201 protein-coding genes and 2 pseudogenes (2 of these 203 only partly in view) are annotated in these 228836 nt (G+C 60.7%); 95 read left to right on the top strand and 108 right to left on the bottom strand.

Annotated elements, in window-relative coordinates:
* Both LJ360_RS18485 and LJ360_RS18480 read right to left on the bottom strand, forming a co-directional pair.
* A protein-coding gene (locus LJ360_RS18485; protein WP_320108777.1) for a putative bifunctional diguanylate cyclase/phosphodiesterase crosses the window boundary here: on the bottom strand, positions 1–1814 show its 5' portion. 448 nt of this gene lie to the left of the window's left edge; only the first 1814 of its 2262 coding nucleotides appear in the window; it begins with the start codon at positions 1812–1814; its stop codon lies beyond the left edge, outside the window.
* Positions 1815–2071: 257 nt separating this feature from the next.
* Positions 2072–2503: a CoA-binding protein gene (locus LJ360_RS18480; RefSeq protein WP_264994700.1), complete on the bottom strand. Its 432-nt coding sequence runs from the start codon at positions 2501–2503 to the stop codon at positions 2072–2074.
* A gap of 140 nt (positions 2504–2643) precedes the next feature.
* On the opposite strand from LJ360_RS18480, the gene LJ360_RS18475 reads away from it, so the two are divergent.
* Positions 2644–3204 carry a 2-amino-4-hydroxy-6-hydroxymethyldihydropteridine diphosphokinase gene (locus LJ360_RS18475; protein ID WP_091852052.1) on the top strand — a complete coding sequence of 187 codons (561 nt, stop codon included), beginning with the start codon at positions 2644–2646 and terminating at the stop codon, positions 3202–3204.
* On the opposite strand, the gene LJ360_RS18470 is transcribed toward LJ360_RS18475, so the two are convergent.
* Both LJ360_RS18470 and folE read right to left on the bottom strand, forming a co-directional pair.
* Positions 3091–3816: an SDR family NAD(P)-dependent oxidoreductase gene (locus tag LJ360_RS18470; RefSeq protein WP_264994699.1), complete on the bottom strand. Its 726-nt coding sequence runs from the start codon at positions 3814–3816 to the stop codon at positions 3091–3093. The genes LJ360_RS18475 and LJ360_RS18470 overlap by 114 nt on opposite strands.
* A 4-nt stretch (positions 3817–3820) precedes the next feature.
* Positions 3821–4390 carry a GTP cyclohydrolase I FolE gene (gene folE / locus LJ360_RS18465; protein WP_091852046.1) on the bottom strand — a complete coding sequence of 190 codons (570 nt, stop codon included), beginning with the start codon at positions 4388–4390 and terminating at the stop codon, positions 3821–3823.
* A 281-nt stretch (positions 4391–4671) separates the two neighbouring features.
* Between folE and LJ360_RS18460 the strand changes: the two genes are divergently transcribed.
* A complete protein-coding gene (locus LJ360_RS18460) occupies positions 4672–5754 on the top strand; it encodes a patatin-like phospholipase family protein (RefSeq protein WP_091852043.1) in 1083 nt (360 codons plus the stop codon).
* A gap of 337 nt (positions 5755–6091) precedes the next feature.
* On the opposite strand, the gene LJ360_RS18455 is transcribed toward LJ360_RS18460, so the two are convergent.
* From LJ360_RS18455 to pilG, 12 genes are all read right to left on the bottom strand, one after another.
* On the bottom strand, positions 6092–7237 hold the full coding sequence (locus LJ360_RS18455) for a CHASE domain-containing protein (RefSeq protein WP_264994698.1): 1146 nt from the start codon (positions 7235–7237) through the stop codon (positions 6092–6094).
* A gap of 98 nt (positions 7238–7335) precedes the next feature.
* Positions 7336–8148, bottom strand: coding sequence for a zinc ABC transporter permease subunit ZnuB (gene znuB / locus LJ360_RS18450; protein ID WP_091852037.1), 813 nt, complete (start codon positions 8146–8148; stop codon positions 7336–7338).
* Entirely contained in the window at positions 8135–8932 is a 798-nt protein-coding gene (gene znuC, locus LJ360_RS18445; protein ID WP_091852034.1) for a zinc ABC transporter ATP-binding protein ZnuC, read from the bottom strand. Before znuC ends, znuB begins: the two co-directional genes overlap by 14 nt.
* On the bottom strand, positions 8929–9423 hold the full coding sequence (locus tag LJ360_RS18440) for a Fur family transcriptional regulator (protein WP_091852031.1): 495 nt from the start codon (positions 9421–9423) through the stop codon (positions 8929–8931). Before LJ360_RS18440 ends, znuC begins: the two co-directional genes overlap by 4 nt.
* A 123-nt stretch (positions 9424–9546) precedes the next feature.
* A complete protein-coding gene (locus tag LJ360_RS18435) occupies positions 9547–10020 on the bottom strand; it encodes a chemotaxis protein CheW (protein ID WP_091852029.1) in 474 nt (157 codons plus the stop codon).
* Between the two features lie 12 nt (positions 10021–10032).
* Complete coding sequence (locus LJ360_RS18430; RefSeq protein ID WP_264994697.1) at positions 10033–11091, bottom strand: chemotaxis protein CheB; 1059 nt, start codon at positions 11089–11091, stop codon at positions 10033–10035.
* On the bottom strand, positions 11091–18803 hold the full coding sequence (locus LJ360_RS18425) for an Hpt domain-containing protein (protein WP_264994696.1): 7713 nt from the start codon (positions 18801–18803) through the stop codon (positions 11091–11093). Before LJ360_RS18425 ends, LJ360_RS18430 begins: the two co-directional genes overlap by 1 nt.
* Before the next feature lie 11 nt (positions 18804–18814).
* Entirely contained in the window at positions 18815–19714 is a 900-nt protein-coding gene (locus LJ360_RS18420; RefSeq protein ID WP_091852020.1) for a CheR family methyltransferase, read from the bottom strand.
* A gap of 28 nt (positions 19715–19742) precedes the next feature.
* Positions 19743–21818 (bottom strand): methyl-accepting chemotaxis protein, encoded by a 2076-nt coding sequence (locus tag LJ360_RS18415; protein ID WP_264994695.1) that lies wholly within the window; start codon positions 21816–21818, stop codon positions 19743–19745.
* Between the two features lie 82 nt (positions 21819–21900).
* A complete protein-coding gene (locus LJ360_RS18410; RefSeq protein ID WP_091852012.1) occupies positions 21901–22446 on the bottom strand; it encodes a chemotaxis protein CheW in 546 nt (181 codons plus the stop codon).
* 22 nt (positions 22447–22468) lie between these two features.
* Positions 22469–22831 (bottom strand): twitching motility response regulator PilH, encoded by a 363-nt coding sequence (gene pilH, locus LJ360_RS18405; RefSeq protein ID WP_091852208.1) that lies wholly within the window; start codon positions 22829–22831, stop codon positions 22469–22471.
* A 32-nt stretch (positions 22832–22863) separates the two neighbouring features.
* Entirely contained in the window at positions 22864–23256 is a 393-nt protein-coding gene (gene pilG / locus LJ360_RS18400) for a twitching motility response regulator PilG (protein WP_091852009.1), read from the bottom strand.
* Positions 23257–23564: 308 nt separating this feature from the next.
* On the opposite strand from pilG, the gene gshB reads away from it, so the two are divergent.
* From gshB to LJ360_RS18365, 7 genes are read left to right on the top strand one after another with little or no spacing between them, the layout of a single operon-like run.
* Positions 23565–24512, top strand: a complete 948-nt coding sequence (gshB, locus tag LJ360_RS18395; RefSeq protein ID WP_091852006.1) for a glutathione synthase — start codon at positions 23565–23567, stop codon at positions 24510–24512.
* A gap of 41 nt (positions 24513–24553) precedes the next feature.
* Positions 24554–25417, top strand: a complete 864-nt coding sequence (locus LJ360_RS18390) for an energy transducer TonB (protein ID WP_091852003.1) — start codon at positions 24554–24556, stop codon at positions 25415–25417.
* Positions 25414–25980: a YqgE/AlgH family protein gene (locus LJ360_RS18385; RefSeq protein WP_091852000.1), complete on the top strand. Its 567-nt coding sequence runs from the start codon at positions 25414–25416 to the stop codon at positions 25978–25980. Before LJ360_RS18390 ends, LJ360_RS18385 begins: the two co-directional genes overlap by 4 nt.
* Positions 25973–26434, top strand: a complete 462-nt coding sequence (ruvX, locus tag LJ360_RS18380) for a Holliday junction resolvase RuvX (RefSeq protein ID WP_091851997.1) — start codon at positions 25973–25975, stop codon at positions 26432–26434. Before LJ360_RS18385 ends, ruvX begins: the two co-directional genes overlap by 8 nt.
* A 7-nt stretch (positions 26435–26441) precedes the next feature.
* Positions 26442–26951 carry a bifunctional pyr operon transcriptional regulator/uracil phosphoribosyltransferase PyrR gene (gene pyrR / locus LJ360_RS18375; protein WP_264994694.1) on the top strand — a complete coding sequence of 170 codons (510 nt, stop codon included), beginning with the start codon at positions 26442–26444 and terminating at the stop codon, positions 26949–26951.
* Positions 26948–27988, top strand: coding sequence for an aspartate carbamoyltransferase catalytic subunit (locus tag LJ360_RS18370; protein ID WP_264994693.1), 1041 nt, complete (start codon positions 26948–26950; stop codon positions 27986–27988). Before pyrR ends, LJ360_RS18370 begins: the two co-directional genes overlap by 4 nt.
* A complete protein-coding gene (locus LJ360_RS18365) occupies positions 27985–29253 on the top strand; it encodes a dihydroorotase (protein WP_264994692.1) in 1269 nt (422 codons plus the stop codon). Before LJ360_RS18370 ends, LJ360_RS18365 begins: the two co-directional genes overlap by 4 nt.
* A 97-nt stretch (positions 29254–29350) precedes the next feature.
* On the opposite strand, the pseudogene LJ360_RS18360 reads toward LJ360_RS18365, so the two are convergent.
* From LJ360_RS18360 to mutM, 6 genes and pseudogenes are all read right to left on the bottom strand, one after another.
* Positions 29351–30882 (bottom strand): annotated as a pseudogene (locus LJ360_RS18360) (phosphoenolpyruvate carboxykinase).
* Positions 30883–31065: 183 nt separating this feature from the next.
* Positions 31066–31923, bottom strand: coding sequence for an Hsp33 family molecular chaperone HslO (hslO, locus tag LJ360_RS18355; protein WP_091851982.1), 858 nt, complete (start codon positions 31921–31923; stop codon positions 31066–31068).
* A 36-nt stretch (positions 31924–31959) separates the two neighbouring features.
* The gene (hslR, locus tag LJ360_RS18350; protein ID WP_264994691.1) at positions 31960–32373 is read right to left on the bottom strand and encodes a ribosome-associated heat shock protein Hsp15; all 414 of its coding nucleotides are present in this window, start codon (positions 32371–32373) and stop codon (positions 31960–31962) included.
* Between the two features lie 52 nt (positions 32374–32425).
* Positions 32426–33115 (bottom strand): GMP/IMP nucleotidase, encoded by a 690-nt coding sequence (gene yrfG, locus LJ360_RS18345; RefSeq protein ID WP_091851976.1) that lies wholly within the window; start codon positions 33113–33115, stop codon positions 32426–32428.
* A 70-nt stretch (positions 33116–33185) separates the two neighbouring features.
* A complete protein-coding gene (locus tag LJ360_RS18340; protein ID WP_091852205.1) occupies positions 33186–33509 on the bottom strand; it encodes a hypothetical protein in 324 nt (107 codons plus the stop codon).
* A 168-nt stretch (positions 33510–33677) separates the two neighbouring features.
* Positions 33678–34490 carry a bifunctional DNA-formamidopyrimidine glycosylase/DNA-(apurinic or apyrimidinic site) lyase gene (mutM, locus tag LJ360_RS18335; RefSeq protein ID WP_091851973.1) on the bottom strand — a complete coding sequence of 271 codons (813 nt, stop codon included), beginning with the start codon at positions 34488–34490 and terminating at the stop codon, positions 33678–33680.
* A gap of 154 nt (positions 34491–34644) precedes the next feature.
* Between mutM and LJ360_RS18330 the strand changes: the two genes are divergently transcribed.
* A complete protein-coding gene (locus LJ360_RS18330) occupies positions 34645–35820 on the top strand; it encodes a fatty acid desaturase (RefSeq protein ID WP_091851971.1) in 1176 nt (391 codons plus the stop codon).
* Here LJ360_RS18330 and rsmD read toward each other — a convergent pair.
* Complete coding sequence (gene rsmD / locus LJ360_RS18325; protein WP_264994690.1) at positions 35799–36437, bottom strand: 16S rRNA (guanine(966)-N(2))-methyltransferase RsmD; 639 nt, start codon at positions 36435–36437, stop codon at positions 35799–35801. The genes LJ360_RS18330 and rsmD overlap by 22 nt on opposite strands.
* Positions 36438–36621: 184 nt before the next feature.
* Here rsmD and ftsY point away from each other — a divergent pair, with 184 nt between their 5' ends.
* From ftsY to LJ360_RS18285, 8 genes are all read left to right on the top strand, one after another.
* The gene (ftsY, locus tag LJ360_RS18320) at positions 36622–37848 is read left to right on the top strand and encodes a signal recognition particle-docking protein FtsY (RefSeq protein WP_264994689.1); all 1227 of its coding nucleotides are present in this window, start codon (positions 36622–36624) and stop codon (positions 37846–37848) included.
* Positions 37849–37900: 52 nt separating this feature from the next.
* Complete coding sequence (ftsE, locus tag LJ360_RS18315; protein WP_091851962.1) at positions 37901–38584, top strand: cell division ATP-binding protein FtsE; 684 nt, start codon at positions 37901–37903, stop codon at positions 38582–38584.
* Positions 38581–39591: a permease-like cell division protein FtsX gene (ftsX, locus tag LJ360_RS18310; RefSeq protein ID WP_264994688.1), complete on the top strand. Its 1011-nt coding sequence runs from the start codon at positions 38581–38583 to the stop codon at positions 39589–39591. The genes ftsE and ftsX overlap by 4 nt, the downstream gene beginning before the upstream one ends.
* Before the next feature lie 389 nt (positions 39592–39980).
* Positions 39981–40841, top strand: a complete 861-nt coding sequence (gene rpoH, locus LJ360_RS18305) for an RNA polymerase sigma factor RpoH (protein WP_091851957.1) — start codon at positions 39981–39983, stop codon at positions 40839–40841.
* Between the two features lie 77 nt (positions 40842–40918).
* On the top strand, positions 40919–41830 hold the full coding sequence (locus LJ360_RS18300) for an NAD(P)-dependent oxidoreductase (protein ID WP_264994687.1): 912 nt from the start codon (positions 40919–40921) through the stop codon (positions 41828–41830).
* A gap of 3 nt (positions 41831–41833) precedes the next feature.
* The gene (hyi, locus tag LJ360_RS18295; RefSeq protein ID WP_264994686.1) at positions 41834–42625 is read left to right on the top strand and encodes a hydroxypyruvate isomerase; all 792 of its coding nucleotides are present in this window, start codon (positions 41834–41836) and stop codon (positions 42623–42625) included.
* A gap of 196 nt (positions 42626–42821) precedes the next feature.
* Positions 42822–43502: a response regulator transcription factor gene (locus LJ360_RS18290; protein ID WP_091851950.1), complete on the top strand. Its 681-nt coding sequence runs from the start codon at positions 42822–42824 to the stop codon at positions 43500–43502.
* Positions 43489–44952 (top strand): sensor histidine kinase, encoded by a 1464-nt coding sequence (locus tag LJ360_RS18285; RefSeq protein WP_264994685.1) that lies wholly within the window; start codon positions 43489–43491, stop codon positions 44950–44952. The genes LJ360_RS18290 and LJ360_RS18285 overlap by 14 nt, the downstream gene beginning before the upstream one ends.
* Here LJ360_RS18285 and LJ360_RS18280 read toward each other — a convergent pair.
* The 7 genes from LJ360_RS18280 to LJ360_RS18250 form a co-directional block, all read right to left on the bottom strand.
* A complete protein-coding gene (locus LJ360_RS18280) occupies positions 44940–45242 on the bottom strand; it encodes a hypothetical protein (RefSeq protein WP_091851944.1) in 303 nt (100 codons plus the stop codon). The two genes, LJ360_RS18285 and LJ360_RS18280, sit on opposite strands and share 13 nt — an antisense overlap.
* A 310-nt stretch (positions 45243–45552) precedes the next feature.
* Positions 45553–46041 carry a transcription elongation factor GreB gene (greB, locus tag LJ360_RS18275; protein ID WP_091851941.1) on the bottom strand — a complete coding sequence of 163 codons (489 nt, stop codon included), beginning with the start codon at positions 46039–46041 and terminating at the stop codon, positions 45553–45555.
* Between the two features lie 6 nt (positions 46042–46047).
* Positions 46048–46356 carry a site-specific integrase gene (locus LJ360_RS18270; RefSeq protein ID WP_091851938.1) on the bottom strand — a complete coding sequence of 103 codons (309 nt, stop codon included), beginning with the start codon at positions 46354–46356 and terminating at the stop codon, positions 46048–46050.
* A gap of 169 nt (positions 46357–46525) precedes the next feature.
* Entirely contained in the window at positions 46526–46789 is a 264-nt protein-coding gene (locus LJ360_RS18265) for an acyl-CoA-binding protein (RefSeq protein WP_091851935.1), read from the bottom strand.
* A 98-nt stretch (positions 46790–46887) separates the two neighbouring features.
* A complete protein-coding gene (locus tag LJ360_RS18260; protein WP_091851932.1) occupies positions 46888–47457 on the bottom strand; it encodes a TetR/AcrR family transcriptional regulator in 570 nt (189 codons plus the stop codon).
* Between the two features lie 113 nt (positions 47458–47570).
* On the bottom strand, positions 47571–48713 hold the full coding sequence (locus tag LJ360_RS18255; protein ID WP_264994684.1) for a thiolase family protein: 1143 nt from the start codon (positions 48711–48713) through the stop codon (positions 47571–47573).
* A gap of 179 nt (positions 48714–48892) precedes the next feature.
* Positions 48893–53878: a diguanylate cyclase gene (locus LJ360_RS18250; protein WP_264994683.1), complete on the bottom strand. Its 4986-nt coding sequence runs from the start codon at positions 53876–53878 to the stop codon at positions 48893–48895.
* A gap of 279 nt (positions 53879–54157) precedes the next feature.
* Between LJ360_RS18250 and acnA the strand changes: the two genes are divergently transcribed.
* From acnA to LJ360_RS18210, 8 genes are all read left to right on the top strand, one after another.
* Positions 54158–56920 (top strand): aconitate hydratase AcnA, encoded by a 2763-nt coding sequence (acnA, locus tag LJ360_RS18245; protein ID WP_264994682.1) that lies wholly within the window; start codon positions 54158–54160, stop codon positions 56918–56920.
* 109 nt (positions 56921–57029) lie between these two features.
* Positions 57030–57350 (top strand): DUF2288 domain-containing protein, encoded by a 321-nt coding sequence (locus LJ360_RS18240; protein WP_264994681.1) that lies wholly within the window; start codon positions 57030–57032, stop codon positions 57348–57350.
* Positions 57351–57357: 7 nt separating this feature from the next.
* Positions 57358–57729, top strand: a complete 372-nt coding sequence (locus tag LJ360_RS18235; RefSeq protein ID WP_091851916.1) for a hypothetical protein — start codon at positions 57358–57360, stop codon at positions 57727–57729.
* Between the two features lie 36 nt (positions 57730–57765).
* Positions 57766–58674, top strand: coding sequence for a lysine exporter LysO family protein (locus tag LJ360_RS18230; RefSeq protein ID WP_264994680.1), 909 nt, complete (start codon positions 57766–57768; stop codon positions 58672–58674).
* 135 nt (positions 58675–58809) lie between these two features.
* Positions 58810–60021: an EAL and HDOD domain-containing protein gene (locus LJ360_RS18225; protein ID WP_264994679.1), complete on the top strand. Its 1212-nt coding sequence runs from the start codon at positions 58810–58812 to the stop codon at positions 60019–60021.
* 117 nt (positions 60022–60138) lie between these two features.
* Positions 60139–60801 carry an SCO family protein gene (locus LJ360_RS18220; protein WP_264994678.1) on the top strand — a complete coding sequence of 221 codons (663 nt, stop codon included), beginning with the start codon at positions 60139–60141 and terminating at the stop codon, positions 60799–60801.
* Positions 60798–62306, top strand: a complete 1509-nt coding sequence (locus LJ360_RS18215) for a methyl-accepting chemotaxis protein (RefSeq protein ID WP_264994677.1) — start codon at positions 60798–60800, stop codon at positions 62304–62306. The genes LJ360_RS18220 and LJ360_RS18215 overlap by 4 nt, the downstream gene beginning before the upstream one ends.
* Before the next feature lie 114 nt (positions 62307–62420).
* The gene (locus LJ360_RS18210) at positions 62421–63560 is read left to right on the top strand and encodes a response regulator (RefSeq protein WP_264994676.1); all 1140 of its coding nucleotides are present in this window, start codon (positions 62421–62423) and stop codon (positions 63558–63560) included.
* Positions 63561–63592: 32 nt separating this feature from the next.
* On the opposite strand, the gene LJ360_RS18205 is transcribed toward LJ360_RS18210, so the two are convergent.
* Entirely contained in the window at positions 63593–64411 is an 819-nt protein-coding gene (locus LJ360_RS18205; RefSeq protein WP_264994675.1) for a TatD family hydrolase, read from the bottom strand.
* Between the two features lie 125 nt (positions 64412–64536).
* On the opposite strand from LJ360_RS18205, the gene LJ360_RS18200 reads away from it, so the two are divergent.
* Genes LJ360_RS18200 through LJ360_RS18190 form a run of 3 tightly spaced genes read left to right on the top strand, consistent with a single transcriptional unit; the run spans position 64537 to position 67861 of the window.
* A complete protein-coding gene (locus LJ360_RS18200; protein ID WP_264994674.1) occupies positions 64537–65358 on the top strand; it encodes a polyphosphate kinase 2 family protein in 822 nt (273 codons plus the stop codon).
* Positions 65359–65415: 57 nt separating this feature from the next.
* Positions 65416–65979, top strand: a complete 564-nt coding sequence (locus LJ360_RS18195; RefSeq protein ID WP_264994673.1) for a heme NO-binding domain-containing protein — start codon at positions 65416–65418, stop codon at positions 65977–65979.
* Positions 65972–67861, top strand: coding sequence for a putative bifunctional diguanylate cyclase/phosphodiesterase (locus LJ360_RS18190; RefSeq protein WP_091851896.1), 1890 nt, complete (start codon positions 65972–65974; stop codon positions 67859–67861). Before LJ360_RS18195 ends, LJ360_RS18190 begins: the two co-directional genes overlap by 8 nt.
* 23 nt (positions 67862–67884) lie before the next feature.
* Here LJ360_RS18190 and LJ360_RS18185 read toward each other — a convergent pair whose 3' ends face one another.
* The 4 genes from LJ360_RS18185 to LJ360_RS18170 form a co-directional block, all read right to left on the bottom strand.
* A complete protein-coding gene (locus LJ360_RS18185; RefSeq protein WP_264994672.1) occupies positions 67885–69876 on the bottom strand; it encodes a TRAP transporter permease in 1992 nt (663 codons plus the stop codon).
* Positions 69877–69948: 72 nt separating this feature from the next.
* The gene (locus LJ360_RS18180; RefSeq protein ID WP_264994671.1) at positions 69949–70767 is read right to left on the bottom strand and encodes a TAXI family TRAP transporter solute-binding subunit; all 819 of its coding nucleotides are present in this window, start codon (positions 70765–70767) and stop codon (positions 69949–69951) included.
* Complete coding sequence (locus LJ360_RS18175; protein WP_264994670.1) at positions 70764–71102, bottom strand: hypothetical protein; 339 nt, start codon at positions 71100–71102, stop codon at positions 70764–70766. Before LJ360_RS18175 ends, LJ360_RS18180 begins: the two co-directional genes overlap by 4 nt.
* A 148-nt stretch (positions 71103–71250) precedes the next feature.
* Entirely contained in the window at positions 71251–71958 is a 708-nt protein-coding gene (locus tag LJ360_RS18170; protein ID WP_264994669.1) for a tRNA/rRNA methyltransferase, read from the bottom strand.
* Here LJ360_RS18170 and LJ360_RS18165 point away from each other — a divergent pair.
* The gene (locus LJ360_RS18165; protein ID WP_264994668.1) at positions 71957–73198 is read left to right on the top strand and encodes an SAM-dependent methyltransferase; all 1242 of its coding nucleotides are present in this window, start codon (positions 71957–71959) and stop codon (positions 73196–73198) included. The genes LJ360_RS18170 and LJ360_RS18165 overlap by 2 nt on opposite strands.
* A gap of 54 nt (positions 73199–73252) precedes the next feature.
* Here LJ360_RS18165 and LJ360_RS18160 read toward each other — a convergent pair whose 3' ends face one another.
* From LJ360_RS18160 to LJ360_RS18150, 3 genes are all read right to left on the bottom strand, one after another.
* Positions 73253–74374 carry an OmpA family protein gene (locus tag LJ360_RS18160; RefSeq protein ID WP_091851880.1) on the bottom strand — a complete coding sequence of 374 codons (1122 nt, stop codon included), beginning with the start codon at positions 74372–74374 and terminating at the stop codon, positions 73253–73255.
* A gap of 193 nt (positions 74375–74567) precedes the next feature.
* Complete coding sequence (bamE, locus tag LJ360_RS18155) at positions 74568–75089, bottom strand: outer membrane protein assembly factor BamE (RefSeq protein ID WP_091851877.1); 522 nt, start codon at positions 75087–75089, stop codon at positions 74568–74570.
* 17 nt (positions 75090–75106) lie between these two features.
* Positions 75107–77389, bottom strand: coding sequence for an ATP-dependent helicase (locus LJ360_RS18150; RefSeq protein ID WP_091851874.1), 2283 nt, complete (start codon positions 77387–77389; stop codon positions 75107–75109).
* 118 nt (positions 77390–77507) lie between these two features.
* Here LJ360_RS18150 and LJ360_RS18145 point away from each other — a divergent pair, with 118 nt between their 5' ends.
* Both LJ360_RS18145 and LJ360_RS18140 read left to right on the top strand, forming a co-directional pair.
* Complete coding sequence (locus LJ360_RS18145; protein ID WP_091851871.1) at positions 77508–77891, top strand: DUF2237 family protein; 384 nt, start codon at positions 77508–77510, stop codon at positions 77889–77891.
* On the top strand, positions 77891–79993 hold the full coding sequence (locus LJ360_RS18140) for a tRNA(Met) cytidine acetyltransferase TmcA (RefSeq protein WP_264994667.1): 2103 nt from the start codon (positions 77891–77893) through the stop codon (positions 79991–79993). The genes LJ360_RS18145 and LJ360_RS18140 overlap by 1 nt, the downstream gene beginning before the upstream one ends.
* 303 nt (positions 79994–80296) lie before the next feature.
* Here the strand turns inward: LJ360_RS18140 and LJ360_RS18135 are convergent, their stop codons facing one another.
* From LJ360_RS18135 to LJ360_RS18090, 10 genes are all read right to left on the bottom strand, one after another.
* The gene (locus LJ360_RS18135; protein WP_264994666.1) at positions 80297–81355 is read right to left on the bottom strand and encodes a type I restriction endonuclease; all 1059 of its coding nucleotides are present in this window, start codon (positions 81353–81355) and stop codon (positions 80297–80299) included.
* Between the two features lie 158 nt (positions 81356–81513).
* On the bottom strand, positions 81514–81780 hold the full coding sequence (locus LJ360_RS18130; protein WP_264994665.1) for a hypothetical protein: 267 nt from the start codon (positions 81778–81780) through the stop codon (positions 81514–81516).
* Positions 81781–81854: 74 nt separating this feature from the next.
* Entirely contained in the window at positions 81855–82706 is an 852-nt protein-coding gene (locus LJ360_RS18125) for a hypothetical protein (RefSeq protein ID WP_264994664.1), read from the bottom strand.
* Positions 82707–82800: 94 nt separating this feature from the next.
* Positions 82801–83622, bottom strand: coding sequence for a DUF3800 domain-containing protein (locus LJ360_RS18120; protein WP_264994663.1), 822 nt, complete (start codon positions 83620–83622; stop codon positions 82801–82803).
* A 337-nt stretch (positions 83623–83959) separates the two neighbouring features.
* On the bottom strand, positions 83960–84589 hold the full coding sequence (locus LJ360_RS18115; RefSeq protein ID WP_264994662.1) for a hypothetical protein: 630 nt from the start codon (positions 84587–84589) through the stop codon (positions 83960–83962).
* Positions 84589–85842, bottom strand: a complete 1254-nt coding sequence (locus tag LJ360_RS18110; protein ID WP_264994661.1) for an ISL3 family transposase — start codon at positions 85840–85842, stop codon at positions 84589–84591. The genes LJ360_RS18115 and LJ360_RS18110 overlap by 1 nt, the downstream gene beginning before the upstream one ends.
* A gap of 28 nt (positions 85843–85870) precedes the next feature.
* On the bottom strand, positions 85871–86230 hold the full coding sequence (locus LJ360_RS18105; protein WP_264994660.1) for a GIY-YIG nuclease family protein: 360 nt from the start codon (positions 86228–86230) through the stop codon (positions 85871–85873).
* 452 nt (positions 86231–86682) lie between these two features.
* Complete coding sequence (locus tag LJ360_RS18100; RefSeq protein WP_264994659.1) at positions 86683–87306, bottom strand: MarC family protein; 624 nt, start codon at positions 87304–87306, stop codon at positions 86683–86685.
* Positions 87307–87377: 71 nt separating this feature from the next.
* The gene (locus tag LJ360_RS18095; protein ID WP_264994658.1) at positions 87378–90152 is read right to left on the bottom strand and encodes a mechanosensitive ion channel domain-containing protein; all 2775 of its coding nucleotides are present in this window, start codon (positions 90150–90152) and stop codon (positions 87378–87380) included.
* Between the two features lie 86 nt (positions 90153–90238).
* Positions 90239–91342, bottom strand: a complete 1104-nt coding sequence (locus LJ360_RS18090; protein ID WP_264994657.1) for an enoyl-CoA hydratase/isomerase family protein — start codon at positions 91340–91342, stop codon at positions 90239–90241.
* 197 nt (positions 91343–91539) lie between these two features.
* On the opposite strand from LJ360_RS18090, the gene LJ360_RS18085 reads away from it, so the two are divergent.
* Positions 91540–91878, top strand: a complete 339-nt coding sequence (locus LJ360_RS18085; protein WP_264994656.1) for a c-type cytochrome — start codon at positions 91540–91542, stop codon at positions 91876–91878.
* A 114-nt stretch (positions 91879–91992) separates the two neighbouring features.
* Here LJ360_RS18085 and ppnN read toward each other — a convergent pair whose 3' ends face one another.
* Entirely contained in the window at positions 91993–93378 is a 1386-nt protein-coding gene (gene ppnN / locus LJ360_RS18080) for a nucleotide 5'-monophosphate nucleosidase PpnN (RefSeq protein WP_091852874.1), read from the bottom strand.
* Between the two features lie 142 nt (positions 93379–93520).
* Between ppnN and thiI the strand changes: the two genes are divergently transcribed.
* Positions 93521–94972, top strand: a complete 1452-nt coding sequence (gene thiI, locus LJ360_RS18075) for a tRNA uracil 4-sulfurtransferase ThiI (protein WP_264994654.1) — start codon at positions 93521–93523, stop codon at positions 94970–94972.
* 80 nt (positions 94973–95052) lie between these two features.
* Entirely contained in the window at positions 95053–95796 is a 744-nt protein-coding gene (locus LJ360_RS18070) for a YdcF family protein (protein ID WP_264994653.1), read from the top strand.
* A gap of 5 nt (positions 95797–95801) precedes the next feature.
* On the opposite strand, the gene LJ360_RS18065 is transcribed toward LJ360_RS18070, so the two are convergent.
* A complete protein-coding gene (locus LJ360_RS18065) occupies positions 95802–96818 on the bottom strand; it encodes a histone deacetylase family protein (protein ID WP_264994652.1) in 1017 nt (338 codons plus the stop codon).
* Positions 96819–97065: 247 nt separating this feature from the next.
* Here LJ360_RS18065 and LJ360_RS18060 point away from each other — a divergent pair, with 247 nt between their 5' ends.
* Both LJ360_RS18060 and uvrD read left to right on the top strand, forming a co-directional pair.
* The gene (locus LJ360_RS18060; protein ID WP_091852886.1) at positions 97066–98517 is read left to right on the top strand and encodes an NAD-dependent succinate-semialdehyde dehydrogenase; all 1452 of its coding nucleotides are present in this window, start codon (positions 97066–97068) and stop codon (positions 98515–98517) included.
* Between the two features lie 315 nt (positions 98518–98832).
* Positions 98833–100997, top strand: a pseudogene (gene uvrD, locus LJ360_RS18055) (DNA helicase II).
* 366 nt (positions 100998–101363) lie between these two features.
* Here uvrD and corA read toward each other — a convergent pair.
* The 3 genes from corA to LJ360_RS18040 all read right to left on the bottom strand — a co-directional run bounded on the left by corA (position 101364) and on the right by LJ360_RS18040 (position 103722).
* Positions 101364–102317, bottom strand: a complete 954-nt coding sequence (gene corA / locus LJ360_RS18050; protein WP_091852892.1) for a magnesium/cobalt transporter CorA — start codon at positions 102315–102317, stop codon at positions 101364–101366.
* A gap of 111 nt (positions 102318–102428) precedes the next feature.
* A complete protein-coding gene (locus LJ360_RS18045) occupies positions 102429–102665 on the bottom strand; it encodes a thioredoxin family protein (protein WP_091852895.1) in 237 nt (78 codons plus the stop codon).
* A 40-nt stretch (positions 102666–102705) separates the two neighbouring features.
* Entirely contained in the window at positions 102706–103722 is a 1017-nt protein-coding gene (locus LJ360_RS18040; protein ID WP_091852898.1) for a permease, read from the bottom strand.
* 260 nt (positions 103723–103982) lie between these two features.
* On the opposite strand from LJ360_RS18040, the gene LJ360_RS18035 reads away from it, so the two are divergent.
* Complete coding sequence (locus LJ360_RS18035; protein ID WP_245742620.1) at positions 103983–104441, top strand: sigma-70 family RNA polymerase sigma factor; 459 nt, start codon at positions 103983–103985, stop codon at positions 104439–104441.
* A gap of 164 nt (positions 104442–104605) precedes the next feature.
* Here LJ360_RS18035 and arsB read toward each other — a convergent pair whose 3' ends face one another.
* Both arsB and arsH read right to left on the bottom strand, forming a co-directional pair.
* Positions 104606–105676, bottom strand: a complete 1071-nt coding sequence (gene arsB / locus LJ360_RS18030; protein WP_264994651.1) for an ACR3 family arsenite efflux transporter — start codon at positions 105674–105676, stop codon at positions 104606–104608.
* Positions 105677–105686: 10 nt separating this feature from the next.
* Positions 105687–106406 carry an arsenical resistance protein ArsH gene (gene arsH / locus LJ360_RS18025; RefSeq protein WP_413774380.1) on the bottom strand — a complete coding sequence of 240 codons (720 nt, stop codon included), beginning with the start codon at positions 106404–106406 and terminating at the stop codon, positions 105687–105689.
* A gap of 83 nt (positions 106407–106489) precedes the next feature.
* Here arsH and LJ360_RS18020 point away from each other — a divergent pair, with 83 nt between their 5' ends.
* The 4 genes from LJ360_RS18020 (at position 106490) to LJ360_RS18005 (ending at position 110267) form a co-directional block, all read left to right on the top strand.
* Entirely contained in the window at positions 106490–107254 is a 765-nt protein-coding gene (locus LJ360_RS18020) for a metalloregulator ArsR/SmtB family transcription factor (protein ID WP_264994650.1), read from the top strand.
* 48 nt (positions 107255–107302) lie between these two features.
* A complete protein-coding gene (locus LJ360_RS18015; protein ID WP_264994648.1) occupies positions 107303–108307 on the top strand; it encodes an ArsJ-associated glyceraldehyde-3-phosphate dehydrogenase in 1005 nt (334 codons plus the stop codon).
* A 1-nt stretch (position 108308) separates the two neighbouring features.
* Positions 108309–109514: an organoarsenical effux MFS transporter ArsJ gene (gene arsJ / locus LJ360_RS18010; RefSeq protein ID WP_264994646.1), complete on the top strand. Its 1206-nt coding sequence runs from the start codon at positions 108309–108311 to the stop codon at positions 109512–109514.
* A gap of 81 nt (positions 109515–109595) precedes the next feature.
* Complete coding sequence (locus LJ360_RS18005) at positions 109596–110267, top strand: SDR family oxidoreductase (RefSeq protein WP_264994643.1); 672 nt, start codon at positions 109596–109598, stop codon at positions 110265–110267.
* Between the two features lie 9 nt (positions 110268–110276).
* Here the strand turns inward: LJ360_RS18005 and LJ360_RS18000 are convergent, their stop codons facing one another.
* Positions 110277–112079, bottom strand: a complete 1803-nt coding sequence (locus LJ360_RS18000) for an ABC transporter ATP-binding protein (RefSeq protein WP_264996065.1) — start codon at positions 112077–112079, stop codon at positions 110277–110279.
* Between the two features lie 255 nt (positions 112080–112334).
* Between LJ360_RS18000 and LJ360_RS17995 the strand changes: the two genes are divergently transcribed.
* Positions 112335–113558 carry an OmpA family protein gene (locus tag LJ360_RS17995; RefSeq protein ID WP_264994641.1) on the top strand — a complete coding sequence of 408 codons (1224 nt, stop codon included), beginning with the start codon at positions 112335–112337 and terminating at the stop codon, positions 113556–113558.
* Positions 113559–113603: 45 nt separating this feature from the next.
* On the opposite strand, the gene LJ360_RS17990 is transcribed toward LJ360_RS17995, so the two are convergent.
* The 6 genes from LJ360_RS17990 to LJ360_RS17965 all read right to left on the bottom strand — a co-directional run bounded on the left by LJ360_RS17990 (position 113604) and on the right by LJ360_RS17965 (position 118546).
* Positions 113604–114569 (bottom strand): HAD-IIA family hydrolase, encoded by a 966-nt coding sequence (locus LJ360_RS17990; RefSeq protein ID WP_264994638.1) that lies wholly within the window; start codon positions 114567–114569, stop codon positions 113604–113606.
* 4 nt (positions 114570–114573) lie between these two features.
* Entirely contained in the window at positions 114574–115380 is an 807-nt protein-coding gene (gene phnE, locus LJ360_RS17985) for a phosphonate ABC transporter, permease protein PhnE (protein WP_264994636.1), read from the bottom strand.
* A complete protein-coding gene (gene phnE, locus LJ360_RS17980) occupies positions 115377–116183 on the bottom strand; it encodes a phosphonate ABC transporter, permease protein PhnE (protein WP_264994634.1) in 807 nt (268 codons plus the stop codon). Before phnE (LJ360_RS17980) ends, phnE (LJ360_RS17985) begins: the two co-directional genes overlap by 4 nt.
* Positions 116184–116999, bottom strand: a complete 816-nt coding sequence (gene phnC, locus LJ360_RS17975) for a phosphonate ABC transporter ATP-binding protein (RefSeq protein ID WP_264994632.1) — start codon at positions 116997–116999, stop codon at positions 116184–116186.
* A gap of 16 nt (positions 117000–117015) precedes the next feature.
* Positions 117016–117963 carry a phosphate/phosphite/phosphonate ABC transporter substrate-binding protein gene (phnD, locus tag LJ360_RS17970; protein WP_264994631.1) on the bottom strand — a complete coding sequence of 316 codons (948 nt, stop codon included), beginning with the start codon at positions 117961–117963 and terminating at the stop codon, positions 117016–117018.
* Between the two features lie 184 nt (positions 117964–118147).
* On the bottom strand, positions 118148–118546 hold the full coding sequence (locus LJ360_RS17965; RefSeq protein WP_091852940.1) for an acyl-CoA thioesterase: 399 nt from the start codon (positions 118544–118546) through the stop codon (positions 118148–118150).
* 189 nt (positions 118547–118735) lie between these two features.
* On the opposite strand from LJ360_RS17965, the gene LJ360_RS17960 reads away from it, so the two are divergent.
* The 8 genes from LJ360_RS17960 (at position 118736) to LJ360_RS17925 (ending at position 128600) form a co-directional block, all read left to right on the top strand.
* Entirely contained in the window at positions 118736–119788 is a 1053-nt protein-coding gene (locus tag LJ360_RS17960; RefSeq protein ID WP_091852943.1) for a substrate-binding domain-containing protein, read from the top strand.
* A 138-nt stretch (positions 119789–119926) separates the two neighbouring features.
* On the top strand, positions 119927–121315 hold the full coding sequence (gene pstC / locus LJ360_RS17955; protein WP_091852946.1) for a phosphate ABC transporter permease subunit PstC: 1389 nt from the start codon (positions 119927–119929) through the stop codon (positions 121313–121315).
* Positions 121308–122582, top strand: coding sequence for a phosphate ABC transporter permease PstA (gene pstA, locus LJ360_RS17950; RefSeq protein WP_264994629.1), 1275 nt, complete (start codon positions 121308–121310; stop codon positions 122580–122582). Before pstC ends, pstA begins: the two co-directional genes overlap by 8 nt.
* Positions 122583–122593: 11 nt before the next feature.
* Positions 122594–123481: a phosphate ABC transporter ATP-binding protein PstB gene (gene pstB, locus LJ360_RS17945; protein ID WP_091852952.1), complete on the top strand. Its 888-nt coding sequence runs from the start codon at positions 122594–122596 to the stop codon at positions 123479–123481.
* A 28-nt stretch (positions 123482–123509) separates the two neighbouring features.
* The gene (gene phoU, locus LJ360_RS17940; RefSeq protein WP_091852955.1) at positions 123510–124232 is read left to right on the top strand and encodes a phosphate signaling complex protein PhoU; all 723 of its coding nucleotides are present in this window, start codon (positions 123510–123512) and stop codon (positions 124230–124232) included.
* Positions 124233–124403: 171 nt separating this feature from the next.
* Entirely contained in the window at positions 124404–125882 is a 1479-nt protein-coding gene (locus tag LJ360_RS17935) for a diguanylate cyclase (RefSeq protein ID WP_264994628.1), read from the top strand.
* Positions 125883–125958: 76 nt separating this feature from the next.
* Complete coding sequence (locus LJ360_RS17930) at positions 125959–126825, top strand: MBL fold metallo-hydrolase (protein WP_264994627.1); 867 nt, start codon at positions 125959–125961, stop codon at positions 126823–126825.
* Positions 126826–126836: 11 nt separating this feature from the next.
* The gene (locus LJ360_RS17925) at positions 126837–128600 is read left to right on the top strand and encodes a SulP family inorganic anion transporter (protein ID WP_264994625.1); all 1764 of its coding nucleotides are present in this window, start codon (positions 126837–126839) and stop codon (positions 128598–128600) included.
* Here the strand turns inward: LJ360_RS17925 and LJ360_RS17920 are convergent.
* Positions 128541–131141, bottom strand: a complete 2601-nt coding sequence (locus tag LJ360_RS17920) for a PEP/pyruvate-binding domain-containing protein (protein ID WP_264994623.1) — start codon at positions 131139–131141, stop codon at positions 128541–128543. The genes LJ360_RS17925 and LJ360_RS17920 overlap by 60 nt on opposite strands.
* 2 nt (positions 131142–131143) lie before the next feature.
* Complete coding sequence (gene gdhA, locus LJ360_RS17915; RefSeq protein ID WP_264994621.1) at positions 131144–132493, bottom strand: NADP-specific glutamate dehydrogenase; 1350 nt, start codon at positions 132491–132493, stop codon at positions 131144–131146.
* Positions 132494–132679: 186 nt separating this feature from the next.
* Here gdhA and LJ360_RS17910 point away from each other — a divergent pair, with 186 nt between their 5' ends.
* Positions 132680–133339, top strand: a complete 660-nt coding sequence (locus LJ360_RS17910; RefSeq protein WP_091852991.1) for an energy-coupling factor ABC transporter permease — start codon at positions 132680–132682, stop codon at positions 133337–133339.
* Here LJ360_RS17910 and LJ360_RS17905 read toward each other — a convergent pair.
* Entirely contained in the window at positions 133304–135394 is a 2091-nt protein-coding gene (locus LJ360_RS17905) for a putative bifunctional diguanylate cyclase/phosphodiesterase (RefSeq protein WP_264994620.1), read from the bottom strand. The two genes, LJ360_RS17910 and LJ360_RS17905, sit on opposite strands and share 36 nt — an antisense overlap.
* 144 nt (positions 135395–135538) lie before the next feature.
* On the opposite strand from LJ360_RS17905, the gene LJ360_RS17900 reads away from it, so the two are divergent.
* On the top strand, positions 135539–136594 hold the full coding sequence (locus tag LJ360_RS17900) for an NAD(P)-dependent alcohol dehydrogenase (RefSeq protein ID WP_264994619.1): 1056 nt from the start codon (positions 135539–135541) through the stop codon (positions 136592–136594).
* Between the two features lie 64 nt (positions 136595–136658).
* On the opposite strand, the gene LJ360_RS17895 is transcribed toward LJ360_RS17900, so the two are convergent.
* Positions 136659–137189 (bottom strand): response regulator transcription factor, encoded by a 531-nt coding sequence (locus LJ360_RS17895; protein WP_091853002.1) that lies wholly within the window; start codon positions 137187–137189, stop codon positions 136659–136661.
* Positions 137182–138438: a sensor histidine kinase gene (locus LJ360_RS17890; protein ID WP_264994618.1), complete on the bottom strand. Its 1257-nt coding sequence runs from the start codon at positions 138436–138438 to the stop codon at positions 137182–137184. The genes LJ360_RS17895 and LJ360_RS17890 overlap by 8 nt, the downstream gene beginning before the upstream one ends.
* Positions 138439–138669: 231 nt before the next feature.
* Here LJ360_RS17890 and LJ360_RS17885 point away from each other — a divergent pair, with 231 nt between their 5' ends.
* The 6 genes from LJ360_RS17885 (at position 138670) to LJ360_RS17860 (ending at position 148116) form a co-directional block, all read left to right on the top strand.
* Positions 138670–139704, top strand: coding sequence for an efflux RND transporter periplasmic adaptor subunit (locus tag LJ360_RS17885; protein WP_264994617.1), 1035 nt, complete (start codon positions 138670–138672; stop codon positions 139702–139704).
* Entirely contained in the window at positions 139701–142973 is a 3273-nt protein-coding gene (locus tag LJ360_RS17880) for an efflux RND transporter permease subunit (protein WP_264994616.1), read from the top strand. Before LJ360_RS17885 ends, LJ360_RS17880 begins: the two co-directional genes overlap by 4 nt.
* Positions 142974–142996: 23 nt before the next feature.
* On the top strand, positions 142997–143878 hold the full coding sequence (locus tag LJ360_RS17875) for a DUF1853 family protein (RefSeq protein WP_091853015.1): 882 nt from the start codon (positions 142997–142999) through the stop codon (positions 143876–143878).
* A gap of 168 nt (positions 143879–144046) precedes the next feature.
* The gene (gene ggpS, locus LJ360_RS17870) at positions 144047–146329 is read left to right on the top strand and encodes a glucosylglycerol-phosphate synthase (protein ID WP_264994615.1); all 2283 of its coding nucleotides are present in this window, start codon (positions 144047–144049) and stop codon (positions 146327–146329) included.
* A 34-nt stretch (positions 146330–146363) separates the two neighbouring features.
* Complete coding sequence (gtfA, locus tag LJ360_RS17865; RefSeq protein ID WP_264994614.1) at positions 146364–147809, top strand: sucrose phosphorylase; 1446 nt, start codon at positions 146364–146366, stop codon at positions 147807–147809.
* A 55-nt stretch (positions 147810–147864) separates the two neighbouring features.
* The gene (locus LJ360_RS17860) at positions 147865–148116 is read left to right on the top strand and encodes a thiamine-binding protein (protein ID WP_091853023.1); all 252 of its coding nucleotides are present in this window, start codon (positions 147865–147867) and stop codon (positions 148114–148116) included.
* A gap of 16 nt (positions 148117–148132) precedes the next feature.
* On the opposite strand, the gene LJ360_RS17855 is transcribed toward LJ360_RS17860, so the two are convergent.
* Positions 148133–148546, bottom strand: coding sequence for an MliC family protein (locus tag LJ360_RS17855; RefSeq protein ID WP_264994613.1), 414 nt, complete (start codon positions 148544–148546; stop codon positions 148133–148135).
* A 243-nt stretch (positions 148547–148789) separates the two neighbouring features.
* Here LJ360_RS17855 and LJ360_RS17850 point away from each other — a divergent pair, with 243 nt between their 5' ends.
* Together LJ360_RS17850 and LJ360_RS17845 are read left to right on the top strand one after the other, a co-directional pair.
* On the top strand, positions 148790–150109 hold the full coding sequence (locus LJ360_RS17850; RefSeq protein ID WP_264994612.1) for a glycerophosphodiester phosphodiesterase family protein: 1320 nt from the start codon (positions 148790–148792) through the stop codon (positions 150107–150109).
* A 120-nt stretch (positions 150110–150229) separates the two neighbouring features.
* The gene (locus LJ360_RS17845) at positions 150230–150832 is read left to right on the top strand and encodes a methyltransferase family protein (protein ID WP_091853029.1); all 603 of its coding nucleotides are present in this window, start codon (positions 150230–150232) and stop codon (positions 150830–150832) included.
* A gap of 2 nt (positions 150833–150834) precedes the next feature.
* On the opposite strand, the gene LJ360_RS17840 is transcribed toward LJ360_RS17845, so the two are convergent.
* The 4 genes from LJ360_RS17840 to LJ360_RS17825 all read right to left on the bottom strand — a co-directional run bounded on the left by LJ360_RS17840 (position 150835) and on the right by LJ360_RS17825 (position 153681).
* The gene (locus tag LJ360_RS17840) at positions 150835–151494 is read right to left on the bottom strand and encodes a DUF6064 family protein (protein WP_264994611.1); all 660 of its coding nucleotides are present in this window, start codon (positions 151492–151494) and stop codon (positions 150835–150837) included.
* A complete protein-coding gene (locus tag LJ360_RS17835; protein ID WP_264994609.1) occupies positions 151494–152423 on the bottom strand; it encodes an aldo/keto reductase in 930 nt (309 codons plus the stop codon). Before LJ360_RS17835 ends, LJ360_RS17840 begins: the two co-directional genes overlap by 1 nt.
* A gap of 51 nt (positions 152424–152474) precedes the next feature.
* On the bottom strand, positions 152475–153074 hold the full coding sequence (gene wrbA, locus LJ360_RS17830) for an NAD(P)H:quinone oxidoreductase (protein WP_091853038.1): 600 nt from the start codon (positions 153072–153074) through the stop codon (positions 152475–152477).
* Positions 153075–153192: 118 nt separating this feature from the next.
* On the bottom strand, positions 153193–153681 hold the full coding sequence (locus LJ360_RS17825; RefSeq protein WP_264994608.1) for a hypothetical protein: 489 nt from the start codon (positions 153679–153681) through the stop codon (positions 153193–153195).
* 242 nt (positions 153682–153923) lie between these two features.
* Between LJ360_RS17825 and gloA the strand changes: the two genes are divergently transcribed.
* Entirely contained in the window at positions 153924–154364 is a 441-nt protein-coding gene (gloA, locus tag LJ360_RS17820; protein WP_091853043.1) for a lactoylglutathione lyase, read from the top strand.
* A 13-nt stretch (positions 154365–154377) separates the two neighbouring features.
* On the opposite strand, the gene trxC is transcribed toward gloA, so the two are convergent.
* Entirely contained in the window at positions 154378–154812 is a 435-nt protein-coding gene (gene trxC / locus LJ360_RS17815; protein WP_264994607.1) for a thioredoxin TrxC, read from the bottom strand.
* A gap of 130 nt (positions 154813–154942) precedes the next feature.
* Between trxC and LJ360_RS17810 the strand changes: the two genes are divergently transcribed.
* Together LJ360_RS17810 and LJ360_RS17805 are read left to right on the top strand one after the other, a co-directional pair.
* Positions 154943–155680 carry a spermidine synthase gene (locus tag LJ360_RS17810; RefSeq protein ID WP_264994606.1) on the top strand — a complete coding sequence of 246 codons (738 nt, stop codon included), beginning with the start codon at positions 154943–154945 and terminating at the stop codon, positions 155678–155680.
* Positions 155673–156446 carry an ATP-binding protein gene (locus tag LJ360_RS17805; protein ID WP_091853052.1) on the top strand — a complete coding sequence of 258 codons (774 nt, stop codon included), beginning with the start codon at positions 155673–155675 and terminating at the stop codon, positions 156444–156446. Before LJ360_RS17810 ends, LJ360_RS17805 begins: the two co-directional genes overlap by 8 nt.
* A 20-nt stretch (positions 156447–156466) precedes the next feature.
* Here the strand turns inward: LJ360_RS17805 and LJ360_RS17800 are convergent, their stop codons facing one another.
* From LJ360_RS17800 to pdsR, 3 genes are read right to left on the bottom strand one after another with little or no spacing between them, the layout of a single operon-like run.
* A complete protein-coding gene (locus tag LJ360_RS17800) occupies positions 156467–156697 on the bottom strand; it encodes an ATP-binding protein (RefSeq protein ID WP_264996064.1) in 231 nt (76 codons plus the stop codon).
* Positions 156698–156729: 32 nt separating this feature from the next.
* On the bottom strand, positions 156730–158457 hold the full coding sequence (locus tag LJ360_RS17795; protein WP_264994605.1) for a histidine kinase dimerization/phospho-acceptor domain-containing protein: 1728 nt from the start codon (positions 158455–158457) through the stop codon (positions 156730–156732).
* A 3-nt stretch (positions 158458–158460) separates the two neighbouring features.
* Positions 158461–159162: a proteobacterial dedicated sortase system response regulator gene (pdsR, locus tag LJ360_RS17790; protein WP_091853057.1), complete on the bottom strand. Its 702-nt coding sequence runs from the start codon at positions 159160–159162 to the stop codon at positions 158461–158463.
* A gap of 190 nt (positions 159163–159352) precedes the next feature.
* On the opposite strand from pdsR, the gene LJ360_RS17785 reads away from it, so the two are divergent.
* The 4 genes from LJ360_RS17785 to LJ360_RS17770 all read left to right on the top strand — a co-directional run bounded on the left by LJ360_RS17785 (position 159353) and on the right by LJ360_RS17770 (position 162878).
* The gene (locus LJ360_RS17785; protein ID WP_264994604.1) at positions 159353–161467 is read left to right on the top strand and encodes a marine proteobacterial sortase target protein; all 2115 of its coding nucleotides are present in this window, start codon (positions 159353–159355) and stop codon (positions 161465–161467) included.
* Positions 161468–161469: 2 nt separating this feature from the next.
* Positions 161470–162066 carry a class GN sortase gene (locus LJ360_RS17780; protein ID WP_264994603.1) on the top strand — a complete coding sequence of 199 codons (597 nt, stop codon included), beginning with the start codon at positions 161470–161472 and terminating at the stop codon, positions 162064–162066.
* Positions 162067–162230: 164 nt separating this feature from the next.
* Positions 162231–162473, top strand: a complete 243-nt coding sequence (locus tag LJ360_RS17775) for a GlsB/YeaQ/YmgE family stress response membrane protein (RefSeq protein WP_091853063.1) — start codon at positions 162231–162233, stop codon at positions 162471–162473.
* 3 nt (positions 162474–162476) lie between these two features.
* Positions 162477–162878, top strand: coding sequence for an MAPEG family protein (locus LJ360_RS17770; protein ID WP_091853065.1), 402 nt, complete (start codon positions 162477–162479; stop codon positions 162876–162878).
* 65 nt (positions 162879–162943) lie between these two features.
* On the opposite strand, the gene LJ360_RS17765 is transcribed toward LJ360_RS17770, so the two are convergent.
* On the bottom strand, positions 162944–163150 hold the full coding sequence (locus LJ360_RS17765; RefSeq protein ID WP_091853068.1) for a hypothetical protein: 207 nt from the start codon (positions 163148–163150) through the stop codon (positions 162944–162946).
* Between the two features lie 286 nt (positions 163151–163436).
* Between LJ360_RS17765 and LJ360_RS17760 the strand changes: the two genes are divergently transcribed.
* From LJ360_RS17760 to LJ360_RS17750, 3 genes are all read left to right on the top strand, one after another.
* The gene (locus LJ360_RS17760; protein ID WP_264994602.1) at positions 163437–164882 is read left to right on the top strand and encodes a rhomboid family intramembrane serine protease; all 1446 of its coding nucleotides are present in this window, start codon (positions 163437–163439) and stop codon (positions 164880–164882) included.
* Positions 164883–165172: 290 nt separating this feature from the next.
* Positions 165173–166351 (top strand): acyl-CoA dehydrogenase family protein, encoded by a 1179-nt coding sequence (locus LJ360_RS17755; RefSeq protein WP_264994601.1) that lies wholly within the window; start codon positions 165173–165175, stop codon positions 166349–166351.
* A 14-nt stretch (positions 166352–166365) separates the two neighbouring features.
* On the top strand, positions 166366–167505 hold the full coding sequence (locus tag LJ360_RS17750) for an acyl-CoA dehydrogenase family protein (protein ID WP_264994600.1): 1140 nt from the start codon (positions 166366–166368) through the stop codon (positions 167503–167505).
* A 117-nt stretch (positions 167506–167622) separates the two neighbouring features.
* On the opposite strand, the gene LJ360_RS17745 is transcribed toward LJ360_RS17750, so the two are convergent.
* From LJ360_RS17745 to mnmH, 6 genes are all read right to left on the bottom strand, one after another.
* A complete protein-coding gene (locus LJ360_RS17745; protein WP_264994599.1) occupies positions 167623–169077 on the bottom strand; it encodes a hypothetical protein in 1455 nt (484 codons plus the stop codon).
* 136 nt (positions 169078–169213) lie between these two features.
* Positions 169214–169579: a histidine triad nucleotide-binding protein gene (locus LJ360_RS17740; protein ID WP_091853084.1), complete on the bottom strand. Its 366-nt coding sequence runs from the start codon at positions 169577–169579 to the stop codon at positions 169214–169216.
* 80 nt (positions 169580–169659) lie between these two features.
* On the bottom strand, positions 169660–170961 hold the full coding sequence (locus LJ360_RS17735) for an FAD-dependent monooxygenase (RefSeq protein ID WP_264994598.1): 1302 nt from the start codon (positions 170959–170961) through the stop codon (positions 169660–169662).
* Positions 170962–171054: 93 nt separating this feature from the next.
* Positions 171055–171618 (bottom strand): aminoacyl-tRNA deacylase, encoded by a 564-nt coding sequence (locus LJ360_RS17730; RefSeq protein ID WP_091853090.1) that lies wholly within the window; start codon positions 171616–171618, stop codon positions 171055–171057.
* 181 nt (positions 171619–171799) lie between these two features.
* On the bottom strand, positions 171800–172648 hold the full coding sequence (locus tag LJ360_RS17725; RefSeq protein WP_091853092.1) for a mechanosensitive ion channel family protein: 849 nt from the start codon (positions 172646–172648) through the stop codon (positions 171800–171802).
* Between the two features lie 71 nt (positions 172649–172719).
* The gene (gene mnmH, locus LJ360_RS17720; RefSeq protein WP_264994597.1) at positions 172720–173841 is read right to left on the bottom strand and encodes a tRNA 2-selenouridine(34) synthase MnmH; all 1122 of its coding nucleotides are present in this window, start codon (positions 173839–173841) and stop codon (positions 172720–172722) included.
* Between the two features lie 138 nt (positions 173842–173979).
* Between mnmH and LJ360_RS17715 the strand changes: the two genes are divergently transcribed.
* Positions 173980–174657 carry a class I SAM-dependent methyltransferase gene (locus LJ360_RS17715; RefSeq protein ID WP_091853097.1) on the top strand — a complete coding sequence of 226 codons (678 nt, stop codon included), beginning with the start codon at positions 173980–173982 and terminating at the stop codon, positions 174655–174657.
* Between the two features lie 527 nt (positions 174658–175184).
* Here LJ360_RS17715 and LJ360_RS17710 read toward each other — a convergent pair.
* On the bottom strand, positions 175185–175571 hold the full coding sequence (locus LJ360_RS17710) for a VanZ family protein (RefSeq protein ID WP_264994596.1): 387 nt from the start codon (positions 175569–175571) through the stop codon (positions 175185–175187).
* A 79-nt stretch (positions 175572–175650) separates the two neighbouring features.
* Between LJ360_RS17710 and cysZ the strand changes: the two genes are divergently transcribed.
* From cysZ to crcB, 4 genes are all read left to right on the top strand, one after another.
* Positions 175651–176409: a sulfate transporter CysZ gene (gene cysZ, locus LJ360_RS17705; RefSeq protein WP_091853102.1), complete on the top strand. Its 759-nt coding sequence runs from the start codon at positions 175651–175653 to the stop codon at positions 176407–176409.
* 33 nt (positions 176410–176442) lie between these two features.
* The gene (gene rapA, locus LJ360_RS17700) at positions 176443–179292 is read left to right on the top strand and encodes an RNA polymerase-associated protein RapA (RefSeq protein WP_413774379.1); all 2850 of its coding nucleotides are present in this window, start codon (positions 176443–176445) and stop codon (positions 179290–179292) included.
* A gap of 242 nt (positions 179293–179534) precedes the next feature.
* Complete coding sequence (locus tag LJ360_RS17695) at positions 179535–181982, top strand: acyl-CoA dehydrogenase (protein ID WP_264994594.1); 2448 nt, start codon at positions 179535–179537, stop codon at positions 181980–181982.
* On the top strand, positions 181979–182362 hold the full coding sequence (gene crcB / locus LJ360_RS17690) for a fluoride efflux transporter CrcB (RefSeq protein ID WP_091853110.1): 384 nt from the start codon (positions 181979–181981) through the stop codon (positions 182360–182362). The genes LJ360_RS17695 and crcB overlap by 4 nt, the downstream gene beginning before the upstream one ends.
* A gap of 66 nt (positions 182363–182428) precedes the next feature.
* Here the strand turns inward: crcB and LJ360_RS17685 are convergent.
* The 3 genes from LJ360_RS17685 to LJ360_RS17675 form a co-directional block, all read right to left on the bottom strand.
* Positions 182429–183678, bottom strand: a protein-coding gene (locus tag LJ360_RS17685; protein WP_413774371.1) for an IS3 family transposase whose coding sequence is annotated in 2 segments (ribosomal slippage) — positions 182429–183316 and positions 183319–183678 — 1248 coding nt in all. Because the reading frame shifts where the segments join, the coding sequence is not laid out codon by codon here.
* Between the two features lie 132 nt (positions 183679–183810).
* The gene (locus tag LJ360_RS17680; protein ID WP_091853271.1) at positions 183811–184017 is read right to left on the bottom strand and encodes a cold-shock protein; all 207 of its coding nucleotides are present in this window, start codon (positions 184015–184017) and stop codon (positions 183811–183813) included.
* Positions 184018–184307: 290 nt separating this feature from the next.
* Positions 184308–185108 (bottom strand): dienelactone hydrolase family protein, encoded by an 801-nt coding sequence (locus LJ360_RS17675; RefSeq protein WP_091853270.1) that lies wholly within the window; start codon positions 185106–185108, stop codon positions 184308–184310.
* Between the two features lie 136 nt (positions 185109–185244).
* Here LJ360_RS17675 and ald point away from each other — a divergent pair, with 136 nt between their 5' ends.
* Positions 185245–186375, top strand: coding sequence for an alanine dehydrogenase (gene ald, locus LJ360_RS17670; protein WP_264994592.1), 1131 nt, complete (start codon positions 185245–185247; stop codon positions 186373–186375).
* Positions 186376–186430: 55 nt separating this feature from the next.
* Here ald and LJ360_RS17665 read toward each other — a convergent pair whose 3' ends face one another.
* Complete coding sequence (locus tag LJ360_RS17665; protein ID WP_264994590.1) at positions 186431–187426, bottom strand: LLM class flavin-dependent oxidoreductase; 996 nt, start codon at positions 187424–187426, stop codon at positions 186431–186433.
* A gap of 89 nt (positions 187427–187515) precedes the next feature.
* Here LJ360_RS17665 and LJ360_RS17660 point away from each other — a divergent pair, with 89 nt between their 5' ends.
* Both LJ360_RS17660 and LJ360_RS17655 read left to right on the top strand, forming a co-directional pair.
* The gene (locus LJ360_RS17660; protein WP_264994589.1) at positions 187516–189435 is read left to right on the top strand and encodes a putative bifunctional diguanylate cyclase/phosphodiesterase; all 1920 of its coding nucleotides are present in this window, start codon (positions 187516–187518) and stop codon (positions 189433–189435) included.
* Between the two features lie 125 nt (positions 189436–189560).
* The gene (locus tag LJ360_RS17655) at positions 189561–192293 is read left to right on the top strand and encodes a cation-translocating P-type ATPase (RefSeq protein ID WP_264994588.1); all 2733 of its coding nucleotides are present in this window, start codon (positions 189561–189563) and stop codon (positions 192291–192293) included.
* Here the strand turns inward: LJ360_RS17655 and LJ360_RS17650 are convergent.
* Complete coding sequence (locus LJ360_RS17650; protein ID WP_264994587.1) at positions 192270–194681, bottom strand: xylulose 5-phosphate 3-epimerase; 2412 nt, start codon at positions 194679–194681, stop codon at positions 192270–192272. The genes LJ360_RS17655 and LJ360_RS17650 overlap by 24 nt on opposite strands.
* A 221-nt stretch (positions 194682–194902) precedes the next feature.
* Here LJ360_RS17650 and LJ360_RS17645 point away from each other — a divergent pair, with 221 nt between their 5' ends.
* Positions 194903–195382: an asparaginase gene (locus LJ360_RS17645; RefSeq protein ID WP_264994586.1), complete on the top strand. Its 480-nt coding sequence runs from the start codon at positions 194903–194905 to the stop codon at positions 195380–195382.
* A gap of 29 nt (positions 195383–195411) precedes the next feature.
* Here LJ360_RS17645 and LJ360_RS17640 read toward each other — a convergent pair whose 3' ends face one another.
* The 3 genes from LJ360_RS17640 to LJ360_RS17630 are packed head-to-tail and all read right to left on the bottom strand — an operon-like array spanning position 195412 to position 198321.
* Positions 195412–196104 carry a pseudouridine synthase gene (locus tag LJ360_RS17640; protein WP_264994585.1) on the bottom strand — a complete coding sequence of 231 codons (693 nt, stop codon included), beginning with the start codon at positions 196102–196104 and terminating at the stop codon, positions 195412–195414.
* A gap of 1 nt (position 196105) precedes the next feature.
* On the bottom strand, positions 196106–197140 hold the full coding sequence (locus tag LJ360_RS17635; RefSeq protein ID WP_264994584.1) for a metal-dependent hydrolase: 1035 nt from the start codon (positions 197138–197140) through the stop codon (positions 196106–196108).
* Between the two features lie 26 nt (positions 197141–197166).
* Positions 197167–198321 (bottom strand): lytic murein transglycosylase, encoded by a 1155-nt coding sequence (locus LJ360_RS17630; RefSeq protein WP_413774437.1) that lies wholly within the window; start codon positions 198319–198321, stop codon positions 197167–197169.
* Between the two features lie 247 nt (positions 198322–198568).
* Between LJ360_RS17630 and LJ360_RS17625 the strand changes: the two genes are divergently transcribed.
* On the top strand, positions 198569–199393 hold the full coding sequence (locus LJ360_RS17625) for a response regulator (protein WP_264994582.1): 825 nt from the start codon (positions 198569–198571) through the stop codon (positions 199391–199393).
* Here the strand turns inward: LJ360_RS17625 and phoR are convergent.
* The 5 genes from phoR to LJ360_RS17600 form a co-directional block, all read right to left on the bottom strand.
* Positions 199364–200704, bottom strand: coding sequence for a phosphate regulon sensor histidine kinase PhoR (gene phoR, locus LJ360_RS17620; RefSeq protein WP_264994581.1), 1341 nt, complete (start codon positions 200702–200704; stop codon positions 199364–199366). The two genes, LJ360_RS17625 and phoR, sit on opposite strands and share 30 nt — an antisense overlap.
* A 37-nt stretch (positions 200705–200741) precedes the next feature.
* On the bottom strand, positions 200742–201431 hold the full coding sequence (phoB, locus tag LJ360_RS17615) for a phosphate regulon transcriptional regulator PhoB (protein ID WP_264994580.1): 690 nt from the start codon (positions 201429–201431) through the stop codon (positions 200742–200744).
* A gap of 136 nt (positions 201432–201567) precedes the next feature.
* The gene (ubiA, locus tag LJ360_RS17610) at positions 201568–202455 is read right to left on the bottom strand and encodes a 4-hydroxybenzoate octaprenyltransferase (protein ID WP_264994579.1); all 888 of its coding nucleotides are present in this window, start codon (positions 202453–202455) and stop codon (positions 201568–201570) included.
* A 74-nt stretch (positions 202456–202529) separates the two neighbouring features.
* The gene (locus LJ360_RS17605; protein WP_264994578.1) at positions 202530–203105 is read right to left on the bottom strand and encodes a chorismate--pyruvate lyase family protein; all 576 of its coding nucleotides are present in this window, start codon (positions 203103–203105) and stop codon (positions 202530–202532) included.
* Positions 203086–203643, bottom strand: coding sequence for a hypoxanthine-guanine phosphoribosyltransferase (locus tag LJ360_RS17600; RefSeq protein WP_264994577.1), 558 nt, complete (start codon positions 203641–203643; stop codon positions 203086–203088). The genes LJ360_RS17605 and LJ360_RS17600 overlap by 20 nt, the downstream gene beginning before the upstream one ends.
* Before the next feature lie 281 nt (positions 203644–203924).
* On the opposite strand from LJ360_RS17600, the gene LJ360_RS17595 reads away from it, so the two are divergent.
* The 3 genes from LJ360_RS17595 to LJ360_RS17585 all read left to right on the top strand — a co-directional run bounded on the left by LJ360_RS17595 (position 203925) and on the right by LJ360_RS17585 (position 206348).
* Positions 203925–204092, top strand: a complete 168-nt coding sequence (locus LJ360_RS17595) for a rubredoxin (RefSeq protein WP_091853242.1) — start codon at positions 203925–203927, stop codon at positions 204090–204092.
* 13 nt (positions 204093–204105) lie between these two features.
* Complete coding sequence (locus LJ360_RS17590; protein WP_320108776.1) at positions 204106–205287, top strand: NAD(P)/FAD-dependent oxidoreductase; 1182 nt, start codon at positions 204106–204108, stop codon at positions 205285–205287.
* Positions 205288–205478: 191 nt separating this feature from the next.
* A complete protein-coding gene (locus LJ360_RS17585) occupies positions 205479–206348 on the top strand; it encodes an acyl-CoA thioesterase (RefSeq protein ID WP_264994576.1) in 870 nt (289 codons plus the stop codon).
* Between the two features lie 63 nt (positions 206349–206411).
* Here the strand turns inward: LJ360_RS17585 and LJ360_RS17580 are convergent, their stop codons facing one another.
* A complete protein-coding gene (locus tag LJ360_RS17580) occupies positions 206412–208955 on the bottom strand; it encodes an EAL domain-containing protein (protein WP_264994575.1) in 2544 nt (847 codons plus the stop codon).
* 165 nt (positions 208956–209120) lie between these two features.
* Positions 209121–209582: a flavodoxin domain-containing protein gene (locus tag LJ360_RS17575; protein ID WP_264994574.1), complete on the bottom strand. Its 462-nt coding sequence runs from the start codon at positions 209580–209582 to the stop codon at positions 209121–209123.
* Positions 209583–209802: 220 nt separating this feature from the next.
* Here LJ360_RS17575 and LJ360_RS17570 point away from each other — a divergent pair, with 220 nt between their 5' ends.
* The gene (locus LJ360_RS17570; protein ID WP_091853235.1) at positions 209803–211365 is read left to right on the top strand and encodes an inorganic phosphate transporter; all 1563 of its coding nucleotides are present in this window, start codon (positions 209803–209805) and stop codon (positions 211363–211365) included.
* 141 nt (positions 211366–211506) lie between these two features.
* Complete coding sequence (locus LJ360_RS17565) at positions 211507–211773, top strand: hypothetical protein (protein WP_091853233.1); 267 nt, start codon at positions 211507–211509, stop codon at positions 211771–211773.
* A gap of 217 nt (positions 211774–211990) precedes the next feature.
* On the opposite strand, the gene panP is transcribed toward LJ360_RS17565, so the two are convergent.
* The 3 genes from panP to LJ360_RS17550 all read right to left on the bottom strand — a co-directional run bounded on the left by panP (position 211991) and on the right by LJ360_RS17550 (position 215930).
* Positions 211991–213661, bottom strand: a complete 1671-nt coding sequence (panP, locus tag LJ360_RS17560; RefSeq protein ID WP_091853231.1) for a pyridoxal-dependent aspartate 1-decarboxylase PanP — start codon at positions 213659–213661, stop codon at positions 211991–211993.
* Between the two features lie 228 nt (positions 213662–213889).
* Entirely contained in the window at positions 213890–214231 is a 342-nt protein-coding gene (locus tag LJ360_RS17555) for a DUF503 domain-containing protein (protein WP_091853229.1), read from the bottom strand.
* Positions 214224–215930, bottom strand: coding sequence for an isovaleryl-CoA dehydrogenase (locus tag LJ360_RS17550; protein ID WP_091853287.1), 1707 nt, complete (start codon positions 215928–215930; stop codon positions 214224–214226). Before LJ360_RS17550 ends, LJ360_RS17555 begins: the two co-directional genes overlap by 8 nt.
* 278 nt (positions 215931–216208) lie before the next feature.
* Between LJ360_RS17550 and LJ360_RS17545 the strand changes: the two genes are divergently transcribed.
* The 5 genes from LJ360_RS17545 (at position 216209) to LJ360_RS17525 (ending at position 221256) form a co-directional block, all read left to right on the top strand.
* Entirely contained in the window at positions 216209–216430 is a 222-nt protein-coding gene (locus LJ360_RS17545; RefSeq protein WP_091853227.1) for a hypothetical protein, read from the top strand.
* A 219-nt stretch (positions 216431–216649) separates the two neighbouring features.
* A complete protein-coding gene (gene hemB, locus LJ360_RS17540) occupies positions 216650–217660 on the top strand; it encodes a porphobilinogen synthase (protein WP_264994573.1) in 1011 nt (336 codons plus the stop codon).
* Positions 217661–217667: 7 nt separating this feature from the next.
* On the top strand, positions 217668–219797 hold the full coding sequence (gene ppk1 / locus LJ360_RS17535; RefSeq protein WP_091853285.1) for a polyphosphate kinase 1: 2130 nt from the start codon (positions 217668–217670) through the stop codon (positions 219795–219797).
* A gap of 146 nt (positions 219798–219943) precedes the next feature.
* Entirely contained in the window at positions 219944–220687 is a 744-nt protein-coding gene (locus LJ360_RS17530; protein WP_264994572.1) for a YdgA family protein, read from the top strand.
* Positions 220627–221256, top strand: coding sequence for a YdgA family protein (locus LJ360_RS17525; RefSeq protein ID WP_264994570.1), 630 nt, complete (start codon positions 220627–220629; stop codon positions 221254–221256). The genes LJ360_RS17530 and LJ360_RS17525 overlap by 61 nt, the downstream gene beginning before the upstream one ends.
* 78 nt (positions 221257–221334) lie before the next feature.
* Here LJ360_RS17525 and coaD read toward each other — a convergent pair whose 3' ends face one another.
* The 3 genes from coaD to yihA all read right to left on the bottom strand — a co-directional run bounded on the left by coaD (position 221335) and on the right by yihA (position 224202).
* Positions 221335–221814 (bottom strand): pantetheine-phosphate adenylyltransferase, encoded by a 480-nt coding sequence (coaD, locus tag LJ360_RS17520; protein ID WP_091853222.1) that lies wholly within the window; start codon positions 221812–221814, stop codon positions 221335–221337.
* A 71-nt stretch (positions 221815–221885) separates the two neighbouring features.
* Positions 221886–223331: a coniferyl aldehyde dehydrogenase gene (locus LJ360_RS17515; RefSeq protein WP_264994569.1), complete on the bottom strand. Its 1446-nt coding sequence runs from the start codon at positions 223329–223331 to the stop codon at positions 221886–221888.
* Between the two features lie 157 nt (positions 223332–223488).
* The gene (gene yihA / locus LJ360_RS17510; protein ID WP_091853220.1) at positions 223489–224202 is read right to left on the bottom strand and encodes a ribosome biogenesis GTP-binding protein YihA/YsxC; all 714 of its coding nucleotides are present in this window, start codon (positions 224200–224202) and stop codon (positions 223489–223491) included.
* A gap of 154 nt (positions 224203–224356) precedes the next feature.
* Here yihA and LJ360_RS17505 point away from each other — a divergent pair, with 154 nt between their 5' ends.
* From LJ360_RS17505 to LJ360_RS17495, 3 genes are all read left to right on the top strand, one after another.
* A complete protein-coding gene (locus LJ360_RS17505) occupies positions 224357–224962 on the top strand; it encodes a c-type cytochrome (RefSeq protein ID WP_264994567.1) in 606 nt (201 codons plus the stop codon).
* A gap of 203 nt (positions 224963–225165) precedes the next feature.
* On the top strand, positions 225166–225804 hold the full coding sequence (locus LJ360_RS17500; protein WP_264994566.1) for a thiol:disulfide interchange protein DsbA/DsbL: 639 nt from the start codon (positions 225166–225168) through the stop codon (positions 225802–225804).
* Positions 225805–225861: 57 nt separating this feature from the next.
* On the top strand, positions 225862–226722 hold the full coding sequence (locus LJ360_RS17495; RefSeq protein ID WP_264994565.1) for an endonuclease/exonuclease/phosphatase family protein: 861 nt from the start codon (positions 225862–225864) through the stop codon (positions 226720–226722).
* Positions 226723–226793: 71 nt separating this feature from the next.
* Here the strand turns inward: LJ360_RS17495 and rpmG are convergent, their stop codons facing one another.
* From rpmG to radC, 3 genes are all read right to left on the bottom strand, one after another.
* Complete coding sequence (rpmG, locus tag LJ360_RS17490; RefSeq protein WP_091853212.1) at positions 226794–226949, bottom strand: 50S ribosomal protein L33; 156 nt, start codon at positions 226947–226949, stop codon at positions 226794–226796.
* An 11-nt stretch (positions 226950–226960) separates the two neighbouring features.
* A complete protein-coding gene (gene rpmB / locus LJ360_RS17485; RefSeq protein ID WP_091853210.1) occupies positions 226961–227197 on the bottom strand; it encodes a 50S ribosomal protein L28 in 237 nt (78 codons plus the stop codon).
* A gap of 223 nt (positions 227198–227420) precedes the next feature.
* Positions 227421–228104, bottom strand: a complete 684-nt coding sequence (gene radC / locus LJ360_RS17480; protein WP_091853208.1) for a RadC family protein — start codon at positions 228102–228104, stop codon at positions 227421–227423.
* 168 nt (positions 228105–228272) lie between these two features.
* Here radC and coaBC point away from each other — a divergent pair, with 168 nt between their 5' ends.
* Positions 228273–228836 carry the 5' end (the start) of a bifunctional phosphopantothenoylcysteine decarboxylase/phosphopantothenate--cysteine ligase CoaBC gene (coaBC, locus tag LJ360_RS17475; protein WP_264994561.1) on the top strand. It continues 651 nt past the right edge of the window, so the window shows 564 of its 1215 coding nt (coding positions 1–564); the start codon lies at positions 228273–228275; its stop codon lies beyond the right edge, outside the window.

Raw genomic sequence — 228836 nt, 5'->3', positions numbered from 1 at the left:
TCCCGGAAACAGGCGGCTAGGAAATCCGGCAGGTCGGCCTCTGCCAGTTCGCGACCGGACAGATTGATCGCAATACCCAGCTTCGCAAGTGAGGTTCCCTGCCATTTTCGCAGTTGCTGGCAGGCCGCCCGGATGACCCAGCGGCCTATCTCGGTAATGCGACCGCTTTCCTCCGCCAGTGGTATGAAGTCGATGGGCGGAACCAGGCCCCGCTTTGGATGGTTCCAGCGGATCAGGGCTTCCACGCTGATCGCTTCTGAAGTAGCCAGGTCCAGCTGGGGCTGGTAGTAGAGTTCGAATTCGTTCCGCGCCAGGGCTTCGCTCAGGTCCTTGTCCAGCTCCAGGCGCCGTACTTCCCGCTCCTGCATGCCCTCGGTGTAGAACTGGTAGGTGTTACGGCCCTGCTCCTTGGCTCGGTACAGGGCAATGTCGGCGTTACGCAGCAGGGTGTCCGCATCCAGGCCGCTCTGTGGGTAGACAGCAACCCCCATGGTGGCGGTGACGTGATGGCTCTGGCCATGCACCTCGAAGGGCTCGGAAAAGCATCCCTTGAGCAGGCCAAGCAGGTGAATCACGTCGTCGATATCGTCCACATGCTGCTGGCACACCATGAACTCGTCCCCGCCGGAGTAACCGACCATGACGCGCTCATTGCTCAGGGCGTCCAGGCGTGCGGAGACCTGGGCCAGCAGCTCGTCGCCAAAGTGGTGGCCCAGGGAGTCGTTGAGCATCTGGAACCGGTCCAGGTCCATCATGACCAGGGCCACCTGTCGCAGCTGGCGGTCAGCCTGGCTCAGGGTGTGCTGCAGGTCTTCCATGAAGAAGCGACGGTTCGCCAGGCCGGTGAGGGTATCCGTGGACTCCAGCCGGGCCAGGTCCTGCTGGATGGCGACACGCTGGTCGATTTCTTCTTCCAGTTCCTGCCGGGTACGCAGCAGTGCCTGGTTACGTTTGAAAATCTGCTGGACCAGCAGGATGGTCAGGGACCCCAGCACTCCCAGGGAAAACATGCTGATGAACGTCACCCAGGGCCAGGGGCTGCGATAACGCTGGATCCATTCGGTGGTTGGTTTGACCCGCAGCTTCCATTCAACCGAGGGCAGGTTGGTTGCTGTCGTGTGGCTGAACTCTGTCTGTGCCGGCCGGGTCGCGGGGAGGCTGAACGCAACCTGGTCGTCTTCCAGCAACTCGACGCTGAAGTTGCCGCGGATGCGGGGCAGGATCAGGGCATCCGCCAGGCGTTCCATACGAAATACACCGGCTATGAAGCCGTTGTTGGCGTCTCCGGCACCCACTGGAGCATAGACCACCAACCCGGGCCCGCCCTGGGTCAGGCGGATGACTCCGGAAATGTTCAGGCTCCCTTCCTGTTGGGCACGTTTCAGCTCCCGGCGGCGCTTGGGGTTGAAGCCGGCGTTGTAACCCAGCGCCGCTTCGTTGCCAGCCATGGGCTCTACCCAGTGAATGACCAGGTTGCGGTCGATCCACTCGATGGCCTGGAAGGTTTGGAAATCCTGGAGGTATTGACGGGCATCCTCACGCCAGACGGCTTGCGGAAGGTCCGGCTGTACTTCCAGTCGGTTGGCCATGCGCCGCAGGGCGATTACGTGGTTGAGGAAGTCCTGCTCAAGCCTGCTCGCCAGGGCCTCGGTGTCCTGGGCCAGGGTCTGGCGGATCTGGGTGTTCTCCTCGGTGTCCAACCCGATTTTAAGCCCCGTCGCCATCACCAGAAACGTCAGTAACACGATGGCCGGAAAAACCGGCTTCATCAGCTGGCGTAACAGAACGACAGATATGGGACGTCTCAGCGGCACACACGGCTCCGGCGCGAGGTCAGGGAGCCTCCGGGATTCCAGGCCTCTCTGAGGGACAGAGATGATACAGGAATACCCGCGAGCACCCCGGGCGATGGCTTAGTTATTATTATGGTCCGGTAATGCTGGCCAATGGCCAGGCAGGGCCGGAAGTTCATTATCAAAATAATTTCTGGTTACAGCTAGTGTAAACGGCCTTGGCTTCCGGATCTTTAATACTTTTCGTTAATGGGAACCAGGGCACTGTTCACCAAACGTCAGGCTGCTACCGGCGGAATTCCCAGCCGGGGGATTTCCTGTTTGGGACAGCGGTCCATGACCACCCGGGCGCCTGCGGCCTCAGCCTTCGCTGCAGCTTCCTCGTTGATTACTCCGATCTGGAGCCAGATCACCGGGATGTTCTGGGTCACTGCAGCGTCCATCACCGGACCGGTCCGCTCGGATGCGAGGAACAGCTCCGCCATGTCCACGGCTACCGGCAGACTGGCCAGGTCCGGGTAGACCGTTTCTCCCAGCAGTGTCTGTCCGGCCAGCTTCGGGTTTACCGGAATCACGCGGTAACCACGGCCCTGCAGGTAGGCCATGACTTCGTGGCTGGGGCGCTGGGGTTTCTCGCTGGCGCCGACCAGGGCGATGGTGCGTACCTCGCTCAGGATCCTGCGTATTTCCTCCGGGTGTTGAACGGGCATGCCTGCGATCTCCTGATAGTCTGGTGTAGCGCGTCATACTAACGCCTGACTGTCAGAATGCCTAGGAGCCGGCGCCCAAAGCAGTCTCAAGCTGGGCCATAGCATCGATAAATCCGTATGATGCTGTGATGGAGCCCTGAATGCGGCTCTCGCTTGGTTCATTCAGTCGGGTAACCGGTATGTGGTATCTCTGTGGCCTGGGCAGCAATATTGCGCCCGAACAAAATCTGCCGAGGGCGGTGGCGAGGCTGGCTTCACGGTTCGGGGCGGTTGCCCTGTCGCCGGTTATCCGTACGTTGCCCCAGGGCATGGCGTCCGACCATCCCTTCCTGAATGCGCTGGCGGTGTTTGAGTCCGACCTGGCCCGGGCCGAGGTCAAAACCTTGCTTAATGCACTGGAGACAGAGCTGGGGCGGGACCGGGCCGATCCCCTGAGTAGCATCCGGGACCGGCCGATTGATGTGGATATCCTGCAAATCCACAGCGTGCCGGTATTTGACGGTGAAAACGTTACCGAAGACTATTTCAGGCAGCTTCTGCGAGGGGATCCGGTAGCGGGTGTGGCGCTTCTCCTTGACGGCCAGCCCCTAGGCCAGGCGCCGGCCACCGTCCACTGGAATCAGGGCACCGGTCATGAAGTGATTGTCCAGCAGGGCAAGAATTTGCTGGACCACACAGTCAAATCCCCCCTCCCGGGCTAGCAGGGTTTCTGACAGTACCCGGGCCTGGTCCTCGGCGGTATGGTCCGGCAGGAAGCAGACCGGTCCTGGCATTATGGCGTTAACCCTTACTTCCGGCGCCAGCATGCGGGCATAGCTCAGGGTCAGGTTGCTCAGGGCCGCTTTGCTGGCGCAGTAGGCCGCAAATTTCGGGTTGGGCTTTTCCACAAATATGTCGGTGATATTGATTACCAGGGTGGGAGCGCTGTTGTCGCTGCAGCCTTGGCGTAGGGCGCCGGCCAGCCCGGCCATCAGTATCATGGGAGCGGCGCTGTTGACCTGAAACAGCCGGCTTGCCTGACGGGCGAGGGCCTGCTGATCCGCTTCGTCTGCGGTGAATTCCGAGGCGTTGTTGACCAGCAGGTGAACCGCTTCGCTCTGTTGCAGAATGTTGGCTATGGCACGATCCAGGCTATCGGGATCAGCCAGGTCTGCCTTCAGGGTGATGGCGCCCCGGTCCGCAAGCTGCAGGAGGTCATCGGTTTTACTGCGGTACAGGGCAAATACCCTGTAGCCGCGCTCCAGCAAGGCCATGCTGGCCTCGAACCCCAGGCGGCGGCCAGCACCAGTAACAACGGCGACGGGGTTTGCCATGGCGTCAGTCGCGACCGCTGACCAGTTGCAGGAACTCGGTACGGGTCGCCTGGTTCTTGCGGAACCCGCCCAGCATCATGGAAGTTTTCATCACCGAGTTCTGCTTTTCAACGCCCCGCATCATCATGCACATGTGGCGTGCCTCGATCACCACGGCAACCCCGGCGGCTTGGGTGACCTGCTCCACGGCTTCCGCAATTTCCCGGGTCAGGTTTTCCTGGATCTGCAGCCGGCGGGCGTACATGTCCACGATACGGGCGAACTTGGACAGCCCCAGCACCTTGCCATCGGGAATATAGGCAATGTGGCACTTGCCAATAAATGGCAGCACATGGTGTTCGCACAGGCTGTAGAGTTCGATGTCCTTGACCACAACCATCTCGTCCATGGCCGACTCGAAGACTGCACCATTAACCAGGTCATCGAGGTTCTGGTTATAGCCATGGGTCAGGAATTGCATGGCCTTCGCGGCACGGGTTGGGGTATCCCGGAGGCCCTCGCGGTCAGGGTCTTCACCAAGGCCTTCAAGGATGGCGCGATAGTTGGCGGAAAGGGAGTCGAGAACGTCGGTCATGATAGGTTCCGTCTGCGGTAGGGCATGGCTAAACCGGCCATTGTAAGGCAAGTTGGCCGTGAACAGTATCCTATACGACAGCGGTAGCCGAAGGGACCATGCCCGCGTCGCACATTGGCGGCATAACGGGACGTGGCATTGCCGGGCGAGCGCAATAATGGCGGAGCCCGCCGGAGTTCGATAAACTCGCGCTCATCCAGGTAAACGGGCGTTTGACTCCGCGTTTATCACCCCGTCAGCTAACGACGGATCGGGCTCGACAGACCAGGGAGGTTACCATCATGCCAGCCATTCATACCCGTCCGCCGGCACTCATTGTCCGTGCGGGGCGCCGGGCGCTGGAGCGCGTTCGGGAGCAGGGGCTGCGCCCGGAAGACGTTCACGTGATCCCCGGCGCTGCTGGTGGTCCCAAGGCTCTCGGCCTGTCTGGCCTGGATCGGGCCATCTTCGGGGTATGGTTGGCACGGGCCCCCCAGGAACGGTCCCTCATCGGCTCCTCCATCGGCAGCTGGCGCTTTGCAGCGGTTGCGTCATCCGACGACCCTGCTGCCCAGCTGGCGAAGCTGGCCGAACTCTATACCTGTCAGCGCTTCTCGAAGGGCGTCAGCCCGGCGGAGGTCACCCGTAAAAGTACACTGTTCCTGGAAGAGCTTATTGGTGGACGCGAGCAGGCGATCCTGGAGCACCCCTGGTACAGGCTCAGCATCGTGGTGGTTCGCAGCCTCGCCGGCCTGGAGGATGACACCCGGGGCAGGCTCGGGCTGGGACTGATGAAGGCTATCAGCGCCAATATGGTCAGCCGCCGTCACCTCGGGCGGTTCTTTGAGCGCGGCATTATCCATGACCGGCGCTTGCCGGCGCCCCTGGCCAAGCTGGTGGACTTCCCGAGCCACCAGGTTCCGCTTACCCGTGAGAACCTCATCCCGGCGCTTCTGGCCTCGGCCTCCATTCCCCTGGTAATGTCCGGTGTGCGCAATATTCCTGGCGCGCCGCAAGGCGTGTACCGTGATGGTGGCCTGTTGGACTATCACCTGGACCTGCCCTATCAGCAACCTGGCGTGGTGCTGTATCCCCATTTCACCGACAAGGTCGTGCCCGGCTGGTTCGACAAGACGTTACCCTGGCGCCGGGGAGACGCCGGTCGGCTGCAGGATGTGGTGCTGGTGGCCCCGTCCCGGGCTTACCTGGACTCCCTGCCTGACAAGAAGCTCCCGGACCGGAAGGACTTCGAGCGCTACGCAGGTGATGATGCCGGCAGGGAGCGCACCTGGCGTACCGCCATCGCCCGCAGCGAACGACTGGGGGAGGAGTTTCTCGAACTGATGGATTCGGGGCGGGTGCAGGAGGTGCTGCAGCCCCTGTGAGACCTGCGGGTAACCTATTGTCTGGGTGTCAGTGACACACGAAATCCGGCACAGCCGCTGAGGGGGTCTTTAAGGGCCTTGACCCGCAGTGTGATAGCAAGCGACCTACCGTCCTGGGTCACCATTTCAGTATCCAGGCGCTCAATCCCCTGGTCCCTTCGAGCGGCATCGAACGTCATCGCCAGGTCGCGTTTTCCCTCTTCGGCAAACAATGCGTCAAGTGGAGTGCCTATCAGTTCGGTGGAGGGAATATCCAGCAGGATGGCAGCCTGGGGCGACAGGTATCCGATGTGGCGACCTTCGTCCAGCTCAGCAAAGATGCCCCCTCCCAGTTCGATCAGGTCCCTGGCCCGGCGGTCGCTCTCCTGCAGGGAGTGGTGCAGGATGTTTTTTCCACCCGGGTGTTGTCCAGTTGTTGGCCCAGTCTGCGGGCACGGCGGGTGCGACGGTAGAGCAGTCGTTTGTGTGCCATCAACTGCCAGCAGGCCCAGGCGGTCAGACTTGCGGCCATGAGGGTGACGGCCAGACCGACAAGCCACGCAGGCCAGAGGGCCTGCTGACGAAGGCTGCCGAGCCACGCATCAGCGGGACGGGTACTGAGCATCCACTGGCGGTTGGCGAGTGTCAGTGTGGAACGTGTAGCCGGCGTGTCAGTGGCAGGAGGGGTCGCCGAGGGCAGGGTAGCCAGGGGCTGGCGGGCGTGCTGTGAGATGTCGTGTACCTCCACCTGCCAGCGGGTGTCGTGAAGCCCATCCAGTTGCCGTTCCAGCCAGTGGTCAGGGCGTATCACCAGGGCGAGGAGGTGCCGGTCTTCCTCCGGTTTTCCCTCATCCTGGAAGGGGATAAATACCCGCAATGCACGCTGTTCACCGCCGTTGCGTTGCAGTTCGGTCACGGTAGTGGCAGTGGGCCGGTTTTCCCGCCTTGCTCGGCGCAGGGCATCCCGCCAATGGGGCACGGAAGTGGCGACCAGGCCAAGGCCGGACACGCCGGGGCCGGTTTCCGGCTGGAAAACACCCTGGCGGATGACCAGGTAGCGATCAGCCGGTTCTGCCGGTTCAGTGTCACGGGTGCCGGTCCAGCGGGCGAAACGGATAAACTGACCCGCCTGTTCACTGAGTTGCCGTTCCACCATGGCGCGCTGGTCGTGGCTGACCAGGGTGAGCAATTCCACCCCGGCAACTTCGGGAAACTCGCCAAGCAAGGACACCGCCTGGCGTTTGAACGCGTCGGTATCGGTACTGGCGGCGGTGCCGGGACTGGTGATTGAGCGAGCCGCAATGAGGACGTCTGCGGCTCGTTCCACGAGCGCACGGCTAAGCTGATCATGATGGGCCCGTGACAGGTCCTGGGTAAGGGCTTGTACCGGTGCCTGGCTCCGTGGCGCAATCAGCGTGGTCAGCAGCAGGCCACCGGCCAGCACCAGAACCGGCAGCAACCACCAGAGGTAGGCGGGCCTTCCTGACGTGGATTGAGGGTCCATGAGCGCTTCCTGTTTGCTGTCCTCCCGGCCTTGATTGCCGGAGCCTGCAATCAATCTTCACTCTAGCAGCCTGTCGGGCTTAAGCAATGTGCCCGGCGTCAGGCACGGCCGCGCCGAATCAGGGAATAGACCAGCAGGAAGGTCACGAACGCTGAAACCACAATGGAGGGTCCGGCCGGGGTATCCAGGTTCCAGGACAGGCCCAGGCCGCTGGCTACGGCAACCATGCCGAAGCCAATGGCCATCAGGACCATTTTCTCCGGGCTGCTGGCCAGGCGCCGGGCTGTGGCGGCGGGAATGATCAGCAGGGCGGTGATGAGAAGAACCCCTACCATTTTCATGGCCACGGCGATCACCAGCGAGAAAATCACCATCAGCACCAGTTGCAGTCGGGCAACAGGGAAGCCTTCAACGCGGGCCAGTTCCTCATGGATGGTGGCCATCAGCAAGCCCTGCCAGAGCCACCACAACAGCCCCAGCACCACCACGCCGCCACCAAAGATCCACGCCAGGTCCTGGCGGGTCATGGCCAGCAGGTCACCGAACAGGTAGCCGGTCAGGTCCACCCGCACGTCCGGCATGAAACTGAGCGCTACCAGGCCGATGGCCAGCGCGCTGTGAGCCAGGATGCCCAGTAATGTGTCCGTGGCCAGGGCCCGGCTGCGGGAGAGGAATACCAGGACCAACGCCAGCGCAACACAGGTGGCGGCGACACTCAGGTTGAGGTTGGTGTGGAACAGGAAGCCCAGGGCCACACCCAGTAGTGCAGAGTGAGCCAGGGTGTCGCCAAAGTAGGCCATGCGCCGCCACACCACGAAGCAGCCCAGGGGGCCTGCCAGCAAAGCTACCCCGAGCCCCCCAAGCAACGCGCGCCAGAAGAAGTCGTCCAGGATCAGGTCAAGAAGGGGCATGGTGATGGTCGTGTTCGCAGTGGGGAGTTTCCGGCTGGCCTTCGATGATATCGCCATGAAGGTCGTGGCGGTGAGTGTGGTGGTGATGGTAAACCGCCAGGCTTTCCGCCACCGGCCGGCCGAAGGTTTCTACAAAGGCAGGATCATGGGAAATATCTGCCGGGTAGCCGCTACAGCAGACATGCTGGTTCAGGCAGATCACCCGGTCGGTGGCGGCCATGACCAGGTGCAGGTCGTGGGAAATCATGATCACACCGCATTGAAGTTCGTCGCGAACCGCCCGTATCAGGTCGTACAGCACTGCCTGGCCGTTGATATCGACCCCCTGGGCGGGTTCGTCCAGGACCAGCAGGTCGGGTTTGCGGACCAGGGCCCTGGCCAGCAGCAATCGCTGCATCTCGCCGCCGGACAGGTGATGGACTGACTTGCGGAACAGGTGCCCGATACCGGTCCTGTCCAGTGCAGCCCGGGTGTCAGTCTCAGGTGCCCCGGTCAGGGCCATGAACCGGCGTACGCTCAGGGGCAGGGTTGGCTGCAGCTGAAGGTGCTGGGGGACATAGCCGATCTGTATCGATGGTGCTTTGCGGATCGTCCCGTGGGTTAGCGGCTGGATGCCCAGAACCGCCTTGATCAGGGTGGTCTTGCCGGCACCGTTGGGGCCAATAATGGTCACGATGTCGCCACGGTTTACGGTCAGGCTGACATGGTCTACCACCGGGTTTCCGTCGAACATGACGGAGGCCTGGTCCAGGCTGACCAGCGGCTGGTTGCGGCGGTCCGTCATACTGGCGTCGTCGTTTGTTGCTGGCAACGGGGGCACAGGCCAGCCACTTCGATGGTGGTTTCAACCGGGGTGAAGCCTTCGGCGCTGCTGGCAGCTTCGATAGCCCGTGCAACCCCCTCCGATGCCAGTTCGTGGACATTCCGGCAGCCCTGGCAAATCAGGAACAGGCCAGTGTGGTGTTCGCGAGCGTGACTGCAGCCGATAAAGGCGTTCAGGGAGGCGATCCGGTGCACCAGCCCATATTGCTGGAGGAAGTCCAGCGCACGATAGACCGTTGGTGGTGCGGCGTTATGGCCTTCCTGGGCAAGCATGCCGAGCAGGTCATAGGCGCCCAGGGGCTTGTGGGATTCCCAGATCAGCTCCAGTACCCGCTGGCGGATAGGGGTGAGCCGCGCGTTGCGGGCCTGACAGATGGCGCGCGCCTCGGCCAGGGCATCCCTGACACAGGCGTCGTGATTGTGGGGGCGATAGGGCAGCGCGTTATGGGGCATAGAGGCTAATCCGGGTAATGTTGTAACAGTATAACATTACCCGGATTCGGAGAAAAACGTCAGGCGGTTAGCCCACAGTCGCTGGTGAGTGGCTAATACCCTGGGCCGGTGCCAGGCCTGGTGTCATGCTGTTGTCAGCGCCTGGAGACCCAGGCTTTCCAGGTATTCGAGGTTGGGAATCCACGCCGGCTCTCCCTCCAGTTCAACCTGCATCAGGTCCGCCGGGCCGTTATCGGCCGTCTCCAGGCCTTGCACTTGTTTCGAGTCCAGTCGTGCCTGGCTGGGGATACCCCGGGTCACAATAGCTATGAAAGGCAGGCGGCCGTGATCCGGACCGATGGTGTTCAGGACGACAATCCGCCCGCGACCGGCTTCCGGCTGAGTGGCTTGCTGTTCATTGGCACCTTCATAGGAGATCACTGGCAGTTTCTGGCCGCGCCAGTCCAGGTAGCCGGCCAGCCAGGGCTGATCCCCGGCTTTGCTCAGGGTGGCGTCATGGTCCACCACCTCCGCGATGGACACGTTAGGCAGCAGCAATTGCCGGTTGTCCATCGGAATAAGTACACAGTGCAGGGTTTGTGGGGTGGTCTCGCTCATGATTCTCGGTCCTCAGGTTACATCCTGCGACGTTGTCTGTTTCACCAGGGCTGCGTCGGCCAGCGTTCGTACCAGTGCCCGGGCCAGCTCCTGCGGCGAACCGGAGTAGCTGGTACAGCCCGTGCCGGCAACGGCCTCAGGCATGGCACTGTTGGCACAGGTGTCACTGGCCTGTACCCAGATTTGGCTGCCGAAGGCCCTCAGCATGGGCGCCGCGACAGCCCCGTCATTTCCCATGCCGGAAAACAGGATGGCATGGCAGCGACCCCGGAAATGATCGCCAAAGTTCAGCAGGACCTGGTCGATGGAGGGGCCATAGGGGCCAGGCCAGGGTCGGTCTTTTTCGGTCAGGGCGCCATCGGCGGTCAGGCCCCACTCCTTGTCCACCGGTATAACGGTCACCCTGCCACAGGCGATGCGCATGCCTTCCTGCGCCCGTTGGAGCCGGTAGTGGGCGTGGCGGCCCAGCACCCGGGCCAGCACATCGGTAAAGTTGCCGTCGATATGCTGGGCGTACACAAAGCCCACCGGCAATCCGGGTGGCAGGTGATCAAGGAAGCACTTCACTGCCGCTGGGCCGCCCAGCGAGGCTCCCAGTATCCAGATCTCCTCCGCCTGCTGCCCTGGTTGGGCCGGGATGATCCAGGTGGGCAACTCGACATCCATGCCACTGGTCGGGAGTGAAGGCTGCTCGGCGAGCTCCGCCAGGTCCTCTCCGGACTCCGTCTGTTCCAGCGGGCCGAGCTGCTTTTCCAGCTTTTCCAGCAGCCGTCGTTCCCAGCGGACAAAGTCCCGGCTGCCGGGCCTGGGCGCTGGATCGATACCGAACAGGATGGGAGCGTCGGTATGGTCCAGCAGGTGGTCGAACAGCTGCGGGTGGTCCGCTTCGTCCTCCAGGGTAATCAGCCAGAGGTTGGCTTCCGGTAAGGCCTCGTAGCCCAGTACACGCTCCGGCGAGCCGGAAAACCCCGGGCGTAGCCCGAAACGACCTGTCGTTTCCTGCAGACGGTGGCGCTGCAACACATCATCAGAGACGATGGCTACAGCTGGTCGCTCGCCGTCCGTGGTCATCAACGCCCTCCGTTTACAGGCTCTTCGCTGGTCAGGCGCTCGATTGTGTCAAGCAGCTCGGTTTCCTGGAATGGCTTGCCCAGATATTCGTTGACCCCCAGCGCCAGGGCGCGATCACGGTGCTTGGCGCCGGTACGGGAGGTGATCATGCAGATCGGCACTTCCCGAAGGTCGTCATCGTGGCGCACGAAGCTGGCTACCTCGAAGCCGTCCATCCGGGGCATTTCGATATCCAGCAGGATGATGTCCGGCTTGTGATCCTGTAGCTGGGCAACGGCATCAAGGCCATCCTTCGCGGTGACCACTTCCATGCCGTTACGTTCCAGCAGGCGCGAGGTGACCTTGCGCACAGTCACCGAGTCGTCCACCACCATAACCAGGGTGGGCCGGTCTTCCCGGTATTGTTGTTGCTGCGCGGCCTGAGCGGCCAGGCGCTGTCGCTCGGACAGGATATCGGAGCGGATCATGGCCGGCAGGTCCAGAATCACCACGACATTACCATCACCCAGGATGGTGGCACCGGATACCCCGCGCACAGAGCTGAACTGGGGCCCGAGGGATTTTACGACGATTTCCCGGCTACCCAGCAGGCTGTCTACCTGCAGGGCCATGGGCTGCTCGGAGCCCCTCACCAGGATTACCGGCAACGGCAGCGCCTGGCCCTGCAATTTGGGGCGGTGGTCGCTGTGGAGCAGGCCGCCCAGGTACTGCAGGCGGTACTGCTGGCCGGCGTACTCGTAGAGGGGCGCGTCCGGCTGGTAATACTCTTCCAGCTCCCAGGTGCTGACCCGCACGATACCTTCGATGGTGTTCAGCGGGATCGCATAGAAGTCCTCGCCGGTAGAAACCATCAGCGCCCGGTTGACCGATACCGTAAACGGCAGTCGCACGGTAAAGGTGGTTCCGTGGCCCACCTGTGAGTCAATGTCCAGGCTGCCACCGAGCTGCTTGATCTCGCTGGCGACCACGTCCATGCCCACGCCCCGGCCGGAAATCTGGGTAACCGCCTCGGCCGTGGAGAAGCCCGGCTGCAGGATAAATTGCAGGATTTCCCGCTCGCTGAGGTCTTCGTGCTCGCCCAGAAGGCGCCGCTCGATGGCCTTTCGACGGATAACCGCGCTGGGAATGCCTGCGCCGTCGTCGGTCATGCGCAACACCACTTCGCCACCTTCACGGCTCAGGCTCAGAGTCACCTGACCGGTTTCCGGCTTGCCGACCCTGGCCCGGTCCGACGGAGTCTCGATGCCGTGGTCCAGGGCGTTCCGGAGCATGTGCTCAAGAGGGGCCACCATGCGCTCCAGAATGTTGCGGTCGAGCTCGTCTTCCGCGTTGCGGACGTCGAATTCCACCTTCTTGTCCAGCTCGCCGCTGATCTGCCGGACGATCCGTCGAAGCCTGGGCACCATGGAGGCGAACGGGATCATCCGGGTCTTCATCAGACCTTCCTGCAGCTCGGTGTTGATCCGGGACTGCTGCACCAGCAGGGTGTCGGTGTCCCTCACCCGGTCAGACATGGTTTCCCGCAGGTCAGCAAGGTCAGAGGCGGATTCGCTCAGGGCCCGGGACAGCTGCTGGATCGACGAATAACGATCCATTTCCAGCGGGTCGAAGTCGTCACCGTAGTCCGGGCCATGCTCCTGCTCAGCGCGGAACAGGATCTGGGCCTCGGTCTCGATGTCCATTCGCCTCAACTGCTCTCGCAGACGGTCAATGGTGGCTGCCATTTCGTCCAGGGTATGGCCGAAATCACTGTTCTGCTGTTCCAGCCGGCCACGGGTAATACTGGTTTCACCCGCCAGGTTAACCAGCTCGTCCAGCAAGGGGGCAGAGACGCGGATGGTTTCCTGTGCTGCCCTTGCACTGTCCTTGCGGCGCTTCTCTATGGCCTTGCGGGCTGTTTGTGGCTTGCTGACGACCGGTGCCGATTCGGCACTGGCGGACGGCCCACGGTATTCGCCCGCCCTGGACTGGTCGCTACTGACCGGGGTGGCAAGGTCCGGCGCCTGGCTGGCCAGGTAGTTCTCGAAGTTCTCACGAATCCTGGCGACAGACGCTATCAATGCATCGTGGTGTTCGGTGATTTTCTTCCAGTCGTCCTGGGCGGGGGGCTGGTCTCCCAGTTCGGTGAGCATCGCCTCGAACTCGTGGGACAGGTCCCCGAGCCTGGGTTGGCGAGACAGGCGGGCGCCACCCTTGAGGGTGTGCAGGGCACGCTGGGCCTCGTGGCTGAAGTTCTGGCTTTCCGGTTCCTGGCGCCAGTCGGCCAGCAGCTGTTCCAGCTGGTCCAGAATTTCCCCGGCTTCCTCCAGGAAAATCTCCAGTACTTCGGTGTCGGGCTTATCGTCGTCGGCAGTGGCCGATTCCGGGGTCGCGTCCTCTTCTTCGTCCAGGTGACTGGCCGCCTCCTGCAGCAGGCGCAAAAGGCCGGTGTCCGGTTGCGGCCGGTTGCCTTCCTCAAGCTGCTCGAGCATGGCCTTGAGGCCCGCGTTCGCCCTTTCGCTGAGGGTCAGCACCAGCGGTTGGTTGCCGGAACCTTCCAGCAGAGGGCCGAGTGCATCAGACCAGGCTTCGGCCAGGTCTGCTACTGCGTCCATATCGGCCAATCGCGCTCCGCCCTTGAGGCTATGGAGCTCCTGCTGAAGCTGGGTAATCCCCGTGAGCTGCTCCGGATCCTCTCGCCACTGGGACAGGCTTTCCTCGATGGATTCGCTGATGTCCAGGCCTTCCTCGAGGAACATGCCCGTGAGTTCATCAGCGGTGAGTTCCGGAGCCTCTTCGCTGAGTTCGGCTTCCGGGACTTCGGCCTGATCGGGCGCGGCAGTCTCCGGCTGTGTGGCTGCGGTGTCGACGTCCGCTCTTTGAGTGACTGCGCCGGCCGGTTCCCCATTGATAATAGCCTGTACCTGATTGATCAGTCCCGTCGCCCGGGCACAGGGCCGGGCTGTCGCAATCTCATCCACCATGCCCGCGAGCCGGTCGTGGCAGGCAAACAGCAGGTCGAGCATCCCGGCGCTGGCCTCGATGCGGCCGTCCGCGACCCGTTCAAAAAGGTCTTCCAGCACGTGGGTGAGGTCCGCGATGGGGTCGACGCCAGCCATGCGGGCACTGCCCTTGAGGGTGTGCACATCTCGCTGCAGCTCGCTTGCGAGGGAGCTGTCCGCCGGGTTCTCACTCCAGCTGTGCAGGGCGCTGCCGGTGGAATTGATCAGGTCGTAGGCTTCTTCCAGGAAGATCGCCACCAGCTCCTGATCCAGGTGGGAAAGGTCATAGGTTTCGCCGGATTCTTCCGGGGGGACCTGTTCGGCTGCCGCTGAGCTGGCGACCTGGCCGGAATCGCCGGCACCATCGTCGAGGTCCTCGTGGAGCTGTTCGAGTTCGTTGCCGAGATCGCTGATATCCAGCTCCGGCAGCTCCTCGTCGCCGGCTTCAAGGTCAGCAGGCCCGGCAGTGTCAGTCGGCTCGGCGGGCTCGCCCTGCTGTACCGGCTGTTCAGGACCGTCACCGGGCTGCTCGGCGGACTCCCCGTCCGGGGGCGTGAGGTCACTGGCTCCCGGAATCCGTGTGACCGGACGCTCACCGTTGGCGTTATCCATATAATGCCGGATGTCTGCTTCCAGGTCCGGGGCCGGACGGGGAGAGTCACCGGCGGCAAGGGCGTCGACCATGCTTGCAAGGCGGTCGTGACAACGGAACAGCAGGTCCGAGAGTTCCTCGGTGACACCGAGGCGATGTTCGGCGAGGCCTTCAAACAGGGTTTCCAGCTCATGGGCCAGGTCGCCGATGGGCTGGACGCCTGCCAGGCGGGCGCCACCCTTGAGGGTGTGCAGATCCCGTTGCAGCAAACGCAGCATTTCACTGTTGTCGGACCGGGACTGCCAGTCTTCAAGGGCATCGGCGGTGCTGGCAATCAGGTCCTGGGCCTCCTCCAGGAAGATCTCGGCCAGCTCGTCATCCATGCCATCGTCGGTGTCGGGGGTGCTTGTGTCTGATTCCGCTTCACCGGCCGGCAGGTCGTAACCTTCATAGTCGATCTCTTCGGGCTCGTCGACATCAGGTTCCGGTGTGGACAATGAGTCCGCCAGTACCTCGAGTTCGGTAAGCAGGGTCTGGTCCGGCTGTGTGGCCAGGCCCGCGGCGACCTGGTCCATCAGGTTGATTAGGTGCTCATGGGCTGATTGAACGGTTTCCATGAACCAGTCGTCAGGACCTTCGGGATGTGCCAGTGCGTTGTGATAGACCTGTGTCAGGGCGCGGGTGAGCTCAGCCACATCCACCAGTCCGGCATCCCGGGCACCGGAAGCAAGCTGCCCCAGTTCATGGGAGAGCCGGCCAATGTCGCTGGTCTGCGACGGGGTCGCCGCCCAGTCCTGAACAATCCGGTCAGCATCCAGCAGTACATCCAGGCCATCGTTGAGGAACAGCGTCACCAGCTGGCTGTCGGTGCTGCCGGCCGCCTCTTCGTCGTCGGGGTCACGGCGTCCAAGGGTACGGGCAGAGACTGCGGCCAGTTGCTCAAGATAGGAGTCCGTGCCAGGCAGTGGCTGTTGCGGCGTGCTGTCAAGCTGGTCGAGACCCTGCTTGAGGAACTCGCAGCATTGATGGATCAGGGCGATGACGTCGCTGTCGGCACGACGGTTTTCGGCCCGGGCCTGCTTGACGAACTGCTCCAGTGGGGTGACGACCCGTGCAATGGGTTCGATGGCAGCAGTGTTGGCGCTGCCTTTCAGAGTATGCAGGGCGCGGGAAACCTGGTCCGTATAGGCGACACTGCTGCGTCCGCCGGTATCCTCAAGGAAGGCTTCCAGGGCAGCCAGGTGCGTCCGGGCTTCGCTCTCGAAAATCTCAACCAGTATCGGGTCCACCAGGTCTTCGCTGCTTTCCGCTGCTTCCACAGCGGCGTCAGGGGCCCCTGTACCCGCCTCGGGCTCCGGTGTTGGCTGTACATCTTCAGGAGCTTCGTGGTCCGCTTCCTGGTCGGTTTCGGGCATTGCCCGGGTGCCCGGAATTTCGCCGTTCGCCAGCGCGGTCGCCTGCTCCTGCAGGGGGGTGGTATCCACTGAGGGCGCGCGGCGCTGTTCGAAATCAGTGACCAGGGACGGAATGGTGTCGGTAACCTCCCGCAGTAATCCGGCAATGTCGTCGTTCATGAATACGGTGCCGTCGATGAGGCGGTTAAGCATGTTCTCGACGGACCAGGCCAGTTCTCCGACGACGCTGGCCCCGACCATGCGGCCACTACCCTTGAGCGTGTGGAATGCACGCCGAACCTCGGCAAGGGCGCTACGATCGTCATACTGGCGAAGCAGCATGGGGAGGTATTCATTGATGGTTCCGAGTACCTCTCCGGCTTCTTCGACAAAGATCTCGATAATTTCATCATCGATCAGATCATCGTTGTCGAAACCGCTGTCGGTGGTGCTCAGACTTTCACGCTGGCTGGCCGGTGCCGGGGTGGCATCCTCATCAGAGCCACTTACCTGTGTGTCTGTTGCCTCAATCGGCGCGCCCGCTTCGCTGTGGCTGGTCTTGCGGGTATCGGCCATGGCCTCTGCCCGCTGGATCAGTGTATCCACGTCGCCGGTTACGTCTCCGTTGCGGAATTCCTCGATGAGCGAGGGGACACGGTTGTTGACGTCGTCCACCAGGGCAAACAGGTCTTCGGTGGGACGCAGGGTCTGGTCGAGCACCCGGTTGAGGAGGTTTTCGATGGACCAGGCCAGCTCACCAATGCTGGTGGCGCCTACCAGTCGGCCGCTGCCCTTGAGGGTATGGTAGGCACGGCGTACTTCCGTGAGTGCTTCGCGATCATCGTGGTCCTGGCGAAGGCGAGGGTACCAGGTGTTGATGGTAGCCATGACTTCGCCGGCTTCTTCGACAAAGATTTCCAGGATTTCGTCGTCCACCAGCTCCATGTCGGAGTGCTTGGCGGTCTGCACCGGCGCTTCCGGCGGCGCTTCTTCGGCGCTGGTGGGCGACGGGGCAGCGTCAGTGTCCGCTTCAACCCAGGTGGGCTCGGCGCCAGGGGGGAAGCCAAGGGTGCGGAGGCTTTCCTCTGCAACCCGAAGCACGGATTCATTGTCACGGATGCCGTCTGTGAGGCGCTCCAGGTAATACTCGATACTGGTAATGGTGTCTGCCAGGGTATCGAGCTGTTTCCAGTCCGGGATACGTTTGCGCTCCAGCAATACCTGCTGGATGTAATCGCGCACTGCGGCCAGTATCAGGGCTGGCCGCTCCAGGGGAATGACCTTGAGGCCACCCTCGATGCTCGAGAGCATTTCGGGTACATGTTCGATTTCCCGCGGATCCCACTGAGACGCGATGAAGTTGACCACCGCGCTCTTGACCTGTTCCAGGGCGTTGCGGGATTCCCGGAGCAGGGCATTGTGGGCGTCACCGAGCTCCTGGCGGCCGGGGCCGGTTGACTCGTCTTCTTCGCTGCTGGTTTCGCCGTCCGGGGCCAGGTGGCGGTCCCGGTCAATACCGGACAGGGTGGCTTCGACATAGAGCAGCGCCCCTGCGATGTCCAGCAGGGTGCCATCATCCACGGTGTCACTCTGGCCAAGGAGCTTGTCCACTACATCGAGTTGTTCACCGATGATACGGCGTGGGTTACCCAGGCCGAGCACGGCGAGGGTATTGGCTACCTGGCGAAGGCCCGGCAACAGTTCTTCGAGATCCTGGTTCTGGCGGTTCTGATCGCGCACGAACAAGTCGAGCTGGTCCTTCAGGCGGGCAACTTCCTCGTTCAGCGCCAGCACGACTGAGTGAATAGCTTCCCGGCCCGGGCCGCTGCTGCTGTCAAAGCTGCCGCCTGTGGGCATCGCCTGCTCAAGGCCGTAGCGGTCGCGAATGTCAGAAATATAGGCAGACGTGGCTTCGTGGGCCTGGGCTATGTAGTAGAGCAGGTTGCGGAACAGGGTTTCCGGCACTGGCTGACGCAGGATGTCGTCTGGCTCCCGGGTCAGACGATCGATTTCGTCGTCCAGCTCTTTGAGCAGGGCATGGGTGGCCGGTGTCAGCTCGTTGATATTCTGCTCAAGCGTCTCGATAAAGCCACCGGTGGCGCGCCACAGTTGCTCACGGGGCGTGCCGGTGCACAGCTTGACCAGGCGCTGGATCACCTTTTGCAGGTTGTCGTACAGAGCGTTGTTGTCCTTGCCGGGGACAATGCTGTTCACGGCACGGTGGAACATCTGTCCCAGCTTGCCGACGTTGGCCAGGATCTTGGGGTCCTGCAGCAGGCGGGCAACCCTGGGCGAGGCCTCGAAGCGGGCCTGGGCCATGTCTGGCCGGAACAGTGACAGATCGGAAAGCAGACCCTCCCCGCGCGCAGCCCGCAGGTCGTTGAGCAGGGGCAGGAGAGTCAGGGGCAGGTCGTCAGCGCTGCTGCGAAGTCCTTCCAGGTAGCGAGGCAGGCGGAGAATGGCCTCCATCAGGCTGTCCAGGGCCTGGTCGGTGTCGACTACCTCACCCTTGAGCACGCTCTGGGTAAGTTTTTCCATTTCCTCGGTGAGCAGGGCGGCACCCTGCAGTTCGACCATCTGGAGGGTACCGTTTACCTGGTGCAGGTAATTGAGGCAGAAGCGCAGGCGCGCCGTGTCTTCACGGTTCTCGACATAGGCCTCAAGCGCCTGCTGGCTCTGCGTCAGTGTTTGTTCTATTTCGCCACGAACCCAGTCCAGGGCGATACTGTCATGGTTGTTGCCCATAACCACTCCGGTTATTCGTCGTCTGACTGGCGGCGAATCCACGCCAGCACATGTTCCGAGGGAACCCGCTGCATTCCCGGCGGTTGCCAGCCGGTGATCTCACCCTGCCCCAGCACCAACAGGCCGCCGGGGGCCAGGTGTTCCGCCAGCCTTGTCACGATCTCCCGCCGTCGCCAGCGACGGAAATAGATCAGCAGGTTCTGGCAGAAAATGATGTTCATCCCGTGCATGGGGGCCCGCTTCAGGTCCAGCACATTAAGCCGGGTGAAACAGACACGCTCGCGAATGCTTTCTGCAATTTCCGCACTGTTACGGGCTCCTGCCCGGAAATACCGCTGACGGAGGCTGTCATCCATGCCGTTCAGGCGCCTGGGGTTGAAAAGCCCCTGTTGCGCCTTGTCCAGGGCCGGCTTGCTGATGTCAGAACCGGTCACTCCGTACAGTGGTGGCAGCTTTAGCTGCGCCATACACTCGTTCAGCAGGATCGCCAGGGTATAGGCTTCCTCGCCGGTGGAGCAGCCCACGCTCCACGCCTCAAGCGGGCGATGTCGCAGTTGCTCCCGTGGCCGGGTCATCACATAGTCTGACACCAGCCGGAACGCATCCCCATCCCGGAAAAACCTTGTTTCCTGGACGGTAAGCCGGTCCACCAGGGTGGACCATTCCACGACGGCTTCCGGTCCGGCCACAATCTTTTCGTAATAGGCCTGGAAACTGCCGCATCCGATCTCCCGCATGCGGATACCAATGTTGGTTTCCAGGAAGGACTTGCGCTCAGGGGCCAGGGCCATGCCGGTCCGGTGTTCCAGCAGGGTTTTCCACTGGTGGAACTGCGCCTCGTCCATGTCAGGGAGCGGGCGCAGCGCCCAGTGTTCGGAGCCGGGTGACAGGTTGCGGGGTGCTTCAGCCATAAACCCTCATCGCCCCTGGCAACGGTGGTCAGCTGACCACCGGTACGTTGTCTTCTTCGCGCTCCATGGCATCGACCTGGTCTTCTTCCGGCAGGGTAAAGCCGGCAACCGAAGACCTCAGCTCGGATGCCATCTCGGCCAGGTTTCCGATAGACCGCGCGGTGGCGTTGGTACCGGAAGAGGTCTGGGAGGTGATTTCCTGGATGACGTTCATGGTGTTGGAAATGTGCGCCGCCGACGACGCCTGCTGGCGTGCAGCGTTGGAGATGTTCTGGATCAGCTCCGCCAGGCTCATGGATACGTTTTCGATTTCCTCCAGGGCAACACCTGCGTCCTGTGCCAGGCGTGCACCGCGGACCACCTCGGCGGTGGTGTGTTCCATGGAGATAACCGCTTCGTTGGTATCCGACTGGATGGTTTTAACCAGGGCTTCAATCTGCTTGGTCGCTGCAGAGGAGCGTTCCGCCAGGCGCTGGACCTCGTCCGCAACCACCGCGAAGCCCCGGCCTGCGTCACCGGCCATAGAGGCCTGGATAGCGGCGTTAAGGGACAGGATGTTGGTCTGGTCGGCGATGTCATTGATCAGCGATACGATGTCACCGATTTCCTGGGAAGACTCACCCAGTCGTTTGATCCGCTTGGAGGTTTCCTGGATCTGCTCGCGGATGTTGTCCATGCCGCGGATGGTGTTCTGTACCACTTCCGCGCCTTTCTTGGCGATGGCAACCGAGCGCTCCGCAACCGCGGTGGACTCGGCGGCGTTGGAGGATACCTGGTCGATGGACACCGCCATCTCATTGACCGCGGCAGAGGCACCGGCAATTTCCTGGGCCTGGTGCTCGGACGCGTCTGCCAGCTGCATGGCCGTGGACTGGGATTCCTGGGCAGCGGAGGCAACCCGTACTGCCGTACCCCGGATAGCCTGTACCAGGCCGCGCATCTGGTCGATGGCGTAGTTGATGGAGTCAGCGATGGCGCCGGTGAAGTCCTCGGTTACCGTGGCCTCGGTAGTCAGGTCACCGTCCGCCAGGTCAGCCAGTTCGTCCAGCAGTCGCAGGATCGCGTTCTGGTTCTGTTCGTTCTGGGCCTGGGTCTGGGCCAGGCGCTCCTGGGCGGCGCGGTACAGCACCACACCGATGGCCACAACCGTGGCCACCATCAGGGCGAGGATCAGGTACGCCAGTAGTGGGCTGATCACGCGGGACCCAGCCTGGTCGGCAAAGCGATCCGCCAGGGTGGAGATTTCCTGCAGAAGTAGCTGGGAGTTCTGGAAGATATCGTTGGAGGCGTTACGGACGCTGTAGAGGTCGGGAGAGGCCTCCAGAATCGCGTCAATGTTCTGGGAGACGTACTGGAACAGCTCCTGTACCGCTTCCAGGCCGTAGCGGGCCTCTTCGATATTGATGCGGGAAATGCTCATGGCCGGGTTGCCCTGCAGCTGACCCTGGAGCACGCGGCCAAATTCAGTGGCGTCGCGGCCGAAACGGTCGGCAGCGACTACCGCGTCTTCCTCGCCGGAGAGAACGCTGTTCACCGCCCGGGCAATACGCTCGGCCAGCAACGACTGCCGCTGGGCGAGGGCAACCTGGTCTGCCGGGGCATTGTTGTCCAGCAGGACGGAGACGATATCCCGGTATTCCACCTGAAGGCGGGGAATGGTCTCGTTGAGCGTGCTGGCAACCTCATGCAGGCCAAGTACTTCCTCTCGGGTGTTTACAATGCTGTCGGCGCTGTCACGAACGGTATCCCAGTAAGGCTGAACCTGGCTGTCAGCTGCCAGGTCACTGGCCGGGAGGCCGGTTTGCGGGTTACCTTCCAGGATGTAACCCCATAGTTCCGCAAACTCGTTGCGGCTGCCTTGCAGTCGGGTAAACGCTTCCTCGTTACCATCGGCCGCCTCTGTGGCGTTACTGGTGATTTCCTGCGAAAGTACCCGCAGCTCACCGGTGTAGGCAATGTACTCCTGGTCGTTACGGCTGTCCTGGTTGATAATGAACAGCACGACAACGAGCAGCACGGTAAGTGCTATCAGCACTGCGATCAGGCCGGCAACAAACCTGTTGGCGCCCTGTCCCATGCTGAATCTTCCGGCTTTGTTTTTCATCTTTGGCTCCCGGCCTCTCTTCTTTTTGGCAAATAGGTTTCGGAGGGTAAGTCGGCCAGCAGTGCCGGCACGGCCGTAAACATTACCACTGTGACACATCCAGGAAGCGCTCATCATCGATTAGCGCAAAAGTTGAGAACACGTTCCAGATTTCGTCGTCACGGACATAGCCGCCCTGCACAAAGGGGCTCACGGCTTCATGGATGTTTTCTGACCGGGACACAAAACTGTCCTCGGCGAAATACTGCATACCGGCGACATCATCCACCACCAGGCCGGTGAATATGTCGTCCTGTTCCACCACCAGCACCCGCCGGTCACGGTTGCTGCGGGCGCTCCGCGGCAAGCCAAAGAACTGGGCAAGGTCGATCAGTGGGAGCAGGCGACCACGAACGTTCGCCACCCCGAGCATAAAAGGATGAACCCCTGGCACATGGGTGAAGCGGGGGAGGTGGAGGATTTCGACTACTTCGCCCATCGGAGCAACAAAGCGCTGGCCGGCCAGCATGAAGCCGATACCGTTCCAGAGGGTCACCGCTTCCTGCTGTTCGGGCAGGCCGGCAGCCAGGGACCGGCTTCGCCGGGCAATATCCGTCAGTACGGCAAAGGGTGTGGCCTGGGCAGACATGCTTACTCCAAGGGACGGTTGTTCAGGACACGAGGCTGTTGATGGTGTTGATCAGGTCACTCTCGTTTACCGGCTTGACCAGGTAGCCCTTGGCGCCCTGACGGGTGCCCCAGACGCGATCGGTTTCCTGGTCCTTGGTGGTCACGATTACCACCGGGATGGAGGCGGTTTCCGGTGCGCGAGTCAGTTGTCGTGTGGCCTGGAAACCGTTCAGTCCGGGCATGACTACGTCCATCAGCACAAGGTCGGGGTTCTCGGCCCGGGCCATGGCAACGCCATCAGCACCGTTGTCGGCGGTCAGGACTTCGTGCTTGTGCTTTTCCAGAATGGTAGAAATTTTCTTGATTTCGGTGGGGGAGTCGTCAACGATCAGAATGCGGGCCATGTTATCCTCGGTGGTTCTCTTGTAGGGCGGATTCACTGTTCCGCCTGGGGAACATACTGGCGAATCGTGTTAAGCAGCTCGTCCTTGCTGAACGGTTTGGTCAGATACTGGTCTGACCCGACAATACGCCCCTTGGCCTTGTCAAACAGCCCGTCCTTACTCGACAGCATGATAACGGGTGTCTTGCGGAATGCGGAGTTGTTCTTGATCAGGGCGCAGGTCTGATAGCCATCCAGTCGTGGCATCATGATGTCCACGAAAATGATATCGGGGTGGGAGTCGGCTATTTTCGCGAGCGCATCAAATCCGTCCGTCGCGGTGATTACCTCGCAGCCCACTTTTTTGAGCAGCGTTTCTGCGGTGCGACGAATGGTCTTGCTGTCGTCAATCACCATGATTTTCAGATTTTCGAAGTTGTCATCCATTGTGCAACTGCCTTGCGCTCTGCGAGTGTCGGAGTTCAGAGATTGGCTTTTTTAACACACAAATTGAAGGTGTTCTATCAAGCCCCTCTATTTATAGGTTATTCGTGACGTGCAACAAAGTTTCAGTTTGTGTCGTATTGTACAGAGTCACAAAATTGCCGGACCGGAACGACAGAATTTCGGCGCAGACGGATCGCAGGTGCATTCCGGCGCCCGGTACAATACCATCATGCTGCAGCATAGCACCGTTTCATCAGTATGCTCTGTAGACGGGTTCCTGTTTTTCGTCAATTGACCGGAGAGGCACAATGACACTCAGAATCGGCGTGGTGATGGATCCGATCCAGGATATTTCGTTCAAGAAGGATACTTCACTGGCCATGCTCTGGGCTGCCCGGCAGCGAGGGTGGGAGGTGGCCTATATGGAGCTCCCGGACCTTTATATGAAAGGCGGCCAGGCACGGGCGCGGGTACGCTCCCTGGACGTCCGGATGGATCCGGCGCACTGGTATACCTTCGGTCACGAGGACGATATTGCCCTGGGTGAGTTGGACGCCATCCTGATGCGCAAGGATCCGCCGGTAGACCGGGAGTTCCTGATGGCCACCCACATTCTCGAGGCGGCGGAAAGGCAGGGTGCGCTGGTCGTGAACCCGACCCAGGCCCTGCGGGACTGTAACGAGAAGCTGTTTGCCACGCAGTTTGAAGACTGCACGCCGCCCCTGATTGTTACCCGCTCAGCCGAACGCTTGCGGGAATTCTACCGTGAGCATGGAGACGTGATCATGAAGCCGGTGGACGGTATGGGCGGCAAGTCCATCTTTCGGGTCCGTGAAAACGACTTCAACCTGGGGGTGATCATTGAAACCCTCACCAACGACGGCCAGCACCAGTGTATGGCCCAGAAGTACATCCCGGAGATTACCGAGGGCGACAAGCGCATACTGCTGATCGAGGGTGAGCCGGTACCCTATGCCCTCGCGCGGATACCGTCTGTCGGGGAGAATCGAGGCAACCTGGCAGCCGGCGGTCGCGGTGAGGGGCGGGAACTCACCGCCCGTGATCGGGAAATCTGTGACCGCGTTGCCCCGGTGTTGAAAGAGAAGAATCTGATCTTCGTTGGCATCGATGTGATCGGCGATTATCTCACCGAGATCAATGTCACCAGTCCCACCTGCGTGCGGGAGCTGGATGCGGCCTTCGGTATCGATATTGCGGGCCAGCTCATGGATGCCATCGAGCGTCGTCTGGGATAATAGCCCGATCCCCTGAGTCAGAAACCCCGGAAGTGGCAGGAATGGCAGCACAGGTCACGGCGAACGATCGCCTGATGTTTACTTTGTTCATGGCGCTCGCGCTGCATGCAGTCGTCTTGCTGGGGGTGACGTTCGCCCCGGAAGAGCCCGCCACCAGCGCATCCACCATGGAAATCACCCTGTCCCGCTTCAACGATGAGCAGGCACCGGAAGAAGCTGATTTCCTGGCGGCCACCAACCAGCAGGGCAGTGGCGAGGCCGAGGAAAAGCTCGAACAGACCACCCCGGAGGTCGCAGAGGTCAACGCCCGTGAAGTGGCGCCGGTGCAGCCGGAGCCGCCGACGGTAACCGAGCGCCAGCCACAGGCAGAGCGAAAGGTGGTGCAGGCCCGGGCTGAGTCTGACGCTACCGTGACCCGCGAAGACCGTGAGGAGCCGCCGGAAGAGACTCTGCCGGTTGCGGAAAAGAAGAGCCTGATGGAGCGAAGCCTGGAGATCGCCAGCCTGGAAGCGCGCCTGGACGCCCAGAAACAGGCCTACGCCCGCCGGCCTCGGGTCACCCGGGTAACCGCTGCGTCTACCCTGCAGTCCTCCAATGCCTGGTACGTTCGCAGCTGGGTCGACAAGGTGACCCGGGTGGGCAACAGCAACTACCCGGAAGAGGCCCGCAATCGGGGTATCTACGGTGACCTGCGTTTGCTGGTATCCTTGCGCAAGGATGGCACCATAAAGGAAGTCAGTATTCTCGAATCCTCCGGCAGCACCGTCCTGGATGATGCCGCCATCCGCATTATCCGCCTGGCAGCGCCGTTCGCACCTTTCCCGGAGGAAATGCGTGAGAAAACAGATGAGCTTGAAATCATACGTACCTGGTCATTCCAGCGCCGGGGGCTGTCGTCCGGATGAGTGAGCACCAGCAGCCCCTGCAGAATCTCAAGGATCACTTTCTCGTGGCCTCGCCCTGGCTTGGCGACCCCAACTTCCATGGCGGTATTGTCTACATCTGTGACCATGGTGACGACGGTACCTTTGGCTTGCTGATCAACCAGCCCCTGGATGTCTCTCTTGGGGAAATTCTCGAGCAGTTGGACATGGACGGTGGGCACCTGGAGGTGCCGGTATTTGCCGGCGGCCCGGTTCAGCAGGAGCGGGGCTTCGTGTTGCACCCGCCCGGTGGCGACTGGCAGAGTTCAGTCGCGGTCAGTGATTGTATCCAGGTTACTACCTCCCGGGATATCCTCCAGGCCATCGGTAATGACGCGGGCCCGGAGCGCTACCTGGTCGCCCTTGGTTACGCAGGCTGGAGTGCCGGCCAGCTGGAAGAAGAGCTGGCCGGTAATGCCTGGCTGGCCTGCCCCGCCAGTGATGTCCTGTTGTTCGATACCCCCTGGCAGGACCGTTACAAATCAGTGCTGGCCCGGATGGGCATCGACCCCGGCCAGCTGGATCAGTCGGTGGGCCATGCCTGAGGCAGGCCAGAGGGGTAGTCGCGGCCAGCAGGTTCTCGCCTTCGATTTCGGCCTGCGGCGTATTGGCGTCGCCTTCGGTCAGTCGTTACTGGGTACCGCAGGTCCGGTGGCCATGATTCCCGCCCGTGATGGCGTGCCCGACTGGCAACAGGTCGAAGCCCTGCTGGCAGAATGGCAGCCTGACCTGGTGGTGGTTGGTCTGCCCCTGAATATGGACGGAACTGAAAGCGATATGTGTGCCCGGGCGCGCAAGTTCGGCAAGCGAATCCATGGGCGCTTCCACCTGCCGGTGGAGATGATGGACGAGCGCCTGAGCAGCTTCGAGGCCAAGGATGCGGTACTGGCCAGGGGCGGTAGCAGTGACTTCGGTCGCCATGGCGTGGATGACCTGGCCGCTGTGCTGATCCTGGAAAGCTGGTTCAATCACCAGCAGGACTCATCAACGGGAGAATGACGCCGTCATGACTGATTTACCTGCCGTTCCCGCCCTGCTTGATCGTCTTGAGCAAGGGCTTCGTCACTATCTGAATGAACGGGGCATCAAACGCCCGTTGCTTGTGGGCATCCGCACGGGCGGCGTCTGGGTGGCAAGCGAACTTCATCAGCGCCTGGGGCTTGAGGAGCCTTGCGGTGAGCTGGATATCTCTTTTTACCGGGATGATTTCAGCCGCATCGGGCTTAACCCCCGGGTTACCCCATCCCACCTGCCCTTCGAAACTGAAGACCGCGACCTGGTGCTGGTGGATGATGTGGTCATGAGCGGGCGGACCATCCGTGCCGCCATGAACGAACTGTTTGACTATGGCCGGCCCAGCTCCATCTCACTGGTTGCGTTGCTGGACATGGGCGGCCGTGAACTGCCGGTGCAGCCGGATGTCTGCGGCGAACGTCTGAATCTGCCGCCGACCCAACGGGTCAAGCTGGTGGGCCCTGAACCGCTGACCATTGAGATCCGGGAGGTGAAGGCATGACTGAGCTGGCCCCCACTTCCCTCAGCGCCCACGACAAGGCCTCCCGTAATCTCCAGCTGACTGCGGATGGCCAGTTGCGGCACTTTATAACTCTGGACGGCCTGGACAGGGCCATGCTGACTGACATCCTCGATACGGCGGACTCCTTTATCGAGGTAGGCGAGCGCACCATCAAGAAGGTGCCTCTGCTACGGGGGCGGACGGTGGTCAACCTGTTCTTCGAATCCAGCACTCGCACCCGCAGCACCTTTGAATTGGCAGCCAAGCGCCTGTCGGCCGACGTGCTCAACCTGGACATCAATACCTCTGCCACATCCAAGGGCGAGTCCTTGTCGGATACCCTACTCAACCTGGAGGCCATGGCCAGCGACATGTTTGTAGTGCGTCATTCGCAAAGCGGCGCACCCCACTTTATCGCCGAGTCGGTGACTCCCGGCGTGGCTATCATCAACGCCGGTGACGGCCGACATGCACACCCGACCCAGGCGATGCTGGACATGCTGACCATAAGGCAGAACAAGCAGCAGTTTGAGGGTCTGAAAGTGGCCATTGTGGGGGATATCCTGCACTCCCGGGTAGCCCGGTCCCAGATTCGCGCGCTACAGACCCTTGGGGCCGAGGAGGTGCGGCTGATTGCGCCGGGTACCCTGCTGCCGGCAGATGTGGACAGCCTGGGTTGTACGGTGGAATACGACATGAGAAAAGGCATGGCAGACCTGGATGTGGTGATCATGCTGCGCCTTCAGAAAGAGCGGATGGAGGGCGCCTTGCTGCCGAGTGAGCGTGAGTTCTACCGACTGTACGGGCTCGATACTGACAAGCTGGCCCTGGCCAGGCCGGACTGCATAGTAATGCATCCGGGGCCGATTAACCGCGGTGTGGAAATTGAGTCAGCCGTGGCGGATGGCCCCCAGTCGGTGATTCTCAATCAGGTCACCAATGGTATAGCGATCAGGATGGCGGTGATGTCCATGGCTATGAGTGGACAGGTAGCCGAGCGTACCAGCCGCTCCCGCCAGCAGGGAGGTGAGCAATGAGTGCCAGCCTGCTGATCCATAACGCACGCCTGCCGGGGGAAGAAACCACGGTGGACCTGTTCGTCCGTGACGGGATTATTCGCACCATGGACGAAGCCGCGATCACCGAAGCTGCCGACACGGTGATCGATGCCAGTGGCCTGATCCTGCTGCCAGGGTTTGTGGACCTTTGCTGCAACCTTCGTGAGCCTGGCAATGGCCAGAAGGGCAATATAGCTTCGGAAACCCGGGCTGCGGCACGGGGCGGGTTCACCACCGTGTGTGCATCACCGGACACCTCACCGGTTAACGACTCCGGGGCGGTAACCAACCTGATTCGGGACGTGGCTCGCAGTTCGGCGCCGATCAGGGTGCTGCCGGTCGGCGCTGCAACCCGGGGTCTGGCAGGCGAGTTGCTCAGCGACATGGTAGGCCTCAGCAATGCCGGCTGTGTGGCTTTCAGCAATGGTACCCATGCCATGGCAAATGCCCGCATCCTGCGCCGATGCATGGCCTATGCCCGTACCTTTGACCTGACCCTGATGCTGCAGCCTGTGAATCAGGCGCTGGCTGCCGACGGCTATGCCCATGACGGCAAGGTGGCTGCCCGCCTGGGACTGCTGGGCGTGCCGGAAGTGGCAGAAACCGCTTCGGTCATGGAAATGCTGCTGCTGGCGGAGGAAACCGGCGTGCGCCTTCACCTGGGGCAGCTCTCCTGTGCTCGCAGCGTGGAGATGGTTGCCGAGGCCAGGATGCGGGGGGTATCGGTTACCGCCGACGTAGCGATGCACCAGTTACTTTTCACCGAGGAAGCCCTGTCCGGCTTCGACAGCCGCTACCATGTGGTGCCACCGTTACGCACAGAGTCTGATCGCAAGGCCCTGCTCAAAGGTGTCGAAGACGGCACGGTTGACGCCATCGTCAGCCAGCACCAGCCACACGACTCCGCTGCCAAGCAGGCACCTCTGGGCGTGACCGAGCCGGGTATGTCCACGATTGAGAGTGTGTTTTCGCTGGGGCTGTCACTCGTGGCGCAAGGCGAGCTCTCGTTGAAAGCCTTGCTGCGGGCATTGACTGAGGGTCCGGCTACCGTTATCAAACAGGCTTCGGACCTTGCCTCAGGTGGTGCGGCGAATTTCAGCCTCTGGCGCCTCGATGATACCTGGCAGGCTGGCCCGCAAACCCTGCTGTCCCGGGGATTCCACGTGCCTGCGCCTGGCAGGGACCTGAAGGGCGTCATCCACTGGAATATCTGTGACGGGAAAGTGGCATACCGGAGGTCCTGACAGGTTGCGGGACTACCTGCCGACCGTCAGGGGGGCAGCAGAATAAAAAAGCGCCGTGCCGTCAGGCAGGGCGCTTTTTTTCGGTCTCGGGGTCCGGTTAAAGCTTCGGACCTGCCGCCACGATGGCGTCAGACACTTCGAACTTCTTGAAGTTCTCCACGAACTGACTGATCAGTTCCTGTGCCTTGGCGTCGTAGTCTTCCTTGCTGGCCCAGGTGTTGCGCGGGTTCAGCAGGTGGCTATCGACCCCCGGTACCGCCTTGGGTACGGAAAGGTTGAGGGTGGGCAGGTGTTCAGTTTCGGCATTGTCCAGGTCGCCGTTCTGGATGGCGGCGATAATGCCTCGGGTCGTGGGGATGCTGAAGCGCTCACCCACACCGTACGGACCACCGGTCCAGCCAGTGTTGACCAGGAAGACCTTGCTGCCGAAGTCGTCCATCCGCTTCATCAGAAGTTCTGCGTAGACGCCGGCCGGGCGCGGGAAGAAGGGCGCACCGAAGCAGGTGGAGAAGGTGGACTTCAGCTTGGAGGAGGAGCCCATTTCTGTAGAGCCCACCAGCGCGGTGTAGCCACTCAGGAAGTGGTACGCGGCGGCTTCCTTGCTGAGAATGGACACGGGCGGCAGTACGCCGGTCATGTCGCAGGTCAGGAAGACGATGTGGGATGGTTCACCGGCACGGTTTTCCTCGACGCGCTTTTCCACATGCTCCAGCGGGTAGGCGCAGCGGGAATTTTCGGTGAGGGATACGTCGGTGTAGTCGGGCTCGCGGGTGTCCGGATCAATGACCACGTTCTCCACGATGGCGCCGAAGCGGATCGCGTCCCAGATAATGGGTTCGTTCTTCTTGCTCAGGTCGATGCACTTGGCGTAGCAGCCGCCTTCGATATTGAACACGGTGCCCGGGCCCCAGCCGTGCTCGTCGTCACCGATCAGGTAGCGGTCCGGGTCTGCAGACAGGGTGGTCTTGCCGGTGCCGGACAGGCCGAAGAACAGGCAGGTGTCGCCATCTTCGCCAACGTTGCGGAACAGTGCATGGGCAGGACGTCTTTCTCGGGCAGCAGGAAGTTCTGCACCGAGAACATGGCCTTCTTCATCTCGCCGGCATAGTGCATGCCAGCCAGCAGTACCTTGCGGGCGGCGAAGTTGATGATTACACAGCCATCGCTGTTGGTGCCGTCCCGTTCCGGGTCGCACTCGAAGTTGGCTGCGTTCAGAATCTGCCATTCCTCCTTCGAGGAGGGATTGTAGCTGTCAGGGCGGATAAACAGGTTTCGACCAAACAGGTTCTGCCACGCGGTTTCGGTGCGCATCTGTACCGGCAGGTAGTGGGCCGGATCAGAGCCTACATGGACATGGGACAGGAAGTGGTCCTTGGCGGAGAGGTAGCTATCTACCCGGTCCCACAACGCGTCGAACTTGTCGGCGTCGAACGGTCGGTTGATCGGTCCCCAGTGAACGGCATTCTCGGTGCCGGGCTCCTGAACAATAAACCGATCCATCGGTGAACGGCCGGTACGCTTGCCGGTCTTGACGACCAGCGAGCCGTTGGCGGCCAGTTGACCTTCCTGATTTTCCAGTGCCAGCTCGACCAATCGTGCTGAGCTCAGATCTGTATAGGTTGTGCTCACTTCGACCTCGCCCTCAAGGTGTCTTTGGACTGCTCGATCCGCCAGGCCCGGGGACAGCGGCGGGTTGGTGGATTTGTGAGCAGTCGGGTCAATTCAGGCGCGCTATTATGCCAGACGCGGTCCAAAAAAACGACAGCCCTGAAAGCCTTGCTACGCCTGGCTCGGGGGGCTGGTGTATCCGTTTCAGTGAAGGGTGTGACCAGAGAACAACTGATCAATATCAATTCGCTGGAATCGGTACGTGGTGTGACAGAACTGACAGTCCATCTCAATGGTACCCTGTTCGTCCAGAATGCTATAGCACTCTTCCTTGCCAATGGAGCTCAGTGCCGCGAGGGTCCGGTCTCGGCTGCAGGTGCAGCGGAAGGCTACCGGCTCGCGGTCGAACAGACGCACTTCCTCTTCGTGGAACAGGCGGTGCAGGACAGTTTCACTGTCGAGTTCCAGTAACTCTGCCGCACTGATGGTGGCGGCCAGGTGTTCCACCCGCTCCCAGAGTTCATTGTCTTCCTCGGTGGCCCCGGGCAGGCGCTGGATCAGCAGGCCTGCGCTCTGCCTGCCATCGGCGAACAGGAAAAGCCTGGTAGCCAGCTGCTCCGAGCGCTCGAAATATTCCTCCAGGGCACCTGCCAGAGTATCGGCTTCCCGGGGTACCACGCCCTGATAGCGCTGACCCTGCTCCGGGGTGATGGTGATCGCCATGCGGCCCTGACCCAGTAGCTGGTTGAGGTTACCGGCCGCTACGGTGGCCTCCTCGTCCACACGGGCGATCCCCCTGACATGGCGGTCATGGCTGCATTCGGCCAGTAGCGTGGTGACAGGGCCCTCGCCATTGGCCTGGAGTGACAGGGTGCCTTTGAACTTGAGGGTGCTGCTCATGAGTACGCTGGCTACCAGGGATTCCCCCAGTAGCCGGGCAACCGGTTCCGGGTAGTCGGTCTGGGCCAGGATGTCGCTATAGCTGTCACGAAGGTGTACCCAGGCGCCGCGGATCTGGCTGTGTTCAAAGAGGAATTTGCGAAACTGGTCGCTGGCTTGCATTAATGGGCTCCAGGGGAAACGAGGGGAACAGTCAGGTCAGATTCCCTGCTGTTCGCGAAATTTCTGTATATCGCGCCGGTCTTTCTTGGTAGGTCTGCGTGCAGGGGGCAACTGGGCGGTCTGCATGGTCTTGCGCTGCCAGGACAGGTCCTCCCGGCGGCGGATGCTGTCTTCGGTTTCATGGTAGAGGGTCTGGGCTTCCGGAGCGCCCCGGCGCTTATCCGAGATGCCATCAATAATCACGATCCTTTCCTGCCAGCCCAGCCGCAACTTCACCCTGGCACCGGTTTCCACTGGCTTTCCGGGCTTGCAGCGCTGGTCGTTGTAATGGACCTTGCCACCTTCAATAGCTTCCTTGGCCAGGGAGCGGGTCTTGTAGAAACGCGCTGCCCATAACCACTTGTCAAGGCGTACCTGGGAATTGTCGGCATCAGCGTGTCGGGAACTCATGATCCTCCACTGGTCAGGACTGTTCCGGGAACTGTCAGAGCTATTATAACGGTCATGCCTGCGGTTTGGCAGAGGCCTGGGCGGTGAGGGCTGGCAATACCTCGTCAAAATGCCGTACTGCGGGAAATTCCGGGTGCGGCTCCCGGTCGGGCTGCTGGCTGTCTGGCGCCAGGATAGCCAGGCACTGGCCAATACCGGCGCGCCGGGCACTTTCCAGTACCGGCATGCTATCGTCAACCATGATGGCGCGGTCGCGGTGGTGGGTGTGGTGGTCCTGGAGCCGGTCCCAGAACGCCTGTTCTTCCTTGGCGGCGCCCAGGTCATGGCTTGATATGACGCGGTCCACCAGTTGGTCCAGCCCGGTGCGTGCCAGCTTCAGTTTCAGCGGGTCCGGGTGGCAGTTGGTGAGAATGACCGGGGCAAGCCGGTTGTGGCGAAGGGCCTGCAGGAACTCTTTTACCCGGGGCCGGTAGGCAATGCGGTCACCTACCTCCGCCTTGAGGGCAGTGATGTCGAGACTGAGGCGTTCGCTCCAGTAGTCGGTGCAGTACCAGTTCAGGCTGCCACGCTCGGCCATGATCATGGGCACGATAAGGTTCCGGGCCTGGTCCGGAGTCAATCGATTTGCCTCACCATAGCGCCGGGGCAGGTGCTCCAGCCAGAAGTGGTTGTCGAAGTGCAGATCCAGCAGGGTTCCATCCATATCCAGGAACACCTGGTCTGCTTTTGACCATTCAATCATCAGTAGGCAGCCCGAATTGTCATCAAACGTTCAGGCTGCACAAGATTGACGATCCCTGCAAGTGCGGGAATTACTCAGTGACCATTTCCTGTTTGCGGCCGGAGGTAGTGCAGCCCAGGCAGCGCACGAAAGTAGCCTCCGCCGGACCTTTTACCAGAACCTCACCGGCTTCGCCGGCGTTACCGCCTAGCAGCGAGAAAGGCAGCGAAACGATCCAGACGGCAGTGCCGACTACGGTTGTCGCCAACAGCAGTGGGCGAACCAGGACTGCGTCGCCGGTCATGGCCAGGGCGGACGGCTCTTCTTCTATCGCCTGGGCGTGGCCCAGCGAGGAAAAGCCGATCAGGCATGCAGCCAGGGTGGCCAGCAGGGTTCGTGAAAGGCACTTGTACATCATTGTCAGTCTCCTGGTTCCTGATTTTCCGCAGGTCAGAAGTCCTGCGTTATTGGAAAATTCTGTCACAAGTGTAACCGAAATGTCGTTACCCGTTACGCTATCTGTGACGAATTTACCTGAACCGGTTCACAGCTACGCAAGCAGACTGGCCGCGGGTTTGCCGGCTTACCTCTGGCACCGGGTGCAATATACCGTGGTGCGCTGGTTCATGCGGATTTCACGCAGTGGCTGATGGCATTCCACGCAGGGCTCGCCGCCACGACCATAGACCAGCAGGGATTGGGCGAAGTAGCCGGGCTTGCCTTCGCTGTTGACGAAGTCCCTCAGGGTCGTCCCGCCCATCAGTATCGCAGCGCTGAGCACCTCCCGGATCGCCTCGGCCAGTTGATGGTAGCGGGCGGCGCTGATCCTGCCGGCCGGGCGGCCAGGGTGGATGCCTGTTTTGAACAGTGCTTCATTGGCGTAAATGTTGCCGACACCCACCACAACCCGGTTATCCATCAGGAAACTCTTGATGGGCGTCTTGCGATCCCGGGACTTCCTGAACAGGTAACGACCGTTGAACTCCTCTCCCAGCGGCTCCGGGCCAAGACTGGCAAGCAGGGGGTGGGCTGCAGGCTCTTCAGCCCAGAGCCAGCAGCCGAAGCGGCGGGGGTCATTAAAGCGCAGTCGCAGGCCATCCGTGAACACCAGATCGATATGGTCATGTTTTTGCGGCGGGCTGGTGTCGGTGATCACCCGCAGGCTGCCAGACATGCCCAGGTGGACAATCACGGTGCCATGGTCAAAGTGCAGCAGTAGATACTTGGCCCTGCGGTCGGCCTCCCGCAGTGTCTGGCCGACCAGCAGTGCGGGCAGGTTGTCCGGCACTGGCCACCGCAGCCGCGGGTCGCGGATGATCAGTTCGGCCACGGTCTTGCTTTCGCTGTGGGGCGCGATGCCGCGGCGGGTGGTTTCCACTTCGGGGAGTTCCGGCAAATCAGGCTCCTGAGAAAACGGTAACAAAAGACAATGTAAAGGCCATTGTTTGGGCGAACAGGTGTACGCTAAAGTACTGGTGTGTCAGTTTGCCTTTCGCAATCGGCGCCTGACGGTTTATCCGTTGGTTTTTCAGTAAGTTGAGGATCTCCCTATGTGGTACAACGGTCTCCTGGACCTTTCCTGGGTACAGCTGGTGCTGGTCACCCTGGTGCTGACACATGTCACCATTGTCAGCGTAACGCTTTACCTGCATCGTCACTCCGCCCACAACGCCCTGGACCTGCACCCGGTGTTGCGGCATTTTTTCCGTTTCTGGCTCTGGCTGACCACCAGCATCAACACCAGGGAGTGGACCGCCATCCACCGTAAACACCATGCGACCTGCGAGACGGAAAACGATCCTCATAGTCCGGTGGTCAAGGGTATTCGCAAGGTTCTCCTGGAGGGGGCTGAGCTTTACGCCGAGGCCGTGACTCCGGAAACCCTTGACCGGTTCGGCAAGAATACACCCGACGACTGGATTGAGCGTAACGTTTACACCCGCCACCGCAACCTTGGCATTGCCCTGATGTTCCTGGTCAACCTGGCCCTGTTCGGAGTCAATGGTATCTGGATCTGGGCGGTACAGATGATGTGGATTCCAGTGTGGGCCGCGGGTGTGGTTAACGGCCTGGGCCACTATCTGGGCTATCGCAACTTCGAGTGCCAGGACAATGCCCGCAACATTTCACCGTTTGGCATTATCATCGGCGGTGAAGAATTGCACAACAATCACCACACTTACCCCAATTCCGCCAAGTTGTCCCGGCGCTGGTACGAGGTGGACATAGGTTGGGGTTACATCCGCCTGTTCCAGCTGTTCCGCCTCGCCAAGCCGAAGGGTTACCGCCCGGTTGCGCATTGGGTGCCCGGTAAGCAGGACATGGATGTGGAGACCGTACAGGCTATTGCCAACAACCGTTTCGATATCATGCGCCAGTATCGCAAGCGGGTCATGGAGCCGGTGTTACGCCAGCAGAAGGCGATGATGGATGGCACAATCAGGCCACGGTACCGTCGGGTTAAAAAGCTACTGTCCCGCGACGTTTCCCTGATCCCTCCCCAAGAGCAAGCGCACCTGGAAACCGTGCTGGATAACCACCCGGTATTGCGTCAGATCTATGATATGAATCAGGAGTTGCAGGCCCTGTGGCGCCGTCGGGGGGTCAAGCCCCAGGAAAAGCTGCAGGCGCTGATGGCCTGGTGCCGTGAAGCGGAAGCCAGTGGCATCCGTTACCTTGAGGACTTTGCCGCCCACTTGCGGGCCTATTCACTCAGGCCGGCCTGAGCGTCCACGATATGATATAGGGCGTAGGTTACCTGCCCGGCCTGTTTCTGGCGGTGCAGGTGCCAACGTGCCGGGACTGATGGCGCAACCCGGTCGCTTTCATACTCCAGGTAGACCCGGCTGCCGGTGCCAATCCATCCGTTTTCCTCTATCAACGGAATCAGCAATTCCAGCCAGCCCTGATGGAAAGGGGCGTCCATGAAAAGGATGTCGTAGTCCTCCCCTGTCCGGTTCTGCAGGAAAGCCTGGACATCCACACATTCCACCCGTCCGTCCTCACTACCCAGCTTGCGCAGGTTGTCCCGGAGCGCCCTGGCCAGGGCAGGAGTGTGGTCCACGAACGTCACCTCGCGGGAACCCCTGGACAGGGCTTCCAGTCCCAGTACACCGCTACCACTGAACAGATCCAGGCAGCGACTGCCCGGCACCTTGAATTGCAGCCAGTTGAACAGGGTTTCCCGAATGCGGGCAGGGGTAGGCCTTACACCACCTTCATCCGGGAAACGCAATACCCGACTGCGCCAGTCGCCGCCAATAATACGAAGCTCTCCCTCGTCGGCTGAAGGGCCGGTGCGGCGGCGGTTGCGGGCTGGCGTTGGGCGACGTGGGCGGCTCATATCGGAATCCGTGATTGCACAAGTGCGCCATGGTAGCGAAAAAAACGGCTCGCCGGTAACCGGGCAGCATGGGAGGTTTGGACCCGGGCGTTCCCTGCCGCTAGAATGACCGCTTTCCTGACAGCGGCCCCGGCGACAGGAATCCGAGTGGGCGGCTGACCCTCCAGCAAAAATGGTAAGACAAATGATGGCAGAGTGGATTCTGATCGGCCTGCTGGTGCTGCTGGTACTGGCCTTTATTGTGGATGTGGCCGGTCGGCGCGCAGCTGCGCCGCGCCCGCAACCGGTTCCCCAGCGCAAGCCGGAGGCTTTGCCCGGGCCGGCCCCAAAACCCCTCAACCGTGAGGCAACGCCAGATGTGACGGCGGAGCCGGAAGCCGTACCGGTTGATGAGGAAACCGTGGTCAGCCCTGCTGAAACACCGCAACCTGCTCCCGAGCCCGAGCCCGAGCCCGAGCCCGAGCCCGAGCCCGAGCCCGAGCCCGAGAAAAAGGTCAGCGTCTTCCAGCGCATCCGGTCCGGTCTCGGCAAGACCCGCGCCAGCCTGGGATCAGGCCTCTCCGGCCTGTTTTCGCCCGGCAGCAAGGTGGATGAGGACCTGCTGGAGGAAATTGAAACCACATTGCTGATGGCCGATGTTGGCGTCACGGCCACCACTGAAATCATTGACTCCCTCACCGACAAGCTTAACCGGAGCCAGCTGAAGGACGGTGCTGCGCTGCGGGATGCCCTGAAGGAAGAGCTGCGTAACCTGCTCGCCGGTAGCCGAGAACCCCTGGTAATTGATAGTGGCAAGAAGCCCTGGGTGATGCTGATGGTGGGCGTCAACGGTGTTGGCAAGACGACCACCATCGGCAAATTGGCCCGCCAGTTCCAGAATGAAGGGCACAGTGTCATGCTGGCCGCTGGGGACACCTTCCGGGCTGCCGCGGTGGAGCAGTTACAGGTCTGGGGCGATCGTAACAGTGTGCCGGTGATCGCGCAGCATACAGGTGCCGACAGCGCTTCGGTTATCTATGACGCGGTCCAGGCTGCGCAGGCTCGTGGAGTAGATGTCGTGATTGCCGACACAGCAGGCCGGCTCCAGAACAAGGACAATCTTATGGCCGAGCTGGAAAAAGTGGTTCGTGTCATGAAGAAGCTGGATGATTCCGCGCCCCATGAAGTGATGCTGGTGCTGGATGCCGGTACCGGTCAGAACGCCCTCAGCCAGGCGCAGGTTTTCCAGCAGGCGGTGGGTGTCAGCGGTATCACCCTGACCAAGCTGGATGGCACTGCCAAGGGCGGCATCGTATTTGCGATTGCCCGTCAGTTGGGGCTGCCCATCCGCTATATCGGTGTTGGCGAACAGGTGGAAGATCTGCGGCCGTTCGAGCCGGAGACCTTTGTGGATGCCCTGTTTGACGACTGATCTGCCGCAGGGCTAGTACACCGGCTAATACCGGAAAAGGACCAGGGCCGTCATGATCGAATTCCGTCAGGTTACCAAGCGTTATGACAGTGATCATACGGCCCTGCGCCATGTGTCGTTCGACCTGGACCGGGGCGAACTGGCATTCCTTACGGGGCATTCAGGTGCCGGCAAGAGTACCCTGCTCAAACTGATCCTGCTGATGGAGCGCCCCACCGCCGGTGAGGTTCGGGTTGGCGGCCAGCTTCTCAATACCATGCCCCGGCGCCAGATCCCCTACGTTCGTCGCCATATTGGCGCTGTCTTCCAGAACCATCAGCTGCTGTTCGATCGGACCGTTTTCGATAACGTGGCCATGCCGCTGGAGGTCATGGGCGTGTCCCACGACGATATTGGCCGGCGGGTACGGGCAGCGCTGGACAAGGTGGGCCTGCTGAGCAAGGAAAAAATGAACCCGGTGCAGCTCTCTGGCGGTGAGCAGCAACGGGTTGGCATAGCCAGGGCAGTGGTCAACAAGCCACCGGTGCTGCTGGCGGATGAGCCTACCGGTAACCTGGACCCGGAGTTGTCGGCCGATATCATGCACCTGTTTGAGCAATTCAGTCAGGTGGGAGTCACGGTACTGATTGCCACCCACGATATTGCCCTCATCGAGTCCATGGGGCGGCGTCGACTCACGCTTTCCCGGGGTGAGCTGCGCACAGGGAGGCCCGTCATGGCCGGAGGCGGAGCATGAATCGCCAACCCCGACAAACCGCCGATCGACGCAACCGGGGTGCCGGTCGCAACCGGACTTCGCTGCGAGCCGTGCTGGCCAGCTACCGCGCCCATCACCTCAAGGTTGCCAGGGACAGTGCACGCCGACTGCTGGAAGCCCCGGTTGCCAGTGCCATGACGTGGGCGGTGATGGGGATCGCGCTGGCATTGCCAGTGGGCCTGCTGTTGTTGCTGGTGAGCCTGCAGGGCATCAGCGCCGGGTGGGAGAGTGCCGCCCGGATTACGGTCTACCTGGAGGACAGGGCTTCCGGCGAGTCCGCCGGTCAGCTACAGGGGGAGCTTGCCGGCCGGGACGATGTGGCTGATGTGGTGCTGATTCACCGGGATCAGGCGCTGGCGGAGTTTCGCGCTAACTCGGGGCTCGAGGAAGCACTGGATTACCTCGATGAAAATCCGCTCCCGCATACCTTGCTGGTGACGCCGGTGGATGATGCTCGCACTGCTGCGGGTGTTGATCGGCTGGCGGCGGAACTGGAATCCCTGGACCTGGTGACTCGGGTTCAGGTCGACTTGGGCTGGTTGCAGCGATTGGCAGCCATAACGGACCTGATCGCCCGGGCAGTGTGGGTGCTGACGATCCTGCTGGCCGCAGCGGTGATCCTGGTTATTGGTAATACCATTCGCCTCGCTATCGAAAATCGTCGGGACGAGATACTGGTGGCAAAGCTGGTGGGTGGTACGGATGCATTTGTACGGCGGCCGTTCCTTTACACGGGGGCCTGGTATGGACTGGGTGGTGGCGTGGTAGCCGTGCTGATTCTGCAGTTCGCCATCTGGTGGCTGAATGGCTCGGTACGTGAGTTGGCCGTGCTCTATAACAGTGAGTTTTCCCTGAGTGGACTGCCGCTTGACGGGGCGCTGGGGCTGCTGATCGTTGCTGTTGCCATGGGTTGGGCAGGTGCCTGGCTTGCGGTAAGGCGACACCTGGATGCCATCGAGCCCGGTGAGATTGCGGGGGCTGGGTAGCACCTGCACTTTGGTTACGGGTTGTTCACGCGGTTTGTTGCCTACTGTGTTAGTGTGACAGGTGGATACACCTTTTTATTTCATGGGCGAAGGCGTTGCCGTATTCAATCCGGCGTACGGGAAACACCGTATGGTTGCATCAGGGGGCTGGGTCCTATTTTAGGTGCATTCACAGTTTCCCGGAAGGATCTGAACACGGGGCGTGCAGGTGCGTTGAGGGTAAGCGGCAGTGCTATCTGGACGATAACGGCTTGATCGCAGATCCTGGTTATTTTTGGTTAGTGTGTTGATAAAGCCGGGAAAAGTGCCCAGGCCGGGAACTAATTTGCCACTTGGCTGTCATAAATTGAGTTGCTATATTTATGGGTTGCCGAGTACGGAGGATACGAATGGGTACAGGTTTACAGTTAGCGGATCGTCTCGTCCCGGGTGCCAATCTGGAGTCCTACATTCAGGCTGCCAGTCGGATACCGGTACTGACCGTAGACGAGGAACGTAAGCTTGCCGAACGCCTCCACTATGAAGGAGACGTCGAAGCGGCGCGTACGCTGGTGCTCTCACACCTGCGTTTTGTTATCCACATTGCCCGCAGCTATTCAGGCTACGGCCTGGCGCAGGCTGACCTGATACAGGAAGGTAATGTCGGCCTGATGAAGGCGGTCAAGCGCTTCAACCCGGAATACGGGGTGCGTCTGGTGTCCTTTGCCGTGCACTGGATCAAGGCGGAGATTCACGAGTTTATCCTGCGCAACTGGCGAATTGTGAAGGTGGCTACCACCAAGGCTCAGCGCAAGCTGTTCTTTAACCTGCGTAGCCAGAAAAAGCGCCTGGCCTGGTTGAACCAGGACGAGCTTAATGCGGTTGCCAATGACCTCGGAGTTGAGCCCCGCGTGGTCCGTGAGATGGAAGGTCGCCTGGCGTCGCAGGACACCGCCTTCGATGGCCCCCAGGATGACGATGACGACAACGCCTACCAGGCGCCGGCCTATTACCTGGAAGATCGCCGAAGTGACCCTGCGGTTCAGTTGGAGCAGTCCGACTGGACCGCGGACTCCAACGGTCGCCTGATGGACGCGTTGCAGAGCCTGGACGAACGCAGCCAGGATATCCTGCGGGAACGCTGGCTGACCGACAGCAAGTCCACACTCCATGAGCTTGCGGATAAATACGGTGTTTCGGCTGAGCGTATTCGCCAGCTGGAAAAGAACGCCATGAAGAAGATCCGGGTGAAGATGGCCGAAGCGGCCTGATCACCCACTGGTCGTAATCTGATAACGCCACCGGCCTGCCTGCTGGTGGCGTTTTTGTTTGCAGGGAGAAAAATTCGATGGCAGCCCCCCACATTGCCTTCCTGGGTATTGGCCTGATGGGTGCGCCTATGGTGCATAACCTGTTGGCCGCCGGCTTCCCCATGACGCTCTGGAACCGCACCGCCCGCAAATGCGAGCCGTTTGAAGTCAGTGCCACCATAGCCGCTACCCCGGCCGAAGCCGTTGCCGGAGCAGACGTGGTAATCACTATGCTGGAGAACGGCGATGTCGTGGAATCGGTGTTGGTAGCGCAGGGCGTTATGACAGCGCTGAGGCCGGATGCGGTCCTGGTGGACATGAGTTCGGTCCAGCCCTCCCTGGCTCGGCGCCATGCCGCGCTGGCTGCTGAACAGGGCGCCGGCTACCTGGATGCGCCGGTCTCCGGCGGTACGCGCGGCGCGGTAGCCGGCACTCTCAGTATCATGGCGGGGGGCAAGGCCGATACCCTGGGAAAGGTACGACCCGTTTTTGAAGCCCTGGGCCAGGTAACCCATATCGGGCCGGTGGGCGCCGGGCAGCTGGCGAAACTGGCCAACCAGGCCATAGTCGGTATCACCATTGGCGCAGTGTCCGAAGCCTTGTTACTGGCGGCTAAGGGTGGCGCCGACCCGGTGGCTGTACGGGAAGCCCTGATGGGGGGCTTTGCCGGCAGCAAGATCCTGGAGCAACACGGCCAACGGATGATCGACCGGGACTTTGCCCCTGGCGCACCGGCACGCATTCAGATGAAAGACCTGCGAATGATCCTGGATGAAGCCCGATCCGAGGGCCTGACCCTGCCGCTGGCGCAGCTAGCCCATAACAGCTACCTGTCACTGGTGGCCAATGGACATGCCGATGTGGACCATAGCGGGCTATTGCTGGAACTGGAGCACATTAACGGAGCACGCCTCGGTGGCTTCCGGCATGACGGCAAGGGGCAGGACTGAGTTATGCCCAGATTTGCGGCCAACCTGACGCTGTTATTCAACGAAGTGCCGTTTGAGGACCGGTTCGCCTCTGCCGCAAGTGCCGGTTTCACCGGGGTGGAGTATCTTTTTCCCTATACCTGGCCGGAGGCCTTTCTGGCGCAGAGGCTTCAGGACAATAACCTCACCCAGGTGCTGTTTAACCTTCCTCCAGGTGACTGGGACAGGGGTGAGCGGGGTATCGCCTGCCTGCCCGGGCGGGAGGTGGAATTCCGTCAGGGCGTGGAAGAAGCCATCCGCTATGCCAGGGCCCTGGGTTGTCGGCAGCTCAACTGCCTCGCCGGGCTGGCGCCTGCCGGTGCCGAACCGGAAATACTCTGGGCCACGTTGCGCGAGAATGTAGCCTGGGCTGCGCGGCGGCTAGCGGACGAGGGCATCGTTCTTTGTCTGGAAGCCATCAATTCCCGGATCGATATGCCGGGCTTTCTGCTGGATACTTCCGGCAAGGTGGTGCAGCTCATGGATGAGATAGGTGCGGACAACCTGCGGTTGCAGTATGACCTTTACCATATGCAGATCATGGAAGGAGACCTGATCCGGACCCTGCAGGATCTGCTGCCCCGCATCGGCCATATCCAGTTCGCCGACAACCCGGGCCGTCATGAACCGGGCACCGGGGAGATTAATTTCCGGACTATCTTCAATGCCCTGGACGAGGCCGGTTACACAGGTTGGGTAAGTGCGGAATACCGCCCGAAAGGTCGCACAGAGGATGGGCTGGGCTGGATGAAAGCTGTCCAGGGGTCCACAATGTGACCGTCGTCATTGGCGACACCCTCTTACAGGATCGTAACTGGCAGCCAATCATGACAGCCCTTACTCTGGGCAAACATTAACAAGGGGAGCCGGGGCCTTCGGTCAGCCGACAGGCCCGCATCCGGACACATAACCCCCGGGTTTTCCGGCCTCCCTTGCGGTACAGTGGTTACTCAGTCAGGCGGGAGGAAGACCGGTGAAAGCACTGGTAATCGAAGACGATCAGGACGTAGCAAGCTACCTGGTAAAAGGGCTCAAGGAGTCCGATTTCGTGGTGGATCACGCGGCTGACGGCAAGGAAGGCATGATGATGGCCGCCAGCGAAGACTACGACATCATGATTGTGGACCGGATGTTACCGGGTATGGACGGCTTGTCCATCATCAAGACGGTACGGGCTACCGGCAACCAGGTCCCGGTGCTGATTCTCAGTGCCCTGGGGGATGTGGATGACCGGGTTGAGGGTCTGCGTGGTGGTGGCGATGACTACCTGACCAAGCCGTTCTCCTTTACTGAACTGCTGGCCCGAATTGAGTCCCTGGTGCGCCGTAACCGCCAGTCTGCCGAAACCGAGACAGTTCTGAAGGTGGCTGACCTGGAGATGGACCTGCTGGCCCGGACCGTCAAGCGCGCCGGCCAGAATATCGATGTCCAGCCCCGGGAGTTCAGGCTGCTTGAATACCTGATGCGCAACGCCGGTCAGGTGGTGACCCGTACCATGCTGCTGGAGAAAGTGTGGGATTACCACTTCGACCCCCAGACCAACGTGATCGATGTGCACATCAGCCGTCTACGGGCAAAGATCGACAAGGAGTTCGATACCCCGCTGCTCCAGACAGTCAGGGGTGCGGGATACATGCTGCGTGAAACTGCTTAGTCAGCTACGAACCTCTACATTCCAGCTGGCCCTGCTCTACATGGTGGTGTTTGCCACCTCGGTTTTCCTGTTGCTGGCGTTCATCTACTGGCGTACCGCCGGTTTCATGACTGCCCAGACCGATGAAACCATCGAAGCTGAGATAGCAGGGCTGGCGGAGCAATACCGGGGTCGGGGTGTTAATGGCCTGATCACGATCATCCGTGAGCGGGTGGCCCGTGACCCCAATGCCAAATCGCTTTACCTGCTTACCACCGATGAGTACCTCAAGCTGGCTGGTAACCTGAACGGCTGGCCGGTGGAATCCCAGTCCCGGGAAGGTAGCTGGATCAACTTTACCCTGGACGAAAGCCTGGGCTGGACCGGTCCGCCACGGCAGGCCCGGGCCCGTATCTTTGAGGTGCAGGGCGGCCTGCGATTACTGGTTGGCCGTGATGTGGATGACCTCAATACCCTGAAAGCCCTGATCGAAACCGCTATCAACTGGGGCATGGGTATCACCCTGGCCCTGGCCTTGCTGGGCGGCTTCATGATGAGCCGCAGCACTACCCGCCGTATAGAAGTGATCAACAACACTTCGCGCAAGATCATGAACGGGCATTTGTCCCAACGGATTCCCACCCGGGGCACCCAGGACGATTTTGACCAGCTCGCCGAAAACCTCAACCAGATGCTGGACCGGATCGTTTACCTCATGGAAGGCATCCGCCATGTGTCTGACAGCATCGCCCATGACCTGCGCACACCCCTGACCCGGCTGCGCAACCAGCTGGAAACCACGCTGATGCTGGTGGATAACGACGAGGCCCGGGACCAGGCCGCGAAGGCGGTGGCGGAGGCGGACCAGCTTCTGGCCACCTTCAATGCCCTGCTTCGGATCGCCCGGCTGGAAACCCGGGGCAATACCACCGCGGACCTGCGGCCGGTTTCTCTCGGCTTGCTGGTACGGGATGCCTGTGAACTCTATGAGGCGGTCTCGGAAGACAAGTTCCAGACCTTTACCCAGGACATCGACGACGAGGTGACGGTGGAAGGCGATCGGGACCTGCTGTTCCAGATGGTCAGCAACCTGATCGATAACGCCATCAAGTATACCCCCGAGGAAGGGGAAATCGTGGTGAGGGTAGTGATAGAGAGCGGGGCAGCGATCTTCGAGGTGGCCGACAGTGGTATCGGTGTCCCGGACGACGAGAAAGGCCAGATTTTCCAGCGCTTCTACCGGGTTGGCAAGAGCCGCTCATTACCAGGTAACGGTCTGGGGCTGAGCCTGGTCAGTGCGGTGGCCGAGATCCACCAGGGCACCATTGGCGTCTTTGATCACCACCCGGGTGCCGATCACCCCGGATTGCGGGTTCGGGTTACCTTGCCCCGCTATAATCCCCAGAAGCGTCGCGTGAAGTCAGTGGCAGCCACTGCAGAGGCCGGGCAGCCCGAAGATTACTCTGTCTGAGACTTGTTGTCGTCGTTGCGGCGAAACCGGTTAATGCGCTCGGCGACGGGCCGTAGCACCGGCGAACCTTCCCGTTCAAGACTGTCCAGCATATCGCCGGCCTGGCGACGATAGCGATCGAGACGGGTTTGCAGGCTTTCCCATTCGCCTTCCAGGTGGTGCTGCTCGGCCATCAGGAAAGCGGCAATATTGTGGCGATTCACCTTATCGGTAATGCCCATCCGGTCGAGCTGATAGCCTACAGCGTCAACGCCCTTGAGGGCTGCCTGGGTGAGCTTCTCTGTGTTCATAGGTCTGCTTGTCCTCAACAGGGAGGTAACTGGCACTTGATAGTCCCATCATGGGGCCGCCGGGCCAAGTATACAACCTGCCAGTTGCGGCAGGGAAAGGCGGCAATGATGCCTGAAATAAATGTCATTGCGCGGCCACTTCGGGTTAACGGCTCCCGTGCATAATAGGTAGGGCAGTAGTGAAGCAGACCACGAAGGTTCCGTCTGCTTCTCCCTCCAGCACAGCGCTAGCCTTGACCCCGCAACTTGCGGGGTTTTTTTCGCCCGGATGAAAACCGTATTACGGTGAGGCCTGGACCTGGGGTGTGGTTCAGTCTGCCAGCTCTGGCTTTTCGTACTGGATATCAGTGACGTACCAGGTGGCTGGTCCTTCCGGTGTCTGCACCAGGGCTTCGTCGTCAACCTGTTTTTTCAGCAGGGCCCGGGCCATGGGGGAGTCGATGGAAATAAAGCGTTTGTCGAGGTCCAGTTCGTCGTAGCCTACGATGCGGAAGCGGCGGGCCATGCCGTCTTCGTTCTCAACCTCAACCCAGGCTCCGAAAAAGACACGACCTTCCTGCTCCGGGCTGTAGTCGACCACCTGCAGTTCCCGGGAACGCCGTTCCAGGTAGCGGAAGCGGCGGTCAATCTCCCGCAGCCGCTTCTTGTTGTACTGGTAGTCCGCGTTCTCGGAGCGATCACCCAGGCTGGCAGCCCAGGTTACCTTGCGAGTCACTTCGGGGCGCTCCACACGCCACAGGTGCTCCATCTCGGCTTTCAGCGCCTCGAAACCGGCGCGCGTGATCAACCTCGCGCGCATGGGGTATCAGGCCGGCTCTGCTGCCGACTCCTGTTTGTGGAGTACATCGCTGTAGAAGAACATAAGAGCCTGGCGTGCCTGGTTGAGCCGGGCACGTGACACCTGGATGCGGTCCTGCAGGTAAAGTAGGAAGAGCTGCTGGTCGGCACTTTCCAGTGTCTCCGGGGTCTTCGGTTGGTGGAAGAGTACGAAGCGCGCGATCCAGTGAAGATAGGTCTGCTGGGTGCGCTGATTCAGTTGCTGATGGCGGATGGCGTCCTGCACTCGCTGAAACAGGCCGGGTTCGCTCTGTTCAAGCGCTTCGGTCAGATGCATGGTGATTCCTGCTGATGGCTCGCGAGCCGCTTACCGGCCCTGTTGTTGTTATAGTGACGGCATCATATGACAAACGCTTGAATACCGCAAAAACCATCTGCAGGAAAGCCGGGATACTGAGGTTACGGCTTGTTCAGACGCTTCAGCACACCCACGCCCAGTTTATCCATCAACCGCGAAAGTCCTCGAGGCGGTTGATATAACGCTGCATGGCGTCTTCCCTGGACATTCCCGTGAGCTTCTTCCGGGCATCGAACTTGGCCCTGCCTACAAAGTCCATCATACCCGGGCGCTTGCCGGAGACATCCCCCTCGGTAGCCTGCTTGTAGAGGGCATAGAATTCCAGTTTCTGTTCGTTGGAGGGGCCCTGGTCGCCCCGCCCGTTCTGTATGTAATCCACCGCCTCATTAAAACGGGTTTCAAGATCGCTCATGGCAGTTTCCTTGATCTTTTTTAAAGAGGTCCGTTAGACGTCTGTGATGGCAGTATAGCGCCAGGTATCCGGCTATGGCCATGTTGACGCAGGTGGTTTCAGGTGAGCTCTCCGTCAATCAGCGCCAGTAGCTGATCGCGGGTGGACTGGAGGATACGCTCCGACAGAGCCGTATCGCTGACACTCCGTGCCAGCATAAGGCCGCCGACCATGGCTGACAGGATCAGAAAGCTGCGTTCTTCCCGCTTGTCCTGTTCCAGCCCACCCTGAATCAGCGTCAGTCGGTCATGCACAATCCGGTCTGTGGTCTCACTGGGTCGGCCAAGCTGGCCCAGTTCTGCTGATACGGTGGGTAGTGCACAACCCTGACCGGGGGAATCCCGATGGGCGCGGGAAAGATACCGGGTGATCAGTGTTGCCAGAGGTGTTGCGGTCTCATGGACCCGGGCGGTCTCTTCGTCCATTTGACGGGCCGCTTCCTGGAGGGCCGATTCGACCAGGTCGTCCTTTGACCGGAAGTGAGCATAAAAGCCGCCATGGGTGAGTCCCAGGGTCTTCATAAGCGGCTGCAGGCCGGTGTTGCTGATGCCCTGTTCCCGGAATTGCCGGGCAGCTTCGGCAAGTATACGTTGGCGGGTTTTCTCCTTCTGGTCGGGAGAGTAACGCATCGGAAGCCTCCTGGAATCGGGTTTGCCGCGGGCTAAGTACGCCCGCGGCCTGGATGCCGACATGCTACACCGAAAGCCGGGGCCGGTCAGTGCCTGGCGGGCACCGACAATAGCTATGCATCGGCGGAAGACCGTTCCAGCAGGGTTGCCACGCCCTGACCACCACCCACGCACTGAGTGGCAATGGCGTAGCGCCCTCCGGTACGCGCCAGCAGCGAGGCCGCCTTGCCCGTTATCCGGGCACCGGTGGCGCCCAATGGGTGGCCAAGGGCCAGCGCACCCCCGTCAAGGTTAACCCTGTCCCGGGGCATGTTTAGTTCCTGCAGACACGCGATGGCCTGGCTGGCAAACGCTTCGTTGATTTCCATCAGGTCAATGTCATCGATTGTGAGACCGCTGCGTTCCAGAACCTTACGGGTGGCATACACGGGGCCCATGCCCATGATCTCCGGCGGGCAACCGGCCACCGCAACAGCTCGTATCCGAGCGAGTACGGGCAGGTGATACTGGTCCGCAAAGGTTCGGGTGCAGACCAGGACGGCAGCGCTGCCATCGGTCAGCGGGGAAGAGGTGGCTGCAGTGACCGATCCTTCGAAAGCCGGCGGCAGTCCGGCCAGGGTCTCCAGGTTGGTTCCAGGCCTGATGCAACCATCTTCCCGGACCTCGCCATCAGGCGTTGTCAGGGGGACGATTTCGTCCGCCAGGCGCCCCCCGTCACGGGCGGCGGCCGCTCTGGCATGGGAGTCAACGGCCATCTGCTCTTGTTCCAGCCGGCTGACGCCATAGCGGCGGGCCACCTCCTCAGCAGTGAAGCCCATGGGCATATAGGCCTGTGGGTAGTGCTCCATAAGCTCAGGATTGGGGCAGTTGCTGAAGCCCCCCATGGGTACCCGGGTCATGGATTCGACGCCGGCGCAGAGGAAGGCGTTACCAGCGCCCAGCATCAGCTGGCCGGCCGCATAGTGAATAGCGGCCATGGAAGAGCCACAGAACCGGTTGATGGTGGCGGCTCCCGGAGTCTCCGGAAAGCCGGCCCGGAAACTGGCAATGCGGGCAAGGTTGTTGCCCTGTTCGCCCTCCGGGTAGGCGCAGCCCAGGATGACGTCTTCCAGTAACGAGGGACTGAGATCCAGCCGGCTGACCAGGCCGCCCATGACCTGGGCGGCCATGTCATCCGGGCGCAGGTTGACGAGCTGGCCTTTGCGGGCGAAATGAAAAGGCGACCGGGCGTAGCCGGCTATCACGATGTTGGTCATTCTGGCGCTCCATTGCGGTTAAATTACAACCATAATATTATAGATGTAATATCATGGGCGCAAATCCTTTTAAACCAGATAATGGGGCAGGTTCCACGGTTATTACTTCTCAGCGTTCCTGTTGGTATCGGTACACAGGAAGCGCAGGAGCCGGCTGGCGTGTTGCCAGCGGCAGTCCTTCAATCAGCGACCGTAAGCTGATTCCGACCATTAGCCTTGGACTTGTACAGCGCCGTATCCGCCTTCCTGATCAGCCGCTCCGGGTCCGCATGCATGGCACTCGCGGTAGCCAGGCCCAGGCTTACGGTAACCCCAAGCACTTCATCGTCCACCTTCACCTGGTGGCGCTCGATGGCTGCGCGGATACGCTCGGCTACCACGGACGCCTCGTCCCGGCCCGCCCCGGGCAGAATCACGACCATCTCCTCACCACCATAGCGCGCAGCGGTATCGTTCTCCCGCGAGTTGGCCTTGACCAGGTTGGCCACCTCCCTCAACACCTGGTCACCCAGCTGATGACCCCAGGTAACGTTGAACTGCTTGAAGTGGTCGATATCAATGATCACCAGCGACATCTCCCGGTCGAAGCGGGCCACCCCCGCCAGCTCCTGGCGCAGCATGTTCTGGAAATAGTCGTGATTGAACAGATTGGTAAGGCCATCCACTGCTGCCTTGCGGGATAACTCCAGGCGACCGGCAGCAGCTACGGAGATAATCTCCAGGGCCCCGATCCGCGACTTGGTAAAGCAGTTGCTGATGTGGTTGTTTTCCAGGTACAACAGCCCGATCAGGGTGCGTTGCTCCCCCTGGCCAATGGCAATGGGCAGGCACAGGATTGAGCGTACCCGTTCCCGAAGGATGTACTCCTCCCGGTCCAGTCCGGGTACCGGACTGTTCACCGACAGCGCATCGGCCACCACCACGCTCTCCCGGGTGCGGCTCACGTAGTTCACCGTAGCCTGGGAAACCGACTCACACTGTTCCAGCGGCGACGACTGCAAGATGACGGTTTCATCCGAATCCACCGAAGCTTCGGACTCGATACGAAGCTGGCCGTCACCATCGCGGAGGGCCAGTATGCCTCGCTGGGCGCCGGCAAACTCAAGGGCGATATTGATGATGGACTCCACCATACGGCTGTGGATCTGCTCGTCCGCGATGGCTTTCAGGGCCTTCATCAGCGACATCATGTCCACCTCCGCCATTGGCATGGCCAGGGTTCCTGCCTGGCTGGTGGTAGCGCGGGACTCCGCAAGCTGTGGGTGGCGCTGCTCCAGGTGCCTGACCAGGGCATGGGCACCCCAACGCCGGTAGAGGTCTCGCGCCCGGCTCAGATAGGGCAGGCTGATGGTCGTGCGGCCTGCGTTAACGTGCATGGTGCCGCAGAGCTGGCACGCCAGCGCTTGTTCTTCAATAAAACCCTGCTCTGCGGCCAGGGCGATGGCCTGGTCGTAGGCCTCGTGGGCGTCGAAGTCACGGCCTCTGTAACGCAGGAACTCTGCCTGCAAGAGCTGGTATTTATTGGCCATATTGACCGGACAGTTGCGGGCTTCGGCGCGCATCAGTCGCAAGTCCTTGCGTGCCAGTCCCAGGTAGCGCCGCCGCTGGCGGGTGGCGGTTACCGTACGGGCGTTGTGGAGCAGCACCAGGCACCGCAGGAAGCGGGTCCAACGGCTGGTGTAGAAGCCTTCTGTGCCGTATCCGGTACCGGTGAGGTAGTCCACAATGCGCGCACTATGCTCCTGGTAGCCCTCGCCATCGAACAGGTAGTGCAGGTACATGGATTTGAGCAGGGCATGTTCGATGATGGCGTTGTCAGCGGCTTCCCGGTGCCGGGGCAGCATCTCATGGATATCGTAGACATCTCCAGAGAGCTCTGCGGGGCGCGTGCTCTGTCCTCGAAGGTTGCGGATGAACTGCAACCGGGCTTCATGGTGATGTAGTACCGATCCCATATGCAGGGCGCGGAATTCTGCCAGCTCCCGGGTGGTTTGCTGCTCCAGCTTTTCCAGGTCAGCGCCACCGTGCAGCAGGTGGTCCCCTTGAATGGTTGCCGCATGGACTGCGTACTCGAAATCGCCGTTCTCCATGCACATACGGCTGGCCTGGCGCAGATTGTCGAAAGTCTTGTTGAGTGGGTCCTTCCAGTGCTGGATCAGGGCGGCGTAGAGGTGCAGGGCACGCCCCCGGCGAATATTGAAGCGTTCGCTCAGGTCCACCGCCAGCTTGCCCAGCCGGTTCCCGGTTTCTGCGTCGTGAAGCTCCCGGGCGTACATCATCCCCAGTACGGAAAAGCTGGTCGTGGTTTCCGGACTGTGACCGTACTCCAGGGCCATTTCCACGCCCCGGATGCAGAGCAGCGGCAGTAGCATGGGCTCGGCAAACATGGTGGCGCTGCCGATGGATGCTCCGATACGGCCGGCAGCCCGCTGTTCGGCGGAGCTCAAATCGGGCCGGTTCCGCAGGGCCTCCAGGTTGACCGTCTTCAGCCGGCTCTTGAGTCGCAGGAAACGGAAGGTCACATGGCTACGACGGGGATGGCGGGGATACTTGTGGCCAAGTTCCGCCAGCAGGGGCAGGGCGATGTCGATCGCCTTGTGCAGTTCACCCTGTGTGATCAGGTAGCTCATCCAGGTTTCGTGGAAGCTGACACGGCCGAGCAGGTCGCGGGCCTGCTCCAGGCCAGTGTCCACCAGTACTTTGAGCCCCTTTCTGTCACCCACGTAGGCCGCAGCCTCGGCGGCCGCACTATAGGCGCTCAGTGCCAGGGCGTAGTCCTCTTCCCAGCCGTGTTCGCCGAGCAGCAAAACCGCCTTCTGAAAATGGTTGTAGGCAATCGGGTAGGACGCCGCCTGGCGGGCGCGATAGCCGGCCTCCAGGTTCAGGCGACACAGCTCCCGACGGTCTTCCCGGTTGTCAATCAGGCCAGCGCCTATGTTCAGGTGGGTAACAGTGGCAAACAGCCGGTCCTTGCGCTCTACCGGGTCCAGGTTATGCAGTAGCTGGCGGCCGATCTCCAGGTGGGTGGCCTGGCGGGTATCGGCATCCACCAGCTGATAGGCCGCTTCCTGGATGCGGTCGTGGGTGAAGGCGAACTCGACGGTAATCCGGCCGGCATCGGTGGCCTGGGCCAGCTCGGTCAGCTGGTAGCTGTCTCTTACCGGCGTGACGAGGCCAGCGCGGGTGGGGGCGTCCAGTCCAATGGCAATATCCCCGGGCGATTGACCGGTAATCATGGACAACATCGCAAGGGAAAAGCGGCTGCCGGCGCAGGAGGCCAGCCGCAGGAGCTCAAGGCTGGCACCGGGCAGGCTTTCCAGTTTGCGGGTCATTAGCCCGGCCACGTTGTCGGTGATCCGCTGCTGGCTCAGGCGGGTGATATCCCAAACCCACCGGCTCGCCGCCGGGTCATAGGTGATATGGCCGCGCCCGTGCTGATCCTCGAGGAATTCTTCCACGAAGAACGGGTTACCCTCGGTTTTCTGATGCACCACCCGGGCCAGGACCTCTACCTCCCCGGTGGTCGTCATGAGGGTATCGGAAAGCAGCCGGCAGATGTCTGGTACGCCCAGCGGCTGCAAGGCGATATGCGTGAGGTAGACATTGGTGTCCTGCATCTGTTGCAGGGTCGACATCAGGGGGTGATCCGGGGTGACTTCGTTATCCCGGTACGCACCCACCACCAGCAGGCGGTCGCCTTCCAGCTGGTCTACCAGCAGGTCCGCCAGTTGCAGGGTGCTGGAATCCGCCCATTGCAGGTCATCCAGTACCAGCACCAGGGGATGGTCGGCATGGCTGAACACCCGGATGAAGTTGAACAGGGTCAGGCGAAAGCGCTGCTCCGACTCGGCAGCTCCGACGGCTGAAAGCCCGGGCTGGGGACCAATGATAAGCTCCAGTTCAGGGATCAGTTCGGTCATCAGTACGCCGTTGGGTCCGAGCGCCCCGGTGATCCGGTTCCGCCAATAGGCCAGGCGTTCATCGCTTTCGGTCAGGACCTGCTGAACCAGGTCTCGCAGGGCCACCGTAAGTCCACTGTAAGGGACATCCCGGTGAACCAGGTCAAACTTGCCCACGGTGAAATAGCCACGACGAGCAGTTACCGGCTTGTGCAGTTCGTTGATCAGGCTGCTCTTGCCAATACCGGACCGTCCCGCCACCAGGGCCAGCGCCACACGGTCATAGGCCTGTTCAAAGGCGGTCAGAAGTTGCTGTACTTCTTTTTCGCGGCCGTAAAGGCGCTGGGGAATGCGAAAGTGGTCCGGCACGTCATGGCGGCCGAGAGGAAAAGGATCGATGGACGCGTTGGCGTTGATCTGCCGGTAGCATAGCTGCAGGTCATAGAGCAGTCCGCCGGCGCTCTGGTAGCGCTGCTCGGCGGTCTTGGCCAGCAGCTTCATGATGAGGTCGGAGAGGACCCTCGGAACACTGCTGTCGAGGTCTGCCGGTGCGACCGGCGTACGGGCGATATGGCAATGGAACCACTCGATGGGTTCTTCGGCGGAGAACATCGGGCGCCCGGTGACCAGTTCGTAGAGGGTGGCGCCCAGGGAGTAGAAATCTGATCGGTAGTCCACGGCCCGGTTCATACGCCCTGTCTGCTCCGGTGACATATAACCCGGTGTCCCGGGAACCGTGGTGGGGTGTTTCAGGTTGGCCTGCTCCCGTTGCTGGTGGGTAGCGATACCAAAATCGATCAACCGGATCGCCCGGGACTTGCTGTTGACCAGGATGTTTGCCGGGTTGATGTCCTTGTGGGTAATGCTCCTGGCGTGCAGGTGTTTCAGTGCAGTGGCGATGGCTGTGGCAATGCCCACGCAGGCTTTCAGGTTGATGCGGCGGTGCGCAGTGATGCGGTCCAGGGACTGGCCGCCGATATCCTCTAGCACCAGTGCGGGCAGGTCACCAATCCGGGTCAGTTCATGGGCCTGGATCAGGTAGCTCCCTTTCACGTCCCGCAGGATCTCATGCTCATGCTGTAGCAGAGCGATGCTTTCCCGGGTGGCTTGTTCCGGTTTCAGGGTCTTGATGACCACGCTCTCGCCATCGGACGCCCGCAACGCCCGGTAAATCCGGGTGTTGCCACCCTCGGTAATCTTCTCGACAAAGCGGTAACCGGAGGGAACATCAATGGATTGGGGGACGACCCGGGTGCTGGCAGGCATTGTAAAGATGATCCTCCGTTACTTTTTATTAATATTATGACGGAATGGGTAGACAAAACATGTAAGGAAAAGTAATCGAATGTCATATGTCGCGACTGTCTACTCATGCACAAAAATGGCATTCCATGTCACTGGGGTTGAACTCCCGTTAATCGGTGCAATAGTTAAGGGAGATTTCCCCAAAGCCACCTTTCCGACCAGAATAGACAGGAAATCGGTGGCCGAGGCCCGGCCAGATTACGCCTTCACGCATTTGACGATCAGAAAAGGAGGCAACACATGTCGAATGACGGTATCAGCAACGACAGTTACAACACCCTCTCCACCCTGGATGTGGATGGCAAGACCTACCACTATTACAGCCTGCCCAAGGCGCAGGAAGCACTGGGCGATCTGGGTAAGATGCCTTTTTCCCTCAAGGTGCTGACGGAAAACCTGCTGCGATTCGAGGATGGCGTAACGGTAGAGAAAAAACACCTTGAGGCCATGGTGCAGTGGCTCAAGGATCGCCGTTCCGACACCGAGATTCAGTTCCGCCCGGCGCGGGTGCTAATGCAGGACTTTACCGGTGTGCCCGGGGTGGTGGACCTGGCGGCCATGCGTGAAGCAGTCAAAAAGGCTGGCAAGGACCCGGCACTGATCAACCCCCTGTCGCCGGTGGACCTGGTCATCGACCACTCGGTGATGGTGGACAAGTTTGGTGACGCGTCGGCATTCAGGGACAACGTCACGATCGAGATGGAGCGCAACCAGGAACGTTATGAGTTCCTGCGCTGGGGCCAGCAGGCCTTTGACAACTTCCGTGTGGTTCCTCCAGGCACCGGTATCTGCCACCAGGTCAACCTGGAATACCTGGGCAAGACCGTGTGGCACAAAGAACAGGGCGGCAAGAACTTTGCATACCCGGATACCCTGGTAGGCACCGACTCCCACACCACCATGATCAACGGCCTGGGGATCCTCGGCTGGGGTGTGGGTGGTATTGAGGCGGAAGCCGCCATGCTGGGCCAGCCGGTATCCATGCTGATTCCCGAAGTGGTGGGTTTCAAGATCACCGGCAAGCTCCGTGAAGGCATCACTGCCACCGACCTGGTGCTGACCGTCACTGAAATGCTGCGAAAGAAGGGCGTGGTGGGCAAGTTCGTGGAATTCTATGGCGACGGTCTCAAGGACATGCCCGTAGCCGACCGGGCCACCATCGCCAACATGGCACCGGAATACGGTGCCACCTGTGGCTTCTTCCCGGTGGACGAGCAGACCCTGACCTACATGAAGCTGACAGGGCGCGACGACCATCAGCTGGAACTGGTCAAGGCGTACGCCAAGGCCCAGGGCCTCTGGCGGGAGCCGGGCCACGAGCCAGTTTACAGCGACACCCTGGAGCTGGACATGGGTGAGGTGGTCGCCAGCCTGGCCGGCCCCAAGCGGCCCCAGGATCGCGTACCTCTGACCAAGATGAAGTCCGCCTTCGAGCTGGTGATGGAAACCGCCGAGGGTCCCAACCAGCTCCGTGAGGAGAAGTGGGAGTCCGAGGGTGGCCAGACCGCCGTGGGCATTGAGGACAGCTACGAGCACCATGCCAGCCAGCCATTGATGCTGGATGGCGAGAAATGCCGCCTTGATCCGGGTGCGGTGGTCATTGCGGCCATTACCTCCTGCACCAACACCTCCAACCCCAGCGTGATGATGGCTGCCGGCCTGATTGCGCAGAAGGCGGTGGAAAAAGGCCTGAGCACCAAGCCCTGGGTAAAGACCTCGCTGGCGCCGGGCTCCAAGGTCGTCACCGATTACCTCAAGGTGGGTGGTTTCCAGGATGACCTGGACAAGCTTGGCTTCAACCTGGTGGGTTACGGCTGCACCACCTGTATCGGCAACTCTGGCCCGCTGCCGGAAGAAGTCGAAAAGGCCATTACCGACGGTGATCTGACCGTCGCGTCTGTGCTCTCGGGCAACCGGAACTTTGAGGGCCGGGTGCACCCACTTGTACGGACCAACTGGCTGGCGTCACCCCCGCTGGTGGTTGCCTATGCCCTGGCGGGTAATGTGCGCGTGGACCTTACCAAGGACCCGCTTGGTACCGACAAGGACGGTAACCCGGTTTACCTGAAGGACCTCTGGCCCAGCCAGCAGGAAATCGCCGAGGCGGTAGAGAAGGTGAAAACCGACATGTTCCGCAAGGAGTACGCGGAAGTCTTTGACGGCGATGAAACCTGGCAGTCCATCAAGGTGCCGGAGAGCAAGGTGTACGAGTGGTCGGACAAGTCCACCTACATCCAGCATCCGCCGTTCTTCGAAGGTCTTGGACCGGAGCCGGATGCCATCGAAGACATCCGCGACGCCAATATCCTGGCCTTGCTCGGAGACTCGGTGACCACCGACCATATTTCACCCGCAGGCTCCTTCAAGGCCGATACACCGGCCGGGAAATACCTGCAGGAGCACGGGGTGGAGCCGAAAGACTTCAACTCCTACGGTTCCCGTCGTGGCAACCACGAAGTGATGATGCGGGGTACCTTTGCCAACGTCCGTATCCGTAACGAGATGCTCGATGGCGTGGAAGGTGGATTCACCAAGTTCGTGCCCACCGGGGAACAGATGGCCATCTACGATGCTGCCATGAAGTACCAGGAGCAGGGCACGCCACTGGTGGTTATTGCCGGCAAGGAGTACGGCACCGGTTCCAGCCGTGACTGGGCTGCCAAGGGTACCCGTCTGCTGGGGGTCAAGGCCGTGGTGGCTGAGTCCTACGAGCGCATCCACCGCTCCAACCTGATCGGTATGGGGGTAATGCCCCTGCAGTTCCCGGAGGGTGTGGATCGCAAGAGCCTGAAGCTGACCGGTGAGGAGACCATCAGCATCGAAGGCCTGTCCGGCGATATCCAGCCGGGCCAGAGCCTGAAGATGACGGTCACCTACAAGGATGGCTCAACCGATACCTGTGATCTCAAGTCCCGCATTGATACGGCTAACGAGGCGGTGTATTTCCGCCATGGTGGCATTCTCCACTATGTGGTGCGGGAGATGATCAAGCAGGCATCGTAGGTTCTGTCAGCAATGTTGCTTTAACTCTCCAGGCTGGCGGCGTACTTGCCGCCGGCCGCCTTTCATGCGAGGCTCTCGGCTGAATACGCTGTTGTTTCCGAGGATAAGCATGACATCCCCCCGATCCCGCAACGAAATCAGGGCTTCCCTGAACCTGGAAACCTCCCGAATTGGCTGGCGAGAGCTGCAAACCTACTATGCCCGAGGGCATGTGGTACGGGTTGCGCCGGAACTGGATCTGCTGGATGTGGCAGCGGAGCTGACGGCGGACAACAAGGCCCAGTTCCAGCACTGGATGAGCCAGGACCAGGTGGGCGACGTCAGCCCCGACCTGGCCCGTACCTGGTATGACCGGGAAGCTGAACTCTGGGCGGTGGTCGTGGCACCGTGGGTGCTGGTCCAGGACCGGCACGACAGGAAATTGCACTGAGCATGCCATGAAGCTGCACTACTTCCACGGTCGCTCGCCCCTGCACTCGCTGGTGCTCTGGCAGGGCAAGCGTCGCCTCGAGCTCCACATCAAGAAGGTGTCTGGTGGCATCTGGTCCGTGCTGGTTCTGGCAGGCGGGCCGGATGGCCAGCCCGATGTCACTCGTTGTCGGGGGCCCTACCCTGATCGTGAGAAAGCCGAAGCGGCGCTGCGACAGCTTGCCGGCAATCTGTTGGAGCAGGGGTACAGTCCCAGCCGTGATGAGCCGGTTCAGTGGACCGTCTGCGCCCAGCGCCTGGCCAGGGACCTGCGCCAGCAGGCCGAAGCAAATCAGGGCCACTACCGGTTCGATCCGGAACAGCCCGAACCTACGCTCTGACCCTGAACCCTTCCGTTTACCCGATAAGAGACTGCCATGCTGGCCGGTGCCCTGCTGATCCTTCTGCCATTATTTCTTGGCTTCGCCGTTCCACTGAATAACCGTACCGTGATGACAGCGGTTCACCACAGTGTGGATGGACTGGTGTATTTTATCCTGGCCCTGCTGGGTGTTGGCCTCGGCCAGATGGAAGGGCTGGGCCTGCAATTGGCGGCCATGGCGGCACAGGTGGGTGTGCTGGTGACCGGGCTGTTGGTGTTGAACCTTGCAGGTCTGTGGCTATGGCACCGTTGGCAACCCATGCACGTCGAAACCGGCACCGCCCGCGGTGCGACCAGTTACCGGCGCCTTTTCCTCGCTGCGGCGAAGCCGCTGGCGGCTGTGATGGCAGGCTTGCTGGCAGGCTGGTTCCTGCTGCCGGCCCTTGACTGGGTCGAAGACCTTGCCACCTGGGCCCTTATGTTGCTGCTGCTCCTGATCGGCCTTCAGCTCCGTAACGCTGGCCTCTCCCTTCGGCGCCTGCTGCTGAACCGGCAGGGTCTTGGCATTGCGGTATCCCTCTCAGTCAGTTCGCTGCTGGCGGGGGTACTGCTCTCCCCGGCGTTGCAGGTGCCTATGTTCCAGTCCCTGGCCCTGGCGGCCGGGTTTGGCTGGTATTCGCTGTCTGGTATTGTGATCGGTGACGCGCTCGGGCCCGCCTGGGGTGGGGTGGCCTTCCTCAATGACGTCATCCGGGAGATCATCGCCCTGGCACTTATCCCGGTGATCATCGGGCGGCGACCCGCTATGGCAATCGGTTATGGCGGGGCTACTGCGATGGATTTTACGCTGCCGGTCATTCGCAGCAGTGGTGGTCTCGACTGTGTGCCGGTGGCCATTGCGTCCGGATTTATTCTGTCGTTCCTGTCGCCGGTGCTGATGGCGTTGTTCCTGTCTCTGATATAAACGACGATCCATCATGGGGCGGTTCGGCTTGCCTTTCTGTGGTCGACGGGTACATGATCTGCGCTGGTCCGGGACTGCCTGGAACCCGTTCGGGAAGGGATAATCGCCCTGAAACAGGAAAACGGAAATTGTGTGATGGCGTCACAAACCTTGCTGGCCGCTCAGCCCATCTATAACCGCGACAGTGAAATGGAAGCTGTGGAGCTGCTCTACCGAAATGACCTCGGCCAGAGTGCGCTTGCGGTGGGTGAGCAGCAGGCGACCAGTGAATTGCTCTTCAACTACTGCACCGGCATCACCAACCATACAACCCATTACGGCACGCGCGCCTACATCAACGTGTCCGCCGACCTGTTGCTTTCCGGTATTGTACTGCCGGTGGACCCCGACAGGGTTATGGTTGAACTGGTGGAGCGCATTGACCCTACGCCCGAACTGGTGGCGGCGGTGCGTCAATGGTTTGACGCCGGGTTCCGCTTTGCGCTGGATGACTTCGCCTTCGGTGAAGACTGGGCGCCGCTGCTGGAAATGGCAGATGTCATCAAGGTGGACGTTTCCCAATTCACTCCGGAAGCCGTGGCGGAACACAAGCATCGGCTGGCCCATCTGCCGGTTCGCTGGCTGGCGGAAAGGGTTGAAGACCAGGAAACCCGTGACCGGTACCTGGCCATGGGGTTTGATCTGTTCCAGGGTTACTTCCTTGCCCGCCCGAAGCTTATCTCGGGACAGAAAATGACCGCTTCCGGTATCCAGTTGACCCGGTTACTGGCATTGCTCTATCAGCCAGATCCGGATATTGGTGAACTCACCCGTGTATTGTCCCAGGATCCCGACCTTTCCCTGAATCTCGTCCGCATCGTTAACAGTCCGCTTTACCGCGGTTCGGGCAAGATTTCATCGGTGAGGGAAGTGGTTATCCGGCTAGGGCTGACCAACCTGCGTCACTGGGTGTCGATGCTCAGTGCCATGCGGACGGTCAACAAGGAACAGGCCCGGCTGGTACTGATACGGGCCCACGTCTGTGAATCCCTCGCAGAGCGGGTGAGGGTCAACGCCCCTGACCGAGAGGAGGCTTTCCTTACCGGGCTGCTGTCCGGCGCGGAGATCATGCTGGGGGTGCCAGCCGATGAGTTTATTGACACCATTGACCTGCACAACGACATCCGCAAGGCCATTCTGCACCGCAAGGGCAGCCTGGGGCGGGTGCTGCGCCTGGCGATCACCCTGGAACACGCCGTGGCCATGGGCACCGACCTGGACAAGTGGGACACGCGCCTGCTCAGGATCTATGATCAGTCCGCCAGCCGGGTTCAGCGGCTTATCCGTGAACTCCATGCCCCTGCGTAAGCGAATATACGATCCCGACATCCAGATTTCCTGATTCTGCGTAAAACGCGTACAGATTATTAAAAGTTCGTTATATCAATATAGCGAGCTCGCGTGATTCACAGGCAGGTAAGGTCCTTGGTATCCAGAATTCTCCCCGGCGGGCAGCGATGGCTGTTGGCTACTGCGTTTCTCGTAATCCTGTTGGCGGTTCTGGCAATCTTGCCGGTCTTGCCTTCCCTGCTTTCCGGCAGCGGGTATTACGGTTTGCGGGTGGATTTGCCCGCCCCATCCCTCGTGGAGCCCGGTCAGGGAGCTCAGGTGCCTCCCCCGGAGGGCCTTGCCCTGGTGTTCTTTGGTTACCAGAGCTGCGGTACGGTGTGCCCGGTACAACTGACCAACCTCCTCACCCTGCAGCGCAGGCTGGCGAATGCGCCGGTCCACTTTGTGTTCGTGACCCTCGACCCGGAGCGGGACAGCCAGCAAAGGCTGGACCAGTTGATGGCGTCGCTGGGGCCGATGTTTGTGGCAGTCCGGCCGGAGTCAGGTGCGGCTGCGCGGCAGCTGGCCAGCGGTTATAACGACTATGCCCACAGGGTGGGCGGTGGTGAGGCCTACGAGCTGGACCATTCTGCCCACCTGCATGTTGTATCCAGCCGGGGGCGACGGGAATTGCTCTATACCACCCCCGACCTTGACCTTGATCGGGTTATTGAAGACCTGACTCGTATACTCTCTGAGCAGCCTGCGAAGTCGCTGGCTGCCCACACGACGCCTGCACTGGAGTTGGCAAGCCAATGATGTCTGATACCCAGTTTACCCGCCGGGACGCCCTCAGCAGTGACCGGCAAATGTTGTGGATACTGCTGGCCCATGTGCCTGTGGTCGGATTGTTGGTTCCCGTCGGTTATGGAACCCACGTGTTCGCTATCGTTGCTTCGGTGCTCGTTGGCCTGGTGGTGTCTGCCGCCTACGCATCAATCCGGGGTACCCGTGGCTTTTCGGTAGTGGCTGCCACGGCGTTGATGGTGTTCTCTGCCATCATGATCCAGGCACAGATGGGCCGGATCGAAATGCACTTCCATATCTTCAGTGCCCTCGCCCTGGTGATGGTCTATCGGGACTGGCTGCCGATCCTTGTGGCGGCCGGGGTGATTGCCGTGCATCACTTGCTGCTCACGGCCCTGCAACTGTCCGGTGCCAGCCTCGGCGGCATGCCGCTGATGATTTTCAACTATGGTTGCAGCTGGTCCATCGCCTTTCTGCACGCGGCGTTCGTGGTATTCGAAGCCGGAATCCTAGTGTTCTTTGCCCTGCGGCTGGGTCGTGAGCGGCAGGTTACCCACAGCATCATGGAGCTGGTGGAACAATTCCGCCAGGACGGGGATCTGAGCGGGCGCCTGGATGAAAGCTCAGACGACACCGCACGGGCCTTCAACAGCATGCTTGACCAGTTCTCCGGCCTTATACGGGAGGTAGGCTCGCTATCGGCCCAGCTAAGCAGCACGGCTGGCGCCCTGGATGCCATGAGTGACCGCACGACCGCAATCCTTGGTGAGCAGAATGACCGGCTCGGCCAGGCGGCCAGCGCCACCGAAGAGATGACAGCGACTGTGCATGATGTGGCACGCAATACCCAGCAAGCTTCCGAGGCATCTGCCGAGGCTTCCCGTTCAGCGAACGTCGGCACCAGGCAGGTGGGTGAGGCAGTTGCGCTGACTGATGCTACAGACCAGGCCCTGCAGTCCTCTTCCGAGGCAGTCAAAAGCCTGGTGGGCAATGTGGACAGTATTGGCCAGGTCGTGGGTGCCATTAATGACATTTCCGAGCAGACCAACCTGTTGGCGCTGAATGCCGCCATCGAGGCTGCCCGTGCCGGTGACCAGGGGCGTGGCTTCGCCGTGGTTGCCGATGAAGTGCGCAACCTGTCCCGGCGCACCCAGGAATTCACCAGGGAGATCGGTGCCACGATCGATACCTTGTCTGCCGGTGCAGAACAAGCCCTGGCCGCACTGGAAATGGGGCAGACCCGTTCCCGGGAGACATCCCTTGCCATCCGGGCAACCGGAGAGGCCATCGATACCATTCGCCAGGCAGTTACCCAGGTCACCGACCTGAGCATGCAGATCGCCTCGGCTACCGAGCAGCAGGCGGCTGCGTCAGTGCATATCAATGAGAGCGTGCAGGGAGTGGCCAGCCAGAATCAGGACGTGGTAGGGCAGGCGCAGGATGTGCGCGGGCTCGCTGCCGAACTCGATCAGCTTGCGACCGGCATCAACCGTCTGATTGAGGGCTACCGGGCCTGAGCCCGGAATGATCGCTGGCACACGGTTTGAATGGGCCGGGGATGGTTTATATGGTAGTTTCCTGATAAAGATGATGCTCAACGGCCAATCGCCCGATACCTGGTAGCCTGACCCATGAACGTACTGATACTTGACGCGGATGTTCCCATGGCGGAACTGATGGAAACCCTCGTTTCCGGCCTGTTTTCCCGGGCCCGCGTTCACAGTTATCGTACCCTTGCCGAGGCCAGGGCCGATCTGGAGGAACTGCGTCCGGAGCTGGTGGTGTGTGATTGGGACCTGCCGGATGGTCGCGGCCTGGACCTGGTGCGGGCCGTCCGCCGCCTGGATCGGGAGGTGCCGGTGTTGATGGTGTCTGAGAAGGTCGACCGGGAGCGGGTACTGGCCGCCGGCCGGCTGCATATCCAGGGTTTTGTACCGAAACCGTTTACGGCTACCGCGATGCAGGAGCGCCTCAAGACTTTGCTACCCACCGCGCAGCCCGGTGGTCCGGAAACGAGCTTTGAGGTCATGCTGCGCCGGGCCCGGGATACCCAGGCCTATCTTCCGGCGGAACTGGATCCAGCCAGCGTCATGGCCCTCGTGGAGCGGGCCGGGGAACTGTCAGTGGGGGACCTTTCCGATGCCTGGAAGAGCCAGCCTGCGGTAACCGCCCGTTTGCTGGACGTGGCGAACACCAGCGCCCTGCGCCGCTCCGGCGAACCCTGCAGCAGCCTGCGGGAGGCCATTCGCATGTTGGGCATCCGCATGAGCCTGAATCACGCCCTGGCGCTGGCCCTGGATATTTCCCACCGCCTGTCTGACCCTGCCCTGAAAAGCCTTGCCGAGGAGCAGGTCGCGAAAAGCTCGGAGCTGGCAGAGCTGGCCAGCGGTATGGCCCGTAAGGTAGGAGTGGATGCCTCCCTGTGTTACACCGCCGGGCTGCTGCACCGGATTGGTGAGTTGGCGGTCATCAGTACCGCCCAACAGTTTATTGCCTCGGACGGCGCCCTCGATGACGACGATGTGGAGCGGGCCTTATACGAGTGGAGTGGCACATTGGGCAATGTGCTCAAGGTAGCCTGGCGCCTGCCGCTGCCGTTGCGCAACCTGATTGGCGCGGCCTATATGCTGCCCCGCGGCAGTGGTGAGCGGGACAAGGCTGTCATGCGGGCCGCTTGGCTGATGTGCAACGACATGCAGGAAAGTGAAGAGTGTGATCGCCTGCTGGGGCGGCTGGGGCTGGATGTGGCCAGCGCCCGGGCGCCGGCCTGACACGAGTGTTTTCTCCAACGTAGCCTTTTGCGTCAGTGTGCCCCTTCCTCCGGGAAAAAGGTGCGCATACTGGCCTGCCAGGTGGCGCTGAGAACCTGTTCCAGCGGTAACTCCTTGACCTCGGCAATCTTCTCCGCCACGAAGGGCAGGTAGAAAGGCGCATTCTCCCGGCCCCGGTAAGGCACGGGGGTAAGGAACGGCGAGTCGGTTTCCAGCAGGATCTGCTCGACAGGAGCCATGCGTACGATGTCTCGCACGTTTTCCGCCTTGTTAAAGGTGGTTATTCCGTTGAACCCCAGGCACCAGCCCTGGTCCAGTGCATAACGGGCCAGCCCAGGGCCGGATGTAAAGCTGTGGATGACGCCCCTGCGTTCCAGGGTGTCTTCGAATTCTGACAGGATCGCGATGGTGTCCTCGTCGGCTTCGCGACTGTGAATGACCACGGGCTTGCCCAGGTCAGCTGCAATCTGCAGCTGGCGCCGGAACACCTGACGCTGGACCTCCCTGTCAGCGTTATCGTAGAAATAGTCCAGCCCGATTTCACCCACGGCGACGATCTTGTCATCGGTCGCATGTTCGCGGATTTCCGCCTCACAGGCATCCGAGTAGGCTTCCGCCTCATGGGGGTGAACGCCCTGGGTGCCGTACAGCCAGGGTTGCAACTGGCTGAGTGCTCGTACCTGGGCCAGGTTATCCGGGGAAACCGCGATGGTAATCACCCGCTCGATGTTGACACTACGCACCTTCTCAAGGGTCTCCTCCAGGGGACGGTCCTTGAGGTAATCCAGATGGCAGTGGGTTTCGATCAATGGCTGATCGAAAACCGGTATTTCTCGTCTCTTGCGACTCATAACTGCTAACCTGATCGTAAATAACGCAAGTTTATCATCAACCCGCGCGCCGCTTATATGTCGGTCCGGGTAATCACTGGTATAGGGTTGATCAATAACCCCGCCGCTGCGAGATTCTGCCCTGCATGTTTTCCACACCTTTCAACGAAACCTGGCTGTACGATCCCCGAAAACCCTCACTCCACGACTATCCCTCCGACATAGAGGATGACGGCGTACCGGCACTGCAGCCGAGTCTTGAACTGATTGGTGAGCACCAGCGCCGGCTCTGGGCTAATGGTGAAAAAGCCTGCCTGATGGTGTTTCACGGGCTCGATGCCAGCGGCAAGGATAGCCTGGTACGTACCCTGGCCACCTATATGGATCCGGCGGGTTTCCATGCCTGGTCCTTCGGGCGGCCTAACGGTATCGAGGCAAAGCATGACTTTCTCTGGCGGGTCGTGCCCTATCTGCCCGCCCTTGGCGAGTTGGTGGCCTTCAACCGCAGTCACCATGAGGCGGTAATGGCAGAGCGGCTCTGGCCGGTGCGGGATGAAAGTCATTACAACTGGCAGGCCCGCTACAGTGCCATTCGTGCCTTCGAGCAGCACCTGGTGCAGGAAGGCACGACCGTACTGAAGGTCTGGCTGCACTTGTCAGAAGAAGAACACCGGCAGCGACTGATCAAGCGGCTGGACAAACCCCGCAAGCGCTGGAAGTTTGACCACTCGGATATTGAGGCCTGGAAACGACGGCAGGAATACCTCGGTGTGGTGGAGGAGGCCATTGCCGCCACCCATACGCCGGAGGCACCCTGGTTGATTCTGCCGGGGGACCGCAAGCCGATAGCCCGCGCATTGATGGCCAGAATCCTTGCGGAACAGCTGGAGGCCCTGGCGCCGGAGTACCCACAGGAAGACGACGAAGTACTTGAACAGTATCGGGAACTGCTTCGTAAGGATAGTTAACAGAGCAACGCGCTATCCTGCTACCAGGGTCCGCGCACAACCGGATGCAACAACACCATGATTGGATTTATCCAGAAAGTTCTGGTGGATATCATCCGCACGGAAGGCGGTGAAGAGGCCCTGGTGGCCATCGGCAGGAAAGCGGGCCTGGATGAAGTGCCCGACTACCGTATTGACCGGGATTACCCGGACGATGAGTGCCTGCGACTGCTGCAGGCGACGAGCGAGTATTTCGGCCTCGACGAAGACGCGCTTTACCGGCTCTATGCGGATCACTTTATCCGGGAGTCCCGGCAATTGTTCCCCATGTTCTACCAGATGGCGGGCTCGGCGCGGGCGTTCCTGGAGCGCCAGCCCCGTATCCACACGGTGCTGGCTTCAGGCCTGCGCAACGAGGAAAGCCGGGAACGGGTCCGTGACAAGTTCGAGATTGACCAGCAGGGCGATGACCTGCTGGTCACCTATCGCTCTCCCAATCGCCTGTGTGGCTTGTATGAAGCCCTTTTTAACCGGGTGTTGCAGGAGTTTGGCGAGACCGGGTTCATGAAGATCCTCGACTGTCAGAAGCGGGGAGCGGAAGCCTGCCGCTTCTGCCTGAAGGTGGAGGCACCCGGTGAGTGATTCTGAACGCCGGCTGCGGGCCAGGATCAACGAGATTGCCGACCAGCTCTGCCAGGCGATCGACGGTCGCTATGACTTCCACCTGAGTACCGATTCCGAAGACCTGGATGTGCAGAAGCTCTCCGTGCTGTCCAACTTTGTGCTGGAATCGGTGCGCCGTAATATCCGGGAGCTGGAACGCGCCCGGGACCAGCTGGAGGAAAAGGTACAGGAGCGTACAAGGCGGCTGGACCTGATTATCCAGGGCGCCAACGATGGTGTCTGGGAGTGGGATTTCGAAGAAGACCAGCTGCAGGTCTCTGACCGTTGGCTGGCGATGTCGGGATGCCAGGAACTGGGGCACCGATTCAGGCCTTCAGAATGGGTCATGCGCATGCACCCGCAGGACCGGGGTCCGTTCAGCGAGGCCATGCTCAACCACGCGAATGGGCTGAGCGAGCGGTTCTCCTGTGAATTTCGGCTGCAGGATGGCCGTGGTGGCTACCGCTGGATGGTCGCCCGCGGCATTTGTGAGATGGATCCGGTGACCGGTTCCCCCCGCAGAATGTCTGGCACCCAGGCCGACATGACCGAACAGAAGTTCGTCGACAGCACCACGCGCCTGCCCAACGCTGAGTACCTGGACCTTGTGCTGCAGCAACGGTTAGCAGAAGGGAGCGGTCAGGTCGGACTGCTGGTGGTGGTGTTCTCCAATCTGGCCCTGGTTCGCGACTCGCTGACGCCGGCGGAGGAGCGGGCCTTGGTGCGGGAGGTACGCCAGCGCCTGCACCGCTGCCTGAGGCCCGGGGAACTGGTCGCACTGCTGGCGGATAACACCCCCGCTGTGCTGGTCCACGATGCGGATGAGGACGGGCTTCGCACCCGTGCCCGGGAATTGATGCAGCAGTTCGACGAGTCCCTGTTGCTGAATGAACGCCGGGTCTGGCTGTCCCTGGTGGTCGGGGCTATACCGGGTGAGGACGGCCGGTTCATTGGCTCAGCCGACATGCTGCAGGCCACACGCACCATGCTGCGGCGGGTCCGTAATGCGGCCACCGGCAGTTTCCTCGTCTACCAGGACGAGATGCGCCAGCGTAACCGGGAACGCCTGGATGCGGAGCAGAGCCTGCGCAGTGCCTTACGCCATGACTGGGTAGAGCCCTTTCTGCAGCCCCTGGTCAACTTGCAGACAGGTGAAGTGGACGCCTTCGAGGCACTCTGTCGGATTCGTCACCCGGACCTGGGGCTGATCTCCCCGGGCCTGTTTATTCCGGTAGCAGAGGAAACCGGACTGATCGGCGCGCTGTCCGACGCCATGCTGATCAAGACCCTGCCACTGATGAACGACCCGTTGCTGACCCAGGTCTATGGCGAACACTTTTCGGTGAGCCTCAACCTGTCCCCGGCGCAACTGCATGATCCTGCCATGGCGGACCACCTGATCCGGGAACTGCACAGGGCGGGCGTGGATCCTCGCCGGCTCAAGGTGGAAATCACCGAAACCGCGGTGATGGCCGATGCCAGTATCGCCATGGTGGTGATGAAAGAGCTGCGGCGGGCGGGTATCAGCGTGGCACTGGACGACTTCGGCGCCGGTTATTCATCCCTGGGCTATCTGCGTCAGTTGCCCCTGGACCAGCTCAAGATTGACCGGTCGCTGGTGTCCGGTATTGATTCAGACAGCGAGAAACGGGCGATCATGGAGATGATCCTGACCCTGTGCGAGCGACTCTCGCTCTCTGTGGTGGTGGAAGGCATCGAGAATGAGAGGGAGTTGAGCTGCCTGGTGGGCATGGGCGCTCATATCGGGCAGGGTTTCCTGTTCAGCCGTCCGCTACCCCGGGATGAGCTGGTTGCGCAGGTTCCCCGCCGCGGCATCCTTGCCCTGGCAGGGGGTCAATAACAGGAAGGCCCGGCCGGTAAGCGTCAGCGTCCGGCCAGGGCCGGCTGTCGGCGCTGGGCCGCCCAGGCCAGCGCCAACGCGGGAATGATCAGGACGGCGCTGATCATTGACAGCTGCAGGTTGGTCAGCGGTACCGGGCCACCTCCGGGGATAGCCAGCAACAGCCCGCCGATGATCAGTGCTGCCCGAATAGGCCACTGCATCATGCGGCTGGCGGCGAGGTTACCCACCCCGAGAATCCAGCCCTGCATGGAGCCGGCAATCAATACCACACCGGCCAGCGCCTGCAGGATGACCACCAGGATTTCGTTCCAGCTGCCCTGGAAGATCAGCGCCGGATTCAGTACGAACAGGAACGGAATAAAGTAGATCACGCTGCCCAGCCGCATGGCCTGCAGGCCGGTTTCCATTGCCCGTGAGCCCGCCACGGTTGCGGCGGCAAAGGCGCCCAGGGCGACCGGTGGGGTGATAAAGCTGAGCATGCCCCAGTACAGGATGAACAGGTGCACAGCCAGCGGATCCATGCCGCCGCCGTTGATCAGGGCCGGCGCCAGCGCCACGGCCAGGAAGATATAGGCAGCGGTTACGGTCATCCCAATGCCAAGGATGAAGCTGGTTACAGCCCCCATCATCAGCAGCACCAGGGTGTTGCCCCCCGCCAGGTAGATCAGGTCATTGGCAATGGTGCCGGATAGGCCAGTGACGGACAGTGCGCCTACCAGCAGACCCACACCGGCCAGGATGGCAATCAGCTCGGCAAACAGCTTGCCTGCTCCGCCGAAGAATTCCTTCAGGTCCTGCCAGCCCCAGCGCTGGTAGGGCAGCACCTGGTTGATGACCAGCAGCAGGGCAGTTGCGTAGAAGGGGGCCGTTGCCTCACGGCGCAGGAAGAACAGCATCCAGATCAACAGCACAAACACGAAGATAAAGTACCAGCCTTCCTTCAGGGTCTGACGCAGAGACGGCAGTTCGGCCGCCGGCAGCCCCTTGAGGTCGTGGCGCGCAGCGTAGGCGTCAATCTGGATAAACAGGCCCAGGAAATAGAGCACCGATGGCACCACGGCAGCCAGGGCGATGGTGCCATAGGGAATGTTCAGGAACGCGGCCATGATAAAGGCCGTGGCACCCATGACCGGTGGCATCAGTACGCCCCCGGTGGATGCGCAGGCCTCCACACCGGCGGCGTAGGATTTTCCGAAGCCAACCCGGCGCATGGCGGGGATGGAGAGCACGCCGGTGGTCATCACATTGGTGATCACGCTGCCGCTCATGGAGCCCATCAGTCCGCTGGAGAATACCGCCACCTTGGCGGGGCCGCCCCGCACATGGCCGAGCAGGGCAAAGGCGAGGTTGATAAAGAACTTGCCGCCGCCGGTTTTCTGCAGGGCGACGCCAAACAGCAGAAAGCCGATGACCAGGTTGGCAAAGGCCTGCAGGGGAATCCCCATGATGCCTTCACGGCTCATGGCCAGGTAGATGGCGGTCTGGTCCGGTGTTGAAGGAAAACCCTGGATCGGCCCCGGTACCTTATCGGCAAAGATGGGGTAGAGGCTCGCCAGCCCGACGATCACCGCAATGGGCAGCCCGCCGGCGCGGCGGATGGCCTCCACCACAATCGCCCAGAACAGGAAACTCATGGTGATCGCATAGTCCGGGGCCGCGTACTCCCAGCCGCGGTCCAGGATCTGCTCGGCGTTATAGACAAAGAATCCGCAGATACCGGCAGCGGCGAGGAACAGCAGGATATCGTACCAGGGCACCTTGTGGCGGCTGGCAAAGCGGTTCATGGGCCAGAGTACGAACACCAGTGGCAGCATCAGCGCCACCACCATATAGAAAAACTGGCTCTCCACCTGGGTGACCAGGTTAATGAGCTGAAGGTTGAACAGGTAGTCGATGGTAAACAGGGTCAGGGCCAGGGTGGCCAGGCGTGGCAGCCAGGGCCAGAGGCCTGGCAGGTCACGAACACCGGAAATGTTCTCCGGTTTCTTTTGATCAGTGGGGGATTGCGTCATGGTGCTGGAAACCCGGTAATACGGATGAGCGCGGCGGTGGCTGCGACCACCGCCGCGGTTTCAGGGCGCGTCTTAACGGAATACCGGGTTCATGCCGGCTTCTTCCAGGGCTGCGGCCCGGGCTTCCATCCAGCCTGCCTTGAATTCGTCCTCATCCGAGGGCGTATCGCCGGCGGTGTACTCATCCCAGGTATCCAGCAGGATCTGCTGACGCTTGACCAGCATGTCCTGGTGCGCCTGCATTTCGTCGGTCCAGTGTCCGATTTCCTTGTAGTACTCCACAACGGCATCGTGGAACGGAACCACCCACTGCATGTTCTGGTTCTCCAGGGCATAGCCGGCGTTGCCCGGGGCGGCATCCTTGTACTTGTCATAGTCCTCGGTAAAGACCTTCACCAGGCTCTTGACCAGTGTGTCATCCGTATCGGCGTTGGCGACCACGATGGGATACGGGTAGCTGGATCCAATCCAGGGATCATCCTTGCTGATGCCGGCGCCGGAGGTCACCTTGTGGGGCTGGAAGTAGGGCGCTACGTCGTTCAGGCGCTGCCAGCCTTCCTTGTCTTCCGGGTCCAGGGTCAGCCAGGTGATGCCCCGGGGACTGGCCGCCAGTTGCTGGGGGCCGCCCGCCACGGAGACGGTAAACGCGGTGTCGGTCTGGTTGGCGATAATGCCCTCAAAGGCACGGCCATAGCCGGGAAACTCCACGCGCTCCACGTCATCCCAGGTCAGGTCACCAAAGGCCAGCATCGCCTCGGTGCCCAGGTTGAGGGCATCGTCGCCCCGTATCCAGGAAATACGCTTGCCCTTGAGGTCATAGGGGGTTTCAACGCCGATGTCACCCGCCACGGCAATGCTCAGGCCAAAGCTGGCGATGGAGGTGGTGATCACCCGGATCGGCTGGGGCCCCAGTTTTCACCGGCAAACATCAGTACACCCTCGGCGCCGTAGTAGGCGGCAATGCCGCAGGCACATACCGGTACCCGGTCTGTTTTCAGGGGGGTCATGCGGGAGACGTCGTTCTCCCCGGGCAGGATGCGCAGGGATACGCCGTATTCATTCTGCAGCAGGTTACCGATCGAAACCATCTGGGCGTAGCCAGCGGAACTGGTGCCGTAGGCGGTCATGCCCAGGGTGTTGGGCAGGTCGACACCTTCAGCGCTGAACGCCAGGGCAGGGGCGGAGGCCAGTGCAAAGGCCATGACGGACCTTTTCAGGTTGAACATCGCGTTGTCCTCTTGTCTTTGTTGTATTTGTGGTTGCAGGTTCCGCAAAGCGGAACAAAATTCTGTTGTAGTACAAATACCTTAGTCAGTCATCGTTCAGACTGTCAATCAAAAATAGGACAAGCGCTCGATGTTGTCAGGGGCGGTTTCAGGAAGATTTGTCGATCTTGCGGGCAATGTTGCTGCACAGGGTATGAACGAAGCCGATATCCCTTTGGGAGAGCAGCGGCAGTTTCTCGAAAACCCACTGGTAAAGCTTGCCATCGGCCGGGGTGTCGATGTCGGGCAGTAACGATTCCAGGCGATGCCTGAGTACTCCCAGCCGGGCGGAGTCCGGTTCGGTTGTGGCACCCGCACCCGCATGGTCAGCACTGCAAGCCCTGACGGAGGATAGTTCCCAGGCATAGAGCATGACCGATTGTGCCAGGTTCAGGGAGGGATAGCTGACTGCCATTGGGATTCCTGTCAGCAGGTCGCAGCAGGCCATCTCGTCGTTGGATAACCCCCGGTCTTCCCGTCCGAATACCAGCGCTGCGGTGGTAACGGAATGACCCTTGTTTGCGATCACCCCGGCCAGCTCGCCGGGGGTGTGCCAATCCGATCGGCCATGACGGGGCTTGGCGGAGGTGCCGATCAGCAATTCCGCGGAGTTTCGGACTGACTCAAGATCAGGGAAAATGCGCGCGTTATCCAGGATATGGTCGCTGCCGTGGGCCAGCCAGTGGGCCTCGGGCCGGGTGTGCAGGTCCGAGTTGACCAGCCACAGCTGGCTGAACCCCATGGTACACAGGGCACGGGCGGCGGCGCCGACGTTTTCGGGCACCTTGGGCTCTACCAGAACAAAGGCCAGTTGCATGACATTACCTCCGCAGCGGAGTTTACACGACACAGACACGGCTGTTTACCAGCGTTGGCGACAGATTAATGACTGGCTCACCGACCATCGTGGTTTCTGGCAACCCGCGCCCTTTATGGAGCCGCAGCCGGGGTGGGTCGGACAGAATCCTGATCTGGCCAGGTGGCTTGGGCAGCTTGGCGGGGAGGACTGCGAGCACTTCGAGAACAACCCGGGCGAGCTGGCCAGCCATGTGCAGCAGTGGCTTCCGGGGGCGGCTGACTATGGACGGCTTACTACCGTGACCGACTTGCGACCCGCTCCCGCCACTGTGGCAGCCGCCACCCTGGCCGAGCGCGATGCCACCGATATGCCCGGGCGCAAGCGGTTACAGGCGGGGGCGTTGTGTGCGGCACTGTCGCCTTTGCAGCATCCGCTCCTGGACTGGTGTTGTGGCAAGGGGCATCTTTCCCGGACCTTATTTCGGCACAGTGGCTTAGCGGTGACCGGCTTTGAGTGGAACCCGACCCTGGTGGAGGATGGAAATCGCCTGGCTCGCCATTTCGGGGATGCGGTGACGATTCGACAGCAGGATGTTCTCCAGCAGGACCTGTGCTGGCCAGACCAGGTCCACGGTACCGCCCTGCATGCCTGCGGGGACCTGCACCGAAAACTGATCCGGGATGGTGCCCGGCAGGGGCAGCCGCGTCTGAGCTTCTCCCCATGTTGCTATCACCTGACCGAACAGGACGACTACCAGCCCCTGTCGGCGAGGGCCGGTAGTGCACATCCCGCCCTGGGCCTGTCCCGTCACGAGCTTCGGCTGGCAGTGCAGGAAACCGTGACAGCACCGTTGCGGGTCAGGGAACAGACCGAACGGGCAAGGCAATGGCGTCTGGGATTCGATGGTTTGCAACGGGCAATACGGGGTGAAGACAGCTATCTGCCGCTGCCGCCGCATCCGTCGCGGCTGCTGCATGAGGGGTTTGAAGCCTTCGCCCGCTGGGCAGCGGCCCGGAAGGTGCTGGCGCTACCGGCACAGGTGGACTGGAGTCACTGGGAAGGTTTTGGCGCAGCGCGTTTAAGGCAGGTTCGACGGTATGAGCTGATTCGCCATCTATTCCGTCGTCCACTGGAGCTCTGGCTTGTGTTCGATTACGCCCTGTATCTTGAAGAGGCAGGTTACCAGGTCCGGGTTGGGGCCTTCTGCGAACGTTCGCTGACCCCCCGCAACCTGCTGGTAGACGCGGTCAGGGGCTGAAACGAAGAAAGGCGCCCGCAGGCGCCTTTCCCGTTTTGTCCGAGGTACCGTCGATCAGCGACGAACCTGCAGACGGGCTTCTACCCGACGGTTGCGGGCACGGCCACCAGAGGTTTCGTTGGTGGCGACCGGCTCGGCTTCACCGTAACCCACCGGCGTCACACGATTGACGTCGATGCCATACATCTCAACCAGGCGATCAGCCACGGCTTCGGCACGACGCTGGGACAGCTGCTGGTTATAGTCAGCAGCGCCCGTGCTGTCGGTGTGACCAGCGATTTCCACGGACACTTCCTGGTCTTCCTTCATGGCATCAGCCACTTCGCGGATATCGTCGTCATACTCAGAGCCGATTTCCGCGCTGTTCACTGGGAAGGTGATGTACAGGGTGATGGTGTCGATAGTGACCACTTCACAGCCGGTTTCATCAACTTCGGTACCACGGGCGGTGCCAGGGCACTCGTCCAGGCGGTCCACTACGCCATCGCCGTCGCTGTCCAGTTCGCAACCATTGCTGTCAACGGCGGCGCCGGCGACGGTATTGGGGCACTGGTCACGGTTATCGGGAACGCCGTCGCCATCGGCATCCGGCTCAGGTGCGGGGGCTGGAGCCGGCTCGGGCTCAGGCTCGCTGGTACCACGGCTGAAGGCCAGGCTGATACCGGCGCTGACCTGGGCGTCGAATGTGCTCTCGTCAATACCGTGGAAGGCGCGTACGTCACCACGCAGGGACACCAGGTCAGTGACGTTGTAACGCAGACCACCGCCCAGGTTGACGCGAGTTTCATCGTGCTCGGTACCGGGTGTGGTTACGGTGCCGCCGTCAAAGTCGGCATGGCCAACACCGGCCGCGAGGTATGGGTTAAGCTTGTCGCTCTGGCTGCCGAAGTAGTACAGGCCGTCTACCCGCATTTCTTCGAAGTCCACATCGCCATTGGTGTATTTGCGGTCCGGCTCAGAGCGGGAGTACACCGCTTCCACAGCCCACTGGGGAAGGAACCGGTATTCCAGGCCGAAACCGTAGGTGGCTTCCTCGTCCAGGTCGCGCTTGTCACCGAAGTACTGGTAACCGGCGAACGGGTTGAGATAGACCGTCTGAATATCGTCGTCGGCGAGTGCCGGGGTACTGATCGCAGCGGCCAGCAAGGCCACTCCGAATGGACGAATTGTTTTCATTGCTGTTCCTCTTTCCATGGCATGTGAAAGCGCCTTAATCCCGGCGCCTGAAACAAGTTAAGTTTCGTAAGCTTGCGAATACAAGGGAAAATTACCGAAGTTTCGGAATCTACGAACCTTCAGGGCTAGTGATTAGCCTACGCTGAAAAATGTGACATGGGTCTCAAAGTATTGATTTTCTGGAGCTTATTTTTCAGGGCTTGCGGTACTCGACCCGTTCGACACAGCCGTTCCTGAAATAAACGTAAGTCAGCTCGTAGAGTGCGCCGTAATACTTGGTCTGGTAGACCCAGGTTTCCTGGGGGGTGGGGTAGACCTCGGAAGTGCGGCCGAAGGCTTGCTGCACCTGCTCTCGCGTCATCCCGGGGACGACCTGGTTGCGGGCCAGGTAGGTGCGCAGGTTGGTGGAGTTAATGAAACGGCAGGTATCCTCCTCAGCGGCTTCGGTCTCTTCTTCCTCGGCAGGAATCGGACCGGGCCTGTCGTCGTAGTCAGGCAGGTTGTCGGCCAGGCTACCGCCGACCCGGGTGTCGCGGACTTCCACCCGCTCGGAGCCAGGGCCGCAGGGCTGGTCGGAGAACTGTACACCGTCAGGACCTTCACATCGGTAAATGCTTGAATCCGCAGAGGTGATGCTGGAGAGGAACGTCATCAGCGCGACCGCCACCACGGCGGTTATGGCGGGCAAAGAGTGAGCGTTGGGGCAACCGGCCATCCAGGTTTCCTTACAGGTTACGCATCTGTCACGGGCCGAAAATACAGGTGCGCGCTCTTCTTGCTGAACGTCAGTGTGCGGCCCTCGTCAAAGCGTACATCAAAGGCGGTATCGGTTTCCGCCATTACCGTACCCGGGCCAAAAATGGCGTGGCTGAGGCGATGGCTGGCCCAGACCGGTGAATTGCCGGTGGTGCGGGCAGCGGACTCCCCCTGGAGGGTGATACCAGCGCGGTCAGCGTAGCGCTGGGCGACGTTGGTCAAGGGCTGGCCTGCCTGGTAGTGATCGGTATCCCGATCGATAGAACCTTCCCGTTGGTCCAGCCAGCGCCCGAACTGTTCGCTCAAGGGGAAACAGAGCTCGTCGACAAACCGGCTTGGTGCCTGATCGGCATCGATGGCCGGTCTTGGCCCCCCAGGCCGGGTGATCAGGTGCAGCTCCCGCCGGGTGCGGGTAACGGCCACGTAGAGCAGGCGCCGTTCACTTTCCATGAAAGCCTTCAGGTCATCCTGCTGCCGGGGGCTGTAGGGCAGGTATTTCTCCTGCAGCCCCGGGATGATTACCCGCGACCATTCCAGGCCCTTGGTTCGGTGGATGGTCGAGAGCAGTACGCCGCCAGCTGGTTTGGCGGTGTCATCCTGCTTTTCCAGGGCCTGACGACGCAGATTCTGAAGATGCGCCAGGGCTTCTGCCGGGGACACGTCCAGTGTTGCCAGGTAATCCCGGAATCCCAGCACGGTATCGATACGCTCGTTGGCCGACTCATGGGTCAGGGCCAGGCTGCGTATGCCCTCAAACAGGTCGGTTTGCTCGGCATACCGTTTCAGCAGGCTGGCCACCGGGCCGGAGTAACCTTCCAGCGCTGTCAGGGCCTCACCCAGGCGGCGGAGCTTTCGGGCGGGCAGGGGCCCGAGAGCCGACTCTTCCAGGCTTTGCAGGCAGCGGCCCCAACCGGACTCAAAGCCGGCCAGCATCCGTGCCATATTGCCCAGCTCCTGTTCCTTGAGGCCGACATGGGGGAATCGCAGCAGCTGGCGAGCAGCCTCCAGGCGATCTTCTAGGGTCATGCGAGGAAGCTGCCCGGTGACCACCTGAAGAAGGCTGGTCACCGCCTCTACCTCCCGGCTGAACAGGGCGCCCTTGCCCGCGCCGATGCGATAGGGAATCTGCCGGGCCAGCAGGCGCAGCTCAATGGCGACACTCTGACTCCAGACCCGGAACAGGATCGCGGTCTGCTGCTGTTCCGGTTCAGGCAGTGCTTCCAGCAACTTCACCACGATATTGCTGTCCTGGTCACTCTCGTGCAGATGTACCTGAGTGGCGGGTGTTGAAGCATGGGAGTGACACAGCACATCGTTACGACCGTGGTTATGGGTAATCAGGTGGTTAGCCAGCAGTGCCACCCGGTGCCCGTAGCGAAAACTGTAGCTGAGGGTTTGCTGCAACGGTTCGTCGAACTCCTCCCGGAACCGGCTCAGGATAAATTCCGGCCGGGCCCCCCGGAATTCGTAGATGGTCTGGTCAGGGTCGCCTACCACGGTTACTTTCGCGCGGTCCCCGGCCACATAGCGTAGCAGCAGGTGCTGGATTTCATTGGTGTCCTGGTATTCGTCCACCAGCACCAGGTCCATCTTGTTACCCACCAGCCGCTGCAGGGCCGTGTTCTGGTGAATGGCCATCACCGGCTCATAGAGCATGTCAGCGTAGGTGATCTGGCTGCGGGCCTTGCGCCACTGTTCGAAGGCGTGGAACAGGTCGATCAGGTAACGGTGGCGATCGCTGTAACCGAGCTCTTCGAACACCACGTCCACCGGGGTCAGGGTGGTTTTTACCAGGTCGATGAAACCGGTGGCGGTTTCCACATAATCCTTCTTGTTGCGGCGAATCTCGTCCGCCAGGTCTTCCGGTGCCAGTTGGCGAGTCAGCAGCCAGGCCTGGTAGCTCACTTCCTGTTCGGTAAGGATTTTCTCGGAGAAGGCCGGCAGGTAACCTTCCTGCACGAAGCGCCGGTACAGGCGAAGCCCCATGGCGTGGTAGGTGCGCACCTCCGGCAGCGCCAAGCCCAGGTCACGGGTGACGTCCCGCAGCTTGCGTTCGAAGTCCACCCGGGCGCTACGGTTGAACATCAGCACCAGCATACGGCGCGGGTCGTGGCCCTGCTGCAGCAGCCAGCGCAAGCGCCAGGCGAGGGTCGTGGTCTTGCCACTGCCGGCAACAGCGGTGATCAATGCATGCTCGTGGCCGGCAGTGATGATCTCGCATTGTTCGTCGGTGAGGAAGTCGGGGAGCGGGCTGGTCATGGCGCCATTGTAAAGGAGCGAGGGACAAATCCCGAATGGTTCTCGCCAGTGCCGGGGCACTGACACACTGCCAGTGGTACTTCATAATGACCGCAACATTCAGACAAGGAGCGATTCCATGGCACAGGCGCAGGATGAGTCCATCAACGTACTGGGCGAACCGCTGGAAGACTGCGGCACCGACCCGGTGACCGGTTTCTTCCGGGATGGCTGCTGTAATACCGGTCCCGAAGACTTCGGCAGTCACACGGTTTGTGCCGTCGTCACCGATGAGTTCCTGGCATTCTCCCGCAGCCGGGGCAACGACCTGAGCACGCCGCGACCGGAGTTTGGGTTTCCGGGGCTGCGCCCTGGCGATGGCTGGTGCCTGTGTGCCGCCCGCTGGCGGGAAGCCCTGGAGGCCGGTTGCGCTCCCCGGGTCCGGTTGAAGGCCACCCACCGCGCGGCGCTGGATATCTGTGACCTGGCGGACCTGAAGCGGCATTCGGTGGATCTGAACTAGTGAACGAAGGCAGCTGGCAGGCCCTGTCGCAGCGACTGTCGGCCCGGGGGGAGCGGCGCCTGGTGCTGGTGGAAGGCGCCCGCGAGCAGGCCCTGGCCCTGGTAAACAAGGTGATGTCAGAACTGGCCCCGTCAGGTGGTTTGTGGGTTGGTGAGCCGGCAGACTTGCCCCACCCCGCACTCACCGCGATTTCGGCCAACCAGGCCCGGCAGCACCTGGGCACTGAAAACCCGGTGCTGGTCTGGGATGGCTGGCACGGGAACCCGCCGGATTCGCTGGCGGCGCTCAGCGGCACCCTGCAGGCAGGCGGTTTGTGGTTCTGGCTGATGCCGGAACTTGCCGAGTGGGATACCTTCGCCGACCCCGACTATGCCCGGATGGGGTTGCCTGCCGAAGGGCAGCATCCCTTCATGGCCCGGATGGCCAGGATATTGGCGGAGGATTCGTCCGTTATCCGCCTTGAGGCCAATGGTGATGGCGCGCCCCCGCTCTTGCCAGTTGATGACGTGGCTATCGAGCCGTTTCGCCCGGCGGCCACGTCGGACCAGGAGCGGGCCATCGAACACATCCTCCACACCGGTCAGGGCCGCCGCCGGCGCCCCCTGGTGATCACCGCAGACCGTGGGCGGGGCAAGTCCGCAGCGCTGGGTATTGCCGCCGTGCGACTCTTGCAGGGCGGCCGCCACCGGATCCTGGTGGTGTCTCCCCGCAAGGAAAATGTCTCCACACTGTTCAGGCATGCTGCAGCGGAGGCTGGCCACGACTATACGGGTCAGACATTGCTCGAATTGAGTTCCGGCGAAACGCTGCAGTGGCTCCCGGTGGATGAGCTGCTGGCCCGCAGGCCGGAAGCAGAACTGGTCATGGTGGACGAAGCCGCCGCCATCCCGGCGCCGCTACTCCGGCAAATCCTGCTGGGCTGGCCGAGAGTGGTGTTTGCTTCCACCGTTCACGGCTATGAAGGCTCCGGTCGGGGCTTCAATCTCCGTTTCCGGGCGGTGCTGGACCGGGAAACACCTCACTGGCAGGGGCTGACCATGGAGCAGCCGGTTCGTTGGTCATCGTCCGACCCCCTCGAGACTCTGGTAAACCACCTTTTCCTGCTGGATGCCTCCGCCGTGGGCCCGGTACACCACGATGAGGTCGTGATCGAAAAATGGCGTCCGGCAGAAGCAAGCGAACAGGACCTCTCCAACGCCTTCGGCCTGCTGGTGGACGCCCACTATCGCACCACGCCCGGCGACCTGCGCCAATGGATGGACGATCCGGGTGCGGTCACCCTGGTTGCCCGGCAAGGCGCCGATATTGTCGGTGTGCTCTGGGCCACGGTGGAGGGTGGGCTGGACACCGAACTGGCGCACAAGGTCATGCGGGGCGAGCGACGGCTCAAGGGCCATCTGTTACCGCAGTCGCTTGCCAATCACGGCGGCGATACCGAGGCCGCCACCCTGCGGATGTTGCGAGTGGTCCGTTTAGCGGTTAACGACCAGTGCCGCCGCCGGGGTATCGGCCAGGATCTGCTTGACCACGCCGTACGGCAAGCAAGCGACCTCGGGCTGGATGCCATTGGCACCAGCTATGGTGCCTCGCAAGAGCTGCTGCCATTCTGGCAATCCGCCGGCTTCAAAACCGTACGCCTGGGTATCAGTCGTGAGGCCAGCTCTGGGGAATATGCCGTGCAGATGCTGCAGGGGCTGACAGACCGTGGCGTAGCTGCACAGCAGCGGCTTTCGAAGCGCTTTTCGGAGCAGTGGCCAGTCATGCTGCCGGTTGTGTGGCCGTCATTGTCGCCGGAGCTGGTTCTGGCCATCACATCTGATCTGCCACCGGCGCCGCCACTGACAGAGCAGGAGCGTATTGAGCTGGAGGCTTTTGCACATGGGCATCGGGGGTTTGAGCTGACCTTGGCGGCACTTCGGCGCCTGACACTGCAAGCCGGGTTGGCGGCGCGCCTGTTATCGTCGGAACAGGCTTCGCTCTGGGTGGCCAGTGTGTTTCAGAGCCGCACCTGGCCAGACCTACGACTTCAAGGGTTATGCCAGGGACAGCGGGATGGGGAATCCCGGGTGCGCAAGCGGACTTCTTCGATGCTTTCTGAATAAGCGAACTACGATGTCAATATAGCGGTCGAATCGAGGCGCCATAGATCGGCCTCTTTGGTCGCAAAGCAAACATTCATGATGAGCGATCAACGCCTTGTGCACGCTGCCGGTACGGAGCGTAATACTGGTCATTTTATCCATTGTTAGCCGCTTTTCCCAAGTACCCGTTTAGCACGAGCAAGGACATGATCAAAAGTCATGATACTGAGATTACGATAGCTCGAATTCAAAACCCTAAATGCCTTTGCTTCTACCAGGGTGTCCGGTTTCAATGGGGGCTACTACAGCTACTATACCCACTGACTACTCAACATAGCCTCCGACTGTCTCCAGCAGATCCTGTTCGTAGTTGAAGATGTCATTGAGAGTCTCGATAGGATGACGGGTTTCTCTTTTTTCACTATCGAATATCCCTATATACTTCTGAGACCGGTTGAAGTGCATCCGGCACAGTGGCTTACGGTTGTTATCATCAATCAGCACACCGCAGTAACTCTTGGTATCACGCATTACCACCCTGTCTGGATCGATAGCCTTGCGTACAATTGCCTTGACTAGGTTGTAACCTTCTACCTCATCCTCGGTTGTGATAACTCCGTTATCGGCCTCTTCCTCAACTTCCATCGTGTCTTCTAGCGGATCAGAATAGCGATTCATTGCGCTTTGCAAACGATCATTAATCTGTTCATTCAGGAACTGGTTGATCGCTTTTTTGATGATCGGCTTGAAGTCGTTTTTGACTGACTGAGTCAGTTTGCCTTCGTACACGGAGCCGGCCAGCAGCTTAACCATATCATCGCTTGGGTCACGCAGTTCTTGTTGCAACACCTTCTTGATCTGGTTGGAGAACTTCATTTCCCCGGCAGAGTTGAGTACATCCTCAAGATCGAATTTCTCCTTGGTCAGTTTCTTGAGTTCTGGCACCAGGCTTTCATCCAAGTTCTCGAAATCGATCTCCAAGAAAGGCCGTTCGTCCATCTTATTAGTGGCGTCCAGATCACTGAAAAACTGGTAAATACTTCCGTTAGTCAGAATGGCAATGCGGGCAGTAGTAACCGAGAAATAGCGATAGAGTTGAGAGGCGTGCTTTAGTTTGAGCTGCTCGCCATACTTCTTGGCTTCAATAAGCATCTGGATTTCGCCATCATGTGTGATGGCGTAATCCACCTTTTCCCCTTTCTTGGTGCCGGTGTCAGCAGTAAACTCCGGCACCACTTCGTTGGGGTTAAAGATGTCGTACCCCAAAACCGAATGGATAAAAGGCATAACCAAAGCATTCTTGGTTGCCTCTTCGGTGTCCAGCTTATCATTGACTTTTTCAATTTTTGACACCAGATTCAGTACTTTATCTTTGAATTCCATGTTTTCTCTCCAGCTCATTAACTTAAACAACATTAGTGAGCTACACGGAGTTCGTCAATATAAGCGGCTCATCTGGCCGTACCAAAGTGTAAGCGCCGCAAAGGTATCGCCACGGAACCTCAACCCTTGGGTTTGCCGGAAGCTCCAAATTAGTCACCCTAACATCGTGTGATGGCTGAACGCTTTCGGGTATTCGCATCGACCCAATTAACACCGTCAAAGTCATCTACCAAACCAATACTAGACAACTTTCCAATACCCTCGATAAATCCGTAGTCAGCAATGATTTCGTAATGGTGAAGAAAGTCATCATTCAGGTCCTCCAAGCCCATCCCGTTGAGAATTTCCTTTAAACTCGGCCGCGGCGAAGGATTCTCTTCAATAACGGTAAGCAGAGACCGTAAATACTCTTTATCCAGCTTCATGGAGACTCTCGCTAGGTCTTAGCGCACGAGCTCAGCCGCCGCTTTAGCGCTCGGCTGGAGCCCTTGGCTGAATTCTATTCTGTCCAAGAATCGGTAACGACGCTGATACTTTCCTTAACTACAAACGCGCCTTTTGGCTTGTTTGCTCTCGCCTTGCAGTCGAATTGCAAAGGAAAACTATCGTTGATAATCGCACCGTCACCGCGCTTTTGATCTGAGGATGATCCGTATTGCAGCGTGGCGTGGACCGTTCCTTCACCAATGATGTACAAAAACTGTTCGTCAACGTCGACTACTTGGAAGCCTTCAAAGTCCACCCAATCGATCACAGAATGACTCGATAGCTCATCTAGACAGTTAGGAATTTCATTGGTGAGCTCATCTCTGACATAGGCAAAAAGTGTTTCGGGAATATGATCAAGCACATCTCTCTTCCCGTCTTCTATTATCGACATGGCATTATTAAAGGTTACGATTACCTTTTTTAGACTCTGATATGATGATTTTGGGGAGATCCTAAGCTTGGCTTCACCGATGTGAGTGTACGAGTTCAGAGCATCGATTTGATCCTGGTAGCTTGATATGAACTCTTTAACGTCTTCACGAATTTCCTCTGACAACAGATGATCCTGAATTCCTCCCTGCATACAGTACTTTAGCTTTTGTCCTCTCGTTGCTTTCTCTGGATTATCTAATTGAGGGTTAAACCAGATGCACTTTCTAACTTTTGAATCCGGAGCCTTCCGATCCAGCACATGCCTAAGAAGCTCTCGCATGGCGAACGCAAAATTATGGAATCGCAATGGATTTCCATGGGAGCAATAGTTCCGTAAGGCCGAGACGAATAGTTCATTCTCGAATTCGGTCGAAAGATGGGAACTGAACTCCTCGATAAAACAATGAGACAACAGTTTTTTTAGCTTCATAAGTTTGATTCAAGATAATTCTAACGCCAACAGCACGCTCGGCTACGGAACGAAGGCGAAGCCGCAATGTAACAGATCGCCGTGCCAGCACTTTTTATAGATTCTCAGCATAGGGCAACCCTTTATGTGGGAGGCCGATACCACCGGATATGCTTACCTTCACATATGCGTCTTCCCCGAGAACCCAGTGGTACAAGTTCCAAAGATCGTCCGGAAACAACTTCAATCCCGAGCCACCGATGTATCCAAAGTGGTTGCTGATAAACATCTTCTTGACCAAAGGAAATAATTCACCTGCATATCGATCTTGCCCAGCTACCATGGCAGCAGTGATTGAGGTAACTAGATCCGCTAGTTGTAGATGCTTAACTAAGTGGGATGGAGTTGTAAGAATATTTAGCGCTACACGATCTGGGCCAACGTGTAAAGTCCCATTGTTAACCCGCTCAAGGAAATCGGACAAAAATGCCTCGTCCTGTTTATGGCTGCCGCCTGGCCGGTCAGCGATCATCAAGCCAATGGTGTCTTGCTTCTTAAGGTGAACGGATATGCGCTCGAAAGCGAAGTCCAACGCTTTGTTGAAGGCGCGTTCTCCCTTCAACGTTGTACGCCCCTCGTCCCAACAAATGACGATTGCCTTTACGCCGTGATCGAGTGCCGCTTGTATAATCTCACGGTAACATTCAGTTCTTTTCTCACCGTGTAAATTTTGATATATCCAGGATTTCTTCTTGGGCGACCACTTAATCTCTTCACCCTCGGGAATGGCATATTTTTTCTGACAGATATCGGTAATCTGCTGTTCAAGAGGCATCAGCGCCTCTGGGGATACAAAAACTCCCCCAAATGAGATTATTTTTCCCATGCCATCTCGAACTCCTTTGTGAGTTGAGTCATCGGCGAAAAACAACTCCATGGGTCATCTCCTATCCATAACAGCAGCTAGACAGCGCGCTTCACCACTGCAAAAATTTGTCTGCGTCGTTGTTACAGCCGTTGAGCCGTCAATCCCACCGCAGATAAATTTATAAAACAATAGCCTAGCGCACCATCGTGAGCTCTGCCACTGAATCAATTGGCTTCTGTAAGTGGCTCCGTCAATCAAATAGCATGAAAGACCAGTGATTCGCCTGAAACCTTCGGGGAAAAGCACTAATCGAATGTTCGCTTTTGTTTAGATTGCCTGGGATGCGGGACGGTCGCAAAGCGAACACTCGGAGTTCAGGGCAGTGCTTTCTCTTTGAGGGGCGTCATCAATGCGGGTTGCCTCTTATCTTTTTGCCGTCCGGAAAGAAAAAAATTGGGGGTCTAGGTTTGTAATGCCCTATCCGTCGAAGATGTTCCACTTCGTCTTGAACTTTTCTTCTCAAGGACGCCATTTCACGTCGTAACGGCATACGTGGTTCCCACTCGCGTTGGAGCTGCTTCTCCAGCCGAGTCTTGTATTTGCCCCATAAGGCAAAGCTAGCCGCTATAACCCCGAAAAAAAGCAAAAACCCAAATATGCCGCCCCCGTTTTCAGACCCTATGACTCCAATCGCTGCATGCCATGCCCCAATACTCAAAAACCAAGTTCCGATGCCCCAAATCCAGCCTTGCGAGGAGTCCAATTTCGGCGGGGGCCCAAATTGTGCTAATTCCTTCTCTTCCAAAGTACGAATTTTCTCCAAACATTCTGATTTGAATGCTTGAAATCTTGCCTCTCTTTGCTGCCACAGAATTTCTCGCTGCCGCGCCTCCTTCTGTTGGGCCTGTTCAAGTCGCCTTTGAGCCTCTTTTTCTTGTGCCAACTTCAGTCGCTTTTCTTGGTCTGCTTCGATATAGGTTTGACAGTTGCTAACTTTGGCGGAAAAATGGGCTCTCTTCCGTTTTGTGTGGAACATTAGCTTGCAACCATTCTCTGTAATGGCGTCTGGAACGGGTTTGCTGGCAGATGCTTGAGCTTGCCGGCAATCAGAAAGCAGATGGCAATGAAGTGGCTCGCCGTGCCGTAGCCGCGCGCACGGGCCTTGGCCGCCTGGATCAGGCTGTTCATGGCTTCGACATAACCATTGCTCAAGCCGCTTTCAAAGCCCTGTAGGACTCCGGCCCAGTGTCGCTTGATGGTGGCAGCTAGTTGTTTCATCGGTTCCAACCGACAGCGTCTGGCCCAGGAGTGCCATCGCTTCAGTAACCCTTCCGCTTGTTCACGACCAGGCTTGGCCTGGAAGATGTCACGCAAGGCCTCTTTGATGCGCCAGGCACGAGCGGTCTTCAGGTTGGAGCGGGTCAGGTCGTAGACGGCCTCATCCTGCTTTTTGCTCCAGCGGGCCATGTCCGTGAGCCAGGCCCATTTGGTTCGCTTCAGGCGGGCGTCGTGGCGTACTTCAGACTTGCGCACGGCATCCACAGCCTGATTTGCCAGCTGAATGATATGGAACCGGTCAAAGGTGATTTCGGCGTTGGGCAGGTGCTGCCCCAGGCCGCTGATGTAGGCTTTAGACATATCGATGCTGGCGTGCCGGATCTGATCAGCCTTGCCCTGATGGCTTGCAAGATCCTCAGAGAATCCTTTCAGAGTCTGGGCGTCACGACCGGGCGTTGCAAAGATGAGTCGGCGCTCGGCCAGGTCATGCACCAGCGTGATGTAGTGATGGCCACGCCGACAGGCGGTCTCATCGACCCCGATGGTGGTCACGGTGCTGTAGTCTTCACGAGCTTGTGCCTGGGTGACATGGTGGTCCAGTACCCGCCAAAGGGCCCTGTCATCAGTCCTCAGCTGCCTTGCCGTGGTCGATACCGGCATGGCCTTGGCCAACGTGAGCGCAAAGGCTTCGAATAGCAGGGTGAAACGGCTGCCCGGGCGAGCCCAGGGTACTTCCACCTGAGTGGTCTTCTTGCAGCCGCCGCAGCGCACCCGGGGCACCTCGGCATGGACATAGGCGGCAAACTGGAAGAAGTCCAAATGCCGCCAGGTTCGCGGTTTCCGGTCGTGAATAGGCTGATCAGATCGCCCACAACCAGGACACGGTAATTGCTTCGCCTCACAGGAGACCCGGAAATCGATACGCTGGGCCTTTGGGTCAAAATCGATGTCATCGACAGCCCATGGTGACGTCAGACCCAAGGCTTGTGTGAACAAGAGTTCCGGATTCATAGAGATGTTCGCTGGAGGTCAGAAGATATCAGGGAGTATGGCTCAAAAAGGCGTTAGCTGGCGACCGATTCCACACGGAATGGAAGAGAGCCGAAAAATGCGGATTATAGTCGTCTAAAATCGCTAAAACTTTTTTAACGGCATCTTCCGGGCCAATATCGAAAAACTCTCTGTTGTGCGCTGATCGGAAGTTAGAAAGTGCTGAGTGAATCGCCCTTTCGCTTACATGACAGTCCTTTACTTCAGCGCTGAATATGAGCTCGAACGGCGTGGGAACCCCGGTAGTTTGGAGCGCAGCGATTCTTTTATGTGGGCAAATTTCGGTTTTCCCGATTTTCACTTTACCGGGTATTGATTCATTGCTGCAGATATAGATGTATTGTCCCATCTGGTCCTACCCACGAAAAAAATAGACGCTCAGTTAGACGCATTGTAAGCATCTCTCTGTAGTTGCGCCACTGATTAGAGTTCTTTGACCGTTGGTGTTTAGCCAGGCTATTGCATCCAGTTAAGTGTACCGATGGATCATCATTGCGGAACCGTTCGCTTTTGTTTAAGTGTCGCGTGGGACGGTCGAAAAACGAGAATTAAGATGAGCCTCGCAAAGCCAGCCATTGGCGTTGCCGCCGATAGCACCGTCCGGTAAAGGGCCCTCGGCCCTTAAACGAGCTTATGGCCTTGGTATTCGGTCCATGACTCACGAATCTGGCATTCGTATGGGGCTGGGGTGTGTCACGCGTATCGGGGCAAGTTTAGCATCGCCATAGGCCAGCCCAACTTTTTGCTCCATTGAATAAATGAGACCTCCTGTAGACATCCCTGTTTCAGCTGAAAGACTGATCAAAGGGACCTGACAAACCCCGCAACCCCGGTCATCACAATCTCCGCAGCCATCGCAGACAGTATCAGCCCACTGATCTTCGAAAGGATATTCAGCCCCGTCTTGCCCAGCAGTTTTTCAAGGTGGCCCGACAGGTGGAGTAACACGGCCAGGATCAGCAAACCCGAGAGCAAGCCAAGCAGCCCGCCGGCCACTTCCGGCACGGCTTTCAGTTCGGCGCCGTAGACCAGGATGGCGCCGATGGTGGCCGGGCCGATCATGACCGGGATGGCCAGTGGCACGACGGCCACGTCGTCCCGGTCTTCTTCGGGCAGTCCGGTGGCGTGGTTTCGTGTGCCGCTGGTTACCAGGCTGATTGCGGTCAGGAACAGCAGGCTGCCCGCGCCAATACGGAACGAGTTCAGGGTGATACCGATGGCACTGAACAGCACCGGGCCAGCGAAGAACAGGACCAGGCCCAGAATCAGTGCTGAGATGGAGGCCCGCTTGATGATGGATGCCTTCTCTGCCGCTGGCAGTCCGCGGGTGAGCGCCAGGAACATGGACACGACAAAGAAGGGCGCCAGTAGGAACAGGAAGCGGATGGTGGAACTGACGTAGGTGGAAAGGAACATCTCAAACATCGTATCCGCTTACCTCGGTTGGGAACCATTGGAGTATAGCCGCCCGGTGTTACACAACGTGGACGGCGCCATCAGGGTGAACCCTCGGTCTTTGCGCCCGGTACGCCCCAGGGCATGGGCGCTGTCCGGATGTGGATGTCCCGTTGCGGGTAGGGAATCTCCACGTTGGCATCCCGCAGGGTGCGGGTAATGGCGGAATGTAATTCATGTGACAGGGGCATGAAGTCCAGCAGGTCGCGAACAAAGACCCGGACCTCGAAGTTGACGCTGCTGTCGCCAAGCCCGACGCAGAAGACGGCCGGGGCCGGGTCGTCCACGACCCGCTCGTTGTTTTCAGCGACTTCCTGTAACAGGTCGCGCACCTGGTCCACGTCTGAGCCGTAGGCAACGCTGACCCGGATGATCACGCGGGTAATGGGGTCGGTCAGGGTCCAGTTGGTGAGGTCCTGGGTGACGAAGGTCTTGTTGGGGATGATCTGTTCCTTGCGATCCCAGTCCACCAGGGTGGTCGCCCGGATGCGGATGCGGGCTACGGTGCCGGTAATACCATTAATGGTGACGGTATCGCCCACCCGGATGGGGCGTTCGAACAACAGGATGATGCCGGACACAAAGTTGGCGACAATTTCCTGTAGCCCGAAGCCTAGGCCCACACCCAGGGCGGCCACCAGCCATTGCAGCTTCGACCATTGCAGCCCGATCACCGCCAGGGCCGCCATGATGCCGGCGAACACGATAACGTAGGTAACCAGGGTGGTAATGGCATAGCCGGCGCCGGGCTCCAGGTTCATACGGCTGAGGAACATTACTTCCAGTGTGCCCGGCAGGTTGCGGGCGGCCAGGATGGTGCCGACGCCGAACAACAGCGCCAGCATCAGGTCGCCCAGGGTGATGGGCAGGGCCTCTTCCCCTTCTGCGCCTGCAATGGTCCACAGGGTAACGCTGTCAAACACCTGAAGGGCGGGAATGACATCCGCCCAGAACACCCATAGCACAGAGGCGGCCAGGACAAAGGCGACGATGCGGACCAGGGCCTTGCTCTGCTGGCTGATGTCCTTCAGGTCCATTTCCGGCATGTCCAGGGTCACGGGCATACCTTCCCCGGAATTTTCAGCGGTCTCGCGGGTCTCTGCCAGCTTGCGCTCGGCGGCTCGCTGCTCACGCAGTCGCTTGAGTGTCAACCGGCGCTCCCGGACGGACAGGGCTCTGAGGGCCAGGTAATACATCATCATCACGGCTGCCAGCCAGCAACCACTGAGGAACAGCAGGCCTTCCAGCTGAACGGCGGTATAGTGGTAACCCCACAGTGATGCTATCGCCAGCATCAGCGGAATGGCCACGGTCACAATCCGGGCACCGCGCAGAAAGCGACTGGACGGGTTGGCGATGATCACAGCGGACATAACCCGGTAGGCGAACCAGGCCAGCGCTCCGGAAGCAACCAGGAACAGGAAACGCCCCAGGCTGTTGCTGTAATCCGCACCTTCCGGCGTCTCCATGGTGGGCAGGATGATGACGATGGGTGTCAGCACGGCCAGCAAAAGCGGCATTTGTTGACGAATGGCTGCCAGGGTTGCGGCCTGCCAGTGGAAATGACGCTCTCCCAGTCCGTCCGGCCTGGCCACGGAGTGAAGCGTGCGGAGAAGCAGGATCACGAAGGCGGCGCCGGTAAACCCCGAGGACAGGGCAGCGAACAGCGCGTTCCCCTCCTTGAGGAGAAGCGCTACGGCCGACAGCGCCAGCACCCAGGGCAGCGCCAGCAAAAAGCTCAGGCTTGCGGCAGTGAGGGTGAGGGCCATGCGGTCCTTGCCCACGTTGCCGACATCGTCGCCGGTGTTGATGACGGTGTTGCGGAGGGACTGGCGTCGCATGAGCAATACCGCCAGTATCGCCAGGATAAGGAGTATCCAGCTGCCCCGCTCAGCGAAGGACGCACGGACCGCTTTGCTCAGTTCCGGCCACTGCAGTCCTGACAGCAGCCAGCTGAACCCCTGGTACAGCTGGCTGGCCATGGCTGGCGACACCCGCTCTGCACTGGGTAGCCAGAACAGGCGCTGCTGTAGCAGTTCCTGGTAGGCGGCGAAACGGTCACGCAGGGCGACCACTGTGTTGTAGTAGTCGTTAAGCACATCAATGTGGTCAGTAACCACACCGTGCAGTTGCACGATGACCTCAGTGCGTAGCTGTCTCAGACGGCCGCGGTCGGTGTCTTCGGGAGCGCTGAGTGCCTCAAATTCCTCCAGCCGAAGCTGTTCCTCCCGAGCGGCGGACAGTTGGGTACTGATGCCTTCGGTGAGGCCGTCGGCGATGGTCTGGCTCTGGAGCCGTTCCAGGCGTTGGCGAAGCAGTCGGGCGTAGTCATTGGTAAGGTTGAGGCCGGCGGTTTCCAGACGTAGCTCAAAGCTGCGGTACTCGTTGTCCAGTCGCTCCAGCAGGGATTGGGCCTGGGCCAGGCGGCGCTGACTGGCTTCCAGGGCCGCCTGGCGTTGCACCAGGGCTTCTCGCAAGGTTTCGATCTGCTGGCGGATATCGGCATGTTCCGCCGCTGGCAGGTCACTTTGCAGTGGTTGTTCCGGCTCTTCTTCCAATACCGGTTGAACCGGGGTTGCTGAAGGTTCGGGTGGTGGCTCTTGCTCGGCTTCTTTCGGGTCTGCTTCGGAAGTTGGCCCTGAATCTCCGCGTGGTGAGGTCGCTTCCGCGGATTCCGTCCCCTGTGCCTCTTTCATGCCCGGCAGCAAGTCGGTCACGGCCGCGGCAGTCGATGTGGGCTGCACCAGCCACAGCAGGCTGACCAGCACGATCGCCAAGGCACGCCAGGCTGAATGGAGGGCGGTTTGTGTGAACATGGTTGGAGGAGCCTGTTCTTCCCTGTTTTCAGTAGTGTAACGGTTAATGCAGCACAACTGGATAACCTGGTCCCCCAATGCCATCCCTAGAGATCCGCGAGGGGGTCTTCCGTTTCAGGCCAGGGAGGCGTGAAGTGGCTCTCCACATAGTCTTCCGGTACCTCGGTTAACGACCGGTAACGCCATGCGGGCTGGTTGTCCCGGTCGATCAGCCGGGCGCGGATGCCCTCCGCCAGGTCCGGTCCGGCGGCACAGTTGGCCACCATGGCCAGTTCCATCCGGAAAATATCCTTCAGCGACATCTGCAGACCATGGGCCAACTGGCGTTCGAGCAGATAGAGGGACACCGGGCAGGCGTGGCGTAAACCGTCGATGCAGGCACGCCACCACTCATTTCCGGGAGGGCTGCTCAGCAGCCGTTCGGCCACCCTGGACAGATCGTCACGCCGACACAGGCGTGCAATATCCTGTTCGTAGAGCGCCAGTTCACTGTCCGGCAGGGATTCTGCCGGGGCCTCTTCCAGCTGGTTCAGCAGACGGAACAGGCGGTTGTCATCTGCGGCAATATCGCCGGTCCAGTACTGGTCAGTAATGCGGTTGATCAATTCTTCCTGCTGGCTGCGCTCGACCACCAGGTCTGCCAGGCCAATGCGCATGGCGTCGGTTGCATTCATTCGTGCCCCGGTAAGGCCCATGAACAGGCCGATACTGCCAGGCAGGCGGTTCAGGAACCAGCTGGCGCCAACATCCGGGAACAGGCCAATAGTGGCTTCGGGCATGGCCAGCATGATGTCCGGGGTAACCAGACGGTATCGGCTGGCCTGTAACAGCCCCATGCCGCCACCCATGGTTATACCGTGGGCCAGGGTAACTACTGGCTTGGGGAAGGTGTGGAGGGTGTAATCCACTCGGTATTCCTGAGCGAATACCCTGGTAACGGTCATCGTGTCCGGGGCTTCTTTCAGCGCCTGGTAGACTTCACGGATATCGCCGCCTGCGGAAAAGCCCCGGTCACCTTTGGCGTTGATCATGACCAGGCGGATGCTTTCATCGTGGGCCCAGTCATCGAGTTGGGCCTGCATCTGAAGGAACATCTCTGAGGAAAGGGCATTCAGGGTAGCCGGCGAGTCCAGGGTTAACAGGCCGAGCTTACCGCCACGGCAGGGGAGTTCGCGGGTCTGAATGCTCATGGTTTTTGGATGCTTCCCTTGTCGTCGACTACTTTGGGTACAAGTACCTACTGTGGTGCTAACTGTATCAGAAATAAAGCGTACAAAGGTCGGGGGTGTGCCGGTGGCCGATAGCTCTTGATCTAACTCATGTGCGGTGCCGCGAGGGCTATGCTATAAAGCGACTCAAAGGTTCCAAAAAACTGATGGAGAGACCTATGACTCTGAAAAAACTGGCAATGGCAGGTGTGGTAATGGCAACTTTTGCAGCGCCGGGCCTGGTAAACGCCGCAGGTGATGCGGAAGCTGGCAAGGCCAAGGCAGCAGTCTGTGCTGCATGTCACGGCCAGAATGGTATTGCACAGATCCCGGGTTATCCCAACCTGGCTGGTCAGAACGAGGCCTACCTGGTGTCTGCACTTAAGGCCTACAAGGACAAGCAGCGTTCTGGTGGCCAGGCTCCGGTTATGCAGGGTCAGGCCGCGGGCCTGAGTGATGAGGATATCGCCAACCTGGCAGCCTACTACGCGAGCCTGCCTGCGGACGGTGGCAAGTAAGTCACGGTAGCTCCGCGATGAAGTGCCTCTGAACAGACGTCGAAGAAAAAACGGCCGGTCATAAACCCGGCGTTTTAGTTTGGGGGCAAACAGGGGAAGAAACGAAGGGGTTTCTCAGTACCCGCCACTGACGATGCGGTAGCTGGGAATATAGGCAGTACTTCCCGGCAACTTCATCCGGTTCTGGGCGACAAATGCGGCCAGCATCTCCTCCAGGGGGGCAAGCAGCACCGGGTCTCCGGAAATCTCGAATGGCCCCCTGGCTTCTACCTGTTTTATACCTTCTTCCTTCACGTTCCCGGCCACGATACCGCTGAATGCCTTGCGCAGGTTCGCCGCGATCATATGCACCGGCTGGTCACGATGCAGTTCCAGTGACAACATGCTCTCGTGGGTGGGCTCGAAAGGCAGCTGGAAGACCGGATCGATCTTCAGCATCCAGTTGAAGTGATAGGCGTCCTGCATCGCCCGCCGGAATGTCTCCACCTCGGCGATACCCTTTTTCATGGTCTGGGCTACGCGGACCGGGTCGTCGATGATGATTTCGTATTTCTCTGCAGCCTTGTCCCCAAGGGCGTTGCGGATAAACCGGTCGATCATCTCGAAGTATTCGGCGTTTTCTTTCAGACCGGTGAAGACGACCGGGAAGGGGATGTCGGCGTTGTCCGGGTGTAGCAGCAGGCCCAGCAGGTAGAGGATTTCCTCGGCGGTGCCGACGCCACCCGGAAACACAATAATGCCATGGCCGGCACGCACAAAGGCTTCCAGGCGTTTCTCAATGTCCGGCATGATCACCAGTTCGTTCACGATGGGGTTCGGCGCTTCGGCACCGATAATGCCGGGTTCGGTGATGCCGATGTAACGGCCATTTTTGACCCGTTGCTTGGCATGGCCAATGGTCGCACCCTTCATGGGGCCTTTCATGGCACCCGGGCCGCAGCCAGTGCAGATGCTCAGGCCGCGCAGACCCAGCTGGTGGCCCACTTCCTTGCTGTAACTGTATTCCTCACGGCTGATGGAATGCCCGCCCCAGCAAACGACCAGGTCTGGCGAGCGGCCAGCCTGGAGGGCCCGCGCATTGCGCAGGATATGGAAAATCAGGTTGGTGAGATCCTCGGGGTTATCTTTCCGGAAGCCCACCACCGAGGTGGAGATGGTGTTCGAATAGACGATGTCCCTCAGTACCGAAAACAGGTGCTCGCGAATGGCGCGGAGCATTTCGCCGTCTACAAAGGCGATGGCCGGAGCATTCACCACTTCCAGTTTCAGACCGCGGGGCTGGGGCACCAGCCGGATATCGAAATCCGCATAAGCCTCCATCAGATCCTTGGTGTCGTCGGTTTCCGCACCGGTATTGAGCACAGCCAGGGCGCACTGTCGGAACAACTGATACAGGCCGCCCTCGCTACGGTCCTTCAGGCGGCTGACTTCGTGGTTGGACAGTATTTCAAGGCTGCCTTCGGGGGAAATGAGGGCATTCACCGTGGGCTGTTTCTGCATGGATTACCTGACTCCTGATGGTTCGATATACCCATTTCCGGCGGGTTTCGGCAAGGCCGGATTTTGAGGCACTCCGGGAACCGGGTAAACTAACGCCTTTACGTTCTATACGCCAGTCACCCAATAGTCGATTTGTTCCCCCATGAAGTTATTGATTCGCCCGGCTGCTGAAGTAGCCATCAAGAGCAAGCCGGTTCGTCGTCAGCAGATGCGCCAGCTCCGCCAGAATATCCGCAAACTGCTGGCCCGCCTGGATCCGGAAATCGTTGTCGAAGGTTCCTGGGACCGGGTCGATGTGGACGTACCCGAAGGCCGGGGGCTGCTAAGCCCGGTGCTGGACGAACTGAGTCGAATTCCAGGCATCTCCACCATCCAGGAAATCTCTGTCTACCCCCTGGTCAGCCTGGAAGATGTGGGCGAGAAAGCCCTGGAGTCCTACCGGGATCGCCTGGCGGGCAAGACCTTTGCCGTGCGGGCCCGTCGTTCCGGGCAGCATGACTTTACCTCCAGCGAGCTGGAGCGCCAGGTGGGTGGCTTCCTGTTGGCGAAGACCGATGCGGCTGGCGTTAAGCTCAAGGCGCCGGATGTGGAGATCCGGATTGATGTCCGGGATGATCAGTTCCACGTTTCCCACCGCAAGCATGAGGGGCTGGGCGGATACCCGATGGGGACCGTCGAGAATGTAATGACCCTCGTTTCCGGTGGGTACGACTCCTCCGTGGCGGCCTACCTGATGATGCGCCGGGGGCTGCGCAGTCATTTCCTGTTTTTCAACCTGGGCGGCCAGGCCCATGAGGTGGGCGTGAAACAGGTGGCCAGCTATCTGTGGAACCGGTACGCCTCAAGCCATTCCGTGAAATTTATCTCCGTGCCCTTTGAAGGGGTGGTGGCGGAAATCATGCGCACGGTGAACCACCGCCACTGGGGCGTGGTGCTCAAACGGCAGATGCTGAAGGCGGCAGACAAGGTGGCCGAGGAAATCCGGGTCGAAGGCCTGGTGATGGGTGATGCCGTGGCCCAGGTGTCCAGCCAGACCCTGACCAACCTGAACGTGGTGGACCGGGCCAGCAACATGGTGGTGCTGCGTCCGCTGATTGCCATGGACAAGCAGCAGATCATTCGTATTGCCCACGAGATCGGTACCGACTCCTACGCCCGTAACATGCCTGAGTACTGCGGTGTGATCTCCCAGAAGCCCGCCACCCGCGCCAAGCTGCACCGGGTAGAGCACGATGAGTCCCAGATGGACCCGTCGATCCTGGAGCAGGCGGTCGCCGACCGCACCGAGACTCCGGTGGGGCGCATGATGATCCCGGAAATGACCCTGGATGATGTTGAACTGGTGAACACCCCGTCGGTGGACGATGTCATCATCGATGTGCGTCACCCGGACGAGGAGCAGCGTGCACCGCTGACCCTGACCAATAACCAGGTCATCAATATCCCGTTCTATGAGCTCAATCAGCAGGTGGAGCGCCTGGACAACCACCGCCAGTACCTGCTCTATTGCGACAAGGGCACCATGAGCCGGGTCCATGCCGGGCACCTGAAGGCTGAGGGGCATGACAATATCAAGGTCTATGCGCCGGGCTGAGCCGCACTCCCTGTTCAGTTCCGGACTGGGAAGCCCAGATAACCGATAACGCCGCCAGTCTCCGGAAAGGAATCGTACACGTGCTTCTGTTTATCAAATACGCGGTACTTCCGCCGTTTGCCAATATCCTGCTGGTGCTGGCCGGTCTGCTCATGATCCGTCGCTGGCCCAGGGCCGGATGGTGGCTGATTGCGCTGAGCACGCTCTGCCTTTACCTGCTGTCGATACCGCCGTCACTGTCGGTGCTGAGTACCGGTCTGGAAGATCATCCGGTGCCTACCGTGGAGGAGGCATCCAGGGCCGAGGTGATCGTGGTTCTCGGTGGTGGCCGGGACACCTCGGCGCCTCAATGGAACGGCCGTGATACCGTTGCCGAGGCACCGCTGGCCCGCCTGGCGGAGGCGGCGCGGTGGCACAGGCGTACTGGCCTGCCGCTGTTGTTGACCGGTGGGCGCAACGGGATTGATGACGCCGAATCAGAAGCGCAGTTGATGGCGCGGATGCTGGAGGAGGCCTTTGGCCTCCAGGCCCGCTGGCTGGAGCATGAGAGCCGGGATACCCGGGAAAATGCCGAGTTCAGTGCCCGTATCCTGGACGCCGGTGACATGGACACCATCCTGCTGGTAACCCACGCCGCCCACCTGACCCGGGCGATTCCCGAGTTCGAGAAGCGCGGTTTTGAAGTCATCCCCGCGCCCATGGGCTTTGCCAGTTCCGGATCAGGCGGTGAGCTGAGCCTGTTGCCGCGCAGCACCTATCTTGAGCAAAGCACGCGGCTGGTCTACGAGCACATCGGTCGGCTTTACTACTGGCTGACGGACTGAATCCCTCAGAGCCCGCCAATACCCTTGAAGAACTGCTGCACGTTCTCGCTCAGGGACTCCAGGTCATAACCGCCTTCCTGCACTACCAGGGTGGGCAGGTGCAACTGGCTCAGGTGCTTGCCCAGCTTTGAGAACCCTTCAGAACTGACCGAGACCTTGGCCTGGGGATCGTTTTTGTAGATATCGAAGCCCAGGCAGAGCACCAGTACATCCGGGTCATACAGGCGGATGTCGCGGATGGCCTTGTCCAGGGTGTCGAAGAAGTACTGCTCACTGGAGCCGTGGGGCATCGGGTAGTTGATGTTATAGCCGTAGCCGTCCCCTTCGCCGCGTTCATTCTCAAACCCTGTGACCACCGGATAGAAGTTGGTGGGATCCCCGTGGATCGATACGTAAAGCATGTCACTGCGGTCGTAGAAGATCTCCTGGATGCCCTGGCCGTGGTGCATGTCCGTATCCAGGATAGCGACGCGGGCAAACCGGTCCTGCAGGTGCTGGGCCGCGATGGCGGCATTGTTCAGGTAACAGAAGCCGCCGGCCGCATCGCGACGGGCATGGTGGCCGGGCGGGCGGCATACCGCGTAGGACACGCGGTCGCCGGCCTTGATGGCGTCGGCAGCACCCAGGGCAGACTGGGCCGACCAGTAGGCGGCCTCCCAGGTCTTGGGGCCAATGGGGGAGCTGCCGTCGGCCTGGTAGCGGGCCGCTTCCGCCAGGATGCCCTGGAGGTGGTTGGGCTCACGCACGAAGATGTTGGAGATGACCTCGTCACCCCAGTCTTCCTGTTCCATCCAGCGGCGATGGGCGGATTCCAGGAAGCGAAGATAACCCAGGTCATGGATATCCGAGATCGGCCCGGCGCCCTGGTCGGCAGGCTGCAGTATTTCCACGCCCAGTTCCTTCAGGCCTTCCAGCATCTGACCGGTCCGGTCAGCCACCTCCTGGGGCTGGCGCATCTGCCCACGGGTAAAATACGTCTTGGGGGCATGCAGGTCCTGTGACGGGTGGAAATACGCTTTCATGTTACGGCCTCCTGATGAGTCATCATTTCCGACCAGTATAGTAGGCCCTCTCAGGGTTGCCCGCTCTGGCCGATTGCCTTTACAGACGTGACAAAGGCAGCCAATATGGTTGAACAAATTATCAAACTTGCCCGGACTTCTGGGTGTCCGGAGACTTGATCAGTAGTCTCACTCCAGGACGTTTACGTCAATACCCGGACAGCTTCCAACAACTAAAAACGACTGTCTATCAGAACGAGGAGCCATCATGATCGAATCACCCCTGCTCAAGAACCTCAAAGGCTATATCGGTGGTCAATGGAAGGCGACCGGTGACAACACCTTCGATGTCTACAACCCGGCCACCGGTGAGGTCATTGCCAGCGTACCGTCCATGCCGGCCGAGGACGTCAAGGCTGCCATTGAAGCAGGCAAGTCCGCCCTGCGCCTGACCGAACCCTATGCCATTGAAACCCGTCGCCAGTGGCTGGAAGCGATCCGCGATGCCCTCAAGGCCAACAAGGAAGAAATCGGGCGTATCCTGTGCCTCGAACACGGCAAGCCCCTGAACGAGGCCCAGGGTGAGGTGGACTATGCTGCGGGGTTCTTTGACTATTTCTCCAAGACCATTGGCGAGCTGAACTCCCACACCCTGGAAGAAAAGCCCCGGGACTGCACCTGGACCATCCACTACCGTCCGATTGGTGTGGTAGGCCTGATTACCCCGTGGAACTTCCCCATCGGCATGATTGCCAAGAAGCTTTCCGCCGCCATGGCCGCCGGCTGCCCGTCGGTGATCAAACCGGCGAGTGAAACCCCGCTGACCATGATTGCCATGTTTGCGGTGATCGAAGAGAACGTCGACCTGCCCGAGGGCATGATTAACCTGGTGATGGGCAAGGCCAGCGTTATCGGCAAGGAGCTGTGTGAGAATCCGGACGTACCCATGCTCAGCTTCACCGGCTCCACCGAAGTGGGCCGCAAGCTCATCCTGGACACCGTGGAGCACGTCAAGAAGCTGGCCCTGGAGCTGGGTGGAAACGCGCCGTACATCATCTTTGACGACGCCGACCTCGACAAGGCCGCCGATAACCTCATCGCCAACAAGTTCCGCGGCGGCGGACAGACCTGTGTTTGCGCCAACCGCATCTTTGTCCATGAAAACGTCATGGAGGCCTTCGGCCAGAAACTGGCCGAGCGGGTCAACAAGATGACCGTGGGTGATGGCATTAACGGCGACGTGGATATCGGTCCGCTGATCAACAAGGCTGGCTTCAACAAGGTCAAAGAGCACCTGGAAGACGCCCTCCAGAAAGGCGCCAGCCTCGTGGCCGGCGCGAAGCCGGAAGATCTGCCGAGCGACAAGCTGTTCTTCCCGCCCACCGTCGTCTCCGGCGTCAAGCGTGACATGGCCTGCTTCCGCGAGGAAACCTTCGGCCCGCTGGTGCCCATGGTGTCCTTCAAGACCGAAGATGAAGCGATTGAAATGGGTAACGACACCGAATTCGGCCTGGCCTCCTACGTCTTCACCGCTGACGAAGACCGCGCCCAGCGCGTAGCCGGCGGCCTCCGCTTCGGCCACGTCGGCTGGAACACCGGTACCGGCCCCACACCGGAAGCTCCCTTCGGCGGCATGAAAGCTTCCGGCATCGGCCGTGAAGGCGGTATCGAAGGTCTGTTCGAATTCGTTGAGCCGCAGTCCGTTCCGCGAGGGTTCTAAGACCAACCCTTCCCCCAAAGTTGGCCTATCGCCCAAGTTTGGGGGAGTGCGTGAGGGGACGTTTTCCCCGGACCGTCTTCGGCCATGGATGGCCGAAGTCGAGCCCTACGACCGCCATGGACGGCGGAAGTGGCGTTTTGCAGGAGCAAAAAACGGCCATGGGATGTACTTGCGGGCGTGTCCGGGGAAAATGTACCGGAGCGCAATCCCCTCCACCAGAACTCACAGGCTACAGGGCTTCATCCACCCCAATCCCCCACCCATGGGTGATATACTCTTGCCTCATTTTCCACCAGGCAATGAACGGCAGAACCCATGGATGTCTCCCCCATCATCGACCCCCTGAACGACGCCCAGCGCGAAGCGGTCACCGCCCAGAACGACCACCTGCTGGTGCTCGCCGGTGCCGGCAGTGGCAAGACCCGGGTGCTGGTCCACCGCATGGCCTGGCTGATGCAGGTAGATGGCGTGCCGCCTACCGGCATCCTCGCTGTTACCTTTACCAACAAGGCGGCGAAGGAGATGCGCTACCGCATCGAGCAGATGATGAACATCCCCGCCCGGGGCATGTGGTTCGGCACCTTCCATGGCATTGCCCATCGCCTGCTGCGGGCCCACTATGCCGACGCCGGCCTGCCGGAAAACTTCCAGGTGCTGGACAGTGACGACCAGCTGCGGCTGATCAAGCGGGTCATGCGGGAAGCGCAGATCGACGAAAGCCGCTGGCCACCAAAACAGGCCCAGTGGTTCATCAACAGCCAGAAGGACGAGGGGCTGCGGGCAGACCACATCCAGGACAACCCGGGCGACCACTTCACCAACACCATGCTGCAGATCTACCGGCAGTACGAGAGGCTCTGCAACCAGGGTGGCCTGGTGGACTTCGGTGAGCTGCTGCTGCGATCCCATGAACTGTGGCTGCACCGGCCGGAGTTGCTGGCCCACTATCAGCGCCGCTTCCAGCACATCCTGGTGGACGAATTCCAGGACACCAACACCATCCAGTACGCCTGGCTGCAGATCCTTGCCAGCAACCGGGTGCCCATCACCGTGGTCGGTGATGATGACCAGTCCATTTATGGCTGGCGGGGCGCGAAGATCGAGAACATCCAGCAGTTCCAGCGGGACTTCCCCAACGCGCGCCTGGTGCGGCTGGAACAGAATTACCGCTCCACCCAGCTGATCCTGAAGGCCGCCAACGCGGTCATCGCCAACAACCAGGGTCGCCTCGGCAAGGAACTGTGGACCGATGGGCCTGAGGGCGAACCCATCAGCCTGTACGCGGCTTTCAACGAAATGGACGAGGCCAACTACATCGCCGACACCATCAGCGCCTGGGTGGACGAGGGCAACCTGCGCAGCGAAGCGGCCATACTCTATCGCTCCAACGCCCAGTCGCGGGTGCTGGAAGAAGCGCTCATGCGTCAGGGTATCCCCTACCGGGTCTACGGCGGCCTGCGCTTCTACGACCGGCAGGAAATCCGCAACGCCATTGCCTACCTACGGCTGGTCCACTACCGCCGTGATGATGCGGCCTTCGAGCGGGTGGTGAACGTGCCCACCCGTGGCATCGGCGCCAAGAGCCTGGCGGACCTGAGGGCCTACGCCACGGAGCAGGGTATTTCCCTGTGGGAAGCCTCGGAACGCATGCTCGACGCCGGCGCCGTCAAGGGCAAGGCGCGATCCGGCCTGCAGCAGTTTATCGAAATCATCCAGACCGTGTCAGAGAAGGTGGACCAGTCCTCCCTTCAGGGTCTGATGGAAGAAACTCTCAGACTCAGCGGCCTGAAGGATTACCACGCCAACGAGAAAGGCGAGAAGGGCCAGGCCCGGGTGGAGAACCTGGAAGAACTGGTCAACGCCCTGTCGGATTTTGAGGTGGAAGACGGCGAGGACGCGCTGGCGGAATTCATCGCCCAGGCCGCCCTTGATGCCGGTGAAGCCCAGGCGGATACCCACGAGGACAGTGTCCAGCTGATGACCCTGCACTCCGCCAAGGGCCTGGAGTTCCCGCTGGTATTCCTGGCGGGCGTGGAGGAAGGACTGTTCCCCCACAGCATGTCCCTGGAAGAGCCGGGGCGCATGGAGGAGGAGCGCCGGCTGGCCTACGTGGGCATTACCCGGGCCATGAAGCGACTGATCCTCACCTACGCGGAATCACGCCGTCTCTACGGTCAGGAGAAGTTCCACGCCCTGTCCCGGTTCGTGCGGGAAATTCCGGCGGACTGCATCCAGGAAGTGCGCCTGCGTAATACGGTGACCCGCCCGGCCATGGTCTCTCGGCCCAATGAAGGGCTGTTCGATTCCGCGCCCATGGAGCAGGCCGGGTTTTCCCTGGGTCAGCGGGTTCGCCATCCCAAATTTGGGAGGGGATTGTGATGAACAGCGAAGGGAGTGGTCACCATACCCGGGTTCAGGTGAACTTTGACGATGGAGCCAAGTGGCTTGTTCTGGCTTATGCTCCGTTGGAGGCTTGTTAGAGGGTAACTATCGCAGGTTGGGAATCTCTGGTGCGGGTTCAGAGATGACTAGTCCTTCTATATTCCCACACCATTGACCCGCATTTCCCCACCGTTCACCCTGAGCTTGTCGAAGGGTGTTTCCCCTTCTCTTATCCTTGTTATGGCCCTTCGACAGGCTCAGGGCGAGCGGAGTGGGGGAGCGTCTTCGACAGGCTCAGATGCCTGAGGGGCCGGGTTGGGGCATGTGTTTTAAAATCGTGCGGAGCAAGGGATGGCGGAGCCCGAGCGTCACATGGATGTGTCGGCAGGAGCGTGTTTTAAAACACATGCCCCAATTCGGACCTGCACCACATTGATCAGGCAGTCTGGTATCAGGCAGTCCAGTTAAAGCCAGCCTTTACGCTTGAAGTACCAGTAAGGCGCAATCCCGGCCGCCACCATCAGCCCCAGCGCCCCCGGATAACCCAGTAGCCACTCAAGTTCCGGCATATACTTGAAGTTCATGCCATAGATGCTGGCGACCAGCGTGGGCGGCAGGAACACTACCGCCGCAATCGAGAAAATCTTGATGATCTGGTTCTGCTCGATGTTGATGAAACCCTGGGTGGAGTCCATCAAAAAGTTGATCTTGTCGAACAGGAACGTGGTGTGGGACATCAGGGTTTCGATGTCGCGGTTAATCTCCCGGAGGGTCTCCCGTACTTCCCCTTCGTTGCGCAGGTGGCGTAGCAGGAACGAGATATTGCGCTGGGTATCCATCAGGCACAGGCGGGTCTTGCCGTTGCTGTCTTCCAGCCGGGCCAGGCGGTTGATGGCCTCGTCCAGCTCGGCCTCCTCGTCTTCCAGTACCAGGTAGCTGACATCTTCCAGCTGGCGATGCAGGTCCTCCAGGCCGTCCGCCTGGTTCTCCACCTTCTGTTCCAGAATCGTCACCATCATTTCGCAGGGATCGCCGGCCTCCACCTGGCCACGGCGGGCCCGCATGCGCAGCAGACGGAAGTCCGCCAGTTCCGTTTCGCGGATGGTGATCAGGCGGCTTTTTTGCAGGATGAATGCCACGGATACCGTGTTATGACGCCCTTCGGCCAGGTTGAGAAACATCGAGTGCACATGCACCCCGGCCTGGTCCACGAAGTAGCGGGCCGAGGCCTCGATCTCCTCCACATCGTCAAACTCGGGGATATCGGTTTTCAGCAGCCGTTGGAGAATCTGCCGCTCTTCTTCATCGGGTTCACAGGCGTCGATCCAGTCGGCTTGTCGTAACCGGGCGTCGGTGTCTTCCTCCTGGTTACCGATTTCTCTGATAAGACCGTCGACAATCCTGAAAAACCTCAGCATAGGCATGCTCCGGGTAAGCGGGTGAATCTGACTATAGTCTAGTGCCCCTTAACACAAGGGGCACTGTGCACCCGCTATCTTACGCGGGAAACCGGTCCCGCGTCCTGCCGGTTATGCTTTCAGCCAGCTGACAATTTTCGCGTGATCGGGGATAGAGCCGCTGTGAACCACCGTGCCGTCGACCGCCACTGCCGGGGTGGACATCACCTGGTACTCCATGATTTTTGCCGGATCGGTCACCTTCACCACTTCAATCGACTCGCCCAGCTCCTGGGCTACCCGCTCAATACTCTCAGCGGTAGTGACGCATTTCTTGCAGCCGGTACCAAGTACTTCGAAACGTTTCATGGCATTTTCCTTTGAATTGATTTCATTACGTTTAAAGGCATCAGAACCCTGAGAACAGCCAGGGGCTGATGGCGTTTATTACCCAGCCGACCACCATAAAATTGGCCAGCAGGATTACAAAAATGATAGCCAGCAGGCGAAAGCTCATGACCTGCTTGAGCATGATGAATTCCGGGAAGCTGGCTGCAACGGTGCTCATGCAGAACGCCAGGGTGGTGCCCACCGGCAGCCCCTTGACGATCAGGCTTTCCATTACCGGAATAACGCCAGTGGCATTGGAATACAGGGGCAGGCCGGCGAGTACCGCCGCCGGTACACTCCACCACTGGCCGGAGCCCAGGTTCTCGGCAAACCAGCCATCGGGAACAAAGCCGTGCAGGGCGGCACCCAGGCCAACGCCAATCAGTACCCACTTCCAGATCCGGCCGAGGATCTCCTTCAGTTCGTCTTTGGCGAACTGATGCCTTTCCTGAAAGGTCAGTTTTGGTGCTTCAGGCATTTCAGGGTTGTCTGTGTGGTTCCGGGCTTCGGTTGCAGCGTTCTGATAAGCCTTGGCAGCAAAGTCTTTCAGCCAGCGCTCGCCCTTGATCGAATCCAGAATCATGCCACCGACAATGCCTACCGCCATGCCGATCACGATATATGCGAGGGTGAACTTCCAGCCCAGCAGGCTCCACAACATGATCACCGCCACCTCATTGATGATAGGTGAGGTAAACAGGAACGCCATGGTGATCCCCAGGGGGATGCCAGCGCTGGTGAAGCCCAGAAACAGCGGAATGCTTGAGCAGGAACAAAAAGGGGTGATGGCACCAAAACCGGAGCCAAAGAAATAGCCCACCAGGCGGTTTTTCTGCTGGATATAGGCCCTTACCCGCTCCAGGTTGAGGGAGGCCCGTGCCAGTGCGATCACGTAGATCATCACTACCAGCAGAAACAGGATCTTGGTGGTGTCCTCAATGAAGAAATGGATGGAGGTGCCCAGTTTGGTCTCCGGGCTTAGCCCCATCAGATCATAAGTCAGCCAGTTGGCCAGGGATGTAAATAGCTCGAGCATGGGTTCGATGGCCCTTGTCTTGGCGTTGATAATGTATCGGCGCCCAGAGGACGAATGATCGCCAAAAAGGATACTCTTGTTCTACTGAAGCACCGACGGTGCCGTCTTCAACCTGGCGGCGCCGGGCATGAAATTTTCCAGCGCGTAGAAGTGCGCGGCCTGAGTGACGGATAATGAAATTTAATTGTGTATTACAGGCTTGGCATGACCACCAGGCCGAGCTTCGCGGCTTTCTCCTCGGCCAAGTGAAAGAGCCGGCGATGGCTGACGACCTGCTGCAGGATGTGTTTTTCAAGGCGATGCGTGAGGGACGGAATTTCTGCGAACTGGAGAATCCCCGCGCCTGGCTGTTCCGGGTGGCCCGCAACGCGCTCACTGACAGCCATCGCCTGCGCAAGCACTGGGTGCCGGTGCCGGATCATCTGCGCGATGAGCGTGCTGCGGAGCGGGCACCGGTGGACGAACTGGATGCCTGCATTAATGCGACCCTGCCGTACTTGGCGGAAAGCGACCGCGACATCCTCCAGGCCTGTGACCTCGGGCCCATGTCCCAGGAGGCCTACGCCCGGGCGCAGGGGCTATCGTTGCCGGCCACCAAGGCCAGAATCCGGCGCGCGCGAGAGCGTTTGCGGGAGGTTCTTGCCCGTCGTTGTAACGTGGTCCTCGATGAATCCGGCAATGTTTGCTGTCACGGACAATCAGAGGGCCTCAGGTGCTGAGTCTGAATGCCGCGAGTTCATGAAATCAGCGGGCGTCAGGCTCCTCGGCATTGATGATCCGCCGTTTGATGCGGCGGGTGACCCACCAGATCGCGCCGACCACCACGGGGATACTGGCTGCCGTCGCCCCCGGTGGCGCTGAACGACGGCTCCCGTCGGGCCGGTCAGTCCGGGAAGGCTCCTCGTGTCCGGTTTGCAATGCGCACCAGTACCAGCATTAGCGGTACCTCTACCAGCACGCCCACCACCGTGGCGAGTGCCGCGCCGGACTGAAGACCAAACAGGGCAATAGCTGCCGCGACGGCGAGTTCGAAGAAGTTGCTGGCGCCGATCATGGCACCTGGTGCGGCGATACAGTGGCGCACCTTCCACAGTCGCGCCCAGCCGTAAGCGAGGAAGAAGATCAGAAAGGTCTGCACGATCAGCGGCACCGCAATCAGTGCAATGTGCAGCGGATTCTCCAGGATCACTTCGCCCTGGAAGGCGAACAGTAGTACCAGGGTGACAATCAGCGCCGCGGGCGTCACCGGGCCGATGCGTTTCAGGAACACCTCGTCGTACCAGTGCTGGCCGTGGCGGGCAATCAGGGTGCGACGAGTCAGGTAGCCGGCGGCCAGTGGAATGACGATGTACAGGATGACCGATAGCAACACCGTGTCCCATGGGACCTGGATGTCCGAGATACCCAGCAGGAACACCACAATCGGCGCGAAGGCGAAGAGCATGATGATGTCGTTCAGTGATACCTGTACCAGGGTGTAGGCGGCATCGCCTTTGGTTAGGTAGCTCCAGACAAACACCATGGCGGTGCAGGGAGCGGCCCCGAGGAGAATGGCGCCAGCCAGGTATTCACTGGCCAGTTGAGGAGCGATCCATGGTTCAAACACCACCGTCAGGAAGAACCAGGCAATGGCAAACATGGTGAAGGGCTTGATCAGCCAGTTGACCGTGGTGGTAATGGCCAGGCCTTTGGGCTCTTTGCGTACCCCGACAATGGCACTGAAATCGATCTGGGCCATCATGGGAAAGATCATCGCCCAGATCAGGATGGCGATGGGAATGGACACCTGGGCGTATTCGAAGCGGGAGAGTATCTCCGGAACGGCCGGGGCCAGTTGGCCTAGGGCCACACCCACAATGATTGCCAGTGCTACCCACACCGAGAGGTAACGTTCGAATAATCCCATACCCCCGCTGGTTTCTTTGGCGGTGGCGATCTCTACCTTGTTGCTCATGGCTGAACTCTCACATGGACCGTTGGTTGACGCGCTTCGAGACCTCGTCGGCGCTCTCGACCCGCTCGGAATAGCGGTCGGTGAGATAGTCGCTGCGGTCACGGGTCAGCAGGGTGAACTTAACCAGCTCTTCCATTACATCCACAATCCGATTGTAGAAGGGTGATGGGAACATCCGGTCGTTGTCATCAAACTCGGTAAACGCCTTTGGCACCGAAGACTGGTTAGGGATGGTGATCATGCGCATCCAGCGACCGAGTACCCGCAACTGATTCACCGCATTGAAAGACTGGGAGCCACCGCACACCTGCATCACCGCCAGGGTCTTGCCCTGGGTGGGCCGCATGCCCCCAATGGAGAGCGGGATCCAGTCAATCTGGGTTTTCATGATACCGGTCATGGCACCGTGGCGCTCCGGCGAGCACCACACCATGCCCTCAGACCACTCCGCCAGTTGCCTCAGCTCCTGAACCTTGGGGTGCGAATCTTCCTCGGCATCGGCAAGCGGCAGGCCCCGTGGATTAAAGATGCGGGGTTCGGCGCCCATGGCTTCCAGCAGGCGGGCGGCCTCTTCCACAACCAGGCGACTGAAGGAACGCTCCCGCAATGAGCCATAGAGCAGCAGAATCCTGGGCCTGTGGCCCGATGGCGTGCTGTCAAAAAGGGCCCAGCCGGAAGGCGCCTTGAAGTGTTCGGGGTCGATGTTGGGCAGGTCATCGATGGTTGTCACAGAAATGTCCTTTACTCGGGATAAGGTGATGCCTATTATGCACAAAAACAGATATCTGTTAAATTGAATATATGGGTGATCATATGAAGCGCCGGGTCCTGTTTGTCTGTACCGCCAACAGCGCACGCTCACTGATGGCCGAAGCCCTGCTCCGGGATATGGCCGGGGACCGGTTCGAGGTAGCCAGTGCCGGAACCGATCCGGCAACGCCCCATCCGATGGCGCTCCAGGTGCTGGAAGAGGCTGGCGTATCGACCGAAGGCCTTCGTAGCAAGCGGCTTGCAAGTCTGCAGGATCAGCCCTGGGACTATGTGATCACCCTTTGCGAGAAAGCCGCCAACGAGTGTGGTGAGGTCTGCCAGCCGGCCCAGCGCATCGCCTGGGACTTTCCCGATCCTGCCCAGAGCAACCGGCACGCGGTGTTTGCCCTGACCCTGAAAGAACTGCGGGAGCGCATCAGCTTGTTCACCCTGGTGCACCAGAAGGAAACCGGCCTGAAGGCGACCGACTATAACCCCGTGACTGTATTCAAGGCACTGGCGGACGAGCTGCGCCTGGCAGCATTGTTGCTGATCCGGGATCAGCAAAAGCTGTGCGTCTGTGAGCTGACCGAAGCACTGGACGTGTCCCAGCCCAAGGTCAGCCGCCACCTGGCCACCCTTCGCGATACCGGCCTGGTTGAGACGGAACGTCATGGCCAGTGGGTCTACTATTACCTTAGCCCTCAATTGCCGGGCTGGCTGGTACGGGTACTCGATGAAACCGCCAGTGCCAACCAGGCGCTGATTCAGACACCGCAAGCCCGGCTGCAGGCCATGGCGAATCGCCCTGAAGTGTCATGCCCGTGAGTGAGCGTTCTCGACTTTTCGGATTTCAGGAAATACCAGGAGCACAGTATGAGCAAGATCAAGGTAGGCATTAACGGTTTCGGTCGCATCGGGCGGCTTGCCCTGCGTGCGGCCTGGGGATGGCCGGAGCTGGAGTTTGTAGCCATTAATGATCCGGGGGCCGATGCGGCGACCCTGGCGCACCTGCTCAACTTCGACAGTGTGCATGGTACCTGGAGCCGCCAGGCTGAAGCCGATGGCAGCGATATGGTCATTGGGGACCAGCGCATCCGGGTGACTCGTAACAAGGCGATCGGTGACACTGACTGGTCCGGCTGTGACCTGGTAATCGAGGCCAGCGGCGTCAACAAGACCGTGGAGGTATTGCAGGGTTACCTGGACCAGGGCATCAAGCGTGTGGTGGTCACCGCGCCGGTGAAGGAGGCAGGCGCGAAGAACATTGTCATGGGTGTGAATGAAGATATCTTTGATTCGGCCAACGATCGCATCGTGACCGCTGCCTCCTGCACCACCAACTGCCTGGCGCCGGTGGTGAAGGTGATCCACGAGAAGCTGGGCATCCGGCACGGATCCATCACCACCATTCACAGTCTCACCAACACCCAGACCATCCTGGACGCGCCCCACAAGGATCTGCGCCGGGCCCGGGCCTGTGGCAGTTCCCTGATTCCCACCAGTACCGGCTCTGCCACGGCCATCATCGAGATTTTCCCGGAACTGAAGGGGCGCCTGGACGGCCATGCGGTGCGTATTCCGCTCACCAATGCATCGCTGACGGATTGCGTGTTCGAGGTGGATCAGCCCACGGACCGGGATACGGTCAATCAGTTGCTGAAAGAAGCGGCCGAGGGCGACCTGAAAGACATTCTGGGCTATGAGGAGCGCCCACTGGTGTCCATCGACTACAAGACGGACCCGCGCTCGTCCATTGTGGATGCACTCTCCACCCTGGTGATCAATGGCACCCAGGTGAAAATCTACGCCTGGTACGACAACGAATGGGGCTACGCCAACCGCACGGTAGAGCTGGCACGCAAGGTGGGCCTGGCCTGATATGACTGCGGCTATCCGCCAGTACCTGGTCATAACCGGCAACTACTGGGCCTTTACCCTGACGGATGGTGCCCTGCGGATGCTGGTGGTGCTGCATTTCCATCAGCTGGGTTACTCGCCCCTGGAGATTGCCCTGCTGTTTATCTTCTACGAGTTCTTCGGGGTGGTGACCAACCTGGTGGGAGGGTACCTGGGTGCCCGGTGGGGGCTGAACCGCACCATGAATATCGGGCTGTTCCTGCAGATTGTGGCGCTCGCCATGCTGGCGGTCCCGGCGGCTGTGCTCACCGTGCCCTGGGTAATGGCCGCGCAGGCACTATCCGGCATCGCCAAGGACCTGAACAAGATGTCCGCCAAGAGCGGCATCAAGTTGCTGGTGCCGGACGAGCAGCAGGGTACCCTGTACAAGTGGGTGGCGATTCTCACTGGCTCCAAGAACACCCTCAAGGGGGTGGGCTTCTTCCTGGGGGGCGTACTGCTGATGGCCGCCGGTTTCAAGGGGGCGGTTATCCTGATGGCGGTGGCTTTAGGGCTGGTATGGCTGGCCAGCCTGTTCCTGCTGGGGCAGGACCTGGGCAAGAGCAAGGCAAAGCCAAAGTTCCGTGAGATCCTCTCCAAGAGCCGGGCCATCAACGTGCTGTCGGCAGCGCGCATGTTCCTGTTCGGTGCCCGTGACGTGTGGTTTGTGGTGGCCCTACCGGTGTACATGGCCACGGTGTTTGGCTGGGACCACTGGCAAGTGGGCGGTTTCATGGCCAGCTGGATCATTGGCTATGGCTTTATCCAGACCATCGCGCCGAGGATAACCGGCCATTCGGATGGCAAGTCCGGGGCCGTTGCCTGGGCTGCATTGCTGGCGCTGATTCCGGCGGGCATCGCGGCTGCGCTGATGGTGGGCTGGTCAGCGCAAGTTGTGGTGGTTGGCGGGCTGCTGCTGTTCGGCGTCCTGTTCGCCATCAATTCATCCCTGCACAGCTACCTGATCGTCAGCTACGCCCGGGGGGACGGGGTATCGCTGGATGTGGGCTTCTATTACATGTCCAACGCCGCCGGGCGGCTGCTGGGCACCGTGCTGTCAGGCTGGGTCTACCAGGCCTGGGGACTGGAGGCCTGCCTGTGGATCTCTGCCGCCCTGGTGGCCACGGCGTCAATGCTGTCGCTGATGCTGCCAGATCGGCACCCGGTGGCGGTGGCCGGGAACGGATAACCGACCGTCACATCCTTGATCTTCCCGCTCCCCGGGCCGAACATGGGCGAAACCAACTTATCGGAACCCTGAGGAGGTCTAATGGCTGAATCTGACGTGGTTGTGATTACCGGTGCCAATCGTGGCATCGGGCTGGAACTGGCCCGACACTATGCGCAGGAAGGTTGCGAGGTGATCGGCGTTTGTCGCCAGTCCTCTGACGACCTGGTCGACGTAGCCGCGCAGGTCATCGACGGCGTGGATGTCACCACCGATGCTGGCATTGAAAAACTGAAGGCGGGCCTGGCGGGCAAATCCATCCGCCTGCTGATCAATAATGCCGGCCTGCTGCAGGATGAGCAGCTGGGTAGCATCGACTTTGACTCCATTCGTACGCAGATGGAGATCAATGCCTACGCGCCGTTGCGGGTGGCACAAGCCCTGGTGCCGCAGATCCCGGAAGGGGGCAAAATCGCCAATATCACCAGCCGCATGGGCTCCATTGCCGACAACGATTCCGGTGGCCGTTACGGCTACCGGGCCTCGAAGGCCGCTCTCAATGCCTTCGGCAAGTCCCTGGCGATGGACCTCAAGCCGAAAGGTATCGCCGTGGCCCAGTTGCACCCGGGCTATGTGAAGACCCGCATGGTCAACTTCGGCGGCCTGATAAGCCCGGAGGAATCCGCCTGCGGCCTGGCAGAACGCATTGCCAGGCTGGACCTGGAAAATACGGGCTCCTTCTGGCACAGCAATGGCGAGGAACTGCCCTGGTGACCTGAGGGGTCAGGCCTGAATGTTGCCGTAAAGCTGCGCATAAAGGCCGTCTTTGTCGATCAGGTCAGCGTGCTGGCCTTCTTCGATGATCCGGCCATCTTCAAACACACAGGCCCGATCTGCCTGCTTCACGGCGCTGAGTCGGTGGGCGATGATCAGGGTGGTCCGTTTGCTCAGAAAGGCTTCGAGATCCCGGTGGAGCTGAAACTCCGTCTCTGCATCCAGGGCCGAGGTTGCTTCGTCCAGGATCACCACCGCCGGATCGGCCAGCACCATCCGTGCGATCGCCAGTCTCTGACGCTGGCCGCCGGATAGCCGAACGCCCTGGCGGCCGATCACGGTGTCCAGCCGATCCGGCATTGCCTCGATGGTCCGGTCAAGCTGGGCAATCCGCAAGGCTTCCCAGAGTTGCCCGTCCGATTTGTGGCGACCCAGAGTGAGGTTCTGGCGAACGGTGTCATTGAACAGCGCCGGGTGCTGCAGAACGGTGGCGATGTGCTCGCGAAGGCAGGGGAGCCCGATCCGCTGAACCGGTACCCCGTTAATCCGTATCTCCCCCTTCTGCGGGGTGTACATGCCCAGAATGATTTGTACCAGGGTGGATTTTCCGCCGCCACTGGCGCCCACCAGGGCAACTTTCTCTCCGGGTGCCAGGTCAAGGTCGATGCCTTTGAGTACCTGCTCGTCACAGTAGCTGAAATGAATATTCTTCAGCGACAGACCGACTGTGTGCTTGCCCCTGAAAGGGTTTTCCAACGCCGGATAGCGGGGTTCCTCTTCCAGTTCCAGTAAGCGATTGACCCTGCCAAGGGCTGCATTCGCTGCAAACCAGGCATACTGCATATTGAGCATTTCCTGGACCGGCGTCAGCATGAACCAGAGGTAGCCAAAGATGGCGAACATCATACCAATGCTCAGGTCGCTGAATAGTACAGTCACCATCGCAGCTGCACGAAATGCATCTACCCCGAACTGGAAAAGGGCAAAACTGGCCCGGGTAGCGGCATCACTGCGCCACTCGAAGCGGATGGCGTGGTCACGAACTGCACGGGCCCGATGGACCAGCTGGTGCAGGTAATGTTGCTCCCGGTTGGCCGCCCGGAGCTGATGGATCGCGTCCAGGGTTTCCGTCAGGTCACCCTGGAAATCCTCGTAGGCGCTGTTCTCCCGGCGCTTGAGTTCCTTCACCCGCTTGCTGATCAGCATGGTGGCGAAGATCACCAGGGGGTTAAAAAGCAGAATCAATAGTCCCAGCTGCCAGTGCACCCACAACAGCACCGACGCGGTACCCATAACGGTCAGGCTGGCAACAATGAACCGACTGATGGTGGTTCCCAGAAACTGGTCGATGGTATCCAGGTCGGTAATAAAGTGGCTGGTGATACCGCCGGCACCCCGGGTTTCATATTCCGACATGGCGACCCGTTGCAAGCGTCCCAGCAACCGTGACCGGATACGAAACACCACGTCCTTGGAAATCTTCGAAAACTCCCGGGATTGCAAGACGTTAAACCCCAACGCGAGGACTCTGAGCAGGAACGCCGCCAGCACCATGGCACCAATGTAAACCGTCGGCTGATGCCACGCTTCTGGCAGCACCAGCCGCAGGAAGGGCAAGACCGGCCCAGCCTCCTCCAGCAATACCTCATCCACCAGCACTGGCAGCAATAGCGGAATCGGCACACTGACCGCTGTTGCCAGGATGGCCAGCACATTGGCACGGACAAGCCGCGGCTTATGCTTCAACGCCAGCGCGAGTATGCTCCGCCAGCTGTAGGATTGACCTGCCGCATTGTCCGGATGGTCGTGCACAGTGCCTTGCCGTGTTCCGGGTCTCAAACAGCCTCCTGTCAGTTGCCTGTGCAGAGCGCTGCCGTATTGCAGAGTCGCTCTGTAAGTGTCGATTCCCATTGCAGGATCATTGATCCCCTGATGGATACGTCGTTAACAGGGATTCGGAGTGGTCAGGAGGGAGCGTTTTCCCGGGCGGCCGACCATTGGCGCCGTCACTCGATCATAGCGGGAACATGAACTATGGTTAATGCTTTATCACCAAGAGGAAATTGTATGGCGCAACGAGGCTGGGTGACCACGGCACTGATGATCTTGCTGGTGCTGATAGCCGGGGCCGGAGCCTATTTTTACTGGTCCCTCAACGACGAGCTGTCACAGATGACCAGCGCCTATGAGGAAACCCTGGCAGAGGCGAGGCAAGGGCAGCAGGCACTCGTTGACTTGCAGGCCGAACAGGAGCGCCTGCGTCAGCAGTTGCTCAGGGCTCAGGAACGTCTTGAACAGCGAACCACCAGCGCCGATCAGCTGGAAGCGGAGCTGAATGATACCCGGCGAAATCTGACTGGGGCCCGGCAGCAGATCATCGACCTGGAGCGTCGTATTGAAACACTGAAGAAGGATCTGGCAGTTGCTGAGACACTGGCCAGCGACCGTGGTGAACAGCTTGCCCGCAGTCAGGAACAGGTTGCAGAGTTGACGGCACGCCGCCAGGATCTGGAAGCCTCATTGGCTACCGCCAGGGAAGAACAGACCCGGGCCCGGACGCAGGCTGATGAACTTGAGGATGCGCTGGAAACCGCCCGTGCCGAACTGGATCAGACCCGAGGCCAGGTAGAGCAACGGAAAGCCGCCCTGGATGAAGTGGCTGCCGAACGCCAATCGGTCGCAGAGCAATACCGTCAGGCACGGGAACAGCTGGCCTTGCAGCAGGTCCGGAGCCAAAATGCCAGCGAAACCATCGCGGAACTTGAAGCCCGGTTGCAGCGTGAACAATCCGCCATGAACGACCTCCAGGCTCGCCTGCAGGCGCTGAGTAATGAAAAGCAGACGCTGGTGTCACGCCTGGAAGACGGCACCACGGTTATCAAGTTACCGGAAAAAATCGTGTTTGATTCCGGCTCTGCCCGGATCGGTGAGTCCGGGCGTCAAACCCTGCAACTGCTGGCCAACGCCCTTGAAAGCTTTCCCGATCACACGATCAGTGTCCAGGGTCACAGTGACAGCCGTCCCATCTCCCGCCGGCTTCAGTTCCGCTACCCCACGAACTGGGAGCTTTCAGCTTCCCGGGCGGCCTCGGCGGTAAGGGTACTCCGGGACACGGGCATCGCCGCTGAACGCATGCAGGCGGTGGGGTACGCCGATACCCGCCCGCTGGTTGAGGAAACCAATGACGCCAGCCGGCGCATGAACCGTCGCATCGAGGTCCTGCTGTATCCGGATGAACTTCAGGTGAAAGTTGACTCAGCGTTGAACCCGGAATCGGCCGACGGGACATAGGGACTGTCTGCTGGCCTTTGCGGACATCCGGTGCGCGGGGAGCTGTCAGGCACAGACGTTGTCCATCCAGATCGAGGGAGTGATGAAGTCCGGTGCAATACCGGACTGTCGGATGCAGCTGTCCAGGTCCATGCCCGCGAGCGAACCGTGGCTACTCACCAGCAGGGTGGCCATGCCGGCCGCGCGGGCACCCAGGATGTCCGTGTGCAGGGTGTCGCCCACCATCAGTATCCGGTGGGCTGGAATGCCGGCCAGGCGCGTCAGCGCTGCCGCAAAGGCAGGGGCGTAGGGTTTGCCGAAGAACTGCGGGCTGACGCCGGTGTCTTCACGCAGTCTGTGGGCAAAGAAACCGGGTTCCAGGGTCAGGCAATCGCCGCGGGGAGCCACCAGGTCAGGGTTGGCAACCTCCAGCGGGCGAGGCCGTCGCTTCAGGCTGGCGGTGAGTTGCTCGTGGAGAACCTCGTTCCAGTCTTCACTACTGAGAAAGATAAAACCGTCACAGGCATCCAGCTCCAGGTCCGTGATACCCGGTCTGACAGGGTGCTGATGAATGCCGGGTAGGGTCTGGCTGTCGGACGTGGGTGGTGCAATCACTCCCCAGAGTCCATTCCGTGGCTCTCGGCCCAGGGCATCCTCCAGTAGCCAGCGGCTGGAAATGACCTGGTGCTCGGCCAGGTCGAAGCCCATCGCCTGATACTTCGCAGTCAGTGCTGCCTGGCTGGCGGTGGCCGCGTTGGACAGCACCAGTACCGACTTGCCGCTGGCCTGCAGGCTGGCAAGCCTTTCCACCGCCCCGGGGATAACCGCCATGCCGGTATTGAGTACGCCGAAGGCATCAAACACAAAGGCGTCAAACCGCTCCTGCAGCGGCTCCAGTGAGGGTATGGCCTGGCTTGGGCCTGGATTGTAGTCAGGCCGGGGAAGCTGGTGCCGCAGGCGCTGGTACTGGTCAAAGGCCCAGGCCGGGTCAGGGGTTACCCCGGCAAAGGCGGTCAGGTGCGTGTCTTCCATAAGGTCAGATTACCGCCTGTCGTACCTTCGCGGAAACCCATTCCGACACCACCACGGTGAACAGGATCACCACGAAGATCATCGCCACCTGGTTCCAGGCCAGGGTCGCCAGTGACGCATTGAGCTGGATGCCCAGGCCCCCGGCGCCCACCAGCCCCAGGATGGTGGATTCGCGGATATTGATGTCCCAGCGGAACACGCTGATGCCCCAGAAGGCGGGCAGTATCTGCGGCACAATGGCGTAGTCGATCACCTGGGCCCCGCTGGCGCCGGTGGCGCGCACCGCCTCCACCTGGCTGGTATCGATCTCCTCGATGGCCTCATAGAGCAGCTTGGCGACAAAGCCGATGGAGCGCAGGCCGATGGCAATGATACCGGCGAGCAGCCCCGGACCGATGATGGCAACCAGCAGCAAGGCCCAGATCAGCGAGTTGATGGAACGGGACGCCACGATAACCAGCAGTGCCAGTGGTCGCACAAAGCGGGTGCTGGGTGTGGTGTTGCTGGCCGCCAGGAAGGCCACGGGAACGGCAAACAGGACGCCGAGCAGGGTGCCCAGGGTCGCGATGTTGATGGTGTCCCACAGGGGTTGCCAGAGCTGGCCGGTGTAGCCCCAGGCTGGCGGGAACATCCGATCGCCAATGTCGGCGGCCTGCTCCGGTGCGTCGCTGACAAAGGCCCAGATGGTGTTCTCGTTCATGAGTTGCCAGCTGAACACCGTCAGCGCCACCAGCGAAAACCAGCCCAGCCATCGCAGCAGTGTCTGCTTCGGTGTGCGGTAATGCCAGGCAGGGATGGATGAGCTTGTCATTGTACCCACCTGCGAATCCAGGATGAGGAATATTCCACCACCAGCACAATGGAGATGATGATGATCAGGATGGCGCCGGCAGAGTCATACTCGTAGCGATCAATGGCGGTATTCAGGGTGGCGCCGATACCGCCAGCACCCACAATGCCGATGACCGCGGATTCCCGGAAGTTGATGTCCAGCCGGTACAGGGACAGCCCCACCAGGCGTGGCATTACCTGGGGCTGGACGGCGTAGTTCACCACCTGCCACCAGCCGGCGCCGGTAGCGCGAATGGCCTCGATCTGACTGCGGTCACATTCTTCAATGTCTTCCGCCAGTAACTTGGACAGGAAGCCGATGGTGGCGAACGACAGGGTCAGGAAGCCGGCAAAGGGACCGAATCCGAACATGGCCACCAGCAGGATGGCGATGATCACTTCCTGGAAGGAACGGGACAGGGTGATAATGCTCCGGCATACCAGATAGATCGGGGCGGGAGCCAGGTTACGGGCGGCACCGATACCAATGGGCACCGATACCAGGATGCCGGCAACGGTGGAGGTCAGGGTCATGGTCAGGCTTTCCTCCAGTCCCTCACGGATATCCCGCCATCGGGTGGTGAAGTCCGGGACCAGGAAGCCCTCGATGAACTTCCAGCCCCGGTCCAGCCCCAGCCAAACCCGTTGCCAGTCGATCTCCACGCTTTGCAGTGCCAGCACCAGGTAGACCAGGGCACCGGTGTAGATTGCCCGGCGCCAGAACGGATTGGTCAATAGTACCGGTGGCCGCTTCCAGCGACCGGGATAGCTCTGTACTGCCATCTACAGCCCCTCTGCCAGGTCTACGGTGGGTGGCTGTGACTCCTCCCCGGCGTTCTCTTCCCCGCGCATGCGGGTCCAGTCCTCATCCCCGTAGATGCGGGTGAGTACCTGGTCAGTGAGGGCCTCCGGTTTGCCGTCGAAGACCACTTCGCCGGCTTTCAGGCCGATAATCCGGTCGGTGAACTGCTGGGCCAGCAGCACGTCATGGATATTGATGATGGCCGGCAGGTTGCGCTTCCGGCAGGCGCTGCCAATCAGGCGCATGATCTGGCGGGAAGTCTTGGGGTCCAGGGAGGCCGTGGGTTCATCCACCAGCAACAACTCCGGGTCCTGCTCCAGGGCCCGGGCGATACCGACCCGTTGGCGCTGGCCCCCGGAGAGGGCGTCTGCCCGCTTGTTGAAATGGTCGGACAGGCCCACCTGGTCCAGCAGCGAGAAAGCCTTGGCCACGTCTTCGGGTGAGTAACGGCGCAAAAACGACCGCCAGGCCGGCACGTAACCGAGCCGACCGGACAGCACGTTTTCCATTACCGTAAGACGTTCCACCAGGGCATATTCCTGGAAGATCATGCCGATCCGGCGCCGGGCGCGTCGCAGGGCATTGCCCCGTAGCGTCACCAGGTTGGTGCCGGACAGGATGACCTTACCGCCGGAAGGCTCCACCAGCCGGTTGATGCACCGGATCAGGGTGGATTTGCCGGCCCCCGAGGGGCCGATCAGCCCCACTACCTGGCCAGCCGGTACTTCGAAGCTGACCTGGCTCAGGGCGGTGTCGCCGGTGGCGTAGGTTTTGGACAGACGATCAAGTTCAAGCACGTAAAGGGCTCACCGCTTATTGGCAGTTGTAGGCAACGCCGTTGGCGGCGTCGATCTTGCGAATCACTTCCCAGTGCTCCTGGAAGGTAATCGGCACGAACTGCGCTTCACCGGACTTGGAGAACTCCTCTTCCAGCGCGGTACCTTCCCATTCAAAGGAGAAGAAGGCTTCCTGGATGGCTTCCTGCAGTTCCGGCTTCAGGTTGTGGGCGATGCCGTAACCGGTGGTGGGAAAGGTCTGGGACTTGTAGAGGGAGACGATCTGGTCGTCGCTGACCACGTCCCGGCTCAGCATCCGGTTAAGTACAGAGTTGGCGATGGCTGCGGCCGGGTAGTCCTGGTTGGCGACGCCCAGGATCGAGTTATCGTGCTTGCCGGAAAATACCGGCTCAAAGTCTTCGCCGGCGACCATGTTGTAATCGGCCTTGAGGATGGCGGACGGCGCCTTGAAACCGGAGTTGGACGTCTGGGAAGTGAAGGCCAGTTCCTTGCCGCGAATATCCTCCACATCCTCAATACCGGAATCCGGGTAGGTGATGATTTCCATTTCATAGCCGAACGAGCCGTCTTCCGCAGCCATCATGGTGAACGGTCGCAGACCGGCGCAGGCGACTGCCAGCGGGTTGGAACCGGTATTGAAGCCGGCAATGTGCAGGCGACCGGCGCGCATCGCCTCGATCTGGGCGGCGTTGGACTGAACCGGGAAGAACTGCACCTTCTTGCCGGTGATCTCCGCGAGGTGATCAAGGAACTCGGACCAGACTTCCCGGTAGACGGCCGGATCCTCCACGGGCGTGTAGGCAAAGATCAGGGTAGAGGGATCCACCTGCTGTGAGGCATCGGCGGGGATATCGGCGATCAGGTCACCGTCCTTGTCCTGGTAACGGTCATCCAGCTTGAATTCGGCATTGGCCGCCACAGGCAGCAGCAGGGAGATACAGGCCAGCAGCTTGAGTTTTTTCATCACAGGTATCCTTCTGGTTTCGGAAAATGCCGTTCCGAACCTATAGAAAACCGATGATATTTTTATGACAGCCGGTCAGGGTGGCGACAGGTCTTTTTCTATATTAAGGGAAGGAGGCGGGGTAGTGATTGTCCCGGCCCCCGGTCGCTGTCAACGCTAACGGGAGCCGGACGGGAACAAACGGTTATTGCTCCGGTACTTCGCGAATGCGGCCGTTCTCGTCAATGGCCACGTAGACAAACAGGCCCTCGGTCACCTTGCGGGGCGGCTTGTTGTTGCGGTCACGGGTCCAGACTTCCACATGAATCTTCATGGAACTGCGGCCGATATCCACCAGTTCACAGTAACAGCCCACCTGGGCACCGATGCGCAGGGGAGAGAGGAATTCCATGCGGTCCATGGCTACGGTGGCATTACGGCCCTGGGAGATGCGGCCAGCCAGGGTTCCGGCGGCGGTGTCCATTTGCTGCACCAGCCAGCCGGCATAGACATCGCCGTTGGCGTTGGTGTCCGCGGGCAGGGGGACCAGCTGGATCATCAGCTCGCCGCGGGGTTTGGGCCTGTCGTCGTCATAGTCGGTCATTAAGCGCTACCTGTGTTGTTATTAGGTCTGATTAATTGGTGAGCATGGTATTCATACCAGATAAGCGTGCAAGTGAAATCGACAGATAAGTGGAAATTATTTCTGCGGGTGTAACAAACTTGTCATACACTCTCCGTAATCTGCCAACCATCGGATAACCCGAAGCCAATAACCCGATGGAGACTCAACGTGATGAAACTGAAGACAGCTATTGCAAGTGTCGCCGTGGCAGGCAGCATTGCCGCCCTGTCCACCCCGGCCATGGCCCGGGACACCATCAGCATTGTCGGTTCCTCAACCGTTTATCCGTTCGCAACCGTGGTTGCCGAGCGTTTTGGTTCCAATACAGATTTTCCGACCCCGAAGCTTGAGTCCACCGGCTCCGGCGGTGGTCTCAAGCTGTTCTGTCAGGGTATCGGCACCCAGCACCCGGATATCACCAACGCTTCCCGTCGCATGAAGCCGTCCGAGTTTGACCTGTGCCAGAGCAACGGCGTTGAAGACATCACCGAGTTCCGCATTGGTTCCGACGGTATCGTGATTGCCAGCTCCAGGGACGCGGACAACCTGGAACTCACCCTTGAACAGCTGTTCCTGGCCCTGGGCAAGGAAGTTCCCTCCCCGGACGACGAGAGCAAGCTGGTTCCGAACCCTTACGAGAAGTGGAGTGACATCGACGCCAGCCTGCCGAACGTGGCCATTCGTGTAATGGGGCCTCCGCCCACCTCCGGTACCCGTGACTCTTTCAACGAGTTGGCCCTGCAGGGCGGCTGTGAAGACCTGCCGGCGGTTGCCGACATGGACGAAGACCAGATGGAATCCGTTTGCCAGAGCATTCGTGAAGACGGTGCCTTCATCGAAGCGGGTGAGAATGACAACCTGATCGTTCAGAAGCTGATCGACGACGACAGCATGTATGGCGTATTCGGCTACAGCTTCCTGGAGGAGAACTCTGATCGCCTGCAGGCCGCCACCCTCAATGGTAAGGTGCCGACCGCCGAGGCGATCGCAGCTGACGACTACCCGGTTGCCCGCTCCCTGTTCTTCTACGTGAAGAAAGCACACGTTGGCGTGGTTCCGGGTATCAAGGAGTACGCTGCCGAGTTTACGGGTGTTGGCGCCATGGGCCCGAACGGCTACCTGAAAACAGTCGGCCTGATCGTGCCGCCCCGTGATGCACTGATGGATCTGCAGGACAAGGCGGAGAATCTGCCCAACCTGAGCAAGGATGAGCTGATGTAAGCGCCGGCAGAGCGCCGGAACGGTCAAAGGGTGCGGTCCAGGAGGGCCGCGCCCTTTGGCGTATGTGGAAGGTCAGTATGAATCGGCGCCCGTGACCGGGTGTCTGCTGGCCCTGAAGTCTCTCTGACAGGAAATTGCATGCAAGCGGCCAACCTTTTCCTCGTGACGATTGTACTTGCCCTGGTGGCCTATGTGCTGGGCTATGCCCGGTCCCGGTCACTGGCCACGCCCCTGGGCGGCATCCGTCACCTAAAATCCCTGCCTTTTTACTATGGCGCCCGGGCAGCACTCTGGTGCGGTATACCGGCATTGATTGTACTCGGGCTCTGGGCAGCCTTTCAGGGCAAGGTCATCCAGTTGCTGGTGGTGGGCTCACTGCCGGCGGAAATGATTCCCGACTCGGAAGGGGCCGCCAGCCTGCTGTTGAGCAAGATCAGTAACGTTGCCAGTGGTGCACTGCCGCCGGGGTTTGCAGAGCCACCGATCGTCGAGGCCGCCGAGCGTCTCACGGCCCTCCGTGCCCAGAGCCGCTGGTATATGACAGCGCTGGTGGTTGCGGTGGCCGTGCTGGCCGGCTTCCTGGGCTGGATACGCATCCAGCCGCGCCTGAATGCCCGGGCCCAGGTGGAAAAGACCCTGAAGTGGATCTTCTTCGCCTGTGCCGCCCTGGCGATTCTGACCACGCTGGGGATTATCTTTTCCGTCGCCTTCGAAACCATTCGCTTCTTCGGCAAGATTTCCTTTGTCGAGTTTTTCTTTGGCACCCAGTGGAGCCCCCAGACGGCCTTGCGGGCCGACCAGGTGGCGGCCGAGGGTGCCTTCGGCATGGTTCCGCTGTTCACCGGTACCCTGCTGATCTCGGCCATCGCCATGCTGGTGGCAGTGCCGGTGGGACTGCTGTCGGCGATCTACCTTTCAGAATACGCCAGCCGTCGTGTGCGGGGTATCGTCAAACCCCTGCTGGAATTGCTGGCGGGTATCCCTACCGTGGTTTATGGCTTCTTTGCGGCCCTCACCGTAGCGCCCTTTATCAGCAACTTTGCAGCGTCACTCGGTATTGATGCCTCGTCCCAGAGTGCCCTGGCTGCCGGTGGCGTTATGGGTATCATGATTATCCCGTTCGTGTCCTCCTTGTCCGATGACGTGATCAACGCGGTACCCCAGACCCTGCGGGATGGCTCCCTGGCCCTGGGTGCGACCCAGTCCGAAACCATGAAGAAGGTGATTTTCCCGGCGGCATTGCCCGGGATTATGGGCGGTATCTTGCTGGCGGTTTCACGGGCCATTGGTGAGACCATGATCGTGGTCATGGCTGCGGGCCTGGCGGCCAACCTGACCGCCAACCCGCTGGAGTCGGTGACCACCGTGACGGTCCAGATCGTGACGCTGCTCACCGGTGACCAGGAATTCGACAGCGCCAAGACCCTGGCCGCGTTTGCCCTGGGTGCCATGCTCTTCCTGGCGACCCTGGCCCTGAACGTGCTCGCCCTTCACATTGTCCGCAAATATCGGGAACAGTATGAGTGATCAAAGCAAACAGGCGGAGATTGTCCGCCAGTCCCTCAAGCGCCGGTACCGCAAGGAGCGACGTTTCCGGGCCTATGGCATCATCGCTATCGCCATCGCCTTGTCGGCGCTGGTGGTGCTCTTCGCCGATATTATCGGCAAGGGCCACTCGGCGTTTATCAAGACCACCATCACCATGGAGGTGGCTATCGACGGTGAGATGATGTACCTGGATGACGCCAGCGATGAGCGCCAGATGAAGATGGCGGACTTCGTTGAGCCGCTGATCCAGGCACTGATGCGGGAGATTCCCGGGGCCGGCGAGTCTGACCGTGACGCCGTCCGTGACCTGCTCAACCCCTACGCGTCCAATCAGTTGCGGGATGCGCTCAAGGAGAATCCGGACCTGCTGGGAACCACCCAGACCATGGAGTTCCTGTCCCATACCAATGTCGATGTGTATGTGAAGCACGCTGACGACGACAACTACTCCATCAAGCTCAACCAGCAACAAAGGGAATGGGTGGATCAGTTGGTTGAGAAGGGCGTAGTGGATACTTCCTTCAACGACGTCTTCTTCAGCCGGGGTGACTCCCGGGATCCGTCCCGGGCCGGCATCCTGGGGGCCATCGTTGGCTCGTTACTGACCATGGCGGTGACGTTGGTGCTGTCGTTTCCCATCGGCGTTGCGGCCGCTATTTACCTGGAAGAGTTTGCTCCCCAGAACAAACTCACCGATTTTATCGAGGTAAATATCAACAACCTGGCGGCGGTGCCGTCGATCATCTTCGGTCTGCTGGGCCTGGCAGTGTTCATCAATCTGTTTGGTATGCCACGTTCCGTGCCGGTGGTGGGTGGCCTGGTGCTGACCCTGATGACCCTGCCCACCATCATTATTTCCAGCCGTGCCGCCATCAAGAGCGTGCCCCCCTCCATTCGCGAAGCGGCTGAAGGCATTGGTGCGTCCAAGATGCAGGTGGTGTTGCACCATGTGCTGCCCCTGGCGCTGCCGGGTATGCTCACCGGCTCCATTATCGGCATGGCCCAGGCCCTGGGTGAGACGGCACCCCTGCTGCTGATTGGCATGGTGGCCTTCATCGTGGACGTGCCCGGAGGTTTCCTGGATTCCGCCACGGTCTTGCCGGTGCAGGTGTTCCTGTGGGCAGGCAGCCCGGAGCTGGCCTTTATTGAACGTGCGTCAGCGGCCATCATGGTTCTGCTGGCCTTCCTGATCAGTATGAATGCGCTGGCGATCTGGATGCGCAAGCGTCTTGAACGCCGGTGGTGAGGAGAGTTTCCATGAATACGATGAACACAACCGTAACCAAAGAGGCCGCAATGCCTGATGAAACCCCGGTACCGGTTCAGGAAGAACGGCCCGCAGAAACCATCATCCAGGAAGGTGCCACCGTGGGGACGCCCTTTGCGGATGACCCCAAGTTCAAACTGCGCAACGTCGAGGTGTTCTATGGCCAGGACCGCGCCATCAAGAACATCAGCCTGGACATTGCCCGCAACGAGGTCATTGCCTTTATCGGCCCGTCCGGCTGCGGCAAGTCCACGTTCCTGCGCTGCCTGAACCGGATGAATGACAGCATCGACATCTGCCGGGTTAAGGGTGACCTGCACCTGGACGACGAGAACATCTACGACCCGAAGCGGGATGTGGTCGAGCTCCGGGCACGGGTGGGCATGGTGTTCCAGAAGCCCAATCCCTTCCCCAAGTCCATCTACGACAACGTGGCCTATGGCCCCCGCATCCACGGCCTGGCCAATCGGAAGTCAGACCTGGACGACATCGTTGAAAACAGTCTGCGCAAGGCGGGACTGTGGGAAGAGGCGAAAGACCGGCTGGATGCCACTGCCACCGGCATGTCCGGCGGTCAGCAGCAGCGGCTGTGTATTGCCCGGGCCATTGCGGTGAGCCCTGAGGTGATCCTGATGGACGAGCCCTGTTCGGCCCTGGACCCCATCGCCACTGCGAAGGTCGAGGAGCTCATCGCCGAAATGTCTGAGAGCTATACTATCGTTATCGTGACCCACTCCATGCAGCAGGCGGCGCGGGTTTCCCACCGCACCGCCTATTTCCACCTGGGGCACCTGGTGGAGGTCAATGAAACCAACAAGGTTTTCACAGCGCCGGAACACGAACTTACCGAATCCTATATCACCGGACGTTTCGGCTGATTGCAGGTCACGAATCCAGGAGCACAGAATGCCTACAAGTAAAGAAAACATGTATGGGGATCATATCTCCCATCAGTTCAACGATGACCTGTCCAGCCTGAAGAACGACTTCCTCAAAATGGGCGGCCTGGTTGAGCAGCAGACCACCGACGCGGTCAATGCCTTGATCGATGGCGACGGCCACGCCGCCGACGAGATCCGCGCCCGGGACAAGGTGGTGGACAGGATGGAAATGGACCTGGACGAGGAGGCTACCCGCCTGATCGCCCGGCGCCAGCCCGCCGCCCGGGACCTGCGCTTTGTCATCTCGGTCATCAAGATGGTCGCCGACCTGGAGCGGGTGGGAGATGAGGCCAAGAAAATTGCCAAGTTCGCCCTGACCCTGGCGGAGGAAGGCCAGGCGCCACGGGGCTATGTGGAAGTGCGTCATATCGCCAACCATGTAACCGCCATGCTGCACGATGCGCTGGACGCCTTTTCCCGACTGGATGCCGAGCAGGCCCTGCGCATCATGAAGGAAGACAAGCGGGTGGACGAGGAATACCAGGCCGCGGCCCGCACCCTGCTGACGTTCATGATGGAAGACACCCGCAATATCTCCCGCTGCATGGCGGTCATGTGGGTGCTCCGGGCGCTGGAACGGGTGGGTGACCACGCCTGTAATATCGCGGAGAACGTGATCTACATGGTGGAAGGCGAGGATGTTCGCCATACCCCGGTCGAGGAGGCCGAAAAAGTCGTCGGCCGATAAGCCCCGATAGCAGCCAGCCGGACCGGCTTATACGGTGTAGTTATAGGCGACATAATAATCATTCTGCTCAATCCGTGGTTTTATGTCGCCGGTTCAACTAATCTGGGGTTAAAGCGTCAGCACGGGTAGTCGGCCATGGTTTCCAAGCCAGCCCATGACGGGGAGACTCCAATGTTCCCCCGCCTGTTGTCGGAGTTGGCCTCCGGCGTGCCGGGTGTGCTGTTTTGTTACCGGGTCAGTGCGGACGGAACCTTCCATTATTATCCCTTTATCAGCAGCCGGGTGAGGGAAGTCTTCGGCCTGGACCCCCGTAAGCTCCAGACGGATGCCTCGGCTGTGTTCGACATTATCCACCCGGACGACCGGGCCGGAATCGTGCCCTCGATCAGTGTCTCCGCGGCGACCCTTGAACCCTGGCAGTACCAGGCCCGGCTGCGCCTTAAAGACGGCACCTATCATTGGTTTGAAGCACACTCCATGCCGCGCCGGGAAGCGGACGGCAGTACCCTGTGGTATGGGCAGTTCACCGATATCCAGACCCATAAGGAGCTGGAAGCGGATCTGCGGCAAAGAGAGGCCGAGTCGGCCTATCAGCTGCAGTTCCACAAGCTGCTGGCAAGCCTGTCGTCTGATTTCATCAATGCGCCCATAGGCGATTTCGACCAGGAGATTGACCGCTTCCTGGCCCGCATTGGCGAGTTCTTTGACGTGGACCGGGTATATATCTACCGGTTTTCCGAGGAGCTGACCCGAATGACCAACACCCATGAGTGGTGCCGGCCGGGTGTGCCTGCCCTGAAAGGCTCCCAGCAACAGGTAGACACAACCGGATTTCGCTGGTGGCAGGAGCAAAGCCGCAACCTGCTGCAACAAAACCGGGTGCTCTTTATAGAGGATGTCAGCAAACTGCCCGATTCGGCGGGGCCGGAGCGGGCCTTGCTGGAGGAGCAGGGTGTGGCTGCGATGTTCTGTATTCCTGTCGTCACCCGGGGTCTGGTGGACGGTTTCTTCGGGATGGACTCGCTGCAGGTGCGGCGCTGGCGCAGGGACCTGTCCGACCTGTTGATCCTGGTGGCGAACCTGCTTGCCCAGGCCCTGGAACGTTTCCGCCTGGAGCAGGAGCTGCTTAATCAATCCATACGGGATCCGCTCACCGGTATCCACAATCGCCGTTACCTGGAACCCCGTATCGCCGAAATGCTCGCCCGCTACCAGCGTTCCGGGGAGGGGTTCGCCCTGGCGATGCTGGACATTGATCACTTCAAACAGGTGAATGATACCTATGGCCACCAGGCCGGTGACCAGGTCTTGCGGGCCTTTGCCCGGCTATTGCAAAACCAGTGCCGGGCCTCGGACGTGGCAGCCAGGTACGGCGGAGAGGAGTTTATCCTGGCGCTGGCGGACGTTAGCCGCGAGCGGGCGACCTGGGCGCTGGAGCGGGTGATCGATGAGGTCCGCGAATTGGCACTCAGTTTTCATGGCAAGGTGATACCGGTCACCGCCAGTGCCGGCCTGGTCCATGTGAGTGACCTTGACGATCCGGCACCCACACCGGATGGCCTGATCACCGAAGCTGATCGCCGTCTCTACCGGGCCAAGCGTTCCGGTCGAAATTGCCTGATCGATGCATCAGGGGCATCACCACTATAAGAAAACCGTATTTCACTTTATATTACCTTCCAGTATATGCTTAGAACTAAATTGGCGTTACCCGGGAGGTAAGCACATGTCCAACCCCATCGTTCAACACTTTTTCGACGAGCCCACCAACACCTTCAGCTACGTGGTTCGTGACCCTGACAGCAATGCCTGCGCGATCCTGGACTCGGTACTCGACTTTGACTATGCGGCCGGTCGTACCGATGTGCGCTCGGCAGACGAGATCATTGCCTATGTCGAACGGGAAGGGCTGGTGGTGGAATGGATACTGGAAACCCACGTCCACGCTGATCACCTGTCTGCAGCGCCCTACCTGCACGAACGGCTCGGGGGTAAGACCGGCATCGGTGCCCACATCATTGATGTGCAGGAAATCTTCGGCAAGGCGTTCAACGCCGGTACCGAATTCGCCCGTGACGGCAGCCAGTTTGACCGGCTGTTTCGGGAAGGCGATACCTTCAGCATTGGTGGCCTGGAAGGCCGGGTGCTCCATACGCCGGGCCATACGCCGGCCTGCCTGACCTATGTGATCGGCGATGCGGCCTTTGTCGGCGACACTCTGTTCATGCCGGATTATGGCACCGCCCGCTGTGATTTTCCGGGGGGGGACGCCCGCACCTTGTACCGTTCCATCCAGAAGGTGCTGACGTTGCCGGCTGAGACACGGATCTTCCTCTGTCACGATTACAAGGCGCCGGGTCGGGATGAATATCACCATATGACCACGGTGGCGGAGCAGCGCGAGGCCAACGTGCACGTGCATGAAGGTGTCAGCGAGGAGGAGTTTGTCAGGATGCGCACCGAGCGGGATGCCACCCTGGACATGCCCCGCCTGATCCTGCCCTCGGTGCAGGTGAACATGCGCGCCGGGCACATGCCGCCGGCGGAGGATAATGGCCAGGTGTACCTGAAAGTGCCGATTAACCGGTTCTGAGGTCAGCTATCGTGAAGCTGACCCGTTTCCTGCCGGTATTGGACTGGCTGCCACACTACAACCGGTCCACCCTGGCCAGTGACCTGCTGGCGGCGGTGATTGTCACCGTCATGCTGATTCCCCAGTCGCTGGCCTATGCCATGCTGGCGGGCCTGCCACCCCAGGTGGGCCTTTATGCCAGCATCCTGCCGCTGGTGCTCTATGCCGTGTTCGGTTCCAGCCGGACGCTGTCGGTGGGGCCAGTGGCGGTCGCTTCACTGATGACCGCGGCAGCCCTGGGCAAGCTGTTCGAGCCAGGCTCAGGTGAATACCTGGCCGGCGCGATCCTGCTGGCCGTCATGTCCGGGCTGATGCTGGTGCTGATGGGCATTTTCCGGCTGGGTTTCCTGGCCAACTTTCTCAGCCACCCGGTGATTTCCGGCTTTATCACCGCCTCCGGGCTGGTGATTGCTGCCAGTCAGCTCAAGCATCTGCTCGGGGTGAGCGTCAGCGGGCACAACCTGCTGGAGTTGCTGGCCGGGTTGTATGGACAGCTGGGTGATATCCACTGGCCGACCCTGATGATCGGGCTCGGAGCGCTGGTATTCCTGGTCGCGGCACGACGGTATATGAAGCCACTGCTGATGGGGCTGGGGTTCTCAAACTCCGCGGCCGGCATGCTCTCCAAGACCGCACCGATCCTGGCGGTGGTGGTGACCACCCTGGTCACCTGGTTGCTCAGGCTGGATCAGGGTGGAGTGGCTGTCGTTGGTGATATACCCGGCGGCCTTCCTGGCCTGGTCATGCCCAGCCTGGACCTGTCCCTGTGGCAGCAATTGGCGGTGAGTGCCCTGCTGATCAGTATCGTCGGTTTCGTGGAATCCGTATCCGTAGGCCAGACCCTTGCGGCGAAACGCCGGCAGCGTATTGACCCGGACCAGGAACTGGTTGGTCTGGGCGCCGCTAACCTGGCCGCCGGCTTTTCTGGCGGTATGCCAGTGACCGGTGGATTTTCACGTTCGGTGGTGAACTTCGATGCCGGAGCAGAAACCCCGGCGGCAGGGGTCTATACCGCCGTGGGTATTGCCCTGGCGACACTGCTCCTGACACCTGCGATCGCCATGTTGCCGGTCGCTACCCTGGCGGCCACCATCATTGTGGCGGTGGCAACCCTGATCGATTTCCCGGCGATTGTTCGCACCTGGCGCTATTCCCGGTCCGATTTCGTCGCCATGCTGGCGACCATTGTATTGACCCTGGCCTACAGTGTGGAGGCGGGTATCGTGGCCGGGGTGTTGCTGTCCTTGTGGCTGTTCCTCTACCGCACCAGCCGGCCGCACAGTGCCGTTGTGGGGCGGGTTCCGGGTACCGAGCATTTCCGGAACGTGCGGCGTCACCAGGTTGAAACCCGGCCGGAGTTGGCCATGCTGCGGGTGGACGAGAGCCTGTACTTTGCCAATGCCCGCTTCCTGGAAGATTGTGTGCTGGGGCTGGTAAGCAGCCAGCCGGACCTCAAGGACATTGTGCTGGTCTGTCCGGCGGTGAACCTTATCGATGCGTCGGCCCTGGAGAGCCTGGAGGCGATCAACGAGCGCCTTCACGACAGTGGTGTCAGGCTCCACCTGTCTGAGGTAAAAGGCCCGGTGATGGACCGCCTGCGGCGCACTTCGTTCCTGGAGAGCCTGACTGGCAAGGTGTACCTTACCAACTTCCAGGCCTGGCAGGCCCTGACGCCGTCAGAAGTGGCCGGCGACGAGGCGCTGGCGGGTCACGTCGGCCAGCACGCGCAGGGGTGAGCCTTCGCACTCCAGGACGGTGATGCAGTCCTGGATGGCGGTCGGTGGCAGGTCCTGCTGCAGCAGGCTGTCGATGTGTCGCTGCTGGGCATGATGTTTCAGCCAGTCCGGATTCCAGGTGGAGTCCTGCTGGTCGGGGAAGATAGCCACGTAGGCGATGCCGGATTCCACCAGGTCCTGGAAGAAATGGGAGCCGAAGGACAGGTCCGGCACCATGCCATTGCCCATATCGGCGATTTCCACCAGCAGTGACACCCGGCTGATATCGGCAAAACCCACCGGAACACCCAGTTCCGGGCTGCTGGTGCCCCAGCGGCCGGGACCGGCCAGCATCAGGTTGAAATGCTCTGGTGTCTGGCGGGCCAGCCGGCCTACCAGTTTTGCCACCTGGTGCTTGCCGTTGAGGTCGAGGGCGCTGTACTCCGCTGCCCTGACCAGGATGACGCGATGGATGGCCAGGTTGATGTTACCCCCCATGAAGCGCCCTTCACTGGCCATCAGCAAACGTCTCGGGTCCGGCCGTTCCGGCAGGGAGGCAGGCTGGCTGTCACCGATGGTAGCGAGTGGACGGCACTGGACCAGGTTGAGGCGGACCGGGACCTCGCTGTTATCCAGGTGTACCGTAAACTCGACATCCACCGGGTGTTGATAGGCCTTCTCAAGGGTCGTCAGCATGCGACGGGCCAGGTCTATGAATTCTCCCTGGCGAATCAGTGGCCTGAACGTAAGGCGCCAGACCGGTGCGTCCAGGCCCAGTTCCCGAGCTCTCTGTGAAGCTGCCCTGTCGGTTTCCCCCAGGCGTTCCAGGGGCAGGGATGGAGCTTCCCGCACCAGGGTAGTGAGGTCTGTGGTGGTCAGGCCAGGTCCGGTGACGTCCAGGGTGTCCACCAGGTGCTGGCTGAAGCGGTAGTTCTCTTCCAGGTTACGGAACGGCTGCTTGAGAGGCTGGTCGAGAGCGATGACCCAGGCGTGGTCCCCCTGGATCCGGTCCACCGCACGGGTGCCCAGTCCCATCACCAGTCGCAGCATACCCGCTTTCGGGTCCATATCCGGCGCCCACACGAAGGTGTTGCGGGATACACCCACTGCCGCGGCATCGGGCAGGTACCAGTGGTCATGGAAACGGCCATTGACCCGCTGGATCAGCAGGGCCATGGGCTCTTCCAGGTCTTCCAGATCGCGGCCCCGGCGGTAGCTGAGGGCGTCCTCGCTCATAGTGGAGGCGTAGACCTGGCGAATGGCGTTTTCCAGCGCGGCAAGGCGTTGTTCGGGATCACCCTGGTTGATCAGGAACACACTCTCGTACTTGCCGGCGAAGGCATTGCCGAAGCCGTCTTCGAGCAGACTGCTGGAGCGCACCAGGATCGGGTACTGGCCGAAGTGGTCCAGGGTGCGGATCAGTTCCGGGCGTACCTCCGGCGGGAACTCTCCCTGCAGGATAGCCTTGCGCAGGGCAGGAGCCTCGTCGAAGAACCCTTCCCGGGTGCGGTGTTTCATGACCGCAGGCCAGAGCCCGTTGTGTACCAGGAAGGCATACCAGACGTCCGACGCCAGGAACATGGAGTCGTGGGGGTCCAGTGCGCTACCCCAGGTGTCCGGATCTTCCCTGGTCAGGATCGCCCGGGCTAGCAGCATGCCTACGGCTTTGCCGCCGATAAATCCACTACCGATGGTGCGGTTATGTATGGCCGTCAGGTCATCCAGTGACAGGTAGTCTTCCGCCAGCGCCAGGATGCGGGGGTCCCGGCTCACCAGAACCTGGAGGATGCGCTGTACCAGCGCGCGGGCGCTATCCGCTGCGTCACATTCCTCGGCTTCGAGGAACAGTCGGTCCCAGCCGTCCAGCAGCTGCTGGGTTGCGTGGGCCTGTTGCTCGATGGCGGCCTGCAGGCGGGTGGCGTTGCTGCTGTCGGTCACCGGAATGAACTCGCCGTCCCGGTAACGGTGGGGCAGGAACATGGTTGGCGACTGGCGCTGCCACACCTTGACCGGTTGCAGCTGCATGTCGTCATCGGCCCGATGAACGTCGATCATCACCTGGGTGGTGGCGCGGATGCGGTCGAGGGTCTGCCGCGAGTGACGCTGGGGCAGCAGCGCAAACCATGCAACGGTATCCAGCTCGAACAGGAAGGGGCAGATCACGCGGAAGAAATAGCCCACCATGGTATCGGTGGCCCAGGCATTAAGAAGGTCGCTGAGGCAGTCGCATACGTAGAACGCGCCGCGGCCCCAGGTTTCCACCAGTTCCCAGATACGGGCGGTGAAGGATTCGAAACCGTCCCGGGCGTCCACTTCGATAATGCGGATGCCCGGAGCGGGTGCCAGCAAGGGTTCATGCTGGCCAAAACGCAGGTAGATGATCTGGCGGCCGGCGGCGGTGGCAGACGCCACAAAGGGCGTCACGAACCGCCGGTAGTCGTCCAGGTCGGTGACCCGCCAGACCACATTGTCACCAATCCTCAAGCCATCCAGGACCTGGTCCAGTCCTGGCAGCCCGGTGGAGATCACCGGGGTGGCCTGAGTATCGGTGACGTTGGCCATGATCAGATCAGGCCCATGGCGTCCATGGCGCGGGCGACCTTGATAAAGCCGGTGATGTTGGCACCCAGCACATAGTTGCCCGGGGAGCCGAACTCTTCAGCGGTTTCAAAGGAGCTCTTGTGGATCTCGATCATGATGTCTTCCAGGCGCTTCTCGGTGTAGGCAAAGGTCCAGGAATCACGGCTGGCGTTCTGCTGCATTTCCAGGGCACTGGTGGCTACACCGCCGGCGTTGGCCGCCTTGCCTGGGCCATAGGCCAGCTTGGCGCTCTGGAAGATCTCGATGCCTTCCGGGGTGGTGGGCATGTTGGCGCCTTCCGCCACGGCAATACAGCCGTTCTCTACCAGGGTCTTGGCATCGTTGCCGTTGAGTTCGTTCTGGGTAGCGCAGGGCAGGGCCACGTCACAGGGTACGCTCCAGATATTGCCATCCTCCACGTACTTGGCGTGCTTGTGGACTTCAGTGTAGGCGCTGATGCGGCGACGCTCCACTTCCTTCAGGCGCTTTACGGTGGCCAGGTCGATGCCCTTTTCGTCCACGATGATACCGCCGGAGTCGGAGCAGGCAATAACCTTGGCACCCAGCTGGTGGGCTTTTTCGATGGCGTAGATGGCGACGTTACCGGAACCGGAAACGACGACGGTCTTTTCGTCGAGGGAATCACCACGGGCTTTCAACATTTCCTGGGTGAAGAACACGGTGCCGTAGCCGGTGGCTTCGGTGCGGGCACGGCTGCCGCCCCAGTCCAGGCCCTTGCCGGTCAGCACGCCGGATTCGTAGCGGTTGGTGATGCGCTTGTACTGGCCGAACAGGTAGCCGATCTCGCGGCCGCCAACGCCGATGTCGCCGGCGGGGACGTCGGTGTACTCGCCCAGGTGACGGTACAGCTCGGTCATCAGACTCTGGCAGAAACGCATGATTTCGTCGTCAGACTTGCCCTTGGGGTCGAAGTCGCTGCCACCCTTGCCGCCACCGATGGGTAAGCCGGTCAGGGCGTTCTTGAAGATCTGCTCGAAGCCGAGGAACTTGATGATGCCCAGGTACACGGACGGGTGGAAGCGCATGCCGCCCTTGTAGGGACCAAGGGCACTGTTGAATTCAACGCGGAACGCCCGGTTGATATGGATTTCGCCCTTGTCATCCTGCCAGGGTACCCGGAAGATAATCTGGCGCTCAGGCTCACAGATACGCTGGATGACTTTCTTTTCGACAAACTCCGGGTACTTCACCAGTACCGGTCCGAGGGTCTCGAGAACTTCATGTACGGCCTGGTGGAACTCGGACTCGCCGGGGTTCCGGTGCAGGACATCCTGAAAAATGGGCTCAAGTTTTTCGTCCAGGCGTGCCGGCATAGATTTCTCCTGATAGTGGGATTTAATGGTGGTTAATACTTATGGGAACCAGCTATTGCACCATGATAGGGCGATTTTGGCAATCAATGATTGATTCAAGTCAGCGTTCGCTTTCTTCTCCAGCCCGGTTCTGGCAGCATCCTGCCGGCTTTCGGTAACCTGATCCCATCCGCGTGAGGCCCGTTTATGGGACTGACAGACAACCTTTTTCCCGCCTGGTTACTGCTGGTCACAGCGGTGATGTTCGCCGGTATCCTGGTGCGGGCAGTCCGTCAGACCGACTGGCAGTGGCTTCGCTCGGAACAGCGTCTCCAGCATTGCCTGTTCGGTGCGGCCGTGGTGCTGGGCTTCCTCTGGCAACTGCGGGCCGGGCTGTCGCCAGGTCTGAGCATCCATATTTTTGGCATGACCGCCGTGACCCTGATGCTGGGATGGCGGCTGGCCGTGTTCAGCGGCCTGTTGGCGTCGGTGATCGTGGTGATCACCGGGCGGGAGCCGGCCAGTCTGTTTGCCGTCAATGGCCTGATTACGGTCATGGTGCCAGCACTGGTGACCCATGCCATCATGCGCTGGGAGCGACGGCGCAATTTCCGTAACTTCTTCGCCTATATTTTCTTCTGCGGGTTCTTCGGTGCGGGTGCCTCAGTGCTGGCGGCGGGCATGACCATGGTGGTCCTGCTGTGGCTGACCGGCGTGTACGACTGGTACCACCTGCAGCATGACTATGTGCGTTACCTGCCGCTGTTTTTGCTGCCGGAGGGGTTCGTCAACGGTGTGGTGGTGACCGGCCTGATGGTCTTCCATCCGGAATTACTGACTACCCTGGACGAACGCCGGTACCGTTAGCGGGTTCCTGGCCTGCCACTGGCGCACCCACTGGGCAGTTTTCTCCGCCGGCATGGGCCGCGCCACGCCAAAGCCCTGGATCTGGTCGCAGCCCAGCGTGGCGAGCACTTCCCCATGGCGATCGGTTTCCACGCCCTCGGCCAGTACCGTGCGATTGAAGCGCTGGGCCATGTAGATCACGCTCTCCACAATGGCCCGGTCGCTGTCATCTTCCAGCATGCGGAGGATGAAACTCTTGTCAATCTTGATGACGTCGACGGGCAGGCTGCGGAAGTAGCTCAGTGAGGAAAACCCGGTGCCGAAATCGTCCAGGGCAATCTGCACGCCCAGGTCACGGCACTCGTGAATTACCTGGCTGGCCCGCTGCATGTCATCCAGGGCGGTAGATTCAAGGATTTCCAGGGTGATCAGTGCCGGATCCAGACCCGGATGATCTGTCAGATACCGCCCCAGGAACCGGGAAAACCCCGGTGCCAGCAGGTGCGCGGCGCTGATATTGATGCTCATCCCCAGGGGCAGCCCCGCCTTTGACCACTCAGCCTGCTGGGCCAGGGCGTGCCTGAGTACCCACTGACCGAAGCGCTCTTCCAGGTGACTACCCTCGATGTAGGGGAGGAACTGGCCCGGTGCCAGCAGGCCCTTGTCAGGGTGTTGCCAGCGTACCAGGGCTTCCACCCCGATGACGGCAGAATCACGCAGCTGAAGCTGTGGCTGGTAGTGAAGTTCGAATTCGTCCTCCCGGATAGCCCTGGCCAGTTCGGTAATCTGCTGGCGACGTTGCTGGAGGTTTTCATCCAGTGTGGGGTCGAAGAAGTGGTAGTTGTTACGGCCCTTTTCCTTCGCGGAGTACAGGGCCTGGTCCGCATGGCGCACCAGTCGTTCGCCGTCAGAGCTGTCATTGGGGTAAACCGTGATGCCCATACTGCCGGTGATGTTGGCGGTTGTGGGGCCGACAGACAGGGGCTGGCGAACCGCATTGAGGATACGCTGATAGACCCGCTCATCATCCACGTTGCGTAGCAGAAGTACAAATTCGTCACCACCCACCCGGGCAACGGTGTCATCGCTGCGCACCGCCAGTCGCAAACGGTTGGCGATGGTGACCAGGGCTCGATCCCCCAGGCCCTGGCCTACCTGGTTGTTGATGGCCTTGAAGCCGTCCAGGTCCAGGTAGCAGACTGCAAGGGGCTGCTGGCTCAGGTCACTGTGGTCCATTTCCCGCTTCAGACGGGTGACCATCAGCTGGCGGTTGGGCAGGCCGGTGAGGTCGTCGTAGTGGGCGGCCCGCTCCAACTCCTCGGCGTGGTTCTTGAGGGCAGTGATATCCGAGAAGCTGGCGACGTAATAATGCTCTCCCGGCTCATCGAGCTGTACCCGGGTGATGGACAGGAATTCCGGGTATTCCTCGCCACTCTTGCGCCGGTTCCAGATCTCACCCCGCCAGAAGTTCTGCTCATGAAGGGCCCGCCAAAGGGAGCGGTAAAATTCCGGCCCCTGGCGGCCAGAACTGAGCATGTTGGGGTTGTTGCCGATGGCTTCTTCCCGGGTGTAACCGGTGATGCTGGTGAAGGCCGGGTTGACGTCGATAATCCGGTTATCGGCATCGGAGATGATAATGGCGTCCTGGCTGCGCTCGAACACACTGGAGGTGATCTTGAGGCGGCGTTCCAGTTCCTTGCGCTGAGTGACGTCAATCAATACCGCCATGAACCCGCCATTCCCGGAGGTGCCGGGTGAGATCGGATTGCATACGGCCCGCAGCCAGAGGGTGGTACCATTCCTGCGATAGGCGAGTATGTCCTTGTCGAAACCCGTGCCGGACTCCACGGCCTGGCGAATGGCGGTGTCCGTGTCGGGACCGGTCAGGAACTCACCAGGACGACGACCATGAATTTCACCAAGCCGAAATCCGGTCAGCTGTTCAAAAGCACCATTGACCCAGCGGACCCGCCGCTGCGTATCGGTAATCACCACGCCATTGCTGGTCTGGTGGGCGACTTCTGCCAGTAGTGCAGTCAGGTCGTCGTTGTGGTGATTGGCAGGTGTGTCGTCCATACTTCGGGCTCGGGCTTTATACAATGAAAAGAAATGCTGCCCTGCGATCAGTATAGACTTCCGTGGCATTACGAGTAGCTAGCTGATTATGAACAAGGTGCCAAACCAAAACAATGACAGATACAGTAAAGAGGTAAAAAGACCATGTCAGACGTAAAGGGCTATGCCGCCACCTCGGAGCTCTCCGGGCTCGCCCCCTTCAGTTTCCAGCGCCGCACTCCCCGTGCCGACGACGTCTCCATCGACATTCTTTATTGCGGTGTCTGCCACACCGATATCCACTTCGCCGAGAACGACTGGGGGCGCACCAATTACCCGGTCGTTCCAGGGCACGAGATTATCGGTCGAGTGACTGCGGTTGGAAATGATGTGAATCAATTCACAGTCGGAGAGTTGGTCGGAGTTGGCTGTATGGTGGATTCCTGCCGTTCCTGTCCCTCCTGTGAACAGGGTCTGGAGCAATATTGCCGGGAAAGCATGACCCCCACCTATAACGGTGAGGACCGTATTGACCGACTGCGCACCTACGGTGGCTACTCCGAGCGCATCGTGGTCAGCGAGCGCTTTGTGGTTCGGGTGCCGGACAAGCTGGACCCCGCCGCAGCGGCGCCAATCCTGTGTGCCGGCATCACCACCTATTCGCCCCTGAAACACTTCGGCGTGGGCAAGGGGCACAAAGTGGGGGTCCTGGGTATGGGCGGTCTCGGTCATATGGGCGTCAAGTTTGCCCGGGCACTGGGGGCCGAGGTCACCATCTTTACCCGCTCCGAAGCCAAGGTGGCCGAAGCGAAGAAGCAGGGCGCCGACCACGTCATCATCTCTACCGATCCGGAGCAGATGGCCGCCGCTACCGAGAGCTTTGACTTCCTGCTGGATACCATTCCGGTCCACCATGACCTGAACCCGTATCTGTCTACCCTGAAGGTGAACGGCAGTCATATCCTGGTGGGCATGATCGAGCCCATTGAACCGACGGTGCATTCCCGCAACCTGATCGGCAAGCGTCGCATCCTGACCGGGTCATTGATCGGGGGCATGCCCGAAACCCAGGAAGTACTGGATTTCTGCGCCGAGCACGATATCAGTTGTGATATCGAGATGCTGGACATTCACAACATCAATGAAGCCTATGAACGCATGAAAAAAGGTGACGTGAAGTACCGCTTCGTGATCGACATGAAATCCCTCAAGAGCGCCTGACCAAACGGGATGCCAGGTGTCCGGGCGATCGCGGCGGTATGATTTTCTGCTGACCGGACACTGTTTATTCCCGCCAGCGGGAGTGCTTGCCCAGCTTGCGCTGCAGGGTTCTGCGGTGCATGTTCAGGGCACGGGCGGTGGCGGAGATGTTACCGTCATTTTCCGCCAGCACCCGCTGGATATGTTCCCATTCCAGTTCCTCCACGGATGGAGGCTGGCTCCGCAGTGCGGGCTCGTGGTTGTCCGGTTCGAACCCGTCGATGATCTGGTCCGCAGTCACCGGTTTGCACAGGTAGTTCACCGCGCCCTTGCGCATGGCCTCCACGGCGGTGGCAATGCTGCCATAGCCAGTGAGAATCAGCACTTCCAGCCCGGGCTGCTTCGCCAGTAATTCCGGCAGCAGTTGAAGCCCGCTTTCGCCGGCCAGGTTCAGGTCAAGCACACAGCGACGGGCGTCACTGGCGTTCAGCTGACTCAGCGCTGCTTCCGGGTCGTTGGCCTGAACGCAGTCGATGCCCCGGCGTCCCAGGGACCGGGCCAGGGTGGCCGCAAAGGTTTTATCGTCGTCGATGAGCAGCCAGGGTGTGTCACTCATGGGCAGCCTCCTCTGAAACAGCCGGCAGTTCAATGGTCATTGTGGTGCCACGTTCAGGACCTTCGGTGCGAGCCTCGGCACTGAGTCGGCCGCCGAGTCGCTGGATGGTGGCATTGGACAGGAACAGGCCGACGCCCAGCCCCTGCTCAGAGCGCACCGGATGTTGCCCCGGAAGGGTGTCCTCAATACCGGCGCCGCGGTCAATGATGGTCAGGCGCGCGCGATTGTCCTCGACGCTGGTGCCCACCTCTATACCCTCAGGGCTTGCTCGCAGGGCATTAGCTATCAGGTTGAGTACCGCCTGGTCCAGGGTGGCGTCCACCCGGACTGCCGCTTCGGGCGGGTTCTGTGGCCACTGGATTCGGGCGCCCGGCCACAGCAGGGTGGCGGATTCCCGCAGCCTTTGTTGCCACCGGGCCAGGGGCAGGGTTTCGGTGGCTGCCTCCCGTGCCCTGACAGCGGCTTCTGTCATGGTCTGTAGTTGCTCACGGCACAGACCCAGTTGCTGGTCCAGCAGTTCCAGGTCTTCGCGGAAGGCGGTGCACTCGGGTGCCAGTTTCAGGTCGTCCACCACCAGTGTCATGATATTCAGGGGGGTGCCGAGCCGGTGGGCCACGTTGGCGGCTGACAGGCCCAGGGCAATGACCTGCTCGTCCCGGAGCCGCTCCTCACGGCTTCGGGCCAGGGCCTGCTGCTGTTCCCTTAGCTGGCTTGCCAGCGACCCTACGACCACCAGCATGATGGCTGCGGTCAGGGCAAAGGTGCCCCACATGCCCATCAGGTGCAGCTGCATATAGGCTGCCCGGGTCAGGTCGGCCGGCGGCGGTACCGGGTAAAGCATCAACAGGGTATAGACGGTAATGGCCAGCAGTGTAATGACCAGGCTGTGACGAAGCGGAATCAGCACCAGGCCGGTGGCCAGGGGCAGCAGTAACAGGGAGACCAGCGGGTTTGTGGAGCCGCCGGTCAGTGCCAGCCAGATACCCAGCGCGACCAGGTCTGCCGCCAGCGAGAAGGTGACCGGTAACGCCAGTCTTGGCGGATGACGGGTCATCCATAGCCAGCTCGCCGCTGCAAACAGTGCGTGGGCTATAGTAACCAGCAAGGGTGCGGGTCCGGCCAGGGGGGGCGCCAGGAACCACAGCGTGGCCAGCGCAAGCCACTCCATGGTTACCATGGAGAGACGCATCAGCAACAGGTAGCGGGCAGACTGGCGGAATCCTGCCTGGGAAATGGTGTGCAGTTTCATCGCGAGATTATAGTGCGCTCCTGGGAGGGTATGCCGCGACATTCTGCCTCAGTAGCACCGCATTATCCTCCATTCGTGCCTGCGGGTATCAGCGGAGTCGTCCGGAATTGATCGGCATCAGGCTGCAGGCGGTGGTTGCTGTATACCGGACTATACTGACATGTCACCATATATCTCATAAGGTTATAACGTAAACGAATGATTGTGCGCTGGGGAGTCCGGGTGATGGTAATGCTGCGTTGGTGTTTGTTGGGGATGGCATTGCTGGCGGTGCCTGCCCTTGCGGAAGTGCGGGTCAGCACGGTAGAGCGGGGTACCTTCGAAGAAGTGGTCCAGCTGGATGGGCTGATAGAGGCGGTCCAGCAAAGCACCGTTTCTGCACAGACCAGCGGCAAGGTCATGGAATTGCCCTTTGATGTGGATGATTCGGTGCCTGCCGGAGCGTTGATTGCGCGGCTGGAGGACAGCGAGCAGCAGTCCCGCCTGGCCCAGGCGGAAGCCGGGCTGGAGGAAGCTCGCTCCGGCCTGTCCAATGCCCGTCAGCGCTTTGGGCGTATTGATGAACTCTACGACCGGAGGCTGGTATCACGGCAGGAATACGACCAGGCCAATAATAACCTCGCATCCGCCAATGCCCGGGTAGAGCGGGCCCGTAGTGTGGTTGAGGAAGCCGAAAAACAGTTGTCCTACACCCGGGTCGAGGCGCCCTATGGTGGTATCGTGACCGAGCGCCATGTGGAGATCGGGGAAGCCGTCAGCCCCGGCCAGCCCCTGATCAGCGGCCTTTCCCTGGAGCAGCTGCGGGTGGTAGTGGACCTGCCCCAGAAATACGCCGGCGTGGCCAGGGACCAGCGCCGGGCCCGGGTCACCCTGGATGACGGCCGCGCCATTGCCACCGGCGAGATGACTTTCTATCCCTACGCCAACCCCGGCACCCATACCTTCCGTGTCCGTATGAGCCTGACCGAGCCCAACGGCACCCTGTTTCCGGGCATGCTGGTGAAAGTGTCCGTGCCGGTCAGTGAGCGCCAGGTGATCCTGGTACCGGAAAGCAGTGTGATTCACCGCAGTGAACTGCGAGCCGTCTTTGTGATGGAAGGCGAGGGTGAAGGCCGCCCACGGTTGCGCCAGGTGCGCACCGGGGGGCGCCAGGGTGGCCAGGTGGAGATCCTTGCCGGCCTCTCTGAGGGTGAACACCTGGTGGTAAACCCGCAATCGTTGGTGGGTACGGAGCAACTGGCACCCCGGGCAGGAGGTGAGGAGTGAGTCGCGAGCTGCCGCCGACAGGCCCCTCCGGAGCGATTGCCCGGGTCTTCCAGGATTCCCGCCTGACCCCTTTGCTCACCGTACTGGCTATCCTCCTCGGTGTTATGGCGGTGGTGGTCACGCCCAAGGAGGAAGAGCCGCAGATTGACGTCACCATGGCGGATATCATGGTGGCGCTACCCGGTGCCAGCACCCGGGAAGTGGAAAACGTTATCGCCACGCCGGCCGAGCAGGTCATGAGCGAAATCGCTGGTGTAGAGCACGTTTACTCCGTGTCTCGCCAGGGGCAGGCGGTGATCACGGTGGAGTTCGCGGTGGGCATTACCCGCCAGGATGCCCTGGTCCGTCTCTATAACCAGGTGTATTCCAACCAGGACTGGCTGCCGCCGGACCTGGGTGCCAGTCAGCCAGTGATCAAGCCCCGCTCCATCGATGATGTGCCCATCATGACGCTTACGCTGTATGACCCGACCAACCGTCATACCGGCGAGGAGCTCACCCGCCTGGCCCATACCCTGGAAGTGGCCCTGAAGCGGGTACCCGGAACCCGGGATATCTATACCGTTGGCGGCATACCGGACCGGGTGGATGTGCGCTTTGATCCGGCCCTGCTCAAGGGCTTCAACCTCACGGTGGACGACCTTCAGCAGGCCCTGGCGGCCGCCAACACCAGTAGCCAGGAAGCCCGGGTAACCCGTGATAACCTGTCGATCCCGGTACAGTCGGGCACACTGCTGGAAACGGTGGACAGCGTAAGGCGCCTGGTGGTCGGCATGCAGGATGGTGCCCCGATTTTTCTGGCCGACGTGGCGGAGGTCTCCCGCGGCGGCACCGTGCCGGACCAGAGCGTCACCATGGGCCTGGGGCCGGCGAGCGCCGACGATCGCCGGGGCGAAATCGGAACACTGTACCCGGCGGTGACCCTGGCCATTGCCAAGAAGCCCGGTGAGAACGCCATCGATATCACCCGGGCCATCGAACACCGGCTGGAGTTGCTGCGCAACCGGGCCCTGCCGGAGGATATCGAAGTGGTGGTCACCCGGGATTACGGCGTGACCGCCTCCGACAAGGCCCGCAAGCTGATTACCGACCTGGGATCTGCCACGCTGTGTGTCGTGCTGCTGGTACTGGCAGCCATGGGCTGGCGCCAGGCCACCATCGTCGGGATTGCCGTGCTGGTGACGCTGCTGCTGACCCTGGTGTTTTCCTGGGCCTGGGGCTTCACCCTCAACCGGGTCTCGCTGTTCGCCCTGATCTTCTCCATCGGCATCCTGGTGGATGATGGCATTGTCATCACCGAGAACATCAACCGACGCATCCGCAACTCCCACTGGCCGCTGAAAGACATTATCCCGGTTGCGGTGGACGAGGTGGGTACGCCGACCATCATGGCGAGCCTGACCATCATGGCCGCGCTGATTCCCATGGCCTTTGTCACCGGCCTGATGGGCCCCTATATGAGCCCGATTCCCATCAACGCCTCCGCCGGTATGGTGTTGTCCCAGATCGTTGCCTTTGTCGTCGCGCCCTGGCTGGCCATGCGGTTGCTCAAGCGGAAGCACGGTGAGGACCTGTCAGACGGCGACCGTGAGAACAACGAGGAGCAGGGTAGCTCTGCCGATGGCGTCAGCCCCGTGTCGATGAAGGTCTTTCGCACGGTGCTGGGGCCATTTCTTGGCGAACACCCCTGGCGCCGCCGGTTCCTGGGCCTGGGCGTGGTGGGGCTGACGGTTGCAGCGGCCTCACTGCCGGTGTTCATGCTGGTGATCCTCAAAATGCTGCCCTTCGACAACAAGTCGGAACTGCAGGTGGTGGTGGACATGCCAGAGCGTACACCCATGGAGCAGACACGGCGGGTACTGACAGAAATGGGTCAGTACCTGGAAACCGTGGACGAGGTGGCGAACTGGCAGGCCTATGCGGGCACCGCATCTCCGATCAACTTCAACGGACTGGTGCGCCAGTACTACCTGCGCAGCGAACCCTGGCAGGGGGACCTGCAGGTCAATCTGGCGGATGAAGAGCATCGCAGCCGCCAGTCCCACGATATTGCCCTGGCGCTTCGTGAACCTTTGCAGGTCATTGGCGAGCGCCACGGCGCCAGCGTGAAAATCGTCGAAGTGCCCCCCGGTCCTCCGGTGCTCTCACCGGTGGTGGCGGAAGTCTATGCCGCGGATGAGTGGCGCCGGCGGGAGCTCGCTGAACGGCTGGTGGCCGGTATGAAGGAGATCGACGGACTGGTGGATATCGACACCACCATTGAGGCGCCGACCCGCCAGTGGGAAGTGGTGGTGGACCGGGACCGTGCCGCCCGGCTCGGGGTTTCCCAGGCACAGGTGGTGTCCACGCTGCAGACTGCCCTGGGCGGTGCCGGGGTCAGTTACCTGCATGACGACAACGCCAAGTACCCGGTGCCCATCCGGGTGATCCTGGATGAAGGCGACAAATCACAGCAGGCCACCCTGCTGTCGTTGGCCGTGCGCAGCCGTGACGGTCACCTGGTGCCCCTGGCCAGCATTGCCGAAATCCATGAGGCGGACTGGGCCGGGGCGCGTTATCACAAGGATTTGCTGCCGGTGACCTATGTGACGGCGGATATGGCCGGCGACACCGACTCGCCGCTGTACGGCATGTTCCGCATGGTCAGCTGGCTGGAGGATCAGGACGATGCGCCGGAGCAGTATTACATCCGCCAGCCGGACCTGCCCGAGCGGGGTACCCTGAAATGGGATGGGGAGTGGCAGATTACCTATGAAACCTTCCGGGACATGGGGGCGGCCTACAGCGTGGGTGTGTTTGCCATTTTCGTGCTGCTGGTCGCCCAGTTCCGGTCCTACCTGCTGCCGCTGGTGGTGATGGCCCCGATTCCCCTGACGTTGATTGGTATCATGCCGGGCCACGCGCTGCTGGGGCGGGAGTTTACCGCCACCAGCATGATCGGGATGATCGCCCTGGCGGGCATCATCGTGCGCAACTCCATCCTGTTGGTGGTGTTTATCCGTCAGTTGCTGGATGAGGGCATGGCACTTGAAGAGGCAGTGGTATCTGCCGGTGCCGTGCGTATCAAGCCCATTGCATTGACCGCCATTTCGGCCATGGTGGGCGCCTGGTTCATTCTCAGTGACCCGATCTTCAACGGCCTGGCCATCTCGCTGGTGTTTGGGCTGGCGCTTTCGACCCTGCTCACGGTGGTGGTTGTACCCCTGCTGTATTACACCTTTGCCCGCTGCGGCTGGCTGGGGCCGGTGAGTGAAGGGAACAACGCCTGAACAGAGGCTGAGGAGCGGCTTTCATGCAATACCAGTGGCGAACGGCAGGGCACCTCGACTGGCTGTGCCGTGCACCGCAGCTACTTCACTGTGAGCAGTCCCTTGTCCTGCAGGATCAACTGCCGTCTGACCTGGATGCCCGCCTGGCCCGGTGGGCTGCGGATCCGGGCAGTCGCCCGGCTGTCCTGAATGAGCCTGCGAACCCTCGCCTCGGCTACTACTTTGAACGTCTCTATGAGTGCGTTATGACCCATCTGCTGGGTTGGCAGTTGCTGGCGAAAAATCTGCAGGTCAGGGACGGATCAGGACGCACCCTGGGCGAACTGGATTTCCTGTTGCGGAACCCGGTGACCAATGAGGTCGAGCACCATGAGATCGCGGTAAAGTTCTATCTGGGCTATCAACAGGATGGGAACGATACTCTGTGGTACGGCCCCAACAGCCGGGATCGGCTGGACCGGAAAGTGCGACGGTTGCTGGAGCACCAGAGTCGCCTGACCGAGCGGCCAGAGGCCCGGAAGGCCATGACAGACCTGGGTATTCCCGGGCCCGTGACCTCCAGGATCTTCATGCCTGGCTACCTTTTCTATCCGCCGGATACCCCGTTGACCGTGCCGGATTTCGTACCGGCGGATCACCTCAGGGGAACGTGGCTGTACCGTCATGATCTTGCCGACCAGGATATGGCTGCCTGGGTACCCCTGCACAAGCCCCACTGGCTGGGCCCATGGTCCCAGCCAGACAGACCGGATCCCGAGCTGGCTGCGCGGGTAATGGATACCGTAGCTGAGCATGCCCGCCCCCGACTGTTCGCTGTCCTCAGCGAGGACGCGGCCTCCGGCCAGTGGATCGAGGTGGAACGGGTCTTCGTCGTCCCTGAGAACTGGCCCCGGCAGGGATGTTGATGCACCGTGATGGTGCAAAATAACGTTTGCCTCGCTGAAACGTCTCTCCGGAACTGGGGTAATAAACCCGAGCCCCCTGATTTCCGGTCAGAAAAACACCCGCCGGCACAGAACCTGCACCGACCTCTGCAAGCAACATGCACCTGAGGCCCCGGGCCAGGAGTGACCGTGATACTTGCCACAGACCTTGATGGAACCTTCCTCGCCGGCGATCCGGAGAATCGCCTGAAACTCTACCAGTTGATCTCCACCCACCCCGACATGACCCTGGTCTTCGTCACCGGCCGCGGGCTGGAGTCGGTACTGCCCCTGCTGTCTGATCCCACCCTGCCGCAGCCGGATTATATTATCTGTGATGTGGGCTGCACGGTGGTCGATGGCGGCAGCCAGCAGCCAGTGGGTGGGATTCAGGCGGAGATCGAGCAGTACTGGCCCGGCGAACACGCAGTGGAAGATGCATTGGCGGGTTTTGCCGGACTGCGCCGCCAGGAAGTACCCCAGGAAAGGCGTTGCTCCTTTTTGTGCGAACCCGAAGCGGTGACCGATCACGTGGTTGCGGCAGTGGATGCGCTGGCCTGTGACCTGCTGTATTCCGCTGGCCAGTACCTGGATGTGTTGCCGCCGGGGGTGAACAAGGGCCGTACCTTGCGGCGCCTGGTGGAGCACCTGGACGCTGATCCGGAAAACGTGCTGGTGGCGGGTGACACCCTCAACGACCTGTCGATGTTCGAGCAGGGTTTTATCGGGGTCTGCGTGGGGGAGTCCGAGCCCGGTCTGCTGGACGCCACTGAAAGCCGTGCCCGGGTCTACCATGCCACCCTTTCCGGCTGTGGCGGGATTCTGGAGGCCATCGGCCATTTCGGGTTTCTCGGCCCCAATGGGATGGACGCGGAGGCCCGGGACATCCTCAAGCCCGGCAAGTCCGACCTGGTCATCGTGTACCACCGGCTGCCCTACGAGGAAGTGGTGGAAAATGGCACCCAGGTGCGCCGCCGCCCCACCTCACCCAATGGCATCATTCCCACGCTGCTGAGCTTCTTTGCCGACGGCAAGGCCGGCTCCTGGGTGGCCTGGTCGGTGCACGACCCCGCCCTGGGTGCCTTCGAGACCCATACCGAGGTGGATACCAGCCGCTATGCAAGGCTGCGGGCGGCGAGGGTCCAGCTAACGAAGCACGATGTGGATATCTTCTACAAGCGGTTTTCCAAGGAGGCCTTCTGGCCCACCCTGCATACCTTCTGGGAGCGGGCCTCGTTCCGGGAAGATCACTGGCAGGTGTTCCTGAAGGTAAACCGACTGTTCGCTGAGCGCACGGCGGCGGAGGCGGCTGAGAATGCGGTGGTATGGATCCACGACTACAACCTGTGGATGGTGCCTGCGTTCTTGCGGGAGCTGCGCCCGGACCTGACCATCGCCTTCTTCCACCATACCTATTTTCCCTCAGCGGACGTGTTCAACGTGCTGCCCTGGCGGCGGGAGATTGTGGGTAGCCTGCTGCAGTGCGACTACATTGGCTTCCACATCCCTCGCCAGGCGGAGAACTTCGTGGACGTGGCCCGGGGCGTTACCCCGCTGGACGTGGTGGACCGCACCGGCTGTGCACCGCGATTCCTCACCTATGGCTGCGCGGTGGGGCTCGATGAGATGACCACCACCATTACCGTCAACGACCGGGAGATCGGTCTGGGCGCCCACCCGGTAGGACTGGATCTCAACCGGGTGTCCACTGCATTGAAGCAGGCGGGCGTCCAGCAGAAGATGGATGAGTTGCGCAGCGAGCTGGGGAATACCCGGTTGGTACTCTCGGTAGAGCGGCTCGACTACACCAAGGGTATCCTGCAAAAACTGGAGGCGTTCGAGCAGTTGCTGGCGGAGCACCCGGAGCTGGTGGGCAAGGTCACCCTGATGGTGGTTTGCGTACCGGCCGCCCGGGAAATGACCGTCTACCAGCAGCTGCAGCAGGATATCGAGCAGGCGGTGGGCCGGATCAACGGCCAGTATGCGACGGTTGGCTGGGCGCCGATCCAGTTTTTCTTCCGGGGGTTCCCGTTCGAGGAGCTGGTGGCCTGGTATGCCATGGCGGATGTCATGTGGATCACCCCGCTGCGGGATGGTCTCAACCTGGTAGCCAAGGAGTATGTGGCCACCCAGGGCATGACCGACGGGCGCGGCGTACTGGTGCTGTCAGAGTTTGCCGGCGCGGCAGCGGAGTTACGGGGCGCACTGCTCACCAACCCCCACGACCCTGGGGAAATGGCGCGTACCTGTTACCTGGCCCTTGCCATGGGGAAGGAAGAGGCCAAAGACCGGCTGCAGAAAGGATACGAAGTGGTCAGCTACCATGACATTGAATCCTGGGGCCGGGAGTTCCTGGAGGCAGTAGGCCGTCGTCGAAAGCAGCGGCTGGCCAGGGCGGGAAAACGGTTGAAGCCACTGACCTCGGTAGCCTGACACTCAAGGAGCCCACGTTCATCCGGGAGTAACCATGAGCCTTCGCAATGCTGTCCAGCTGATGTGCTATCCCAATCGCATCGGCCGCAACCTGGCGGATCTGGGGACGTTTATCGACCGGCACCTTGCGGATGCCATTGGTGGCGCCCATATCCTGCCATTCTACCCATCCAATGCGGACGGTGGCTTCTCGCCCCTGACCCATACCGAGGTGGATCCGGCCGTGGGCACCTGGGCGGATATTGAACGGCTGGCGAGTCGCTACGATATCTGCGCTGATCTCACGGTGAACCATCTTTCCGACGAGTCGCCGGAGTTCCGGGATTTCGTTCGCCACGGCTATCAGTCCGAGTACGCCGACCTGTTTGTGCATGTGCACCGGTTTGGCGATATCAGCCCGGATGACCTGGCAAAGATCCATATCCGCAAGGAAAAAGAGCCTTTCCGGGAGGTGACCTTTGCCGACGGCACGAAAGGCCAGGTCTGGTGCACCTTCACCGAACGGCAGATCGACCTGAACTACGAGTCCGACAAGACCTTTGCGCTGATGGAGCACTACATCCGCTTCCTGACCGGCAAGGGTATCAAGCTGCTGCGGCTGGATGCCTTCGGTTACACCACCAAGCGCATCGGCACCAGTTGTTTCCTGGTGGAGCCGGAGGTTTACCGTATCCTCGAGTGGGTCAACGAAGTGGCCCATCGTTACGGGGCCGAATGCCTGCCGGAGGTGCATGACCACACCAGTTACCAGTACGCCATCGCGCGGCGGAATATGCACCCCTACGGCTTTGCGCTGCCGCCATTGGTGCTCTATTCGCTGCTGGCGGCAAACAGCGTTCACCTCAAGCACTGGTTGCGCATGTGCCCCCGCAACCAGGTCACGGTACTGGACACCCATGATGGCATCTGCATTCCGGATGTGGAGGGGGTGCTGCCGGACCAGGCCATCCAGGACCTGATCGACAATATCGAGGCCCGCAGTGCCGATCCCATCCTGCGTCGTTCTGCGGCGAATGTGCACAGTGTCGGCTCAATCTATCAGCTCACCTGTACCTTCTATGACGCGCTGATGCAGAATGACGATGCCTACATTGCCGCCCGGGCTATCCAGTTCTTCACGCCGGGTATTCCCCAGGTCTATTACGTGGGATTGATGGCCGGGTGTAATGACCAGCAATTGATGGAGCAGACCGGGGAGCTGCGGGACATCAACCGCCACTTCTACTCCCTGGAAGAAGCCGACGAGGCCATGGCGCAACCGGTTGTACGGCGGCTGCTCACCCTGATGCAGTTCCGAAGCCAGTATCCCGCGTTCGATGGCCGGTTCGAGCTGAACTATTCCAACAACTCCAGTGTGGCCATGGCCTGGCGCCACGGGGATTATTACTGCCACCTGTTCGTTGATCTCAACTTCAACACCGCCCGGGTGCGTTTCCTGGACCCGGATGACGGCTTCCGGGAGCGAATCTTGGAATGCTGAGGGTCTGTGTTAGGCTCAAAGGTGACGCACACGCCCCTTACTGGAGGAGACTGCCATGGAACTGTCCGTGCAACTCAGCTTCTACCCCTTCACCGACAACCATAAGCCGCCCATCAAGGATGTGATTGATCGCCTGCAGCGCAGCGGCCTCGACGTCTACGCCAACCGCATGAGCACCCAGGTGTTCGGCGAGTACGACCAGGTCATGCGGGTGCTGTCCGACACCATGAAGTGGGCGTTCGAGCAGTACGGCCAGGCCGTGTTCGTGGCGAACTTTGTCAACGGTGATCGCCGCCCCGAAGGCTGATTGTCGGGCCGGGGCGTTACGGTCCCGGCCGGCCGATGCAGTTGTCCAGCAATGTTTCCACCTCGGCAGTGTGGTCCGGTGCCAGTCGCTGCAGGATGCCTTCGCGCCCCTTTATGTGCCAGCGCAGCCCCACCTGTTCATCAAAGGAGATATAGCGGGAGCCGGACGCCGCCGGCCAGGGTCGCAGCAGGTGAAGCGTACCGTCATGGAGCATGGCCGCCAGGTCATCCCCCTCCGCCGGCTGGTAGTAGGTCACCTGCAGCTCCACCCCGTCCTCACAGGTATAGCGCAGGGTTTCCATGGGCCAGGGCAGGGCGCGGCTGTCCGTCGTTGATTGCGCGTTGGCTGGCGGTTCGGGCGCCGTGGATGAGGCACACCCTGCGAGAATCAGACTGGTGAGAAAAATGCTATGCCGGAACCTGACAGGCATGGAAAACTCCTGGAATCACTTGGAAGCCGATTGTGGGGCGGCTACAGCATAGCGTGCTTATGGCCAGCTGTGCCATCGGGTCACGGAAGGCCCACAAGGGGTGGTTAGCCAGTGTCACCGGAGCGTCAAACCACTGTCACCGGATCCATGGACACTCACCTCGTGCCCGGCTTCTTTCTGACCGATTTATCTGTGACCAGGAGGGCACTGTAGTACTGGTCTGACGCTGACTAAGGAGTGGTTATGAAACGCACAGTAACAGGTTCAATGACACTGGCCGTGTCGCTGATGGTAGCGGCTTTCAACCTGCCTGATACGGCATCCGCCAGGGGCTGGCAGCATGGGGAGTCGTTGCCTCCCGGACTGGAAAGGCTGCAGGACAGATTCGACAAGCTCAAGAAGGACATGAAGCATCGCCATGCCGGCATCCAGGTGGGTCCGCGCCCCGACTGGCTGGTGGATGATATGGATGACGGCCCGCTCAAGGATCGCCTGCAGCAGTGTGAAAACAAGCCCATGGGCCGCACGGACTTTTCGATCGGTCACCGGGGCGCGCCCTTGCAGTTCCCGGAGCACACCATGGAATCCTACGTGGCAGCCGCGAAGATGGGTGCCGGAATCGTGGAGTGTGACGTGGCCTTTACCGCGGACCGGGAGTTGGTGTGCCGCCACGCCCAGAATGACCTGCATACCACCACCAACATTGTCACCATCCCGGAACTGAACGCCAAGTGTACCCAGCCTTTTGTGCCGGCGGATCCAGCCAGCGGCACACCGGCCCAGGCCGAATGTCGTACCAGCGACATCACCCTTGAAGAGTTCAAGTCCCTCGAAGGCAAGATGGACGCATTCGACCCCATGGCGACCACGCCGGAAGAATACGTAGGCGGCACCGCTGACTGGCGCACGGATCTCTATGCAAGCCGGGGTACCCTGCTCAGCCACCGGGAAAGCATCGAGTTGTTCAAGGCCCTGGGTGTGAAGATGACGCCGGAGCTGAAAACCCCGGTGGTGGACATGCCCTATGAAGGGGATTACAGGCAGCAGGACTACGCCCGCCAGATGATCCAGGACTACGTGGATGCGGGTGTGAACCCGAAAAATGTCTGGCCCCAGTCGTTCCAGCTGGAGGATGTGCTGTTCTGGGTCAACGAGACTCCGCGATTTGGTCACCAGGCGGTATTCCTGGATGAGTCACCCATAACCCCGGAAACCGCCTCCCTGGCCTATATGGAAAACCTTCGTGCCCAGGGTGTGAACGTGCTGGCACCGGCGATCTGGAAGATGCTGGCCCTCAATGGCCACCAGGAGATCGTTCCCTCCGAGTACGCGGAGAATGCCCGCGTTGCCGGCCTCGACCTGATTGCCTGGAGTCTGGAGCGTAGCGGTCCCCTGGCCAACGGCGGTGGCTGGTACTACCAGACAGTGAACGACGCCATCAACAACGACGGCGACATGCTGACAGTACTGGATGTGCTGGCGCAGGATGTGGGAGTCATCGGTGTGTTCTCTGACTGGCCTGCCACCACCACCTACTACGCCAACTGTATGGGGCTGCGCTGAGCAAACCGGCGCCCGGGTCCGTCAGCCGCGCGGCAGATAGCCGACTGACGGACTTTTCGGCAGGGCAGCGGTCCGGTACCCTTGGGTTCTTTCCGAGTGCGACCGGACCTTGCGGCTTTCATGGCAGTAGACCTCTTTACACGACACTTCCTGGGCAGTTTCTTCCTGCTGATCGGTATCCTGTTTGCCTGCCGCGCCCTCGGGCTCTATGCCCGGCTGGGGTTCAGCCATATCAATTACGGCAAGTCCGGCACGGCCACCTGGTGGAACCGGCAACTGTTCAATGTCTTCCGGGCGGCTATCCTGCTGGTGTGCCTGGCACGCATGGCCTGGCCCATTGATCCCTGGCTTGGGGTGATTGGCTGGCTGTACCAGCCGCCGGTGTTGCTGACGGGGGTGTTGGTGCTGCTGGCGTCCTTTGGCCTGGCCAGTTATCTTCAGGCCTATATGCACGCCGACTGGCGTTCCGGCATTGACCGGGAGCAGAAGCCGGTGCTGATTACCTCCGGCCCCTACGCCCGCACCCGCAACCCGCTGTTCCTGTCGGTCATGCTGGGTCAGTTGGGTTTCTTCCTGGCCCTGCCAAGCCTGTTCTCACTGGTCTGCCTGCTGGTTGGTGCCTGGGTTATTCGTCGCCAGGCACTGGCAGAGGAAGCAGCCCTCGCGGAACTTTATGGCGAGCCCTACACCCATTACCGTCAACAGGTGCCGCGCTGGCTGTAACGTCAACGGGTCAATGGTAGCCAAGCTGCCAGTGCCAGGCCGGCACCTGCCAACATTCCCCAACCGATCGGCGAACCCAGCCCCAGCAGGGTAGTGCCCCCGACCAGGCTCCACAGCAGCGGTATCGGTAGCGAAAGCGCCAGCCAGCGGCCATGGGCGATTGCCAGCACAACGCCCAGCGTGGTGATTGACAGGGGGTCCGGGAACAGCAGCCAGCTGTCGGCCTCGCCCAGTGTCCGATCGTCCAGGAGAAACCCGAGAGGATGTATCAGGGTGCCCCAGGCGACAAGCATCATGGCGATCAGGTAGCGATGGCGTGCCGGTATCGAGGTCGAACCGGCCGTTCCGGCCAGCACCAGTAGCAGGCATCCCTGCAGTACAAACGGCCCGATGGCCCAGGTGATCGCCCAGTTAATGGAGCGGTACTCGGCCCACAGGAAGGACCAGGTCACAAACAGCCAGGCAGCTCCCAGGACGGCGAGGCCTGTCCTTTGCCTGGCCTGGCCCGGTTTGGCCAGTGTCCACATCAGCCACAGGCCAACCACGGGTGCCAGCAAGGCAAGGGGCCAGTAGACCTCGTTATTGCCGGCCACCAGGGTCCAGTAGACCCGGGGCGAGAACAGCAACAGGTCCCGTGGGTGGTAGCTGGCCAGTGTCTCCATCAGACAGACCGTATGGTGTCGCTGATCCGTTTCCGCAAGTCGCCGTCTGGCAGTGGCGCCTGGGCGGCGGCCAGGTTTTCCTGCACATGGTTCACCCGGGTGGTAGCAGGAATGGTGCAGGTAACCGCCGGGTGGGCGAGGATGAACTTGAGAATCAGCTGGGCCCACGAGTCCGCGCCCACCTCCGCCGCCCAGTCCGGGAGCGGCTCATTGGCCAGCCGCTTGGTCAGCGCACCCTGACGGAACGGTCGATTGACGATGATACCGATACCTTTCTCCCGGGCCAGGGGCAACAGGCGGTCCTCCGCTTCCCGGTCCACGGGGTTGTAAGTCAGCTGGACAAAGTCGACAGGTTCGGAAGCCATAATCTGTTCCAGCTCCCGGTGCCGGCGCCCGTGGGAGGTGGTGATACCAATGCTGCCTACGGCACCCTCTTCCTTCATGGCCTTGAGCGTATCCAGGTGTTCCCGCCAGCTCACCAGGTTGTGCACCTGCAGCAGGTCGAACTGCTTCACCCGCCAAAGATCCGCTGATTCACGTTGCTGGCGTCGGGTGGCGTCGCCGTCCCGGGTCCAGACCTTGTCGGCGGCGAATACCCGATCACGGGCGTCCAGCTTGTCCAGGCCATAGCCCACGGTATTCTGGGATGAACCGTACATGGGGGAGGAGTCGATCACCGTACCGCCACCGTCGAAAAAGGCTTTCATCACGTTGGCGCAGCTGTCCAGCAGGCGCTGGTTGTCGCCGACATTGAAGGTAATCCAGGTGCCCAGCCCGACGGCGGGTATGCCGCTGCCGCCTGTGGGAGAGCGACGGGTAATGGGGGAGGGTGATGCCCGGCCCCAGGAAACGGGAAGGGCAGTCAGTGCAGTGCCGGCGGCGAGTGCCTGAAGCAGGTGCCGCCGGTGTCGTGACCATTGGTGCGTCATGGGAACCTCCGGCCAGGAACAGCCGGAGTGCTCCGGCTGCCAGACATGGGTTCAGCTGAACAGTTTCACCGCCAGCTCTGCCACATGCTTGCCCTGGAAGCGGGCAATGGCCAGCTCGCGATCGTCCGGCTGACGGGAGCCATCGCCCCCGGCGTAGGTGGAAGCACCGTAGGGCGTACCACCACTGACCTTCGAAATATCGAAGAGTTCCGGGGTGCCGTAGCCGATGGGTACCAGGGTCATGCCATGGTGGGCCAGGGTCACCCAGGTGGTGGTTATGGTCTGTTCCTCGCCGCCACCAGTGCCGGTGGAGGTGAATACACTGGCCAGCTTGCCAAACAGCTTGCCCTGGGCCCAGAGGCCGCCGGTCTGGTCAAAGAAAGTGCGTACCTGGCCGGACATATTGCCGAAGCGGGTCGGCGTTCCCACCAGGATGGCGTCGTAGTCCGCCAGTTCACCCGGAGAGGCCTCCTGGTACGGCTGGTCAACCTTGCCGCCAGCATTGGCGAAGGCTTCGGCGTCCATGGTCTCGGGAATTCGCTTGACGGTGACTTCCGCGCCGGAAACACCCTGTGCGCCTTCGGCCACGGCCTTGGCCATGGTTTCCATATGTCCGTACATTGAATAGTAAAGCACCAGTACCTTTGCCATGGGGCAGCTCCTTTCAGTCTGTTCCGGTTGGGGGTTTCAATATGCCGACTACTCTAGTTCAGCCCGCCAGACCCTGAAATCGGAATATTTCGACACCCACCATCAAATCCACTGATGTTCAGGAGTCGCCGTCGCTCTCCGTTTTGCCGTAGGCCGGTGAGTAGTACACCTGCAGCATGGTTTTGGCGCCCTTCATATGGGTTGCCATGCGGGCGTCTGTGGGGCGTATGCGGATATTGGGAATGCGATAGGTATCCGGGCTGTCCACGGTGGTGTCCGGACCGGTTTCCCGGAGGATCTGGACCTGTTGGCCGCTCTTGTCCGTCAGTACCTCGTATTCCGGCAAGGCCTCCCGGTACCACTCGACCACCTCTTGCGGTGTCTGGCGGGTCAGGAATACGGCCAGCGGCAGGCTCTGTACCGGACCGTCACCGGAACTGACATCGATGCCCCGGGTGGCGTGGATCAGCAACTTGCTCTCCGGCACCACCGGCAGGGTGACCTTTTCTTCGCCACCGCTGGTGATATCGCTGAGCGTGGAATGTGCGGGTGCCTGGGTGACCGGCAGGGCCAGCAGGCAGAGCATCAGTAGACGCGGGATAGTCATGGGATCTCCGTATCGATTGTCGGTAGTGGTCTGTGAGCCAGCCGAGGACTCCGTGCTCACGTTGCGCAGACTCCTGTGGCCATGATGTGGGGCCGGTGAAAGCGGCGACACCGAAGGGTTGGCAATTTACCAACTTGTAAGATCCCTTTTTGAAAAACCATGCCCTATGACGTTGCAAAGGCTTCTGTCAGGGCTTCCGGACCGGCTAAACTGGTGGCCCTGAACAATGAACGGAGCCAGCCATGAGATACCTGCACACCATGGTCCGGGTCAGGGACCTGGATGAGTCGCTGCATTTTTACTGCAACCTGCTGGGTCTCAGGCAGGTTCGGCGCAAGGATGTGGAAAAGGGGCGCTTCACCCTGGTCTTCCTGGCTGCCCCGGATGACGAGCACCGGGCCCGGGACGAGCAGGCCCCCATGGTCGAACTGACCTGGAACTGGGACCCTGAGGAGTACACCGGCGGTCGCAATTTCGGGCACCTGGCCTATGAGGTGGATGATATCTATCACCTGTGCCAGCACCTGCAGGACCACGGCGTTACCATCAACCGCCCGCCCCGGGATGGTCGCATGGCCTTTGTTCGCTCCCCGGACGGCATCTCCGTCGAACTCCTCCAGAAAGGTGAATCCCTGCCGATAAAGGAACCATGGGCCAGTATGGAGAATTCCGGCAGCTGGTAGTTTCTCGGTCCCGCTATAGCTGTTGCTGCAGCCAGGCGTTGAGCTGGCTGGCCTGCATGGCGCCACTCTGACGGGCCACCTCCCGACCGCCCCGGAACAGGATCAGGGTGGGAATGCTCCGGATGCCATACTGGCCGGCGGCCTGCTGGGCCTGTTCCGTGTTGAGCTTGGCGAAAGCCACCTTGCCGGCCCATTGCTGTGCTGCGGCTTCGAAGCTCGGCGCCATGGCCTTGCAGGGACCGCACCAGCTGGCCCAGAAGTCCACCAGCACCGGCAGGTCGGACTTGACCACAAAACCGGCCATGCCGCTGTCGGTCAGTTCCGCAATATCACCGTTGACCAGGGGCCGCTTGCAGGCGCCGCAGCTGGGTCGGTCCTGCAGGCGATCGGCTGGTACCCGGTTGGCTTTCTGGCAGTGGGGGCAGACCACATGCTTGATGTCGCTCATGGTTGAATCTCCGTCTGGGTTTGCAGAGAGATGGGGGGCAGCTCCCGCGGATTCAAGTGACGGCCACCCGCGACCATGTGGTGGTTTGCCGCAAGTGGTAAGATGCCGTTTTTTGACTTGGAGCCGGACCATGGGCCTTCTGTTTGAACAGATCGACAGCCAGCCATCCCCCCTGGGTGAGATTACCCTGCGCCGCCGCCGGATTCCGGCGCTGGGTGACCGGGACATCTACGAGGTCAAACTGGGCGAGGAATTCCTCATGTCCAGCATGTTCGTGGATGCGGAAGTGGCGCTGGCGGACCTGACCCTGGAGGTCACGCAGGGCGACGACCTGTCTGTGGTGGTCGGCGGCCTCGGGTTGGGATATACCGCCGACGCGGCCCTGCGCAACGACCGGGTAGGCGAGCTGTTGGTGGTGGATGCACTGGGCACGGTAATTCGCTGGCACCAACAGGAGAAGGTCCCCCTGGGCCGGGTGCTGAACGAGGATCCGCGCTGTCGCTACATTCACGGCAGCTTCTTCGAACTGGCGGATCCGGACAAGGGCTTCGACCCTGAGCAGCCCGGGCGCCGGTTCGATGCCATCCTGCTGGATATCGACCATTCGCCGAGGGCGCTGCTGAACGAGTCCAACGCCACCTTCTACAATGCCGAATCCCTTGGTCGCATGGCCCGGCAGCTCAAGCCCGGCGGCATGTTCGGCATGTGGTCCAACGAGCCGCCGGACGAGGACTTCCTGGCGGTGCTGGAAGCGGTGTTCGTGGCGCCGGAGGCCAGGGTTGTGTCCTTCTTTAACCCGTTCCAGAATCGCGAAGCGACCAATACGGTCTACCTGGCCCGGGCAGCAGGGGAGCCTGACCATGACTGAACACACGGTTGACTGGTCCCGCGACCTGGCAGCGGTCTGGCGCCGGCATCGCCAGGGATTGCGCCCGATACGCCGGTTGGACCCGATCGACTGGGGCCAGCTACAGGGTATTGAGCGCCAGCAGCAGGCCCTGGCCCGCAACACCGAGCGCTTCCTGGCGGGCCTGCCCTCCAACAACGCATTGCTCTGGGGCTCCCGCGGTACCGGCAAGTCATCCCTGATCAAGGCTGCCCTGAACCGCTACGGCGAACAGGGCCTGCGAATGATTGAGGTGGACAAGGATGACCTGGTGAACCTGACGGAAATTGTCGATGATATCAGCGAGCAGCCCTGGCGCTTTGTCATCTACTGCGATGACCTGTCCTTCGAGGCGGGTGAGTCCGGCTACAAGGCCCTGAAGAGTGTGCTGGAAGGCTCCCTGGAACTGCCGCCGGAGAATGTGCGGGTCTATGCCACCTCCAACCGGCGCCACCTGATGCCGGAATTCATGGCCGATAACCTGCAGAGTGAGGTAAGAGGCGGCGAACTGCATCCGGCAGAGGCCATCGAGGAGCAGGTATCGCTGGCGGACCGTTTCGGGTTGCAACTGTCGTTCTATCCCTTCCCGAAAGATATCTACCTGCAGGCGGTGGATGCCCTGTTCCCCAGCGTGGCGGACCGGGAGACCCTACACATGCATGCGATTCGCTTCGCTACCAGTCGGGGCGGTCGCAGCGGGCGGACGGCCCAGCAGTTCTACCGCCAGTTCAGCGGCGACTTTGACTGAGCCTGCCCGCCGGGGTCCATTCAAGGCGCCGGCAGGTCCACGTCAAAGCGTAATCCGGGCACGCTGTTGTGCACCTGGTTGCCGGCCTGAACCTGTCCATCATGGTGTTCAGCAATCAGGCGGACGATGAGCAGCCCCTGTCCCAGATGGCCCTCGCCACTGCCTTTCCGCACGGATACAAACGGATTGAAAATCTCCCCGGAGAGATCCCGGGGCAGGCTTGATCCTTCGTTGAAGACCGATAACCGCAGGTGATCGCCTGATCGGGTGAGGGTGACCAGAATCAGCCCCCGGCCGGGGTGAAGTCCCTGGCGTTGTCCACCAGCTTGTCCAGTAACTGCACCATCAGATCTGGTGAACCAGTCATCCGGCAGCCCGTCTCGGGACCTTCATAGCGAATATGGTGATCCGGGTCCAGGCCCTGGTAGGCCGCAGTGGCTTCAGAGATGACCTCGGCCAGGTCGAACGGCTCACGGTCGGCCTGGTCAAAGCTCTGTTCGAGCCGCGCCGCTTCGCTCATGCCCTGCAGGATCTGGCTGAGGCGGTCGGTGGCCTGGCGGGCCCGGTCCCGGTAGCCAGCACGTTCATCATCGGTGCGGGCGTGTTCCAGGTTGTCCAGGGACGAGCGGATGACCGCCACCGGGGTTTTCAGCTCGTGGGAGAGGCGGCGGGAGAAGCTCTCCAGGTAATCCGTGTAGCCCTGCAGCCGGTCGACCATATGGCTGAATTGCCGGTTCAGCTCGCCCAACTCGTCGGCGGCCCGGCTGGGAGGAATGCGTCCCAGTATGCGGCCGTCGGGGTCTACACTGGCGTTGACGGCCCTTTGCAGTCGGGCAATGCGCCAGGAGAGCCAGCTGGCATAGCCCAGCAGCACCAGCATCAGGCCGATGATCAGCAGCACACTGCGGGCAATGACCGATCCCAGGGTATTGCCGGACAGGGCCAGGATCTGGTCAAGGGACTGGGTCAGCACGAGGTGCCGGCCATTACCGACGGAGGTCGCTGCCATCAGGGAAACCGTGTCGTCGCGCTGCACCAGCCCGACGGTACCCGGTTCCAGCATATGGACCTGATCATCAGAGATGGGGCGAGGTTCGGGCTGGTAGAGCCTTACCAGTGCCCGCAGGCCGGTGAGGGTGATCTGCTCAATAATCTCCAGGGGCGACAGTTGTTCGAAATGACGGCCCGCTGCCTGCACGGGTGCCTCGCCCCGGGCGATCAGCCAGCCAGCGGGTTCGGTGACGAACACCTGCTGCCCCGGGGACAACAAGGTGGCCAGCCGGGCCTCCAGTGATGGATCTCGCCCGGTGATCAGGGGAATGGGGTCCAGCCGGGTGCCGGCGGTCAGGTACATGCCTGGTTGTGCCGGGTCTGGCCAGGCCACCTCGAACCCAAGCTGGTCGCCTGGTGTGAGCCGGGGCAGTCGTAGCTCAACCTGGTAGCCACCGTTGACGGAATGCCACTCTCCGGATACCTGGTGATCCCTGCGGGAGAGGTTGAAGGGGTAGCGACCCACCACCTTGCCCGGTGTGGGGGTATGAATGATCCGCTCGGTCACCAGCGTATCGGTACGCCACCGTAGTCGCAGGAATTCATGGGGTTTTTCCGGGGCTGCGGGGTCAAGGTAGGCAGGGTCGGGGCGGCGAACATTTACCAGCAGGTAGGAATAGCGGCCATGGGAGGCCGCCTGCCACCGAATCACCGGTTGTCCGTCCAGGCTTTGCCAGGACTGATTGCCGTCCTGGAATCCCGGCCATTCATGACCGTAGCCATCCGGGTGAATCGGACTGTCCGCCCGGTGCATTAAAACGGCATCCTCCTGCGCCATAAGCGGTGGCTGGTCGCCCAGCTCTGCGGCAGCCACATCCGCCATTCGCAGAGCCTGTCCCTGGAGCTGGTCCTGTGCCTGGTCCCGCAGGGCCTGGTCCAGTTCCAGCACGAACTGCAGGCCCGCCCAGGGGATAATCAGCATCAGCAGGCTGGCCAGGAAGAGTTGCCGTTTCAGGGTCAAGCGCTACACCTCACGGGCATGCCAGCGGTAGCCCATGCCGTAGGCGGTCTGGATGCCGTCGAATGCCGGGTCAACCTGCTGGAACTTGCGGCGAATGCGCTTGATATGGGACGTCACGGTGTTGTCGTCCAGGACGGTGCTGGCCGCCTGCATCAGCTGGTCCCGGTTGCGCACATGGCCGGGGTGGCGGGCCAGTGCGTGGAGCATCCAGAACTCGGTTACGGTGAGGTCTACCGGCTGGCCATTCCAGGCGACGGTCATGCGGTCTACGTTGATGCTCAGGTGGCCTCGCTGCAAGACTTCATCGGGTTGCTGCAGTGCCTCGGCCCAGGCGTCTGCCCGCCGCAGCAGGGCGGTGATACGTGCCAGCAGGTGATCCAGGCTCATGTCCTTGGTCACGTAGTCGTCGGCCCCCAGGCGCAGGCCGTGCACCGAGTCGATATCGCTGTCACGGGCGGTCAGGAAGATGATCGGCACCGTCGCGGACAGCCGGCGCAGGTCCTGGCAAAGATCGAACCCGCCCTCTGGCTCATCGCCCAGCCCGACGTCGATAACGGCCAGGTCAGGCAGGCGGGTTTTCAGGGCCTGCCAGGCATGGCCGCGGTCGCCGTATATCGCCACCTGGTAGCCCCGCCGTTCGAAGGCATCCCGATAGTTCTCCCGTATGGCCGGTTCGTCCTCCACCAGCACGATCTGTTTCTTCATGGTTTTCGGTCACTTCTCTGAAAGCGTGGTCCAAATGTAACGGTCCCGCCGAAGGCGGACAAGCGCGCCGGTGGTGTCTGCCACAATTCATCATTTTCTGCACGGTTCCCCGCCAGATTACAGCACGGATTCGTCGTTCCCCGACGTTTTAATGGAGGCATCGCAACAACCACACAGAAGGAACCGTACCATGCTGCCTGTGCAACCCTTACCTGGCTACCGCCGACCTGATCGACCACGCCGCCTGACCCGCAGACAATTACGACGTATGGAAGGTGCCAGTCTCTGGCTGGCCATGCTGATGCTGCTGTTCGTGCAGCCGCTGTTTGTGGAAGCCTCGGAACAGCAGGTGGCCCAGGGCAGTGGTCAGTTTCACTTCCTGAATGAAACCGGTCGCCAGCCCGCGCCGGTGTTGACGACTGACTACCAGGTGACGGTCACTGGCCTGGTGGCAGAAATCCGCCTGCAGCAACGGTTCGGTAATGAGTCTGACCAGTGGCAGGAGGGAATCTATACCTTTCCACTGCCGGAAAATGCCTCGGTCCACGCAATGACCATGACCACCGGGGAGCGGGTCGTGGTGGGCGAAATCCGCGAACGGGAACAAGCACGGCGTGAGTATGAGGCTGCCAGGCAAGAGGGGCGACAGGCCGCTCGGGTGGATCAGCAACGTCCCAACCTGTTCACCACTCGACTGGCCAATATTCCCCCCGGCGAGTCCGTTACCGTCGAGTTGCGTTTTCAACAGCTGGTTGCCTACGACAGTGGAGGGTTCCGGCTGCGACTACCTACCACCCTCACACCCCGCTATATCCCGGGTCTGCCGCAGGCGTCGACGCAAGCTGAATGGACTGGCGGCTGGGCCATGCCCACCAGTGAGGTGGCAGACGCGCACCGGATTACTCCGGCCCAGGTTTATGCCGGCGGCGTCGCTGCCGGCAGTCACCAGGCAACTGTCGCCATCGAGTTGCGAACGGGGGTGCCGGTCGAGCGGGTCGAGAGCCCCAGCCATGATATTGCCGAAGTGCGCGACGGTGGCACCGTAAGCGTTCGTCCCGTCACAGGTGCCATAGCCATGGATCGGGACTTCCGTTTGCGATGGCAGCCCCAGCGGGGGCGTGAGCCAGCGGCGGCAGTGTTCCATGAGCGCTGGCAGGGTGAAGACTATGTGCTGGCCATGCTGGTGCCCGGCGAGCAGGGCCGGCAGGCAATGACGCGGGAGCTGATCCTGGTGATTGACACCTCCGGCTCCATGGCCGGGGACTCGATCCGGCAGGCGCGGCAAGCCCTCCTGGCGGCGCTGGATACCCTGTCGCCGGAGGATTCGTTCAACATCGTTGAGTTCAACAGCCATACCCGCCGGCTTTTTCCGGAGGCCGTGGCAGCGACCGGTGACTACCTGGCCCGTGCCCGCCGTTACGTCCGGAATCTGGACGCCGATGGTGGAACCGAGATGGCCCCCGCCATTGAAGCTGCGCTGCTGCAAGGGGAGGCTTCCCGACAGGCTGATCTGCGGCAGGTGGTTTTTGTCACCGATGGCGCGGTCGGTAACGAGCAGGCGCTGTTCCGGCAGATCCGTCAACAGCTGCGCGACAGTCGCCTGTTCACGGTTGCCATCGGCTCGGCGCCGAATATGCACTTTATGCGTCAGGCGGCCCGGTTCGGGCGGGGGACCTATACGGCGATCGGGGATCTGTCTGAAGTCAGCCGTCAGCTCACCCGGCTGTTTGACAAGATGCAGGCGCCGGCGCTGACCGGTATCCGGGCGACCTGGCCGAATGGCTTTGATGCCGGTACGCAGGTTCCAGCGAGGCTGGGCGATCTGTATCTGGGCGAGCCCATGATGCTGGTGGCTCGTGGCGCAGAACCGGGGGGCAACCTGGTTGTCAGGGGGTCGCTGCCTGGCGACCAGGCCTGGCAAAGGAGCCTTGCATTGGACCAGGCGGCGCCTGGCGCGGGTATCCACCGCCTCTGGGCGCGGGGTCAGGTGGACCGGTTGCTGGATGAGCGATTGTCCGGTGAGGCCGAGGGCGCGACCCGGGAGCAGGTGCTGGCCCTGGGCCTGGCTCACCAGCTGGTGACGCCTTTCACCAGCTTTGTTGCCATTGACCGTAATCCCGCCAGGCCCGTGAATGAAGCGCTGGGGCGCACCGCTGTGCCCTCGCTGATGCCGGTCGGCAGTGCCGGGCAAGGCATCGGTTACCCACAGACGGCCACCTCTGCGCCGCTGCTGATGGTCTCCGGCCTCGCCGGGCTGTTGTTGGCCGGCTTGCTGACCCTTGGCCAGCGCTTTCGGAGGGCCTGACCATGGGGCGTATGTTGTTGATGTTGGTTACGCTTTCCGCCGGCCTGCTGTTGGCGGGGTTGTGGATTCCGCTTAAGGCGGTAATGGCCCAGGAGTTGCTCAGCCTGGCGTGGGCCCGCACCCAGGCGGCCCAGCAGCAAAGCCCGCCCTGGCCCTGGGCAGATACCTGGCCGGTAGCACAGCTGCAACTGCCAGGGGAGTCGTCTGCCCTGGTGGTCCTGTCAGGCGGGCATGGCGAAAGCCTGGCCTTCGGTCCCGGCCAGGTCACCGGCCCGGAACCCGGCGAGCGGCCCTCGACTCCGGTCGTGATTGCCGGCCATCGGGACACCCACTTTCGGCCCCTGAAGGGTATTCGCCCCGGTGAGGAGGTTCGCCTGCAATTCGCTGACGGTGCCTGGCGCAGGTATCGGGTGGCCACGGTACGGGTTGTTGACAGTCGCCAGGAGCAGATTGAATTGAACCGCTATGACCAGAACTCCCTGGTGCTGGTTACCTGCTACCCCTTCGATTCCCTTGATGCCAACGGACCACTGCGGTTCGTGGTGGAAGCGACCCGGGACCTGCCGTGGCCCGGACAGGTGCAGTCCACCGGCGCCTGAGGCTTGCATGCGATTGAAAATCAGGGCAATCTCGATGCACTGATAAGCGGACAGCCAGACCCTGAGACGGGCTGGCTGTTGTTTGGTGTGCAATGGAATCCCGACGGAGTCTGATTGCCCTCAACGGGCATATCCGGGGGACCCTGAACCGGAGAGTGGCACGGATGAACCTGATTCTGTTTCTGGTAATCGGTGGTGTGGCCGGCTGGCTGGCGGGCCTGATCATGAAGGGCCGGGGGTTCGGTGTGCTGGCGAACATCGGCATCGGTATCGTGGGCTCATTTATTGGTGGCTTCCTGTTCCGTATGCTTCAGTTATCGCCGTCGGGGCGCATTGGCGAACTGGTCACTGCTACCGTCGGTGCGGTACTCCTGCTGGCGGTGGTCAGCGCAATCAAGAAGGCCTGATCCATGCTGATGCCTGTAACGGCTGTCTATGCCGCAGTGACAGCCTTGCTGCTGTTGTTCCTTTCTTTCCAGGTTTCAAAATACCGGCTCAAATACCGGCAGGGACTTGGCATCAATGACGATGTTGAATTCCAGGTGGCTGACCGGGCCCAGGCCAACCTGGTGGAGTATGCGCCCCTCGCGCTCATACTGATGGGGGTGGGCGAACTCAATGGCGTCAGTGCCCATTGGATTTACTGGGTGGGTATGGCGTTTGTTGGCGGGCGCATCCTGCATGCCTTTGGCATGTTCAATGGCCATGGTGGTCCACACAAGGCCCGCCTGGTCGGTATCCTGCTAACCTGGCTCAGCATGGCGGTGATGGCCATCCTGCTGGTGTGGAATGTGATTCAGGTTCAACCCTGAGGGAAGTACTGCCAGGTTAAACGTAAAGCGCCCGTAAACCCTGGAGGACCGGGCGCTGGTGTATCTCAGATAACGCACGCGAGGGCTTCGGCCCCTCGCTCGGGCTGGCTCTCCTCCTGCCGGGGGTAGTACGGCAAGTCCGCAGTCCGGATGTCTGCCTCCCCATGTACGACCCTGGCCTGCTCCGCCGGGACCTGTGTTCTGGCCTGGGCTGCTTCGAGAGCTGCGGCGCGTGCAATCAGCTCCGGGCTATCCAGTACGAGTACGGTCATGTCGTAGTCCTTATCTCATTGGGTCAGGCTATTGTTCTTATTCCCGCATACTATCGTTGGTATCCGGAGGCTTGGCAATACCTTGTGGCCATTCACCCGGTTCGTTTCACCTGATTGAATGACATTGTTGTGACATCGGTATGACATGGGTCTCCTCCTTCTGGTTTGGACGCTGAAGTTTCGTCCGGTTTGTTGCCATGTCGTGCTATTACACCGGGAAATACTGGCGCCGCTATGGTAGAAACCGGTCTGACCAACGACAAATTGTGATGAAAAGTGGCCGTCGATGATTATCCTGCCCGCTGAACGGAAACTGGACTGGAAGCATCCGCCGTGGATGACTCTGGGACTGATGCTCGCCTGTCTGTTGGTGTTCCTGTTCTACCAGGCCAAGGATCCCCGTCTTATGGGGCAGGCCATCGGAACTTACCTGGATGCAAACCTGGATGAGCTGGAGCTTCCGCTTTACCTGGATTACCTGGAGCGTCAGCAGTTGCGGGGAGAGGCGGAGGCTGGAGACCGGCTGGAATACCTCAGGTTCCTTCAAGGCGAGGGCCAGCGGGCCGGGCTGGCGGCCGCGATTCTGAGTGACCGGGCGTTCATGGATTACCTGGTGGATAACCGGGAGCTGGTCATGAACAGCGTTGAACGTCGTTACTGGGCTGAGCACCGGCCTCCTATCCAGGCGCGCTTCATCGACCGGCTGAGCGCCAACGAGGCAGGCCTGATTCCCGCAGAGCCTTCCCTCTACCGGTTTATCACCTACCAGTTCCTTCACGGCGGCTGGGGGCACCTGATCGGTAACCTGGTCTTCCTGTTCCTGTTGGGTTACACCGTGGAGAAAGCCCTTGGGCCGGGCCGGTATCTGCTGGCCTATCTGCTGTGCGGAGCCGTTGCAGGGGGCGTGCACGGGCTGTTCCACTGGAACGAGCCCGTGGCGCTGGTGGGAGCGTCCGGCTCCATTTCCGGGCTGATGGGCATGTACGTGGCTTTTTACGGCCTGCAGCGAATCCGCTTTTTCTATTTCATCGGGGTGTATTTCAACTACTTCCGGGCACCGGCCCTGGTGATCCTTCCCGTCTGGCTGGCCAAGGAAATCTACGACTACGTCATGGCTGGCGCTACCGGTGTTGCGTACCTGGCCCATGCCGGTGGACTGGTGGCTGGTGCCGCCCTGGTGCTTTTGCTGGGCAGAGGCTGGTTCCAGGCCCGTGAGGACTTCTACGAGCCTGAGCAGGAGGACCGGGATGAGGCTTTCTCTGCGGACTACGCCCGCGCCCTGGATGCGGTTGCCCGGATGGATTTCGTCACTGCCCGCAAGCGCTTCGAAGCCCTGTGGCAGGCGAACCCGGACCGGCCTGTGGCGCTGGAGCATCTTTACCAGTTGGCCAAGCTGCGACCGGACCTGCCAGATTTCCGGGAGCGCACCGTGGATTTGCTACATACCTACCTGCGCCTGCAGCAGCTGGAGCACCTGGTGAAAACCTGGCAGGAATACCTGGACCTTGGAGAGAGCCTTCAGCCCCTTGACCCGGAGGACCATAACCGGGTGCTGTTTGCCGCCCTGCGTGGGGATGACCTCAAGGTCGCAGAAAAAGCCTTTGCCAAACTCCGTGAACGGGGTCCACTGGACCAGGTGAGGGAGGCGGGACAGCTGCTGGCCGACGAGTTCACCAAGCGCCGGATGGCGCCCAAGGCCGACGAATACCGTCTGCTGGTCCGGTCTCTCTGAGTTCCTGCGTACCCTTGCGACTCCCCGCCTGGATTTCACGGGCCGTACAGTTGTGTATTGAAAATATAATTTCTAATCTTTTGTTTTATATGTATTTATAGAAAATCCGCCAAAATCTTTGCGTACAGGGGCATGACAGGCCGGCTCTGGATAAGGCATTATTCGGTCGGTTATCCGCTCCCGGTTTTTGCTGAGCGGAACAGAATTCCAACGTGACATCGGCAGCTACGCCCGAAAATACTCCTGGCCCGTTTCGAGGCCGCCCGCGTGCTGCCCCAAGGAGAACAAGCATGACTGATCTGGAAACCTTCCGTCAGGAAACCCGGGCATGGCTTGAAGAAAACTGCCCGCAGAGCATGCGATCCCCCTTCAAGAGCGACAAGGACGCTTGCTGGGGTGGCCGCAAATTCCAGTTCCAGAGTGAAGACCAGCGCCTGTGGCTGGAACGCATGGCAGAGAAGGGCTGGACCGCGCCTGACTGGCCCACCGAGTACGGCGGTGGCGGCCTGAGCCGCGACGAGCACAAGGTCCTGCTGGAAGAGATGGCCCGTATCCAGGCCCGGCCGCCCCTGAACAGCTTCGGTATCTGGATGATTGGCCCGGCGATTCTGAAATTCGGTTCCGAGGCCCTCAAGCAGCAACACCTGCCGCCCATCGTGCGTGGTGAGATCCGCTGGTGTCAGGGCTATTCCGAGCCGGGTGCCGGTTCCGACCTGGCGGGCCTGCAGACCAAGGCCGAGGACAAAGGCGACCATTTCATCGTCAACGGTCAGAAAATCTGGACCTCCTACGCCGACAAGGCCGACTGGATGTTCGCCCTGGTTCGCACCAACCCGGACGTGAAAAAGCAGGAAGGCATCAGCCTCGTCCTGTTCGATATGGAAACCCCGGGGGTATCCACTCGTCCCATCAAGCTGATCTCGGGTGAGTCGCCGTTCTGTGAAACCTTCCTGGACAACGTCCGTGTTGAGAAGGACCAGGTCGTAGGTGAAGTGGACAAGGGCTGGACCATCGCCAAGTACCTGCTGACCCACGAGCGCAGCATGATCGGTAACATGGGCAGCACCGCTGCGGGCCAGAAGACGCTGTCAGACCTGGCGGTGGACGCAGTTGGCCTGGAAGATGGCAAGCTTGCCGACTCCATGCTGCGTACTGAAGTTGCCTCCTGGGTAATCGACTCCATCGGCTACGAGCTGACCGCTGAGCGGGCCCGGGACGAGGCCAAGTCCGGTCAGGGTGTGGGCAACGTGTCTGCCATGCTCAAGTACGCCGGCACCGAGCTGAACAAGCGCCGCTACGAGCTGCTGGTGGCCGCCTATGGCAGCGAAGGTCTGCTGTGGGAAGGTGACGAGCGGCCGGCCGGGGCGCTGCCGCAGCAGTGGCTGCGCACCAAGGGTAACTCCATTGAAGGGGGCACCACCGAGGTTCAGCTCAACATCATCGCCAAAAACATTCTCGGACTGGGCTAAGGGCGGAGAGAATCATGCAAAAGCTTGTACTGACTGAAGAACAACAGATGCTGAAGGACGCCGCCCGAGGCCTGTTCAGCGAGCAGGCCCCGGTGTCCCAGTTGCGCAAATTGCGGGACGAGAAAGACCCGCTGGGCTACGTACCGGAATTCTGGAACCAGGCCGTTGAACTGGGCCTGGCGGGCACCCTGATCCCGGAAAGCCACGGTGGTTCCGAGTTTGGCCACGTGGGCATGGGACAGGTGATGGAAGAGGGTGGTCGTACCCTGGCAGCTTCGCCGTTGTTTGCCTCCGGTGTGCTGGGCGCCTGCGCCCTGATGCTGGCCGGCAACGACAGCCAGAAAGACATCCTGAAAGGCATCGCCGACGGCAGCCACCTGGTGGCCCTGGCCATCGACGAAGCCGGCCGTCACCAGCCCCTGCGGGTAGCCACGAAGGCGGAGGCCCAGGGCGACAGCTTTGTACTGAATGGCAGCAAGACCTTTGTGGTAGATGGCCATATCGCCAATACCCTGGTCGTTTCTGCCCGCACCAGCGGCGGTGAACGTGATGAGTCCGGTATCACCCTGTTCCTCGTGGACCCGAAGGCGGAAGGTGTGAGCGTTGAGCGCACCATTTTCCCGGACGGCCGCAACTACGCGAAAGTGACCCTGGAAAACGTCGCTGTCGGTGCCGAAGCGGTGCTGGGCGACAAGGACCAGGCTGCCGGCCCGCTACAGAGGCTGCTGGACATCGGCAACGCCCACCTGGCGGCGGAGCTGCTGGGGCTGTCCAGCGAGGCGTTCGATCGTACCGTGGCCTACATGAAGGAGCGCAAGCAGTTTGGCGTGTACATCTCCTCCTTCCAGGCGTTGCAGCATCGCGCTGCCCATATGTGGAGCGAGCTGGAACAGCTGAAGTCCATGGTGCTCAAGGCCTTTATGGCCCTGGATGCCAACGACGACCAGGCCTCCATGCTGGCCAGCGCCGCCAAGGCCAAGGCCAGCCAGGTGGCTGAACTGGTCACCAACGAGGGCGTCCAGCTGCATGGTGGTATGGGTATGACCGACGAGTTCGATATCGGTCTGTTCATGAAGCGTGCCCGTCCGGCACAGCTGTTACTGGGTGACTTCCGCTACCATGCCGACCGGGTGGCGAGCCTGAAGGGCTTCTGATCCCTGGGGCTACTCCAGGTGGCTGTGGCGGTTGCCATGGCGCAGACACCTGAAGGAATAAAAAAGACGACAGGCCCTTTCCGGTCCTGTCGTTTTTTTTTGTAGCTGGTTACCGGGTTAGTCAGTCGCCGGTTTGAATGTCGCCCTGGGCTCCTTCAGAGGGTCCTGGTGCCGAGCCTGGTCCAGATAGCTAGCAATGTCCCCTTTGAGTTCGGGGTCAGAGGTGTGCCGCGCCGCAAACTGGAGGAAAGTCTCCGCCTTGTTCCACTGCCCGAAACCATTGGCCAGTATGCGTGCCACCAGGATATAGGCCGGCGCAATCTGGTCGCTGTCCGGAAAGCGTTTGTGGAAGTCCCTCAGCAGTTGCAGGGCCGCTTTTGGCTCGTGTTGCATGAACAGCAGGTCAGCACAGGCGACCGCCAGTTCAGGGTCCCCGGGCTGGAACTGCGGATCCTGCTGGCGCAAAAGGGTCAGCAGTGTTTTCATCTCCCGGTGACGGCGCAGGGTCACCATCCATCGCAGCAGCTTGCCGTGATGACGGCTCAGGGTTGCCCGGTCATTGCGGGCGAGGGCGAGCCGGTAAACCTGCTCGAGCCGGTTCGGGTTGGCCGGATCCCTTTTCAGGGATTCTTCCAGGATGCCGGTTACCCGGTCGTAGTTTCCTTCCTTGAGGTTCATGTCGATATCCGCATCGATACGGCGACTGCGGTCCCGCTGCGGGTCTGCCGAAGCCTCGCCTTCCTGGTAGTCACTGGCGAAGCCCAGTTCCTGCTGGTACTGGAATAGCAGGTATCCAAGCATGTGGAACAGGATCAGCATGTAGGTGCTGTTGAGAAAGCCTGTCAATGGCTGGGCAAGCAACGGGTCCAGGTGGCTGACGGCAAAGTCCTGGGCCGCACCGGACGCCATGGTCATAAGGATCAGAAAGCCGTACAGCAGGAAATAGGGCCAGCCAATGGCGGTGATCAGGGTAGTGACGTTCAGCGGGTTCAGCGCGGCAAACACCGAATTTTCCATCGCCAGTACCATGATCGAGGCAGGCAGGGCCAGAATCACCAGGGCGCCAATCACCAGGCCGGGAATCGGTCCCAGCATGGCCATGGTGAAGCCCACCAGCATGGCCATGGCGACAAACACCACCATCTGTTGCAGGCCGATGGCGAGGCCTTCACCGGACCAGGCGGTGGACACCGGTGGCGGCTTCATATGGCCTTCGGCGGTATGGCGAATCACCGCGTAGGTGTACTTGAACAGCACCAGGGCCAGCAATACGTAGGTGACCCAGCCCAGGATACCCTGGCCCAGGAAGATGGGCACGAGTGTGCAGAACGCGACTACCATCAGCGGATCCCGGTGAAACGGGTAACGGAAGAAAGCCGAGAGTCTTTGCCAGAAAGGTACCGCCTCGGTAGCGGCCCCAAGGTATCGCAGAGTGCGACCGCAGTGAGGGCAAAGCCCATGCTGGCGACGGGGGTCGGCATCGGGCATGCAGCCGGAGCAATAGTGGATCAGGCATTCACCGCACACCCACTTGGCGGGTTCCAGGGGGTGGTAATGACAGTCGTTTTTCACAGCGTTGTTCCCGGCAGCACAGGGTCCAATGATTGCAGATCGGGAGGTTGTGGACCAAGGGCGTGCTGTAATCTGGTGGACGGGTGCCTGCTTGTGCTGGGTGGGAGCGGGGCGAATGAGCGCCCCGCGCCTGGGGTCAGGCCTGTTTCATCTTGTCGGTATAGGGGGGCCAGCCCAGGGGCTTGCCTGCCAGCAGGTGCAGGTGGATGTGGAACACCGTCTGTCCGGAGTTTTCACCGCAGTTCATCACCGTACGGTAGCCGTGATCCGCAAAGCCCATTTCCCGGGCCAGTTCTCCTGCCACCCAGTAGAGGTGGCCTACCAGTTCCCGGTCGTCCTTGCCGATATCATTGATCGTGGCAATGTCCTTCTTGGGAATGATCAACAGGTGTACCGGCGCCTGCGGGTTGATATCCCGGAACGCGAGACTGATGTCGTCCTCGTAGACAATGTCGGCCGGAATTTCCCGGTTGATGATCTTGCTGAAGATGGTTTCTGCCATGTCTGGGTCCTTTTTGTTTGCTGATGTTCTGGTCGTTGTGAATGCTTGTCGGGGTAATGCTGATAACTCCGGAGAGCCCGTTACCCGGCGGCTCGCCAGGGGGAAGGCAGGCGTTCCAGCAGCGCCCGCGCTGGCAAGGGCAGTCCTTCGTCGATGCCCATGGCGTATCGAGCCACCCGGTTGCGGGCAAAGGGCAGGCCCTGGGCCAGCCCCAGCCCAAGGTTGCGCACGGCCCACAGCGGAGTCCGGCGATTGCTGAACAGGTGGTAGAAGGCATCCATGGTCAGCATCATGCGCCGGTTGGCAGGCCGCCGCTCGGCTTCATACTGAGCCAGTAACTGTGGGTTGCCGGGGTCCTGGCCCTGTCGGCGGGCCTCGTCCAGCAGCGCCTGGAGGCAGCGGGCATCCTGGAAGCCAAGGTTTACTCCCTGGCCGGCCAGCGGGTTGATGGTATGGGCTGCGTCACCTACCAGCACCACACGGTCGTGGAAATAGGTATGGGCATGCTGGCGGGCTATCGGAAAGCTGGCACGGGCGGCTACTGCGGTTAGATCAGGAAGTTCTTCCGGGAATCCCGCCCGGACCCGGGCAATGAAGTCCTGTTCGTTGAGGGCCTTGAGCTCACTCAGAACTGCCGGGTCGTCGTACCAGACCAGGGATGCCCAGCTTTCTCCCGGGTGGGCCGGGCCAGCGCTGTGCAGGGGCAGGAATGCACGGGGGCCGCTACTCTGGAAGGCCTGCCAGGTGATATCCGCAGGTGTGCCCCGGTAGCGCACGCTGGCCACCAGTGCCTGTTGCGCGTACTGGTCGCGGCTGACGCCGATTCCGGCCAGCTGGCGTACCCGGGAGTCGGCCCCGTCAGCACCGATCAACAGGCGCCCGGTGACGGTCTTCCCATTATCCAGGGTTGCGGTGATCTGCTCCCCGGTGTCGGCCAGTGACTGAATGCCGGCGCCGCTGTAGAACGTGACCGTCGGCTGGCGGCTGGCCCGGTCCCAGAGCGCCTTCTGGGTCACCCGGTTTTCCACGATATGGCCCAGGTGGGACGTCTTGAGGTCCCGGGCAGAGAAGGTCGTTCTGGGGGGGGTGACGGGCATCAGCCGTGCGACCGGGTGCTCGGCGGCCTCCCACACGGCCAGTCGGCGATAGGGGGTGGCTGCCATGGCGAGGATGTCGTTCCAGGCTCCCAGCTCTCGCAGATAACGTTCACTGCCTGCACTCAGGGCGGAAACCCGGATATCCGGGTCATCCCCTGCCGAGAACTGCGGGGCTGCGCCATGGTCAACAAGGGCGACCTGGTGGCCTTGGGCCGCCAGGCCATTGGCAATGGCGGCGCCCACCATGCCGGCGCCGACCACGATGAAGTCGAAGGTCTGAGTCATATAGAAGTCCCTGGTCAGACCCCCAGTTTACGGACCTTGCCGGCACTGGCAAGCGATGGCTGCCCGGAAAGGTCCGGCGCTGGTGTCAGCGGTTCAGTAGCCGGCCAGCTCCCATCGCTCTATCTGGTCCTCTGAAGGCATGGGCTCTGCTTTCTGGCGCCTTTGCATCCACGCTGGCTTGCGGGCGCCCGGCCGGATAAAGCCTTTCTCTATCACTACCGGGTTTACCAGGGCCAGGAAGTCCGCCGTTTTCATGTGGATGGACTCTTCGTGGGAGCCAGCGGCAAACGCAATATCCGGCTGACGGGTCAGGGCTTCGCTGCAGTACACCGGCATATCGAACAGGTTACCGAAGGGGGGCATGGCCCCCACTTCGCAGTCGGGAAAACGGTCCTTGAATTCCATTTCGTCCGCCAGTTCGACAAAGTCGGTTTCCAGGACGTCACTGAGTCGTTCCCAGTGAATGCGCCAGGTGGCGGGCATGACCAGCATGGCCATCTTGCCATCAAGCTCGATGATCACGGTCTTGGCCACCCGGTCACCGGCGATGCGGCCATGGTGGGCAAGTTGCTGGGCGGTATAGGCGGGGGGGTGTCTGAGGGCGATGTAATCTGCCCCGGATTGATCAAGGAAGGCTTTCAGTTGTTTTCCCGGCATCGTGAACCTCCTGCCAGAGCGACGGTTTTGGCCGGATACAGAGTATGCACCGACCAGCTTCGTTATTGGCTAGCTTAGCGGAGTGTGCGCGGATTGCGAGCTTCGGAATCTACGGAGTGTGATGGAGTACGCCTGCAAGGGGCAAACCAGCCGCCCCGGGGAGGGGCGGCCGAAGACCAGGTCAGTCGGCGTTTTTGGCGCTGTGCTGGTAGACGTGGACATCCCGTTGAGGGAAGGGTATGGATATGCCTTCCTGGTCAAAGGTTTTCTTGATCTTCTCATGCATGGCCCAGTACACCGGCCACAGGTCGTCGGTCTTGGTCCATGGGCGGGCGATGATGTTCACAGAGTTGTCGCCCAGGGAGCCAACGGCAATGGTGGGTGCGGGGTCTTTCAGCACCCGGTCGTCGGACTCGAGACAGCGCTTGATGATCTCCTTCGCCTTGTCGATATCATCCCCGTAGCCAATGCCGAAGGTCATGTCGCAACGACGGGTATCGTAGTAGCTGACGTTCACCAGTGAGGCGTTGGCCAGGGCTCCGTTGGGCACGATGATACGGCGATTATCGAAGGTGTTGATGATGGTATAGAGAATGTTGATTTCATCCACTGCACCCAGGAAGCCTTGAGCTTCAATGGTGTCACCCACCTTGAATGGCTTGAAGATCAGGATCAGCACCCCGCCAGCGAAGTTGGCCAGGCTGCCCTGCAGGGCAAGACCGATGGCCAGGCCGGCGGCACCAATAATGGCGATGAACGAGGTGGTCGCGATGCCCACCATGGAAGCCACGGAAATCAGCAGCAGGATTTTGAGTACGATACCGACCAGGCCGCAGAGGAACTTGTTGAGGCTGGGATCCTTGGCCTTGAGGCGTGCGTCGAGCACATTGACCAGTCGGTTGATCAGCCACAGGCCTACCACCAATGTGATGATCGCCAGTATCACCTTGGGGGCGTACAGCATGATCATTTCGACGGCCATATCCAGCCATTCACCGGCCTTGCCGTTTTCGCCAAACAGGTCTTCCATTATTGTCTCCCGGTTTTTCTGTGTGTTCGAACGTGTAGGACGGAATCCGGCGGTGAATCCGTTGAGTCGGATCAGCTCCCTCGACTACATTCCCTAAGCGGTTTCCGCCAGTGCAGCCAGTCCACCAGGTCCCGTGGGCCGCCAGCTGTCACAATGCGACCTGACTTCTGGCTGAGCTGGTAGTCATACATAGGATCATAATAGTCTGTAAGAAGCGACTTTATCCAATCATTGTGACCGGTGGGGTCTCCTGTCGCTGCCTGTTCGGTAAGGGCTTGTTCCATCACCTGGCGCAGGTGCTGATGCCGGTCGCCGCCCAGGCGCTTGTGGATTCGGTCCAGGGCGCTGAGCAGGTAATCCCGGAAGTTTTCCCAGCCAGCTGCTTCCCCGTCTCGCTCGCGGAACGCCTTGACCATATCTTCCACGTAGTCCTCGCGGATAATGTCGATACGCTCGTTAAGGGGGCGTTCCAGAATCAGCAGGGGTGCTGAGGACATGCGCTCACGCAGGTCCAGGGGCAGGGCGCAGCGGCCAACCAGGCGGCTTTCATCCTCCAGGTAGATGGGGCCGCCTTTTTCGGAGGCCTTGAGCATGGCGACCGCCAGGGCGTTTTCGAAGTCTATCTGTGACGGTTGGGGTGTCACCTGGCGGCCGAAGCTGGAGCCCCGGTGATTGGCCAGGCCTTCCAGGTCTATCGGGTTGGGCATCTCGTGTAGCACCCGTGTCTTGCCGGTACCGGTACGGCCACTGATGATATGGAAAGTACCCGAGCGGACGATATCGTCCAGGGTATCGATAAGGAAACGGCGCAGGGCCTTGTAGCCGCCCTTTACCAGCGGGTATTCAATACCGGCTTCCCGCATCCACTGCTGGGTCAGGCGTGAGCGCAGGCCACCCCGGAAACAGAACAGATAGCCCTCCGGATGTTCAAGCGCAAACCGCTTCCAGGCGGCGATCCGCTCTGCCTTGATATCGCCGGCAACCAGCTGGTGGCCGAGCCGGATGGCTTCATCCTGGCCTTTTTCCTTGTAGCAGATACCAACCCGGTGGCGCTCCTCGTCGTTCATCAGGGGGGCGTTCACAGTATTGGGGAAACTACCCCGGGCGAATTCCACCGGTGCGCGCACATCCATCAGGGGAATGTCGTTGAGGAAAAGTTCGCGGTACTGGTCGGTATCTGGTCGGGTGCTCATGCCTGGAAGACGTCGTCCGTAGTGGTCATAAAAGCGCAAGTATAACGGATCGGGTGTGGTCCTGTCGTGAGCGCCTCCCGGGCTGAAAACCGGCGTTGGCCGTGTAAAATGCCGCTCCTGAGCCACAGAGGAACTGTCATGGATATCGATGATTACACCATTCCTGCCGGTCTGGTCGGGGCCATCCGCCGGACCCTGCCCCGGGGCCGGCTGGCGGTATCGCGCCCGGCGGGCTGCCCATCACTGGCTTTATACCTGTTTGACCCGCAGGTGCTGCAAGGCCCGCTGAGCCACGACGAGGCCCAGGCGGTGGTAGCGGAGCCGGCTTATTGGTCATTCTGCTGGGCTAGTGGCCAGGTGCTGGCCCAGTGGATTCTGGACCATCCGGAGCAGGTTCGTGGGCGCCGGGTACTGGACTTCGGCTCTGGCTCAGGCATCGTTGCGGTGGCCGCTGCCAAGGCAGGCGCTGACGAGGCCATCGCCTGTGACCTGGACCCGGATGCCCTGGCCGCCACCGAGGCCAATGCCGCCCTCAACGGGGTAAGGGTAACGCTTTGTGATGACTGGCACCGGCGCCCTGCGGGGCTGGACCTGATTACGGCGGCGGATGTGCTTTATGACCGGGACAACCGTCCGTTCCTGCAGATGTTTCGCGAAGCGGCAGGTGAGGTGCTGTTGGCGGACTCCAGGGTTAAGGACCTGGTGGAGCCAGGGTATGAGGTATTGGATATGGTGGCCGCGACTACCTGGCCGGATCTGAATGAGTTTGAAGAGTTCAACCAGGTGCGATTGTACCGATCCGGGAGTGATGGCTGAAAAAGAAAAGGGCAACCCATCTGGGTTGCCCTCGTCGGAACAGGTCGTGGCTTCCATGCTCTTTCGCAACAATCCGGTTGCAAATCTTTCCCTGGCCATCTCCTTGGCGCCAGCATCCGGGCCGGCGATCCGTGTTAGGTTTTCCCTTAAGCCTGCTATCCGTTGAATCCGTGCTTCCCCTCAAACTCCTTGCGAGGGACATCCAATAAGTCTTCCTCTTCCTTGTCATCCTTGACGGTTCCCACTATACCCCTACAAAAATTTACAGCGTATGACCAAACCATGATGGTTCTTTCACAAAACGGTATCAGGAATATTTAACACTTTTTAAACAATGACATACGATTATTGATCGGGGTTTTGGCTTTTTTGCCCACCAGAAGTTCCGGCAGTTTCCTACGTCAATGTAGGAAATATCGCACACGGAATCGGGTTAATCTCTCAAGGCTGTTTATCGGAGCTCTACGGATATTCCTGGTTATGGCGCAAACTGCGTCAACCAATCCGCCGCTTGATTGGACAAGTGCTCAGGTTTCCAGTCGGGCGCCGGTCAGCCTCACAACCAGGGCAAGCAACGCATAGCCAATGAGTATGCCAGCCACATCCGCCATTACGTCCAGTACCGCAAAATCCCGCCAGGGAGTGATCGCCTGTCCCAGTTCCAGGGCAATGCCATAGCTGGCGAGTACCACAAGGGGCACCATCAAGCCGATCGACGGCCACCCCAGCCGGGCCAGTATTGCCAGCACCATAAACGCCAGCAAGTGGTTTGCCTTGTCGCTGGCAGCGGAGGGGATGGGGTAGGGCTCGCTGGTGAAACCCAGCCATGTGATGGCAATCAGTGCCATACAGAAAAGGGCGCGCCAGAGGGTTTGCAACGCGAGCAGTTTGTGAAGGGGTTGTGGAAGTCGCATACCGGGTCCGGCTGTGGTGTTACTGGCATCATGATATGCTTTGCGCCCCTTCACTGCCATGTGTCATGAGGCTGCAAGCATGTTGCAAGGTAATTTTTTCCGGGGTCTGGGTTATCTGGGCGAGGGCTTCGGCCTGATCCGGCAGCCAGGGCTGAGGCTGTTTGTCGTTGTGCCGCTGATCCTCAATCTGCTGTTGTTTATCGCTCTGGTCTGGCTGATGGCGGAGGGCTTTGCGGTGATGATTGCCACCGTCATGGCCTGGTTGCCTGACTGGGCCTGGTTGCAGGCCATCGACTGGTTGTTCTGGCTGCTGTACGGCATCGTCATTCTGCTGATGTTTGCCTATGGCTTTGTGATCATGGCCAACCTGATCGGTTCCCCGTTCTATGGGTTCCTTTCGGAGCAGACCGAAAAATACCTCACTGGCCAGGAGGTCAGTGAAGATGGCGGCTGGGTCCAGATTTTAAAGGACATCCCCCGGGCGCTGGGCCGGGAGGTTCACAAGATTGTCTACTATATTCCGCGGGCCTTGCTGTTAGTCATTATCGGGTTGATTCCGGTAGTCAACCTGGTTGCGGCGGTGCTCTGGTTTGCCTTCAATGCCTGGATGATGTCCCTGCAATACGTGGACTATCCGGCGGACAACCATCGGGTCAGTTTTGGCGCCCTGCGTCAGCGCCTGGCCGCACGACGGCTGAGCGCCCTGGGCTTTGGTCTGCCGGTGGCGTTGCTGGCCATGGTGCCGGTGGTGAACCTCTTTGTCGTGCCCGCAGCGGTTTGCGGGGCCACGGCGTTCTGGATACGCGAGCCTGATCCCACCAGGATCACTCGCACGTAACTGATCATTAAAATCTGAAGTTCTGGAGGATTCTTGGAAGCACCTGCTTTTGCGGTTGGCCAACGCTGGGTCAGTCACTCCGATGCGTCACTGGGCATGGGTATAGTCACCGATGTGTCTGGCCGAACGGTTACCCTCGGTTTCCCGGCGGCGGATGAAGAACGCACCTACGCGATCGATAGTGCCCCCTTGTCCCGGATTGCTTTCCACATGGGGGAAGAGATCGAGACCTTTGATGGCCAGGTACTGACCGTACAGGCGGTGGAAGAGGTCGGCGGGGTTCTGGTTTACCACGCTGCCGATGGTAATGGTGACCTGCAGGAAATCTCCGAGGTACGGCTCGCCAGCCAGGTCAGCTTTTCTGCGCCCCACCAACGACTGTTCGCCGGCCAGTTTGATCGCAATGGTGCGTTCCGGCTGCGCCTGGCCACCCTGGAGCACCAGGACCGGCTGTCCCGGTCACCGGTTCAGGGACTGCTCGGGACACGTACCCAGCACCTGCCCCACCAGCTCTATATTGCCAACGAAGTGGCCCGGCGGTTCGCCCCACGGGTGCTGCTGGCGGATGAAGTGGGGCTGGGCAAGACCATTGAGGCCGGGCTGATCCTGCATTATCAGCTCCATGCCGGCCTGGCCCGGCGGGTGTTGATCGTGGTGCCGGACTCGCTGATCCATCAATGGCTGGTGGAAATGCTGCGCCGCTTCAACCTGCGTTTCTCCATCGTGGATCACTCCCGCTATGAGGCCTTGTCAGAACCGGACCCGGAGCTGGAAGAGGAGGTGGCCCAGGCCAACCCCTTTGAAGAGAGCCAGCTGGTGTTGTGTTCGCTGGACTTCCTGACCAGCCATACCCTGGCCCAGCGTGACGCACTGGCGGCAGGCTGGGATCTGATGGTTGTGGACGAGGCCCATCACCTTGGCTGGCAGCCGGGCCGCCCGAGCCGGGAGTACTCTACGGTGGAAAGCCTCGCCGAGGAAACCCGGGGCCTTTTGCTGCTCACCGCCACACCGGAGCAGGCCGGTGAAGAAAGCCACTTTGCCCGCCTCAGGTTGCTGGATCCCGCTCGCTTCCATGACCTGGAAGCCTTCCGCAAGCAGGAAGCCGATTATCAACAGGTCAATGACGTGGTTCGGGCACTGCTTGAGTCAGGTGAAGTGCCTGGCCCTGACCGACAGGCCATCTTGCGGCAGTGGCTCGGGGATGACCTGGAGGGGTTGCTGGCGGCCGGTGATCCAGTGCAGGCCATTGTAAGTGCATTGCTGGATCGCCACGGCACCGGCCGCGTTTTGTTCCGCAACACCCGGGCTTCGGTCAAGGGTTTCCCCCGGCGGCAGCTGCATACTTACCCTCTGCCATGTCCCGAGCTGTACCGGAAGGAGGGGGATGTTACCGGCGAGGCGGGACTGACCCCGGAAGTCGGCTTTACGGACGAACGTTGGCTGGCGGAAGATCCGCGAGTGGCCTGGCTGGAGCAGACCCTGAAAGGCCTGAAACGGGAGAAAGTGGTGGTGATTTGCGCCCACGCCGAAACAGCCATGGCCCTTGAAGAGTACCTCCAGTTACGGGCGGGCATTCGCAGTGCTGCCTTCCACGAACACCTGAGCCTGATCGAGCGGGACCGGGCTGCCGCCTATTTCGCCGAGGATGAGCAGGGTGCCCAGGCACTGATCTGCTCTGAAATTGGCAGCGAGGGCCGGAATTTCCAGTTTGCCCGCCACCTGGTGCTGCTGGACCTGCCCGCTAACCCGGACCTGCTGGAGCAGCGTATCGGTCGGCTCGACCGGATCGGACAGGGCGAGTCTATCGACATCCACGTGCCCTACCTGGAAGGCACCAGTGGCGATGTACAGTGGCAGTGGTTCCACGAAGGGCTCAATGCCTTCGAACAGAGTTGTGCCATTGGCGTAGCGGTGTTCGACGAGGTTCGCGAACAGTGGCAGGCGGTTATGGCCGGCGATACGGCCGGGTTACCTGACCTGGTTGCCCATACATCGAGGCTTGCGGCGGAGCTGCGAGAACGCCTGGAAAAAGGTCGGGATGCCCTGATTGAACTCAACTCCTGTCGCCGTGACCGTGCGGACGCACTGATCGAGGCAATCGAGGAGGAAGAGGCGGATGCCCGCCTGCAGGACTATGTGCACACCGCCTGCGACATTTTCGGAGTGGATGTGGAAGAGCACTCTGAGGGCGCGGAGATCCTCAAGCCCAGCGAGCAGCGGCACTCCGGGCAGCTGGAGTTGGTGCCCGATGACGGCGTTACTGTCACCTACAGCCGCGAAAAGGCACTGAGCCGGGAAGATATGGCGTTCATGAGCTGGGAGCATCCCCTGGTTACCGGTGTCATGGACTCGGTATTGGGTTCCGGGCTGGGCAAGGCGGCGCTCGCGACCATGTCGGTAAAGGGGTTGCAGCCCGGCACGGTCATGCTGGAGGCCGTCTTCATCGTGCATTGTCCGGCGCCGGAGCGGCTGCAGTTGTCCCGGTACCTGCCATTATCTCCGGTGCGGGTGCTGGTGGACGTCAACGGCCGTGACCTTTCAGCCGTGCTGCCCCATGACCGTCTCAACGGCCTGTGTGCCAATATTCCCCGCCGTACGGCGCAATCGGTGGTGCCACGGATCCGGGCAGAGGTTGAAACCATGGTGGACCATGCCCGGGCGCTGGCGGAACCGGAGTTCGAGCCGGGCCGGGATGCCGCCCTGAGTCGGGTAAGGGAGCTTCTGCAACCGGAGATTCAGCGCCTTGAGGCATTGCGTCGTCATAACCCGGCCATCCGTGAGGAGGAAATAACCTTTTTCCGGGATCAACTTGATGCGGCGGAAACCGCCATCTCACGTGCCGAGCTGTCACTGGAGGGGATCCGGGTGGTGGTTACTGCATGACGGGGCTGGCCAGGTACCATCCGTTCCGGTAATTTGGGCGTAAGATCATGCAAGGCCGGGGCTTTTGTGGTGGAGCCTGCCGCAAGTCCTGGCAGCGTGCTTAGCCTGAACGCGCGCCGCGTAGAGGTATCCGAAAACAAGCAAGGATGGCCGAGCAGGCCTCACACACTCAATTTGAACCACGGAACCGCCGCGACCTGACATCGCCGGTTTCCCGTTCCGGAGGATGAAAGAGAGCGCCTATGATGACCCTGATACTGTTTGTACTGGCCCTCACCGCACTGCTGATGGTGATGCGCCGCGAGGCCGGCGCCAAACCCGCCATCATTGTGATGGTTGTGTTCGGCTTGCTGTCATGGATCTTTGCTTCCGGCTGGCTCACCCTGCTGCTGTTTGCGGGTGCCGTGGCAACCGCCGCCGCCGGCTTGCCGCAATTCCGTCGCAGCTGGCTGACGCCGCGGGTGTTCGCCATGTTCAAGAAGGTGGCCCCCAAGGTTTCAGACACCGAACAGGTGGCCCTGGATGCCGGCACCGTGGGCTGGGACGGCGAGCTCTTCACCGGGCGCCCCGACTGGCACAACCTGCTGATTAACCGGAACACCGGTCTGACGGAGGAAGAGCAGGCTTTCGTGGACAATCAGTGTGTGAAGGCCGTGTCCATGTGTAACGCCTGGGATGTTGCCGTAGAGCGCGCTGACCTGCCGGCGGAATTGTGGGAGTACATCAAGAAGGAGAAATTCCTGGGGATGATTATCCCGAAGGAATACGGCGGCCTCGGTTTTTCCGCCAAGGCCCAGTCGGCGGTGCTACAGAAGCTGGCCGCCAATGAGGTGCTGATGGTATCCGTGGGCGTACCCAACTCCCTGGGCCCCGGTGAACTGCTGGTCAAATATGGCACCGAAGAGCAGAAAGACCACTACCTGCCACGCCTTGCGGATGGCCGGGAGATCCCCTGCTTTGGTTTGACCGGGCCCCGTGCCGGTTCGGATGCCACGTCACTGCCGGATACCGGCATCGTCTGCAAGGGTGAATATAACGGCAAGGAAGTGCTGGGCCTGAAGCTCAACTTCGAGAAACGCTGGATCACCCTGGCGCCCATTGCCACGGTTGTGGGCCTGGCCTTCCGTATGTTCGATCCGGATGGCCTGCTGGGCGAAGAGAAAGACCTGGGCATCACCTGCGCGCTGATACCCCGGGATACCGACGGCATGGAAATCGGCCGTCGGCACTGGCCCGTTGGCAGCCCGTTTATGAACGGGCCGATTGTGGGCAAGGACGTATTTATTCCCCTGGACTTTATCATCGGTGGTCCGGAAATGGCTGGCGAAGGCTGGCGGATGCTGGTGGAATGCCTGTCCGTGGGGCGCTGTATCACCCTGCCTTCCGGTGCGGCGGGTTCCGCCGCGACCTCGGTCGGTGTGGCCGGTGGCTTCACCCGTGTGCGTCGCCAGTTCAATACTCCGGTTGCGGATATGGAAGGCGTCCAGGAAGCCCTGGCCCGGATTGCCGGCCAGTGCTACATCGCCCAGTCGTCAGTCTTGCAGACCGCCAACATGATCGATAATGGCGAAAAGCCAGCGGTCCCGTCGGCCATCCTGAAATATCAGCTCACCCAGATGCAGCGTGCCGTGCTTACCGACGCCATGGATGTTCACGGTGGCAAGACGGTCACCCTTGGCCCACGTAACTACCTGGGGATCGGCTTCTCGGGCTCGGCGGTGTCCATTACCGTCGAGGGTGCCAATATAATGACCCGCAGCCTGATGATCTTCGGTCAGGGTGCCATCCGCTGCCATCCCTATGTACTTAAAGAGCTGGCTGCGAAGGCCAAGGATGACGAAAGGGCATTCGACGAGGCGTTCTTCAGCCACGCCGGCCTGATCTTCGGCAACGCCGCCCGGGCATTCACCCAGGCTCTCGGGCTTGGCAAGGCGGAAGTGCCCTTCGACAGTACCGCCCGCCGCTATGCCCAGGGCGTGGCCCGCTTCAGTGCGGCCTTTGGCCTTTGCTCTGACGCCGCCATGACCACCTTGGGCTCACAGCTCAAGATGCGGGAGCTGATCTCCGCCCGTCTTGGCGATATGCTGGCCAATCTCTACATGGCCTCCATGGTCCTCAAGCACTGGCACGAGACCCAGCCGGTTGAAGGCGAGGCCGACTTGCTTGAATACAGCATGGGCCTGCTGCTTCATCGCACCGAGAATGCCCTGGACGAACTGCTGCAGAACCTGCCCAACCGGGCGGTCGCGGTGGCTCTTCGTATGGTCACCATGCCCCTGGGACGTCGCTGGGACAAGCCCCACGACGACCTGACCCGCCGGGTAGCCCGGGCCATATCCACCGACACTCCGGTGCGTGCCAAACTGCTGATGCCGGTCTGGCATACCGAGGGTGACGACAAGGAAAACCCGGTGGCGCGCTATAACAGCCTGCTGAAGGATTATGACCGGGCGGAAGGCATCTATCGCAAGGTGGGCAAGGCCGCTGCCAAGGGTGAGCTACCAGGCCAGGCCCTGCACCCGGAAGAGCAGTTCGAGGCAGCGTATCAGGCCGAGATTCTCAGCGAAGAAGAAATCACTTTCATGCGAGAGTACGAGAAGAACGTGCTCGATATGCTGACAGTAGATGACTTCCCGTTCGACGCCCTGGCCATGGACAAATCCACTCTGATTGACCACAACCCGGCATGACCGGCTGGGCCTTCCTGGCAGTAAGCGTTGGCGCTGTGATCGGCGCCAACCTTCGCTGGGGCCTGAGTCTCTGGCTCAATGGTCCGGGGCATGGGCTGCAGGGAGGGACGCTGCTGGCTAACCTGGCTGGAGCGGGTCTGGCGGGATTCTTTATCAGCTGGTTCAGCCACAGTTCGCTGTCGCCCGAATGGCGGCTGTTGGTGATTACCGGGCTGTGCGGGGCGCTTACCACCTTCTCGACGTTTTCACTGGAATTGATGGGTGCCCTGCAGTCGGGCAAGTGGCTGGTGGTGCTGGCCAGCGTTGCCGTGCATGTGCTGGGTTCCCTGGCCATGGTGGCGGTGGGAATGTGGTTGTTCGGGCTCTGGCGGCCGGTCTGACAGGGTGGCCAGGAAAGGTCTGGAATCGGCCAGGCTATGGGCAATACAGGAATTCAGTGACCCGTCCTAATATACGTTGACGGTTTTTGTTGAAGCCAGCGGCCTAGGGTTGCTGGCTTTTTCATGCACCTCTTGGGGCGTTTTCATGCCGAGACTGAGGTGTGGCCTGTAGGTATTATAGGCAGCAATGGACTCCTTGATCAGTACACCCAACTCGGCAAAGGTTCGACATCGGTTGATAAGAAACTCTTGCTTGAGGATGCCGTTGATCCGTTCAGCAAGAGCGTTCTGGTAGCAATCATACCCATCGGTCATCGATGGCCGAATCTGATGTTTCCGTAGCACGCTTTGGTACAGAGAAGAGCAATATTGGAGGCCTCGATCCGAATGATGTATGAGGGGCTGATCGGTCATACGGTGACGGACTGCCTGGTTCAACGCGGCCACGGTATCGGAAGCTTTCATTTCATGGCTGAGGTTATGGCCCACGATCTTGCGTGAGAAGGCATCCGTAATCAGGGATAGATAATGCACCCCCTCACCTGTTTCAACGTAGGTGATATCGCTCACGAAGACCTGCTCCGGGCGATGCAGCTCACATCCTGCCAGCAGGTTAGGATGCTTCCTCATCCAATGGCGGCTGTTGGTTGTTTTCGTATAGTTTTTCTTCGGGCGGACCAGTAACTGGTGCTGACGAAGGTAATCAAACAAACCATCTCGGCCAAGCTTGATGCCAAGGGCTTGAAATTCTTCGTGCAGCAGATAATACAGCTTGCGTGTTCCTAATCGTGGCAATCGTTTTCGAATCTGCTGCACAAGAGCTTTAACCGGCTCCAGTTGAATCTGACGCATTCTCCGCCGCTGAAGACGTTGATAAATCCCCTGGCGTGATACTCCAAAGAGCGAACAGCTTTTGCTCAGGCTCACTTTGCCTTTTGCTTGCAGCGTGCGCGCTCCTTGGATAAATACTTTTTTCGCAGGCCGGCTCCGTAATCCCGATCCATGATATCGACCATTTCATTGAGCAGGAGGTTGCGAAGACGCTCATCTTCCAGCTCTTTTTCCAGTCGCTTTATCTTCTGCTCGGGCGTTTCCTGGGATCGGTTCATGGGCGAGCTCCTGGGCAAGGACCAGTCCAATTTACCATGCTTCCGAAGCCACGTGAGAACCGTACTGCGACCCTGGATACCGTAGGTCTTTTGCGCCTGTTTGTACGTGAGCTCGCCTTTTTCGACCTGATCAACAACCGCTAATTTAAAGCCGAGGTTGTAATCACGCTGCGTGCGCTTCTTGCGGGTGGGAGTGATGTTGTCCATCTGTGCATCTCCAGATGACAACGTATTTCAGGACGGGACACAGGACACAAAAAAGGCAGCCCGGAAGCTGCCTTTTCTGTTTTCAGGAGCGCCTTCCCCGAAGGTCAGACGCCACCTGCGCTGAAGCCTGATTTACAGGGCTACAACGTTCTCCGCCTGGGGACCTTTCTGGCCCTGGGTGACGGTGAACTCAACCTGCTGGCCTTCGGCCAGGGTCTTGAAGCCGCTGCCCTGAATGGCACTGTAGTGAACGAAAACGTCCGGGCCGGACTCACGGGTGATGAAGCCAAAGCCTTTCGCTTCGTTGAAGAACTTAACAGTACCGGTAACAGTAGACATACTCGAAATTCCTGTATTCAAAACACTTTCTAGATTGCCCTTTCAACAGCCCCGGAACCCGGTTGCCGCAAAGGACCTTTGGGAGGAAACACAGAACTGCGGATTCAAAAACAGGACGGATACACTACTGCAGGAGAGAGATACGTCTTGGTTTATGAAATGCTTTACTGATCTTTCCTGACATCCGACTGTACTCCTGCTTTTTCAGGAATACCAGCCCTTCAGATACAAAAAGTCACGTACTTGTACTTACGGGGCGGTAGCCCGTGGCAGGCCCGCCCCGACATCACTTACTGGCTGAAAATATCCTGGTAGAAGCGCATGGTGCCTTCCCAGGAACGTTCGGCCGCATCCTGGTCATAGCCAATGGGCATGCCGTGTTCCTCGGCAACCGCATCCGCCCCGGGGTTCATGAAGGAATGCCTTACACCCGGGAAACTGGTGACCGAGAAGTCCGCTTCCGCGTTTTGCATGCTGGCCACGAAGCCCGCGACCTGGTCCGCCGGCACCATCTGGTCAGCACCACCGGTATACACCTGGATACGGGCCGTGATAGTGCCGGGCTCCGGTTCGATGGGGCTACCCAGTGAACCGTGGTAGCTCACCACGCCGTCCAGGTCCATACCCAGTCGGGCCATGTTCAGAACGACCGCGCCGCCAAAGCAGTATCCCTGGGCGGCAATCCGGCTGCCATCCACGGTGTCATGCTGTCGCAGTTCCTCCATGGCCGCGGTAAAGCGGGCCTTCAGGGACTCCAGGTCGCCGGTGGCTTCTTTCATGAAGGCCTGGGCTTCGTCGGGATGGTCAGTCACCTTACCCTCACCGTACATATCCAGTGCGAAGGCGGTGTAGCCGGCGGCGGCCAGCTTCTCGGCCTGGTCCCGGGCGAATTCGTTGTGGCCCCACCATTCGTGGACTACCAGTACGCCAGGTCGCTTGCCTTCGATGGCATCGTTCCAGGCTATGTATCCTGTGAAGGTTTTACCGTCCACAGAGTATTTGACGGTTTCAGTCTGCAGTTGGGCGAGGGCGGTGCCGGCACCCAGGGAAAGTGCAATGCCAACAGCCAGTGGGGTCAGTTTCGAAGTCATGGGTCAGTCCTTTTAACGTTGGTGACTCGGTCTGTACAACATCCTACAAGATCATAGAACACTTCTGTTCTACGGGCCGAACATGGTGGCGGATGGCTCCTATACTTGGGGAGAATGATTCCTGGAGCGAACTGGCATGAAGATAGGCGTACCGAAAGAAATCAAGAACCACGAGTATCGGGTTGGCATGACTCCCTCTGCGGTCTCTGAACTGACCGGCCAGGGGCACCAGGTCATGGTGCAGCGCGGCGCTGCAGAGGCCATTGGATTCAGCGATGACGATTACCAGGGGGCCGGCGCCGTTCTGGTAGACAACCCTCAAAAGGTATTCGAGGAGGCCGAACTGATCGTCAAAGTCAAGGAACCCCAGGCCGAAGAACGCATGTGGCTTCGTCACGGACAGACCCTGTTTACCTACCTGCACCTGGCGCCTGACGAGGCCCAGACCCGGGATCTGATAGCCTCCGGTGCTACCTGCATTGCCTATGAGACGGTTACCGATGACGACGGCCGGTTACCGTTACTGGCGCCTATGTCCGAGGTGGCGGGCCGTATGGCGGTGCAGGCCGGGGCCCATTGCCTGGAGCGAGTCATGGGTGGTCGTGGTGTGCTGCTCGGCGGGGTGCCCGGAGTCAGTCCGGCAAGGGTTACCGTCATAGGGGCTGGCATGGTCGGCCAGAATGCCCTCGCAATGGCTGTTGGTCTGGGCGCAGATGTGACTGTGCTGGACGTCAACGTGAATGTGCTGCGGGAGCTGGATCACCGCTACGGCAACCGGATTCGCACGGTATTCTCCAGCGCGGGGCAGCTCTGGCAGTGTGTTACCGAGGCGGACCTGGTGATCGGCGCGGTGCTGATTCCCGGTGCATCAGCGCCCAAACTGGTGACCCGGGAAATGCTGCGTCAAATGCCGGATGGCAGTGTGCTGGTGGATGTGGCGATCGACCAGGGCGGGTGTGCGGAGACGTCTAGGCCCACTACACATGATGATCCGGTGTTTGTTGAAGAAGGGGTGGTGCACTATTGCGTCGCCAACATGCCGGGCGCAGTCGCGCGCACCTCCACCCTGGCGCTGAACAACGCCACCCTGCCATTTATCCGGCAGCTGGCCGGGCATGGGGCGGTGGCTGCGATGCGGAACAATCCACACCTGCTGGCGGGTCTTAATGTCCACGACGGGCACCTTACCTACCGGGAGGTAGCCGAGGCGCACGGGCTGGACTACACCGATCCGCACACCCTGCCCGGACTGGGCAGGAATGGTTAACCCCACCACAACTAATGATCATGCCCGGGCCGGACGCCTGTCAGGGCGTTCAGCGTCAGAGACTGTCACGCACCCGGGCCAGGATGTCCAGCGCGTGGCGGCGTTTGGCGGGGTCGTAGAGATCCACCGTGAACATCAGTTCGTCCACCTCCACGGTTGCCAGGATCTGTTGTAAACGGTCCCGGATGGCTTCCTCGTCCCCGAGCACCTGCAAACCCAGAAAGTCTTTAACACCGGCTTCTTCCGCCGGGCTCCAGAGGCCGTCCATGGAGTCGACAGGCGGCTTCATCCATAACGGCTGGCCCCGGAACAGGGACAGGATGCGCTGGTAGCTGGTGGTGGTCAGGTGCTGCGCTTCGTCGACGGTATCTGCAGGCACTGCCGGCAGGCAGAGCATGGCGTGGGGGCGAGCCAGTTGCTCTGACGGCCGGAAGTGGTCCCGGTAGACCTTCAGGGCCTCCCGGTACAGGCGCGGTGCAAAGTGACCGGCGAAGGCATAGGGCAGGCCCCTCAATGCGGCAAGCTGGGCACTGTAAAGCGACGAACCCAGTAACCAGATGGGCACGTTGGTGCCCGCGCCGGGAATGGCCTTGACTTGCTGACCCGGCCTGAGTGGCCCCAGCAGTTCCTGTAGCCGCTGTACGTCGTCAGGGAACTGCTCTGCCCCGATACCATCACGCCGCAGGGCCCGGCTGGTGATCGGGTCCGTGCCGGGCGCCCGTCCGAGCCCCAGGTCTATGCGGCCCGGGTAGAGGCATTCCAGGGTGCCAAACTGCTCGGCGACCACGAGTGGCGGGTGGTTGGGCAACATCACTCCGCCGGATCCCACGCGGATGCGTTCGGTCTGACCGGCAATGTGTCCGACAAGTACCGCTGTGGCCGAGCTGGTGATGCCTTCCATGTTATGGTGCTCTGCCAGCCAGAAACGCTGGAAGTCCAGGCTTTCGGCATGGCGGGCATAGGCTACACTGTTGGCGAGTGTCTGCGCGACGGAGTCCCCTTCCCGGACGGAAGCGAGTTCCAGCAGAGAGAACGGTTTTGTGGACGACATGAAAACTCCGGAATTGGTTTGACGGATACCAGGCAGCTTACCACGCAGATGCCCGGATGTTTCGATCAGGAAGTAACAGGGGGCAACCATTGGCATTACCCGAAACCAGGACATCACCGTTCAGGATCGCCCTGATTTACCTGGTGGTGGGCTGCCTGTGGATCCTGTTCTCGGATCAGCTGGTGGCCTGGTTCTTTGCAAGTGCTGGTCAGGACATGCAGCTCAAGGCCCAGACTTTCAAGGGCTGGGCGTTTGTGGTGGTGAGTTCGGTACTGATTGGTGTGCTGGTATGGCGGTCCCTGCGACGACTGGACCGGGCCTCCAGCTTCATGACCTTGCAGAGCTCCATGATCGAACATGCCCATGCCGGCATTATGGCCGCCGATGCGGAACGCAAGGTGATCTATGCCAACCCGGCGATCGAGCGAATGACCGGGGCGTCCCTGGACCGGGTGCTCGGTCGGAACCTGGCGGAGTTTCGCTCTGGCGCCCACGAACAGCTCTTTTACGATGAACTCTGGCGTAAGGTGGACCAGGAAGGCATGTGGCAGGGGGAGGTTATCGCCCGTCGCCGTGATGGCTCCATGTTCAACCAGTGGGTGACCGTAACCCGGGTTCAGAACAGGCAAGGGGGACTGGCGTATTACGTGCTGTTCGCAACGGATATCACCGAGGAAAAGGCGGACAAGGAGCGACTCCGTTACCTGGCCTTCTATGACCCACTGACGGACCTGCCGAACCGTGCGCTGATGGCGGAACACCTGCGCAATGCCCTTCGCCAGACCCCGGAAGATGGTCGCACCCGGGTGGCAGTGCTGTTTGTGGACCTGGATGACTTTCAGACTATCAACGAGTCGTACGGCCACCAGCTGGGTGACCGGCTGTTGCAGAAGGCCAGCCAGCGCATCCTGCAGTGTCTCGGGGAGGGGCAGGAGCTGGGGCGGTTCGGTGGCGATGAGTTTGTGGTGCTGGTGCCGGGGGTAAACGACCAGCACGAGGTGGAGCAGCTGGCTACCCGTCTGCTGGATGCGCTGGGAGCCGGCTTTACCCTGGATCATACGGCCCGGGTCATGGTGCGTGCCAGCATCGGTATCTGCCTGGCAGCAGGAAACCGGATCAGCGACAGTGAACAGGTTTCCAGCCTGTTCAGTCAAGCGGATTCCGCACTCTCGGAAGCCAAGCTGGCAGGCAAGAACACCTTCGCTTTCTACAGTGCCGACATGACCCGACTCGCCCGGCGCAGGCTTGAGCTCGAAGAGGCATTGACCACTGGCCTGGCGCGAAAACAGTTCGAACTGTTCTATCAGCCGGTCTGGGACGTCGTCACCGGGCGACTGAAAGGGGCTGAGGCACTGATTCGCTGGCGCCATCCGCAATGGGGGCTGGTGTCGCCGGTGGAGTTCATCCCGCTGGCGGAAGAGACCGGGCTGATCACGGAACTGGGGGGCTGGGTGCTCGAGGAAGCCGCACGGCAGATCCGGCAATGGCAGGATCAGGGCCTCGACCCCGGTGTGGTGGCGGTTAATGTTTCCTCGAAACAGCTCAAGCGGGGCCACTTTCCCGGTTTTCTCCGGCAGGTGGTCACCGAGGTCGGGGTGTCTCCGCGATATCTGGAAGTGGAGCTGACTGAAAGCAGCCTGCTGGCCCTCGGCGACCGCACCACCGAATTGCTTTCCGAAATCCGTGAAACAGGGGCCCGGCTGGCCATCGACGATTTTGGCACCGGCTATTCCTCCCTCAGTTATCTGCGCCGCTTCAAGGTGGACAAGCTAAAGATTGATCGCAGCTTTGTCAGCGAGTTGTCTTCCGAGGGTGGTGGCCTGGGTATCGTCAAGGCGATCATCGCCATGGGCCAGGCCATGGACCTGGAAGTACAGGCCGAGGGTGTGGAGCTCGACAGCCAGTTGCAGGTCCTGGCGGAACTGGGATGTGACAGTTTCCAGGGTTACCTGAAGGGCGCCCCCATGCCGGCAGCCGAATTTGCCGAGTTGCTGGTAAGGGAGTCCTGATTCCGGACCGGGCAGGTTGCGTTGCGCTCAGTTGATTTGCCTCATGGCGCTCGCACCGCTTCCCGGTTGCAATAGGATCTGCGTCCCCCGGACTTGGCCGGGTTGGCGACAATGGAGTTCACCTCATGCCCCCGGTTTCCCCGAAGACGGATGCCTCAAGTGAACAAACGGCCTGGCACAGCCTGAGCGTAGCGGAGGTGCGATCCCGCCTTGACGCAGGCCAGCCCCTGGGCGCGGCTGAGGTGAGTCGTCGCACTCAGGAACATGGCCCCAACCGATTGCCGGAGCCAGTGCGCCACGGACCCCTGGCCCGGCTCGGGCGCCAGCTGAAAAACTTCCTGATCCACGTACTGGTGGTGGCTGCCCTCATCACTGCCCTGCTGGGTCACTGGATGGACACCGTGGTGATCCTGGCGGTGGTGGTGATCCAGACCCTGGTGGGCTTCCTTCAGGAGGGTAAAGCTGAGCAGGCGCTGGCGGCCATTCGGCACATGCTGGCGCCGCAGGCTACGGTGCTGCGTAAAGATGGTCGACATACTATCCCTGCCGAGGAACTGGTTCCGGGCGACACCCTGCTGCTTGAGCCCGGGGACCGGGTGCCGGCTGATGTGCGCCTGGAGCAGGTCCACGGCCTGCAGGTCGACGAGGCCATACTGACCGGTGAATCCATGGCCGTGGACAAGGCGGTGGCCGGCGAGTCACCGGACGCGGCCCTGGGTGATCAGCGCAGCATGGCCTTTGCCGGCACCATGGTTACCATCGGTACGGGCCGTGGCGTGGTGGTTCGAACCGGTCCTCATACAGAAATTGGCCGTATCTCTGGCCTGCTGGGGCAGACCGAAACCCTGAAGACTCCCCTGTTGTCGCAGATCGACCGCTTTGCCCGGTACCTTTCCGGTTTGATTATCGTGGCCGGTGTGTTGATTTTCCTCGCCGGCACCTGGTTCAGTGGCCTGGCGACAGACGAACTGTTCATGGCCGTGGTGGGCCTTACTGTCGCAGCCATTCCTGAAGGGTTGCCGGCGATACTCACCATTACCCTGGCCATCGGGGTACGCCGCATGGCCAACCGCAAGGCAGTGGTCAGGCGCATGCCGGTGATCGAGACCCTGGGGGCGGTATCGGTAATCTGTTCCGACAAGACCGGCACCCTGACCCGCAACGAGATGACCGTGACCGCCGTGATGGCGGGGGGCGAGCGTTTCGAGGTTACCGGGACCGGTTACAGTCCTGATGGCGGGGTCACCGGAGCCGAAGGTCAACCGGTGTCTCCGGCGCTTGAGGAACTCGCCCGTGCCGGGGCCCTGTGTAATGACGCTCACCTGCGGCTGCAGGAAAAGCCCGTCAGGGTGGCCGGGGACCCCATGGAGGGTGCCCTGAAAGTACTTGCGCTGAAGGTGGACAATGACCTTGCCGACGTCGACCGCCAGTGGCCCCGCAAGGACGAGATCCCATTCGATGCGGATTACCGGTTCATGGCCACCCTGAACCACGACCACCACGGTCACGCCATGGTCTATCTCAAAGGTGCCCCGGAGCAGGTCCTGGCCATGTGCTCAGGGGACTTGGCGCCTGACGGTGGCACGGTGGAACTGGATGCTGACGGTTGGCAGAGGCGCATCGATGCCATGGCGGCGGAAGGTCTGAGGGTGCTGGCCTTTGCCCGCCTGCCGGTAGCTGCCGGCACCACCTCCGTTTCGATAGACGATGTTCGGGAGGGGCTGCAGTTGCTCGGCGTGGCCGGGTTCATGGACCCGCCAAGATCGGAAGCCATCACCGCAATTGAAGAATGCCACCGGGCGGGCATCCGGGTGAAGATGATCACCGGTGACCATGCCCGAACCGCTGGCGCCATTGCGACGCGACTTGGGCTCAGGGCCCCGGACCGGGTGCTCACGGGTGCCGACCTGGACCGGGTCAGTGATGAAGACCTGGTGAAACTGGCGGCCGAAGTGGACGTGTTTGCCCGTACCAGTCCTGAGCACAAATTACGATTGGTCAGGGCACTGCAGACAGGTCAGGGAGTCGTGGCGATGACCGGTGACGGGGTCAATGACGCGCCGGCTCTGAAACGGGCGGATGTGGGGATCGCCATGGGGGTGAAGGGATCCGAGGCCGCCCGTGAGGCTGCGTCGGTGGTGTTGCTCGATGACAACTTCGCCAGTATTGCCGCCGCCGTGCGGGAAGGGCGTACCGTGTATGACAACCTGCGTAAGGGGATCGCCTTCCTGCTGCCGATCAACGGGGGGGAATCGGTCGGCCTGATTGTCGCGTTGCTGCTGGGCCTCACCCTGCCCATCACTGCATTGCAAATCCTCTGGGTCAATATGGTCAGCTCGGTCGTACTGGCCATGACCCTGGCCTTTGAGCCCACGGAGGGCGGTGTGATGACCAGGCCACCGCGCCCCCGGGCCCAGTCGCTGCTGGAGGGCTTTGTGGTGTGGCGTGTGCTGGTCGTGTCGCTGCTGTTCCTTGCCGGTATCTTTGCGGCCTGGAACTGGGGTATGCAACGCACCGGAGACCTGGAGTATGCCCGCACCATGGCCGTGAACAGCCTGGTGGCGATGGAGGTCTTCTACCTGTTCGCGGTACGTTACCTTGACACACCGTCGATTACCCTGCGTGGGGTGGTGGGTACGCCCCTGGTGCTCGGCGCCCTGGTGGCGGTGGTGGTGCTGCAGTCACTGTTTACCTGGCTGCCGCCGTTCAATGAGGCGTTTGGCTCAACCGCGATGGATTGGGCGGGGCTGGTATTTACCTTTATGGCAGGGGTCACCGTGCTGCTGGCACTGGAACTGGAAACCTGGTGCCGCCGGCGCCTGTGGCCCCTGGCGTCAGGCCAGCAGGACCTCGGGTAAACCACGCCCTTCCACCGCGGCAATTTCCTCGTCCGTCAGGAAACGGTCCGGGGCCTGCCCCAGTAACCGGGCGCCCTGATACAGGGCGTGGGCCCAGGTGCACTGGTTGGCGAACAACATGCCGGCTTCGTTCAGGGTGCCGCCCCGGTTGATGTAACCCAGCACACGGCTGTTGCGCGGGTCGCCACACAGGGTACTGGCATGGCCCCGGAATACTTCAGGTCGCATATGGGTCAGTACGACCCGGTGATGGTAGTGGCCTGGCATTAACCGCTCACGATCGGTTTCTGCCGCGCACCTGGCCGCCTCGAACCGATCCCGTGGCACGCGGAAACGTCCCGGTTCCTGCACATAGACCAGCCGGAATGGAGTATTGGTGTCCCGTAGCCGTTCACAGGCATGAATCAGTTCCGACAGCTGGTAGGCCCCGTTAGCGATCAGCAGCAGGGGTGTACCTTCGGAAAGGTCCTCGTCCACCACCTGGGCGCCGGTGCGGGCCAGGCTGCGAGCTTCTTCCGCAGTAAACACACAGGGACGATCACGCTTGGGAACGACCATGCAGGCAAGCTCGCCCCGGCTGCTGTAAATTTCCGGCAACAAGGCCTGTGTGCTGTTGTAGTCGGCGGGAAACACCACGCGCACCATGTCATTCATTTCGCCCAGCAGCGCCTCGCAGAATGTGGTGTCCTGGTGGGACTGCTCGTTCTTGCCGTTCTCCCAGCTATGGGATGTGGCAACGACGGGGAATCCCAGCCAGCGGGCAGGGCGCTCCAGTTCCTTCTGGTGACGGGCGAAGATGAGTTCCTGGCGGATTGCTCCCAGCATCTTGACGCAGAAGGCCTCGTAGCTGGCCACCAGGTTAAGTCCACCTTTATTGGCCAGACAGGCGGACACCACGGCTTCTTCATTCAGCGCGGTAATGATACTTCCGTGCACGGCCTCGGTGTCATTCTCCGGGTCGTCCACCCGGTGACGCAGCGCATGAAGAACGCCACTGAGCTTGTTGCTGGCCAACTCGTCCGGGTTGCCAACCCGGGGCCGGAGCCGCGGGTTGGCTGCCACCAGGGCCTGGAAGAAATCGTCAACTGCCAGCATGGGCGAGCAGGTATCACTGCGGGAGGGCAGTTCCGGCAGGGCCGGTGCCCCCGGATTGCGCTCGGCCAGTGGGTGGTCCTTCTCCCGGGGGCGTTGCTGGCGCTGGTGGTTGCACAACAGGGTGATGGATGCCTGGAGGTCTGCCTCGGGTACATGGAGCACACTGGCGTACTCATTGAACAGGTCCCGGGCCCGGGCATCCAGTCTCGGGTTGCCCGGTAACGGCAGGTTATGGGCCGCGTTGCGGCCCGCGCCGTAGAAGCCATAGCCCTTGACGGTTTCGGCGATGCCGTAGGGTATCGGCAGGGGGTACTGGCGCAGCCCCCTGCTGTGTTCACGGCTGGCCTTCTTCAGCCTGCGCTCCATGGTGAATAAGGTGCAAACGAAGGCTGCCGGGTCACGGCCATCGAAACGGATGGGGTCAAAGCCGCAGCGGCTTAAATGGGTGATAAATCCGTCCAGCCCTTCCCGGGTGCCCAGTTCCGTGCGTTGTTCGATACGGCGGCCGTTAGCGATCATGACCGGTAGCGGCAGACCGCTGTCCTCCGCCCGCCACCACCGTGGCGCCCAGTCACTGCCTCGCTGCTCCTCGGCAGCGCCGTCAGACAGGAAAGCCACCAGGGACTCGCCGGGGAGGGGCATATGCACATACTGAAGTTCGGCAAAACCCAGGTAGCCACCCTCGATAATGCCGCCGGCCGTATAAGGATTTACATGGCTGCCAAGCGGGGCTTCGGTGCGACCATCCGCCTGCTGACGATAGCTGTAGAAATCCGCAACCAGGTTATCCAAACCGTCGGCGCCACCATAACGGGCGGCCTGTTCCGGGTTCAGGTTGCCCAGCAGTACGTTGAGTGCATCGACGGCGGCCACACAGTGGCCCTGCCCCATCAGCCAACTCCGGGTGTCGCCCGTCAGGGCGTTCAGGGCCATGTAGGCGGCATAGCCGGGAACCATGTTGAGGGCACCGCCGGTATGGCCTTCCGGATGACACTTGAATTCGCAGGTCTGCAGGGGAGCACCGTCGGTGCGCACTCGTTCGGCATAGGTCATGTGGACGACCAGCCACATTCCGGCACTGGCAAGGCGGTCGAGGGCCGCCAGTAGCTGGTATACCGAACCGGTATCCGGTTGCAGGCCCTCGGCCACCAGTTGCTCGGCGAGGTCCAGAACCTGTTGCTGGGTGTCGGGGAGGTGGCGGATAACACCATAGCCCTGACGCCAATGCTCGAATGCGGGTTCCCGGGCTGCAACCTGGTCCAGCATCTGAATATCGGCAAAGGGTTTACTCATTGGAGCCTCCGGTGCATCAGGCGACTGCGCGGTGCAAAGGCACGGTGTGCAGGCGTCCAGGCTAAAATTTGTTCAGTCAGGGCGAAGTGTAGCCCTCCGGAAGGTGTGGTGTGTTGACCTGAGTCAGGGGGAGGTGCAGGCAGGTTTTTGGTTATGATGTCCTTGTCAGGCATCAAGGGGAGGTTGTCAGGGCGACGCCTCCCGACCATCAGGAGACCCCCATGATCCATCTTTTCACCACCGGTGGCACGATCGACAAGATCTACCACGACGCCAACAGCGAGTTCTCTGTCGGCGAAAGCCTGCTGCCGGAACTGCTGTCGGAGGCCAATGTGACGGTGGCCTGGCGCATCACCGAATTATGCCGCAAGGACAGCCTGGAACTGACCGAAGCTGACCGGGCCGATATCCGCGCTGCCGTGGCTGCCTGCCCGGAAGAGAGAGTGATCATTACCCATGGCACCGATACCATGGCGGAAACGGCTGCCGCCCTGAGCGATATAGGGGACAAGACCATCGTGCTGTTTGGTGCCATGCAGCCAGCGCGGATGCGTCGCAGTGATGCGGTGTTCAATCTCGGCTTTGCCATGGCAGCGGCGACCTTGCTGGAGCCGGGTATATACATCGCCATGAACGGTGAGGTGTTTGAAGCGGGCAAAGTGCGCAAGAATCTCAGGGCTGGCCGGTTCGAGCGCTGTTAGCAGGGTATGCCGGCTACGGCAGCGTCACATCAGAGGCTGGCAATCTCGGCATCATCCAGGTACCGGAACTCTCCCGGGCCCAGTGCCGGATCGAGGGTCAGGGCACCGATGCGATGGCGATGCAGGGCTTCCACGTGGTTGCCCACCGCTGCCAGCATGCGTTTTACCTGGTGGTAGCGGCCTTCGGTAATGGTGAGGTCGATCACCCGGTCGCTGACGTTGACGACACTGGCCGGCCTCAGTTCCTGTTCCTCGTTCCGCAACTGCAGTCCGCCGCTCTCCAGCTGGCGCCGGGCAGGGTCACTGAGCGGTTCTGAAAGGGTGACGCGGTAGGTCTTGGGGCAGTGGTGCCGGGGGGACGTTATCCGATGGGACCACTGGCCGTCAGATGTCAGCAATAAGAGCCCGGTGGTATCGCGGTCGAGGCGACCTACCGGATGTACCTTTGCCGCCAGTTCATCCGGCAGCAGGTCAGTCACCACCGGCTGACTGGCGTCGGTAGTGGCGCTAAGCACATTGCTGGGCTTGTTGAGCATCAGGTAGAGGTGTCCAGGTATCGTCAGGGATGCACCATCCAGGCTGACCGCGGTGTGATCGGCAACCGGCTCCGAGGCCTTCGTTGCCGGCCGGCCGGCAACGCTGACACGCCCCGCAGCGACGGCACGGCGTGCTTCCTTGCGGGACAGGCTGGTACAGCGGGCGAGGTAGGCGTCCAGTCGCATGTCAGGAACAGTGCTCCCCGCCGGGTAATGCCCGGAATGTGGCCAGGCAGAGTACTTCCGCTTCACCGCTGAGCCGTGACCAGAACGCCCGCAGGGCGTCCTCCCGCATGGCAGGGCGAGGCAGCTGCTGGCTTGCTGACGGTGTCAGGGAGCCATCCGCGTTCTGTCGCGCCAGGTCGAAGGTAAACGGATGGGCACCGGGAACGCCCAAACGGATATCCGTCGCCTGCAGCCTGCCTTCACGAAGGGTGACATCCACAAAACCACCGGTAAACCAGAGCAGCCGCTGGCCTTCAGGCAGGTCGGCCAGCTGCCGGATCAGTGCGGTATTGCGCGGGAAACGTTCGATGGTCAGGGGGCGGTCGGTTTCCAGCGGTCCGGTGACCATCTCCAGGCGTTCATCTCCCGCCAGCACGGTGACCCGCCACAGCAAGGTGGTGAAGGGCATGGGCTGAACCATTCGGGGTGCATCTTCCAGGCCTTCCAGTGCCAGCCGCTGCTCCACATGTCGATCCACCATGGTCTGGGCGCTCAAGGCCCAGACCAGGTACAGGGACGACAGGGCCAGTGCTGCTTGCTGAGGCCCGGGCGCTGAAGGTCTGACCAGTCCGACCATGACTGCCACCAGTAATGGCAGTGTATAGAGCGGGTCAATAATAAAAATGCTGTTGGTGGCCAGGGGTGGCCCGATGGGCCAGAACAGCTGGGTTCCGTAAGTGGTCAGCGTATCCAGTAGTGGGTGGGTGACCAGGACCAGCAGGGTAAATGCCAGCCACCGGCCAAGGGACAGCTGTGGCTTCCACCGGTGCAACACCAGCGCAAGCCCCACCGCAAACGGTACCAGTATGAAAAGGGAATGACTGAAGCCCCGATGTTGGGTGAAGTTGGCGATGGCGGTGCCGTAATCAATCACCACGTCCAGGTCCGGCAGGGTGCCCAGCACCGCCCCGGTAACCAGGGCGGTACGGCCAAGGGCGCGGCCGGCGACTGCTCCGCCGATACAGGCGCCCAGGGCGGCCTGGGTAACTGAGTCCATAGCGATACTCTCCAGCGCTCACCGAATCACGATGACGAAGGTGTAACGCCGAGGCTGTCCAGCAGTTCCGGACCGGGGAAGCCGTCGGCTATCAGTCCTACGCTGGACTGGTAACGGCGGATCGCTGAACGGGTATTTGGGCCAATGATGCCATCCGGGTTGCCGGCCTCGAAGCCTCGCTCGTTCAGGGCCGCCTGCAACTTCAGGACATCATCCCGGGACAGGGTAGGTGCATCTTCGGGGGGCGGATTGGACAGGGCGCCGGCACCCGCGATCCGGTCAGAGAGGTGGCCCACCGCAATGGCGTAGTATTCCGATCGGTTCCAGCCCATGATCACCCGGAAATTGTCGTAGGCCAGGAAGGCCGGCCCCCGGTGCCCGGCAGGGACCACGAGCTTGGCATCAATGGGTTCATCGGCGAGGGGCTGCCCGTAAACATCGGTAACGCCAAGTTCGTTCCACTGGCTCAGGGAACGCCGGCCCTGCCCCGCCAATGCGTAATCAAAGTTGTCTGGCAGTACGACTTCCCGGCCCCAGCGGTAATCCGGATCCCAGCCCATGCTTTGCAGGAAACGCCCCGCTGACATCATGGCGTCCGGTATGCTGCCCCAGAGGTCCCGGCGGCCGTCGTCGTCAGCATCGGTGGCATGTTGCAGGAAAACGGAAGGCATGAATTGCACATGGCCCATCGCGCCGGCCCAGGAGCCTTCCATCCGTTCAGGTTCAATGGCACCTTCGTCGAGGATTTTCAGTGCTGAGATCAGTTCACCGGAGAAATACCTGCCCCTTCGCTCGTCGCAGGCCAGGGTTGCCAGGGCACTGGGTACGGGCATTTTTCCGAAATAGCTGCCATAGTTGGTTTCAAGGCCCCAGAAGGCCACCAGGTAGGCCGGTGGCACGCCGGTCTGGTCGCTGACACGATTGAGCAGTTCGCGGTGCTCTGCCAGCATCTCGCGGCCCTTTCCTATACGGGTCTCACTGACCCTGCGACCGAGATAGTCGGCAAAGGTGGTGGTGAACTCCGGCTGGCGGCGATCCAGTTCGATAACCCTGGGCAGGAATTCCACGCTGGCGAGCACATTGCGGGCGGTTTCGGGAGAAACGCCTTCGGCGACAGCCCGTTGTTCTATATCCTGAAGGCACTGGCCGAAGGTCTCCGGTTTCTCCGGTACCACGGATATCTCGGCGGTGGCCACGAGGCGATCAACAAGCCTGCCGTAGCCAGACCCAGGCGGGTGATGGTACGACTCGGACGCAGGCGTTGTGGTTTGGGGGTAAACGACATCCGCTGTCGATTGTTCAGGGTTTTGACCACGTAATCCTCTCCGTCGGGTGAACGAGGCTTTATAGTAGCCTGATTGAGACAACGATAAACAGCCCATGCCGGCACCACCGGCACCGGGCAAGGGTGCAGGCAGGGGCATTTATATGGCAGTACTCAAGGCACTGGTGGTGGATGACGCCAGCTTCGTCCGGGACCTGGTCAAACGGACCCTGAGGCAGCGTTTCCCGGTGATTGAAATGACCGAGGCACCGAATGGACGGAGGGCCCAGTCACTCATGTCCCGCAACCGGTTTGACCTGATCCTTTGTGACTGGGAAATGCCGGAAATGTCTGGCCTGGAGCTTCTCCAGTGGATGCGGGCCGATGATTATTACCGCAAGGTTCCCTTCATCATGATTACCAGTCGTGGCGACAAGAGCCATGTGGTTGAGGCGGTGCAGGAAGGTGTCTCGGAATACCTGGGTAAGCCGTTCAGCCCGGAGGGTCTGAGCAAGAAGGTGGTCAAGGTCATGGGGCGCACACTCCAGAATGCCATGGCAGGTAGCGGCGCAGCAGCGCCGGGCGCCGATGCCTTCCGGGAATCTGCTGACCTGCTCACCCGCAAGCCGGCCCCGGATGCGCCTGCCCCGGCTGCCGAAAGTCGCCAGGAACGGGGCGGCAAACTGGTGGTGGCAGCGATACGTTTTGCGGACAGCACCCTCAAATGCGTGATCAAGGACATCACCCTGACCGAGGTCCGGGTCATCGCAAAGCGTGACCAGGTGTTCCCCGGTATCCTCGATCCGGCTGTGGTGGATATGGAGGTGGCCGACGGCCGGATGGCCCGGCTCAATGGCTACGTGCACCAGTTACAGGCGGTGGACAAGCGCCAGGACACGGACTTTGTCAGTGTGACGGTGCGCTTCGTGGACGACGACCCGAAGAAGCTGGAGGACCTGTCACACTTTATCGCCGGCTTCCGTCGCTGAGGCCGGAAGGGTTTCCGGTTCTGCCAGGCGCTCCCGGGGGAAGTGGCAGATAAACTCGCTGCCGTCGCCAATCCGGCTGAGGATCTCGAGCTTGCCGTCGTGGTTCAGCAGTACATGCTTGACGATGGCCAGGCCCAGCCCTGTGCCGCCGGTTTCCTTGTGTCGGCTGGGATCGGCCCGGTAGAAGCGCTCTGTCAGGCGGGGGATGTGTATCGGGTCGATCCCTATGCCTGTGTCCTTTACCGACAGGTGTGCCCCCTCCCGGTTGGTATACCAGCTGACGAAAATTTTCCCGCCCGCCGGCGTATACTTGACCGCATTGAAAACCAGGTTGGAGAATGCGCTCCGTAGCTGATCCTGGTCGCCCCTCAGGAAGTGCCGTTCGGCGATATCCAGCTGGAACTCGTGGCCAGCCTCACCACTGAGCGCACGCGCATCCTGGCAGATCTGCCTGCACATCGCTTCGACATTCACCACCACTTCGGCGCCATGGTGTTCGCCGGTTTCCAGCTTGGACAGCAGCAGCAGGTCGGTGATCAGTGCTTCCATCCGGCTGGACTGCTGTGCCATGGTGCGCAGGGCCTTCTGCCAGCGGGCGGGCAGGTCGTCACTGTTGTCTACCATGGTTTCGAGGTAGCCGCTGATCACGGTCAGGGGCGTGCGCATTTCGTGGGATACGTTGCTGACGAAATCCCTTCGCATCTGCTCGAGTTGGAACAGGCGAGTGACGTCTTTGACCACGATCAGGCGATCATCCTCGCCGAACAGGCTGATCTGGATCTGCAAGTGTAGGTGGGGGCGTGCCGGCGAGTTCAGCTCCAGGGGTTCCCGGTAGTCCCGCTGGTCAAAGTACGCCTTGAACGCTGGCGCTCGCAACAGGTTGTGGATGGGCTGGCCGCGGTCGGTCTGTCGTTTCAGCCCCAGCAGATACTCGGCAGAGCCGTTCCACCATTCCAGCACACCACGGGCGTCGGTCATTACCACGCCATCGCGCATGGCATTGGTGGATTCCTGGATACGGTTGAATTGTGCCAGCAGGCGGTCCTGGGTAGCCAGGTGCCCCCGATGGAGCTTGTGCAGGCCATCGAAGATGTCGCCCCAGAGCCCGATGCTTTCTGGTGCCTCTTCACCGGCCCCGGGGTTGGCCAGCCACTGATAGAGCTTGCGGGACTGGACCAGGGTCCACGCCAGGTATAGAAGCAAGCCAGCCAGCAGGCCTTCCAGAGGGTAACCGAACACTACTCCAGCACCGGTGGTCAGGGCCAGAAAAACCAGAATCATCCGCAGGTAGCGGGACCACTTGTAATTCATCGATATCTGACCTGTTCCGGGGGTGTGATGCCGGGGCTTATGCGGCCTTGGTCGAGAATCGGTACCCGGTGCCGCGTACAGTCTGTATCAAGTGATCATATTGGTCGCCAAGGGCCTTGCGCAAGCGTCGGATATGGACGTCAACGGTGCGCTCTTCCACATAGACATTGCCGCCCCAGACCTGGTCCAGTAGTTGTGAGCGGGTATAGACGCGCTCCTGGTGGGTCATGAAAAATTGCAGTAACCGGTACTCCGTGGGGCCCATGCTGATGGCACCTTCAGGTCCGGTAACCCGGTGACCTACCGGGTCCAGGGTCAGGCCCTCCACCTCGATGGGGGACTCGACGCCTGCCGGGGTTGTACGCCGCAGCACCGCTTTCAGGCGGGCGACCAGTTCCCGCGGCGAGAAGGGCTTGGTGATGTAGTCGTCGGCACCCACCTCGAGGCCCTGGATCTTGTTGTCTTCTTCCACCTTGGCGGTGAGCATGATGATGGGAATTTCCGCGGTGGTTTCGTCTTTTTTCAGTCGGCGGGCGAGTTCCACGCCGCTGGTGCCGGGGAGCATCCAGTCCAGCAGGATAAGGTCCGGCTGGCGGTCCACGATCAGGGTGTGGGCTTCCCGTGCATCCGCTGCCTCCAGGTAATTGTAATCGGCCATTTCCAGGGCGACGGCAATCATCTCGCGGATGGGCGCTTCATCGTCAACGATCAGAACGGTCTTGGACATCGGGCTTGTACCTGTGTTCCTTTTGTTTGTTGCTGCATCATTACATCGGGGAACTGTTACAAGTTTATGACATCGTTAACTTACTACATGAAAAATACATATCCGTTGCTGGCCGCGCCAGTTTCGTCGGCCTGGCTCAGAATAATTTGTCCAGTGCCAGCCCGGCGAAAACCACGAAGCCTGCCCAGTTATTGTTGAGGAAAGCCTCGAAGCAGCCTTCCCGGGTGCGGTTGCGTGCCAGGTATTGATGCCAACCGAACAAGGCCGCCATGGAGGCGACCCCCAGGTACCAGAAGAAGCCCAGTTCGGCCTGGGCTCCCACCATCAGCAGGGTGATGATCACCAGGCCCTGTAGCCCGCCAATAATCAACCGGTCCGCGTCACCGAACAGGATGGCGGTGGATTTGACCCCGATTTTCAGGTCGTCATCCCGGTCTACCATGGCATAGAGGGTGTCGTAGGCGACAGTCCACAATACGTTGGCGGTAAACAGCAGCCAGGTTAGGCGACTCAGTTCACCCGCTTCGGCCGCCCAGGCCATGGGGATCGCCCAGGAAAAGGCCGCGCCGAGGAACAGTTGGGGCAGGTGGGTGTAACGCTTCATGAATGGATAGATAAAGGCGAGAACCAACCCACCGAAGGAGAGGTAGAACGTGAGCGTGTTGGTAAACAGCACCACCAGCAGGAAGGAAGCCATAACCAGCGCCAGGAAAAGACCCAGTGCCTCTTTCGGCTGGATGCGCCCGGACGTTAGCGGCCGGTCCTTGGTGCGTTTGACGTGCCGGTCCACCTTGCGGTCGGCGAAGTCGTTGATGGCGCAGCCCGCCGCCCGCATGAAAAATACACCCAGGGTGAACACGACCAGGTTGCCAATGGATGGCATGACACCATCAGCCGCCAGCCAGAGTGCCCACCAGGTGGGCCAGAGCAGTAACAGGGAGCCAATAGGCCGGTCAATCCGCAGCAGGCGGGCATAATCCACCAGGCGGTTGCGCAGGCTCGGGGAAAGGGCGGCCATTGTCATCGGATGTGCTACTCCATGGACGGGTGATCAGACCCCGGGAGTTTAGCACTATCCGGGTTGATGATTTACCCGGCTCAGAGCGGTTGGCTCAGCAATGCCGGCAGAAAATACTCGCCCACCAGCAGGCTGTGGTTATCGCTGGCGAATACGGATCGTCGTGCGTAGCGGGGCTGGTCCGCGTCGAGGGGCTGGCAAAGCCCGGCCTGCAGTGGGCCCCGGGACCATTCCCGGTGACTGAAAAGCCAGGCGCCCAGTGGCTTCCGGCCCAGGTGTCGCAGGCGTCGCCCACGTCCTTCGAGGGTGGCCAGCGGGATAATGGTGCGAGCCAGGACCCAGGGGGTGTCGTCGCCACAGAGGCGGACCTCGCGAATCCAGGCGTGCTGACGCCGGGGAATGTCCAGGGTCAGTGCTTCTTCCAGGCTGGGGGGAGCGAAGCCTTCATTGACGACTTCCACATGGAACCGGTTCCGGCACCTCAATTGCAAGTGACGGGTGAGCGATCCTTCCGCCTGCAGCCAGAACGAGCCGTTGCCCCGCAGATTGGGCTGTTGCAGGCAGGCCTGGCGGAAAGAGTCGTACCAGCGGGTGGGGGGCACGATGGACGCCCGGGAACCGGGCACCCGTGCCGGATCAGAGTCCCTTGACGGCATAGATGCCCGGGGCGTTGCGCCAGTATCCCTTGTAGTCCATGCCGAAGCCGAACAGGAAGCGGTCTTCCACTTCCAGCCCGGTGAAGTCGGCCTTCAGTCCGGGGTGTGCCTTGCGCTGGTGCTGTTTGTCGACCAGCACCGCTGTCAGCACCTGGCTGGCGCCCTGTGCCAGGCAGTAATCAGCGATAGCGCTGAGGGTGGTGCCCTCGTCGAGGATGTCGTCGACGATCAGCACCGTACGACCGTTCATGTCGGCCTCGGGCCGGAGTTTCCACTCCAGGATGCCACCGGTGGTTTCATGGCGATACCGGGTTGCGTGCAGGTATTCCGCCTGTACCGGGAATCTCAACCGGGGCAGCAGCTGGCCTGTGAGGATCAGGCCGCCGTTCATTACGCAGAACAGAAGCGGGTTACTGTCCTTCAGGGCCGTGGTGATCTGCTCGGCCATGGTATCAATGGCCTGGTAGACCTGCTGTTCCGGAACCAGGCAATCGGCTTCCGCCATCACCTGGTTCAGCTCGTCGACGGTGTCGGTCATAGTCGTCGGTCCTGTCGTAAAACGCGCAAGTATAGCGAAGATGATGGTCTTAAGGGAGAGCTGCCGCGTATCCGCAGAGTACGCAAAAACCGGAAGAGGCAGCGTACGGCCGGTTAACGGTGTCCTGCATGCCAAACGCGATACGGATTCATTCAGCTTCAAAGGTATTCCTTTGGGGGTATCGCCGCTATGCGTATCATGGGCTGACGATCGTTCCCGGCGAGTGTCTCCGGGAGAACAACCGAGATCCGGAAGTACAGAGATTTTTCAGGAGGACTGGCGTGAGAAAGTGGCAGTGCGTGGTATGTGGTTTTATCTATGACGAAGCTGAAGGCTGGCCGGAGGATGGCATTGCGCCGGGTACCGCCTGGGAAGATGTGCCGGAAGACTGGGAGTGCCCCGACTGCGGCGTCGGCAAGGAAGACTTCGAAATGATCGAGATTGGCTGAGGGAGCAAAGGCCATGACGGAAATGGGAACGGATCAGCCGCCGGTTGTGATTATTGGCAGCGGGCTGGCGGGTTACTCGCTGGCCAGGGAGCTGCGCAAGCGCGATGCCAGCCTGCCTCTGATGATGATCACGGCGGATGATGGCGCCAGTTATTCCAAGCCCCTGCTGTCCACCGGGTTCACCAAGGGCAAGGCGGCGGACGAGCTGGCACAGGCCGATTGCGGCGCCATGGCGGAGCAACTGACCATGGAAATTCGCACCCACACCCGGGTAACAGGAATTGACCCTGATGCCCATGAGATACGGATCGGTGGCGAACGGCTGCGTTATCGCCAGCTTGTGCTGGCCTGGGGCGCAGATGTGATTCGGCTGCCGGACCCGGTCAGTAGCAACCCCGCTGTCTGTTCCATCAACGATCTCGAGGATTACCGCCAGTTCCGTCGGCACCTGGGCGGACACCGCCGGGTCATAGTGCTTGGCGCTGGCCTGATTGGCTGTGAATACGCCAATGATCTGCGCAATGGCGGCTATGACGTAACCGTGGTCGCCCCTTCCGGACAGGTAATGCCCGGGCTGTTGCCTGAGGCCGCTGCATCAGCGGTTCAGGCCGCGCTGGAGGCGGAAGGTGTGACCTTTCACCTGGGCGTGGCTGCGGACGAGGTTGTCGGGGAAACTGGCTCCGTGCAGGTGCGCCTCAATGATGGTGCTATGCTGCAGGGAGATATCGTCGTATCAGCCGTAGGGCTGCGTCCGCGAACCCGTCTGGCACTGGATGCAGGCCTGAAGGTCAACCAGGGTATCGTCACCGATCGGCTGATGGCGACCAGTGCGCCCGATGTCTACGCACTGGGAGACTGCGCCGAGGTGGAAGGCCATGTGCTGATGTATGTCATGCCGTTGATGGCATCCGCCCGGGCCCTGGCTGCCACCCTCACTGGTGCACCTGCGCCGGTGCAGTGGGGGGCCATGCCGGTGATGGTCAAAACGCCTTGTTGTCCGGTCGCGGTAGTGCCTCCGGAGGTGACGGAAGATGGAACCTGGGAAGTTGAGCGGGAGGGCAACAATGTCCGTGCACTATACCGGGACAGTAGCGGAGCGCTGCTTGGCTTCGCGCTGACTGGCGACCGGGTGATTGAAAAGCAGACCCTGTCCAGGGAGGTGCCGCCGGTACTGGCGACGCTGGATGCCCGGTGAAGGGCGCTTGCACAGCCTCGAGGTATCCGGTAGAAATTACCGCTTCGTAAGCTAAGTGTCCCCGGAGATTGTGGGAGTGGCCGCCTCAGATGGCAGGCTTGCGCCCCGGTTTTCCGGCCCGGGCGACCGGGTGCGGCGGACAAAAAAAGGCCTGGCCACTGCGCTGGCCAGATGAATTTTCAGGAGCAGGCATGCTGGACGTTACCAGAGAACTGGTTGAATTAATGGATCTTGCGCCTATTGGCGATGATCATTTCCAGGGACAGAGTGAAGACCTGGGTTTTCCCAACCTCTTCGGTGGGCAGGTGCTGGGCCAGGCCCTGATGGCCACCACCCGCACCATTGAAGACCGCATGCCCCACTCCATGCACGCGTATTTTCTGCGGCCCGGCAACGCCAGGGCGCCCATCGACTATGAAGTGCAGCGGGTCCGTGATGGTGGCAGCTTCTCGGTGCGCAGGGTGATCGCCCGGCAGGAAGGCAAGGAGATCCTCACCGGGTCTGTCTCTTTCCAGGTAGAGGAAGACGGTTTCGATCACCAGATCGACATGCCGGGTGTGCCCGACCCCATGTCACTGAAGACGGAGCAGGAACTGAACCGGGAGCTGCTGGACCGGGTTCCCGAGAAGTTCCATAACCAGCTCACCCGCAACCGACCCATTGAAATCCGGCCGGTTGACCCGGTCAATCCGCTGGACCCGGACAAACGGTCGCCCCACAAGCAGAGCTGGTTCCGTGCCCAAGGGGAGCTCCCGGATGACCGCATCCTGCATTGCTGCCTGCTGGCCTACGCATCGGATTTCGCGTTCCTCGGCACCTCCCTGAACCCCCATGGCGTTACTTTCATGACGCCGAGCATGCAGGTGGCCAGCCTGGACCACGCCATCTGGTTCCACCGGGACCTGCGTATGGACGACTGGCTGCTGTATGACAAGGACAGTCCCAGTGCTGCGGGTGGCCGTGGTTTCAATCGGGGCAGCGTGTTCAACCAGGATGGCATTCTGGTGGCCTCCACTGCCCAGGAGGCGCTGATTCGTCAGCGAAAGCCTGCGAAGAAATGACGCCCACCGCCAGCTGCCGATGGTAGCAGCTGGCAATCTCCCAACCGGTATCCCCGGTAGTTGTCAGAGCGCGGAGGTGCCGGCTTCCGGCCGGAGCTGGCTGATCAGGTGAGGCAGGGGTTGTGGCCTGGCCAGTACGTACCCCTGGATCATGTCGCAGTCCATCTCCCGCAACAGTTCCGTGGTTTCCTCGTCTTCGACACCTTCCGCCACCACCTGGTAGCCCAGGCTGTGACACATATCGATGGTGGTCTTCACGATAATGCGGTCATCAATGTGAGACAGCAGGTCGGTAATCAGTGACCGGTCAATCTTCACCTCACAGGCGGGCAGCTGCTTGATATAGGACAGGGACGAGTAGCCGGAACCGAAGTCGTCGATGGCCAGGGGAATGCCGGCATGGTCCAGCGAGCGCAGGGTGCGCATGGAGTTGGCGGGATCCTGCATCATGGACGTTTCGGTAACCTCCAGGATCAACCGGCCCCGGTGCTGGTGGTGGCTGGTCATCAGGCGCTGGACAAACAGCGGGAAGTCCCGCTCTCGCAGGTTGTTGGGGGAGATGTTGATGGATACGGTCAGATCCAGGCCGGCCTCCAGCAATACCTTTCGCGCCCCCAGTGCCTGTTCCATGACCCAGCGGGTCAGGGGCCGGATCAGGCCGCTTTGTTCTGCTACGGCAATGAGCTCGTCGGCGAACACTGTCGGTTGGCGCCCCGGCCAGCGGATCAGTGCTTCGACTCCGACAATCTCATTGCGTTTGAGGCAACGTTTGGGCTGGAACCAGAGGGCCAGCTGGTTTTCGTCGATAGCCTTGCGCAGTTCGGTCACCAGGGTGAGCCGTTCAGGGCTGTAGGGATCCCTGGCCGGGTCGTAAAAGGCAAGTCCCTTCTCCCGGGCGATCGGTGTTTCCTGGGCCACATAGGCCTGTCTCACCAGTGTATTGAGGTCCTTGCCGTGGTCCGGGAACAGGGCCACCCCGATACAGCAATCCATGGGAACCTGCATGCCCAGGTAATCAATGGGTTCGCGCAGTTGTTCCATGCTGCGGGCGATCTGGCGGGGATTGGCTGAAGCGGTGCCCGCATCCATCAGATAGGCGAAGGTAGACGGCTCCAGCACCCCCAGGCAGTCCTGCTCTTTGGTGCCAATGGACTGTATCCCCGGCAGGTCCCGTGCGATCTGGTGCAGGCGCAGGCTGACCAGCTCCAGCAAGCGATCCGAATTGCGGTGGCCCAGGGTCTTGGTAACGGCTGCCAGGTTATCAAGTTTTACAACGCAGATCGCCCAGCGCCGGCCGGGGCAGAGGTGTAGTTTTTCGCTGGCGTTCAGTTCAAAGCAGGCCCGGTTGGGCAAATGAGTGAGAGGGTCCCGCATGGCCTGGTCCATGACCCGCTGCTCCGCCCTGCGCTGAGCTGACACAGCTGCCAGCTCAGCCTCCCGGGAACGGGTGCGGGACTCTCGCTCCTGGTAGATGCGATTGGCCAGGGCCATGGTGAGCACTGCCGCCTGCAGGGTTGAGCCCAGCTGCAGGCCATAGGTGGTTATAAAACTGTTGGGCAGCAGTCCGTATATGTTGGCGCCGGTGATCAGGCAACCCAGGGTCAACGCGCCCCAGGCCAGTGTATAGATACCCGACTGCGGATGGTTGCGTAACCAGAGCACCGGGCCAATAATGGCCAGCAGCAGGCAGGTCACCAGCCCGACGGCCACCGAGAACCGGACAGACAGGTTGTAGTCGAGCGCCGCCACGCCGATCAGAGCGAGTATGTCGATGTAAAGGGCCACCTGCACCGCATAGTAGATCCAGCCGCCTACCTGTTTAAGGCGCAGGAAGGTCCGCGAGAACAGGACAATGGAGATCAGCGCCAGGGGTATGGCGACCAGGATACTGTAGTTCTGTAACGCCGGGCTGCCGGGCCAGAGCACCGGGTAGGTAACGCCTCGCAGGGAGGCCAGCAGTAACAGGAAGCTTGCCGTCGAGGCCAGGTAATACAGGTAGATTTTTTCCCGCAGCGAGACGAACACGACCAGGCTGAACAGGGTGATGGTGACCAGGGTGCCGTAATAAAGGGAGTGGAGCTGGTCTTCCCGGGACAGTTGCAGGAACAGCTCGCCGGTTTCGAGTAATTGCATCGGCACATGGTGTGCGCCTTCGGTCTGGATTCGCAGCAGAATCTGTTGGCTGGCGCCCGGCTCCCCGACAATGGGAAACAGGAAGTTTGGGTGGGGCAGTGGTCTTTCGCGGAAAGGCAGTCGGTCACCGGTGCGTGTTAGCTCGCCGGGCTTACCCTCGTTCACTAGCCAGAATCGGACGTCGTCCAGGTGCGGGTAGGCGATTTCCAGTATCCGGCGACTGTGTCCTGGTGATATCTCCATCCGATACCAGAAGGTGTCCGTTTCATAGCCGAAATTCGGCGTGCGTCCCGGCAGCGTCTGCCAGTCGCCGCTGGCCAGGGCCGCTTCAGGGGAAAGGTTGGCCTGGCCCGGAGCCAGTCGCAGGTACTCGACAGACACCAGTGCCCCGGATGCTGCGCTGGCAGCCCATGCTGAAGGGCCGCACAGGCAGAGCATGGCCAGCAGTGATGTCAGTAGCGCCGTTCGCCGCACAGGAATCCTGTCTTTGGAAGCGTGTCGTGGGGGCAATCTTTCGAACGAGTATCAAGATTACAAAACGCTTACACAAGCGTCATGTTGCCACCAGATGTTGCAGGATAGTGCCAGTGTGTAACGGGATGTTGTGTGATGGGGTTCGCGCTATGGGCGTGCCACCAATCAGCGATCGGTGGACCTTACCTGTTCAAGCCACGCCCTGGCCCAGGGCAGGGCTTCTGCTTCCGGCTGCATGGTCTCCATGGCATCGATACGCAGGGTGTCGCCAACTTTGCGGGCAGCGACTTCCAGCAGGGCCTCCTCCATGAGTTCACCGGCACCGCAAAAGGTGTCTCCGTAGGAGCTGTCTCCCAGTACGATCACGCCGAAAGGCCGGCCTTCCTGCAGGGGCAGGGTTTCCCGCAGCTCGACGTAGAACGGCAGCAGGTTTTCGGGCACTTCTCCCTGGCCTGTGGTCGAGGTACATACCAGCACCGGGCCGTTGGTGTCAGTCAGGCTGGCAAGCGTGGGTCTTTCGTGTACGGTGATGCGAACGTCCTCGCCGGACAGTTCGTCCCGGAGCTTGCGGGCGGTCATCAGGGCGCCGCCGTATACGCTGCCCACCAGGATCTGGATCTCGGTCATGGAGTCTTGGCCTCGGCACTGGATTGAGGGGCGTCATCTTAGCCGGGGGCGGACGGCTCCTCAAGCGTCAGACAGAATCCTCGGGGCGGATGGATTGAAGAGCGCGGCAGGGGCAGGTGCGGGCGTCTATACTCGGCTACAAATAAAGGGCGGTTTGTTTCAATTTGGTGTCAGAAATTTTATAGTGCCGCCCTCCAATCTGCTGCATGAGAAACCCGTAATGGCGAAATCATCCGGATTCATGGACCAGGTGCTGACCAGCCAGACGACGGAACGTTACCGCATTGGCATCAGCCTTATTTTCCTCGCAATCGTCGGGTTAGTGGTAACCCAGATCGGCGGTGATATGACCGGCAAGCCGCTATTGGTTGCGGCAGCGGTGATTGCAGGCTATATGGCCATCAACATCGGCGCCAACGACGTGGCCAACAACGTGGGCCCGGCCGTGGGGTCCGGTGCTATCTCCCTGTTTGCAGCGGTGATGCTGGCGGCGGTGTTCGAAGCCGCAGGGGCCATTATTGCCGGTGGTGACGTGGTATCCACCATCAAGGGCGGCATTATCGCTCCTGAGCGACTGGATGACGTGAATACCTTCGTCTGGCTGATGACTGCCGCCCTGCTGGCTGGTGCATTGTGGCTCAACCTGGCGACCTGGATGGGTGCGCCGGTGTCCACCACACACTCAATTGTCGGGGGCGTTCTGGGTGCGGGGATCGCAGCCGGTGGCTGGGGTATTGCGGACTGGTCGGTGATGGCCAAAATCGCCGCCAGCTGGGTGATTTCCCCTGTCCTTGGCGGCCTGATTGCGGCATTTTTCCTCTACGCCATCAAAAGAACGATCCTATACCAGGAAGACCTGGTAGCAAGTGCACGCCGCTTCGTCCCCTGGCTGGTGGCCATCATGGCCTGGGCTTTCGGCACCTACCTGATGATCAAGGGCGTCAAGAAAATCATCTCTGTGGATTTTCTCGGTGCCACCCTGGTGGGCCTGGCTGTGGCGGCGGTTGTGTTCATTCTGGTGCGGGTAAGAGTCAGTCGGCGAGCCGCCACCATGGAAAACAACACCGATGGGGTAAACGCCCTGTTTGTCTGGCCGCTGATCTTTGCGGCGGGGCTGTTGAGCTTTGCCCATGGCGCCAACGACGTGGCCAATGCCATCGGCCCGCTGGCAGCGATCAATGACGCCCTGGCGGCATCCAGCATCGTTTCTGATGCGTCTATCCCGCTGTGGGTCATGATGGTAGGTGCCCTGGGCCTGTCAGTTGGCCTGTTGCTGTTTGGACCCCGGGTGATCAAGGTGGTGGGCTCCGAGATTACCGAGCTGGATAAGTCCCGGGCCTTCTGTGTGGCCCTGTCAGCAGCGCTCACGGTCATCCTGGCTTCCCAGCTGGGGCTGCCGGTGAGTTCAACCCATATTGCCATTGGCGGTGTGTTTGGTGTGGGCTTCCTGCGTGAATACCTCAAGCGCAGCTACGCCAGCCAGATTCATACCATGCTGGATCGTCACGACGAGGAAGAACGGGCCCGGCTGCAGCCTTTCCTGGACGATTTCCGCAATGCCACAGTGGAGGAAATGGAGGCCCTGCTGAAGGAAGCCCGCAAGCACAAGCAGGATATCCCCCTGTCCAAGAAGGAGCGCAAGAGGCTCAAGAAGATCTACCGGGAAGAGCTGGTCAAGCGTTCCCACCTGATCCGTATTGCCGCCGCCTGGGTGATCACCGTGCCGGTGTCCGCAATCCTCGCGGCTATCCTGTACTTCACCATCCGTGGCCTTATGATCTGATCCTGTTCCCGGCAGGCTGGTGTCCAGCAGTCCTGTCGGGGCGGTCATGCCTGTTGGCGTGCGTGAGCGCGGCTGGCCGTGGTGGCAGCGAATACTGCATACTCTTGTCTGTCCTTTCCCTGAACTTTTCCGGAGATGTCTATGAGCACAGCAAATGAAAGTCGCCAGGCGAAGGTGATTGGCGAGCTGAGGGTTTTTATCAAGAAGGTGCTGAGTGATCCCACGGTGGCGGTAAAGTGCGTCGAGGTGGCCCGCAAGCACCGGGGCAAGCCGGATGCCCACCAGTTGGTGGCTGACGAGATCAGTGCCTCAACCACGGTTCGCATTCCCGAGAACTGGAGTGAGGCGGACAGGATGTTCCTGGAGATTCTCGACGACGTACTGGATGATGAGGAAGCGCTTTACTGATTTCGGTGTTTGACCACTGTTGAAGAGGCAGTTTTTGGCAGCTAACTCACATCTACGGGTGATCGGGTGGGTGGGGGATGCTTTTGGAGCAGCGCCATGGATGGCGCGGAGCAAGGCGGGTGCCAGGGATGGCCCCTGAATTGCGGCGGAAAAAGCATCCCCCACCTGCCCGGTCGCCTTCACCATCAGATTTAGTCGACTCCTGTAAACCCCTTCCTCAGGCCCTCTTGGCCACGGGCCCACCCAGCACAGCCTCTGTGTGCTGGTAAAGAATATCCATCTCGTCCTTCAGTCCCGGCACACCAGCCAGTTCTTTCTGCTCTTCCAGGATATCGTGGAGGATATCCTTGGTGGTCAGCGGATTGGCCAGGACCACCCGGAACACAATGCAGGGGAAGTGGCCATAGCGGGCCGGCTCCAGCCGGGTCCGGGAGACAAACGCCTTGCCCCGCTCCCGCTGGGTTTTCTGGATGAACTTGGTGACCCGGTTCAGGCTCATGTTGATGCGTTCGGCCTGTTCCGGGCTCGCCGCAGCCAGGGCCTGCTGCACCCGGGCGGGAGCATAGCGGTAAGTGAGAATGTTCAGTTCCGGTTCGGTGACCAGTTCGAAGTCCGGCTCCTCCCGGATCATGTCCGCAAAGGTGCGGGCCTTCTCGATACCCTGATTGATCAGTATCTCGTAGCCTTCCCGCGCCAGGATCTTCAGGCCTGAGTGGATCAGCATGGCCATGCCCGGACGGGAGCCTTCAAGGGTGGTGCTACCCAGGTCCCGGGATCCCTTGCGGATGATGTACTGGGCGTGGTGTTCCACCGCGCTGGCCATGGTGGGGTCGCGGAACACGACAAGGCCTACCCCCATGGGTACGTAGAGCTGTTTATGGGCATCGAAGGTGACCGAGTCGGCTTTCTCGATGCCCCGCATCAGGTGCGAATGCTGACGAGAGAAGAGGGTCGGCCCACCCCAGGCGGCGTCCACGTGGAAGTGTGCGCCGAACTCCCGGGCGACGTCCGACATGGCTTCCAGCGGGTCGACGTTGCCGGTCTCGGTAGTGCCGGCGATACCGCAAATGGCCATAATCTTGACCTTCTGGCGCTGGAGTTCCAGGCACTTGTCCCGCAGGGCGTCGATCTGGATGCGGTTCTCGTCATCGGTGTCGATGGGGATCAGGGCGTCGCGGCCCAGGCCCAGTACATCGGCGGCCTTGCGCAGGGAATAGTGGCCCCGGCGGGAAACCAGGATGGCGATGCCTTCGTGGCCATAGTATTTGAGCGCCCGGAACAGACCTTCCTGGTGCAGGCCACGGAAACTGCCTTCCGCCGGGAATGCCCGGTTGCGGGCGACCCACAGGGCGGTCAGGTTGGCTATGGTGCCGCCCGAGCACATGGCGCCCAGGGCATGGCGGGGGTCGTGCATCCACTTGCGATAGTAGGCACCATCCTGCTGGTACACCAGCCGGTGAATCATTCCGAGCACCTGGCGCTCCATGGGCGTAAAGGCCTTGGAGGTTTCGGTTTTCACCAGGTTCTGGTTCAGGGCGATCATGATCTTGGACAGCGGCAGCATGAAATAGGGCAGCGCCGAGGTCATGTGCCCGATAAAGCTGGGGGAGGCGGTGTGGACCGAGTTGGCGACCAGCTTGTCCAGCAGGAACTGGGCCTGCTCGGAAACGAAGATGGGTTTTTCCGGGATGGCCGAATCGGCGAAGTACTTCTCCACTTCGCTGAGGTCACGTTCAACCGCGACAATATGTTCCTGCAGGAAACCGGTAAGGTTGCCCGAGATATTCTGGTCGATCCGGCTCAGGGTGGATTCGGGGGCCTCGGGTACGGTAAATACCCGGTACATGGCCTCTACCGACGCCTGGGCTGACTTTTTCTTACCGGTCATACGCGCCACACAGTCAGTGGGATCCCCGGGGCGGTTCCTGATGCCCGGCGAATTCAGCGGAACAATCAACAGGGGTTAGAGTCCTCAACCCCTGTGCGGAACAGGCCCTGCGCTTCGTGGCAGGGTGCTGTCAGTCCGTGTTCAGGGCCGCGTAGTATACGGCGTGATACGGCGACTTGCCAAGCGAGCGTCTGCTCGATGGATGTCGCGGCCGTTAATTAAGACGGCTCAAAGCAGTTCCCGGTGGACCTCCAGAACCGGGGCGTCAATGCGCTGTTCGATGGCTTTCTCTACCTGGTCCAGACGGGCGGTCAGCTGCTGTGAGGTACCGCCGATTGCGACAATCGTCCAGACAGCACTGTCCAGAGCCTCCAAATCGCCGGTCTCGGCCACGGCCAGGTCCGGCTCCTTGCCCCAGATGGCTCGCATGGGAGTGAAAGCCTTGCGCTTGGCCTTCAGGTCCTCAACCCCATACAACTGGAACTGCAGGGTGACAACACCGATATGGGGGGTAATGGTGGCAGGCGCGGGTTCCCGCGCCGCCAGCAGTTGCCGGAACTTCTCAGACATGGGGGGTGGCCCTTTCGATAATGGCGCGGGCGTCTATACCGGCAGGCAAGGCGCCAATGTTGTGCATGCCCTGGCCTGCAATCCGTGATCCACAGTACGCGTCTGCCACTGCAGCGGGAGCGTTGCGTATCAGTAGTGATGCCTGCAGGGATACCGCCAGCCGATCCACCAGGTCCCTTGCCTGGAAGGCGATCTGCTGGGGGTTACCTATGGCAGCGCCGAAATCCTGTTGTAGCTGGTTGACGAAAGCGTCAAAGCGCTGGTCACTGCCTACGGCCAGGTTCACTTCCGCCATGAAGGCATCCAGGCTTTCCGGTGATTTCTGCAGCGCTCTGAGGGTGTCCAGGCACTGTACGTTGCCGGAGCCCTCCCAGATAGCGTTGACCGGAGATTCCCGGAACAGCCTTGGCATGATGCAGTCCTCCATTACACCGCTGCCGCCAATGCACTCCATGGCCTCATAGGCCTGGTTGGGGGTGCGCTTGCAGATCCAGTACTTGCCCACCGGGGTGGCCAGCCGGAGGAGCAGTTTCTCCTGTTCGTTGTCAGTTGCGTCCAGGGCCCGGCCAACGCGCATGGTCAGGGCCATGGCAGCTTCGCTCTCCACTGCCAGGTCCGCCAGTACGTTCTGCATGAGGGGCTGATCACTCAACCTGGCGCCAAACGCGCTGCGGTGATGACAGTGATGCAGGGCCTGGGCGGTGGCCTGGCGCATACCGGATGAGCTGCCCACCATGCAGTCAAAGCGGGTCATGGCCACCATCTCGATGATGGTGGGCACCCCCCGGCCTTCCTCACCGACCATCCAGCCCAGGGCGCCGCGAAGTTCCGCCTCACTGGAGGCATTGGCCACGTTGCCCATCTTGTTTTTCAGGCGCTGGATCTGCCAGGGGTTCTTGGTGCCATCCGGGCGCCAGCGTGGCATCAGAAAGCAGGACAGCCCTCCCGGGGCCTGGGCGAGTACCAGGAAGGCGTCGCACATGGGGGCGGAAACAAACCACTTGTGCCCTACCAGTTCATAGGCCTGGCCCGGGCCCTCCTTGCCGGTGGGCAGGGCGCGGGTCGTATTTGCCCGAACATCGCTGCCGCCCTGTTTCTCGGTCATGGCCATGCCAATGGTGACGGACTGCTTCTCGCTGTCCGGCACGTTGCGTGGGTCGTAGTCCCGGTGCAGGATCTTCGGCGCCCAGAGTTCTGCCAGTTCGGGTTGCTTCATGATTGAGGGCATTGCCGCGAAGGTCATGGTAACGGGGCAGCCATGGGCGGCCTCCACCTGGGTGTGGAGGTAGTACTTGGCGGCCCGGGCGACGTGGGCACCCTCTCCGGGTTGCTGCCACGGACTGCTGTGCAGCCCGTGTTCCATGGCCAGGCGCATCAGTTCATGGTAGGCCGGGTGGAACCGGACCTCATCGATGCGGTGGCCGAAACGGTCATGGGTGTGGAACGATGGTTTGTTGTCGTTGGCCAGGAACCCGAGTTCAATGGTTTCACGGAGCCCGGCCAGCTTGCCAAAGGCTTCCAGTTCCTGCCGGGCCCAGCTGGCCCCTTCGCGCTCAACAGCCTCTTGCAGAGCCTTGTCCTGAAGGAACAGGTTGTAGTTTTCCAGGGCGGGGGGCTGATTCAGCACCTCATGGGTCTGGGCCAGCCAGGGGTCCGGCTCAAAGAGTGTTCCAGGGGTGTTTGGCTGCTTGGCGTTCATGTCGAGCCTCATCGTTGTATCTGTTTGTATTTGTTGTATAAAAAACCAGAATCTTTGGCGCGCAACTGGCGGTTACAAAAAGTTACAAAAAAGCCGTTGCGGCAAGATAGCGCTGTCATCCAAACACGATTATAAAGACGCCAAGGCGCCCATGCACGCAATGCCTCAGGCGCCGAACAGGAAACGGTAGTCGGCCCCGCCGGTGCGCGTTTCATTGAACACAGGGGGCCATTGTCTTGCACTGACGGTCCCCGGGTCTTCGCTGATGGAGAGTAACCATGAGTGAATTCGACGAAAACAGCCTGGAATCTTCCAGCAGCTGGAACGAATCAGAAGACAACCATTCAGTGGCTGGGCGGGCACGAATCAGGGCCCAGCTGGAGGCGGATATCCAGGCTTTCCTGAGTCAGGGTGGCCAGATCCAGGAAGTGGACACCAGTTTCAGAGTGGACGCTCCCCGTAAGGTGGATGTCGGTTTCAACAACCGCAGCCTGTCATAGAGACCTTCCCGCTACGCTCCGGTTGTGACAACTTCCAGGGCGTAGCGCACTGACCGGTTTGGGGGCGTCCTGCCGGCCTCCCGTTTTGCCGGTCGATTGCCCGTTCCGGGCCTTTCCCTTTTCCTGGCCACACATACCCTCTTATGTTCCGGTTCATCCCCCGGTAACATCCTGACGTGTATGATAGATGGTTAAACAACCCAGTTATGGAGGCATTCCGTGTTTTCACTCCCGAACCGCCATTACCCCCGGACCCGCCTTCGCAGGAACCGCGTGGACGATTTTTCTCGCCGCCTGGTGCGGGAAAACCAGCTCTGTGTGGGTAACCTGATCTACCCGGTCTTTGTGCTGGAAGGGGAGGGGCAACGGGAAGCTGTGCCCTCCATGCCGGGGGTAGAGCGTCTGAGCATCGACCTTCTGCTGGAGCACGCGGAGGAGGTGGTTGCACTGGGTATCCCGGCGTTGGCCCTGTTTCCGGTGGTGCCGGTTGAAAAGAAGGACCTGGAAGGTTCTGGCGCCTGGGACCCGGAAGGCCTGGCGCAGCGTGCCACACGGGCACTCAAGGGGCGCTTCCCGGAGCTGGGTGTGATTACCGATGTGGCTCTCGACCCCTTTACCACCCATGGCCAGGACGGCATTCTCGATGAGAACGGTTATGTGCTGAATGACCGCACCGTGGAAGCCCTGGTGAAGCAGGCATTATCCCATGCCGATGCGGGCGCTGATATGGTGGCGCCCTCGGATATGATGGATGGTCGCATAGCCGGGATCCGTGATGCGCTCGAGGCCGCTGGCCACGTGAACACCCGTATCCTCGCCTATTCCGCCAAGTATGCTTCTTCCTACTATGGTCCGTTCCGGGATGCGGTAGGCTCCGCGGGTAATCTTGGCAAGGGCAGCAAGGAAACCTACCAGATGGACCCTGCCAACAGTGATGAGGCACTGCATGAGGTGGCCATGGACCTGGCTGAAGGCGCTGACATGGTCATGATCAAGCCGGGCATGCCTTACCTGGATATCGTCCGCCGGGTTAAAACAGAATTGCAGGTGCCCACCTTTGTGTACCAGGTCAGTGGTGAATACGCCATGCACATGGCGGCTGCCCAGAATGGCTGGCTGGATGGTGACAAGGTGATGATGGAAAGCCTGGTGGCCATGCGCCGTGCCGGTGCGGACGGTATCCTGACCTATTTTGCGGTGCGGGCAGCGCGCTTGTTGAAGGGGGACTGACATGGCCATGAATCCGGTTCCGGAGGTGAGCAAGGTTGGCGAAGTGGCTGCCGTACCCGAGCCGGTGGAAGTGCCGGAGCAGGTGCTGGACCTCACCGCCCGGGAGAACTACTTCAACCGGGAACTCAGCCACCTGCAGTTCAACTACCGGGTGCTGCAGCAGGCGCTGGATGAGCACCATCCGCTGATAAACCGGCTGATCTTCCTGTGCATTTTCAGTTCCAACATGGACGAATTCTTCGAGATCCGTGTTGCCGGCCTGCGTCAGCAGATGAAGTACGGTCGCGAGATGGTGGGGCCTGACGGCATGTTACCCGAACAGGTGCTGGCGGAAATCAGCCAGGTGGCCCATGCGTACATCAGCGAACAGTACGACATTCTCAACAAGGTGCTGATTCCCGAGATGGAGCAGCAGAATATTCATTTCGTCCGGCGCCGGGACTGGACCCCGGCCCAGGCGGACTGGGTGCGTCAGTACTTCGAGGATGAAATCCTGCCGGTGGTCAATCCCATCGGGCTGGACCCTTCACATCCGTTCCCCCGCCTGGTGAACAAAAGCCTGAACTTTATCGTCGAGCTGGACGGCAAGGATGCCTTCGGTCGCGAGACGGGTATGGCCATTGTGCCGGCGCCCCGCTCCCTGCCGCGACTGGTGCGATTGCCGGACGACGTCTGCGACGGGGGCGACAACCTGGTGTTCCTGTCGTCCATGATCCACGCCCATGCAGACGAGCTGTTCCCGGGTATGGAGATCAAGGGTTGCTATCAGTTCCGCCTGACCCGGAACGCGGACCTCGAGCTGGAAGACGACCTGGAAGACCTGGCCTCGGCTTTGCGGGGCGAGCTGCTCAGTCGTCGCTTTGGTGACGGTGTGCGCCTGGAGGTGGCGGACAACTGCCCGGAGGAGCTGGTCCAGTTCCTGTTGCATCAGTTTGGCCTCACCGAGCGGGATCTCTACAAGGTTCACGGGCCCGTGAACCTGACCCGGCTGATGGCGGTCAGTGGCCTGGTGAATCGGCCTGACCTGACCTATCCGGGCTTCTCTCCGGCATTGCCGAAGCAGATCCGCAACAAGGAAGTGATCTTCGACGCCATCCGCAAGCAGCCCATTCTCATGCTGCACCCCTATGAAAGCTTCACCCCGGTGATCGACTTCCTGCGCCAGGCCGCCAAGGACCCGCAGGTGCTGGCGATCCGCCAGACCCTTTACCGTACCGGCGCGGATTCCGAGATTGTCGAGGCTCTGATGGACGCCGCCCGCCGTGGCAAGGAGGTAACCGCTGTCATTGAGCTGAGGGCCCGTTTTGATGAAGCCGAAAACCTGGAACTGGCCAGTCGCCTGCAAGAAGCTGGCGTGGTGGTGGTCTATGGCGTGGTAGGCTACAAAACCCACGCCAAGATGATCCTGATCGTGCGCCGTGAAGAAGGGCGCCTGAAGCGCTATGTGCACCTGGGTACCGGTAACTACCACGCCGGCAATGCCCGGCTGTACACCGACTACAGTTTCCTGTCTGCCGACGATGCCCTTGGCGATGACGTCAACAAGCTGTTCCAGCAGCTCACTGGCATGGGCAAGGCCCTGAAGATCAAGAAGCTCTTCCATGCACCCTTTACCCTGCACAGGCGTATCATCGAACTGATCGACCGGGAGGCGGAGTATGGTGACAAGGGTCATATCATCTTCAAGTTCAATGCGCTGACCGACCCGGGGGTCATGCTTGCCCTTTACCGGGCCTCCCAGGCTGGGGTAAGGATTGACCTGGTCATCCGGGGCATCTGCTGTCTGCGCCCCGGCGTTCCGGGCTTATCGGAGAACATCCAGGTCCGTTCTATTGTGGGGCGCTTCCTGGAGCACACCCGGGTCTACTGGTTCGGCAATAACGGCAAGCCGGAAGTCTACTGCTCCAGCGCTGACGGCATGGTCCGCAACCTGGTGAACCGGGTTGAGGTGGCGTTCCCGGTGGAGGACAAGGACCTGGTCGCACGACTGAAAGATGACCTTGATGCCTGTTTACGTGACAACTGTCAGAGCTGGGTCTTGCAGCCCGATGGCCGTTACCTGCAAAATCAGCCGGCACCGGGCGAAGAGCGCTTTGCGTCCCAGTTGGTCCTGCTGGAGCGTCTGACGACCAAGTGATCATCCCCGGATTCATCGCCCGCCCGTTAGCGATTCCCCCAGTGCTGCTGTGGAGTCCTCTAGGGAAAGGCGGGCAGGATCAGTAGACAGGGACGTCCGGGTAGCGCGCAGTAGCGCTCACTGGCTCCCTGAGTTGGAGCAAGGAAATGAAAAAAGTATGGATCATTGCCGGCGGCGTGGTTTTGGTGGCAGCCGTTTCTGCCCCATGGGCCGTGGGAAAGCTGACGGAACAGCACTGGCAGTCTGCCACTGAACAATTCAACGCCTCCCAGCCTTATTTCGTGATGGAAACCGAGAGCTATGAGCGGGGCTACCTGGGCTCTGAGGCCCATGGCCAGCTGTTTGCCGTTGACCCGGATACCGGCGAGCGCTATCCCTTGGGCTGGACTGGCGATATCTCCCACGGTGTCACTAGCAGCACCATCGATTTTGACTTCGATTTCGCCGACGATGCTGGCATGGAGGCGGTGTTTCCTGACGAGAAGCCCACCGTTACGGTTACCACCAGTGCCTGGGGATCCTCCCTGGTTGAGCTGAACGTGCCGGCCATCGACTACACCGACGACAGCAGCGGTGAGTCCCTGAATGTTTCGGCAAGCTACGCCACCCTGAACATCAGTGAAGACGGCGAAACCCTGGACGCCAGGATGCAACTGCCCGGCCTGGTGTTGCGTGGGCCCGATGTACGGGTGTCCATGGAAAACCTCAACCTTGACCAACATGCCAGTCTGCTGACAGGCAAGTTGTGGACCGGTGAAGCTACCGTGACCCTGGACAAAGTCTCGGTTACCAGTCGGGATGAGCCTGAGCTGGTACTGGAAAACTGGAAATGGTCAGCAATTCCGATGCCGACAGTGCCGGTGAAAAATTCGGCCTGGCAACAACGCTGACCCTGGACAAGGTTCACTATGGCGACGAAAGTCAGGGCCCCCACACTTTCAGATTCGGTTTGTCCGACGTGAGCGTAGCGGCCTGGAACGACATGCTTGAGGCGGTGAACCAGCTTCAGGCCATGGCCGTCAGTGGCAGTGACAACCCTCAGCAGGCCTTCGAGCAACAGATGCAGGCCACGATGGCGCTCACCGGCAGTATCGAGGCGATGATGGCGGATGGCCTGTCCACCAGTGCCCAACTGGACCTGAGTTCGCCCGATGGTCCGGTGACCGGGCGCCTGGTGATCTCCCACCCGGAACAGGCGGATGGTGAGCCGGTGCCGCTGATGATGATCGCCCGGACCATCGAAGGGGAGATGTCAGTGAAGCTGCCAAGGGCTCTGGCTGATCGTTACCCTGAGCTGGGTGAGGAGCTGATGCCGCTGCTTATCCAGGGCGTTCTGGAGGAAGAGGGCGACTTTTATGTGATGGAAGCCTCTCTGAGCAACATGATGGTGAACCTCAACGGCAACGAGATGCCGTTGCCGGTGCCTGGCATGGGTGCTGGCTTGCCTTCACAGATGTAGGTCAGGTTGCCCCTGAAACAGCAAAGCCGGGCCTTAAGAGGCCCGGCTTTGCTGATGGGCCGGAGGCCTTGTGGACTGCTAGCTCGCGAACTTGGCTTTCAGCGCATCCTGTACCACTGGCGTCACAAACTCTGATACATCGCCTCCGAGGGAGGCGATTTCACGGATCAGGGATGACGAGATATAAGACAGGTGGTTCGAGGGCGTCAGGAAGACGCTCTCCACCTCCGGTGCCAGGTGGCGGTTCATATCTGCCAGCTGGAACTCATACTCGAAGTCAGAAACCGCCCGCAGGCCCCTCAACAGTACGGTGGCCTTCTGCTGCCGGACAAAGTCGGCCAGCAGGTTGTCAAAGCCTACCACCCGAATATTGTCCAGGTGTGCCGTGGACTGTTCCGCCAGTTTGACCCGCTCTTCCAGGGTAAACAGGGGGTTTTTCTTGGAGCTGTAGGCAACGGCGATTACCACTTCATCAAACAGCCGCCTGGCGCGCTCCACCAGATCGATATGGCCATTGGTGATGGGGTCGAAGGTTCCCGGGTAAATAACCGTTGTCATTGATGTTACTCCTTGCTCATCTCAGGGGCTGATAATTGTGGTTTGGTACGTCAAATAAGCCGACGCATACACTAGCGAATAAAGAATCGATAGACCAGCTTGTGCAAGGCTCCGCCGTGGGGCGGATAAATCAGCTTGCCGCTGTTGATCTTCTGTTTGCTGAATACCGCCCGGGCATGGGAGAAGGTGAGGAAGCCCTCTTTGCCGTGATAATGACCCATGCCGGAGTCGCCAATGCCCCCGAAGGGCAGGTCATCCTGGGCTACATGCATCAGTGCGTCATTAATGCAGACGCCACCCGAATGGGTGCCCGCCAGCAGGCGCTTCTGCTCATCCCGGTCGTAGCCAAAGTAGTACAGGGCCAGCGGCCTGGGGCGACGGTTGATAAAGTCCATGGCATCTTCCAGCCCCTTGCTGGCCACTATCGGCAACAGCGGCCCGAAAATCTCGTCCTGCATCACTTTCATGTCTTCGGTGGGGTTGAGCAGCAGGGTGACGGGCATCTTGCGACAGCCGTCCTCGAAATGCTCTTCGGCGGGATTGATCTCGATGACCTGGGCGCCCTTGCTGCGGGCATCTGCCAGGTAGTCCTGTAATCGCCGGTACTGGCGCTCGTTGATGATGCCGGTGTAGTCCGGATTGTCCCGCAGGGTGGGATACATCCGCGCCATGGCATCCTGGAAAGCATCCACAAAGGCCGTGATTCGGTCTGACGGACACAGCACGTAATCCGGTGCCACGCAGGTCTGGCCTGCATTGAGAGCTTTGCCGAAGGCAATGCGCTCGGCGGCATCCTCCACCGGAACGTCACCGGATACAATAGCCGGTGACTTGCCCCCCAGCTCCAGGGTCACGGGCGTCAGGTTTTCCGAGGCGGCTTTCATGACCAGGCGGCCTACCGTGGTGGAGCCGGTGAACAACAGGTGGTCAAAGGGGCGTGCAGAGAAATCCGCGGCGACGTCAGCCTCGCCATTGATGATCGCTACCAGGTCACGGGGGAAGGTGGCCTCCACCAGGTTGGCAAGCAGGGCCGAGGTATGGGGGGTGAATTCCGACATCTTGATCATGGCCCGGTTACCTGCAGCGATTGCTGCCACCAGCGGCCCGACCGCCAGGTAAAGCGGATAGTTCCAGGGCACGATAATGCCAACCACGCCCTTGGGCTGGTAATAAACCTTGTTACTGGCCGGCTGGAAAAGCATGGACACATGCCGTCGTTCCGGCTGCATCCAGCCCTTGAGGTGTTTCATGGCGTAATTGATGCCCTCCACCGAGGGAATGACCTCGGCGATCAGGGTCTCGTCCCGGGAGCGGCCGTTGAAATCCTTGTCGATGGCCTCGCAGAACTGCTCCTGGTGTGCCAGCAGCGCTTTTTTCAGGCGCTGCAGGTTGTCGAGGCGTTCGCCCAGTGATGGCAGGGGGTTACGGCTGAAGGCCTGCTTCTGCTCCGCCAGTACCCGGGCGGTAAGCTGGATCTGCTTTTTGCTCTCGCTCAGGGGAACAACGGTTGCGGTCATATCCAATTCCTCGGGTAAAGGGAACTTTCAGGTGAAAGTTTGATCATAGTCAATGCCGGTGCCAACGGACTCGCCGGTGAGACTCAGGTCTCAGTACGTCGCAAACCCTGACGATTCCCGACCGGGAAAACCGGTCGGGTTTTTTTATGTCGGGCGCTCAGTCATCCTGCCCGGATTCAAGCCAGTCTGTCAGCCCCTTGCGGCATTCTTCCAGCCCGGTCTTGCTGGTGGCCGAGAACATGATCAGGTGCTCCAGGCACTGATTGTCCTTCAGGGCCTTGCGGATCCCCAGCATAGCCGTTTTCGCCTGGCCGAACTTCAGTTTGTCCGCCTTGGTAGCGAGAATCATCAGCGGCAGGTTGTTATGTTCGCACCATTCCACCATCATCTGGTCAAAGTCGGTCAGCGGGTGGCGAATGTCCATCACCAGTACCAGTCCTGCCAGGCTGCGCCGCTCGGTGAGATAGTGGCTCAGGTGCTGTTGCCAGTCATCCTTCATATCCCGGGAAACCTTGGCGTAACCATAGCCGGGCAGGTCCACCAGCCGGCAGTTTTCCCGGTTCAGGGAAAAGAAGTTGATCAGCCGGGTGCGCCCCGGGGTCTTGCTGGTCCGGGCCAGCTTGCCATTGGTGGTGATGCAGTTGATGGCGCTGGACTTGCCGGCATTGGACCGGCCGGCGAAGGCGACCTCACGCCCGGCGTCTGGCGGACAGTCCTGCAGCCGTGCAGCACTGACCAGAAAGCGGGCGCTGTTGAACGAAATCGGTTTGGGTGCTTCGGATGTCACAGAGAATTCCTGAATGGCGAGGATGTCGGTTTCATGGTCCTGGCGAGAGCCGATGGACAGCGGGTTGACCTGAGACAGGCCCATGGCATTTATTCATTGGCTCCTTAATGTATAATGCTACACCAATTTCCGGACAGTGCGCAGGTTACTACTGCCAATGCCCCGATAATCGTGGCTTTTCCAGTTCTGCCGGCGGCACAAAGAATAACGTTTCTGATGAGAGATAAGCGGAGCGAGCATGAAGAAACTGATCGCAGGTGTGGTTCTCGGCGTGGGCCTCTCTATGACGGCTCACGGTGCGGGAGATCCTGAAGCTGGTGAGACCCAGGCCGCTGCGTGTGCGGCCTGTCATGGACAGGCAGGTACCGCTCCGGTAATGGGCGTCTACCCGAAAATCGCCGGTTTGGGGGAGACTTACCTCTATAACCAGTTGCTGGCTATCCGGGATGGGAACCGCGAAATCCCCGAGATGATCGGTCAGCTGGATGGCAAGTCGGATCAGGACCTGCAGGACCTGGCGGCCTACTTCAACCAGGAAGACATGCCCCTTGGCCAGGCTGATCCGGAGCTGGTCGACCTTGGTGGATCGCTGTATCGTGGCGGTAACCTGGCCTCTGGCGTGGCCGCCTGTGCCGCTTGTCACAACCCGCAGGGCAAGGGTAACGAGCCTGCTGGCTACCCGCACCTGGGTGGGCAGAACGCAGAGTATGTGGTCAAGACCCTGAAAGCCTACCGTAACGGCGAGCGTGGTGGTTACCAGTCGCAGATCATGACGGATATCGCATCCAGGCTGACCGACGAGGAAATCGAGGCCGTGGCCAGCTACATCTCCGGCCTGAACTGATTCCTGTCAGTCTGACAGTGTTTCCGGAAGCCCGCTTCGTGCGGGCTTTTGCGTTTTTGGCATCCTGTCAGCACGGTAACGCCGTCACGACTGGATACCGGAAGCAGGCCTGGGACATAATCCCGGGTGAACCTTTTGCCGACGCCCCTGTCTTTTCGGGGTAGAGTCCAAATCACAACCAGAACGAATCCAGAGGTATATCCATGGGAATTTTCCGACACCTGACCACGGGCGTTATCGCCGCCACCATTGCCTTTTCCGCGTCTGCCCAGGACCAGTGGGAAGAGGGCAAGCACTACCAGCGCCTGCCCAGTGAGGTGAGTGCCTCCTCCGCTGAGGGTATCGAAGTGGCTGAGGTGTTCTGGTATGGCTGTGGTTATTGTCTGGAGTTCGAGCCCCATGTGCAGGCCTGGAAGGAGAATATGGGTGAGGACATCAACTTTGTTTATCTCCCTGCACCCATGAATCGGGCGGCGGCGGAGCATGCCAAGGCGTTTTATGCGGTGGAAGCGCTGGATGCCCGTGAAAAGACCCACGATGCGTTCTACCAGGCGCTGGCCGCTGAGCGCCAGGACCTGTCGAGTGCCTCCGATCTGGCCGACTTTGTCGCTGAGTACGGTGTTGACCGTGAAGCCTTCCTCAAGGCTTTCAACGGCTTTGGCGTAAAGGCCCAGACCCAGCGGGCCATGTCGGTGCTGCGTGGGGCCCAGGTACGGGGCACCCCTACCGTTCTGGTGGCCGGAAAGTATCGTACCTCACCGAGTATGGCTGGTGGCTATGAGGAAGCGCTGGCGGTAGTAGACTACCTTGTAGAGAAGGAGCGTGGTGAAGGCGCTCAATAAACTGGCAGCCGGTGTAAGGGCGTTTTGCCCGGAGCCGGCCATTGGCAGAAGGCTGGAATGTACAGAAGGCTGAAACAGGGGTTTGCTGATCGCACTGGCCGGGCTGCTCCATCGCGGGGTGCCTGCTCGGGTATGGATCATGTGCCGGACTTCGAGCCTGGTCACCACATCCGGCTGCTGACCTTCAATATCCAGGTGGGTATCAATACCGCCTCCTACCACCATTACCTGACCCGTAGCTGGCAGCATGTGCTGCCGCACCGGGGGCGCATCGAGAACCTGGACCGCATAGCCTCCCTGCTGCGCAACTACGACGTGGTAGCGTTACAGGAGTGTGACGGCGGTAGTCTGCGCAGCGGCTACATCAACCAGGTGCAGTACCTGGCCGAGGCCGCGGGCATTCCTTACTGGCACCAGCAACTCAATCGTAATCTCGGGCCGGTGGCCCAGCACAGCAATGGTCTGCTGAGCCGGTTCCGGCCGCTGGATGTTACCGAGCACCGCCTGCCGGGTCTGTTGCCTGGCCGTGGTGCTATTATTGCCCGTTACGGAGATGCGGATGATCCGCTGGTGCTGGTCATCATGCACCTGTCCCTGAGCAAGGCCGGGCAGGCCCGCCAGCTGGCCTATATCCATGAGCTGATTGCCGATTACCGGCACGTGGTCCTGATGGGGGACCTGAACAACCATGCCGACGAGCTGCTGACCAATACCCCCCTGAAGCACGCCAACCTGGTGCCGCTGCCGGCAACCGCCCACAGCTTTCCCAGCTGGCGGCCGGAGCGGGCGCTGGACCACATCCTGGTCAGCCCCAGCCTGGAAATCCGCAACTCGGAAGTGGTGAGCTATCCGCTATCCGATCACCTGCCCATCGCCATGGATATTGCCTTGCCCAAGGGGTACCTGGAAACGTTCTGAGTCGGACAGGGCGCTGTCGAGCGGCCACAAAAAAACCCGGCCATGGCCGGGTTTTTCGGTAAGCAGCGATCTTATTTGATCTTCGCTTCCTTGTACGCAACGTGCTTGCGGACAACCGGATCGTATTTCTTGATCTCAATCTTTTCCGGAGTGTTACGCTTGTTCTTCTTGGTCGTGTAGTAGTGACCAGTACCTGCTGATGAAACCAGCTTGATTTTCTCGCGCATGATGCGGCTCCTTATACTTTCTCGCCGCGGGCACGAAGATCGGCCAGCACAGCGTCAATGCCTTTTTTATCGATGATGCGCATGCCCTTGGTGGATACGCGCAGCTTCACGAAGCGTTTCTCGGACTCGACCCAGAAGCGATGGCTCTGCAGGTTGGGCAGAAAGCGACGCTTGTTGTGGTTCATAGCGTGAGAAACGTTGTTACCGGTTACCGGCCGCTTACCGGTTACCTGACAGACTCTGGACATGTTTGCCTCCGACCTGAGCTTGGGTCCTGAATACGAATTCGTTTTTAAGGAAGCCTCTGAAGCTGATCCTTCACAGAGGTTCCTGTCATCGGGTCTCTGGTTGCTTTACGTGTCTGCAGTGCGCACGGTGCTCGCCAGACGCCGCCAGAAAGGGACGCTTTTATACCAGAACGGGGGGGCTAACGCAAAAGATTGTTGGGAAATTGTGCAGTTTCCGGTTCGGCTACATCAGTCCCCGCTCGGCCAGTGAAATAATTTCGCCATGCCCTACAACCATATGATCCAGCACCCGAATATCCACCAGGCCCAGCGCATCCTTGAGGCGGCGGGTCAGGGAGATGTCCGCCTGGCTGGGTTCGGCAATCCCTGATGGGTGGTTGTGGGCAAAGATAACCGCTGCGGCATTATAGTCAAGCGCCTGGCGCACCACTTCCCGAGGGTAGACTGCCGCGCCATCAATGGTGCCCCGGAACATCTCCTGGTAACGGATTACCCGGTGTCGGTTGTCCAGGAACAGGCCGGCAAACACCTCATGGGGCTGGGTGCCAAGCCTGGCGCCCAGATAGCGCCGGGTGTCCTCCGGCGAGGTCAGCGGGTCACCGTGGCGCACCGGCTCGTCCATGACCCGCCGCGCCATCTCCATGGCGGCCTGCACCTGTGCATACTTGGCGGTGCCCAGCCCGCGAACCCGGCAAAAACTGTTGTGTGAGGCGGTCATCAGGCCTCGCAGGCTGCCGAACTCTTCCAGCAGGTGCCGGGCCATGGCCATGACTGGCATACCGGCGGTCCCGGTACGCAGGAATATGGCGAGCAGTTCGGTATCAGACAGGCTTTCGGCACCGTGGGCCAGCAGCCGCTCCCGGGGGCGCTCGTCCCGGGGCCATTGGGGTCGTGTGGTTGTATCCATCCTGGATCCTTGTGGGTGCTTCCTGCATTCATCAGTGGTCGCCGGGACATCTCCCGGGAGCCGCGGCCAAAACCGCAAGAATCTTAGCACGACCGACCCACTGTCGGGGAAGTGTCGGCAATGCTATCTTATAGCCCTTTGACCGGACACGGGTATTACGGAGACATCATGGCCAGACCGAACATCCTGCTGGGCATCACCGGCGGTATTGCTGCCTACAAGAGCGCGGAACTGGTGCGGTTACTCAGAAAAGCCGACTACCCGGTACGGGTGGTGATGACCCGGGGCGCGGAGGCCTTCGTTGCCCCGATGACCTTCCAGGCCCTCAGTGGCGAGCCCGTGCGCAGTTCCCTGCTGGACCCGGAAGCCGAGGCCGGCATGGGTCATATCGAGCTGGCCAAGTGGGCGGACCTGGTGGTGGTGGCACCAGCGTCAGCGGATTTCATGGCGCGGCTGGCCCATGGCCTGGCCGATGACCTGCTGGCTACCGTTTGCTGCGCCACCGAGGCTCCTATCGCCCTGGCTCCTGCCATGAACCAGGCCATGTGGGGCAATTACCGTTCGCAGCGTAACGTTCACTTGCTGGAGGAAGACCCCCAGATCACCCTTTGGGGCCCGGACCAGGGCAGCCAGGCCTGTGGCGATACCGGGCCAGGGCGGATGCTCGAGCCTCAGACCCTGTTCGGCCTGATCAATCAGTTTGAACCATCGGTGACTGTCGATTCCGGTCCC

Source organism: Marinobacter sp. AN1, assembly GCF_026013985.1.
GTDB classification, from domain to species: domain Bacteria; phylum Pseudomonadota; class Gammaproteobacteria; order Pseudomonadales; family Oleiphilaceae; genus Marinobacter; species Marinobacter segnicrescens.
Note: the sequence above shows the minus strand (reverse complement) of the source record. Positions and strands in the feature narration are given on the sequence as shown.

Excerpts from the sequence above, each read along its gene's own strand:
- LJ360_RS18480 (WP_264994700.1), bottom strand. The coding sequence starts at position 2,503 with ATGCCCGTTCAACACCCGGAGGAAATACGCAGGATCCTGAGCGAGGTA.
- LJ360_RS18475 (WP_091852052.1), top strand. The coding sequence starts at position 2,644 with ATGCGGCTCTCGCTTGGTTCATTCAGTCGGGTAACCGGTATGTGGTAT.
- LJ360_RS18470 (WP_264994699.1), bottom strand. The coding sequence starts at position 3,816 with ATGGCAAACCCCGTCGCCGTTGTTACTGGTGCTGGCCGCCGCCTGGGG.
- folE (WP_091852046.1), bottom strand. The coding sequence starts at position 4,390 with ATGACCGACGTTCTCGACTCCCTTTCCGCCAACTATCGCGCCATCCTT.
- LJ360_RS18460 (WP_091852043.1), top strand. The coding sequence starts at position 4,672 with ATGCCAGCCATTCATACCCGTCCGCCGGCACTCATTGTCCGTGCGGGG.
- LJ360_RS18455 (WP_264994698.1), bottom strand. The coding sequence starts at position 7,237 with ATGGACCCTCAATCCACGTCAGGAAGGCCCGCCTACCTCTGGTGGTTG.
- znuB (WP_091852037.1), bottom strand. The coding sequence starts at position 8,148 with ATGCCCCTTCTTGACCTGATCCTGGACGACTTCTTCTGGCGCGCGTTG.
- znuC (WP_091852034.1), bottom strand. The coding sequence starts at position 8,932 with ATGACGGACCGCCGCAACCAGCCGCTGGTCAGCCTGGACCAGGCCTCC.
- LJ360_RS18440 (WP_091852031.1), bottom strand. The coding sequence starts at position 9,423 with ATGCCCCATAACGCGCTGCCCTATCGCCCCCACAATCACGACGCCTGT.
- LJ360_RS18435 (WP_091852029.1), bottom strand. The coding sequence starts at position 10,020 with ATGAGCGAGACCACCCCACAAACCCTGCACTGTGTACTTATTCCGATG.
- LJ360_RS18430 (WP_264994697.1), bottom strand. The coding sequence starts at position 11,091 with ATGACCACGGACGGCGAGCGACCAGCTGTAGCCATCGTCTCTGATGAT.
- LJ360_RS18425 (WP_264994696.1), bottom strand. The coding sequence starts at position 18,803 with ATGGGCAACAACCATGACAGTATCGCCCTGGACTGGGTTCGTGGCGAA.
- LJ360_RS18420 (WP_091852020.1), bottom strand. The coding sequence starts at position 19,714 with ATGGCTGAAGCACCCCGCAACCTGTCACCCGGCTCCGAACACTGGGCG.
- LJ360_RS18415 (WP_264994695.1), bottom strand. The coding sequence starts at position 21,818 with ATGAAAAACAAAGCCGGAAGATTCAGCATGGGACAGGGCGCCAACAGG.
- LJ360_RS18410 (WP_091852012.1), bottom strand. The coding sequence starts at position 22,446 with ATGTCTGCCCAGGCCACACCCTTTGCCGTACTGACGGATATTGCCCGG.
- pilH (WP_091852208.1), bottom strand. The coding sequence starts at position 22,831 with ATGGCCCGCATTCTGATCGTTGACGACTCCCCCACCGAAATCAAGAAA.
- pilG (WP_091852009.1), bottom strand. The coding sequence starts at position 23,256 with ATGGATGACAACTTCGAAAATCTGAAAATCATGGTGATTGACGACAGC.
- gshB (WP_091852006.1), top strand. The coding sequence starts at position 23,565 with ATGACACTCAGAATCGGCGTGGTGATGGATCCGATCCAGGATATTTCG.
- LJ360_RS18390 (WP_091852003.1), top strand. The coding sequence starts at position 24,554 with ATGGCAGCACAGGTCACGGCGAACGATCGCCTGATGTTTACTTTGTTC.
- LJ360_RS18385 (WP_091852000.1), top strand. The coding sequence starts at position 25,414 with ATGAGTGAGCACCAGCAGCCCCTGCAGAATCTCAAGGATCACTTTCTC.
- ruvX (WP_091851997.1), top strand. The coding sequence starts at position 25,973 with ATGCCTGAGGCAGGCCAGAGGGGTAGTCGCGGCCAGCAGGTTCTCGCC.
- pyrR (WP_264994694.1), top strand. The coding sequence starts at position 26,442 with ATGACTGATTTACCTGCCGTTCCCGCCCTGCTTGATCGTCTTGAGCAA.
- LJ360_RS18370 (WP_264994693.1), top strand. The coding sequence starts at position 26,948 with ATGACTGAGCTGGCCCCCACTTCCCTCAGCGCCCACGACAAGGCCTCC.
- LJ360_RS18365 (WP_264994692.1), top strand. The coding sequence starts at position 27,985 with ATGAGTGCCAGCCTGCTGATCCATAACGCACGCCTGCCGGGGGAAGAA.
- hslO (WP_091851982.1), bottom strand. The coding sequence starts at position 31,923 with ATGCAAGCCAGCGACCAGTTTCGCAAATTCCTCTTTGAACACAGCCAG.
- hslR (WP_264994691.1), bottom strand. The coding sequence starts at position 32,373 with ATGAGTTCCCGACACGCTGATGCCGACAATTCCCAGGTACGCCTTGAC.
- yrfG (WP_091851976.1), bottom strand. The coding sequence starts at position 33,115 with ATGATTGAATGGTCAAAAGCAGACCAGGTGTTCCTGGATATGGATGGA.
- LJ360_RS18340 (WP_091852205.1), bottom strand. The coding sequence starts at position 33,509 with ATGTACAAGTGCCTTTCACGAACCCTGCTGGCCACCCTGGCTGCATGC.
- LJ360_RS18330 (WP_091851971.1), top strand. The coding sequence starts at position 34,645 with ATGTGGTACAACGGTCTCCTGGACCTTTCCTGGGTACAGCTGGTGCTG.
- rsmD (WP_264994690.1), bottom strand. The coding sequence starts at position 36,437 with ATGAGCCGCCCACGTCGCCCAACGCCAGCCCGCAACCGCCGCCGCACC.
- ftsY (WP_264994689.1), top strand. The coding sequence starts at position 36,622 with ATGATGGCAGAGTGGATTCTGATCGGCCTGCTGGTGCTGCTGGTACTG.
- ftsE (WP_091851962.1), top strand. The coding sequence starts at position 37,901 with ATGATCGAATTCCGTCAGGTTACCAAGCGTTATGACAGTGATCATACG.
- ftsX (WP_264994688.1), top strand. The coding sequence starts at position 38,581 with ATGAATCGCCAACCCCGACAAACCGCCGATCGACGCAACCGGGGTGCC.
- rpoH (WP_091851957.1), top strand. The coding sequence starts at position 39,981 with ATGGGTACAGGTTTACAGTTAGCGGATCGTCTCGTCCCGGGTGCCAAT.
- LJ360_RS18300 (WP_264994687.1), top strand. The coding sequence starts at position 40,919 with ATGGCAGCCCCCCACATTGCCTTCCTGGGTATTGGCCTGATGGGTGCG.
- hyi (WP_264994686.1), top strand. The coding sequence starts at position 41,834 with ATGCCCAGATTTGCGGCCAACCTGACGCTGTTATTCAACGAAGTGCCG.
- LJ360_RS18280 (WP_091851944.1), bottom strand. The coding sequence starts at position 45,242 with ATGAACACAGAGAAGCTCACCCAGGCAGCCCTCAAGGGCGTTGACGCT.
- greB (WP_091851941.1), bottom strand. The coding sequence starts at position 46,041 with ATGCGCGCGAGGTTGATCACGCGCGCCGGTTTCGAGGCGCTGAAAGCC.
- LJ360_RS18270 (WP_091851938.1), bottom strand. The coding sequence starts at position 46,356 with ATGCATCTGACCGAAGCGCTTGAACAGAGCGAACCCGGCCTGTTTCAG.
- LJ360_RS18265 (WP_091851935.1), bottom strand. The coding sequence starts at position 46,789 with ATGAGCGATCTTGAAACCCGTTTTAATGAGGCGGTGGATTACATACAG.
- LJ360_RS18260 (WP_091851932.1), bottom strand. The coding sequence starts at position 47,457 with ATGCGTTACTCTCCCGACCAGAAGGAGAAAACCCGCCAACGTATACTT.
- LJ360_RS18255 (WP_264994684.1), bottom strand. The coding sequence starts at position 48,713 with ATGACCAACATCGTGATAGCCGGCTACGCCCGGTCGCCTTTTCATTTC.
- LJ360_RS18250 (WP_264994683.1), bottom strand. The coding sequence starts at position 53,878 with ATGCCTGCCAGCACCCGGGTCGTCCCCCAATCCATTGATGTTCCCTCC.
- acnA (WP_264994682.1), top strand. The coding sequence starts at position 54,158 with ATGTCGAATGACGGTATCAGCAACGACAGTTACAACACCCTCTCCACC.
- LJ360_RS18240 (WP_264994681.1), top strand. The coding sequence starts at position 57,030 with ATGACATCCCCCCGATCCCGCAACGAAATCAGGGCTTCCCTGAACCTG.
- LJ360_RS18235 (WP_091851916.1), top strand. The coding sequence starts at position 57,358 with ATGAAGCTGCACTACTTCCACGGTCGCTCGCCCCTGCACTCGCTGGTG.
- LJ360_RS18230 (WP_264994680.1), top strand. The coding sequence starts at position 57,766 with ATGCTGGCCGGTGCCCTGCTGATCCTTCTGCCATTATTTCTTGGCTTC.
- LJ360_RS18225 (WP_264994679.1), top strand. The coding sequence starts at position 58,810 with ATGGCGTCACAAACCTTGCTGGCCGCTCAGCCCATCTATAACCGCGAC.
- LJ360_RS18215 (WP_264994677.1), top strand. The coding sequence starts at position 60,798 with ATGATGTCTGATACCCAGTTTACCCGCCGGGACGCCCTCAGCAGTGAC.
- LJ360_RS18210 (WP_264994676.1), top strand. The coding sequence starts at position 62,421 with ATGAACGTACTGATACTTGACGCGGATGTTCCCATGGCGGAACTGATG.
- LJ360_RS18205 (WP_264994675.1), bottom strand. The coding sequence starts at position 64,411 with ATGAGTCGCAAGAGACGAGAAATACCGGTTTTCGATCAGCCATTGATC.
- LJ360_RS18200 (WP_264994674.1), top strand. The coding sequence starts at position 64,537 with ATGTTTTCCACACCTTTCAACGAAACCTGGCTGTACGATCCCCGAAAA.
- LJ360_RS18195 (WP_264994673.1), top strand. The coding sequence starts at position 65,416 with ATGATTGGATTTATCCAGAAAGTTCTGGTGGATATCATCCGCACGGAA.
- LJ360_RS18185 (WP_264994672.1), bottom strand. The coding sequence starts at position 69,876 with ATGACGCAATCCCCCACTGATCAAAAGAAACCGGAGAACATTTCCGGT.
- LJ360_RS18175 (WP_264994670.1), bottom strand. The coding sequence starts at position 71,102 with ATGTTCAACCTGAAAAGGTCCGTCATGGCCTTTGCACTGGCCTCCGCC.
- LJ360_RS18165 (WP_264994668.1), top strand. The coding sequence starts at position 71,957 with ATGACATTACCTCCGCAGCGGAGTTTACACGACACAGACACGGCTGTT.
- LJ360_RS18170 (WP_264994669.1), bottom strand. The coding sequence starts at position 71,958 with ATGCAACTGGCCTTTGTTCTGGTAGAGCCCAAGGTGCCCGAAAACGTC.
- LJ360_RS18160 (WP_091851880.1), bottom strand. The coding sequence starts at position 74,374 with ATGAAAACAATTCGTCCATTCGGAGTGGCCTTGCTGGCCGCTGCGATC.
- bamE (WP_091851877.1), bottom strand. The coding sequence starts at position 75,089 with ATGGCCGGTTGCCCCAACGCTCACTCTTTGCCCGCCATAACCGCCGTG.
- LJ360_RS18150 (WP_091851874.1), bottom strand. The coding sequence starts at position 77,389 with ATGACCAGCCCGCTCCCCGACTTCCTCACCGACGAACAATGCGAGATC.
- LJ360_RS18145 (WP_091851871.1), top strand. The coding sequence starts at position 77,508 with ATGGCACAGGCGCAGGATGAGTCCATCAACGTACTGGGCGAACCGCTG.
- LJ360_RS18135 (WP_264994666.1), bottom strand. The coding sequence starts at position 81,355 with ATGGAATTCAAAGATAAAGTACTGAATCTGGTGTCAAAAATTGAAAAA.
- LJ360_RS18130 (WP_264994665.1), bottom strand. The coding sequence starts at position 81,780 with ATGAAGCTGGATAAAGAGTATTTACGGTCTCTGCTTACCGTTATTGAA.
- LJ360_RS18125 (WP_264994664.1), bottom strand. The coding sequence starts at position 82,706 with ATGAAGCTAAAAAAACTGTTGTCTCATTGTTTTATCGAGGAGTTCAGT.
- LJ360_RS18120 (WP_264994663.1), bottom strand. The coding sequence starts at position 83,622 with ATGGAGTTGTTTTTCGCCGATGACTCAACTCACAAAGGAGTTCGAGAT.
- LJ360_RS18115 (WP_264994662.1), bottom strand. The coding sequence starts at position 84,589 with ATGTTCCACACAAAACGGAAGAGAGCCCATTTTTCCGCCAAAGTTAGC.
- LJ360_RS18110 (WP_264994661.1), bottom strand. The coding sequence starts at position 85,842 with ATGAATCCGGAACTCTTGTTCACACAAGCCTTGGGTCTGACGTCACCA.
- LJ360_RS18105 (WP_264994660.1), bottom strand. The coding sequence starts at position 86,230 with ATGGGACAATACATCTATATCTGCAGCAATGAATCAATACCCGGTAAA.
- LJ360_RS18100 (WP_264994659.1), bottom strand. The coding sequence starts at position 87,306 with ATGTTTGAGATGTTCCTTTCCACCTACGTCAGTTCCACCATCCGCTTC.
- LJ360_RS18095 (WP_264994658.1), bottom strand. The coding sequence starts at position 90,152 with ATGTTCACACAAACCGCCCTCCATTCAGCCTGGCGTGCCTTGGCGATC.
- LJ360_RS18090 (WP_264994657.1), bottom strand. The coding sequence starts at position 91,342 with ATGAGCATTCAGACCCGCGAACTCCCCTGCCGTGGCGGTAAGCTCGGC.
- LJ360_RS18085 (WP_264994656.1), top strand. The coding sequence starts at position 91,540 with ATGACTCTGAAAAAACTGGCAATGGCAGGTGTGGTAATGGCAACTTTT.
- ppnN (WP_091852874.1), bottom strand. The coding sequence starts at position 93,378 with ATGCAGAAACAGCCCACGGTGAATGCCCTCATTTCCCCCGAAGGCAGC.
- thiI (WP_264994654.1), top strand. The coding sequence starts at position 93,521 with ATGAAGTTATTGATTCGCCCGGCTGCTGAAGTAGCCATCAAGAGCAAG.
- LJ360_RS18065 (WP_264994652.1), bottom strand. The coding sequence starts at position 96,818 with ATGAAAGCGTATTTCCACCCGTCACAGGACCTGCATGCCCCCAAGACG.
- LJ360_RS18060 (WP_091852886.1), top strand. The coding sequence starts at position 97,066 with ATGATCGAATCACCCCTGCTCAAGAACCTCAAAGGCTATATCGGTGGT.
- corA (WP_091852892.1), bottom strand. The coding sequence starts at position 102,317 with ATGCTGAGGTTTTTCAGGATTGTCGACGGTCTTATCAGAGAAATCGGT.
- LJ360_RS18045 (WP_091852895.1), bottom strand. The coding sequence starts at position 102,665 with ATGAAACGTTTCGAAGTACTTGGTACCGGCTGCAAGAAATGCGTCACT.
- LJ360_RS18040 (WP_091852898.1), bottom strand. The coding sequence starts at position 103,722 with ATGCTCGAGCTATTTACATCCCTGGCCAACTGGCTGACTTATGATCTG.
- LJ360_RS18035 (WP_245742620.1), top strand. The coding sequence starts at position 103,983 with ATGGCTGACGACCTGCTGCAGGATGTGTTTTTCAAGGCGATGCGTGAG.
- arsB (WP_264994651.1), bottom strand. The coding sequence starts at position 105,676 with ATGAGCAACAAGGTAGAGATCGCCACCGCCAAAGAAACCAGCGGGGGT.
- LJ360_RS18020 (WP_264994650.1), top strand. The coding sequence starts at position 106,490 with ATGAAGCGCCGGGTCCTGTTTGTCTGTACCGCCAACAGCGCACGCTCA.
- LJ360_RS18015 (WP_264994648.1), top strand. The coding sequence starts at position 107,303 with ATGAGCAAGATCAAGGTAGGCATTAACGGTTTCGGTCGCATCGGGCGG.
- arsJ (WP_264994646.1), top strand. The coding sequence starts at position 108,309 with ATGACTGCGGCTATCCGCCAGTACCTGGTCATAACCGGCAACTACTGG.
- LJ360_RS18005 (WP_264994643.1), top strand. The coding sequence starts at position 109,596 with ATGGCTGAATCTGACGTGGTTGTGATTACCGGTGCCAATCGTGGCATC.
- LJ360_RS17995 (WP_264994641.1), top strand. The coding sequence starts at position 112,335 with ATGGCGCAACGAGGCTGGGTGACCACGGCACTGATGATCTTGCTGGTG.
- LJ360_RS17990 (WP_264994638.1), bottom strand. The coding sequence starts at position 114,569 with ATGGAAGACACGCACCTGACCGCCTTTGCCGGGGTAACCCCTGACCCG.
- phnE (WP_264994636.1), bottom strand. The coding sequence starts at position 115,380 with ATGACAAGCTCATCCATCCCTGCCTGGCATTACCGCACACCGAAGCAG.
- phnE (WP_264994634.1), bottom strand. The coding sequence starts at position 116,183 with ATGGCAGTACAGAGCTATCCCGGTCGCTGGAAGCGGCCACCGGTACTA.
- phnD (WP_264994631.1), bottom strand. The coding sequence starts at position 117,963 with ATGAAAAAACTCAAGCTGCTGGCCTGTATCTCCCTGCTGCTGCCTGTG.
- LJ360_RS17965 (WP_091852940.1), bottom strand. The coding sequence starts at position 118,546 with ATGACCGACTATGACGACGACAGGCCCAAACCCCGCGGCGAGCTGATG.
- pstC (WP_091852946.1), top strand. The coding sequence starts at position 119,927 with ATGCAAGCGGCCAACCTTTTCCTCGTGACGATTGTACTTGCCCTGGTG.
- pstA (WP_264994629.1), top strand. The coding sequence starts at position 121,308 with ATGAGTGATCAAAGCAAACAGGCGGAGATTGTCCGCCAGTCCCTCAAG.
- pstB (WP_091852952.1), top strand. The coding sequence starts at position 122,594 with ATGAATACGATGAACACAACCGTAACCAAAGAGGCCGCAATGCCTGAT.
- phoU (WP_091852955.1), top strand. The coding sequence starts at position 123,510 with ATGCCTACAAGTAAAGAAAACATGTATGGGGATCATATCTCCCATCAG.
- LJ360_RS17935 (WP_264994628.1), top strand. The coding sequence starts at position 124,404 with ATGTTCCCCCGCCTGTTGTCGGAGTTGGCCTCCGGCGTGCCGGGTGTG.
- LJ360_RS17930 (WP_264994627.1), top strand. The coding sequence starts at position 125,959 with ATGTCCAACCCCATCGTTCAACACTTTTTCGACGAGCCCACCAACACC.
- LJ360_RS17920 (WP_264994623.1), bottom strand. The coding sequence starts at position 131,141 with ATGGCCAACGTCACCGATACTCAGGCCACCCCGGTGATCTCCACCGGG.
- gdhA (WP_264994621.1), bottom strand. The coding sequence starts at position 132,493 with ATGCCGGCACGCCTGGACGAAAAACTTGAGCCCATTTTTCAGGATGTC.
- LJ360_RS17910 (WP_091852991.1), top strand. The coding sequence starts at position 132,680 with ATGGGACTGACAGACAACCTTTTTCCCGCCTGGTTACTGCTGGTCACA.
- LJ360_RS17905 (WP_264994620.1), bottom strand. The coding sequence starts at position 135,394 with ATGGACGACACACCTGCCAATCACCACAACGACGACCTGACTGCACTA.
- LJ360_RS17900 (WP_264994619.1), top strand. The coding sequence starts at position 135,539 with ATGTCAGACGTAAAGGGCTATGCCGCCACCTCGGAGCTCTCCGGGCTC.
- LJ360_RS17895 (WP_091853002.1), bottom strand. The coding sequence starts at position 137,189 with ATGAGTGACACACCCTGGCTGCTCATCGACGACGATAAAACCTTTGCG.
- LJ360_RS17890 (WP_264994618.1), bottom strand. The coding sequence starts at position 138,438 with ATGAAACTGCACACCATTTCCCAGGCAGGATTCCGCCAGTCTGCCCGC.
- LJ360_RS17885 (WP_264994617.1), top strand. The coding sequence starts at position 138,670 with ATGCTGCGTTGGTGTTTGTTGGGGATGGCATTGCTGGCGGTGCCTGCC.
- LJ360_RS17875 (WP_091853015.1), top strand. The coding sequence starts at position 142,997 with ATGCAATACCAGTGGCGAACGGCAGGGCACCTCGACTGGCTGTGCCGT.
- gtfA (WP_264994614.1), top strand. The coding sequence starts at position 146,364 with ATGAGCCTTCGCAATGCTGTCCAGCTGATGTGCTATCCCAATCGCATC.
- LJ360_RS17860 (WP_091853023.1), top strand. The coding sequence starts at position 147,865 with ATGGAACTGTCCGTGCAACTCAGCTTCTACCCCTTCACCGACAACCAT.
- LJ360_RS17855 (WP_264994613.1), bottom strand. The coding sequence starts at position 148,546 with ATGCCTGTCAGGTTCCGGCATAGCATTTTTCTCACCAGTCTGATTCTC.
- LJ360_RS17850 (WP_264994612.1), top strand. The coding sequence starts at position 148,790 with ATGAAACGCACAGTAACAGGTTCAATGACACTGGCCGTGTCGCTGATG.
- LJ360_RS17845 (WP_091853029.1), top strand. The coding sequence starts at position 150,230 with ATGGCAGTAGACCTCTTTACACGACACTTCCTGGGCAGTTTCTTCCTG.
- LJ360_RS17840 (WP_264994611.1), bottom strand. The coding sequence starts at position 151,494 with ATGGAGACACTGGCCAGCTACCACCCACGGGACCTGTTGCTGTTCTCG.
- LJ360_RS17835 (WP_264994609.1), bottom strand. The coding sequence starts at position 152,423 with ATGACGCACCAATGGTCACGACACCGGCGGCACCTGCTTCAGGCACTC.
- wrbA (WP_091853038.1), bottom strand. The coding sequence starts at position 153,074 with ATGGCAAAGGTACTGGTGCTTTACTATTCAATGTACGGACATATGGAA.
- LJ360_RS17825 (WP_264994608.1), bottom strand. The coding sequence starts at position 153,681 with ATGACTATCCCGCGTCTACTGATGCTCTGCCTGCTGGCCCTGCCGGTC.
- gloA (WP_091853043.1), top strand. The coding sequence starts at position 153,924 with ATGAGATACCTGCACACCATGGTCCGGGTCAGGGACCTGGATGAGTCG.
- trxC (WP_264994607.1), bottom strand. The coding sequence starts at position 154,812 with ATGAGCGACATCAAGCATGTGGTCTGCCCCCACTGCCAGAAAGCCAAC.
- LJ360_RS17810 (WP_264994606.1), top strand. The coding sequence starts at position 154,943 with ATGGGCCTTCTGTTTGAACAGATCGACAGCCAGCCATCCCCCCTGGGT.
- LJ360_RS17805 (WP_091853052.1), top strand. The coding sequence starts at position 155,673 with ATGACTGAACACACGGTTGACTGGTCCCGCGACCTGGCAGCGGTCTGG.
- pdsR (WP_091853057.1), bottom strand. The coding sequence starts at position 159,162 with ATGAAGAAACAGATCGTGCTGGTGGAGGACGAACCGGCCATACGGGAG.
- LJ360_RS17785 (WP_264994604.1), top strand. The coding sequence starts at position 159,353 with ATGCTGCCTGTGCAACCCTTACCTGGCTACCGCCGACCTGATCGACCA.
- LJ360_RS17780 (WP_264994603.1), top strand. The coding sequence starts at position 161,470 with ATGGGGCGTATGTTGTTGATGTTGGTTACGCTTTCCGCCGGCCTGCTG.
- LJ360_RS17775 (WP_091853063.1), top strand. The coding sequence starts at position 162,231 with ATGAACCTGATTCTGTTTCTGGTAATCGGTGGTGTGGCCGGCTGGCTG.
- LJ360_RS17770 (WP_091853065.1), top strand. The coding sequence starts at position 162,477 with ATGCTGATGCCTGTAACGGCTGTCTATGCCGCAGTGACAGCCTTGCTG.
- LJ360_RS17765 (WP_091853068.1), bottom strand. The coding sequence starts at position 163,150 with ATGACCGTACTCGTACTGGATAGCCCGGAGCTGATTGCACGCGCCGCA.
- LJ360_RS17760 (WP_264994602.1), top strand. The coding sequence starts at position 163,437 with ATGATTATCCTGCCCGCTGAACGGAAACTGGACTGGAAGCATCCGCCG.
- LJ360_RS17755 (WP_264994601.1), top strand. The coding sequence starts at position 165,173 with ATGACTGATCTGGAAACCTTCCGTCAGGAAACCCGGGCATGGCTTGAA.
- LJ360_RS17750 (WP_264994600.1), top strand. The coding sequence starts at position 166,366 with ATGCAAAAGCTTGTACTGACTGAAGAACAACAGATGCTGAAGGACGCC.
- LJ360_RS17740 (WP_091853084.1), bottom strand. The coding sequence starts at position 169,579 with ATGGCAGAAACCATCTTCAGCAAGATCATCAACCGGGAAATTCCGGCC.
- LJ360_RS17735 (WP_264994598.1), bottom strand. The coding sequence starts at position 170,961 with ATGACTCAGACCTTCGACTTCATCGTGGTCGGCGCCGGCATGGTGGGC.
- LJ360_RS17730 (WP_091853090.1), bottom strand. The coding sequence starts at position 171,618 with ATGCCGGGAAAACAACTGAAAGCCTTCCTTGATCAATCCGGGGCAGAT.
- LJ360_RS17725 (WP_091853092.1), bottom strand. The coding sequence starts at position 172,648 with ATGGAAGACCTGTTTGGCGAAAACGGCAAGGCCGGTGAATGGCTGGAT.
- mnmH (WP_264994597.1), bottom strand. The coding sequence starts at position 173,841 with ATGAGCACCCGACCAGATACCGACCAGTACCGCGAACTTTTCCTCAAC.
- LJ360_RS17715 (WP_091853097.1), top strand. The coding sequence starts at position 173,980 with ATGGATATCGATGATTACACCATTCCTGCCGGTCTGGTCGGGGCCATC.
- LJ360_RS17710 (WP_264994596.1), bottom strand. The coding sequence starts at position 175,571 with ATGCGACTTCCACAACCCCTTCACAAACTGCTCGCGTTGCAAACCCTC.
- cysZ (WP_091853102.1), top strand. The coding sequence starts at position 175,651 with ATGTTGCAAGGTAATTTTTTCCGGGGTCTGGGTTATCTGGGCGAGGGC.
- LJ360_RS17695 (WP_264994594.1), top strand. The coding sequence starts at position 179,535 with ATGATGACCCTGATACTGTTTGTACTGGCCCTCACCGCACTGCTGATG.
- crcB (WP_091853110.1), top strand. The coding sequence starts at position 181,979 with ATGACCGGCTGGGCCTTCCTGGCAGTAAGCGTTGGCGCTGTGATCGGC.
- LJ360_RS17680 (WP_091853271.1), bottom strand. The coding sequence starts at position 184,017 with ATGTCTACTGTTACCGGTACTGTTAAGTTCTTCAACGAAGCGAAAGGC.
- LJ360_RS17675 (WP_091853270.1), bottom strand. The coding sequence starts at position 185,108 with ATGACTTCGAAACTGACCCCACTGGCTGTTGGCATTGCACTTTCCCTG.
- ald (WP_264994592.1), top strand. The coding sequence starts at position 185,245 with ATGAAGATAGGCGTACCGAAAGAAATCAAGAACCACGAGTATCGGGTT.
- LJ360_RS17665 (WP_264994590.1), bottom strand. The coding sequence starts at position 187,426 with ATGTCGTCCACAAAACCGTTCTCTCTGCTGGAACTCGCTTCCGTCCGG.
- LJ360_RS17655 (WP_264994588.1), top strand. The coding sequence starts at position 189,561 with ATGCCCCCGGTTTCCCCGAAGACGGATGCCTCAAGTGAACAAACGGCC.
- LJ360_RS17650 (WP_264994587.1), bottom strand. The coding sequence starts at position 194,681 with ATGAGTAAACCCTTTGCCGATATTCAGATGCTGGACCAGGTTGCAGCC.
- LJ360_RS17645 (WP_264994586.1), top strand. The coding sequence starts at position 194,903 with ATGATCCATCTTTTCACCACCGGTGGCACGATCGACAAGATCTACCAC.
- LJ360_RS17640 (WP_264994585.1), bottom strand. The coding sequence starts at position 196,104 with ATGCGACTGGACGCCTACCTCGCCCGCTGTACCAGCCTGTCCCGCAAG.
- LJ360_RS17635 (WP_264994584.1), bottom strand. The coding sequence starts at position 197,140 with ATGGACTCAGTTACCCAGGCCGCCCTGGGCGCCTGTATCGGCGGAGCA.
- LJ360_RS17625 (WP_264994582.1), top strand. The coding sequence starts at position 198,569 with ATGGCAGTACTCAAGGCACTGGTGGTGGATGACGCCAGCTTCGTCCGG.
- phoR (WP_264994581.1), bottom strand. The coding sequence starts at position 200,704 with ATGAATTACAAGTGGTCCCGCTACCTGCGGATGATTCTGGTTTTTCTG.
- phoB (WP_264994580.1), bottom strand. The coding sequence starts at position 201,431 with ATGTCCAAGACCGTTCTGATCGTTGACGATGAAGCGCCCATCCGCGAG.
- ubiA (WP_264994579.1), bottom strand. The coding sequence starts at position 202,455 with ATGACAATGGCCGCCCTTTCCCCGAGCCTGCGCAACCGCCTGGTGGAT.
- LJ360_RS17605 (WP_264994578.1), bottom strand. The coding sequence starts at position 203,105 with ATGCCGTCAAGGGACTCTGATCCGGCACGGGTGCCCGGTTCCCGGGCG.
- LJ360_RS17600 (WP_264994577.1), bottom strand. The coding sequence starts at position 203,643 with ATGACCGACACCGTCGACGAGCTGAACCAGGTGATGGCGGAAGCCGAT.
- LJ360_RS17590 (WP_320108776.1), top strand. The coding sequence starts at position 204,106 with ATGACGGAAATGGGAACGGATCAGCCGCCGGTTGTGATTATTGGCAGC.
- LJ360_RS17585 (WP_264994576.1), top strand. The coding sequence starts at position 205,479 with ATGCTGGACGTTACCAGAGAACTGGTTGAATTAATGGATCTTGCGCCT.
- LJ360_RS17575 (WP_264994574.1), bottom strand. The coding sequence starts at position 209,582 with ATGACCGAGATCCAGATCCTGGTGGGCAGCGTATACGGCGGCGCCCTG.
- LJ360_RS17570 (WP_091853235.1), top strand. The coding sequence starts at position 209,803 with ATGGCGAAATCATCCGGATTCATGGACCAGGTGCTGACCAGCCAGACG.
- LJ360_RS17565 (WP_091853233.1), top strand. The coding sequence starts at position 211,507 with ATGAGCACAGCAAATGAAAGTCGCCAGGCGAAGGTGATTGGCGAGCTG.
- panP (WP_091853231.1), bottom strand. The coding sequence starts at position 213,661 with ATGACCGGTAAGAAAAAGTCAGCCCAGGCGTCGGTAGAGGCCATGTAC.
- LJ360_RS17555 (WP_091853229.1), bottom strand. The coding sequence starts at position 214,231 with ATGTCTGAGAAGTTCCGGCAACTGCTGGCGGCGCGGGAACCCGCGCCT.
- LJ360_RS17550 (WP_091853287.1), bottom strand. The coding sequence starts at position 215,930 with ATGAACGCCAAGCAGCCAAACACCCCTGGAACACTCTTTGAGCCGGAC.
- LJ360_RS17545 (WP_091853227.1), top strand. The coding sequence starts at position 216,209 with ATGAGTGAATTCGACGAAAACAGCCTGGAATCTTCCAGCAGCTGGAAC.
- ppk1 (WP_091853285.1), top strand. The coding sequence starts at position 217,668 with ATGAATCCGGTTCCGGAGGTGAGCAAGGTTGGCGAAGTGGCTGCCGTA.
- LJ360_RS17530 (WP_264994572.1), top strand. The coding sequence starts at position 219,944 with ATGAAAAAAGTATGGATCATTGCCGGCGGCGTGGTTTTGGTGGCAGCC.
- LJ360_RS17525 (WP_264994570.1), top strand. The coding sequence starts at position 220,627 with ATGGTCAGCAATTCCGATGCCGACAGTGCCGGTGAAAAATTCGGCCTG.
- coaD (WP_091853222.1), bottom strand. The coding sequence starts at position 221,814 with ATGACAACGGTTATTTACCCGGGAACCTTCGACCCCATCACCAATGGC.
- LJ360_RS17515 (WP_264994569.1), bottom strand. The coding sequence starts at position 223,331 with ATGACCGCAACCGTTGTTCCCCTGAGCGAGAGCAAAAAGCAGATCCAG.
- yihA (WP_091853220.1), bottom strand. The coding sequence starts at position 224,202 with ATGGGCCTGTCTCAGGTCAACCCGCTGTCCATCGGCTCTCGCCAGGAC.
- LJ360_RS17505 (WP_264994567.1), top strand. The coding sequence starts at position 224,357 with ATGAAGAAACTGATCGCAGGTGTGGTTCTCGGCGTGGGCCTCTCTATG.
- LJ360_RS17500 (WP_264994566.1), top strand. The coding sequence starts at position 225,166 with ATGGGAATTTTCCGACACCTGACCACGGGCGTTATCGCCGCCACCATT.
- LJ360_RS17495 (WP_264994565.1), top strand. The coding sequence starts at position 225,862 with ATGTACAGAAGGCTGAAACAGGGGTTTGCTGATCGCACTGGCCGGGCT.
- rpmG (WP_091853212.1), bottom strand. The coding sequence starts at position 226,949 with ATGCGCGAGAAAATCAAGCTGGTTTCATCAGCAGGTACTGGTCACTAC.
- rpmB (WP_091853210.1), bottom strand. The coding sequence starts at position 227,197 with ATGTCCAGAGTCTGTCAGGTAACCGGTAAGCGGCCGGTAACCGGTAAC.
- radC (WP_091853208.1), bottom strand. The coding sequence starts at position 228,104 with ATGGATACAACCACACGACCCCAATGGCCCCGGGACGAGCGCCCCCGG.